The 173,757-nt window shown below is 63.8% G+C and carries 184 protein-coding genes, 4 pseudogenes and 1 riboswitch; of the genes and pseudogenes, 87 read left to right on the forward strand and 101 right to left on the reverse strand.

The genetic code is table 11. The features are described 5' to 3' along the window. The 6 genes from CK220_RS19950 to CK220_RS19975 all read right to left on the reverse strand — a co-directional run. On the reverse strand, window positions 1-1,193 hold a 1,193-nt coding region (locus tag CK220_RS19950; RefSeq protein WP_210201436.1), incomplete at its 3' end, for a VCBS domain-containing protein. A 463-nt stretch (window positions 1,194-1,656) separates the two neighbouring features. Further along, on the reverse strand, window positions 1,657-2,508 hold the full coding sequence (locus CK220_RS19955) for a patatin-like phospholipase family protein (protein WP_095813182.1): 852 nt from the start codon (window positions 2,506-2,508) through the stop codon (window positions 1,657-1,659). Next, window positions 2,505-3,830: a pitrilysin family protein gene (locus tag CK220_RS19960; RefSeq protein ID WP_245429306.1), complete on the reverse strand. Its 1,326-nt coding sequence runs from the start codon at window positions 3,828-3,830 to the stop codon at window positions 2,505-2,507. The genes CK220_RS19955 and CK220_RS19960 overlap by 4 nt, the downstream gene beginning before the upstream one ends. A 245-nt stretch (window positions 3,831-4,075) precedes the next feature. Further along, window positions 4,076-5,437, reverse strand: coding sequence for a pitrilysin family protein (locus CK220_RS19965; protein ID WP_095813183.1), 1,362 nt, complete (start codon window positions 5,435-5,437; stop codon window positions 4,076-4,078). A 126-nt stretch (window positions 5,438-5,563) separates the two neighbouring features. Then, window positions 5,564-6,118, reverse strand: coding sequence for a 16S rRNA (guanine(966)-N(2))-methyltransferase RsmD (gene rsmD / locus CK220_RS19970; protein ID WP_095813184.1), 555 nt, complete (start codon window positions 6,116-6,118; stop codon window positions 5,564-5,566). Further along, window positions 6,099-8,207: a pseudouridine synthase gene (locus tag CK220_RS19975; RefSeq protein ID WP_095813185.1), complete on the reverse strand. Its 2,109-nt coding sequence runs from the start codon at window positions 8,205-8,207 to the stop codon at window positions 6,099-6,101. The genes rsmD and CK220_RS19975 overlap by 20 nt, the downstream gene beginning before the upstream one ends. A gap of 201 nt (window positions 8,208-8,408) precedes the next feature. On the opposite strand from CK220_RS19975, the gene CK220_RS19980 reads away from it, so the two are divergent. Then, the gene (locus CK220_RS19980) at window positions 8,409-8,855 is read left to right on the forward strand and encodes a nucleoside deaminase (RefSeq protein WP_095813186.1); all 447 of its coding nucleotides are present in this window, start codon (window positions 8,409-8,411) and stop codon (window positions 8,853-8,855) included. A 109-nt stretch (window positions 8,856-8,964) separates the two neighbouring features. Here the strand turns inward: CK220_RS19980 and CK220_RS19985 are convergent, their stop codons facing one another. From CK220_RS19985 to CK220_RS20005, 5 genes are all read right to left on the reverse strand, one after another. Continuing rightward, window positions 8,965-9,642, reverse strand: coding sequence for a hypothetical protein (locus CK220_RS19985; RefSeq protein WP_095813187.1), 678 nt, complete (start codon window positions 9,640-9,642; stop codon window positions 8,965-8,967). A gap of 205 nt (window positions 9,643-9,847) precedes the next feature. Then, on the reverse strand, window positions 9,848-12,817 hold the full coding sequence (gene ileS, locus CK220_RS19990; protein ID WP_095813188.1) for an isoleucine--tRNA ligase: 2,970 nt from the start codon (window positions 12,815-12,817) through the stop codon (window positions 9,848-9,850). 250 nt (window positions 12,818-13,067) lie between these two features. Beyond that, a complete protein-coding gene (locus tag CK220_RS19995) occupies window positions 13,068-13,865 on the reverse strand; it encodes a MipA/OmpV family protein (RefSeq protein ID WP_095813189.1) in 798 nt (265 codons plus the stop codon). A 135-nt stretch (window positions 13,866-14,000) separates the two neighbouring features. After that, window positions 14,001-14,213, reverse strand: a complete 213-nt coding sequence (locus CK220_RS20000) for a hypothetical protein (protein ID WP_095813190.1) — start codon at window positions 14,211-14,213, stop codon at window positions 14,001-14,003. Between the two features lie 23 nt (window positions 14,214-14,236). Continuing rightward, entirely contained in the window at window positions 14,237-15,787 is a 1,551-nt protein-coding gene (locus CK220_RS20005) for an acid phosphatase (protein ID WP_095813191.1), read from the reverse strand. A 143-nt stretch (window positions 15,788-15,930) separates the two neighbouring features. Between CK220_RS20005 and CK220_RS20010 the strand changes: the two genes are divergently transcribed. Further along, window positions 15,931-16,485 (forward strand): HdeD family acid-resistance protein, encoded by a 555-nt coding sequence (locus CK220_RS20010; RefSeq protein ID WP_095813192.1) that lies wholly within the window; start codon window positions 15,931-15,933, stop codon window positions 16,483-16,485. A 318-nt stretch (window positions 16,486-16,803) separates the two neighbouring features. Here the strand turns inward: CK220_RS20010 and CK220_RS20015 are convergent, their stop codons facing one another. Continuing rightward, the gene (locus CK220_RS20015; protein ID WP_095813193.1) at window positions 16,804-17,787 is read right to left on the reverse strand and encodes a bifunctional riboflavin kinase/FAD synthetase; all 984 of its coding nucleotides are present in this window, start codon (window positions 17,785-17,787) and stop codon (window positions 16,804-16,806) included. Between the two features lie 47 nt (window positions 17,788-17,834). Further along, window positions 17,835-18,695 carry a TIGR01459 family HAD-type hydrolase gene (locus CK220_RS20020; protein ID WP_095813194.1) on the reverse strand — a complete coding sequence of 287 codons (861 nt, stop codon included), beginning with the start codon at window positions 18,693-18,695 and terminating at the stop codon, window positions 17,835-17,837. Window positions 18,696-18,994: 299 nt separating this feature from the next. Here CK220_RS20020 and CK220_RS20025 point away from each other — a divergent pair, with 299 nt between their 5' ends. The 3 genes from CK220_RS20025 (at window position 18,995) to CK220_RS20040 (ending at window position 23,906) form a co-directional block, all read left to right on the forward strand. Further along, a complete protein-coding gene (locus tag CK220_RS20025) occupies window positions 18,995-20,956 on the forward strand; it encodes a pilus assembly protein TadG-related protein (protein ID WP_095813195.1) in 1,962 nt (653 codons plus the stop codon). Window positions 20,957-20,982: 26 nt separating this feature from the next. Next, the gene (locus CK220_RS20030) at window positions 20,983-22,956 is read left to right on the forward strand and encodes a pilus assembly protein TadG-related protein (protein ID WP_095813333.1); all 1,974 of its coding nucleotides are present in this window, start codon (window positions 20,983-20,985) and stop codon (window positions 22,954-22,956) included. Window positions 22,957-23,273: 317 nt separating this feature from the next. Further along, window positions 23,274-23,906: a LysE family translocator gene (locus CK220_RS20040; RefSeq protein ID WP_095813196.1), complete on the forward strand. Its 633-nt coding sequence runs from the start codon at window positions 23,274-23,276 to the stop codon at window positions 23,904-23,906. Between the two features lie 25 nt (window positions 23,907-23,931). Here CK220_RS20040 and CK220_RS20045 read toward each other — a convergent pair whose 3' ends face one another. Together CK220_RS20045 and CK220_RS20050 are read right to left on the reverse strand one after the other, a co-directional pair. Next, window positions 23,932-24,813, reverse strand: a complete 882-nt coding sequence (locus tag CK220_RS20045; protein ID WP_095813197.1) for a dienelactone hydrolase family protein — start codon at window positions 24,811-24,813, stop codon at window positions 23,932-23,934. Window positions 24,814-24,867: 54 nt separating this feature from the next. Then, a complete protein-coding gene (locus CK220_RS20050; protein WP_095813198.1) occupies window positions 24,868-25,692 on the reverse strand; it encodes a DUF2189 domain-containing protein in 825 nt (274 codons plus the stop codon). A 168-nt stretch (window positions 25,693-25,860) separates the two neighbouring features. On the opposite strand from CK220_RS20050, the gene CK220_RS20055 reads away from it, so the two are divergent. Then, complete coding sequence (locus tag CK220_RS20055; protein WP_095813334.1) at window positions 25,861-26,367, forward strand: CAP domain-containing protein; 507 nt, start codon at window positions 25,861-25,863, stop codon at window positions 26,365-26,367. A 60-nt stretch (window positions 26,368-26,427) separates the two neighbouring features. On the opposite strand, the gene CK220_RS20060 is transcribed toward CK220_RS20055, so the two are convergent. Further along, on the reverse strand, window positions 26,428-26,640 hold the full coding sequence (locus CK220_RS20060) for a DUF1127 domain-containing protein (protein ID WP_245429287.1): 213 nt from the start codon (window positions 26,638-26,640) through the stop codon (window positions 26,428-26,430). Window positions 26,641-26,750: 110 nt separating this feature from the next. Here CK220_RS20060 and CK220_RS20065 point away from each other — a divergent pair, with 110 nt between their 5' ends. Next, complete coding sequence (locus CK220_RS20065) at window positions 26,751-27,641, forward strand: LysR substrate-binding domain-containing protein (RefSeq protein ID WP_095813199.1); 891 nt, start codon at window positions 26,751-26,753, stop codon at window positions 27,639-27,641. Between the two features lie 33 nt (window positions 27,642-27,674). Here the strand turns inward: CK220_RS20065 and CK220_RS20070 are convergent, their stop codons facing one another. From CK220_RS20070 to CK220_RS20080, 3 genes are all read right to left on the reverse strand, one after another. Continuing rightward, window positions 27,675-29,207, reverse strand: a complete 1,533-nt coding sequence (locus CK220_RS20070) for a DHA2 family efflux MFS transporter permease subunit (protein ID WP_095813200.1) — start codon at window positions 29,205-29,207, stop codon at window positions 27,675-27,677. Between the two features lie 291 nt (window positions 29,208-29,498). Beyond that, complete coding sequence (locus CK220_RS20075) at window positions 29,499-30,683, reverse strand: HlyD family secretion protein (protein ID WP_095813201.1); 1,185 nt, start codon at window positions 30,681-30,683, stop codon at window positions 29,499-29,501. Further along, a complete protein-coding gene (locus CK220_RS20080) occupies window positions 30,680-31,159 on the reverse strand; it encodes a MarR family transcriptional regulator (protein WP_095801336.1) in 480 nt (159 codons plus the stop codon). Before CK220_RS20080 ends, CK220_RS20075 begins: the two co-directional genes overlap by 4 nt. Before the next feature lie 273 nt (window positions 31,160-31,432). Here CK220_RS20080 and CK220_RS20085 point away from each other — a divergent pair, with 273 nt between their 5' ends. The 11 genes from CK220_RS20085 (at window position 31,433) to CK220_RS20135 (ending at window position 44,247) form a co-directional block, all read left to right on the forward strand. Beyond that, on the forward strand, window positions 31,433-32,041 hold the full coding sequence (locus CK220_RS20085) for a CDP-alcohol phosphatidyltransferase family protein (protein WP_095813202.1): 609 nt from the start codon (window positions 31,433-31,435) through the stop codon (window positions 32,039-32,041). Window positions 32,042-32,077: 36 nt separating this feature from the next. Next, window positions 32,078-33,865 carry a bifunctional alpha/beta hydrolase/class I SAM-dependent methyltransferase gene (locus tag CK220_RS20090; RefSeq protein ID WP_176479141.1) on the forward strand — a complete coding sequence of 596 codons (1,788 nt, stop codon included), beginning with the start codon at window positions 32,078-32,080 and terminating at the stop codon, window positions 33,863-33,865. 12 nt (window positions 33,866-33,877) lie between these two features. Continuing rightward, window positions 33,878-35,209, forward strand: coding sequence for a phosphatase PAP2/dual specificity phosphatase family protein (locus CK220_RS20095; protein WP_095813204.1), 1,332 nt, complete (start codon window positions 33,878-33,880; stop codon window positions 35,207-35,209). After that, window positions 35,206-35,649 (forward strand): hypothetical protein, encoded by a 444-nt coding sequence (locus CK220_RS20100; protein ID WP_095813205.1) that lies wholly within the window; start codon window positions 35,206-35,208, stop codon window positions 35,647-35,649. The genes CK220_RS20095 and CK220_RS20100 overlap by 4 nt, the downstream gene beginning before the upstream one ends. Further along, window positions 35,646-36,305 carry a lysophospholipid acyltransferase family protein gene (locus CK220_RS20105; RefSeq protein ID WP_095813206.1) on the forward strand — a complete coding sequence of 220 codons (660 nt, stop codon included), beginning with the start codon at window positions 35,646-35,648 and terminating at the stop codon, window positions 36,303-36,305. Before CK220_RS20100 ends, CK220_RS20105 begins: the two co-directional genes overlap by 4 nt. Next, window positions 36,305-37,240: a phosphatidate cytidylyltransferase gene (locus tag CK220_RS20110; protein ID WP_066996678.1), complete on the forward strand. Its 936-nt coding sequence runs from the start codon at window positions 36,305-36,307 to the stop codon at window positions 37,238-37,240. Before CK220_RS20105 ends, CK220_RS20110 begins: the two co-directional genes overlap by 1 nt. Window positions 37,241-37,455: 215 nt before the next feature. Next, window positions 37,456-38,592 (forward strand): efflux RND transporter periplasmic adaptor subunit, encoded by a 1,137-nt coding sequence (locus CK220_RS20115; protein WP_245429288.1) that lies wholly within the window; start codon window positions 37,456-37,458, stop codon window positions 38,590-38,592. Window positions 38,593-38,594: 2 nt separating this feature from the next. Continuing rightward, on the forward strand, window positions 38,595-40,175 hold the full coding sequence (locus CK220_RS20120; RefSeq protein WP_176479142.1) for an FAD-dependent monooxygenase: 1,581 nt from the start codon (window positions 38,595-38,597) through the stop codon (window positions 40,173-40,175). A gap of 118 nt (window positions 40,176-40,293) precedes the next feature. Continuing rightward, on the forward strand, window positions 40,294-43,398 hold the full coding sequence (locus CK220_RS20125) for an efflux RND transporter permease subunit (RefSeq protein WP_095813337.1): 3,105 nt from the start codon (window positions 40,294-40,296) through the stop codon (window positions 43,396-43,398). 75 nt (window positions 43,399-43,473) lie between these two features. Continuing rightward, window positions 43,474-43,887, forward strand: a complete 414-nt coding sequence (locus tag CK220_RS20130; RefSeq protein ID WP_095813208.1) for a hypothetical protein — start codon at window positions 43,474-43,476, stop codon at window positions 43,885-43,887. A gap of 30 nt (window positions 43,888-43,917) precedes the next feature. Further along, window positions 43,918-44,247, forward strand: a complete 330-nt coding sequence (locus CK220_RS20135) for a hypothetical protein (protein WP_245429290.1) — start codon at window positions 43,918-43,920, stop codon at window positions 44,245-44,247. A gap of 287 nt (window positions 44,248-44,534) precedes the next feature. On the opposite strand, the gene CK220_RS20140 is transcribed toward CK220_RS20135, so the two are convergent. After that, the gene (locus tag CK220_RS20140; protein WP_095813210.1) at window positions 44,535-46,028 is read right to left on the reverse strand and encodes a winged helix-turn-helix domain-containing protein; all 1,494 of its coding nucleotides are present in this window, start codon (window positions 46,026-46,028) and stop codon (window positions 44,535-44,537) included. A gap of 146 nt (window positions 46,029-46,174) precedes the next feature. Here CK220_RS20140 and CK220_RS20145 point away from each other — a divergent pair, with 146 nt between their 5' ends. Continuing rightward, window positions 46,175-47,008, forward strand: coding sequence for an AraC family transcriptional regulator (locus tag CK220_RS20145; RefSeq protein ID WP_095813338.1), 834 nt, complete (start codon window positions 46,175-46,177; stop codon window positions 47,006-47,008). 48 nt (window positions 47,009-47,056) lie between these two features. On the opposite strand, the gene CK220_RS20150 is transcribed toward CK220_RS20145, so the two are convergent. From CK220_RS20150 to CK220_RS20170, 4 genes are all read right to left on the reverse strand, one after another. Further along, window positions 47,057-47,992: a helix-turn-helix domain-containing GNAT family N-acetyltransferase gene (locus CK220_RS20150; protein WP_095813211.1), complete on the reverse strand. Its 936-nt coding sequence runs from the start codon at window positions 47,990-47,992 to the stop codon at window positions 47,057-47,059. Between the two features lie 309 nt (window positions 47,993-48,301). Beyond that, window positions 48,302-49,438, reverse strand: coding sequence for an alanine racemase (locus CK220_RS20160; protein WP_095813212.1), 1,137 nt, complete (start codon window positions 49,436-49,438; stop codon window positions 48,302-48,304). Then, window positions 49,435-50,715, reverse strand: a complete 1,281-nt coding sequence (locus CK220_RS20165; RefSeq protein ID WP_095813339.1) for a D-arabinono-1,4-lactone oxidase — start codon at window positions 50,713-50,715, stop codon at window positions 49,435-49,437. Before CK220_RS20165 ends, CK220_RS20160 begins: the two co-directional genes overlap by 4 nt. Before the next feature lie 13 nt (window positions 50,716-50,728). Continuing rightward, window positions 50,729-51,913 carry an MFS transporter gene (locus CK220_RS20170; RefSeq protein ID WP_095813213.1) on the reverse strand — a complete coding sequence of 395 codons (1,185 nt, stop codon included), beginning with the start codon at window positions 51,911-51,913 and terminating at the stop codon, window positions 50,729-50,731. A gap of 111 nt (window positions 51,914-52,024) precedes the next feature. On the opposite strand from CK220_RS20170, the gene CK220_RS20175 reads away from it, so the two are divergent. Then, window positions 52,025-52,651, forward strand: coding sequence for a TetR/AcrR family transcriptional regulator (locus CK220_RS20175; RefSeq protein WP_095813214.1), 627 nt, complete (start codon window positions 52,025-52,027; stop codon window positions 52,649-52,651). Between the two features lie 177 nt (window positions 52,652-52,828). Here CK220_RS20175 and CK220_RS20180 read toward each other — a convergent pair whose 3' ends face one another. Next, entirely contained in the window at window positions 52,829-53,788 is a 960-nt protein-coding gene (locus CK220_RS20180; protein ID WP_095813215.1) for a LysR family transcriptional regulator, read from the reverse strand. Window positions 53,789-53,893: 105 nt separating this feature from the next. On the opposite strand from CK220_RS20180, the gene CK220_RS20185 reads away from it, so the two are divergent. Further along, a complete protein-coding gene (locus CK220_RS20185; protein WP_095813340.1) occupies window positions 53,894-54,655 on the forward strand; it encodes an SDR family oxidoreductase in 762 nt (253 codons plus the stop codon). 56 nt (window positions 54,656-54,711) lie between these two features. On the opposite strand, the gene CK220_RS20190 is transcribed toward CK220_RS20185, so the two are convergent. Continuing rightward, entirely contained in the window at window positions 54,712-55,563 is an 852-nt protein-coding gene (locus tag CK220_RS20190; protein ID WP_095813216.1) for a hypothetical protein, read from the reverse strand. Between the two features lie 73 nt (window positions 55,564-55,636). On the opposite strand from CK220_RS20190, the gene CK220_RS20195 reads away from it, so the two are divergent. From CK220_RS20195 to groL, 3 genes are all read left to right on the forward strand, one after another. Beyond that, window positions 55,637-56,437 carry a class I SAM-dependent methyltransferase gene (locus tag CK220_RS20195; RefSeq protein WP_095813217.1) on the forward strand — a complete coding sequence of 267 codons (801 nt, stop codon included), beginning with the start codon at window positions 55,637-55,639 and terminating at the stop codon, window positions 56,435-56,437. A gap of 228 nt (window positions 56,438-56,665) precedes the next feature. After that, window positions 56,666-56,962 carry a co-chaperone GroES gene (groES, locus tag CK220_RS20200; RefSeq protein ID WP_073987612.1) on the forward strand — a complete coding sequence of 99 codons (297 nt, stop codon included), beginning with the start codon at window positions 56,666-56,668 and terminating at the stop codon, window positions 56,960-56,962. A gap of 69 nt (window positions 56,963-57,031) precedes the next feature. Next, the gene (gene groL, locus CK220_RS20205) at window positions 57,032-58,684 is read left to right on the forward strand and encodes a chaperonin GroEL (protein ID WP_095813218.1); all 1,653 of its coding nucleotides are present in this window, start codon (window positions 57,032-57,034) and stop codon (window positions 58,682-58,684) included. A gap of 399 nt (window positions 58,685-59,083) precedes the next feature. Here the strand turns inward: groL and CK220_RS20210 are convergent, their stop codons facing one another. Beyond that, window positions 59,084-60,016: a LysR family transcriptional regulator gene (locus CK220_RS20210; protein WP_095813219.1), complete on the reverse strand. Its 933-nt coding sequence runs from the start codon at window positions 60,014-60,016 to the stop codon at window positions 59,084-59,086. Between the two features lie 97 nt (window positions 60,017-60,113). Here CK220_RS20210 and CK220_RS20215 point away from each other — a divergent pair, with 97 nt between their 5' ends. Further along, complete coding sequence (locus CK220_RS20215; protein ID WP_095813220.1) at window positions 60,114-61,118, forward strand: alpha/beta hydrolase; 1,005 nt, start codon at window positions 60,114-60,116, stop codon at window positions 61,116-61,118. 49 nt (window positions 61,119-61,167) lie between these two features. Here the strand turns inward: CK220_RS20215 and CK220_RS20220 are convergent, their stop codons facing one another. From CK220_RS20220 to CK220_RS20235, 4 genes and pseudogenes are all read right to left on the reverse strand, one after another. Further along, window positions 61,168-61,779: a LysE family translocator gene (locus CK220_RS20220; protein ID WP_095813341.1), complete on the reverse strand. Its 612-nt coding sequence runs from the start codon at window positions 61,777-61,779 to the stop codon at window positions 61,168-61,170. 517 nt (window positions 61,780-62,296) lie between these two features. Beyond that, a pseudogene (locus CK220_RS20225) lies at window positions 62,297-62,614 on the reverse strand (YkgJ family cysteine cluster protein); the annotation flags it as partial. Between the two features lie 195 nt (window positions 62,615-62,809). Next, window positions 62,810-63,592 (reverse strand): SRPBCC domain-containing protein, encoded by a 783-nt coding sequence (locus CK220_RS20230; protein WP_245429292.1) that lies wholly within the window; start codon window positions 63,590-63,592, stop codon window positions 62,810-62,812. Then, window positions 63,589-63,909, reverse strand: coding sequence for a metalloregulator ArsR/SmtB family transcription factor (locus CK220_RS20235; protein WP_095813222.1), 321 nt, complete (start codon window positions 63,907-63,909; stop codon window positions 63,589-63,591). The genes CK220_RS20230 and CK220_RS20235 overlap by 4 nt, the downstream gene beginning before the upstream one ends. A gap of 143 nt (window positions 63,910-64,052) precedes the next feature. Here CK220_RS20235 and CK220_RS20240 point away from each other — a divergent pair, with 143 nt between their 5' ends. After that, window positions 64,053-64,232, forward strand: coding sequence for a CsbD family protein (locus CK220_RS20240; protein WP_095813223.1), 180 nt, complete (start codon window positions 64,053-64,055; stop codon window positions 64,230-64,232). 164 nt (window positions 64,233-64,396) lie between these two features. Further along, on the forward strand, window positions 64,397-64,576 hold the full coding sequence (locus CK220_RS20245; protein WP_095813224.1) for a CsbD family protein: 180 nt from the start codon (window positions 64,397-64,399) through the stop codon (window positions 64,574-64,576). 130 nt (window positions 64,577-64,706) lie between these two features. Here CK220_RS20245 and CK220_RS20250 read toward each other — a convergent pair whose 3' ends face one another. Beyond that, window positions 64,707-65,840: a metallophosphoesterase gene (locus CK220_RS20250; protein WP_095813343.1), complete on the reverse strand. Its 1,134-nt coding sequence runs from the start codon at window positions 65,838-65,840 to the stop codon at window positions 64,707-64,709. Window positions 65,841-65,983: 143 nt separating this feature from the next. Between CK220_RS20250 and CK220_RS20255 the strand changes: the two genes are divergently transcribed. Further along, window positions 65,984-66,577, forward strand: coding sequence for a hypothetical protein (locus CK220_RS20255; RefSeq protein ID WP_095813225.1), 594 nt, complete (start codon window positions 65,984-65,986; stop codon window positions 66,575-66,577). 43 nt (window positions 66,578-66,620) lie between these two features. Here CK220_RS20255 and CK220_RS20260 read toward each other — a convergent pair whose 3' ends face one another. Beyond that, on the reverse strand, window positions 66,621-67,280 hold the full coding sequence (locus CK220_RS20260; RefSeq protein WP_245429294.1) for a TetR/AcrR family transcriptional regulator: 660 nt from the start codon (window positions 67,278-67,280) through the stop codon (window positions 66,621-66,623). Between CK220_RS20260 and CK220_RS20265 the strand changes: the two genes are divergently transcribed. Further along, complete coding sequence (locus tag CK220_RS20265) at window positions 67,273-68,127, forward strand: NIPSNAP family protein (RefSeq protein ID WP_348629670.1); 855 nt, start codon at window positions 67,273-67,275, stop codon at window positions 68,125-68,127. The genes CK220_RS20260 and CK220_RS20265 overlap by 8 nt on opposite strands. Here CK220_RS20265 and CK220_RS20270 read toward each other — a convergent pair. Continuing rightward, complete coding sequence (locus tag CK220_RS20270; RefSeq protein WP_095813228.1) at window positions 68,113-69,117, reverse strand: LysR family transcriptional regulator; 1,005 nt, start codon at window positions 69,115-69,117, stop codon at window positions 68,113-68,115. The two genes, CK220_RS20265 and CK220_RS20270, sit on opposite strands and share 15 nt — an antisense overlap. Before the next feature lie 103 nt (window positions 69,118-69,220). Between CK220_RS20270 and CK220_RS32535 the strand changes: the two genes are divergently transcribed. From CK220_RS32535 to CK220_RS20290, 5 genes are all read left to right on the forward strand, one after another. After that, entirely contained in the window at window positions 69,221-69,442 is a 222-nt protein-coding gene (locus CK220_RS32535) for a hypothetical protein (RefSeq protein ID WP_245429295.1), read from the forward strand. Beyond that, window positions 69,417-69,701 (forward strand): cupin domain-containing protein, encoded by a 285-nt coding sequence (locus CK220_RS32540; RefSeq protein ID WP_245429297.1) that lies wholly within the window; start codon window positions 69,417-69,419, stop codon window positions 69,699-69,701. Before CK220_RS32535 ends, CK220_RS32540 begins: the two co-directional genes overlap by 26 nt. Window positions 69,702-69,852: 151 nt before the next feature. Next, entirely contained in the window at window positions 69,853-71,250 is a 1,398-nt protein-coding gene (gene fumC, locus CK220_RS20280) for a class II fumarate hydratase (protein WP_095813229.1), read from the forward strand. 410 nt (window positions 71,251-71,660) lie between these two features. Beyond that, entirely contained in the window at window positions 71,661-72,083 is a 423-nt protein-coding gene (locus CK220_RS20285) for a DoxX family protein (protein WP_095813230.1), read from the forward strand. 195 nt (window positions 72,084-72,278) lie between these two features. Further along, complete coding sequence (locus CK220_RS20290) at window positions 72,279-72,701, forward strand: DoxX family protein (RefSeq protein WP_095813344.1); 423 nt, start codon at window positions 72,279-72,281, stop codon at window positions 72,699-72,701. Window positions 72,702-72,705: 4 nt separating this feature from the next. On the opposite strand, the gene ppx is transcribed toward CK220_RS20290, so the two are convergent. Continuing rightward, window positions 72,706-74,241 (reverse strand): exopolyphosphatase, encoded by a 1,536-nt coding sequence (ppx, locus tag CK220_RS20295; protein ID WP_095813231.1) that lies wholly within the window; start codon window positions 74,239-74,241, stop codon window positions 72,706-72,708. Next, on the reverse strand, window positions 74,238-76,433 hold the full coding sequence (locus tag CK220_RS20300; protein WP_095813232.1) for an RNA degradosome polyphosphate kinase: 2,196 nt from the start codon (window positions 76,431-76,433) through the stop codon (window positions 74,238-74,240). Before CK220_RS20300 ends, ppx begins: the two co-directional genes overlap by 4 nt. A 239-nt stretch (window positions 76,434-76,672) precedes the next feature. Between CK220_RS20300 and CK220_RS20305 the strand changes: the two genes are divergently transcribed. Together CK220_RS20305 and CK220_RS20310 are read left to right on the forward strand one after the other, a co-directional pair. Next, on the forward strand, window positions 76,673-76,918 hold the full coding sequence (locus tag CK220_RS20305; protein WP_066997164.1) for a zinc-finger domain-containing protein: 246 nt from the start codon (window positions 76,673-76,675) through the stop codon (window positions 76,916-76,918). 27 nt (window positions 76,919-76,945) lie between these two features. After that, the gene (locus tag CK220_RS20310; protein WP_095813233.1) at window positions 76,946-78,181 is read left to right on the forward strand and encodes an FAD-dependent monooxygenase; all 1,236 of its coding nucleotides are present in this window, start codon (window positions 76,946-76,948) and stop codon (window positions 78,179-78,181) included. Window positions 78,182-78,471: 290 nt separating this feature from the next. Here CK220_RS20310 and CK220_RS20320 read toward each other — a convergent pair whose 3' ends face one another. The 4 genes from CK220_RS20320 to CK220_RS20335 form a co-directional block, all read right to left on the reverse strand. Continuing rightward, window positions 78,472-79,275: an amino acid ABC transporter ATP-binding protein gene (locus CK220_RS20320; protein ID WP_066997155.1), complete on the reverse strand. Its 804-nt coding sequence runs from the start codon at window positions 79,273-79,275 to the stop codon at window positions 78,472-78,474. 15 nt (window positions 79,276-79,290) lie between these two features. Continuing rightward, a complete protein-coding gene (locus CK220_RS20325; RefSeq protein ID WP_095813234.1) occupies window positions 79,291-80,448 on the reverse strand; it encodes an amino acid ABC transporter permease in 1,158 nt (385 codons plus the stop codon). 4 nt (window positions 80,449-80,452) lie between these two features. Next, a complete protein-coding gene (locus tag CK220_RS20330; protein WP_095813235.1) occupies window positions 80,453-81,640 on the reverse strand; it encodes an amino acid ABC transporter permease in 1,188 nt (395 codons plus the stop codon). A 62-nt stretch (window positions 81,641-81,702) separates the two neighbouring features. Beyond that, window positions 81,703-82,731: an amino acid ABC transporter substrate-binding protein gene (locus CK220_RS20335; RefSeq protein ID WP_095813236.1), complete on the reverse strand. Its 1,029-nt coding sequence runs from the start codon at window positions 82,729-82,731 to the stop codon at window positions 81,703-81,705. A 556-nt stretch (window positions 82,732-83,287) separates the two neighbouring features. On the opposite strand from CK220_RS20335, the gene CK220_RS20340 reads away from it, so the two are divergent. From CK220_RS20340 to CK220_RS20360, 5 genes are all read left to right on the forward strand, one after another. Then, window positions 83,288-84,460, forward strand: a complete 1,173-nt coding sequence (locus tag CK220_RS20340; RefSeq protein WP_095813237.1) for a cystathionine beta-lyase — start codon at window positions 83,288-83,290, stop codon at window positions 84,458-84,460. Window positions 84,461-84,687: 227 nt separating this feature from the next. Next, window positions 84,688-85,773 (forward strand): HPP family protein, encoded by a 1,086-nt coding sequence (locus tag CK220_RS20345; RefSeq protein WP_095813238.1) that lies wholly within the window; start codon window positions 84,688-84,690, stop codon window positions 85,771-85,773. A gap of 91 nt (window positions 85,774-85,864) precedes the next feature. Further along, a complete protein-coding gene (locus tag CK220_RS20350; RefSeq protein WP_095813239.1) occupies window positions 85,865-86,563 on the forward strand; it encodes an RNA polymerase sigma factor in 699 nt (232 codons plus the stop codon). 337 nt (window positions 86,564-86,900) lie between these two features. Then, window positions 86,901-87,425 carry a DUF4142 domain-containing protein gene (locus CK220_RS20355; RefSeq protein ID WP_095813345.1) on the forward strand — a complete coding sequence of 175 codons (525 nt, stop codon included), beginning with the start codon at window positions 86,901-86,903 and terminating at the stop codon, window positions 87,423-87,425. Continuing rightward, a complete protein-coding gene (locus tag CK220_RS20360) occupies window positions 87,422-87,736 on the forward strand; it encodes a cupredoxin family copper-binding protein (protein ID WP_095813240.1) in 315 nt (104 codons plus the stop codon). Before CK220_RS20355 ends, CK220_RS20360 begins: the two co-directional genes overlap by 4 nt. On the opposite strand, the pseudogene CK220_RS32545 reads toward CK220_RS20360, so the two are convergent. Continuing rightward, window positions 87,733-87,873, reverse strand: a pseudogene (locus CK220_RS32545) (enoyl-CoA hydratase); the annotation flags it as partial. The gene CK220_RS20360 and the pseudogene CK220_RS32545 sit on opposite strands and share 4 nt — an antisense overlap. A 198-nt stretch (window positions 87,874-88,071) precedes the next feature. Between CK220_RS32545 and CK220_RS20370 the strand changes: the two are divergent. Further along, window positions 88,072-88,653, forward strand: a complete 582-nt coding sequence (locus CK220_RS20370) for a TetR/AcrR family transcriptional regulator (protein ID WP_095813241.1) — start codon at window positions 88,072-88,074, stop codon at window positions 88,651-88,653. A gap of 40 nt (window positions 88,654-88,693) precedes the next feature. Here the strand turns inward: CK220_RS20370 and CK220_RS20375 are convergent, their stop codons facing one another. From CK220_RS20375 to CK220_RS20385, 3 genes are all read right to left on the reverse strand, one after another. Next, a complete protein-coding gene (locus CK220_RS20375) occupies window positions 88,694-89,587 on the reverse strand; it encodes a LysR family transcriptional regulator (RefSeq protein WP_245429299.1) in 894 nt (297 codons plus the stop codon). Window positions 89,588-89,686: 99 nt separating this feature from the next. After that, window positions 89,687-90,796, reverse strand: coding sequence for a branched-chain amino acid ABC transporter substrate-binding protein (locus tag CK220_RS20380; RefSeq protein ID WP_176479148.1), 1,110 nt, complete (start codon window positions 90,794-90,796; stop codon window positions 89,687-89,689). A 95-nt stretch (window positions 90,797-90,891) separates the two neighbouring features. Continuing rightward, window positions 90,892-92,214, reverse strand: coding sequence for an aminotransferase class I/II-fold pyridoxal phosphate-dependent enzyme (locus CK220_RS20385; RefSeq protein ID WP_095813243.1), 1,323 nt, complete (start codon window positions 92,212-92,214; stop codon window positions 90,892-90,894). A 226-nt stretch (window positions 92,215-92,440) separates the two neighbouring features. Between CK220_RS20385 and CK220_RS20390 the strand changes: the two genes are divergently transcribed. Genes CK220_RS20390 through CK220_RS20405 form a run of 4 tightly spaced genes read left to right on the forward strand, consistent with a single transcriptional unit; the run spans window position 92,441 to window position 96,313 of the window. Then, on the forward strand, window positions 92,441-93,301 hold the full coding sequence (locus CK220_RS20390; protein ID WP_095813244.1) for a xanthine dehydrogenase family protein subunit M: 861 nt from the start codon (window positions 92,441-92,443) through the stop codon (window positions 93,299-93,301). Continuing rightward, a complete protein-coding gene (locus CK220_RS20395) occupies window positions 93,301-93,777 on the forward strand; it encodes a (2Fe-2S)-binding protein (RefSeq protein WP_066997187.1) in 477 nt (158 codons plus the stop codon). The genes CK220_RS20390 and CK220_RS20395 overlap by 1 nt, the downstream gene beginning before the upstream one ends. Before the next feature lies 1 nt (window position 93,778). After that, window positions 93,779-96,043, forward strand: a complete 2,265-nt coding sequence (locus tag CK220_RS20400) for a xanthine dehydrogenase family protein molybdopterin-binding subunit (RefSeq protein WP_095813245.1) — start codon at window positions 93,779-93,781, stop codon at window positions 96,041-96,043. A gap of 24 nt (window positions 96,044-96,067) precedes the next feature. After that, window positions 96,068-96,313 carry a MoaD/ThiS family protein gene (locus tag CK220_RS20405; protein ID WP_095813246.1) on the forward strand — a complete coding sequence of 82 codons (246 nt, stop codon included), beginning with the start codon at window positions 96,068-96,070 and terminating at the stop codon, window positions 96,311-96,313. Between the two features lie 76 nt (window positions 96,314-96,389). On the opposite strand, the gene CK220_RS20410 is transcribed toward CK220_RS20405, so the two are convergent. From CK220_RS20410 to CK220_RS20425, 5 genes are all read right to left on the reverse strand, one after another. Then, window positions 96,390-96,839, reverse strand: coding sequence for a DUF488 domain-containing protein (locus tag CK220_RS20410; protein WP_095813247.1), 450 nt, complete (start codon window positions 96,837-96,839; stop codon window positions 96,390-96,392). Next, window positions 96,839-97,456 carry a DUF488 domain-containing protein gene (locus CK220_RS20415; RefSeq protein ID WP_095813248.1) on the reverse strand — a complete coding sequence of 206 codons (618 nt, stop codon included), beginning with the start codon at window positions 97,454-97,456 and terminating at the stop codon, window positions 96,839-96,841. Before CK220_RS20415 ends, CK220_RS20410 begins: the two co-directional genes overlap by 1 nt. Window positions 97,457-97,460: 4 nt before the next feature. Beyond that, window positions 97,461-98,129 carry a hypothetical protein gene (locus CK220_RS31510; RefSeq protein ID WP_141245177.1) on the reverse strand — a complete coding sequence of 223 codons (669 nt, stop codon included), beginning with the start codon at window positions 98,127-98,129 and terminating at the stop codon, window positions 97,461-97,463. 189 nt (window positions 98,130-98,318) lie between these two features. Then, window positions 98,319-99,689, reverse strand: coding sequence for a three-Cys-motif partner protein TcmP (gene tcmP, locus CK220_RS20420; RefSeq protein ID WP_095813249.1), 1,371 nt, complete (start codon window positions 99,687-99,689; stop codon window positions 98,319-98,321). Next, window positions 99,649-100,416: a DUF5131 family protein gene (locus CK220_RS20425; RefSeq protein ID WP_095813250.1), complete on the reverse strand. Its 768-nt coding sequence runs from the start codon at window positions 100,414-100,416 to the stop codon at window positions 99,649-99,651. The genes tcmP and CK220_RS20425 overlap by 41 nt, the downstream gene beginning before the upstream one ends. A gap of 26 nt (window positions 100,417-100,442) precedes the next feature. Here CK220_RS20425 and CK220_RS31515 point away from each other — a divergent pair, with 26 nt between their 5' ends. Further along, window positions 100,443-101,099, forward strand: a complete 657-nt coding sequence (locus CK220_RS31515; protein WP_141245178.1) for a hypothetical protein — start codon at window positions 100,443-100,445, stop codon at window positions 101,097-101,099. A gap of 191 nt (window positions 101,100-101,290) precedes the next feature. Here CK220_RS31515 and CK220_RS32930 read toward each other — a convergent pair whose 3' ends face one another. Continuing rightward, entirely contained in the window at window positions 101,291-101,479 is a 189-nt protein-coding gene (locus CK220_RS32930) for a DOPA 4,5-dioxygenase family protein (RefSeq protein WP_348629671.1), read from the reverse strand. A 230-nt stretch (window positions 101,480-101,709) separates the two neighbouring features. On the opposite strand from CK220_RS32930, the gene CK220_RS20440 reads away from it, so the two are divergent. Beyond that, window positions 101,710-101,868, forward strand: coding sequence for a hypothetical protein (locus CK220_RS20440; RefSeq protein ID WP_245429308.1), 159 nt, complete (start codon window positions 101,710-101,712; stop codon window positions 101,866-101,868). A gap of 43 nt (window positions 101,869-101,911) precedes the next feature. Here CK220_RS20440 and CK220_RS20445 read toward each other — a convergent pair whose 3' ends face one another. Further along, complete coding sequence (locus CK220_RS20445; RefSeq protein WP_245429301.1) at window positions 101,912-102,415, reverse strand: group 1 truncated hemoglobin; 504 nt, start codon at window positions 102,413-102,415, stop codon at window positions 101,912-101,914. Window positions 102,416-102,729: 314 nt separating this feature from the next. Here CK220_RS20445 and CK220_RS20450 point away from each other — a divergent pair, with 314 nt between their 5' ends. Then, window positions 102,730-104,199 carry an HWE histidine kinase domain-containing protein gene (locus CK220_RS20450; protein ID WP_210201437.1) on the forward strand — a complete coding sequence of 490 codons (1,470 nt, stop codon included), beginning with the start codon at window positions 102,730-102,732 and terminating at the stop codon, window positions 104,197-104,199. 144 nt (window positions 104,200-104,343) lie between these two features. Here CK220_RS20450 and CK220_RS20455 read toward each other — a convergent pair whose 3' ends face one another. From CK220_RS20455 to CK220_RS20485, 7 genes are all read right to left on the reverse strand, one after another. After that, the gene (locus CK220_RS20455) at window positions 104,344-105,411 is read right to left on the reverse strand and encodes a HoxN/HupN/NixA family nickel/cobalt transporter (protein WP_095813254.1); all 1,068 of its coding nucleotides are present in this window, start codon (window positions 105,409-105,411) and stop codon (window positions 104,344-104,346) included. Between the two features lie 88 nt (window positions 105,412-105,499). Next, window positions 105,500-105,691: riboswitch (cobalamin riboswitch) on the reverse strand. A 437-nt stretch (window positions 105,692-106,128) separates the two neighbouring features. Then, window positions 106,129-106,764, reverse strand: coding sequence for a hypothetical protein (locus tag CK220_RS31520; RefSeq protein WP_141245180.1), 636 nt, complete (start codon window positions 106,762-106,764; stop codon window positions 106,129-106,131). A 70-nt stretch (window positions 106,765-106,834) separates the two neighbouring features. After that, window positions 106,835-107,242: a DOPA 4,5-dioxygenase family protein gene (locus tag CK220_RS20465; protein ID WP_095813255.1), complete on the reverse strand. Its 408-nt coding sequence runs from the start codon at window positions 107,240-107,242 to the stop codon at window positions 106,835-106,837. Window positions 107,243-107,447: 205 nt separating this feature from the next. After that, a complete protein-coding gene (locus CK220_RS20470) occupies window positions 107,448-108,197 on the reverse strand; it encodes a hypothetical protein (protein ID WP_095813256.1) in 750 nt (249 codons plus the stop codon). 656 nt (window positions 108,198-108,853) lie between these two features. Continuing rightward, window positions 108,854-109,828, reverse strand: coding sequence for a nucleoside hydrolase (locus CK220_RS20475; RefSeq protein WP_095813257.1), 975 nt, complete (start codon window positions 109,826-109,828; stop codon window positions 108,854-108,856). Window positions 109,829-109,967: 139 nt separating this feature from the next. After that, window positions 109,968-112,085, reverse strand: coding sequence for an ABC transporter ATP-binding protein/permease (locus CK220_RS20480; protein WP_095813258.1), 2,118 nt, complete (start codon window positions 112,083-112,085; stop codon window positions 109,968-109,970). A gap of 83 nt (window positions 112,086-112,168) precedes the next feature. Next, entirely contained in the window at window positions 112,169-112,768 is a 600-nt protein-coding gene (locus CK220_RS20485; RefSeq protein ID WP_245429309.1) for a LysE family transporter, read from the reverse strand. Between the two features lie 555 nt (window positions 112,769-113,323). On the opposite strand from CK220_RS20485, the gene cyoA reads away from it, so the two are divergent. From cyoA to cyoD, 4 genes are read left to right on the forward strand one after another with little or no spacing between them, the layout of a single operon-like run. After that, window positions 113,324-114,232 carry a ubiquinol oxidase subunit II gene (cyoA, locus tag CK220_RS20490; protein WP_245429302.1) on the forward strand — a complete coding sequence of 303 codons (909 nt, stop codon included), beginning with the start codon at window positions 113,324-113,326 and terminating at the stop codon, window positions 114,230-114,232. Between the two features lie 2 nt (window positions 114,233-114,234). Next, window positions 114,235-116,238 (forward strand): cytochrome o ubiquinol oxidase subunit I, encoded by a 2,004-nt coding sequence (cyoB, locus tag CK220_RS20495; RefSeq protein WP_176479145.1) that lies wholly within the window; start codon window positions 114,235-114,237, stop codon window positions 116,236-116,238. Then, window positions 116,235-116,921 (forward strand): cytochrome (ubi)quinol oxidase subunit III, encoded by a 687-nt coding sequence (locus CK220_RS20500; protein WP_095813262.1) that lies wholly within the window; start codon window positions 116,235-116,237, stop codon window positions 116,919-116,921. Before cyoB ends, CK220_RS20500 begins: the two co-directional genes overlap by 4 nt. Next, window positions 116,918-117,328 (forward strand): cytochrome o ubiquinol oxidase subunit IV, encoded by a 411-nt coding sequence (gene cyoD / locus CK220_RS20505; RefSeq protein WP_095813263.1) that lies wholly within the window; start codon window positions 116,918-116,920, stop codon window positions 117,326-117,328. Before CK220_RS20500 ends, cyoD begins: the two co-directional genes overlap by 4 nt. Before the next feature lie 119 nt (window positions 117,329-117,447). Here cyoD and CK220_RS20510 read toward each other — a convergent pair whose 3' ends face one another. Beyond that, window positions 117,448-118,605, reverse strand: a complete 1,158-nt coding sequence (locus CK220_RS20510) for a sulfite oxidase (RefSeq protein ID WP_095813264.1) — start codon at window positions 118,603-118,605, stop codon at window positions 117,448-117,450. Window positions 118,606-119,073: 468 nt separating this feature from the next. Here CK220_RS20510 and CK220_RS20515 point away from each other — a divergent pair, with 468 nt between their 5' ends. Next, the gene (locus tag CK220_RS20515; protein ID WP_095813265.1) at window positions 119,074-120,132 is read left to right on the forward strand and encodes an aminopeptidase; all 1,059 of its coding nucleotides are present in this window, start codon (window positions 119,074-119,076) and stop codon (window positions 120,130-120,132) included. 230 nt (window positions 120,133-120,362) lie between these two features. Here the strand turns inward: CK220_RS20515 and CK220_RS20520 are convergent, their stop codons facing one another. The 6 genes from CK220_RS20520 to CK220_RS20545 form a co-directional block, all read right to left on the reverse strand. After that, entirely contained in the window at window positions 120,363-120,593 is a 231-nt protein-coding gene (locus CK220_RS20520) for a hypothetical protein (RefSeq protein WP_095813347.1), read from the reverse strand. Window positions 120,594-120,697: 104 nt separating this feature from the next. After that, entirely contained in the window at window positions 120,698-121,684 is a 987-nt protein-coding gene (locus tag CK220_RS20525; RefSeq protein WP_095813266.1) for a substrate-binding domain-containing protein, read from the reverse strand. 87 nt (window positions 121,685-121,771) lie between these two features. Next, a complete protein-coding gene (locus CK220_RS20530; RefSeq protein ID WP_095813267.1) occupies window positions 121,772-122,842 on the reverse strand; it encodes an ABC transporter permease in 1,071 nt (356 codons plus the stop codon). Continuing rightward, the gene (locus tag CK220_RS20535; RefSeq protein WP_095813268.1) at window positions 122,842-124,359 is read right to left on the reverse strand and encodes a sugar ABC transporter ATP-binding protein; all 1,518 of its coding nucleotides are present in this window, start codon (window positions 124,357-124,359) and stop codon (window positions 122,842-122,844) included. Before CK220_RS20535 ends, CK220_RS20530 begins: the two co-directional genes overlap by 1 nt. Beyond that, the gene (locus CK220_RS20540; protein WP_095813269.1) at window positions 124,356-125,369 is read right to left on the reverse strand and encodes a LacI family DNA-binding transcriptional regulator; all 1,014 of its coding nucleotides are present in this window, start codon (window positions 125,367-125,369) and stop codon (window positions 124,356-124,358) included. The genes CK220_RS20535 and CK220_RS20540 overlap by 4 nt, the downstream gene beginning before the upstream one ends. 157 nt (window positions 125,370-125,526) lie before the next feature. Further along, complete coding sequence (locus CK220_RS20545; protein ID WP_095813270.1) at window positions 125,527-126,753, reverse strand: anion transporter; 1,227 nt, start codon at window positions 126,751-126,753, stop codon at window positions 125,527-125,529. Window positions 126,754-127,353: 600 nt separating this feature from the next. Here CK220_RS20545 and CK220_RS20550 point away from each other — a divergent pair. From CK220_RS20550 to CK220_RS20560, 3 genes are all read left to right on the forward strand, one after another. Then, window positions 127,354-127,644 (forward strand): hypothetical protein, encoded by a 291-nt coding sequence (locus CK220_RS20550; protein ID WP_095813271.1) that lies wholly within the window; start codon window positions 127,354-127,356, stop codon window positions 127,642-127,644. Between the two features lie 92 nt (window positions 127,645-127,736). Beyond that, window positions 127,737-128,189, forward strand: coding sequence for a GFA family protein (locus tag CK220_RS20555; protein WP_095813272.1), 453 nt, complete (start codon window positions 127,737-127,739; stop codon window positions 128,187-128,189). A 561-nt stretch (window positions 128,190-128,750) separates the two neighbouring features. Further along, complete coding sequence (locus CK220_RS20560; RefSeq protein ID WP_095813273.1) at window positions 128,751-129,296, forward strand: hypothetical protein; 546 nt, start codon at window positions 128,751-128,753, stop codon at window positions 129,294-129,296. Window positions 129,297-129,331: 35 nt separating this feature from the next. Here the strand turns inward: CK220_RS20560 and CK220_RS20565 are convergent, their stop codons facing one another. After that, a complete protein-coding gene (locus CK220_RS20565; protein ID WP_141245181.1) occupies window positions 129,332-129,601 on the reverse strand; it encodes a hypothetical protein in 270 nt (89 codons plus the stop codon). A gap of 166 nt (window positions 129,602-129,767) precedes the next feature. On the opposite strand from CK220_RS20565, the gene CK220_RS20570 reads away from it, so the two are divergent. After that, on the forward strand, window positions 129,768-129,962 hold the full coding sequence (locus CK220_RS20570; RefSeq protein WP_095813275.1) for a hypothetical protein: 195 nt from the start codon (window positions 129,768-129,770) through the stop codon (window positions 129,960-129,962). A gap of 125 nt (window positions 129,963-130,087) precedes the next feature. Here the strand turns inward: CK220_RS20570 and msrA are convergent, their stop codons facing one another. From msrA to CK220_RS20630, 12 genes are all read right to left on the reverse strand, one after another. Beyond that, a complete protein-coding gene (gene msrA / locus CK220_RS20575) occupies window positions 130,088-130,606 on the reverse strand; it encodes a peptide-methionine (S)-S-oxide reductase MsrA (protein WP_095813276.1) in 519 nt (172 codons plus the stop codon). 187 nt (window positions 130,607-130,793) lie between these two features. Next, window positions 130,794-131,045 (reverse strand): hypothetical protein, encoded by a 252-nt coding sequence (locus tag CK220_RS20580; RefSeq protein WP_095813277.1) that lies wholly within the window; start codon window positions 131,043-131,045, stop codon window positions 130,794-130,796. 145 nt (window positions 131,046-131,190) lie between these two features. After that, on the reverse strand, window positions 131,191-131,514 hold the full coding sequence (locus CK220_RS20585) for a hypothetical protein (RefSeq protein WP_095813278.1): 324 nt from the start codon (window positions 131,512-131,514) through the stop codon (window positions 131,191-131,193). After that, on the reverse strand, window positions 131,514-131,708 hold the full coding sequence (locus tag CK220_RS20590; protein WP_095813279.1) for a hypothetical protein: 195 nt from the start codon (window positions 131,706-131,708) through the stop codon (window positions 131,514-131,516). The genes CK220_RS20585 and CK220_RS20590 overlap by 1 nt, the downstream gene beginning before the upstream one ends. Continuing rightward, a complete protein-coding gene (locus CK220_RS20595; protein ID WP_095813280.1) occupies window positions 131,693-131,932 on the reverse strand; it encodes an ABC transporter permease in 240 nt (79 codons plus the stop codon). Before CK220_RS20595 ends, CK220_RS20590 begins: the two co-directional genes overlap by 16 nt. 104 nt (window positions 131,933-132,036) lie before the next feature. After that, window positions 132,037-132,240 carry a hypothetical protein gene (locus CK220_RS20600; RefSeq protein WP_095813281.1) on the reverse strand — a complete coding sequence of 68 codons (204 nt, stop codon included), beginning with the start codon at window positions 132,238-132,240 and terminating at the stop codon, window positions 132,037-132,039. After that, on the reverse strand, window positions 132,237-133,373 hold the full coding sequence (locus CK220_RS32935) for a glycosyl hydrolase 108 family protein (RefSeq protein ID WP_348629672.1): 1,137 nt from the start codon (window positions 133,371-133,373) through the stop codon (window positions 132,237-132,239). Before CK220_RS32935 ends, CK220_RS20600 begins: the two co-directional genes overlap by 4 nt. A gap of 583 nt (window positions 133,374-133,956) precedes the next feature. Then, a complete protein-coding gene (locus CK220_RS20610; protein ID WP_095813282.1) occupies window positions 133,957-134,958 on the reverse strand; it encodes a bestrophin family ion channel in 1,002 nt (333 codons plus the stop codon). A gap of 112 nt (window positions 134,959-135,070) precedes the next feature. Further along, a complete protein-coding gene (locus CK220_RS20615) occupies window positions 135,071-135,418 on the reverse strand; it encodes a hypothetical protein (RefSeq protein ID WP_095813283.1) in 348 nt (115 codons plus the stop codon). A 209-nt stretch (window positions 135,419-135,627) separates the two neighbouring features. Beyond that, a complete protein-coding gene (locus CK220_RS20620; protein WP_245429303.1) occupies window positions 135,628-136,371 on the reverse strand; it encodes a terminase family protein in 744 nt (247 codons plus the stop codon). Further along, on the reverse strand, window positions 136,316-136,714 hold the full coding sequence (locus CK220_RS20625) for a hypothetical protein (RefSeq protein WP_095813285.1): 399 nt from the start codon (window positions 136,712-136,714) through the stop codon (window positions 136,316-136,318). Before CK220_RS20625 ends, CK220_RS20620 begins: the two co-directional genes overlap by 56 nt. After that, on the reverse strand, window positions 136,707-137,180 hold the full coding sequence (locus tag CK220_RS20630; RefSeq protein WP_095813286.1) for a hypothetical protein: 474 nt from the start codon (window positions 137,178-137,180) through the stop codon (window positions 136,707-136,709). Before CK220_RS20630 ends, CK220_RS20625 begins: the two co-directional genes overlap by 8 nt. Window positions 137,181-137,592: 412 nt before the next feature. Here CK220_RS20630 and CK220_RS20635 point away from each other — a divergent pair, with 412 nt between their 5' ends. Beyond that, window positions 137,593-138,555, forward strand: a complete 963-nt coding sequence (locus CK220_RS20635) for an IS1595 family transposase (RefSeq protein WP_095813287.1) — start codon at window positions 137,593-137,595, stop codon at window positions 138,553-138,555. Between the two features lie 168 nt (window positions 138,556-138,723). On the opposite strand, the gene CK220_RS20640 is transcribed toward CK220_RS20635, so the two are convergent. From CK220_RS20640 to CK220_RS20650, 3 genes are all read right to left on the reverse strand, one after another. Beyond that, window positions 138,724-139,671 (reverse strand): hypothetical protein, encoded by a 948-nt coding sequence (locus CK220_RS20640; RefSeq protein ID WP_095813288.1) that lies wholly within the window; start codon window positions 139,669-139,671, stop codon window positions 138,724-138,726. A gap of 141 nt (window positions 139,672-139,812) precedes the next feature. Continuing rightward, on the reverse strand, window positions 139,813-140,370 hold the full coding sequence (locus CK220_RS20645; RefSeq protein WP_141245183.1) for a hypothetical protein: 558 nt from the start codon (window positions 140,368-140,370) through the stop codon (window positions 139,813-139,815). Window positions 140,371-140,384: 14 nt separating this feature from the next. Further along, window positions 140,385-141,011: a hypothetical protein gene (locus CK220_RS20650; RefSeq protein WP_095813290.1), complete on the reverse strand. Its 627-nt coding sequence runs from the start codon at window positions 141,009-141,011 to the stop codon at window positions 140,385-140,387. On the opposite strand from CK220_RS20650, the gene CK220_RS31990 reads away from it, so the two are divergent. The 3 genes from CK220_RS31990 to CK220_RS20660 all read left to right on the forward strand — a co-directional run bounded on the left by CK220_RS31990 (window position 141,010) and on the right by CK220_RS20660 (window position 142,157). After that, window positions 141,010-141,168: a hypothetical protein gene (locus CK220_RS31990; protein ID WP_176479146.1), complete on the forward strand. Its 159-nt coding sequence runs from the start codon at window positions 141,010-141,012 to the stop codon at window positions 141,166-141,168. The genes CK220_RS20650 and CK220_RS31990 overlap by 2 nt on opposite strands. Window positions 141,169-141,233: 65 nt before the next feature. Next, entirely contained in the window at window positions 141,234-141,785 is a 552-nt protein-coding gene (locus CK220_RS20655; RefSeq protein ID WP_095813291.1) for a Panacea domain-containing protein, read from the forward strand. A 3-nt stretch (window positions 141,786-141,788) separates the two neighbouring features. Next, the gene (locus CK220_RS20660) at window positions 141,789-142,157 is read left to right on the forward strand and encodes a hypothetical protein (RefSeq protein WP_095813292.1); all 369 of its coding nucleotides are present in this window, start codon (window positions 141,789-141,791) and stop codon (window positions 142,155-142,157) included. An 88-nt stretch (window positions 142,158-142,245) separates the two neighbouring features. On the opposite strand, the pseudogene CK220_RS20665 reads toward CK220_RS20660, so the two are convergent. Continuing rightward, window positions 142,246-142,383 (reverse strand): annotated as a pseudogene (locus CK220_RS20665) (transposase); the annotation flags it as partial. Between the two features lie 180 nt (window positions 142,384-142,563). On the opposite strand from CK220_RS20665, the gene CK220_RS20670 reads away from it, so the two are divergent. The 4 genes from CK220_RS20670 to CK220_RS20685 all read left to right on the forward strand — a co-directional run bounded on the left by CK220_RS20670 (window position 142,564) and on the right by CK220_RS20685 (window position 144,371). Next, the gene (locus CK220_RS20670) at window positions 142,564-142,884 is read left to right on the forward strand and encodes a hypothetical protein (RefSeq protein WP_095813293.1); all 321 of its coding nucleotides are present in this window, start codon (window positions 142,564-142,566) and stop codon (window positions 142,882-142,884) included. A 139-nt stretch (window positions 142,885-143,023) separates the two neighbouring features. Further along, on the forward strand, window positions 143,024-143,569 hold the full coding sequence (locus tag CK220_RS20675; protein WP_095813294.1) for a hypothetical protein: 546 nt from the start codon (window positions 143,024-143,026) through the stop codon (window positions 143,567-143,569). Between the two features lie 164 nt (window positions 143,570-143,733). After that, window positions 143,734-144,003: a hypothetical protein gene (locus tag CK220_RS20680; RefSeq protein WP_095813295.1), complete on the forward strand. Its 270-nt coding sequence runs from the start codon at window positions 143,734-143,736 to the stop codon at window positions 144,001-144,003. Between the two features lie 62 nt (window positions 144,004-144,065). Continuing rightward, window positions 144,066-144,371, forward strand: coding sequence for a hypothetical protein (locus CK220_RS20685; RefSeq protein WP_095813296.1), 306 nt, complete (start codon window positions 144,066-144,068; stop codon window positions 144,369-144,371). A 13-nt stretch (window positions 144,372-144,384) separates the two neighbouring features. On the opposite strand, the gene CK220_RS20690 is transcribed toward CK220_RS20685, so the two are convergent. Together CK220_RS20690 and CK220_RS20695 are read right to left on the reverse strand one after the other, a co-directional pair. Then, window positions 144,385-144,801, reverse strand: a complete 417-nt coding sequence (locus CK220_RS20690; RefSeq protein WP_095813297.1) for a DoxX family protein — start codon at window positions 144,799-144,801, stop codon at window positions 144,385-144,387. A 278-nt stretch (window positions 144,802-145,079) separates the two neighbouring features. After that, window positions 145,080-145,835: a tryptophan 2,3-dioxygenase family protein gene (locus CK220_RS20695; RefSeq protein ID WP_095813298.1), complete on the reverse strand. Its 756-nt coding sequence runs from the start codon at window positions 145,833-145,835 to the stop codon at window positions 145,080-145,082. Window positions 145,836-145,978: 143 nt separating this feature from the next. Here CK220_RS20695 and CK220_RS20700 point away from each other — a divergent pair, with 143 nt between their 5' ends. From CK220_RS20700 to CK220_RS20710, 3 genes are all read left to right on the forward strand, one after another. After that, window positions 145,979-146,449 carry an Lrp/AsnC family transcriptional regulator gene (locus CK220_RS20700; protein ID WP_095813299.1) on the forward strand — a complete coding sequence of 157 codons (471 nt, stop codon included), beginning with the start codon at window positions 145,979-145,981 and terminating at the stop codon, window positions 146,447-146,449. A gap of 71 nt (window positions 146,450-146,520) precedes the next feature. Next, the gene (locus CK220_RS20705) at window positions 146,521-146,790 is read left to right on the forward strand and encodes a BrnT family toxin (RefSeq protein WP_095813300.1); all 270 of its coding nucleotides are present in this window, start codon (window positions 146,521-146,523) and stop codon (window positions 146,788-146,790) included. Continuing rightward, window positions 146,774-147,127 carry a BrnA antitoxin family protein gene (locus CK220_RS20710; protein ID WP_245429305.1) on the forward strand — a complete coding sequence of 118 codons (354 nt, stop codon included), beginning with the start codon at window positions 146,774-146,776 and terminating at the stop codon, window positions 147,125-147,127. Before CK220_RS20705 ends, CK220_RS20710 begins: the two co-directional genes overlap by 17 nt. 368 nt (window positions 147,128-147,495) lie before the next feature. Here the strand turns inward: CK220_RS20710 and CK220_RS20715 are convergent, their stop codons facing one another. The 3 genes from CK220_RS20715 to CK220_RS20725 form a co-directional block, all read right to left on the reverse strand. Next, window positions 147,496-147,855 carry an SPW repeat protein gene (locus CK220_RS20715; RefSeq protein WP_066999436.1) on the reverse strand — a complete coding sequence of 120 codons (360 nt, stop codon included), beginning with the start codon at window positions 147,853-147,855 and terminating at the stop codon, window positions 147,496-147,498. Between the two features lie 248 nt (window positions 147,856-148,103). Further along, complete coding sequence (locus tag CK220_RS20720; protein WP_095813302.1) at window positions 148,104-149,156, reverse strand: PAS domain S-box protein; 1,053 nt, start codon at window positions 149,154-149,156, stop codon at window positions 148,104-148,106. Window positions 149,157-149,194: 38 nt separating this feature from the next. Beyond that, window positions 149,195-149,440 carry a hypothetical protein gene (locus CK220_RS20725; RefSeq protein WP_095813303.1) on the reverse strand — a complete coding sequence of 82 codons (246 nt, stop codon included), beginning with the start codon at window positions 149,438-149,440 and terminating at the stop codon, window positions 149,195-149,197. A gap of 271 nt (window positions 149,441-149,711) precedes the next feature. Here CK220_RS20725 and CK220_RS20730 point away from each other — a divergent pair, with 271 nt between their 5' ends. Beyond that, the gene (locus CK220_RS20730; RefSeq protein ID WP_141245184.1) at window positions 149,712-150,053 is read left to right on the forward strand and encodes a hypothetical protein; all 342 of its coding nucleotides are present in this window, start codon (window positions 149,712-149,714) and stop codon (window positions 150,051-150,053) included. 11 nt (window positions 150,054-150,064) lie between these two features. Here CK220_RS20730 and CK220_RS20735 read toward each other — a convergent pair whose 3' ends face one another. Then, window positions 150,065-150,475: an HD domain-containing protein gene (locus CK220_RS20735; RefSeq protein WP_095813305.1), complete on the reverse strand. Its 411-nt coding sequence runs from the start codon at window positions 150,473-150,475 to the stop codon at window positions 150,065-150,067. 234 nt (window positions 150,476-150,709) lie between these two features. Here CK220_RS20735 and CK220_RS20740 point away from each other — a divergent pair, with 234 nt between their 5' ends. The 4 genes from CK220_RS20740 (at window position 150,710) to CK220_RS31535 (ending at window position 152,239) form a co-directional block, all read left to right on the forward strand. Further along, window positions 150,710-150,913, forward strand: coding sequence for a CsbD family protein (locus CK220_RS20740; protein ID WP_066999415.1), 204 nt, complete (start codon window positions 150,710-150,712; stop codon window positions 150,911-150,913). 127 nt (window positions 150,914-151,040) lie between these two features. Further along, window positions 151,041-151,226 (forward strand): hypothetical protein, encoded by a 186-nt coding sequence (locus tag CK220_RS20745; protein WP_095813306.1) that lies wholly within the window; start codon window positions 151,041-151,043, stop codon window positions 151,224-151,226. Between the two features lie 163 nt (window positions 151,227-151,389). Next, window positions 151,390-151,569, forward strand: coding sequence for a hypothetical protein (locus tag CK220_RS20750; protein ID WP_095813307.1), 180 nt, complete (start codon window positions 151,390-151,392; stop codon window positions 151,567-151,569). Window positions 151,570-152,059: 490 nt separating this feature from the next. Next, entirely contained in the window at window positions 152,060-152,239 is a 180-nt protein-coding gene (locus tag CK220_RS31535) for a hypothetical protein (protein ID WP_141245185.1), read from the forward strand. Window positions 152,240-152,696: 457 nt separating this feature from the next. Here the strand turns inward: CK220_RS31535 and CK220_RS20760 are convergent, their stop codons facing one another. The 3 genes from CK220_RS20760 to CK220_RS20770 all read right to left on the reverse strand — a co-directional run bounded on the left by CK220_RS20760 (window position 152,697) and on the right by CK220_RS20770 (window position 155,504). Then, window positions 152,697-153,698, reverse strand: coding sequence for a YihY/virulence factor BrkB family protein (locus tag CK220_RS20760; protein WP_095813349.1), 1,002 nt, complete (start codon window positions 153,696-153,698; stop codon window positions 152,697-152,699). A 32-nt stretch (window positions 153,699-153,730) separates the two neighbouring features. Further along, window positions 153,731-154,831, reverse strand: coding sequence for a flavodoxin family protein (locus CK220_RS20765; protein ID WP_095813309.1), 1,101 nt, complete (start codon window positions 154,829-154,831; stop codon window positions 153,731-153,733). Between the two features lie 343 nt (window positions 154,832-155,174). Next, on the reverse strand, window positions 155,175-155,504 hold the full coding sequence (locus tag CK220_RS20770) for a hypothetical protein (protein ID WP_095813310.1): 330 nt from the start codon (window positions 155,502-155,504) through the stop codon (window positions 155,175-155,177). Between the two features lie 697 nt (window positions 155,505-156,201). On the opposite strand from CK220_RS20770, the gene CK220_RS20775 reads away from it, so the two are divergent. After that, complete coding sequence (locus CK220_RS20775) at window positions 156,202-156,504, forward strand: DUF982 domain-containing protein (RefSeq protein ID WP_095813311.1); 303 nt, start codon at window positions 156,202-156,204, stop codon at window positions 156,502-156,504. Window positions 156,505-156,511: 7 nt separating this feature from the next. On the opposite strand, the gene CK220_RS20780 is transcribed toward CK220_RS20775, so the two are convergent. Beyond that, complete coding sequence (locus CK220_RS20780) at window positions 156,512-157,231, reverse strand: Crp/Fnr family transcriptional regulator (protein ID WP_095813312.1); 720 nt, start codon at window positions 157,229-157,231, stop codon at window positions 156,512-156,514. Between the two features lie 171 nt (window positions 157,232-157,402). Here CK220_RS20780 and CK220_RS20785 point away from each other — a divergent pair, with 171 nt between their 5' ends. Both CK220_RS20785 and CK220_RS20790 read left to right on the forward strand, forming a co-directional pair. Next, window positions 157,403-157,636, forward strand: coding sequence for a hypothetical protein (locus CK220_RS20785; protein ID WP_095813350.1), 234 nt, complete (start codon window positions 157,403-157,405; stop codon window positions 157,634-157,636). A gap of 85 nt (window positions 157,637-157,721) precedes the next feature. Continuing rightward, window positions 157,722-158,633, forward strand: coding sequence for an alpha/beta hydrolase (locus CK220_RS20790; protein WP_095813313.1), 912 nt, complete (start codon window positions 157,722-157,724; stop codon window positions 158,631-158,633). Here the strand turns inward: CK220_RS20790 and CK220_RS20795 are convergent. Then, window positions 158,611-158,844 carry a hypothetical protein gene (locus tag CK220_RS20795; protein ID WP_095813314.1) on the reverse strand — a complete coding sequence of 78 codons (234 nt, stop codon included), beginning with the start codon at window positions 158,842-158,844 and terminating at the stop codon, window positions 158,611-158,613. The genes CK220_RS20790 and CK220_RS20795 overlap by 23 nt on opposite strands. Window positions 158,845-159,365: 521 nt before the next feature. On the opposite strand from CK220_RS20795, the pseudogene CK220_RS32555 reads away from it, so the two are divergent. From CK220_RS32555 to CK220_RS20820, 5 genes and pseudogenes are all read left to right on the forward strand, one after another. Continuing rightward, window positions 159,366-159,461 (forward strand): annotated as a pseudogene (locus CK220_RS32555) (KGG domain-containing protein); the annotation flags it as partial. 185 nt (window positions 159,462-159,646) lie between these two features. Then, the gene (locus tag CK220_RS20805) at window positions 159,647-160,099 is read left to right on the forward strand and encodes a hypothetical protein (RefSeq protein WP_095813316.1); all 453 of its coding nucleotides are present in this window, start codon (window positions 159,647-159,649) and stop codon (window positions 160,097-160,099) included. A 115-nt stretch (window positions 160,100-160,214) separates the two neighbouring features. Beyond that, complete coding sequence (locus tag CK220_RS20810; RefSeq protein ID WP_141245186.1) at window positions 160,215-160,427, forward strand: hypothetical protein; 213 nt, start codon at window positions 160,215-160,217, stop codon at window positions 160,425-160,427. 25 nt (window positions 160,428-160,452) lie between these two features. Next, the gene (locus CK220_RS20815; RefSeq protein ID WP_095813318.1) at window positions 160,453-160,653 is read left to right on the forward strand and encodes a hypothetical protein; all 201 of its coding nucleotides are present in this window, start codon (window positions 160,453-160,455) and stop codon (window positions 160,651-160,653) included. A gap of 33 nt (window positions 160,654-160,686) precedes the next feature. Next, window positions 160,687-161,007 (forward strand): plasmid stabilization protein, encoded by a 321-nt coding sequence (locus CK220_RS20820; RefSeq protein WP_066998413.1) that lies wholly within the window; start codon window positions 160,687-160,689, stop codon window positions 161,005-161,007. A 159-nt stretch (window positions 161,008-161,166) separates the two neighbouring features. On the opposite strand, the gene CK220_RS20825 is transcribed toward CK220_RS20820, so the two are convergent. Beyond that, window positions 161,167-161,625, reverse strand: a complete 459-nt coding sequence (locus CK220_RS20825; RefSeq protein WP_095813319.1) for an Lrp/AsnC family transcriptional regulator — start codon at window positions 161,623-161,625, stop codon at window positions 161,167-161,169. Window positions 161,626-161,796: 171 nt separating this feature from the next. Between CK220_RS20825 and CK220_RS20830 the strand changes: the two genes are divergently transcribed. Both CK220_RS20830 and CK220_RS20835 read left to right on the forward strand, forming a co-directional pair. Further along, window positions 161,797-162,537, forward strand: coding sequence for an AzlC family ABC transporter permease (locus CK220_RS20830; RefSeq protein WP_095813320.1), 741 nt, complete (start codon window positions 161,797-161,799; stop codon window positions 162,535-162,537). Beyond that, window positions 162,534-162,833: an AzlD family protein gene (locus CK220_RS20835; RefSeq protein ID WP_095813321.1), complete on the forward strand. Its 300-nt coding sequence runs from the start codon at window positions 162,534-162,536 to the stop codon at window positions 162,831-162,833. Before CK220_RS20830 ends, CK220_RS20835 begins: the two co-directional genes overlap by 4 nt. A 156-nt stretch (window positions 162,834-162,989) precedes the next feature. On the opposite strand, the gene CK220_RS20840 is transcribed toward CK220_RS20835, so the two are convergent. From CK220_RS20840 to CK220_RS20860, 5 genes are all read right to left on the reverse strand, one after another. Further along, window positions 162,990-165,095: an EAL domain-containing protein gene (locus tag CK220_RS20840; protein ID WP_095813322.1), complete on the reverse strand. Its 2,106-nt coding sequence runs from the start codon at window positions 165,093-165,095 to the stop codon at window positions 162,990-162,992. Window positions 165,096-165,199: 104 nt separating this feature from the next. Next, entirely contained in the window at window positions 165,200-166,357 is a 1,158-nt protein-coding gene (locus CK220_RS20845; RefSeq protein ID WP_095813323.1) for a M20 aminoacylase family protein, read from the reverse strand. A 95-nt stretch (window positions 166,358-166,452) separates the two neighbouring features. Next, entirely contained in the window at window positions 166,453-167,649 is a 1,197-nt protein-coding gene (locus tag CK220_RS20850; RefSeq protein ID WP_095813324.1) for a diaminopropionate ammonia-lyase, read from the reverse strand. A 202-nt stretch (window positions 167,650-167,851) separates the two neighbouring features. Continuing rightward, window positions 167,852-169,087, reverse strand: a complete 1,236-nt coding sequence (locus tag CK220_RS20855; protein ID WP_095813325.1) for a Zn-dependent hydrolase — start codon at window positions 169,085-169,087, stop codon at window positions 167,852-167,854. Beyond that, the gene (locus tag CK220_RS20860) at window positions 169,084-170,286 is read right to left on the reverse strand and encodes a diaminopropionate ammonia-lyase (protein ID WP_095813326.1); all 1,203 of its coding nucleotides are present in this window, start codon (window positions 170,284-170,286) and stop codon (window positions 169,084-169,086) included. Before CK220_RS20860 ends, CK220_RS20855 begins: the two co-directional genes overlap by 4 nt. A 108-nt stretch (window positions 170,287-170,394) precedes the next feature. Between CK220_RS20860 and CK220_RS20865 the strand changes: the two genes are divergently transcribed. From CK220_RS20865 to CK220_RS20875, 3 genes are all read left to right on the forward strand, one after another. Beyond that, window positions 170,395-170,877: an Lrp/AsnC family transcriptional regulator gene (locus tag CK220_RS20865; protein WP_095813327.1), complete on the forward strand. Its 483-nt coding sequence runs from the start codon at window positions 170,395-170,397 to the stop codon at window positions 170,875-170,877. Window positions 170,878-170,974: 97 nt separating this feature from the next. Then, on the forward strand, window positions 170,975-171,256 hold the full coding sequence (locus CK220_RS20870) for a type II toxin-antitoxin system RelE/ParE family toxin (protein WP_095813328.1): 282 nt from the start codon (window positions 170,975-170,977) through the stop codon (window positions 171,254-171,256). A 37-nt stretch (window positions 171,257-171,293) separates the two neighbouring features. Next, a complete protein-coding gene (locus CK220_RS20875; protein WP_095813329.1) occupies window positions 171,294-171,596 on the forward strand; it encodes a HigA family addiction module antitoxin in 303 nt (100 codons plus the stop codon). Here the strand turns inward: CK220_RS20875 and CK220_RS20880 are convergent. Both CK220_RS20880 and CK220_RS20885 read right to left on the reverse strand, forming a co-directional pair. After that, window positions 171,593-172,579: a branched-chain amino acid ABC transporter permease gene (locus CK220_RS20880; protein WP_095813330.1), complete on the reverse strand. Its 987-nt coding sequence runs from the start codon at window positions 172,577-172,579 to the stop codon at window positions 171,593-171,595. The two genes, CK220_RS20875 and CK220_RS20880, sit on opposite strands and share 4 nt — an antisense overlap. Before the next feature lies 1 nt (window position 172,580). After that, entirely contained in the window at window positions 172,581-173,468 is an 888-nt protein-coding gene (locus CK220_RS20885; RefSeq protein ID WP_095813331.1) for a branched-chain amino acid ABC transporter permease, read from the reverse strand. Window positions 173,469-173,757 lie beyond the last annotated feature (289 nt).

The following is a 173,757-nucleotide window of genomic DNA, read 5'->3' on the forward strand; positions in this document are numbered from 1 at the left end:
TCGGTCACCGTCACCGTGAAGATCTCGGTGTGGCTCTCGCCCTGGGCGAGGTTCTGGTGCGCGGCATTGTCGAGCGTGTAGGTCCACTGACCGGTCGACGCGTCGACGGCGAACGAGCCGTAGGCGCCGGCGGCGTTGCCCGAGTAGGCCTGGGTGGCGCCGTTGTCGACGTCGGAAGCCTGGACCTGGCCGGTCGCCGTCAGCTGCGTGTCCTCGGTCACCGCGCCGGCCTGCGTGCCCGACGTGATCACCGGCCCGTCATTGGTGCCGGTCACGGTGATGGTCAGCTGCGCAGTATCCGTGAGCCCATGCGGGTCACGGACGGTGTATGTAAACACCTCGGTGACAGTGGCGCCCTGCGCCAGCGCGTTGGTGTCGGGATCGGTGTTGTTGAGCGTATAGGTGTAGGTTCCGTTCGCATTCAGAACAAGTGAACCATAGGTGCCCACCAACGGAGATCCGACGGCCCCCCCACTTCCAGATCCGGATTCCGGACCTGTCCGGACCGCCGAGACAACCAAGGATGCCTGGCCATCGTCCGCATCCGTATCGTTAGACAGCACGTTGCCCGCGGCTGTGGGATCGCCCGCTACAGGTGTATTTCCCGGGCCAACACCGGCCTCGCGCACCGGATCCGCGGCGTTGGTGTCGTTAACTCCGACAGGTGAGCCTGGGTCACGGACGACGAAAACCTGCTCGATCGCGGAGACTTTCAGATTGATGGTGGTAAAGGTGAACTCTGCTTGGCCAGCCTGACCGGTGTTCACGTTGGAGTTTGCGGCAATAAATGCTTGAAACTGAGCAATTTCATTATTGAGCGCCGTCATGAACGACGCGTTGTTCAGCTGGTCATTGCTTAGATAGATGAAAAGCGTATCGATCTCGGCTGTGCCTTTGGCAGCGCTTCCGTTGCCGCCGTCATAGACATCGTAGCCGGAAAAGATCGTTTGCCCGGTCGTTGTGCCCGTGCCGTAAACCTGGCCGCCAATCTTGTACTGATTTTCCCACGCTCGATAGATGAGCGTATCCGCGCCGGAGCCGCCAAGCACTGTATCGAAACCGCTGCCTCCGTCGAGCGTGTCGGCGCCAGACCCGCCATTCAGGCGATCGCTCCCATCACCCCCGGACAGAATGTCGGCTCCGCTGCCGCCAACCAGATTGTCGTTGCTGCTCGTGCCAACAGTCGAAGCCATCTTTCATCCCCCTGGCAGACGCGCTCCGCGCCTGCTCGTTGGCCGTCGGAGACGGCTGACTACCCCATGCCGAATGAATCGGCGCCCAGTCTAACGGGGAGAGGAAAGGATCAGAGTGCCATGCAACCAGGCGCAACCCGACGGTCCGGCCCGTGAACGGCCAGCCCAAAAGCGGTTCACAGACAGGTGGTGGCTCGATGGTAATGGCTACGACGGCGATAATCGCCGCGTTGCGTTTCCCCTACCCCAGTAGCGCCGTAACTCGTTGTTGCCGGTCGGGAGATTTTTCGCGCTACCCCATATATTAGGATATTATTAACTCTACCGCAGCGCGTGCGTCAATGTCGAATTCGAAGAAGAGTTAATGACAAAATGCGTACTTGTACGCAGAGGTGGAAAAACTGCATCGCGCAGGCAAATAGAAATCGGTCTTCCATGTAGCGGATCAGGCCTATCCCACCCCTCACACCGCCTTGCCGAGCTTGCCGCCATGTCCGGCAACCGCCTTCTCGACGGCGCGCTTCAGCTCGTCCTTGATCTCGATGGTGTCGGCCATCAGCGTCTCGATCTTCAGGAAATCGAGCACGCGGTATTTCGAGACGGCCGGGCGGATGAGAATATCCGGCGGGTGCTGCCGCAGCTTGTTGGCAATGATCGACTGCATCATCAGCTGCGTGGCGCCGTACATAAGGTCGACCGTGGTCGGATGCTTGCGTTCGACGTCGCTCGGCGCCCCGACCACGTCGATGGCGATGATGATGTCGGCATCCTTCTCGACGAGATCGAAGGGCACCGGGTTGTAGATGCCGCCGTCGATCAGCAACCGGTCGTCGCGCGTCACCGGGCGGAACACCGCCGGAATGGCGGCCGAGGCCGCCAGCGCCGATTGCAAATCGCCCTGCGCGAACACCGCGAGCTTGTGGCCGAAATAGTCGGTCGCCGTCACCTTGAGGGGAATCTTCAGCTCCTCGAAGGTCGCCGGAATGGCGTCAGGCAGGAAGGCCTTCAAGATGCGCTCGATATTGAACTGGCCGACGCGGATGCCGCCCTGCATGGCTTCCGCGATCGTGCCCGGCCGCGAGCGCCACATGCGCGCGGCCACCTCGGCGCGGCTGCCGAGGATCACGCGGCTGTATTCATGGATCTCCGCCCCTCGCATGCCGGCGGCCATGCCGGCGCCCATGATGGCGCCGATCGAGGAGCCGGCGATCGCCGCCGGTTGGATCCCTAGCTCGTCCAACGCCTCGATGGCATGGATATGCGCCAGCCCCCGCGCGCCGCCGCCGCCGAAGGCAACCGCGAAGGTCGGGCTCATCCCTTGCGGGCTCCCGCCACCTGCACCAGCGGCGGTCCGATCACCATCACCGCCGGGTCGGCCGACAGAAGCTTTTTTGCCGCCGCCTTGACGTCTGCAAGCGTCACCGCGTCGATCAGCGCGGCGCGGCGCTTGATGTAGTCGATGCCGAGATCGTCGAGCTGCAGCTCGACCAGCGTCGCGGCAATGGAACTGGAGGAGTCCAGATTGTTGATGGCGTAGGCGCCGATCATGTATTTCTTGGTCGCCGCGAGCTCCTCCTCGGTCGGGCCGTTCTCGGCCATCTCCTTTACCACCTGGCGCACGATGGCGAGCGTCTCGGCGGCGCGGTCGGAACGCGTCGCCGTGGTCACCAGCAGCGCATTGGAATGCTCGTGATCGACGAGATCGGAGCTGACGCTATAGGCAAGGCCGCGCTTCTCGCGCACCTCCTCGTAAAGCCGCGATGTGAAAGTCGAGCCGCCGAGGATCTCGTTCATCAGCACGGCGGCGTAAAAATCGGCATCGCTCCGTTTCACGCCAGGCCAGGCAAGCTGCAGCGAGGTCTGCGGCAGGTCGTAGTTCACTTCCAGCTGCTGGCCGAGCTTCAGTGACACGTCCGCCACCTGGGCCAGCGCCTGCGTCTGCGGCAGGTCGCCGAACACCTCGTCCAGCTTGCCGGAGAGCGTGGCGGCGTCGATGTCGCCCACCACCGCCACATGCAGGCCGGCGCGCGCGAAACTCGCTTTGCGAAAGGCCTTGATGTCCGCGGCCGTTATGGCGGCCAGGCTCTCCTTCGTGCCCTCATCCGGCCGCGCATAGGGATGCTTGCCGTAGATCGCGCGCAGCCAGCGCTGCTGGGCGATCGTGTTGGGGTCGCGCTCATTGGCGAGAATGCCCGAGAGCATCTGGGCGCGGATGCGGTCGATCGGCGCCTGGTCGAAGCGCGGGCTGTTCACCGCCAGTCTCAGCAGGCCGAACCCCTCGTCCTTCTGGTCGGACAGCATGCGCATCGAGCCATAAGTGCCGTCGCGTGCCGCCTGAAAACTCATCTCGGCGCCGGCATCGTCGAGCTTCGACTGGAAGGCCTCGCTGTCGAGGTCGCCGGCGCCCTCGTCGAACAGGCCGCTCATCAGATTGACCAGGCCTTCCTTGCCGGCGGGATCCTGCGCGGTGCCGCCGTCGAAGACGAAGCGGATGGCAACCAGCGGGATCGAGTGGTCTTCCACCAGCCAGGCGGTGATGCCTTTCTTCGACTTCACCTCCTGGATGTTCATCTCGGCGTGGGCGGCAAGCGCCGGCAAGAGCAGGAAGAACAGAGCGAAGCAGAGGGTTGCGACGATACGGTAGAACCGCCCTTCTCCCCTTGTGGGAGAAGGTGGATCGGCGCGCAGCGCCGAGACGGATGAGGGGCGCTGGAAGGAATGAGACTGCGGCGATTTCGAGCATATCGCCAAGCTGGAGCACCCCTCATCCGGCCGCTTTGCGGCCACCGCCCGGGGGCGAGCCACGGTTCTCGCCCCGTCCTTTGGACCCCACAAGGAGAGAAGGGAAGAAGCGCTTATTCGTCCGCGTACCATGCTCATCATCAATTCCCCGCCTGTTGCTGCGGCAGGAGATAACCGGTCGTCGAACGGTCGAGCACCAGATAGCGGGCGGCCGCGGCCCTGACCTCTGCGGCAGTGACCTTGCGGATGCGGTCCGGCCATTCCTCAACATCCTTCACATTGCCGCCGGTGGCGAGCGTCGAGCCGTACATATTGGCCATGTCGTCCTGCTTGTCGCGGGCAAAGATCATCGAGCGGACATAGCGGGTCTTGGCCCGCTCCAGCTCGTCGTCGGTCACGCCGTCCTTGGCAATGCGCGCGACCTCGGCATCGACGGCCGCTTCCACATCGGAGAGCTTGGCGTCGCCGCGCGGCGAGCCATAGACGGTGAAGTTGGTGGCGTCGAGCATGGTGCCCTGAAAGAACGCGCCGGCCCCCGAGGCGATACCCTGCTTCACCACCAGCTGCTGGTAGAGGCGGCTGCGATTGTCGCCGCCCAGGATTTCGGCCAGGAGATCGAGCGCCTCCGCCTCGCCGGGCTTGGCGGTGTGATAGGACGGCACCACCCACTGTGTGGAAAAGCTCGGCACCGAGACGCGCGCATCGGTCAGCGTCACGGTGCGCTTGGTGTTCTGCTCCGGCTCGACCGGGCGGATGCGCGGGCGCAGGTCCGGCCCGCGCGCCACCTTTCCGTAAGTCCTTTCGGCCATTGCCTTCACCGCGTCCGGAGCGACATCGCCAGCGACGATCACCACGGCGTTGTTCGGCCGGTAGAAGGTGTCGTAGAACGCCTTGGCGTCCTCACGGTTCAATTGCTCCATCTCCTGCATCCAGCCGATCACCGGAATGCGGTAGGGCTGGTTCTGCCAGAGCGTCGCATCGACCTCCTCGTCCAACACTGCCTGCGGATTGTTGTCGATCCGCGAGCGGCGCTCCTCCAGGATCACGTCGCGCTCGGTCTTGATGACATCGTCGGTGAGGACGAGATTGCGCATGCGGTCGGCCTCGAACCCCATCATCTCCTCGAGCGCCGAAGGCGGCACCGTCTCATGGAAGGCGGTGTAATCGTAGGAGGTGAAGGCGTTGTTCGAGCCGCCGATGTCGGCCACCGCGCGGTCGAACTCGCCGGCGGCGTGGTTGCTGGTCGCCTTGAACATCAGATGCTCGAAGAAATGCGCGATGCCGGATTTGCCCGGCGGCTCGTCGGCGCTGCCGATCTTGTACCAGACCATATGGGTGACGATCGGGGCGCGATGGTCCGGAATGACGACGACTTCGATGCCGTTCTCGAGCAGGAAATCCTTGACCTCGGCTTCGTTCGCGGCGCGTGCCGGAACCTGCGCCGCAAACGCCAGCGCGCCGGCAAGGAATGCTGCGCGCAGGCCTCTGGTGTTCAATGTCATCAAATGCTCCGGTTTCGGTCGCGCGACGATAGAAAAGGTTCTCTGGCGAGGCAAAGTGATTTGTTCGTCATTTTCGAGGCGCTTGCGTCATTTCCTCTTCCCCTTGTGGGAGAAGGGAAGTGCCCCTCACCCAACCTCGATGAACCGGATCACCGTGTCGCCATAGCCGCGCTCGTCCACCACGGAAAAACCGACGCCTGGTTCGAACGGCGCGGACGCCGCCTCCTCGACCACGCAGAGCGCGCCGGGCAGGAGCCAGCCGCCGGTTTTTGCCGAGCGCAGCGCGCGCTCGCCGAGGCCCCTGCCATAGGGCGGGTCGGCGAAGACCAGGCCGAAAGGCGACAGCGTGCCGGCTTCGCCCAAATGGGTCGCGTCGCGGCGGAAAATCTTGGTCCGCCCAGTCAGTCCAAACGCCTCGACATTGTCGCGGATCAGCCCGCGCCCTTCCGTCGATTCCTCGATGAAGACGCAATAGGAGGCGCCGCGCGACAGCGCCTCAAGCCCGAGCGCGCCGGTGCCGGCGAAGAGATCGAGCGCCCGGCCGCCTTCGAGCTTTTCGGCATAGCGGTGCGCCAGCACGTTGAACACCGCCTCGCGGGTGCGGTCGGTGGTCGGACGGATGGCATTGGAACGGGGCGTCGCCAGCGGACGCCCGCGAAACTCACCGCCGACGATCCGCATTGCTACCCCTCGGCCTCTTCGGATCGCGTGGCCCTTTGCCTTCATGCTCGGTGCCGCCGCTTCCCTCTGGCCGATCGCCTCTTGGCTTGCCGAACGGCTTGCCCTTGCCGCCCGGCTTGAACGACGCCTTGCGCGCCTTCGCTTCGGCGGCCTTGGCGGCCTCAGCTTCCGCCCTGCCCTTGCCGATCGGTCGCGCGCCCGGCGCCATCCAGACATTGGCCTTGCGCTGGCCTGGCGGTTCGATCGGGCGCGGCTCGCCTTTCTTGCCGCCGGCCTTGCCGCCGAAGCCGCGGTCGGACTTGCCGAAGCCTCGCTCGGATTTGTCGAAGCCAGACTTGCCGAAGCCAGACTTGTCGAAGCCGGACTGGGGACCGCGTTCGCCGAAGGCTCTCTCGGGCTTCGTCGAAAGCTTGCTCAGCGCCTCGTCGCGGCTGCCTTCACGACGCTTGCGGGCCTTGATCAGCCCGCCCTCTCCGATCGGCCGGCGGTCGCCCTCGCGCGTGAATTTCGGCCGTTCGTCGTCATCGCGGCGCGGCTCGCTGCGCCGCACCGGCTTGTTGGAGAAAGGCTTCTGGATCTCCGCCTCGAAATTTGCGCCGGACTCTTCAACCAGCCGCTCGCCAAGCTGCTCGCGCAGCGTGCGGCCCTTGATCTCCAGCACGTGCCCCTCCGGCAGCTCGTTGAGCTGGAACGGTCCATAGGAGATGCGGATCAGCCGCGTCACGTCCAGTCCCAATGCGCCGAGGATGTTCTTGACCTCGCGGTTCTTGCCCTCGCGCAGTCCGATCGTCAGCCAGGCATTGCTCCCCTGCTCGCGATCGAGCGAGGCCTCGACCGAGCCGTAGAAGACGCCGTCGACGGCAATGCCGTCGCGCAAGGCGGTGAGCTTGCTCTCCTCGACCTTGCCGTGGACGCGTACGCGATAGCGCCTCAGCCAGCCAGTCGCCGGCAGTTCGAGCACCCGCGAAAGCCCGCCGTCATTGGTCAGCAGCAGCAGCCCTTCGGTGTTGATGTCGAGGCGGCCGACGGTCATCAGCCGCGGCAGATCGGCCGGCAGCACGTCGAAGACAGTCTTGCGGCCTTCCGGATCGCGGTTGGTGGTGACGACGCCTGCCGGCTTGTGGAACAGGAACAGCCTTGTGCGCTCGATCGGCGGAATTTCCGTGCCGTCGAGGTGGATGACATCGTCGGGCATGACGTTGAAGGCCGGCGACGACAGCACCTTGCCGTTGACCTTGACGCGCCCGGCGGCGATCAGTTCCTCGGCGTCGCGGCGCGAAGCGATGCCGGCGCGCGCCAGCCGCTTGGCGATGCGCTCGCCGGCCTCCGGCGCCGCTTCCGAGGGCCGCGGGCGCGGCTTGAAGCCGCCTTCGGGCTTTCTCGCGGCGCTGTCGCGCGGCGCACGATCGGCGAAATCCCGCTTCGGGCGCTGCGCGAATTCGCCGCCGTCCTCGCGCTTCGGCCGATCGGCCAAGTCGCGCCTGGGCCGATCGCTGAAATCCCGCTTGGGTCGATCGCTCAAATCGCGCTTGGGGCGGTCGAAGCGCCGTTCCGCGCGTTCGCCTTCGGCGGCCAGCGCCCGGTCGCCGCGCGGCGTGTAGGGCTTGCGGCCTTCGCGCTTGTCGAAGGGCTTGCCGTCGCGCGGCGGACCTTTGCGGAACGGTCGTTCGCCACGCTCTCCACCTTCGCCCGCTTGACGAGGCTTATAGCTGCGTTTGAAATCGCGGCGCTCGCCTTCCGCGGCCGCTGGCCGATCGCCACGTGGCGTATAGGGCTTTCGCTGGCCATCGCGTTTCTCGAACGGCTTTCCCTCGGGGCGGGGTCCTTTGCGGAAGGGTCGTTCTCCGCGTTCCGCGCCCTCGACCGCGCGCGGCTTGTAGCTGCGCTTGAAATCGCGCGCAGGGCGCTCGCCATCGGTGGCCATCGGCCTGTCGTCACGCTGCGCGTAGGGCTTGCGCGCGCCATCGCGCTTCTCGAAGGGCTTACCCTGCGAACGCGCTCCCTGGCGGAACGGCTTGTCGCCGCGCGGCGTCGGTTTTGATCCGCCTTTGCGCGGCCCTTTATGTGATGATTTCTTGTCGTCGTCCATATGGATCTTGCTCGTCTTGGACTGCCGCGGCGCACGCGCCCGGTCGGATGCGTTATGCAAGCAGTGTCATCTTGATTTGCGCATGCAGCAGCTTGATTGCGCATGCAGCAGCGCGGCAAAAACCGATTCCGGTTTTCAGGGTCACGCGCTAGATAACAGGATCACCGTCGGGTGGCGAGGAGTAATCGGAATGCAAAGCGCGTGAAGCGGCCGGATTTCATGGCTTTGGCGCTCAAGGAAGCCGAAGCGGCCGCGAGCCGGGGCGAAGTGCCGGTCGGCGCGGTGATCGCCAATGGCAACATTGTGGTGGCCAAGGCCGGCAACCGCACCCGCGAGCTCGCCGATCCGACTGCGCATGCCGAGATGCTGGCGATCCGCGAAGCCTGCCGGCAACTCGCCAGCGAGCGGCTTACCGGTCACGATCTTTATGTGACGCTGGAGCCCTGCGCCATGTGCGCCGGCGCCATCTCGTTCGCGAGACTCCGGCGGCTTTACTTCGGCGCCGCCGACGAGAAGGGCGGCGCGGTGGTCAACGGCGTGCGCTTCTTCGCCTCGCCCACCTGCCACCACGCGCCGGACGTCTATTCCGGCTTAGGCGAAAGCGAAGCGGCCCTCGTCCTGAAGGATTTTTTCCGCGAAAAGCGGTGAATGGTGAATGGTGAATGGTGAATGGTGAAGCAAGTAGCGGGTAGTGAGTCAGTTGAGGAACTCTATTTCACTATTCACTATTCACTATTCACTATTCACTATTCACTAATCACAGACCCAGCCAGTCGAACCAGCCGCCGCCCTTCTTGCCTTCCGCCTGTGCCTTGAGCCGGCGCTCCTTCTTGTACTCGTCCTCGCCGAGCTCGTTTTGCGGCGCGGTGTCGGCGGCCTGACGATAGGCAAGCGGCGGCTCGCTCAAATACTTGCGGACGTTGGGATTGCCCTGCTTCTGCTCCGCGAGGCGGCGCTGGATCTCGGCGGTTCGGGTCGCGCTGGAATCGTCCGGCGACCAGCGCGGCGGATGGCTGGATGCCGAATCGGCCAAAGCCTTCTTCACCGCCACCGGGTCGGTCTGCACATCCTCGACGGCTTCCGGCTGGTAGTTCGGGTCGTTCTGGTGGGCGGTCGCGTCGGCGCGAATGCGGGCGCGGCGCGCCTCGGGCGACTCGGGCCAGTCGGCGCTCGCCGTCTGGATGCTTTCCTGCGGCGGCGGCAGAGCTTCCTTCTGTCCCGGCGCGGGCTTCACCAGATCGGGGCGCGGCTTGTAGTCGATAGGATCGCGGTGCTTCGGCGTGATCGCGATGGCGCCCGAAACGTCGTCGGCGAGCTGCTCGGCGGCGGTCTTGTCGGTTCCGTAGGTCGGAGAGCCGACGCAGCCCGACATGGCTATGGCCGATGCCACAAGCGGCGCCAGCAGCGCGGCGCGCGCAAACGTTCTTTCGGTCATGCCAAAAAGTCCCACTCTAAAGCCTCTCGGTCGCCACCGGCCACAGGGGCGCGGTCCCCTTCTTCCCCGCGTTTGCGATGGAAATCCGGCGACAATTTGTCTGCCGGAGTGTCGCGTGTTTACCTCAACCGCTTACCAAGGGCAACGCGCGGGCGAATTTGCGCCGCCCGGCGTGGCACTTTTGCACCGGCTTATGAACAGGTGCCTACAAACGCCCGAGCGCCCTCATTTCACGCAGCACGGCAGCATCGCGGGCCGAGACATCCGGAAATTCCTGATCCTGCCCGACATCGGCCGTGTAGCGCCAGGAGCGCGCGCATTTGACCAGACCGCGATCCTCGGCCTTCTCGACCACGACCGCGACGCCCTTGACGTCATCCAGCGTGAAAGCGCCCTCCGGCGCCTTGCCATGCCTGATGACCAGATCGCTGGTGATCGCCATCTCGGCCATGTCGACATCGGCGATGGCTGCTTCCAGCGCCGCATCGTCGATGGTGACCGCCGGCACGGCTTCCAGCGAGGAGCCGATCAGTTTATCGGCGCGCGCGATCTCGAGCGCGCCGGTGACGACGCGGCGCACCTGCCGGACCTTGCGCCATTTCTCGGCCAGCGCCTCGTTCTTCCAGTTATCCGGAATGGCCGGGAACTGGTCGAGATGCACCGAGGCGGCCTGCGGGTGACGGTCGAGCCAGGCCTCTTCCATCGTGAAGGGCAGCATCGGCGCCAGCCACTTCACCAGGCATTCGAACAGGTGACGCACGACCTGAACCGACGCCTTGCGGCGCAAGCTGGACGGCGCGTCGCAGTAGAGCGCGTCCTTGCGGATGTCGAAGTAGAAGGCCGAAAGCTCCACCACCATGAAGTCGAGCAGAGCGCGGGTGATGCGCTTGAACTCGAAGGCGTCGTAGCCCTGGCGCACCACCTCGTCGAGCTCGGCCAAGCGGTGCAGCATAAGCCGCTCCAGCTCCGGCATCTTGTCCAGCGGCACGTCCTCGCCGTCGTCATGGGCGAGCGTGCCCAGCATCCAGCGAATGGTGTTCCTCAGCTTTCGGTAAGCATCGATATTGGTCTGCAGCACGTTCTTGCCGAGCCGTTGGTCTTCCCAATAGTCGGTCGTCACCACCCAGAGCCTCAGGATATCGGCGCCGGACTGTTTTATGACGTCCTGCGGCACGACCGTGTTGCCGAGCGACTTCGACATCTTGCGGCCTTCCTCGTCCATGGTGAAGCCATGGGTGATGACCGTGTCGTAGGGCGCCCTGCCCCGGGTGCCGCAGCTTTCGAGCAGCGAGGAGTGGAACCAGCCGCGATGCTGGTCGGAGCCTTCGAGATAGACGTCGGCGGGCCATTTGAGGTCCGGCCGGTCCTCCAGCGTGAAGACATGCGTCGAGCCGGAATCGAACCAGACGTCGAGGATATCCGTCACCTGATGCCATTTCGAGGAGTCGTGGTTGCCGAGGAAGCGCTCCTTGGCGCCTGGCGCGAACCAGGCGTCGGCGCCCTCCTGCTCGAAGGCATCCATGATGCGCTGGTTGACCGCCTCGTCCTTCAGCACATTGCCGTCGGCGTCTGCGAAGACGGCGATCGGCACGCCCCAGGCGCGCTGGCGCGACAGCACCCAGTCGGGGCGCTCCTCGATCATGGCGCGGATGCGGTTCTGTCCCGCCGCCGGCACGAAGCGCGTGTCGTCGATCGCCTTCAGCGCGCGGCTGCGCAGCGTCGTGCCGTCGCCGAGGTCCTTGTCCATATAGACGAACCATTGCGGCGTGTTGCGGAAGATGACGGGCTTCTTCGAGCGCCAGGAATGCGGATAGCTGTGCTTCAGTCGGCCGCGCGCGAACAGCGCGTTGCGCTCGATCAGCTCTTCGATCACCGCCTGGTTGGCGTTGCCCTTCTTGCCATTGTCGTCGATGACGCGCGCGGGCCCTCCCTCGCGGTCCGGGCCGAAGCCAGGCGCGTCCTTGGTGAAGAAGCCGGCATCGTCGACCGGAAACGGGATCGAGGTATCGACGCCGCGCTTGATGAGTTCGGCCACCGCATCCATCCAGGCGTCGAAGTCCTCACGGCCGTGGCTGGGCGCGGTGTGCACGAAGCCGGTGCCGGCATCGTCGGTGACATGCTCGCCGGCGATCATCGGCACGGGGAACTCGTAGCCGCCGCCCAGCCCTCTGAATGGATGCGAAAGCGTAAGACTTGCAAGCTGTTCAGGGGAGACGTTGTGAAGCCGGTTCAAGGTGACCTTGGCCTTGGAAGCGGCGTCCTCCGCCAGCGCGTCGGCGAAGATCAGCTTCTCGCCGGGCTGCGGCCCGAAGGCATTCTCAGCGGCGGTCACTTCGTAGAGGCCATAGGCGACGCGCGGCGAATAGCTGACGGCGCGATTGCCGGGCAGCGTCCAGGGCGTCGTCGTCCAGATGACGACATGCGCCTCCAGCAGGTCGAGTGCCGTGCCATTCAGCGCCGGCGCGGCATCGGCGGCGTCGACCGGCCTGGCAAGGCTCGCCACCGGGAACTTCGCCCAGATCGTGTCGCTCTCATAGTCCTGGTATTCGACCTCGGCCTCGGCGAGCGCGGTGCGCTCGACCACGCTCCACATCACGGGCTTCGAGCCGCGATAGAGCTGGCCGGACATGGCGAATTTCAAAAGCTCGCCGGCGATGCGCGCCTCGGCGTGATAGGCCATGGTCGTGTAGGGATTGTCGAAATCGCCGATGACGCCGAGCCGCTGGAACTCGTCGCCCTGCACCTTGATCCAATGGGCGGCGAAGTCGCGGCATTCCTTGCGGAACTCGTTGACCAGCACCTCGTCCTTGTTCTTGCCCTTGGCCCGGTACTGTTCCTCGATCTTCCATTCGATCGGCAGGCCGTGGCAGTCCCAGCCCGGCACGTAATTGGCATCGTAGCCGCGCATCTGGAAGGAGCGGTTGATCACGTCCTTGAGGATCTTGTTCAGGGCGTGGCCGATATGGATGTTGCCGTTGGCGTAGGGCGGGCCGTCATGCAGCACGAATTTCTCGCGGCCGACGGCCTCTTCGCGCAGCTTGCGGTAAAGGTCCATGTCCTGCCAGCGCTTGACCAGGCCGGGCTCCTTCTCGGGCAGGCCGGCGCGCATCGGGAAATCCGTCCGCGGCAGATAGAGCGTGCGGGAATAGTCGATCGTTTCAACAGTTTCGGTCATGATCTGCCATCTGCATAGCCCGTCGGCACAAAAAGGCCGGGCGTTGAACTATCATGTTCTGAAAAAAGCGCGAGGGCCGCGCGCAAGAGTCCCGGCGGCTCCGGCGGCGCTCAGGCCGCCCGGAACACCGGGCCCATAATTCGTATCGCGATCGCGAAAAGGCGCGAAAAGCTCGTCATGGCGTGGCTTTTAGCGGATGGCGCGGCAGGAATAAAGCGCGGATTTCAAGCCAAAGCGCCGGTTTTTTGACTTACATCGAGAAATTGAAACGGTAGGTGGTCGACACGCCGACGGTCCACTGGTCGCGGTCGCCCCGCTCCTTGACCAGGCTGGAGTCGGCCGCCGGCCCCATCAGGCGCGAATATTCGGTGAAGACGCTGGCCGTCATCGGCTCGGTCACCTTCCAGGTGATCGCACCGCCGAGGCCGGTCGACTTCAGCCCGCCGCCGGGATGGTATTCGCTGAGGCCCGAGGCCGCCGCTTCCGTGGCGTTGACGCCGTAATAGGCGTCGAAATAGCCGGCCGAGGCAAAGGAGACGCGGGGGCCGCCGGAAATGCGGACGGTCGGGGTCACGTCGTAGAAGGCGTCCGCCGCGATGTCGGCGACGAAGCCGTTATGTGCGCGGATGCCGTGCCTGAGCTCCGCCCGGGCCCGCACCCAATCCAGCGGATAGAATTCGAAGAAGCCGCCGACCTCGCCGCCCCAGCGCACAGGGTCGAGGCCTGCCAATTCGTCCTTGCTGGAACGCGAGAACAGGAACTTGCCGGTCAGGCCGGCGCGCACGCTGCCATCGTCGATCAGCGCCAGCGAGATGTTGTCGTTGCGCGAGGTGAAGCGCGCCTCGGGGCCGGCCTTGCCGAGCGAGATTATGGGCTGGGCGCTCAGCATATATTTCTTGCCGCCCTCGAAATTCGGGGCAACGAGACCGGTGGCGCCGAGCGTCAGGTACCAGTCGCCGGAAATCCAGCTCCCCTCGCCGGCATGGGCTGAGGTGATGGCCACCAGGCCAGAGGCGAGAACCAGCGGAATCGTCCCGACAATACGCATCGTCAACCTTTACGCGAAACAGGCCGGCAGGAACACCGGGCAGCGCAGAAGGCATGGCGTCAGTGCGGTAAATTTTGACTTAAGATCCGTATCAGAGACGGCGCGGACCACCAGCATGGAGATCGGCCGCCCGGCTCAGCTGCCGCGCGGCGTGGGCGGCATGTCCAGCAGCCTGGCCACGGCCTTGGAGCCCTTTCCGGCGACGCATGCCGATCCCTCGTCGCCCACCTCAACGGTGGCACCGTTGGAGAAGCTAAGCGACCAGCCATCACCCTTGGCGTTGCGGCGGCGGTCAGTGAGCTCGATGCCGGCAGCCGTGACCAGCGCGACGATCCGGTCGGCGTCCATCCTGGTCCTCCGGAAACGCGCCCTCAATTCAGGTCAAGCCCGCCGGTAAGATCGCCGAGCGGCGGCTCGCCATGCGCGGCCACGGCCTTGTCGCGAACCACGATGCCATGCAGGACCGGCAGTTCGAAACGCTCGGTGATGAAGCGCAGGATCGACGTCGTGTCATAAGGCGTATGATCGACATAGCCGTGCTTGGCGAAGGGCGAAAGGATGATCGCGGGAATGCGCGTGCCCGGTCCCCAGCGGTCGCCCTTGGGCGGTGCGACGTGATCCCAGATGCCGCCGTTCTCATCATAGGTGACGACGACCAGCATGTGCGGCCATTGCGGGCTCTTTTCCAGATGAGCGACGACATCGGCGATATGGCGATCGCCGGCCTGGATGTCGGCATAGCCGGAATGCTCGTTGAGATTGCCCTGCGGCTTATAGAAAGAGACCTGCGGCAGGACGCCGTCGTCGATGGCCTGGATGAAGCTCACGCCAGCTAACCCGGCGTCGCGCAGATGTTCGCGCCTGGCCTCGGTGCCCGGAGCGTAGTTGGCGTAATAGTTGAACGGCTGGTGATGATATTGGAAGTTCGGGATCGGTGTTTTGTTGCCGTGGTCGAGCGTGTACTGCCAGGCGCCGGAATACCACGCCCAGCTGACGTGCTTGAGGCTGAGCATGTCGCCGATGGTCGGTTCCGTCTGCGGCGGCAGCGTGGTGGGCTTGCTTGGATCCGCGAGCAGCCGATCGCCGCCGGGCGCCGGATCGTTGCCGCTCGGCTGGTATGGCGGTTGCATGGTGTTCACCGCGTAGAAATCCGGCGTCAGATTGCCGTCGGAGACGAATTTCGGGATACCGTCGCGCACCGACTTCGGCGAATTGTCGGCGATTTTCAGCGCTGTGCCGCTAGCGTCCGTTACCGCGATCGACGGCTTGGCCGGGCTCTTGTCCGCATTCGCGTAGTACGGCGCGCAGGCACAGATCAGCCACTGGTGGTTGAAAAAGGAGCCGCCGAAGCCGCCCATGAAGAAATGGTCGGCGAGCACGTATTTTTGCGCAATGGCCCACATATCGGTCTTGGAGGCGTCCCAGTTGCTCATCGGCATGGCGCCTGAATCGGCCCACGCGACGAACATGTCGTTCTTGCCTCCGTTGATCTGCATCTGGTTCTGGTAAAAGCGATGCCACAGATCATGCGTCACGACGCTGAGCGGCACGTTGAACCCTTTCGGGTCGTTCACCGTGAACGGTTCATTCGGAAGGTGCTCGGTCATTGCCTGCGTCACCGGCGGCGTGACGCCCTTGGCGGTCAGCCCGTCCCAGACCGGCGGCAGTTCTGACAGGACCGAGCCGTCGCGGTCGCGCTGCTGCAAACTTTCCTTGCTCGCCTTGTCGAGGCCCTCGGCACCGGGAAAATGGCCATAGAGATTATCGAAGGCGCGGTTCTCGGCGAAGATGACGACCACCGTCTCTATCTTGGCGATGCCGTCCGGCGGATCGCCGGGCTGCGCCGCGGAAGCGGGGGCCGAAGCGACGGTCGACAGGGCGAGAGCCGAAGAAAACAGGGCGAGCCCATAGGATCGCTTCATGGCCGTACCTCCATAGCGCAAAGTCAAAAGACATCAGCTTCGGTGCATCTTGGCAATAGCCACCGCGCTGGACGGGTGATGCCATCGGGATTACCTTCCTTCAACCGCAGGATGCGCGGCGAACTCTGGAGGGAGGCGAAGCCATGAGCTTGCAAGGCAATGCCCTGGAAGACGCGATCGGACGCACGCGCGACAAATGGGGATGGTTTGTGGCGCTTGGCGTGCTGCTGCTGATTTTCGGCGGCATCGCCTTCGGCAATCTCTTCATCGCCACCGTCGCTTCGGTCTATGTCGTTGGCTGGCTGATGCTGATGGCGGGCGTCATCGAGATCATCCATGCCTTCGGCGTCAAGACCTGGGGGCGCTTCTTTTACTGGTTGCTCAGCGGCCTGCTCTATGCCGTCGCCGGCTTTTTCGCCTTCTACAACCCGCTGCTCGCCTCGGCGGTGCTGACATTTCTGCTCGCCATCGCCCTCATTGCTTCCGGGCTGCTGAGAGCCTGGGTCGCCTGGAACCACCGCCCGGAGCAAGGCTGGGGATGGCTGCTGGCAGCTGCGATCATCACCATCCTGCTTGGCCTGATCATCGCCATGGGCTGGCCGGTCAACAGCCTGTGGGTGCTCGGCATGTTCCTGGCCGTCGACCTGGTCTTCCAAGGCTGGAGTTTCATTGCCACCGGGCTGGCGCTCAAGCGGTAGGGAACTCGATCTTCGCGATTGGCCGGAGCCTGCCCAACGTGGTCATCTCAGGGCGAAGCAGGAGCGAAGCTCCGTTGCGAAGACCCTGGGATCATGCCGTAACTTCGGCAGAAAGGCGCAGCTGAGCAGAATTCTGCACCGCGGCAGCTCTCAGGCGTCACGGCATGGATCCTGGGGTCTGCGCCGTGTCGCTTCGCTCCTTGCTACGCCCCAGGATGACGACATGAGAGGGCGTTTCGCCAATCTTCAAGGTTTGCAATCGCTAGCCGGACGCAGGTGCTTTGACGCCCTTCTCTTCGCCACGGCGCCTTCCAGACCTCAGAAGCAGATGGCGGCGTCCAGCTCCGATAGCGGACGCACGCCGGCGAGCAGCGCCCTCGCCTCGGCCTCGTCGCGCTTCATCTGCACGATCAGCGCATCGAGCCCATCGAATTTGAGCTCGGGGCGCAGATAGCCGAAGAACGACACCTGGCAGATCTCGCCATAGAGATCGCCGGAGAAATCGAAGACATAGGTTTCGAGCAGCGGCGCGCCATTATCGTCGACGGTCGGCCGGCGGCCGAAGCTGGCGACGCCGTCATGGAGCGTGCCATCGGCGCGGCGCAAGCGCACGGCGTAAATGCCTTCCTTCAGAGTGGCTTCCGGCGAAAGCTTCATATTGGCGGTCGGGAAGCCAAGCGTGCGGCCGAGCTGCTGGCCGCCGATCACCTCGCTCTCGACGGTGAAGCGATAGCCGAGCAGGCCGGCTGCTTCCTCGACCTTGCCTTCGCAAAGCAGGGCGCGGATGCGGCTCGACGAGACCACCTCGGCACCCTCGTCGCGGAAGGCGTCGACCAACGTCACGCCGAAGCCGTGGCGCTCGCCGGCCGCCATCAGAAAGGCCGGGCCGCCCTGGCGGTCCTTGCCGAAGTGGAAATCGAAGCCGGTGACGGCATGGCTGACGCCCAGCCTGTTCTCCAGCACATCGGTCACGAATGCCTCGGCCGAGAGCGCGGCGAAGTCGCGCGTGAACGGCTGCTCGACGAGGGCGGCAAAGCCGAGTCTGGCCAGGAGCCGCGCCTTCATCGGCGGCGGCGTCAGCACGAAGAGCGGCACATCCGGCCGGAACACCTTGCGCGGGTGCGGCTCGAAGGTGAGCACCAGGGCCGGCACGCCGCGGCGGCCGGCTTCGGCGAGCGCCCGCTCCAGCACCGACAGATGGCCGCGGTGGACGCCGTCGAAATTGCCGATCGCCACGACGCCGCCGCGCAAACGCCCGGGCAACGGCGTGACCGCGGAGATGCGTTCGAAATCGTGCGTCATGTCGACCTGCGTGATGTCGGGGCGCCCGTCATGGTCCGGCTTCCCGCCTATTGCAGCCGCGCGATGACGGCGACCGGCCGATAACCGTGCGTTGCGAGGAAACCGGCCAGCCTTTCGGGATCCGGCCGCAGCGGGTCGCCATAGTCGCGGGCATGAATGCCGCCCGAGACATAGAGCACGTCGAACCCGTTGTCGGCGGCACCCTTGACATCGGTCATCATGCCATCGCCGATTGCGAGAACCTGTTTTCGCTCGACCGCGTGGCCGAGCAGCCCGGCGACTTCCTTCATGGCGAGGTCGTAGATCGGCGCGAACGGCTTGCCGGCGATCAGCGTGCAGCCGCCAAGCTGCGCGTAGTCGCGCGCCAGCGCGCCGGCGCACCAGATGGTGCGCTCGCCGCGCTCGACCAGGATGTCGGGGTTGGCGCAGATGAAGGGCAGATTGCGGGCACGCAGCCGCTGCAGCAGTTCCCCGTATTCGGCGGGCTTCTCCACCTCGTCGTCATAGAACCCGGTGCAGACAACGCCGGAGGCTTCGAATTCCTCCACGAGTTCGACGTCCAAGCTGTCATAGAGGGTGAAGTCCCGCTCGGGCCCGATGTGGAAGATCTTCCTCGGACCCTCGGCGATCAAGTCGCGCGTGACGTCGCCCGAGGTGACGACACGGTCATAGGCATCTGCCGGAACGCCGATCGCATGCATCTGCGCAACGACGTCGGCGCTGCGCCGCGGCGAATTGGTGATCAGCACCACCGGCACTTTTGCCGCGCGCGCCCGGGCAAGCGCCTCCGCGGCGACGGGAAAGTGCCATTCGCCATTGTGCACCACGCCCCAAACGTCGCACAGGATGGCCGCGTAGTTTTCTGTCAGATCGGCGAGCGAAGCGATGATGTTTGGCGAGTCCGCCATGCCGTTTTCCTGAGGCTGATCTTGGGCAAAGCCGCGACAGCCATCCTTTTTGGTTCGAAGGCCGCCACGGCCGGTCCCGCATAACCGAAGCGCTCCATCCTGTCACCAGCTTTCGCCATCGCCGCCGGGAGGAGTCCGACCACGCCCGTTCGGAAGCGCAGGGTTAACGCGCCGTCAAAATGGCGGTGCGTTCTTGATCGTTTCGCGCAAGCCGAAATTTAAGGATCTATGACCATGGTAGCACTGAACTAGGACCATGGTCTGATATCAATATGGGTCTTTAGCGGGGGCTGAGCGCAATGATCGGCAGATTTATGGGCGACAAGCGGGGCAACTACGCCCTGTTGACAGTCATCACGATGGTACCGCTGATGGGTGCGGTGGCACTGGCCGTCGATTTTACGGAGTTGGTTAGAGAGAAGCAGGAGACGCTCAACGCCCTAGATGCTGCTGGCGTCGCGACTGCGCAGCAGATCGTCACCGGAGCGAGCGACACTGACGCGAAAGCCTACGCGAAGCAGTTCTTCGAGGCCAATCTCAGGCACGTGTCTCCGGCCAACACGACGCTGACCGTCACGCTGCCCAATAACAATGCCGGCGGCGGCACCCTGGTCCTGGAGGCGTCCCTGAAATACCACCCCTATTTCCTGCCGTCGGCGTCGATGCTGCTCGGCGGAACAGCGGGCGACTCCGTCGTCAATGTTTCGGCGAGATCGGAAATCCGGCTTAAGAACACGCTGGAAGTGGCGCTAGTGCTGGATAATTCCGGATCGATGTCGATCCTGGGCTCGGGAACCGGGCAGAAGCGCATTGACCTGCTGAAAGCCGCCGCCAAGCAGTTGGTCGACACGCTGGCACTGCAGGCCCAGCAGATGAAGCAGATCTCCAAACCGGTGCAATTCTCGCTGGTTCCGTTCTCTGCCTCGGTCAATGTCGGGCCGACGCATGACGGCGACAGCTGGATGGATCAAGATGGTATCTCCCCGATCCAGCATGAGAACTTCGACTGGACGACGATGAGCGCCGCTAACGATCCGAACAAGTACGCCGAGAAGGTCAATGGCGCCTGGTATAAACGCGGGGACGGTTGGGGCGATACCAAGGGTGAGCCCCTAACCCGCTTCAGCCTTTATGCCGACATGACCGTGGAATCGGGTCGCGAAGAGGTGCCGAACTCAAAGCAGTACATCTGCGACGTGTATAACAAAAAAGGCAAATGCACCGACGGACATTGGACTGACCCGCAATATGTCTACACCACCAGCCGCTATGCGAGTTGGCAGGGGTGCGTCGAAGCCAGGCCTTATCCCTACAACGACGACGACACGACGCCGACCACGTCCAATCCTGCGACGCTTTTTGTGCCGATGTTCGCCCCGGACGAACCCGGCACGCTGTGGCGCGACTTCAACCGCGACGGCACGAATGATGTCAACAGCTTGAGCTACGGCTACGAGAACAATTGGTGGGCAGACTGGCCCTATTCATCAAACCCAACCGCTGTTCACCGGCAATCCGACATGCGGAAGTACTTTCTGGTGAAGCCTTACGGTTCGACTTCGGCCGGTGCCGGTGACGGCCCGAACGCAGCCTGCACCACCAATCCAATCACGCCCCTCAAGGACGTCACGGTGAGTGCGCAGAAGCAGCAACTGACCGACGCCATCAATGCTATGGCGCCAACTGGCAATACGAACGTACCCGAGGGGCTCGCCTGGGGCTGGCGGACGGTCTCCAGCAACGAGCCGTTCACCGAAGGTCGGCCAAACAGCGAAAAGGGCAACGACAAGGTCGTCATCGTGTTGACCGACGGCGCCAACACTTACAGCGCGATCAGCGACGCCAGCTATGCCAACAATCGTTCCACTTACGCGGCCTATGGCTATACCGGGCTGACCTATCCAGGATCGGGCAGCGTCACGCGCCTGTTCATGAATACGAGCACCGCGGTGCCTAAGACCACCTATACGGACGGCAACTACACGGCCGCGCTTGACGAACAGATGCAGACGCTGTGCGCCAACGCCAAGGCGGCCGGGATCATGGTGATGACGGTCTCGCTCGACCTGGTCGACACCAAGGCGGACGAGAAGAAGGCCATGGCTGCGCTGAAGGCTTGCGCGTCCGACTCCCGCTTCCGCAGGGACCCGGCCGACCCGAGCAAGCCTGCGAAGCTATTCTGGAACTCGACCGGCGCCACGCTTTCGGACGACTTCAAGGCGATCGGCAGCGAATTGTCGAACCTGCGCATCGTCAGCTGATCCGAAAGAGCAACCGCTTGCTGAAGATGCGCGAATTCTGGCTTCGCTTTTGTCGCGACAGGCGTGGCAATTATGCGCTGGTGACGGCGATCGCCATGGTGCCACTGATGGGCGCCCTGGCAATCGCCGTCGATCTCACCGAACTCAACCGCCAAAAGCAGATGGTGCTGAATGCGCTCGATGCTGCGAATTTTGCCGCCGCGAGGCGGTTGGCGGAGGGCGCCACCAACGATCAGATCAAGGCCTATGCGGTCGACTTCTTCAACGCCAACCTCAACACCATCGACCCCGCGGACGTATCGCTCAACATCACGCTGCCCACCAGCCAGGCCGGCGGCGGTTTGCTGACCATGAGCGCCACGCTTACCTACCGACCCTATTTCTATCCGGCTTCGGCAATGCTCGTCGGCGTGGACGAAGTCGACGCGAAAAAGCCCGTCGAGCTCGAGATGAAGTCACAGGTGCGCTTGAAGAACACGCTGGAAGTGGCGATGGTGCTCGACAATTCGGGCTCGATGTCGACCAAGGGATCCGGTACGGGGCAGAAGCGCATCGACCTGCTCAAACAGGCCGCCAATCAGCTGGTCGACACGCTGGCGCAGCAGGCGGCGCAGATCAAGCAGATCGACAACCCGGTCCAGTTCAGCCTTGTGCCCTTCGCCGCTTCCGTCAATGTCGGGCCGGACAACGACAACGCCTCCTGGATGGATGTCTACGGGCTGTCGACGAATGCCAACGAGAATTTCGACTGGTCGACGCTCAACGCCGCCAACAAACACGCCCAGAAGATCAACGGCATCTGGTACAAGAACGGCACCGGCTGGGGGACGGAGGAAGGCCAGGCGCTGACCCGCTTTTCGCTCTATCGCGACATGAAGGTGGTCACCAGTCACGAGCGCATCGTCGGCAGCAGGCGCGTCGTCTGCGACGAGTACCGGTCCAACAACACCTGCAAACGCAGCCACAACGAATATGACTACAACGACACCTACGGCCCGTTTGCGAGCTGGCAGGGCTGCGTCGAGGTGCGCCCCTACCCTTACAATGTCGACGATACGCCTGCTTCGGGCGGGCCGAACAACACCGGCATCGGCGTCGGCGACCCGGCGACGATGTTCGTGCCGATGTTCGCGCCCGACGAGCCCGGCAACCAATGGAAGGTGACGCAAGATCCCGACGAGCCGAACCCGCTGACCTACGGCGCCGCCAACAGCTGGTGGAATGACGATCCGTCGAGCATCACCGGCAAGACGCGACAATCCAACATGGCCAAATATTTCATGCCGCGGCCGATCAATGCGCCGGTGCTGGCAACGGGGGCCGGCCCCAACTACAGCTGCACCACGACCCCGATCACGCCGCTCACCGACGTCACCAATGCGGACGGGCTGGCCGCCATCAAGGCGGCAGTCGACCTGATGCAGCCCAACGGCAACACCAATGTGCCGGAAGGCATGGCCTGGGGCTGGCGCACCGTTTCCAGCACGGAGCCGTTCGCCGAAGGGAGGCCGGAGACCGAACGCGGCAACGACAAGGTCGTCATCGTGCTCACCGACGGCGAGAACACCTATTCGACGGTGAGCTCCGATCCGGCCGGCAACAAGTCGACCTATGCGGCCTACGGCTATACCGGAGTGGGCTACAACGGCACCTCGGTCACCCGCCTGTTCGGCGGCACCTCCAGCGACATCGGCCAGTTCAACTATTCCTCGGGCAACTACACCAACGCGCTCAATGAGCAGATGGCGAAGCTCTGCGACCACGCCAAGGCGGCCAACATCATGGTGATGACGGTTGCGCTCGACATGTCCTCGACCGACGCCGGCGACAAGAAGGCAATGGACGCCCTCAAGACCTGCTCTTCCGACTCCCGCTTCCGCAAGGATCCGGCCGACCCCAGCAAGCCCGCCAAGCTTTTCTGGAACGCGACCGGCGCGACCCTGTCCGACAATTTCAAGGAGATTGCGAACGAGTTGTCGAACTTGCGCGTGGTGAGGTGACGACCAGCTAGTTCACAACCAAGAGAGGTCGGCGGGACAGCGCCCCCCTCTGTCCTGCCGGACATCTCCCCCACTTGGGGGGAGATTGGCAGCTTCGCCCGCCGCGCCCGTTCCGCAACGTTGGCGATTGGCGAAAGCCGACGCGCCATCTGATCTCCCCCCTTGTGGGGGAGATGGCCGGCAGGCCAGACGGGGGCGCGACGGATCGCGACCTAAGCCTTTGTCGCGCAAAACGTCTGGCGCAATGGCCGGCGCCGCCAAGCCCTTGCGCGCTCTCGCGAAGCGCGACACATCTCGGCGCTTTCGCGGAGACTCCCATGCCCGACGCCGCCAATCATCTGACCTTCGCGCTGATCTGCCTCGGCATGGTGCTCACACCCGGCCCGAACATGATCTACCTGATCTCGCGCTCATTGTCGCAAGGGCCGAGGGCCGGGCTGATTTCGCTGGGCGGCGTGGCGCTGGGCTTCCTGTTCTATGTGCTGTCCGCGGCCTTCGGCATCACCGCGCTGATCTTCGCCGTGCCCTATGCTTACGACGCGCTGCGCTTCGTGGGCGCGCTCTATCTTTTGTGGCTCGCCTGGCAGGCGCTGAGGCCGGGCGGCCGCTCGCCATTCCAGGTCCGTGAGCTGCCCAAGGACAGGCCGCGCAAGCTGTTCGTCATGGGGCTGATGACCAACCTGCTCAATCCGAAGGTGGCGGTGCTTTATCTCTCGCTCTTGCCGCAGTTCATCAACCCGGCCAAGGGCCATGTGCTGTCGCAGCTTCTGGTGCTTGGCGTGACGCAGATCTCTATCAGCCTGACCGTCAACGCCATCATCGCGGTGACCGCCGGCTCGATCGCGAATTTCCTTGCCGGGCGGCCGTTCTGGATGGTCGTCCAGCGCTGGATGATGGGCACGGTGCTGACCGCGCTGGCGCTGAAAATGGCGACCGAGGCTCAACGCTGAGATCGGATGATCAGGGCTATGGCCCTTATCCGCTGAAGGCCTGCTTCAAAAACGCGTGGACATCGCTTACCGATTTTTCGGCAGCGGCCGCATTGTACTCCACCCGGTGACCATACTCCTCAGTGCCCGTCTTCAATGACGGGGAGGCAAATGCGTGACGGGCGCTCTTGAAGATATCAAGCTGCACGGCGCTGCCCTTGCCGCTGCGCTGCGCCATCATCTCCCGGCATTTTCTCGCGGGGGTCCAATCATCAAGCTCGCCGATCAGGATCAATGTCGGGACCGTCATATCGCCATTGGCAGCCGAACAGTTCGGATAGTAGGCAATCGCTGCCCTGAACTTGTGCGCCATAAGCTGCACGGCACCACCAAGTTGCACGGCCTCGAGCGTTGTGGTTCCGCCAGCGGAGGACCCCGCCAATGCTATGCGCTGAGGGTCGACGAAACGCAATCTCGACAGGAAGTCCAAGGCACCGTAGGCGTCATAGACGCGATCAGCAAGCAGGCTGCCATGACCAAGCGGACCGCGATCACACGTCTCGCGAATACCGCGCGTGCTGAAGCTATCGACAAAGAGGGCGACGTAACCCCAGGAAGACAGCCGCTCGGACCAAGTTTTCCTTACATCCGGGAATAAGCCCGTACATCCGTGGAGAACGACGACAGCCGGGAACGGCCCCTCGCCCGGCGGCCGCGTCAGATACCCATTCAATGGCGTGCCAGGAATGGCCTGGAGCGCTCGCCCGTTTTGTTGCGCAATGCGCTCCTGAAACGGCGTCGGCTTCACGACCGCGCTTTCAAAGTGCACCAACTCGTCAGCGTTGGCATGAGTGGTATCAAGGCAGCCAACAGACCAAAGGCCGGCCACGAAAGCCGCCCCCTTGAGCGACCTCAAAAAAGTCTTCATCAACCGGGCTCCAGTAAACCGCTTCGGGCGGTCTGCTTTGTTCGAGGGCGCGGCCTACATCGGCCGGCGGATGGGCCGGATCTGCTCCGGCTCCACCACCTTGCGATAGAGATGCCAGGTCGCATGGCCGAGGACCGGCATGACGACGGCAAGGCCGGCAAACAGCGGGATCGAGCCGATCACCAGCAGCACCGCGACCGTCAGGCCCCAGAGCGCCATCTGCAACGGGTTGGCCATCACGGCGCGCGCCGAGGTCTCGATCGCCGAGACGGCGCCGACATCGCGGTCGAGCAGCAGCGGGAAGGCAATCACCGTGGTCGCAAGCACCACGACCGCGAAGACAAAGCCGGCAGCGTTGCCGAGCAGGATCAGCGTCCAGCCCTTGCCGGTGGTCAGCACGTCGCGCAGGAAAGTTCCGACCGAGGCCGGCGGCTCGGCGCCGAACAGGCTGGTGTAGATCGACTGCGCGGTGAACAGCCACAGAAGGAAGAGCGCGAAAAGCAGGACGCCGATCGCCGCGATCGAGGGCAGCGCCGGCGAACGGCGCACGTCGAGCGCATGATGCCAGCGGCTGCTCATGCCGAGCTCGCGCCGGCGGCTGATCTCGTAGAGACCGATGGCAGCGAAGGGACCGATCAATGCAAAACCCGACATCAGCGGATAGACGAGCTGGATGGCGCTCGAACCGGAGGTCCACCGCGTCAGGATCAGGCCGACGACCGGATAGATCAGGCACAGGAACACATAGTGCGAAGGCTTGGCCCAGAAATCCTCGGCGCCGAGCCTTAGCGCGTCCCATAGATCCGACGTGGTGATGTGGCGCACCGTGGGCTGCACATGCAACCCTTGCGCGTCCGCCATGACATGAAAACCGGCCATTACCGTCCTCCGTATCGCTCGGGGGGCGGTCACCGCCTGGGTGGCCCGCCCGTGGCTGCCACTTCTAGAACGCCGGGATGATAGCCGATCCGCCGGAGGATGTCGCCGCATAACGCGATTTTCATCGCCTGCCCGGCAAAAGCCACGATCGCCGGTATCAGAGGCCGGATGACCAGCCTGACCACCGATTCCCCCAATCTCGACAAACGCACATTGCTCAAGGCCATCGGCCTTGCGGCGCTTGCCGGCATCGCCGCCTGCACCAGCGTCCCGCTGCCGACTGGCAAAGGCGCCGGCGTGTCGTCCTCCGCCACCGGCACGTTGAGCACTATCCGCACATCGGCCGGACTGCCGGCGCTGGTTCCGGACGCGCAGCTCGAGCATGCGGCGCTGCAGCAGGCCGGCTACATGGCGTCGCGCGCCCGCATGAGCCATACCACGGGCTGGGGCAAGGATTTCGCCTCGCGCATGAAGGGCAACGGCGTGCGTGGCGCCGCGGGCGAAAACATCGCCGAGGGTCGTTTCGACCTGCAAAAGCTGTTCGACATCTGGATGCATTCGGACGGCCACCGGCGCAACATGCTCGACCCGGACTTCAGCCGCTTCGGGCTCGCCTATGTGCGCGACGGCCGCGATCCCAGCCTGCGCTACTGGTCACTGGTGCTTGGCAGGTAAGCTCCCAGCCGGCGGAGCCTGCGACGGATTTCTTCTCGGCCAAATTCTGATCAGGATCGGTCATCGCCAGAATGGCTTTGCCAGCTCGAGCTCGACTTCTTCTTCCGTCAAGCCAATATCGTCGATCATGTGCGGTGCATCCCTGGCCAGTCGCGCGAGTTCATTGCGATAGAAAAGCCGTTCCCGCCAAGTTGAGATGAAGGCGGTTATTCTGGTCGCCTTAGACGCCTGCACCGATTGATTGAGTGACAACGTCAGGAGTTTGTTGCTCACCGTCGGCCTCCGTGCCAACCTCGCGCCTGGAGATGACAGCGTAGGCGGATGGTGGACCCGCCACAAACCAGTCTTTCTCCGGCATAGGCTCAGAATTGCTGAGGTGGTCGATGCGTCTCCCTTCGCTCAACGCGCTTCGGGCTTTCGAAGCAGCCGCGCGGCACAGGAGCTTCACGCGCGCCGCGGAGGAGCTGTGCGTGACCGAAGGAGCGATCAGCAGGCACGTCAAGCTTCTCGAGACAGCATTGCAGGTGGAGTTGTTTCGACGATTGCCACGTGGATTGGTCCTGACCGATGCGGGCCGCAATTTCCAACCCATCCTGGCGGCCGCGTTCGAAAGCATTGCCGCGGGAGCTCAAGACCTTCAGCGGCAGCCTCGGCATCTGAAGGTCATCTGCCCGCCCACTTTCTCGATCCGGTGGCTTCTGCCGCGACTTGACCGTTTCAAGCAGCAGTGGCCTGCAATCGACATACGCCTGACGACCGCTCCCTTCGAGTGGGAAGTCTTTTTCGGAGGTGAGTTCGATCTCGCCTTCGATTGCGGTAATCCAGATCGGCCGAAAGATGTCGACGCGGTGCTGGTGCTGCAATCATTCGGCACCCCGGTTTGCTCGCCGAAGCTGTTGGAGAGAGGGGTGCCACTAACCTCTCCTGCCGACCTGGTTCACCATAACCTGCTGCATGAAACGCCCGATCGGCACGATTGGAAAGTTTGGGCCGGGCGATTTGCGCCGAACCTTCTCGACTTGAACTCGGGTGAGGTCTTTCCCAGTGCCGATATGGCATATCGTGCCGCGGCCATGGGTCAGGGCGTCGCGATCGGAGATCTCGCTGTGCTCCACGAAGAGATAACCCATGGAGAACTGGTCGTGCCGTTCAAGGAGATGCAGATCTCAGACGACACGGAGGCCTACTACCTGTGTTGCCGAAGAGATTGCTGGGCCGATCCTCGTATCGCGGCGTTCCACAAATGGATTACGGATGAGGGCAAGCAAGGGTGACGCCTCCTGAGCGCAGTGCAAGAGGCCGCACCATCAATCCATATGGGCCGCCGGCGCGCCGCCGGCGGGCGCGGCTTTCGGCTTGCGCAGCAGGATGACGAACGGAACGGCAAGCAGCGTCATCACCATCAGGAGTTTGAAGTCATTGATGTAGGAGATCATCATCGCCTGGGCATTCACGGCGCGGTCGACCTGCGAGAGCGCCGCGGGATCGCCGGCAGCGGCCGCCGGCGAGGCCGCCCATAGGTTGGGGTTGTACGGATTGATGAAGGCTCCGAGCTCGCTGTGGTTGATCTGCGTGTTCTGCACCATCAGCGCCGCAACGACCGAGACGCCGATCGACGAGCCGAGATTGCGCACCAGGCTGAACAGCGAGGTGGCGTCGGTGCGGTAGCGCGCGTCGAGCGTGGCGAAGGCCACCGCCGACAGCGGCACGAACACCATGCCCATGCCGAGGCCCTGGATGACGCCCGAAGAGATGATCAGCCAGTTGTCCATCTGCGGCGTGAAGCTCGCCATGGTGTAGAGCGACTGCGCGGTGAGCAGGAAGCCGATCGCGACCAGAATACGCGCGTCGATCCTGTGCATGATGCGGCCGACGAACAGCATAGAAATCATCGTGCCGATGCCGCGCGGACCCAGCACGACGCCGATGGTGACGGTCGGGTAGCCGAAGATGTTGGCAAGCATCGGCGGCAGCAGCGACATCGAAGCCAGGATCAGCACGCCCATGACGAAGATGAAGCCGAGCCCGGTCACGAAATTGCGGTCGAGGAATATCTTTGGATCGATGAAGGGACGTTCGGACGTCACCGTGTGGATGATGAACACCCAGAAGCCGGTGATCGACAGCGCGAGCTCGATCCAGATTTCGGTCGAAGAGAACCAGTCGACCTCGCCGCCGCGGTCGAGCATCAGCTGCAGCGCGCCGACGCCGAGCGAGAGCATGGCGAAGCCGAAGAAATCGAAGCTGCGCACGCGCTTGGCGACGACAGGCAGATAGGCGGCCATGCCGATGAAGGCGAGGATGCCGACCGGCAGGTTGATGAAGAACACCCAGCGCCAGTTGAAATTCTCGGTCAGCCAGCCGCCGAGCGTCGGGCCGAGGATCGGCCCCAGCATGATGCCGGCGCCCCAGATGGCCATCGCCTGGCCGTGGCGTTCGCGGGGGTTGATATCGAGCAGGAAGGTCTGCGACAGCGGCACGATCGCCGCGCCGAACACGCCCTGCAGCAGGCGGAAGAGCACCATCGTCTCGAGGCTCCAGGCCAGGCCGCAAAGCATGGAGAAGATGGTGAAGCCGACGACGGAGGCCAGGAACAGCTCCTTGCGGCCGAGGCGGTCGGCGAGCCAGCCGGTGACCGGCGTCATGATGGCCGCGGCGACGATATAGGAAGTCAGCACCCAGTTGATATTGTCGGGCGATGCGCCGAGGTCGCCGGTCATGGTCGGCAGCGCGACATTGGCAATCGTGGTGTCGAGCGCCTGCATGACGGTCGCCAGCATCAGCGCGACCGTGATCAGGCCGCGGTGCGGTACTTCCTTGAAGGGTTCGGGCGTGCTCATGGTGCTGAACTTCCAGCAGGTAACAAAAACGGGTACATTGGGTTTCCGGGCGGCGAGGCCCTCCTTTGAGACCCTCGTCGCGGTGGGACGCGAGGCTCGATGTGGGGGTTACATCGACCGAAAGTCTCTGTTGGAGCGGATGCCAGCCGCCCGGAAACCTGAGGACCGACAGGTCCGTGTCGAAAGCCTCTGCCTTGGATCGACCTGCGACGCGGCTCGCCTCAAACGCTCGGCGTCCCACCCCTCAGACCATTCCCTTCGGCCCGCTCATGCCGCGGGCTTCACTTTGCTTTACTGCGCGTGCTCGCCGGCCGTGGCGTGACCGAAGATCGACGGCAGGCCGCGCGCGACGCCGGTATCGACGGTGACCGTCGCGCTCATGCCGGTGCGCAGCGCCATCTTGGCGTCGGGGTCGGTCAGTTCCAGGCGCACGGGAATGCGCTGGGTGACCTTGACCCAATTGCCGGTGGCGTTCTGCGCGGGCAGCAGCGAGAACTCGGCCCCCGTGCCGGCGCCGATCGCCTTGACGGTCGCCTCGAAGGTCCGTCCCGGATAGGTGTCGACCACGATCTCGGCCTTCTGGCCCGGCTTCATATGGGTCAGCTGGGTTTCCTTGAAGTTGGCGTCGATCCAGGTGTCGTCCGTCTCGACCAGCGCGAACAGCGGCGTGCCGACCGAGACATACTGGCCGACCTTGAAGGACGAGGCCTGGTAGACGATGCCCTCGGCCGGCGCTTTCACCGTGGTCTGCGAGAGATTGTAGGCGGCCTTTTCGCGCGCGGCGAGCGCCGACATCACGCTCGGATGCTTGTCGGTCTCGATGTCCGGGTTGCCGCCAAGCGCCGCCTTAGCGCTGATGATGCCCTGCTCGGCGACCGCAAGCTGCTGCTTGGCCTTGTCGAGATCGTTGCGGGCCTCGTCCAGCGACGACTTGGCATTGATGCCCTTCTGGGCGAGATCGGCGGCGCGGTCATATTGCGACTGCGCATAGTCGAGCTCGCTCTTGGCCGACCTCTGCTGCGCCATCGCCTGGCTGTAGGCGGCGCGCAGCTGCTCGACATTGAGCCGCGCGGCGGCAACAGCCGCGTCGGCCTGGGCCAGCGCGATCTTGTAAGGCTCGGGGTCGATGACGAAGAGAAGGTCGCCCGTCTTGACCGTCTGGTTGTCGGCAATGCCGACCTGGACGATGCGGCCGGCCGTATCCGAGGCGATCGAAATCCTGGCCTGCTGCAGGTTGGCGTTCTCGGTCTCCTGGTAGCGTCCGCCGGTGACCCAGACATAGGCGCCGCCAGCGAGCAGCGCCAGCGGCAGGGCGACCATCAAAAGGAAGCGGCCGGTGCGGCGCTTCTTCTTCGGTGCTGCCGGTGCGGGCTGCGGCTCCGCTGCCGCTGAGACTGGAGCAGCCTCCGGCTTCGCCGGCGCTTCCATCTCGAGCTTGGTGATGTTGTCGTCTATCTTCTTGGCTGCCGCGTTCATGCTGCCCGCCCTTCCGTATTCTTGATCTTTTCCAAGGACGACGTCTCGCCGTCGGTCAAATTCTGCACGATGGTGTCGAGCACCCGGATCAGGATGCGGCGGTCTTCCAGCGACACGCCGGTAAGCGATTCCTCATAGACCTCGCCGGCAAGGCTTTTGACATCGGCGTAGGCCGCGTTGGCCTTCTCGGTCGGGAAGATCATGCGCACACGCCGGTCGGCCGCGTCGGCGCGACGCTCGATCCAGCCGCCCTCCTCCATCCGGTCGACGAGGCGCGAGACGCTGATCGGCTCGATCTCGAGCAGTTCGGCAAGCCGTGCCTGCGCGACACCGGCCTCCTTGGCGACGCGGACGAGAAGCCGCCATTGCGCCGAGGAGAGGCCCAGTCCACTGGCGCGCGCCTCGAAGCGCTTGCGCATGAGGCGCTGCACGTCGTGGATCAAAAATCCCAATCTGTCGATGCCGTCTGAAACCATGAGCGGCATATATAATAAGCGTGCTTACTATTCAAGTGGCATGCGTTGTTCCGGAAGCCGGCAAACCGCATGGCAGCCAGCCCGAGCTGCATGGTCGGAGGTCGGCAAGGCGGGGCATTTGAGCGCCGCAGAGCGCCGGCGCCGGCGCCGTCCTTAGGGGATGGGTGCATGGCCGGTGCCAACCGCCTGAGATTCACTGTATCTTAGCAGCTGTGCTGGTGCCGTTCGGCATCTTTGTGATACATCTGGCGGCGAGGATCGGGGGATCATCGCATGCCGACGCTCTACGCGCTGAAGCCGGCTTTCCAGGACAGGCTGCGGCCGCTGGTCAACAGGCTGGCGGCGATGGGCATGACCGCCAACAGCATAACGGTCGCGGCTGCTCTGCTGTCTATCGCGGCTGGAACCGCGATCGCGGCCTTGCCCGGTTGGAGCCCGCTGCTCTTCCTCATCCCCCTTGTGCTTTTCGCGCGCATGGCGCTCAACGCGATTGACGGCATGCTGGCGCGCGAGCATGGCCAGGCCACAACGCTCGGCATGTATCTCAACGAGATCTGCGATGTCGTCTCCGACCTGGCGCTGATCCTGCCCTTCGCCGCCTTTGCGCAATTCGGCGCCTGGGGCGTCGTCGCCTTTGCCATCGCCGCGGCGCTCACCGAGTTCGCCGGCGTGCTCGGCATCGCCGCCGGGATCGGGCGGAACTATGCCGGGCCGTTCGGCAAGAGCGACAGGGCGCTGGCGCTCGGCGTGGTCGCCGTGCTCGCCGCCGCCGGGCTCTGGCCGGCGGCAATCGCGCCCTTTGTGTTTCCGGCCATGGCTACGCTTTCACTGCTGACCGCCATAAACCGGATACGCGCCGGTCTTATTGGCAGCACCGGCTGAGCATCGAGGCTCGCCATGCCGCCCGGGGGAACCACCATGCTTCACGAACAGGTCGCCAGCGCGCCGGCGGAAAGCCTTGCGCGGCAGGCGCAGGAACGCACCTTTCGCAGCCATGACGGCACGCAGATCTTTTACCGCTACTGGCCGGCGATGTCGGCCACGGCCAAGGGCGCGGTCGTGCTCTTCCATCGCGGGCACGAGCATGGCGGCCGCATGGCGCATCTGGTCGACGAACTCAGCATGCCCGACTACGCCTTCTACGCCTGGGATGCGCGCGGCAACGGCCGCTCCGCCGGGGAGCGTGGCTATGCACCCTCCTTCGCAGCACTTGTGCGCGATATCGACTGCTTCATGCGCGAGATCGCCGCTAGGGACGGCTTCGCCGCGCAGGACATCGCGTTGATCACGCAGTCCTTCGGCGCCGTGCTTGCAGCCGCGTGGGTGCACGACTACGCGCCGAAACTGCGCGCCATGGTGCTCGCCTCGCCCGCCTTCTCGGTCAAGCTCTATGTCCCTTTCGCCAAGGAAGGCATTGCGCTGTGGCAAAAGATCAAGGGGCGCTTCTTCGTCAATTCCTACGTCAAGGCGAACCTCCTCACTCATGATCCTGTGCGCATCGCTTCCTTCGAAAACGACAAGCTGATCACAAGGCCGATCGCCTCGAATATCCTGGTCGAGCTCTATCAGCACGCGGCGCGCATCGTTGCCGATGCGCGCGCCATCACCGTGCCGACGCAGCTTCTTCTGTCGGGCAGCGACTGGGTGGTGCGGCACGCGCCCCAGCACGAGTTCTTCGTCAATCTCGGCAGCCGTGTGAAGGAACGCCACGTGCTGCCGGGCTTCTTCCACGATACGCTTGGCGAGCGCGACCGCGCCAAGGCGCTCGACCTCGTCCGGCCGTTCCTCGAAGCGCAGTTCGCGGCACCCGCAGAGGCTGCCGACCTGAAGCAGGCGGACGTCGCCGGCTACACGCGCGACGAGGCCGACCGCCTAGCCTCGCCCCTCGATCTCCTCTCGCCCAAGGGCCTCTACTGGACGATGAGCCGCGCCTTCATCCGCATCGGCAGCTGGTTCTCGCGCGGCATGAAGGTCGGCGTTACCACCGGCTTCGATTCCGGTTCGACGCTCGACTATGTCTATGAGAACGAGCCGCGCGGCCTTGGGCCGATCGGCCGCATGGTCGACCGGACCTTCCTCGACGCCATCGGTTGGCGCGGCATCCGCCAGCGCAAACTTCACATCGAAGAGCTGATCGGCTCGGCGCTGGCAATACTGAAGGCCGCTGGGCGGGCCACCAACATCCTGGACATTGCGTCTGGCCACGGCCGCTACGTCCTCGACGCGATCGACAAAAGCCGGGAGCAACCGACCAGCGTTCGGCTGCGCGACTATTCCGACCTCAATGTCGAGCTTGGCCGCAAGCTGATCGCCGAGCGGCAATTGCCGGCCAGCGTGTCGTTCCAGCGCGCCGACGCCTTCGACGGCGACGGGCTCGCCGCGCTCGATCCTGCGCCGGACCTCGCCATCGTCTCCGGACTTTACGAGCTTTTCTCCGACAATGCGCTGATTGCGCGCTCGCTCGGCGGCCTGGCCCGCGCCATGCAGCCGGGCAGCCTGCTGATCTACACCAACCAGCCCTGGCATCCGCAGCTCGAAATGATCGCGCGCAGCCTGACCTCGCATCGCGGCGGCCAGGCCTGGGTGATGCGGCGGCGCACGCAAGGCGAGATGGATCAGCTGGTCGAGGCGGCGGGCTTCGAGAAGCTCGACCAGCGCATCGACCAATGGGGCATCTTCACCGTCTCGCTGGCAAGGCGGCTTTAGGACCCCCGCCGCATGCCCTCCAGTGCCGAGCCCCCGCCACTTTCACCCAGCGCCGAACCCTATGGGCGCATCGTCCTTCGCGCAGCGCTGTGGCTCGCATTCCTCGCGCCCTTCTTCTATTCGACCTACGGCTTCGCCAATTGGCTCGCCTCGACGCGCGACCATGTCGGCAGCATCGTGTTCTCCTGGGAACACCATGTTCCGTTCGTCGCCTGGACGATCGTGCCCTACTGGTCGATCAACCTGTTCTACGGCCTGTCGCTCCTGCTCAACGACAGCCGCCAGGGCGTCGACCGGCTGGCCGGGCGCTACCTCACCGCGCAGGTCGTCGCCGTCGCCTGCTTCATCCTGTTTCCGCTGACCGCCACTTTTACGCGACCGGCAACCACCGGCCTGCCGGGTTTCCTGTTTGCCGTGCTCGGCGGCTTCGACAAGCCGTTCAACCAGGCGCCGTCGCTGCACATCGCTCTTTTGGTGATCATCTGGGATCACTGGCGCCAGCGCCTCGCCGGCCCTCTCCTGTCGCTCTGGCACGGCTGGTGCTTTCTGATCGGCGCCTCGGTGCTGACCACCTGGCAGCATCATTTCATCGACATCCCGACCGGCGCGCTGCTCGGCTTCTTCGTGCTCTGGCTCTTTCCGGCCAGAGGCGAATTGCCGTTCGCCGGTTTCCGCCTGACTGCCGACGGCAAGGCACGGCGGCTTGCGCTATCCTACGCGCTGGGCGCCGCTCTGGCGCTGACGGGCGCTGCGGCCGGCGCCCTCTCCTCCGCCCTGGCGCTCCTGCTTCTCTGGCCTTCGCTGGCGCTGGCTATCGTCGCATTCGCCTATGCCGGGGCCGGCGCGACAGTATTCCAGAAGACAGCGGATGGTCGTGTGTCGCTGGCAAGCCGCATCCTGCTTTGGCCCCATCGGCTGGGCGCCAGGGTCAATGTCTGGGCATGGACGCGCAAGCTGCCGCCGGTCGTGGCGGTCACCGACGGCGTCTTCCTTGGGCGGTTCCCTAACGCCGCCGAGGTCGATGGCTTCGGCACGGTGATCGATCTCGCCGCCGAGTTGGAGCGGCCGCGCGACGCGACGGGCCGCTGGCAAAGCTTCGGCATGCTCGATCTGCTGCCGCCACCGGCGGACACGCTCGACCAAGCGGTGGCGGCGATCGAGCCGGCGCGCCGGCAAGGCACGGTGCTGGTCTGCTGCGCGCTCGGCTTCCAGCGCAGCGCCACCGTCGTCGCCGGATGGCTGGTCGCGACCGGCCGCTCGCACACGCCGGCGCAGGCGCGCAAGCAGCTCGCCGCGTCCGGCCGGCCGGTGCATCTTCGGATCGGACTGGACGAGCCGGCATGACCGACCAAGCCTATCAGCAGCGGACAGGCGCCTTTGCCGCCATGCTGATCAAGCACGCCGCATGGCCGGCCGCGATCGTGCTCGTCTGCGACGGCTTCGCGCCTTTGGTCGCCTCGGCGCGCGGCGCGCTCCAGGCGCCAATCGCGGTGCTGGCGCTGTTGGTCGCCGCGGCAAGCGCCGTCGTGGTGCTTGGGTTTTCGGCGCTTCTCGCCTTCGACGCGCTGCTGTTCCGGCTGATGGCGAGCCATGACAATGAGCGTTCGGGATGCGCCGCGGTCGACGACCTGCTGGCGCGCATGCGGCTCAAGCCTGCCTCCTCCTCTCCGCGTCCGCTCGACGACCGCATCGCCGGAACGCGCCGCCTGCTTGCCAGGCAGCGTATCGCCTTCGCGATCTTCGTCATCGCGTTCCTGACAGCCGGATTCTGGATGCCGGGATGAACAGGCTCTCGCTCCGGACCTTCACGCTGCTGCAGACGGCGACTTCCGTCGGCCTGTCCGCGCTGGCCCGGGCGGTGACCGGCGTGCGCCCGATCTGGAGCGGCTGCCAGCCATCGGACCGGCAGCGCATCTATTTCGCCAACCACACCAGCCATGGCGATTTCATCCTTTTGTCGGCCTGCCTCAGCGAAAGAGAACGCGCCACCACACATGCGGTCGCCGCCGCCGAATATTGGCGAAAGTCGCGGCTGCGCCGCTTCATCGCCGAGGACATGCTGTCCTCCGTGCTAATCAGCCGGCAATGGACGAGCCCGGAAGAGAACCCGATCTCCGTCATGCTTTCCGTTCTCGACCGAGGTCACTCGCTGATCATCTTCCCGGAAGGCACGCGCAACATGAGCGCCGAGCTGCTGGCCTTCCGCTCCGGGCTCTACAATCTGTCGATGGCGCGGCCGGACGTCGAACTGATCCCGTGCTGGATCGAGAACATGTCGCGCGTGCTGCCCAAGGGCCAGTTCCTGCCGGTACCGCTGCTTTGCCGCGTCGTGTTCGGCGCTCCGGTGGCGGTGGCACCGGACGAGGAACGCCGGGCCTTCCTCGAACGCGCCCGGGCCGAACTTCTGGCGCTCAATCCGCGCCCTGATCGAGACGATTGATGCGACACGAAATCAGCATCCTGATCATCGGCCTGTTCGTGGTGCTGACCACCGCCAGCGCCACCGCCGCGGTGCTTTCGGCGCGGGCGCCGAAGCCGCTCAGCGCGACGCTCACCAACCTCACCCAGCGCATCAACGCCTGGTGGGTCATGGTGGCGCTGATGACGGTCGCCTTCTTCTTCGGCCGCTACGGCATGACCATCCTGTTCGCGCTGATCTCCTTCGCGGCGCTGCGCGAGTTCGTGACCTTGACGCACAGCCGCCGCAGCGACCATTGGGTTCTGCTGGGCATGTTCGGCATCGTCATTCCGTTCCAGTACTGGCTGGTGTGGACAGCCTGGTATGGGCTGTTCGTCATCTTCATCCCGGTCTACTGCTTCCTGCTTATGCCGGCGATCACGGCGCTGCACGGCGACACCGAGCGCTTCCTGGAGCGCGTGTCGGCGCAGCAATGGGCGATCATGATCGCGGTCTATTGCGTCAGCCACGTCCCTGCGCTGCTGACGCTCAACGTGCCTGGCTTCGAGGGCCGCAACCTGCTGCTCGTCGCCTTCCTGATCATCGTCGTGCAGGGCAGCGACGTGCTGCAGTACATCTTCGGCAAGCTGTTCGGAAAGCATCGCTTCTCGCCAAAGGTCTCCCCGTCGAAAACCTGGGAGGGGCTGATCGGCGGGCTCGTCGCCTCGAGCCTGCTCGGCGCGCTGCTCGCCTTCATCACGCCCTTCTCGCCGCTGCAGGCCTCGGCCGTCGCCTTCGTCGCCTGCACGATGGGGTTCCTCGGCGGGTTGGTCGCCTCCGCCATCAAGCGTGACCAAGGCGTCAAGGATTGGGGGCATCTGATCGAGGGCCATGGCGGCATGCTCGACCGCACCGACAGCCTGGTCTTTGCCGCGCCGATCTTCTTCCACCTCGTGCGCTATTTCTGGACGGTTTGAGCGTCGGCATCGGCGTCTCCCTGCGCCGTTCCAAGGCCGCCTCACGCAAACATCGGAAAATTTTCAGAAACCGTTCGGGATTTCCGGAGCCGGAAACGCCAAGAAGATCGGGCTGGCGAAAGACAGGCCGTAGTCGCCCGATCCCCTCTCCAGCCAATTGATTTCCGGTCGCCGCATCCTCCCCGCGCGACCGCAACCTTGGTCATGGAGACAACATGATTGCACTTTTTCATAACAGGCCGCTGCGGCGCCGCCTTGTCGCCGGATCGATCGCCGTTCTTGCCTGCGGCGGCGCCATGGTCTGGCACGGCGCCAGAAGCGAGGCCTCGAACGTGAAGCCCGCCGCGGCCGAGACAAAGCTCGTCAAGGCCATCGCGGCCGTCCCGATGCTCAGCGCGGATACCCGCATCGCCATCGGCGAGATCCGGCCGAGGCTCGAAAGCGACCTCGGCTTCCGCGTATCGGGCAAGCTGCTCGAACGCCTCGCCGAGATCGGCTCGACGGTGAAGAAGGGCGAGGTGCTCGCCCGCATCGAGGACCAGGACTATCGCAACCGGCTCGCCAGCGCCGAGGCTGATGTCGCGGCGGCACAGGCTGTGCTTGTCGAGGCAAGAGCTGCCGAGGCCCGCATCGGCGCGCTGCTCGGCAAGGGTTTTACCACCCGCGCCAATTATGACGCGACATTGAAGAATCTGCGTTCGGCTGAGGCCAAGCTGAAGTCGGCGAACATCGCCTTCGACATGGCCAAGGACCAGCTCGGCTATACCGAGCTGCATGCGGAATTCGACGGCATCGTCACCGCCACCGGAGCCGAAGCCGGCCAGTCAGTCAATGTCGGGCAGATGGTGGTGCGGGTTGCCGATCCGGAGAGCCGCGACGCCGTGTTCTCGATCGCCGAAGCGGTCTTCGCCAACGCGCCCGATACGAAGCACCCGCCAAAAGTGACTGTTTCGCTGCTCAGCAATCCGGCGATCACTGCGGTCGGCAGCATCCGCGAGATCGCGCCGATGGCCGACGCCGCGACCCGCACCTTCCAGGTGAAGGTCTCGATCGAGAATGCGCCCAACGAGATGCGCTTCGGCGCGAGCGTCGCCGGCCGCGCCGAGATGGGCGGCGCGCCGGTCATGGTGCTGCCGGGCAGCGCGCTGTTCGACAAGGACGGCAAGCCGGCCGTGTGGGTCGTGTCCGCCTCGTCGGCAGTGGAGCTCAAGCCGGTCACGGTTGCCCGCTACGAAACCGACCGTGTCGTGGTCAGCGGCGGACTCGCCAAGGGCGATCTGGTCGTCACCGCCGGCGTGAACCGGCTGCGGGAACACGAAAAAGTGCGTATCGTTGAAGGAGAGGAAAAATGACCATGTCCAAGACAAAGGTCCTGATCGCCGGCGCCGGCCCGACCGGGCTGACGCTCGCTCTCTGGCTGACCAGGCTCGGTGTCCCGGTCCGCATCTTCGACAAGGCCACCGGTCCGGGCGAAACCTCGCGCGCGCTCGCCGTCCAGGCGCGCACGCTGGAGTTCCATCGCCAGATCGGCATCGTCGAGGACATCCTTGCCGAGGGCATCCGGCTGGAGCGGCTTACCATACATACGCCGGCCGGCGTCGCCGCCAGGCTGCCGCTGTCGGATTTCGGCCGCGGCATCAGCCGCTATTCCTTCGCCTTCGCCCTGCCGCAGGATATCCACGAGCGCGTGCTGATCACGCATCTGGAGCGCGCCGGCGTCGAGGTCGAGCGCGGTACGGAGCTCGTTGCTTTTCAGGACAAGGGTGACGCGGTCATCGCGACCCTTTCCCGGAATGGCAAGACCGAGACGGTCAGCGCAGCCTATCTTGCCGGCTGCGACGGCGCTCGCAGCGCCGTACGCCACGGCCTGAACATCGGCTTCCCCGGCGGCACCTACGAACAGTCGTTCTACGTCGCCGACGTGAGAGGCAGTGGCGAAATCACTCCCAACGGCATGGACACGACGATCAGCAGCTACGGCTTCGCCATCGTCATGCCGGTCCGGCAGTCCGGTTCGGTGAGGCTGATCGGCATAGTGCCGAAGGCGCATGAGGCCGACGAGACGATCACTTTCGAGGCGATCCGCGCCGATGTCGAGCGCGACACCGGCGTCAAGGTCGAGGAGGTCAACTGGTTCTCGACCTATCGCGTCCATCATCGCGTCGCCGAGCGCTTCCGCGCCGGCCGCGTGTTCCTCGTCGGCGATGCCGGCCACATCCACAGCCCGGCCGGCGGCCAGGGCATGAACACCGGCATGGGCGACGCGGTGAACCTGGCGTGGAAGCTCGCTGCTGTGGTCCAGGGCCGGGCCGATCCGCGCCTGCTCGACAGCTACGAGCCGGAGCGCATCGCCTTTGCCCACAAGCTGATCGAAAGCACCGACAAGGTGTTCCGCTTCATCACCAACCGCTCGCGGCTGGTCGGCCTGTTCCGGCGTTACGTGATGCCGAAGGTCTTGAACATCGGGCTCCACACATCGTTCGGGTCGCGCGCATTCTTCGGCGTGATCTCGCAGACGGCGATCGAGTACCGCGCCGGGCCGATCAGCTCGGGCATGGCGGGCAAGGTCAGCGGCGGCGATCGCCTGCCCTATGTCGCCGGCAACGTCATGGGCGCGGGGAGCGACAATCTCGAGCCGCTGCGGTCGCTCGACTGGCAGGTCCATGTCTATGGCGAAGTCAATTGCGATTTCCGGGCGATGCTCGCGCCGACAGGAATTGCTGTGCATGCCTTCGCCTGGACAGAAGCAGCCGGGAAAGCCGGCCTGCAGCGCGACGCAGCCTATCTGGTCAGGCCCGACGGCCATGTCGCGCTTGCCTCGCCGGTCCAGGAAGCAGCCGCCTTCCAGCGCTATCTCGCCGGCCTCGCCATCCGGCCGAGAACCGCCGAGCGCGCGCCCTACCGTGTGCCGGGCACCATGCACAGCCTGGCCTGAATTGCGACAGTGCCCGCCAAGCGGCGGGCGTTGACCGAACCCAAACCGTCATTTGTTTTGGCCAGCCGGCAAGCGCCGGCGGAGCGCGCTTGCGCGCGCCCTGAAAAGGAACCGCATCATGACCAGCTTCAATCTTTCCGAATGGGCGCTGCGCCACCGCAGCTTCATCGTCTATCTGATGATCGCGGCCGCACTTGCCGGCCTGTACGCCTATGGCGGCCTCGGCCGCGAAGAGGACCCGGCCTTCACCATCAAGACCATGGTGGTGAAGACGATGTGGCCGGGCGCCAGCACCAGCGACACGGTGGAGCAGATCACCGATCGCATCGAGAAGAAGCTCGAGGAGCTGCCGGACCTCGACTACGTCAAGAGCTACACCAAGCCCGGCGAATCCGTCGTCTTCGTGAACCTCAAGGACACGGTCGCGGGCGACCGGGTGCAGCCGCTCTGGTACCAGGTGCGCAAGAAGCTCGACGACATCAAGCCGACGCTGCCGTCCGGCGTGCAGGGCCCGTTCTACAATGACGAGTTCGGCGACACCTATTCGCTGATCTACGCGCTCACCTCCGACTGCCTCAGCCATCGCGAGTTGAAGGACCTGGCCACCAGCCTGCGCGCCCGGCTGCTGACGGTCAAGGATGTCGCCAAGGTCGACCTCATCGGCCAGCAGGACGAGAAGATCTATCTGGAATTCTCGACGCAGAAGGTGGCGGCACTCGGCCTCGATGTCGGCACGCTGTCGCAGGCGCTGCAGGCGCAGAACGCGCTGACGCCGAGCGGCACGGTCGATGCCGGCCCGGAGCGCATCGCCATTCGCGTCTCCGGCAGCTTCACCTCCGAGGAAAGCCTCAAGGCGATCAACTTCTACGCCAACGGCCACTATTTCCGGCTGGGCGACGTCGCCGAGGTCAAGCGCGCCTATTCCGACCCGCCGCAGCCGATGTTCCGCTTCAACGGCAAGCCTGCGGTCGGCATCGCCGTCTCGATGACTTCGGGCGGCGACGCGCTGGCGCTGGGCGAGACCATCAAGGAGAAGATGCATGAGATGCAGGCCGAGCTGCCGCTCGGCGCCGAGCTCGGCCTGGTCGCCGACCAGTCGCATGTGGTCGAAGAATCCGTCGGCGAGTTCACCAAGAGTCTCGGCGAGGCGATCGCCATCGTGCTCGCCGTCTCGCTGCTGGCGCTCGGCTGGCGTCCCGGCGTCGTCGTGGCGGTCGCCATCCCGCTGGTTCTGGCGATCACCTTCGTCACCATGGAGTATTTCGGCATCTCGCTGCAGCGCATCTCGCTCGGCGCGCTGATCATCGCCCTCGGCCTGCTCGTCGACGATGCCATGATCGCGGTCGAGATGATGATCTCGCGCATGGAGGAAGGCTACGACAAGATCTCGGCCGCCACCTATGCCTATACCTCCACCGCCTTCCCGATGCTCACCGGCACGCTGGTGACGATCGCCGGCTTCGTGCCGGTCGGCTTCGCCAAGAGCGGCGCCGGCGAATACTGCTTCTCGCTCTTCGCTGTCGTGGCGATCGCGCTCGTCGTCTCCTGGGTGGTCGCGGTGCTGTTCACGCCGCTCACCGGCGTCTTCCTGCTGCCCGATCGCATCAAGGGTCATGGTGGCAGCCATCAACCCTCGCGCATCGCCCGCGGTTTCCAGGCGCTGCTCGAGATGGCGATGCGGGCGAAGTGGCTGGTGCTGTCGGCGACGGCCGGACTGTTCGCGCTCTCCGTCGTGGCGATGGGCTTCGTCGGCCAGGAGTTCTTCCCGAAGTCCGACCGGCCCGAGGTCATGCTCGACCTCACTCTGCCGCGCACCGCTTCGATCAAGGCGACGGATGCCGTGGTCGAGCGCGTCGAGAAGCTGCTCGCCGCCGATCCGGATATCGACCACTGGAGCTTCTATGTCGGCCAGGGCGCGGTGCGCTTCTACCTGCCGCTCGACGCGCAGCTCGCCAACGACTTCTTCGCCCAGGCGGTGGTCGTGACCAAGGGGCACGCCGTGCGCCAGGCAGTCATCGACCGGCTGGAGAAGCAGCTGTCGACTGGCTTCGACGACGTCATGGCCCGCGTCACCCCGCTGGAGCTCGGCCCGCCGGTCGGCTGGCCGCTTAAGTTCCGCGTCAGCGGTCCGGATCCGGACAAGACGCGCAGCCTGGCGCAGCAGTTCGCGCAGGTGCTGGGCAGCGATGCCTCGGTGCGCAACATCAACTACGACTGGAACGAGCCGGCCAAGGTCATCAAGGTCGATGTCGACCAGGACCGGGCGCGCGCGCTGGGCATCTCCTCGCAGCAGCTGTCGGAGACGATCAACGCGGTGCTCTCCGGCTCGAAGATCACGCAGATGCGCGACGACACCTACCTCGTCGACATCGTCGCCCGCGCGGTGGAAACCGAACGCGCCAGCATCGACACGCTGCGCGGCCTGACGATCAGCGCGTCCGGCGGACGGCGGGTGCCGCTGGAACAGGTGGCGAAGCTCTCCTACCAGACCGAGCCGCCGCTGATCTGGCGCCGCGGCCGCCTGCCGACCGTGACCGTCCAGGCCGATGTCGCGCCCGGCGAAAATGCCACCCTGGTCACGCGGCGGCTGGAGAGCGCCATCGCCACCTTCAAGGCGGAACTGCCGGCGCGCTACAGCGTCGAGCAGGGCGGCGTGATCGAGGACAGCGCCAAGGCGCAGGCCAGCATCTTCGTGGTCTTCCCGCTGATGCTGTTCATCATGGCGACCGTCCTGATGGTGCAGCTGATGAGCTTCCAGCGCCTGGTGCTGGTGCTGCTCACGGCTCCGCTTGCGATCATCGGCGTGGCCGGCGCGCTGCTCTTGTCGGGCGCTCCGATGGGCTTCGTCGCGATCCTCGGCGTCATGTCGCTGATCGGCATGGTAATCCGCAACTCGGTGATCCTGATCGCGCAGATCGACCAGCACATCGCCGCCGGCGAGGAACCATGGGCGGCGGTGATCAGCGCCACCACGCATCGGTTGCGGCCGATCTTGCTCACGGCGGCGGCCGCCATCCTCGGCATGATCCCGATCGCGCCGACGGTGTTCTGGGGGCCAATGGCCTACGCGGTGATGGGCGGGCTTTTGGTGGCGACCGTGCTGACGCTGGTCTTCCTGCCGACGCTCTACGTCGCCTGGTTCGGCATCAAGGCGCCGGCCGAGAGCACACCCGCCGCCGAACCGACCACGGCCGCAGCCGAGTCCCAGCCGCTGGCGGCCTGAGCGGCGCTTCCTCCCAACAGCCACGGCGGACGCCGCCGTGGCGACCTTTATCACCCAAGACGGAAAGGAACGATCATGACACCCTTCTTTGGCAATCTTCTCGTTCGCATCAACGCCGGCTTCCTGATCCTTGCTTCCGCAGGCGGGCTCGCCACCGACATTGCCGGCTCGTTCTTCGGGCGCGGGGCTGAAGCTGTGCTGCTCAGCAATGCGCCCGGCACCGGCATCGGCTTCATCGAGGCGCATGGGCTGGCCCTGATCATCGGCGTGACGCTGTGGCGCATCGCCTACTCCCGCAACTGGCACGCCGTGCTGGCTGCCGTGCACGTGCTGCTCGGAACGGCAAATCTTCTGTTCTGGCAGTTCTTCATTGCCGCCGATGTGCTCGTCGTCGGCTACGTCACAACCGCGGCGCACTGGCTGTTCGTGGTTGCTCACCTTGCGGCGCTGACGGGTTCGACCCGGCTTGCCGCTTCAGCCTCCCACTAGAACTCAACACCAACTTCAGGAGAAATGAAAATGCCTCTGAAATCCTTCAGGAAAATGCGCTCGGCCGCTGCGTTGCTCGCGATCGGCCTTGCCGTCGAGATCGTCGGCTCGGCGGTGCCGGCCCTGTCGCTTGTCGGTACCGCCGAGGCCCGCATCGGCGCGCCCTGGACACCGCGCAGCGCAGCGGGTGTCGCCCGGCGCGCCACGACATGGCGGGTGCTGAGGCACACGACCGCCTGGGTCGCCACGCTCCCGGCAGGCTGCGTTCGCACCAAGGTCAACGGCTTCGACGTCTGGCGCTGCGGCAGCACCTACTACCGGGCCTACCAAGGCCGCTACATCGTCGTCGTCGTCGATTGAGGCGGCTCGGGCACAGCCCAAAGCGCGTCGCGCTGAAACGGATTCAGGCGACGCGCTTTAGGTCTTTTTGTTTTTGATGCATGTCGTTATCCCAGAACCGCTGCACACTTCTGGGCGACATGCATTGGTTTGATGCATGTCGTTATCCCAGAACCGCTGCACACTTCTGGGCGACATGCATTGTTTTGATGCATGTCGTTATCCCAGAACCGCTGCACACTTCTGGGCGACATGCATTGGTTTTGATGCATGTCGTTATCCCAGAACCGCTTGCGGGCGACATGCAATTAGCCGAGGGCAAGCCTGACGCCTTCGGCGAGATGCTCGGCATCGGCCGGATTTTCGAACGGCACGCCGCGCAGCGCATAGTCGAGCGGCGAGAAGGAAGCGCCGTCCTCGATGAGGGCAATCTGCCGGCGCGCCTTTTCCATGTCGCCCTTCTGCGCATAGCAGGCCGCCAACCGCGTCCTGATCCAGGGCGCCGGGCGCGTCGCGAGTTCCAGCGCGTCCGCCGCCTGCCGGTATTCCCCCATCATGTAGAGCGCCAGCGCGCGGTCGAACTGGTACCAGTGCGGATGCAACGGATCGATGCGGATGCCGCGCGCAAGCCAGGTCAGCGCTTCCAGCGGCCGGCCGCGCATGGTGAGCAGCATGCCCATCTGCTCGATGCTGTCGGCATCATAGGGGTTGAGCTGCAGCGCGATGCGCATGTGATGCTCGGCCGCCTCGTGGTCGCGCATGTAAAGTCGGATCAGCGACTGCACACGATGGCCGGTCGGCTGGTCCGGCGACAGGGCCAGCCCTTTGTCGGCAAGGTCGCGCGCATTTTCCAGGACAGCATCGCTGGCGCGTCCGAACTCCCCGTCCAGCGAGCGCGCCAAAGCGAGATAGGAATAGGCAAGGCCGTAATTCGGATCCTTGGCGATCGCCGCCTCGAACAAGGCCTCGGCGCCGCGCTGGTCGGTCTGAGCGGGATCGCGCAGCAACGCGAAGCCGCGCAGCAGAAGCTCGTAGGCGGCTAGGCTTGTCACCGGCTTGCGCGAGGCCTGCTCCAGCCCGGCGTTGGTGACCCGCGTGACCAGCCTGCTGACGATCTGCTCGACGATGTCGCGCTCGATCGCAAACAGGCCGGCGCCCTGCGACTGATAGCGGTCGCCCCAGAGCTGGCTGGCCGTGGCGATGTCGACGAGGCTGACCGCCACCACGACATGCTCGCCCTGGCGGCGCAGCGATCCCTCGACGAGATAGTCGGCGCCGATGCGGGCGCGGATCTGCGGCCATTCGGTGCGGCCGAAGGAGGCGAAGGAGAAGCTTGAGTTCCGCGCAAGCACCGTGACGGTGCCGAAGCGCGCCACGCCGTTGATGAGATCCTCGGCAAAGCCGTCGACCATCGCCTCGTCGGCCGGATCGCCGCTGTCGTTGCGAAAGCGCACCACCGCCACGATCGGCTGGCTGCTGATCTCGGGCGCAGCCTCGGCTTCCGCGGCAAGCATATAGCCGCGCTTGGAAACGGTGCGCACCATGTCCTCGCCCAGCACCTTGCGGATCTCGCGCACCGACTGGGTGAGCGAATCCTCGGTGACGTAGACGCCGGGCCAGACGACATCCATCAGCTCCGACTTCGGCACGACGCGACCCATATTGCGGGCGAGATGCGAAAGCAGCGCGTAGGCTTTCGGCCGCAGGAACAGCGGCTCGTTGAGGCCGCGCAGGGTCCCCATGGCGAGGTCGAGCGTGAACCCGCCAAACCGGAAGACCTGATCGGCCGTCGCCGTCGTCATCGGGACACCCCTTCCCGCGTGCGGTTAATGCCAGGTCGATCCCACTCAACCCGGCAGGCACGTTGCTATTATTGCTCACTGCGCAATTTCGATCAAACTGCCCGTCGGGGCGGGAACTAGTGTGGCCGCGCCAAATGCGAGGAGCCATGAACCCGACCGAGAAAGCGCTGTGGTTTGTCGAAAGCCATCTGCCGGATGCGATTTCGCTCGACGATGTCGCGGCTAGCAGCGGCGTGTCGCGCTTCCATGTGACGCGCGCCTTCGGCGCGGCCACCGGCCGGTCGGTCATGGGCTATATGCGGGCGCGCCGGCTCAGCGAAGCGGCGCGCAAGCTTGCCGGCGGCGCGAGCGATATCCTGGCGGTCGCGCTCGATGCCGGCTACGGGTCGCATGAGGCTTTCACGCGCGCCTTCCGCGACCAGTTCGGCACCACGCCGGAACTGGTGCGCGCTGGAGGCTCGACCCAAAACCTCGACCTCGTGGAGCCCATCCTCATGGACAGTTCACTTCTCACCGCGCTCGAGCCGCCGCGGTTCGAGACCAGCCGGCCGTTTCTCATCGCCGGCCTCGGCGAGCGCTACAGCTGCGAGACCAGCGCCGGCATACCAATGCTGTGGCAGCGCTTCGGACCCTATATCGGCAACATCCCCGGCGAAGTCGCCGGCGTCGCCTACGGCGTGTGCACCAATGGCGACGATGCCGGCAATTTCGACTATGTCGCCGGCGTCGAGGTGTCGGATTTCTCAGACTTGCCGAAGGACTTTTATCGGGTTCGAGTGCCGGCGCAGAAATATGCCGTGTTTGCGCATCGCGAGCACATCTCGACCATCCGACGCACGGTCAACACCATCTGGAACAAGTGGCTGCCTGCATCCGGACATGAGATCGCCGACGCGCCGGAGTTCGAGCGTTACGGCCCCGAATTCGATCCGCGCAGCGGTGACGGCGGGCTGGAGATCTGGGTGCCGGTGAAAGGCTGAGGCGGCGCCGGCGCCCCTGCTCCCGTTGTTGTGGGAGAAGGGGAAGAGCTAAAGCTCCAGGTTCCAGGTCTGGCCGACAAGATCCTTGCCGAAGGAATGGTGGCGCTCTTCCTCGGCCAGCTTGAAGCCCGCCGCCTGGTAGATGCGGCGGGCCGGACCAAGAATGTCGTTCGTCCACAGCGTCAGCGTCTTGTATCCCTTGGCGCGCGAAAACGCGATGCACTCGTCGACCAGCCGCCGGCCGATGCCGAGGCCGCGCGCCGACGGCTCGACATAGAGCAGCCTGAGCTTCGCCACCTTGGGCGACTTGCGCATGACGAAAACCGAGCCGACCACCTCGCCTTCGCGCTCGGCGATCCAGCTGCGCTCCCATTGCGGAACGAAGTTCTTGACGAACTCGCCGAGTATCTCGGCAACCAGCGCCTCGTAGGTTTCGTCCCAGCCATAGTCCTGCGCGTAGATGAGGCCCTGGCGATGCGTGATCCAGCCGATGTCGCCGACCTGCAGCGGCCGCAGGATATAGGGCACCTGGGGTTCGGGTTTGTCGCCGAGCAGGTCCTGCACCGTGCGCATCGCCTTGACCAGACGCTCCTGGTCGGTCGGCGCCAGGTGATCGAGCAGCGCGCGCACCTGGTCATGCGAATCCCGGTTGAGCGGCGCGAAGGCTTCCCTCCCCGCCGGCGTCAGCGCGATCGAGGACCGCCGAGCATCGGTCTCGCTGGCGGCGCGTTCGACCAGGCCGCGCTCCTCGAATTTTTTCATGAGCCTGCTGACATAGCCGGGGTCTAGACCAAGGTCGCGCACCAGGTCGCTGGCGACCAGCCCGTCGCGATGGGCAAGTTCGTAAAGCACGCGCGCCTCGGTCAGCGAGAAAGGGCTCTTCAGGAGGCCTTCGTCGAGCAGGCCGATCTGGCGGGTGTAGAAACGGTTGAAGGCGCGCACGGCATCGATGCGCTGCTTGCCGGGGTGATCGTGGATGGTCATGGAAGTTCCTCCTGTCCCGGACAGGATCAACCAATTAGTTGACTTAGTCAACTATCTCCGGCAATTGCGACTACGCGTCAATGCATATCGCCAACCGGTTATGCCGCGATCCTTCCCACCCCCTCTGGCCTGCCGGCCATCTCCCCCGCAAGGGGGGAGATCGGCAGCCTTGCCGGTAGCGCCCCTCCTGCAACGTCGGCGATTTGCGAAAGCCCGCGAACACTTGATCTCCCCCCTTGCGGGGGAGATGGCCGGCAGGCCGGAGGGGGGTGCTGTCCCTCCAGCGTCTCACGCTTTTCACGTGCGCCCTCACCCCATCGGCAAGGCTGGCCAGAACTCCACGATGCGCCCGCCGGAGAACACCGCGAGCGAGCCGAAATGCTGCAGCACCGCCTCGCTCTGCGTCGGCCTCAGAAAAGCATAGTCGCCCGGCCTCACGTCCGTGCCGGCAGGCAGCCCCATGAACTGCTGGTTGGAGGACAGCCCGATCAGGCCGTTCGGCTTCATGCCTTCGGGGAACACCGGGGCGGCCATCCACTTGCCGCCATAGAGATAGCAGCCCTTCTTCGGGAAGAGGCCGAGCGCCTGCAGCGTGCGGGAAATAGCCGCCGGGCCGGGCAGCACCGGATCGAGCGCCTTCAGGATCGGCGTCACAATGAAAGCGGCCGGCCGGAAGCCGTCGAGGCCGGGCGTGTCGAAGTCTCGGGGCAACACGAAGGCCGAGCCGATCGACACTTCGTTGGCCACGCCGCTCCCATGCAGCAGCGCCGTCTTCGAACCGCCGATGTTGAGGATGCGGCGCTGGTCCGCATCGAGGGCCGCGGCGAACTCGGCAGCCTTCGCCGAGGCCTTTTTCAGCGCGCCGGCCGCGCCGCCGAACAGCCCGGGAATTTCCGGCGCATGCGCCTCATAGGCCATGATGCCTTCGCAGCGCAGGCCCTTCGGTATGGTCAGCGCCCTGAACTCGGCAGGACTGGAAAAGCCGCCGCGATGCAGGCCGACATCGACCTCGAGGGCGAAGCGCAGTTCGGTGCCGAGTTCTGCGGCGAGCGTCCCATACTCCGCCAGCCGGTCCGGTGTATCGATCAGCCAGCAGACGCGCGACCGCCAGCCGGCGCCGCCTCTGGCAAGCGCCGCTTTTGCCGCGCCCACCGGCATCGGCTTGCCGTAGAGGAGATCGCCCGCGGGAAAAGCGTCCAGCACCGCCTGCGTCACCGGCGGATGGAAGCTCATGAAGCGGCTGGTTTCGAGCGTCTTGGCGATGTGCGAAAGCAGCGGCAGGCAAGGCAGCGACTTGTCGACCAACCGCACGGTAAGGCCCGGCGCCAGGCGCTCCTTCACCAGCGCGATATTGGCGTCCAGCCGGTCGCGATCGAGCACCAGGCAGGGCCGGAAGATCTCCGCCGCCTTGAGCGCCTTCGACAGTTCGGCGAAATAGGCGCTCATTGTTGAATGCCGAACAGGCCGGCCATATAGGGCGACACGAAGCGGTTCTCAGGGTCGATGTCGCGGCGGACCGCCATCGCGTCATCCCAGCGCGGATAGAGCTTTCTGAAATCCGCCGCCGTCAAGCTGTGCATCTTCCCCCAATGCGGCCGCCCGCCATATTTGCGGAAGATCGGCTCGGCGGCGCGCATGAAGGGCAGCGGATCGTTCGCCGCGTCGTGGTGGATGGCGATCGAGCAGGTCAGCCTCCTGTGGAAGGGCGAAAGCCAGAATTCGTCGGGCGCCACCGAACGCACTTCCATCGGGAAATACACTTCCGGGAAGCGCTTTTCGGTCAGCTCGATGATCTCGGCCAGCGCCTTCGGACCTTCCTCGTAAGGCAGATGATACTCCATCTCGTTGAATTTGGTGCGACGGTCGCTGGCATAGACGTTGAGCCAGTCCTGCACATAATCCTCGGCCGGCACCTTCTTGACCGCGCCCGTGATCAGCGCACGGCGCAGCGCCGGCAGCCAGCGCAGCGCGGTGCGCAACTTGCGCAACGTCGCCAAGCCCTCCTCGTCATCCTCGGTCGGCCGCGGCGTCGGCGCTGCGTCGCTCAGATCGCTGGCGATGAACTGCGCGTAGCCGGAGAACGGGATGTAATAGAACTCGGCCGAGCGGTGCGCGGCCATCATCGCCTCGAAGTCGCGCAGCATATCGCCGATCGGCAGCACCCATTTCCGGCGCCGCAGCCGATAGGTCGGGATGTTGTTCATCGTCACTTCGGTGAACGCGCCGAAGGCACCCAGCCCGACGCCCGTGGCGTGGATCATATCCGGGTCGCCCGCCCGGCTGTATTCGCGCAGCTTGCCTTGGCCGTCGACGAACTGCACCGTCTCAAGCTGGGTATGATAGGCGCCGAGCGTCGGGCCGGAGCCATGGGTCGCGGTGCCAAGTGCGCCGCCGATCGCCTGCTTGTCAATGTCGCCCATATTGGGCAGGCCCTGGCCGATGTCCTGCAGGATGTGCATCAGCGCGCCAAGCGTTGTCCCCGCCCTCACGCGTGCCCGATTGGCTGCGGCGTCATGCGAAACCAGCCCCTCGATCTTCGCCAGCGAGACGATGGTGCCGGCGGACTGTACCAGCGGCGTGAAGGAATGGCCGGCGCCGGCGACGCGCAGCGGACCGGGCGCGGAACGCACCAGGTCGGCCAACTCGCCGGCATCGGCTGGCGTGGCGATCAGCTTCGGCGCGGCGGTCACGAAGCCCGACCAGTTGCTCCAGGCATGTGCCATGGTCACCTCCCGCTCAGGCTGGAACGCGGCGCCGCGCAACCAGCACGAAGACGCCGAGCAGCGCCACGCTGGCCAACGCGCTTGCCGCGGCGAATTCCGGCACCGGCCGGAAATTTTCGCCGTCGATCAGCAGCGAGGCGGCTACCGGGCCGATGGCGAGGCCGAAGAGCTGCGCCGCCGGCACGAGCAGTACCGCATTGCGCGTCTCGTCGGCGGTGATCGCCAGCCGGATCTGGTAGGGCACGATGAAGAGCAGGATGAAGCCCATCACCAGCGCCACCGCCCAGAAGACGGAGAGCCCAGGGCCGGAAGCAAGCAGCACCGAGCTTATCGCCGCGACCGCGCCGATGACGGTGATGGCGAAGCGAAAGTCGATGCGCGCTTCGAAGACGGTGGCGGTCATGGCGCCCGCCACTTGCGCGGCGAGGCTTGCCGAGACCATCAGGCCGACGGTGCGGCCGTCGATGCCGAACTCGGCGCCGAGCGGCTCCAGAAATGCCCAGACAGCGCCGAAGAACATGAAGTAGCAGAAGATCGACAGCAGCGCGGCGATGGCCGGCACAGTGAGCACATTGGCAAAATGCTCGTCCTTCGGCAGATCGGCATAGTCGTCCGGCACGATCCAGGCGACGACGAGCGACAGAAGGCAGACAACACCAAGCGCGACGAAGCCGCCGGCCGCGCCGGCGGCAGGAACGACGTAGAGCGCAAGCAGCAGCGCCAGCGCGCATTGCGCCAAGGTCTGTAGCGTGACGAAGTAACCGCCGATTCTCTCGGCCCGGCGCGAGCGGGCGATCAGCTCGGTGGCCACTGCGACAAGCCCGCCCTCCGCAAGACCGGCGAGCGTGCGCGCGCCTATCAGCGCATTGGAGCTGCCGGCGTAGGCGGTCCAGAAATTGGCGAGCGCCAGCAGAACCAAAAGCGCAGCGCTCTTCCAGCGCATGTTGCGGGCAGGCAAGAGCATCGCCACGATCGCCGAACCGATGGCGATCGCGATCATCTCGGCGGTGGCGACCAGCGCCAGCTCGTCACCGGTGACATGCCCCTCGCTATAGAGCGCGCCGAGCAGCACCGGCTGCAGCCCGAGGATGAGCAGGCCGACCGAGCCGACCCAGAGCGCGGCGGCGAGTTGCAGGCCGGTCGGATTGCCGACCAGCCAGTCGCCATTTTCCGCATGCGCGGCATCAGTCGCTGTCACGAGGCGCCCTCCCTTGCAGCCCGGTGAAAAAACTGACAAGTTGTCAGCATTCACGAAACTGATACTTGATCAGTTTCCTGTCAACCGAGAATCCACGACTGCCCGCGCGAGATGAGGCAAGCAAGGCAAACGGCGACGGAACCCAGGCGCAGGCCCAAGCAGGAGCGCAGCCGCGAGCGCATCGACGCGATCCTCGCCACGACCATGCGGCTGATCGGCGAGAAGGGCATCGATGCGGTGACGATGAAGGAAGTCGGCGCGCTGGCCGGCGGACCGATCGCGACTGTCTACCACTACTTCCCGAGCAAGTCGGCGATCCTGGCGATGCTCTACGAGCGCTTCTCGGAGGAGAGCCGGGCCCGCTTCGGCGCGATCATCGCCGATATCCGCGGGGTGGATGACGTGACCGCCGCCGCCGATCGGCTGCTCAACGATTACTACGGCCGTGTCGCGGCCGATCCGGCGATCCAGGATCTGCAGAACGCGATCCAGGCCGACAAGGCGCTGCAGCATCTCGACATCGCCGAGACGCGGCATCAGGCGAAGATGTTCTGCGACCGTGTGGCGCCGATGCTGAAGCCTAAGCAGCGCGAAGCGTTCGGGCGCGTGGTGTTCCTGATCTTCCAGCTCGCCGGCGGCGTCGTGCGGCTGGCGCTGACGCAGGACAAGGCGGAAGGCCGGCGCACGATCGAGGATTACCGGTCGATCATCCACGCGCAGTTGCGGTTGTTTTTGTAGGGTTTAGCGATGGCGAAGAATGGAAGCGTAGCATTCCTTCGCGCCCCCCTCTGTCCTGCCGGCGCTCTTTCTCTTCGTCATCCTCGGGCTTGACCCGGCTTGACCCGAGGGATCCATGCCGCGACGCTTGCCCAGATGCTGCGTATCAGAATTCTGCACCGCCGCGGCGCTCATAGGTCACGGCATGGAGCCTAGGGTCCGCGCTCCGCTTCGCGTCGCTCCGCCCCAGGATGACGAAGAGGAAGAATCCAGCTTCGGCCCGAGGATCTCCACCAGCCAATCAACAAACACCCTCACCCGGGGCGACAACTGCCGGCTCGGCGGATAGAGCACCGAGATCGGCGTGGGCGTCGGCGGGAAATCGGGAAGCACTTCAACCAGCCGGCCTGCCTCTAGGTCATCCGCATATCGGAGCCTTGGCGCCTGGAACAGCCCAAAACCCAGCCGGACCAGCGCAGCACTGGTGTCTGAATTGGCGACGGTGACCCGCGACGGCAGGATTATTTCACGAACCTTGCCGTCGACGGTGAATTCCAGCGGCATCACCTGCCTTGTGCGCGACGACACGAAGCCGATCATCATATGGCCAGCCAAATCGTCCGGCGTGCGCGGCACGCCGTGGCGTTCGAGATAGGCGGGGCTGGCGACGGTGATCTCGCGCGCGATGCCGAGGCGCCGCACGATCATGTCGCTGTCGGGAAGCGTGCCGGCCCGGATGACGCAATCGACCCCTTCGCGCACGAGGTCGACGAGGCGGTCGCCTTCGCCGATATGCACCGTCAGGCCCGGATATCTGGCGAGCAGTGCCGGCAGTTCGGGCAGCAGGAAGGTGCGCGCCATGTGGCCGTTGACATCGACGCTGAGGCGTCCGCGCACCTCCTGCGCGCCGAAGCTGCCCTCGGCATCTTCGATATCGGCGAGGATGCCGATGCAGCGCTGGTAATAGGCTTCACCGTCGAGCGTGGTGGTGACGTGGCGCGTGGTGCGGCGAAGCAACTGCACGCCCAACCGCTCCTCCAACTGCTTGATCGCGGCGGTGGCGCTGGAGCGCGGCAGGCTTAGGTCGGCGGCGGCCGCGGTGAAGCTGCGCCGTTCCACGACGCGGGTGAAGAGCCGCATGCTGTCGAACCTGTCCATCGGAGATTGTTCGCATATGCTGAATAGAGTTGGCAATCCATTCCCGATTATATCGGTCATTCAGGCGAGTATATGGATCTCCATCGCCAAGAAGGAGATTTTGCCATGACCAGCCGTCCCATCGCTCTCATCACCGGCGGCAGCCGCGGCCTCGGCCGCAACACCGCGCTCAACCTCGCCCGCAGGGGCGTCGACGTCATCCTCACCTACCGCTCGCGCGCCGACGAGGCGAAGGCGGCGATCGCCGAGATCGAGGCCGCCGGCGGCCGCGCCGCCGCGCTCGAGCTCGACACCGGCGCCGTTGCCACTTTCCCCGCTTTCGTCGCGGCGCTGAAGAATGCGCTTCAGGAAACGTGGCAGCGCGACCGCTTCGACTATCTCGTCAACAATGCCGGCACCGGCCTGCGCAAGCCGATCGCCGAGACGACGCAGGAGGAATTCGACGCACTGATGAACATCCATCTCAAGGGCGTGTTCTTCCTCACCCAGGCGCTGCTGCCGCTGATCAACGATGGCGGCCGCATCGTCAACGTGTCGAGCGGGCTGGCGCGCTTCTCGGTTCCGGGCTCGGCCGCCTATGCGATGATGAAGGGCGGCATCGAGGTGTTCACGCGCTACCTCGCCAAGGAGCTTAGCCAGCGCCGCATCACCGCCAACACCGTGGCGCCCGGCGCCATCGCGACCGACTTCAACGGCGGCCATGTGCGCGACGACGCCGAGATCAACCGCGTCGTGGCCGGAATGACGGCGCTCGGCCGCGCCGGCGTCGCCGACGATATCGGGCCGATGATCGCCTCGCTGCTGTCGGAGGACAATCGCTGGGTCAACGCCCAGCGCATCGAGGTGTCGGGCGGGATGAATATCTGAGTGCCGGGTAGAGCAATTCCGGGCGAAAAACCGCTGCATACCTTCCTGGAATTGCCCTACGTGACCTGGTGAATCAACCCTTCGAAGCCGTCGGCAAGATTGGCATTGCCGGCGGCGATGAAGCTCGACAGATTGCGGGCGCGGCCGGGCGTCTTGTTGGCATCGAGCAGCACGGCCCTGCCCTCATGCACGACGAAGTCGAACTTGCCATAGTCGAAGCCGAGCCTGCGTCTTAGCGCGCGCAGTTCGTCGGGGACCGGCACCGCCTCGCGGCGGATCGTGTCGTCGCCCTTGACGAGGCTTTGCGGCGAGACATGGCGGGTACAACGCTCGCGCTCACCGCAGAACAGCCAGAATCGGGCGGCGAAGCCATCCGGCTCAGGCTCGGGCACGAATTTTTCCACGATGAGATCCTCGCGCCCGAACACCTCTGCCGGAATATCCGTGAGCGAGGCATAGACCTGGTAGCTTTCGAAGGGTTCGACGCCGGGAAACGGCTCCGGCTTGCCGACACGGCGCGCGCGCTGGTTCAGTTGCTGCTCCGGCGTTCCCCAATGGTTGAGGGTGCTCTTGACGATAACCTGCCCCTTCCAGCAGTCGTCCTTGCCGATGACGGCACCGCTGATGCGGCGCTTGGAAATATCGGCGGCGCCGAGATTGAGGCAGAAGGGAAAGGCGCGCGCATACTCGACATAATCGGGTGACGTTACGGTCGCGTCGACATGCAGCACCGCGATGTCGGCGGCCGGCTTCGCCGACGTGCCGTTGAGTACCTGCACCGAATGGCCGCGGCGCTTCAGTTCCTCAAGCAGATCGAAGAGCATGTACGGGCTGTCCCGGCGCCAGAGCAGCCCGCGCCGGCTTTGGAACCGGTCGAGCTCATGCGTGATGACGGCGATGCGTGCCATTGTTCCTCACTTGGCTTATCAAGCGTTGTCCCCTATTCGATCGAATACAACGCGCTACCGGGCTGGGGTTTGCATGAGCGAGCATTGGAATGCAATTCGCAAACATTGGCAGTTGCTCGGCTCACCCCTGCGGCCGCCGGCGGAGGTTGTCGAAAGCTACGACCGCGAGCTCGACCTCACCCGGTCGCATGTCGTGATGTTCGGCGTGACGCCGGAGCTAGCCGGACTGGGCGCGAGGATGACGGCCGTCGACGAGTCTTCGGACATGATTGCCGGCATCTGGCCGGGCGACACCGATACGCGCAAGGCGGTGCAGGGCGACTGGTTCGATCTGCCGTTCGGCGATGCAAGCGTCGAGACAGTGATCGGCGACGGATGTCTCTCGGTCATCGGCGCCGCCGACCTCAGGCGCACGCTATTTGCGTCGATCGCGCGTGCGCTCAAGTCGGACGGCCGCGCCGGCATCAGGCTTTACGCCTCTCCCGAAACACCGGACGACCCCGAGGACGTCCGCGCTCTGGCGCTAAGCGGCGGCGTCTCGACTTTCCATGAGCTCAAATGGCGCGTGGCCATGACCGCGATCGGCGACGCGCCGGATTACACGATCCCGGTTAAAGGCATCCTCGAACAATTCGACCGGGTGTTTCCCGACCGCGAGGCGCTGTCGGCCCGAACCGGATGGGGACTGCCGGTCATCGGCACTATCGACGTGTATCGGAACTCGTCCGCCATCTACAGTTTCGCCCCGGCGGCAGTGCTGATCGAGGAAGCCCAGACCTTTTTCGACGATCTCCGGCTGGCCTCTAGCGGCACCTACGGTCTAGCCGAACGCTGCCCGCTGCTGGTGCTGCGCTCGCCGAAGCGCCCGGACTAACGGGCTGGATTGCTCGCCCACGCTTCGCGCGGCCACCGCATTTCCGCCCAGGGCTCCGCCTAAGAAAAATTTCGCGCTGTGGCCCCCCCTCGCGCGCCTTGACTCTCGCAAGCCACCAGCCTATTTCAGCGCCACGTTAGCACTCGCCTTTGGTGAGTGCTAACTTATATCCGGCGGCCTCGCCGGATGGAGGAACAGTTCTCACCGTTCTCATTCGAGGAAGACAACATGGCAAAGTCCAAGTTCCGCCCGCTTCATGACCGCGTGGTCGTTCGCCGGGTCGAATCCGAATCCAAGACCGCCGGCGGGATCATCATCCCGGATACGGCGAAGGAGAAGCCGCAGGAAGGCGAGATCATCGCCGTCGGCTCCGGCGCCCGCGACGAAAACGGCAAGCTCGTCCCGTTGGACGTCAAGGCCGGCGACCGCATCCTGTTCGGCAAGTGGTCCGGCACCGAAGTCAAGCTCAATGGCGAAGACCTTCTGATCATGAAGGAATCCGACATCATGGGCATCATCGGCTGAACATCGGCCTCACCGTCAACTGAATCTTGAATCTGCGGGTTCGACCCGAACCCCTGACAGGAGCTTACAATGGCTGCAAAAGACGTAAAGTTTTCCCGTGATGCCCGCGAGCGCATGCTGCGCGGCGTCAACATCCTCGCCGACGCGGTGAAGGTCACGCTCGGTCCCAAGGGCCGCAATGTCGTCATCGACAAGTCATTCGGCGCCCCGCGCATCACCAAGGACGGCGTCACCGTCGCCAAGGAGATCGAACTCGAGGACAAGTTCGAGAACATGGGCGCGCAGATGGTGCGTGAGGTCGCCTCGAAGACCAACGACATCGCCGGCGACGGCACCACGACCGCGACCGTTCTCGCGCAGGCCATCGTCCAGGAAGGCAACAAGGCGGTTGCCGCCGGCATGAACCCCATGGATCTGAAGCGCGGCATCGACCTCGCCGTCACCGAAGTCGTCAGCTCTCTCGGCAAGGCTGCCAAGAAGATCAAGACTTCGGAAGAAGTCGCCCAGGTCGGCACGATCTCGGCCAATGGCGACGAGTCGGTCGGCAAGATGATCGCGGAAGCGATGCAGAAGGTCGGCAACGAGGGCGTCATCACCGTCGAGGAAGCCAAGACCGCCGAGACCGAGCTGGAAGTCGTCGAAGGCATGCAGTTCGACCGCGGTTATCTCTCGCCCTACTTCGTCACCAACGCCGACAAGATGGTCGCCGATCTGGAAGACGCCTACATCCTGCTGCACGAGAAGAAGCTCTCCAACCTGCAGGCCATGCTGCCGGTCCTGGAAGCTGTCGTTCAGACCTCGAAGCCGCTGCTCATCATCTCGGAAGACGTCGAAGGCGAGGCCCTGGCCACGCTGGTCGTCAACAAGCTGCGCGGTGGCCTGAAGATCGCCGCCGTCAAGGCTCCGGGCTTCGGTGACCGCCGCAAGGCCATGCTGGAAGACATCGCCATCCTCACCGGTGGCCAGGTCATTTCGGAAGACCTCGGCATCAAGCTCGAGAATGTCGGCCTCAACATGCTCGGCCGCGCCAAGAAGGTGTCGATCTCCAAGGAGAACACCACCATCGTCGACGGCGCCGGCAAGAAGGCCGAGATCCAGGGCCGCGTGGCCCAGATCAAGCAGCAGATCGAGGAGACCACCTCGGACTACGACAAGGAGAAGCTGCAGGAGCGTCTGGCCAAGCTCGCCGGCGGCGTTGCGGTGATCCGCGTCGGCGGTGCGACCGAAGTCGAGGTCAAGGAAAAGAAGGACCGCGTTGACGACGCTCTGAACGCGACCCGCGCGGCCGTGGAAGAAGGCATCGTCGCCGGCGGCGGCGTCGCGCTCCTGCGCGCTTCGGCCAACGTCAAGGCAACCGGTGTCAACTCCGACCAGGCTGCCGGCATCAACATCGTGCGCCGCGCGCTGCAGGCTCCGGCTCGCCAGATCGCGGCCAATGCTGGTGCCGAAGCCTCGATCGTTGCCGGCAAGATCCTCGAGAACAAGGGCGCGACTTTCGGCTTCAACGCCCAGACCGGCGAGTATGGCGACATGATCGGCATGGGCATCGTCGACCCGGTCAAGGTCGTGCGCACCGCTCTCCAGGACGCGGCCTCGGTCGCCGGCCTGCTCGTCACCACCGAAGCCATGATCGCCGAGGCTCCGAAGAAGGAAGCCGCCGGCGGCATGCCGGGCGGCATGCCTGGCGGCGGCATGGGCGGCATGGGCGGCATGGACTTCTAAGAAGTCCATAAGCACGCCCATCAACTAACATTGCTCAAGCCCGCGAACGGGCTTGAGTGGCGGCATGGACTTCTAATCCAAGCCACTTGGCTAAATACGGAAAGGGCGCCGCAAGGAGCCCTTTTTGTTTGACGTTTCGCAATCGGCCTTTCGATCAGCCCACTTAAGCGGCGCTCTCGGCCTGCTGCACCACCTTGCCCGACCTCAGCCACGACTGCGAGCGCGAGCGATCACGGGTGGCGCGGGCGATAGGGGCTGGCGCGAAAGCCGCGCCCAGGCCCCCGCCGCCGCCCTGCCAAGCTCTAGATTCTGGCCAACTCGCTTTCTGCGTAAGCGCTGTTTTCCTTACACCTTGATCACGTTGCGACGGATTCGGATTTTGCTTTCTGCTCGACGAGCTTACTGTGCTCGGAACAAGTTGGCTTGAGAGGGATGATGTCGGTGCCAGTAATCTAGGAACGCTCGTAATTTTGGTAGCGCTTGTTTTCGGTCTGGAAAATAGATGAAAAAACCAGGACTCGTGGGCATGAAAGTTTCGAGGCAGGTTTCAAGGAGACCCTGGCGGATCAGCGGCTCGACAACGGCAGCGATATTGTAAGCTAGACCTACGCCTGCCTGCGCGGCTGAGAGGGAGGTCGCAGGTCCATTTACGGTTAGACGCCCTTCTACGTCCATCACAAAAGCTCGGGTCCCATTCTCGTTAGTGCGTTCTACAAAATCCCAGCGGTAGACCGCGCCTCCAGCGAGCCGAATATTGATACAGGCATGGTGCTCAAGCTCTTCCGGCCGCACAGGCTTCCCGCGCTCGGCAAAGTAAGCAGGTGACCCCACGACAACCCTCGGAGAAGCCGGGGTAAGCCGTACGGCCACCATATCCTGTGCGATCATCTCCCCGATCCTGATGCCGGCATCATAGCCTTCTGCGGCGACATCGACGAAACGGTCCTCAAAGACCAGTTCGAGTTCGATGTCCGGGTATGCGTCAGTAAATCCCTTGAGCATGGGCTCGACGAGCGTCTGCGCAACGTAAGGTACGCTCAAGCGCAGCAGCCCTCTTGGGTTATCACTGAGGCGCTGAGCCGCCTCATATGCAGCTTCAACGTAGGCAACGCCCGCTGTAGCCTGCTCCAGAAAGAGTTGTCCCGCTTGGGTAAGGCCGACAGACCGTGTTGTGCGGGTGAAAAGCGGCGCGCCCACACGCGCTTCCAGTTGCTTGACCGTCCAACTGATCGCAGCAGGCGTCACGCCGAGTTCGAGCGCAGCAGCCGTAAAACTGCGTCGTTCCGCGACACGGGTAAAGACGACTATTCCATCCAGCAGGTCCGCTCGCATTATCAAATCTACCTTAAAAACCCTTTCATATTTTTGCAGATTATCAAATCAGAATCCAATCAGCTATCTTCAGACCGATAGGGAGGAAGCGCCGCCGATGCCCATGACATCGATTACCCGCCGGAACCTCAGTCTTGCTATCGGTGCGACTGCCGTCCTCCTCAGCGCAAAGAAAAATACCATGGCACAGACACTTACCGAGCAAACCCAGCGACTGCCTGAAAAAGTCAGCTTTAAAAGCGGGGACGGGTTCGTCGTAGCCAATCTTTATCTTCCAGAGGGACATGATCCATCGCGCCGCTATCCAGCCGTGGCGCTCGCCGGTTCGCTAACCTCGGTCAAGGAGATGATGGCCGGAAATTATGCTGGCGAGCTTACCCGGCGCGGCATCATTGCGCTCGCAATTGACTATCGCAATTACGGCGAGAGTAGCGGTGCGATGCGGCAGTTCGAGGACCAAGCTTCAAAGGCAGAGGACTTGTCGGCCGCCTTGCGGTACCTGAAGAAACGTAGCGACGTCGCCGGGACCGGTATCCTCGGAATTTGCACGTCCGGCGGCACGGCTCTTTACACGGCTGCGAAAGATTCCAATGTAGGCGCCCTAGCCATCGTTGCAGGCTTTTTCTCCGACCCGGACCTAGTGTTGAAGATGTTCGGCGGCAAAGAAGGTATCGACAGCCGGATCGCGGCTAGTCGAGAGGCGCGTAAGCGTTACGACGAAGAAGGAGTAATCCAGACGGTCTTCGCGTATATGCCGAACGACAAAACTGCGGTGAGCTCCGGCCCAAACGAATACTATATGGATCAGTCACGCGGCGGGAGCGTTCGTGCCTGGCGCAACGAGTTTGCCGTTATGGCGTGGGAGCCTTGGCTCGCGTTTGATCCTTTGGCGCAGGCTCCCCATGTTACGGCACCAGCTCTCGTAGTTCATTCAGATGGCGCAGCGTTCCCTGATCAAGCTCGCAAAATGTATGGCCTTTTGGCGGGTCCGAAAGAATTACATTGGACAGAGGGAAAACACTACGACTTCTACGACCAAGCCGAGGCAGTGCGTCAGGTTGCTGACCGAGTTGCGTCGCACTTCCACAATAAGCTGGGTTAGGACGGCTCCAGGGCGACGAGGCTTCCGAAACCGGGAACGGAGCAGACAGCTAGCGATCCGCCAGCGCCAATTTCGCGCCGAGCATGACGAAGGCGCCGGCGAAGGTGCGGCGCATCCAGGTCAGCACCATCGGCCGCGACACGACATGGCTGCGCACCGAAGCCGCGAACACGCCGTAGACGACGAAGACGAGGAAGGTCATCAGCATGAAGACGCCGGAGAGCTCCAGCATCTTGGCGAAAGCGTGCGGCTCCGTGGTGCTGACGAATTGCGGCAGGAAGGCAAAAAAGAAGATCGACAGTTTTGGGTTTAAGATGTTGATCAGGATGCCGGAGGTGATCACCTTGCCGGGAGAGCGTGGCGCGGCGTTCTGGTCGACGGCAAGACCGCCCTTCTCCTTCAGCGTGTTCCAGGCCATGTAGAGCAGATAGGCGACGCCCAGATATTTCAGCGTCTCGAAGGCGACGGCGCTTGTGTGCAGGACCGCCGCAAGGCCGGTGATGGCCGCCGCCATGTGCGGGATGATGCCCAGCGTGCAGCCGCAAGCGGCGATGATCGCGGCGCGAGCCCCGCGCGAGAGGCCGGCGCTCAACGTGTAGAGAACGCCGGTGCCGGGCGAAGCGACGATAATCAGCGACGTCAACAGGAATTCGATGCTCACGGTTTCCTCCACTGCCTGCCCGCGCGGCAAGGTATCGGGAGGTCCAAGTGTGGGCAAGCGGGGGAGAGAGTAATCCCCCCTTGCGGCAGGGCAATCGCATATGGAATTGCCGAGTCTTTGCAACGGTTTAGCCGTCGCAAGACAAATCTGCGGGCGTTCGGTCGCTGTATTGAGACGGAATCGGACCGAGAACGGACCAGAATCAAACCGCGAACTGCCAGCGTCGACGATTTTCCCGGCCCCCGGCGACGATTTTCCCGGCCCCCGGCCAAGTACCTGGAAAACCAAGAAAATCGCCATATGCGATTCCCCTGCCCCTTGCGGGGAGATGGCCTGCAGGCCAGAGGGGCGCGCGCAGGAACGCGCCCTCTCAGTCTGTCCGATCTTTGGAAACGAGATGGCGTCCCGAAGTAGAAATCAACTGAGACGCCGGCGGGACAGCGCCCCCCTCTGCCCTGCCGGGCATCTCCCCCACAAGGGGGGAGATCGGCAGTTCGAGCGGCAGCCCCCTCGCCGCCCTTGCCATCAGGCAGTCGTCGCCGCCGGGCATGCAGGCGCGGCAGACATGCGGGCGGGCTTCGTAAATCGCGCAGGCCGTCTGCTTGCCCACCTCGCCGCGAAGCGCGGCGCAGCGGCCGTCCTCGCACAGCATGCCTGACAGGTCGGTCGCGACCAGCTCTTGCGGGATGCGGTCGAGCTCGGCATCCTCTTCGGTCGAGAAGCGCGGCCAGTCCGCCGAATAGGCGCAGCAGGCGCCGCAGCTCTGGCAGTCGAAGGCGGCCGATGCATCAAGCAGGGTCAGGAAGGGTCGGTCGTGCGGCAAGGCGATCCTCATGCTGCCGGTGCCTTTAGCACAGAGCCGGGAAATGCGCGGCATCCGGCCGAGCAAAAAATTTTGTCTTGCCGGGAACCTTTTGGCGGCTGGCGGTTTTGTCCCTGTTGTCAGCAGTTCACGAGTATCGAGAAAAGCTGATGACAAAAGACGCCTCCCGCGCCCTGAAAAAGCGCGAGAGGCGTTTTTCTGTTCGCCCTACATGATCGTGCTCATCATCGGCCGGATTTCATAGCGGAAGCCGCGGCCGGAACGCGCCACCGGGTCGCCGTCGGTCACGGCCCTGGCCTCGGCTTCCGTGGCGACCTGCAAGATCAGAAGCCCCCAAGGTCCGGCTGGATCGGCGACTGGGCCGGCAATCATCATTTTGCCTTCACGAAGCAGGCCGCGCAGATAGTCGGAATGGGCATTCATCAGCGCCCTCTCCTCCTCCGTCAGGGTGAAGGCGAAATCCGGACGCGGCGGAATCAGCCGGCAATGGAAGATTGAAGGCGACGTGACATTGGTCTCCTTGGCCAGGAATTCGTCCAACCAGCCCAGCACGCGCTCCCAGCCGGAACCGTGATCGCGGCAGGAGTCGCGGCGCGATCCGAAGCCGTCATGGCGGAGCGTCAGCCGGGTGCCGTTCTCGACGGCTTCGAGCGTATAGGTGACGGTGGTGAGGTTATCGCCGTCCCACGGCGCCCTCCAGGTCATCACCAGGCGATGCGGCGGCTCGACTTCGAGATATTCGCCGCCGACATGGAAATCATGGCCGTCGGCGCCCTTGCCTTCCGAGCGCCAGGCGCCGCCCGGCCGGACATCGGCCGTGTGCTTCGTCGTCCGGTACATGTCGTCGGCGCCCCACCAGAGCGGAATCTGGTCCTCGGCGGTGATGGCGCGGAAGACGCGCTCCGGCGGCACGGCGATCGTCACCGTGGCAAGGATGGTGCCGGCGGAAATGTCGGCGATCGCGCGTGGTTTGTCTCGGCTGGCCATCATTCATTCTCCAGGTAGGATTTGAGATTGCCGAGGCTGTGCTGCCAGAAGTCGCGGTAAGGCAGGATCCAGTCGGCGACATGCTTCAATTCCGCCGGCTCCAGCCGATAGACGCGCTCGCGGCCCTGCCGCTGCTCGGAAACGGCATTGAGCTCGCGCAGTATCCTCAAATGCTTGGAGATGGCCGGCCGGCTCTGCGAGAAGGCGGAAGCCAGTTCGTTGACCGGCGCTGGGCCCTGCCGCAGCCGGTCGAGGATGGCGCGCCGCGTCGGATCGGCGATGGCGCGGAAGACGGAACGGTCGTGCTCAGCCTGCGGCATAATGCGTATCCATTTGGTTACGTATTATGCCGAATTGCGTCGCCGGTCAATTCTCCCCGACCGGAGGTGCCTTTGGCGCAACGGAACCGCGAAGCACTCCGGCCCGTTTCTCTCCGCGAATTGGATCTCCGGGAGATGCGGAGATGGTGAACATGGACCAAATAGTGGGCTTGGCGAAGCAGATCAAAGGTTCGATCCGGCAAGCCATAGGCAAGGCCACCGGCAACCGCCCGATGGAAATCAGGGGCATGGCGGACAAGTCGGCAGGCCAGGTGCAGAAGGCCTGTGGCGACATGAAAGCCACGCTCAAAAAGGCGATGTGACCAGCGGGCCCCGCGGTCAGATCTCAAAGGCCCGGCACGGGCTGTCTGCCATGCCGATCGCGGTGATGTGGCAGGCCGCACGGAACTCAAACATTGCCCGTTCGTTGTCGTGCCGGATGCGGTTGGCGCATCCCGCTCCTATTCCAGGCCCAGGAGATGCGGATATGGTGAACAGGCATCAAGTTGCCGGCATCGCCAAGCAGGTAAAAGGCAGGCTGACGCAGGCGGCCGGCAAGGCCACCGGCAGCCGGCGCTTGCAGGTGAAAGGCATGTCCGAAAGAATCGCCGGCAGGGTGCGCCAAGCCTATGGCGACGTGAAGGACAAGGCTCGCAAGGCGCTCTGATCCGTTGCCCCTGTTGAGGGCAGTGGCCGCCCGCGCGCCGGCCAGTTCGTCGTTTGCGCGCCGACTGCGCCAAGACCACAGAACAGCCCGAGCCACGGGCCTGGAGCAACTCTACCCCCGGCTTTTCCGTTCACATCGCCCAGCTTTTGCCGAAGGCATTGGTGAAGACGACCTCGCCATGGTCGCCGGCCGCCTCGCCCAGGACCACGTCCATGTGGTCACCGGTCACCCGTGCCAGCGCGAAGCCGCCCATGAAGGCCGCCTTCGGCTTGACGAGGTCGAGCCCGTCGCGCCGGTAGATCATCGGCACTGCGTGCTGATGGCCGTGGAAAATGGCGATCACATTGTAACCCTTCAGCGTGGCGATAAGCGCCTGGCGGTCGGCGTCGCCCCACCAATGCGGGCGGCCGGCGCCGTCGTCGCCATAGGTGCGCTTCACCGGATCCCAGCGCTCGACCGAGAAGGTGTCCCAGCCATAGTGCTGGAAGAGGATCACCGGACGGCCGTCGCCGGCATAGGTCGCAAGATCCTGCTTGAGCCATGGCAGGCTGCCTATCGCGTCATGGCCGGTGTCGCCGGCGAAGCGATGCGTCTGGACAAGGTGCAAGCCGCCCCAGTCCCAGGAATAGCAGTCGGTGTCGACATCGTAATTGGTCGCCGGCACCGGCGGCTTGAAGAAGACGCCGGGGCGATGATTGACCTCGACATAGTCGCGCATCTCGCGACGGTACCAGTCGACATGGCGCTTCGGTCCATTCTGGTCGAGATCGTGATTGCCGAGCCCGACATAGACCGGGACATGCACGCGATCGGGCCCGATGCCTTGCTGGTAGCGCTGGCTGAACTGTAGAAGTTGCGTGCCTTCGCTCGGCTCAGTGATCTGGCCGCCGCCGTCGTCGGTGATGTCGCCGCCGGTGACCAGGCCGAGCGGCGTGCCGATGCGCGTGCCGGCCGAGCGCAGGCCGGTGGCGGCGCCGTTGATCTCGGCCGGCCACTCCTTGTCGTCGATTGCGTTGAGCGCCGCCACATTGCGCAGCAATGCCGCGTCGGTCTTGCCCTCCTGCTCGCAATGCGGGCTCAGCCCGGTCGCCATGCGGCAGGCATGGATATCGGCGATGAACAGGAAGGTGGCGTCAATCGGCTGGATACGCTGGCCGGTCTGGGCGAAGGTGGTGTCCGGCAGGGCGCAGGTCGCGGCGAGGCCGGCCGCCCGGGCCAGGAGATCGCGCCGGGACAAGAATGCTGAGGATCGGCGATTCATCATCATGCCATTGGAACATTTTCAGCGCCGGATCGTCCAGATTGGCGGTCCTTTTCAAGCAACGGTTGAATCGTGAAGGGCACTTGGGTCGACAGCGCAGAGAGGGTCTGTCATTGCTTCGAGAACACATTCCCAGGGGAGAAGGCATGAAACCCGTGACGACCGGCATGGCATTCGCCATGCTTGCCCTCGCCGGAACCGCCGCGGCGGCCGACTGCATCGACGCCACATCGGCCAAGGCCGGCTTCGTGCTGGAGAAGCCCGGCATCCGCAGCGAGTTCCGGCCGGCGCCGGGCGGCATGGTCGCGGTCGCCAACAACTACCAGTCGCAATCGCCGCAGACGCAATATCTCTATGCCGGGCTGATCGAGATTTTCCGCGATAGCGACACAGGCCGGCTGTCGATGATCCCGCTCGGCGATCTCAAAAAGCTCTTCCCGCTGAAGGCGGGCGCCAAGAGCAAGACCGAGTTCGTGCGGCTGTCGGCGGGAAAGGCGCCGAAGGGCACCGAAACGCTGGCTTTAACCGTCAAGGGCAAGGACACCTACAAGCTGGGCGACTGCAAATACACCGTGCTGACGGTGAAAGAGACGCTGACCGGCGATTCCGGCGCGGTGATCGACAGCTTCACCGCACTCTATTCGCCCGAACTGCAAGCGGTGCTGGCGCGACGCTATGACGAGGGCACGAGCGCGCAGAGCGAAGTGGGATTCGAGACGATCAAGCCGCTGAGGGAGTGAGGGCTACCTTTCAGTCAGGACTGAGATGATCCTCATGCCGGCATCAGCGGATTGGCTGCTGCCGCAACACCCTGCGGCGTCGTCTGGCGGGCGGACCGTTCTGTGATGGCGAGGGCTCGACTCGCTCCAACCCCGCCAGGCACTCCCGCAACACACCGGCATCCTGCGCGGTCTTGGCCATCGACATGGCGCCGGAGTAAGCCGCCACGGTCAGCGCGGCAAAGCGATCGGGATCGGTTCCACCCTCCCCGCCGGCCTCCTGATCGGCGCGCACCTTGTCGGCGATCGCCCGCCGCCAGCCGGCGAAAATATCGGCCAACGCGATACGGAAATCGGGATCGGCGAACGACAGCTCATGCGCCAGATTGTTGAGCGGGCAGCCGCGCACATAGCCTTGCTGCTCGAGCGCGGCCGCCAGCGTCTCGAACACGGCGCGCACGCCTTCGCGCGCCGAAGGCGCCGCCCGCACCGGCTCGATCCAAGTCTGCCGAACCGCGGCCGCCACCCGTTCCTCGATCACCGCCAGCGCCAGCGCCTTCTTGGTCGGGAAATGGTGGTGCAGCGCGCCGCCGGTGACGCCGGCCGCCGCCATCAGATCGCCGAGGCTGGAGGCGTGATAGCCGCGCGCCTGGAAGCAATCTTCCGCCACGTCGAGCACGCGGCACCGCATGCCCTGCGGATCGTTGGTGCGTTTCTTGCGCATCGAGCCCGGGCGCTTGGCAACCTCTGCTGACATTTCGTCACAATACCAGATTGACAAAACAGGACAACCGGTCTGTTCTAAAAACAGGACGATCACCCTGTTTTGGAACTCGACGATGAACCGTGCTCAAAACGACACCTCCGCCCGCCTTGCCTCGCCGATCGTGGAGCTCAGGCAATACACATTGAAACCTGGCCAACGCGAAACGCTGATCGCCCTGTTCGACCGGGAGTTCATCGAGAGCCAGGAAGCCGTGGGCATGACCATCATCGGCCAGTTCCGCGACCTCGACCGTCCCGACATGTTCGTCTGGCTGCGCGGCTTTGCCGACATGGAGGCCAGGAAGAAAGCGCTCACCGCCTTCTATGACGGCCCGGTATGGGCAGAGCATCGCAACCCCGCCAATGCGACGATGATCGATTCCGACGACGTGCTGTTGCTGAAGCCCGCATGGCCGGATGCGGGCATCGACCTGTCGGGACGGGAGCGGGCCCCGAGTGAAGGCGAAAACAAAAGTGCGGAGAGTCACTTAGAAGGCATTGTTGAGATTTCGATTCATCATTTGCGCCCGGGCATGGAAGCTGGCTTCGCCAAGCGTTTCCGGGCGGAAATGGTTCCGCAACTCACGGCGAAGGGTGGCCGGCTGCTCGGCGCCTTCATCAGCGAGCATGCCGAAAACACCTTTCCGCGGCTGCCGGTGCGAGCCGGCGAAAATGTCTTCGTCGCCGTTATCGGTTTCGGAGACGGCGCGCTGCAAACCGGAAATCGGATCGAGCTGGCCTCGCCTGATTTGATCAGGACAGAGGTGCTGCGCCTTTCGCCGACATTGCGTTCAATGCTGCGCTAGCCGAGGCGAAGCCCGTTCTGCGAGCCAGACCCGCCACTGTCCGCGCCCTCCCAACACCCTGAATCCGAGCCTATCCACTTCATCGAGGATCTGCTCGCGGATCCAGCGATGCGGCGCTTCGTCGTCATGGCGGGCGTGCCAGTACATCCTGACCGCCGGCGAGGGAATCGCAATCGGCGCCCGGTATATGCCGAGCGGCAAGGATTTCGCCGCCACGGCCGCGAACTGCATTGGAACGGCCGCCAGATAGGGTCCGCTCGCCACGGCCAACGCGACCGCCTGGAAATGCGGCAAGGCAAGTGTGACCCGGCGCGTCCGGCCCATCCTGGCCAGCGCGTCATCGGTGAAGCCCGACATCGAGCCGTCGATGGAGCGCAGCGCGTGCGGAAGCTCGCAGAAGAGATCGAGCGGCACCTGTTCGCCTTCGGCAATGCCGGCCCGATTGAGCGCTGCATTCCCCTTGGCCGCGATGATGGCGAAGGGCGAGCCGAACAGCGGCAGACTGGAAACCCATTCGGCGACTTCCAGGGGCCGCTCCAGCGCCACGTCGATTTGATCTTCCTGCAGCAGTTTCGAGACGTCGCCGATGGCGCTGTCCAGGAAGCGGAACGACACTGATGGCGCCACCGCCGCGATGCGGGCGGCAAGGGGCGGCATCAGGAGCATGGAAAAGAAATCCGCGCCCATGAAGGTGAAGGTCCGCTCCAACCTCGCCGGATCGAAGTCCTTCGCCGGCTGAAAAGCACGCTCGATCTCGCGCAGCGCGGCACCCACGGGCTCGGCCAGGCTTTCGGCGCGGGGCGTCGGCACCATCTCGTTGCCGCGCCGCACGAAGAGCTGGTCGTTGAGCGTATGGCGCAGGCGGTTGAGCGCGGCACTCACCGCAGGCTGGCTGAGGCCGATCTGCTCGCCGGCGCGCGTCACGCTTTTCTCGCGCAAAAGCGCATCGAGCACCCTCACCAGGTTGAGATCGAGCGCGTTCAAATTCATCGCATCAATTCATCCCATACGATCATTCGATTTCCATCGCCCACCCGCCCCAGGTTAGGTCGCTGTCGCCGCCGCTTCGCCGGCACCATATGGGAGAGCAATCATGACAATGATCAACCGGACCATCGCAGGCAAGGAACTCCTTTGGTTCAACAACACGCTCGTCGCCATCCAGGTCTCGTCGGCCGACGGCGAGGACGGCATCTGCGTCATCGGGCATCGCCTGCCCTATGGCGACTCCCCGCCGCTGCATCTGCACCGCAATGAGGACGAGGTGTTTCACATCCTCGAAGGACAAAATGCGTTTCCAGATCAACGGCCATGAGCGCGTCGTCGGCGCGGGCGAAACCGTCATCGCGCCGAAAGGCCTGCCGCATACATACAGGGTCGACTCCGCTGAGGGCGCGCGCACGCTCACCGTCACGCGCGGCTCGGATTTCGAGACGATGGTCCGCCTGGCGAGCCGCCCAGCCGAACGGCCGGACCTGCCGCAGCCGGGGGCGCCAACGCCGGAGATGATCGCGACGCTGACGAGACTCTGCGCCGAGTACGGCATCGACATTGTTGGGCCGCCGATGGGGTGAGAAACACTCCCTTCTCCCCTTGTACTTCTTGTGGGAGAAGGAAGAGGCACCCCTTCAACCGATTTGCATCTTCTCGCCCCCAATCTCCGCTTGATGCCATTTGTGCAACGCGATACGCCCTTGCGCAAAATCGACAGACCGGAGATTTCCCGTGAGCGCTGAGAAGACCAGAACCGAAACCGATACATTCGGTCCCATCGAGGTCGCGGCCGACCGCTACTGGGGCGCGCAGGCGCAGCGTTCGCTCGGCAATTTCAAGATCGGTTGGGAAAAGCAGCCGGCCTCGATCGTGCGCGCGCTTGGCATCGTCAAGCGCGCCGCGGCCGAAGTGAATATGGAAATGAAGCGGCTCGACCCGACCGTCGGCAAGGCCATCGTGGACGCCGCGCAGGAAGTGATCGACGGCAAGCTCAACGACCATTTCCCGCTGGTGGTCTGGCAGACCGGCTCGGGCACGCAATCCAACATGAATGCCAATGAAGTGATCTCCAACCGGGCCATCGAGATGCTCGGCGGCGTGATGGGCTCCAAAAAGCCCGTGCACCCGAATGACCACGTCAATATGAGCCAGTCGTCGAACGACACCTATCCGACGGCCATGCACATCGCCTGTGCCGAGCGGGTCGCGCATCACCTGATCCCAGCGCTCCACCATCTGCACAAGGCGCTCGGCGCCAAAGCCCGCGCCTTCAACCACATCATCAAGATCGGCCGCACCCACACGCAGGACGCCACGCCGCTGACGCTCGGCCAGGAATTTTCCGGCTATGCCGCGCAGGTCGCCTCGTCGATCAAGCGCATCGAGCAGACGCTGCCCGGTCTGCAGGAACTGGCGCAGGGCGGCACTGCCGTCGGCACCGGCCTCAACGCGCCGGTCGGCTTTGCGGAAAAGGTGGCGGACCGGATCGCTGCCATCACCGGCATCGCTTTCGTCACGGCGCCGAACAAGTTCGAGGCGCTTGCCGCGCATGATTCCATGGTGTTCTCGCATGGCGCGATCAATGCGGCGGCGGCGGCGCTCTTCAAGATCGCCAACGACATCCGCCTGCTCGGTTCCGGCCCGCGCTCTGGCCTCGGCGAACTGTCGCTGCCGGAAAACGAGCCGGGCTCGTCGATCATGCCGGGCAAGGTCAACCCGACGCAGTGCGAGGCGCTGACGCAAGTGTGCGTGCAGGTGTTCGGCAACAATGCGGCGCTCACCTTCGCCGGCAGCCAGGGCCATTTCGAGCTCAACGTCTACAACCCGCTGATGGCCTACAACTTCCTGCAGTCGGTGCAGCTGCTCGCCGACGCTTCCGTCTCCTTCACCGACAATTGCGTCGTCGGCATCGAGGCGCGGGAAGACAACATCAAGGCGGCGCTCGAGCGCTCGCTGATGCTGGTGACGGCGCTCGCCCCCACCATCGGCTACGACAACGCCGCCAAGATCGCCAAGACCGCGCACAAGAAGGGCACCACGCTGCGCGAGGAAGCTCTCGCCACCGGGCTGGTCAGCGAGGCCGATTACGACCGGCTGGTGCGGCCCGAGGACATGACGCATCCGGGGTAAGCATTTGGCACGAGGGCAGGCTGCGGCGGCCACGCAACTTCGTCATTCCCAGGGGGAAGCAGCCGCGAAGCGGCGTCGCGAAGACCCTGGGATCCATGCCGGTACCTCGGGCATGGAGCACAGCGGAGCAGAACCTGCACCGCGGCGGCGGTTTTGATGTCGCGGCATGGATCCTCGGGTCTCCGCCGCGTCGCTTCGCTCCTTGCTTCGCCCGTGGATGACGAAGCGAAAGGGATTTTGCGACAGCACAATTTCCTCCTTCAACGCAATCCGCCGACATAATTTTCGCGCGCGCCCGCCGATGCCGGAAACATCCACCCTGTGAACAATGTGTCGCCACATAAGCGGCTTTGGTGAACAGTCTTCGTCGTCTATCTGACTGGGCATTCAAACCCATTCGGAGACTCGCCATGTCCATCAACACTTCCGCCGCTGCTGCCGGCGCCGCGTCCAACAGCTCGACCACGATCCTGCTCGGCCGCATCCTGCTTGCCGTCATCTTCCTGCTTTCCGGCTTCGGCAAGCTCACCGCCATTTCCGGGACCGCTGGCTATTTCGGCGCCCTCGGTTTGCCTGTGCCGACCGTGACGGCCGTTGTCGTCGGCCTGATCGAGCTGCTCGGCGGTCTTGCCATTCTCGTCGGTTTCCAGACGCGGATCGCTGCCTGGGTGCTCGCCATCTTCACGATCGCCACCGGGCTGGTCGCTCATACCGGCTGGGCCGATCAGATGCAGATGATTCAGTTCCTCAAGAACCTCGCCATCACCGGCGGCTTCATCCTGCTCGCCTCCTCGGGTGCCGGCGCCTACTCGATCGACGCCAAGCGCGGCTGATCTTTTTCCTTCCAGACTGAAATCGCTTATTTTACGCAATTCCGGACGGAAAACCGTTACACTTTTCCTGGAATTGCTTGTTCCTCCCAAACTGAAACGAATGCGGCGCGGAATTTTCCGCGCCGCTTTTTCGTTTCCCGGTTGCAGGCGTAGACTGCGTTGGCGGCCGGCATGATGCCGGCAAGGGAGGTGGCCATGAACCGCAACGCGTTGCTTCTCGTCTCGCGGCTGCTCCTTGGCGCGCTCTTCGTGCCCTCGGGCTTCCAGGTGCTGACCAACATAGCCGGCACGATCAATTACTTCACCGGCCTCGGCCTGCCGCTACCGACCTTGGCTGCCTGGGGCACCGGCCTGTTCGAGCTGATCGCCGGACTTTTGATCCTTGTAGGTTTTCAGACGCGGATCGCGGCGCTGCTGCTTGCCGCCTTCACTGTCGTCGCCGGCTTCATCGGCCATTTCGGCCAGGGCAGCGAGGATGCGACTTTAGCCTTCATGCACCAGCAGATGCTGATGAAGGACATCGCCATTGCCGGCGGCTTCCTGGCGCTCGCCATGGCCGGCGCGGGCGCATGGTCGGCCGACGGCCGCCCCTTCGGCATCGGTGCCGAGATCACCTGATCGGTCACTTAACGGAAATGCTTGGCCCGCCCTCGACCGCCAGCACCAGCCGGCGGTTAGTGATGCGCGCGAGCTGCGCCAGCCGGCCGGCCGGGCGCTCGCCATAGAGGTTGGAGAGCGCCGCCGGCAGCACCAGCGCAAGCGCGCCGTTGCCGCGACTTTCCCATTTCAGCCTCGGCATGACGCCGGGCATCGCCGCCGTCAGAAGGTAGACGACACGCATCATCGCCGCCAGCGCGCGGGCGCGCTCGAGCATGCGCGGCGGCGCCAGGGTCTTGATCTCGGGCGCGATTGAATCGTTGAAGATGCCGTCATGGCGGTAGGCGTTGGTCAGGGCCAGATAGGCGCGGCCAGGATGGTCGACGCCGATGAAGGACGCATGCGCGATGATGTTGAGCGACTGCCGGCCGCGATATTCGGGATGCGCGCGCCAGCCGATATCGGCAAGCAGGCAGGCGGCGTGGCGGTAGCGCGCCTCATCCACGGTCTCGTCGATGCCGAAGGCCTTGAAGGCCTTGTCCGTCCATTCGACCAGGTCATGCGCGTGATGGACCGAGCGCGAGCGCAGCAGCGCCAGTTCCTCCGCCGCCGAGATCAGCGGATCGGCTTTCTGCTCGGCGGCGTCGAGCAGTGAATAGAGGAAGCCCTCGCGCACGCCCTGCGCCGAGACGACGATCTTCGAGGGCTGCATCGCCGCCATGATTTCCTGCAGCACGACCGCACCGTAAGGCAGCAGCGAGCGGCGGTTCTTGGAGACGCCTTCAATGCCCTTGACCTTCTCGACCTCGCCCTTGGCCACCTGCCGGAGGAAGTTCAGGGCGCTGTCGGCGGCGATCTCGTAATGATGCATGACGCCGAGCGGGTAGTTGGTCATCTCCATATGCAGCCGGGCGAGGTTTCGCCAGGTGCCGCCGACGGCGTAGAACACCCTGCCCTGCCCGCCCTTCAAGAGCTTCGCCCGCGCGAGTTCCTGGCGCGCTATCCTCTGCGCCTGGACGAGCGAGTTCTTTGCCATGTCCTGCAGGCGCAGGCCGCCGAGCGGCAGCGTGATGCCGTCGCCGATCGCTTCGCCGTTGACGTCGACAAGTTCCAGGCTGCCGCCGCCAAGGTCGCCCGCGATGCCGTTGGCCGGATAGAAGCCGGAAATGATGCCGAGCGCCGAATAATGCGCTTCCTGCCGGCCGGAGAGCACGCGGATTTCGGTCTTCAGCACATCCTCGGCGCGGTGGATGAAGTCCGGGCCGTTGACCGCCTCGCGCGCGGCCGCGGTCGCCAGCACATACATATGCTCGGCACCCGCCTGATCCGAAAGCGCGCGAAAACGGCGGAACTCCTCCATCGAGCGCGTCACCGCCTCGGGATCGAGCTTGCCCGTCGAAACGATGCCGCGGCCGAGGCCGGCCAGCATCTTTTCGTTGAACAGCATCGTCGGCGAGCGCGCCAGCCCTTCATAGACGACGAGGCGGATCGAGTTCGATCCGATGTCGATGATCGACAGCGGCCGCCGGTCCTGCAGCCGGCCCTGGGAGACTGAAATCACGCGGCGCCGTTCTTCTTGCGGCGCTTGAACTGGGCAATGCGCCTGGGCGCATGCGATTTCAGCGCGTCACCCCGTCCGGAAAGGCTCGGATTGGTCATGAAATATTCCTGCGCGTTGAACGGTTCCTCCCCCTCCTCGAGCGCGGCGCGCCGCGAGGTGCCATCAGCCAATACGTCGAAACTTTGCTGATTGTCCATGATGTTGCCGAGCATGATCTGGCCAAGCACCTGTTCATGCACAGTCGGGTTGGTGATCGGCACCAGGGTCTCGACGCGGCGGTCGAGATTGCGCGGCATAATATCGGCCGAGGAGATGTAGACGATCGCCTCGTCGGACGGCAGACCGTGGCCGTTGCCGAAGCAGAAGATGCGGCTGTGCTCGAGGAAGCGGCCGACGATCGACTTCACCCTGATGTTCTCGGAAAGACCCGGCACCTGCGGCCTCAGGCAGCAGATGCCGCGCACGACGAGATCGATCTCGACGCCGGCGCGGCTGGCGTCATAGAGAGCGTCGATGACGGTCGGATCGACGAGCGCGTTCATCTTCATCCAGATACGGGCCGGCCTGCCCTCGAGCGCATGGGCGGCCTCCTCGGCGATGTGCCTCATGATGCGGTCGCGCAGCGTGAACGGCGACACCGCAAGACGCATTTCCTCGGCAGGCTCGGCGTAGCCGGTGATGAAGTTGAAGATCTGCGCGACATCGCGCGCGATCGTCGGGTCGGTGGTGAAGAAGGACAGGTCGGTGTAGATGCGGGCGGTGACCGGATGGTAGTTGCCGGTGCCGAGATGCACGTAGTTGCGCAGCCGGCCGTCCTCGCGGCGGACCACCAGCGACATCTTGGCGTGGGTCTTCAACTCCAGGAAGCCGAACACGACCTGGACGCCGGCGCGCTCGAGGTCGCGCGCCCAGCGGATATTCGCCTCTTCATCGAAGCGAGCCTTGAGCTCGACCAGCGCGGTCACCGACTTGCCGGCCTCCGCCGCGTCGATCAACGCCCGGACGATCGGGCTGTCGTTCGAGGTGCGGTAGAGCGTCTGCTTGATGGCGACGACTTCCGGATCGGCCGCCGCCTGGCGCAGGAACTGCACCACGACGTCGAAGGATTCGTAGGGGTGGTGGACGATGATGTCCTTCTCGCGGATGGCGGCCAGGCAGTCGCCGCCATGCTCGCGGATGCGCTCGGGAAAGCGCGGGTTGTAAGGCGTGAATTTGAGGTCGTCGCGCGGGATGGCCACGATCTCGGAGATCTGGTTGAGCGCCAGCGGCCCGGTGAGCACGCTGATGCGGCTCGACGATACTCCGAGCTCGCCGGCGACGAAGTCGCGCAACTCGGGCGGCATCAGCGTATCGAATTCGATGCGGATGACGGAGCCGCGGCGGCGGCGCTTCAGCGCCGTCTCGAACAGGCGCACAAGGTCTTCCGACTCCTCCTCGACCTCGATGTCGCTGTCGCGGATGATGCGGAACGTGCCCGAGCCCTTGACCTCGTATCCAGGGAAGAGTTTGCCGATATAGAGGCCGACCGCTTCTTCCAGCGGGATGAAGCGGACATGGTGCTTGCGGTCGGGCAGACGGATGAAACGCCGTAGCGCCACCGGCAAGCGCAAGAGCGCGCTCATCTCCTCGCCGTTCTTGCGGTGGCGCAGCTGCAGCGCCATCGAGAAACCGAGATTGGGGATGAACGGGAACGGGTGCGCCGGGTCGATCGACAGCGGCGTCAGCACCGGGAAAACCTGATCCTGGAAATGCTCCTCCAGCCAGGCCTTCTCGTCCTTGGTCAGACCGTCGCGGGGGATGCTTTCGATGCCTTCCTTGTTGAGCAGCTCCATCAGGGTCGACAGGCTCTTCTGCTGGTCTTCCTGCAGGCGCTCGACCTCGCGCAGCAATTGCTCCAACTGCTGCTCGGGCGTGCGGCCGTCCGGGCTCTTCAGCGCAATGCCCTCGCGCACCTGACCGGCGAGGCCGGCGACGCGCACCATGAAGAACTCGTCGAGATTTGCGGCCGAGATCGACAGGAAGCGGACGCGCTCGAGCAGCGGGTGATGCTCGTTCAGCGATTCCTCGAGCACCCGGCGGTTGAACTGCAGCCAGGAAAACTCGCGGTTGACGAAACGGTCTGGATTGCCGCCGTCCGGGCTCGCCGCCTCGACGGTGATGAACTCGCTCTGCACCGGCTTCAGTTCGTTCATGGTTCCCGCTCTTGCCCACAACGTCGTTCTTTGAGCGCCATACGCCGCCGGACGCGCTATGCACGCTCTAACACGCTTTTATGACGCATGATGTCACGGAATCGCTTCGTTTCCGGGCTCATGCGCTTAACCGGCTCAACTTATCCTCTGCCAGGCTTTTGCGACAGTTTCATTTCATCGATCTTGCAAACCGGCCGGTTATGATCCAGATGCAAACGGCCGAACTGAAGGAGACGACGATGGCAGGCGGTACCATTCCCCATTTCCAGAACGACGCGGGCCATCCGGCGATCGATATCGGCGTCAAGGAATTCATGTGCACCGGCGCCAACCCGCCTTTCGACCATCCGCATGTATTCCTCGACATGGGCGACGACAATGAAAAGGTCTGCCCTTACTGCTCGACGCTCTATCGCTATTCGCCGAAGCTGAAGGCGACGGAAACCGAGCCTGCCGGCTGCCTCTATATCGATCAAGCCGCCTGATCGCAGATCATGAGTGACCGCTAGACGATGAACGAGGCGCGGTCCCGGCAGGTCGTCATCGCCGGGGCCGGCATCGCCGGATTGACGGCAGCTCTTGCCTTTGCCGAACACGGCCATGCCGTCACCGTGCTGGAACAGGCCAGCCAGCTCGAAGCGGTGGGCGCCGGCATCCAGCTTTCCCCCAACGCGACCCACATTCTCAGCCGGCTCGGCGCGCTCGACCGGTTGCGGCCGAGCGCGATCAGGCCCGAAGCGGTGGTGCTGATGGACGCCGCCACCTTGCGCGAACTGGCGCGCGTGCCGCTCGGCCAGACCGGCGAAGATCGCTGGGGCGCGCCCTATCTGGTGGCCCACCGCGCCGACCTGCAGGCGGCGCTGACGGCGCATGTAACGGAGCATCCCGAGATCCAACTCGTCACCGGTGCGCGGGTGACGGACGTCACTGTTCAGCCGCAAAACATCGCCGTCACCGCCGAAACGGATGGCGTCGGCCTCAAGGCCGCCGGAGGCCTGCTGATCGGCGCCGACGGCGTCTGGTCGTCGGTTCGCAGGCTGCTTGCGGACCGAGAGCCGGCTTTCGGGAAGGAGCGCTTCTCGGGCGAGTTGGCCTGGCGCGCTACGGCGGCAGCGACAAGCGCCGCCGGCCAGGCTTTTGCAGCGATCGCCGCCGGCGACTGCGTCACCGCCTTGCTCCATCCCGGCTTCCATATGGTCGCCTATCCGGTGAGCGAGGGCAGCGCCTTCAACCTCGCCGCCTTCACCAGAGGCGAGCGCATCGCCGAAGGCTGGTCAGGCCATGCCGACCCCGCCATTCTTGCCGGCGCCATGCGCGGCACGTCGCCCGCGCTGGCAAGGCTTGTCGCGCTCGCCGGCCCATGGACGGCGTTTCCGATCCACACGGTCGAGCAGGCGCGCTGGACGATGCCGGATGGCGTTGCCCTGATCGGAGACGCGGCGCACGCCATGACCCCGTTCGCGGCGCAGGGCGCGGCGATGGCGATCGAGGATGCCTCGACGCTCGCCGGCTTGGTCGCCGAGTTCGGCGGCGATCCGCGGCAGAACCTCACCACATGGGAAAATCTCAGGCGCCCGCGCATCGAAAAGGTGCTCAGACGCGGCGCGCTCAACCGCCTGGCCTGGCACGCATGGGGCCCCGTGGCGATCGCGCGCAACTTGGTGCTGGCGACGCGGCCGGCCGAGAAGCTCGCGGCGGATATGGACTGGCTCTATGGGTGGGAGCAGCAGAAGGTTGTGAGGCGCTGAGAAGCTTTTAAAAGCCACCAGAAACTGGATATGCTGGCGGGACAGTGCCCCCCTCTGGCCTGCCGGCCATCTCCCCCACAAGGGGGGAGATTGGCAGCTTTGGCGCTCCGCTCTTTCCGGCAACGTCGGCGATTGGCGAAAGCCGGCGTGACGTCTGATCTCCCCCCTTGTGGGGGAGATGTCCGGCAGGACAGAGGGGGGCGCGAAGGAACGAGGCGCTTGCAAATTCTAACCGACACAAAAACCGGCCGCTTTCGCGGCCGGGCTTGGCAAATCTGAGTCCGATCCGCTCAGTGCAGGATCTGCGACAGGAACAGTTTCGTCCGCTCATGGCGCGGATTATCGAAGAACTCGGCCGGCGTGTTCTGCTCGACGATCTGGCCCTGGTCCATGAAGATCACCCGGTTGGCGACCTTGCGGGCAAAGCCCATCTCGTGGGTGACGCACAGCATGGTCATGCCTTCTTCGGCAAGGCCCACCATGGTCTCCAGCACTTCCTTGATCATTTCAGGGTCGAGCGCCGAGGTCGGCTCGTCGAACAGCATGATGCGCGGGTTCATGCAGAGCGAGCGGGCGATCGCCACGCGCTGCTGCTGGCCGCCGGAAAGCTGTCCAGGATATTTGTTGGCCTGTTCCGGGATCTTGACGCGCTTGAGGAAATGCATTGCGATTTCCTCGGCCTGCTTCTTCGGCGTCTTGCGCACCCAGATCGGCGCCAGCGTGCAGTTCTCCAGGATGGTCAGATGCGGGAACAGGTTGAAGTGCTGGAACACCATGCCGACCTCGCGACGCACCTCGTCGATCTTCTTCAGATCGTTGGTGAGTTCCTTGCCGTCGACGATGATCTTGCCCTTCTGGTGCTCTTCCAGGCGGTTGATGCAGCGGATCATGGTCGACTTGCCGGAGCCGGACGGACCGCAGATGACGATGCGCTCGCCGCGCATCACCTTGAGGTTGATGTCCTTCAGCACATGGAACTCGCCATACCATTTGTGCATGCCGACGATGTCGATGGCGACATCTGTCGTCGAGATGTGCATCTTCTTGGCATCGACCTTGAGGTCTTCCGCGCTGACGGCGTTTTCGGTGGCCATAGCCAGTTCCCCTTTTTATCGTTTGTAGCCGGTGTCCAGCCGGCGCTCGGTGTACATTGAATAGCGCGACATGCCGAAGCAGAACAGCCAGAACACGAAGGCGGCGAAGATCAGGCCGGACTTCGGGGTCTGCGGTGTCGCCCAGTTGGGGTCGGAGAAATTCTGCTTGACCACGCCCAGCAGGTCGAACATCGAGATGATGAGCACCAGGCTGGTGTCCTTGAACATGCCGATGAAGGTGTTGACGATGCCGGGAATGACCAGCTTCAAGGCCTGCGGCAACACGATCAGGCCCATCTTCTGCCAATAGCCGAGGCCAAGCGAATCGGCGCCCTCATACTGGCCCTTCGGGATCGCCTGCAGGCCGCCGCGCACCACTTCCGCCATATAGGCGGCCGCAAACAGCGACACGCCGATCAGCGCCCTGAGGTACTTGTCGAAGGTGACACCCTCGGGAAGGAAAAGCGGCAGCATGACGCTGGCGAAGAACAGCACGGTGATCAGCGGAATGCCGCGCACCGTCTCGATGAAGACGACGCAAAGCCATTTGACGATCGGCATCTGGGAGCGACGGCCGAGCGCCAGAGCGATGCCGAGCGGCAGCGACACGGCCATACCCACGAAGGAGAGACTGAGCGTCACCAGCAGCCCACCCCAGCGCGAGGTCTCGACATGCGGCAGGCCGAACACGCCGCCGACCAAAAGGAAGTGGGCGACGACCGGCAGCACGAGGAAGAGCAGGATGGCGTTCAGCCCCTTGCGCGGCACGCGCGGGATAAGCATGGGCACCAGCAGCACCACGAACAGGACGGCGACCAGGATAGGCCGCCAGCGTTCCTCGATGTGATAGGTGCCGAACATGAACTGGCCGAACTTGGCGTTGACGAAAGCCCAGCAGGCGCCGGTCCAGCCGTCGGGCTGGATGCCGCCTTGCGAGACGGTGGCGCAGACCGTGCGGTCCGGCCCGGTCCACTGCGCGTTTATGAAGGCCCAGTTGATGACCTGCGGCAGGATCCAGGCGACGATGGCGATGCCGAGGATGGTCAGGATCGTGTCGCCAACCGAGGCGACCAGGTTCTTGCGCACCCAGGCATAGGCGCCGCGCTCGCCGGGAGGCGCCGGCTGCGCCAGCGTCATCTCGGTGCGCACCCAGGACATGTCGTGTTCCTGCATGGCTCTACCTCTCCACCAGCGCCATTCTGGCGTTCACCACGTTCATCACCGCGGAGGTGACGAGGCTCAGCACCAGATAGGCGATCATCATGAGAAACACGCCCTCGACCGCCTGGCCGGTCTGGTTGAGCACCGTGCCGGCGGTGGCGGTGAGATCGGGGTAGCCGATGGCGATCGCCAGCGAGGAGTTCTTGGTGAGATTCAGATACTGGCTGGTGAGCGGCGGGATGACGATGCGCATCGCCTGCGGGATCACCACCAGGCGCAGAATCGGGCCGGAACGCAGGCCGAGTGCAGCCGCCGCTTCGCTCTGGCCTTTGCTGACGCCCTTGATGCCGGCGCGCACGATCTCGGCGATGAAGGCGGCCGTGTAGAAGGAAAGCGCCAGCAGGAGCGACAGGAACTCAGGCTTGATCTGAAATCCGCCTGTCAAATTGAAGGTCGACTGCTTCGGGAAGTCGAAAGTAAGCGGCATGCCGGCGAGCAGGAAGGCGAGCACGGGCAGTCCGACGATCAGGCCGACCGAGGTCCAGAACACCGGAAATTGCTGGCCGGTGGCCATCTGCCGCTGGCGCGCCCGGTGGGCGACAAACCACGCCATGGCGAGCCCCACGACGAAAGCGACCAGAACCAGCCAGGAGCCGTCGCCCCAGACACCGCGCGGAAAATAGAAGCCGCGCTGGTTGAGGAAGGAGCCGAACGGCAGGTGATAGCTTTCGCGCGGCGGCGGCAGTACCGCGAGCACGCCCGAATACCAGAAGAAGATGACCAGCAGCGGCGGGATATTGCGGAAGATCTCGACATAGACCGTGCAGATCTTACGGATCAGCCAATTTTGCGACAGCCGGCCGATGCCAATGATGAAGCCGACTATGGTGGCGAGGACAATGCCGGCGGCGGCAACGATGATTGTGTTGAGCAGGCCGACGATAAGCGCACGGCCATAGGTCGCGTCCGACGTGTAGGCAATCGGCGTGTCGGAGATATCGAAACCGGCCCTGTTCCTGAGGAACTGGAAGCCTGAGGCGATGTGAAGGCGCTGGAGGTTCTCGATGACGTTGTTGACGATCCACCAGATCGAAACGAACAGAACAATCACGACCAGCGTCTGAAAGAACAGGGCCCGTATTTTCGGGTCATTGATGAAGGAGCCGCGACCCGGCTCCTGCCGAAGGATTTCCTGCGAAGCCATAGACGATCCCCTGGAAAGAGAAACCGGGAGGCAGACGACCTGCCTCCCGGATCACGTTTCAATCAGCGGACGGGCGGACCATATTGCAGGCCGCCCTTGGTCCACAGCGCGTTGATGCCGCGCGCGATCTTGAGCGGGCTGCCCGCGCCGACATTGCGCTCGAACATTTCGCCATAGTTGCCGACAGCCTTGATGATGTTGACAACCCAGTCGTTGGAGAGACCGAGATCGGCGCCGTACTTGCCGTCGGGTTCAGTGCCGAGGAGCCGCTGGATGTTCGGGTCGGTCGAGGTCTTCATCTCATCGACATTCGCCTGCGTGATGCCGGCTTCCTCGGCATTGAGCAGCGCGAAATACGTCCACCGCGCGATATGGGCCCACTGATCGTCGCCCTGGCGCACGGCCGGGCCGAGCGGCTCCTTGGAAATGATCTCGGGCAGCACGACGTGGTCGGCGGGCGAGGACAGCGTCAGACGGATGCCGTAGAGGCCGGACTGGTCGGTGGTGTAGGCGTCGCAGCGGCCGGAGTCGTAGGCGGCATTGACCTCTTCCAGCTTCTCGAACACGACGGGGTTGTACTCCATCTTGTTCTTCTTGAAGTAATCGGCGAGGTTGAGCTCCGTCGTGGTGCCGCTCTGCACGCAGACGGCGGCGCCCGAAAGCTGCAGCGCGGAGTTCACCCCCGGCAGCTTCTTGGCGTTGATCATGAAGCCCTGGCCGTCATAGTAGGTGACGCCGACAAAATCCAGGCCGAGCGCGCTGTCGCGGTTGCTCGTCCAGGTGGTGTTGCGCGAGAGGATGTCGATCTCGCCGGACTGCAGCGCAGTGAAACGCTCCTTCGCGCTGAGCGGCGTGAACTTGACCTTGGAGCCGTCACCAAAGACGGCGGCCGCAACGGCGCGGCAGAAATCCGCATCGATGCCCTTCCAGTCGCCCTTGTCGTCCGGCGCCGAAAAGCCGGCGAGGCCGGTCGAGACGCCGCACTGAATGAAGCCCTTCTGCTTGACGGTGTCGAGCGTGCCGGCCGAAGCGGCGGACGCCATGAGCCCGAGCGCGGCAGCGCCAAACATGCCCAATGCAATATGTTTCATGACCCACAGACCCTTTTCTGTTACAGGCGCCCCTAATTGCAGGCGACGCTTGATCTTTTTTCGTTTGTGAATGCAGCTCCCACTTAGGTCCGCTCCCGGACCCGCATCGTTTCGCCGATGCACTGCCTCCCATTCACGAAACGCATCGAAGGCGATTATTCCTGTGAGGTCAAGGGAAATGACCGAATTGCGACACGTTTGAAAACCGATTGCCGCAAATGCCCGAATTGCAGCCAAAAGCGCCCGCAAATCGGTCAAGAGCTGCAACGGGACCGGCAAGTCCGGCGCCATGGAAATTTTGGACGTTACCTGAACTCCCGCCTCTTACTACTGTTGCTGCCAATGGAAGGACTGGCATGATTCCTAGCGAAGAACGGGACGCCAGGCTGTCTCTGGCGCATCTTCGTCGCAGGCCTGCAAAGGGCACAAACGATGAGCCGGCGATCTGTCATTTGGCCCATCCAAACACCGCCGCTTGGCGGGTTCGCAGCGGTTGCGCGACCAATTCCCCCGCTCTATGGCTGAGCCTCTGACACATTGCGACGAGCGACGAACTATGGCGACAGACGGCAGCAACCTCGGCATCAACACGCGGCTTGCCCATTCCGGCAACGACCCGCGCGACTATTTCGGCTTCGTCAATCCGCCGGTCGTGCATGCCTCGACGGTGCTTTACCCCGACGCCGCCTCGATGGCCTCGCGCAGCCAGAAATACACCTACGGCACGCGCGGCACGCCGACCATGGATGCGCTCACGCTCGCCGTCGATGCGCTGGAAGGCTCGGCCGGCACGATCGCCGTGCCGTCGGGCCTGGCTGCGGTGACGATTCCCCTGCTCACCTTCGTCTCGGCCGGCGATCATCTTTTGATCGTTGATTCGGTCTATCACCCGACACGGAATTTCGCCGATACCATGCTGAAGCGGCTCGGCATCGATGTCGAGTATTACGATCCGCGCATCGGCGCCGGCATCGCTTCGCTGATCAAGCCCAACACCAAGGTGGTGTTCACCGAGTCGCCGGGATCGAACACCTATGAGGTGCAGGACATTCCGGCGATTGCCAAGGCCGCCCATGCGGCAAACGCCATTGTCATGATGGACAACACCTGGGCGACGCCGCTCTACTTCAAGCCGCTCGATTACGGCGTCGACATCTCGATCCATGCTGCAACCAAATACCCGGCCGGCCATTCGGACGTGCTGCTCGGCCTGGTCTCGGCCAATGACGCTAGCTGGAAGCAGCTCTATGAAGGGTTCTGCACGCTGGGCTGCTGTTCGGGCCCGGACGATATCTACCAGACGCTGCGCGGCTTGCGCACCATGGGGGTGAGGCTGGAGCATCACCAGAGGAGCGCGCTCGAAATCGCGCGCTGGCTGGAGGAGCAGCCGGGCGTTGCGCAGGTGCTGCATCCGGCGCTGCCGAGCCATCCCGACCATGCGCTCTGGAAGCGCGATTTCTGCGGCTCGAGCGGCGTCTTTTCGATCGTTCTGAATGGCGGCGGACAGAAGGCGCAGCACGCCTTCCTCGATGCGCTGACCATCTTCGGCCTCGGCTATTCCTGGGGCGGCTATGAGAGCCTTGCCGTGCCGGTTTTCCTCGGCGACCGCACCATCGCCAAGGGCGCCTATTCCGGGCCGCTGATCCGCCTGCAGATCGGGCTGGAAGATGTCGAGGACCTCAAGGCGGACATCTCGCGCGGGCTCAAGGCGGCGGCCGAAGCCGGATGACGAGCCAGGTGCTTACGAATCGAGTCCGAAAACGGCCGTAACCCGTTGGCGCGATTGAGAAGGTAGAGGCCGCTGGCAGCATGGCGCCCGGGCCGCCTCAGCAATAATATTCTTTCCGGCCGCAAACATACGGATTGATTTGGCTTCCAAATCCGTGGCTTCGGCGGCATTGCGGGCGACGCAAATTCCGCCATCGACAATTCAAGCCATTCGACCTGGGGCCTGCCATGGCATTCCGCCTCTTCGTTCCGATCCTTGCCGGCGCGACACTGCGCGAGCGACTGCTTGCCTGCATCGGCGCGACCATCGGCATCGCGCTGACCGGCGTGATCAGCGGGCTCGCCATGGGCAACGGGCCGCATGTGGCCATGCTGGTGGCACCGATGGGCGCGTCCGCCGTGCTGCTCTTTGCCGTGCCCTCGAGCCCGCTGGCGCAGCCTTGGTCGATCATCGGCGGCAACACGATCTCGGCGCTGGTCGGCGTCACGGTGGCGCATTTCGTGCACAACCCGGTGATCGCCTCCGGTCTCGCCGTGGCGCTGGCGATCGCCGCCATGTCGTTCACGCGCTCGCTGCATCCGCCGGGCGGTGCCGCAGCCCTCACCGGCGTGCTTGGCGGGCCGGCGGTGATCAGCGCCGGCTTCCTGTTTCCGTTTGTGCCGGTGGCGCTGAACTCGATCATATTGGTGACGCTCGGCTTCCTGTTCCACAAGCTGTCGCGGCGCAATTATCCGCATGTGCATCAGCCCGCCGCCAACAGCCACGGCACCGCCGACCGGCCGCCGGCGGAGCGCGTCGGCTTCCGGCCGGAGGATGTCGATGCTGCCCTTGCGGCACTCGACGAGACCTTCGACATAGACCGTGACGACATCGAAAGGCTGCTGCGCCAGGTCGAGCTGCAGGCGATGGTGCGCACTCACCGCACGCTGCTCTGCCGGGACATTATGTCCCGCGACGTGATCTCGGTGTCGGAGAACGCCACCGCCGACGAGGCGCGCAAGCAGCTTCTCGACCACAATATCCGCACCTTGCCGGTGGTCGACGCCGAGGCGAGGCTGGTCGGCGCCGTCGGCCTGCGCGAGTTGACGCAAGCGACCGACACCGTGAAGGGCGTGATGTCGAAGGCCGGCACGGCCTCGCCCGAGACACCGGCGATGAGCCTGCTGCCGCTGCTGACCGACGGGCGCAGCCATGCGGTGGTGATCGTCGACGAGGGTGGGCATATTCTCGGCCTCATTACCCAGACCGATCTGCTGGCGGCCGCCGCCCGCGCGCAGGCTGCAGACAGGCCGCCGCTGAAAGCTGTAGCATAGCGTTCGACAGGATCTCGAAAGTCCGGGAACCTTTTGCCGGCAGGCGCGTCCAATTGCCCGGATGCAACGCCTGTTGGGAGATTGGGGCGCGATGACGAAGTCAGCAAGGCAGGCCGCCGCGGTTTCGGCGGCGGAGGCCGGCGAGATGGCGCTGGTGCGCCGGGCGCTGGCACGGGACCCGGGCGCCTTTCTCCTGATCATCAAGACGCACAACCAGCGGCTCTACCGGATCGCGCGCGGCGTGGTGCGCAACGACGCCGAAGCCGAGGACATCGTGCAGGAAGCCTATATGCGCGCCTTCGCCAGCCTCGACAGCTTCCGCGGCGATGCCTCGCTCTCGACCTGGCTGTCGCGCATCGTGATCAACGAGGCGCTCGGCCGGCTGCGCAAGAAAAAGCGCATCGTGGCGATGCCTGAAAACCCTGAGGCGCAGATCATCCGGTTTCCCCTGAACCCAAGCGACTTGAACCCTGGCGACGATCCGGAGCGGACAATGGCGCAGCGGCAGATCCTAGGGCTTGTCGAGCGGGCGACCGACAGCCTTCCCGACGTCTATCGCACCGTCTTCGTCGCCCGCGTCATCGAAGGCCTCAGCATCGAAGAGACCGCCGAGTTGCTGGGCATCAGGCCGGAAACGGTGAAGACCAGGCTGCACCGGGCGCGTGCCTTGGTGCGCAAGGCGCTGGACGACGAGATCGGCCCGGTGCTGCTCGACGCTTTTCCTTTCGCCGGCCGCCGCTGCGAGCGGCTGACGCAGGCGGTGATGAAGCGGCTGGGATTCGGGGGCTGACGGTTCGTCGGGGCTACCTGATCAACGCTGGCGGGACAGCGCCCCCCTCTGGCCTGCCGGCCATCTCCCCCACTTTGGGGGGAGATTGGCTGTCATCGCGGCTTTCGCAAATCGCCGACGTTGCAGGTTGAGCGAGGCGCCAAAGCCACCGATCTCCCCCCTCGTGGGGGAGATGTCCGGCAGGACAGAGGGGGGCGCGAAGGAACTCGACGCTGTAGTGCTAGCTCCTCGAATGCCGCGACGAAATACGTCAGGAACGTTTCGCCCTCTCCCGCATCCAATGCCCGTCAACCCAAAACAAGCCCGAGGCCTCACGCCGCCGGGCGAAGGAGATGCCATGTTTATCCGACCGACCGCAGCCCTCGCCGCCTTCCTCCTCGTCAGCGCAGCGCCGCTGGCTGAGGCCGCCGAGAAGCCGACCGACCCGCAGATCGCCCATATCGCCTATACGGCCGGCGTGCTCGACATCGAGGCGGCGAAGCTGGCGATCAAGAAGTCGAAAACCAAGGAGGTCGTCGACTTTGCCAAGGATATGGAGCGCGACCACGAGGCGGTGAACAAGCAGGCTCTGGACCTGGTGAAGAAGCTGAAGGTGAAGCCGGAAGACAACGCCACCAGCCAGGCGCTGACCAAGGCGGCGAAGGACGAGCGCGCCAAGCTGGCGAAGCTGAAGGGCACTGCCTTCGACAAGGCGTATATCGAGAACGAAGTGGCCTATCACAAGCAGGTCAACGGAGCGCTCGAAACCCTGCTCATTCCTTCGGCCAGCAATGCCGAGCTGAAGAGCCTGCTGGAGACCGGCCTGAAAATCTTCCAGGGGCATGAGCAGCATGCCGAGCATGTCGCCGGCACGCTGAAATGAGGGCGGCCGCGTTATCGCTGCTCGGCTCGCTGGCGCTGGCGCTTGTCGCTTCGCCGGCGCTCGCCGCCACCATCGAGGTGACGATCGACAGGCTGGTCTACTCGCCGGCGAGCGTCGAGGCCAGGGTCGGCGACACGATCGAGTGGGTGAACAAGGATGTCATCGCCCACACCGCGACGGTGAAGGGCGGCTGGGAGGTGATGATCCCGCCGAAGTCGAAAGGCAGGATCACGCTCAGCCGAGCGGGCGCGGTTGATTATTTCTGCCGTCTCCACCCCAACATGAAGGGTCACCTCAACGTGGCGCCCTAATCCCCCGCCGGGTCGAGCTGAAGCGAGGCGCGCCGCGCCTCGCTCAGCCGGGTGACGTGCGTCCATGAGCCGTCATAGATGGGCCGGCGCCGCTCGATCCAGGCGCTGAGCCCTTCGCCGAGGTCGGCGGTCGGGGCGGTTGAGCGTCAGCATCGCGACGCGGTGGCGGATTTCGCAAAGCACGGGCTCGGTCATAGTGTTCTCCTTAGCCGTTCGTTTTTCTCTGCAATTCCGAACGAAAACCGCTGCGCATGTCCTGGAATTGCTCTGTGGAACGGCTGCAAGGGACCAGCTTCCGGCTTGTGTGTATATTCACTAGTCGGTATACTTGACGGATGACCGAGAAGCCCAATCCAACCAGAAAACGCCTCGTCGACGCGGCGGCAAAACTCTTCTATGCCGAAGGCATCGGCCGCGTCAGCGTCGATGCCGTGGCGGAAAAAGCGGGGCTGACCAAGCGCACGCTCTACTACCACTTCAAGAGCAAGGACGAGCTGATCACGGCCTATCTCGACAGCCGCGACCAGCCGAACCTCAAGCAGATGGCCGGCTGGTTCGAGGCGGCGCAAGGCGGCGCGGACAAGAAGGTCGTGGCGATCTTCACTCATCTGGCGCGCGTGGCGCGGCACGTCAAATGGAAGGGCTGCGGCTTCCTACGCACGGCCGCCGAACTCGCCGCGATGCCTGGACATCCGGCGGTGAAGGCCGGCTCGCGCCATAAGAGCAATTTCGAGAAATGGCTGGCGGGCGAGCTTGCGAGCCATGGCGTGCGCGAGCCGAAGATGCTGGCGCGCGAGATCGTGCTTCTGATGGACGGCGCCTTTTCCAGCATGCTGATCCACCACGATCCCGACTACATCACGGCCGCCGGCCACGCCGCTGCGACGCTGGTGCGGGCGCGGATGGCAGCGGCGTAGACCTCGCCTAGCGTCTTGACCCCGTGGACCGCGACGGCGATCAGCCGCGCGGCGCCCCTTCCTCTGCCAGCAGCCAATCGATCATGGTGGCAGCCGGCGCGGGCGGACGGTCGGGCGCCAGGATCGAGAGCCCGAGACCGGTTTTAACGCGCCGCTCCGGAAACGGTGCCACCAGCAAGCCGGCGGCGAGAGCGCGCGACACCAGCGCCTCATGCCCCATCAGGACGCCGGCGCCGTCGACGGCGGCCTGCACAGCCATGCTGTAGAGCGAGAATTCGGAACCCGTCTCGATCGACGGGCCTTTCACGCCGGCGACTTCGAACCAAAGGCTCCAATCCTCCGTCCAGGTGGTGTCCCAGAGCAGGAGCTGCGAGGAAAGATCGGCCGGCGTCTTCAATTGCCTGGCCAGCGCCGGCGCGCAGACAGGAAAGATCACATCGTCACAGAGCTTGAAGGATCGGCCGGCGCCCGACCTGGTGAGGAAAATGGCAAGGTCGAAAGGCTCGCGCCGGAAGTCCGGCGGCTCTTCCAGCGCATGGATGGAGGGGCGCAGCGTCGGATGCGCCGCGCGCAAGGCCGGCAGCCGCGGCGCCAGCCAGAGCTGCGCGATCGAAGGCAATGCCGCGACGCTGACCTGCGGCCGGGGCGCCGAGACGCGCAACTCCTGGACGGCGAGCCCCAAGGCGTCGAAGGCGGTGGAAAACGAGGGTAGCGCCGAACGTCCGGCCTCGGTGAGGTGCAGGCCTTGCGCGTGGCGCACGAAGAGCGGAGAGCCTAGCCAAGCCTCCAGCGCCTTCACCTGATGCGAGACAGCGGCGGGCGTCACGCCGAGTTCGTCCGCCGCCTTGGCGAAGCTTTCATGGCGTGCCGCCGCCTCGAAGGCCCTGAGGGCGTTCAGCGGCGGCATGCGCGGTCGCGGCGGATTGACGGCCATATGCGGCTTTCCCGATGCCGCGCCGCCTGCCATGACGGCGCGGTAATGCTTCGAGCGAAAGAGCGGCGACCGCCTGCGCTCGCCTCCAGGACCTCAGGTCTATTTGAGGGCCACCGGAGTGAGCTTGCCGTCGACCTTTCGCCACTCAAATACGACGAAGCCCGGCTGCTTGATATCCCCTTTGTCGTCGTAGGAAATGGTGCCAAGCACGGTCGGGATAGCCGCTCCCGAATGGAGATACTCGGACGCAGCCTTCGCGTCGTCGACCTTGGCCTTGGCGATCGCCTCGGCGAGGATCTGGGTTGCGGCATAGGCATAGAGCGTGACGGCTTCAGTGGGCACATTCTTCGCCTTCAGGTCGGCGACCGCGTCTTTGGCTTCGGGAAAGCTCGCCGGGTCGGGGAAGGACGTCATCAGCGTGCCGGCCGCGCCATCGCCGCCGATGGCGCCGAACTCGCTGTTGGATATGCCGTCGCCGCCCATCAGGACCGTTTTGACGCCCTGGTCGTGCATCTGGCGCACGATGAGGCCGGCTTCCGTGTGCTGGCCGCCATAATAGACAAGGTCGGCGCCCGACGCCTTGATCTTCGCGACAAGCGCGCTGTAGTCCTTCTCGCCCGGGTTGATCTCCTCGTGCAGCACCTCCTTGCCGCCGCCGGCCTTGTAGGCCTTGGCCATCTCGTCGGCGAGGCCCTTGCCGGCCGTCGACTTGTCGTCGACGATGGCGACCTTCTTGCCCGCAAAACGCTCGAGCACGAATTTCGCGGCGATGATGCCCTGCTGGTCGTCGCGGCCGCAGGCCCGGAACGCATCCCATAGGCCGCGCTCAGTCACCATCGGGTTGGTGGCCGTGGGCGTGACGAAGAGCACGCCGTTTTCCGCGTAAATCTCCGAGGCCGGAATGGTGACTCCGGAATTGTAGTGGCCGACGACATAGTGCACGCCGTCCGCGACGAACTTGTTGGCGACCGACACGCCCTGCTTGGGGTCGGAGACGTCATCGCCGACCGAGACGCTGAGCTTTTGACCGAGCACGCCGCCATTGGCGTTTATGCGCTGGATCGCCGTCTCGACGCCGACGCGGTACTGCTCGCCATAGGCGGCGTTCGGCCCCGACATCGGGCCGGCGACGCCCAGCACGATATCCGCCCTGGCGACGCCGGCGGCGGTGGCGGCCATCAGGGCAGCAGTCATCAATCGCAGAATCATGCGCATGGTCATTCCCCTTTGTTGAAGACGGCGGGCTTCTCGCCCGCGGTCCCTTGTTTCTGAGAAGCGGGCTCCCTGCCCGCGGGTTCAGGCGCTCAGCTGACGAAATGAAGCTTCGTGAACCGCCGCCGGAATGCACTCACGTCGGCGGCGACATCCTCCATGGCATCGTTGCCGCGCAGTCCCCTGGCGATGAGCGCGGCAAGCTCGGGCATGTCCTTCTCCGTCATGCCCCAGCGCACGATCTCCGGGGTGCCGAAGCGCAGGCCGTTCATGTCGCCATCGACCGCCGTGACCGGCAAGCCGATGCCGCAAGTGAGGATGTTCGCACGCCTCAGCCGCTTCGCCGCCGCCTGGCCGCCGCCGAACTCCGCCGCCTCGATGGCGAACTGGTGCGAGGCGGTGTGACCCTTGGCGGTCGAGAACACCGGCAGGCCGCGCTCAGCCAGCGCGCTGGCCAGCGCCCTGGCGGTGCCGGCCATGGCAGCGGCATAGGCGCGGCCATGCGCCTTCCAGTCGAGCATCGTGATGGCCAGGGCGGCGGACTTGGCGGCATCGAAATTGGCGGTCATGCCGGGAAAGGCGATGCGGTCGAGTTTTTCGGCGATCTCGGCGTCGTTGGTGACGATCAGCCCGGAAGGCGGTCCGCCGAGGCTCTTGTAAGTGCTCATCGTCATCAGATGGGCACCCTCCTCCAGCGGCTGCTGCCAGGCATGTCCGGCGATCATGCCGCAGAGATGCGCGGCATCGAACAGCACCAGCGCACCGACCTCGTCGGCGATCGCCCTGATTTCCTGGATGGGATGCGGCAGCAGATTGAGGCTGCTGCCGATGGTGATCATCTTCGGCCTGATCCGAAGGGCAAGCGCGCGGAGCCTCTCGATATCGACCGTGTAGCCGTCGGCATCGACGGGCGCGGCATGGATCTCGAGCCCGTACAGACCGGCGCAGCCCGCCGTATGGTGCGTGACATGGCCGCCGATGGCCGGCGGCGGCGCGATGATGGCATCGCCCGCCCGCGCCGCGACCATGAAGGCGTAGAGATTGGCGATGGCGCCGGAAGGCACGCGGATTTCGGCATATTTCGCGCCGAAGACTTGCGCCGCGAGCTCGGCCGCGATGACCTCGATGCGCTCGACGCCCTCCAGCCCCATCTCGTATTTGTCGCCGGGATAGCCAAGCGACGGGCGCGAGCCGAGCCCGGCAGCAAGCGCGGCCTCTGCCTTCGGGTTCATGACGTTGGTCGCCGGATTGAGGTTGATGCAGTCGGCCTCGTGGATTTGCCGGTTGAGCGCGATGCCGCCCTCGATCGCGGCGAGCACGGCCTCGCTCCCCTGCCCGCACGTGGCCGTCGCCAGCGCCTGGATAAAATCCTCGCAATGGGCGGGAACCCAGGGCCTGCGGGCAAGAGCGGTCATCGAAGCCTCCCTGTTGCCGGATGCGATGTCCGGCTGTCATCAGGGCATGGTGGAGGCTTGGCCGGCCGGGCGCAAACGAGTAGTTCTAGCGGCTAGGCTTAGAAAATTTAGGGGTAGGAATTAGGGCAATGCGCCTGACTTAGGTGGTGCAATGCAGGAAGCGGATGGTCATTATAAGGAGAGTCTTTATAACGGTCGATCTGATCATGACCACCAAGGGGAGACGATGCGCTACATACGTCCGCAATCAATAGAAGAGGCCGCCGGCCTGTTGGCCAGCGCGGCCGGCCCGGCCGCGATCCTTGCCGGAGGCAGCGACCTTCTGGTGAGGATGAAGGGCGGCTTCATCGAGCCCGAGCTGATCGTCGACATCAAGGCGATCGCGGGCCTGAGCGAAATCAAGGAAACGGCAGACGGCTTCAGCATCGGCGCCGCGGTGCCCTGCGCGGTGCTCGGCGAGAACGCGGCGCTGAAGAAGGCCTGGCCCGGCGTCGTCGAGGCGGCCAAGCTGATCGGCTCTAAGCAGGTGCAGGGACGGTGCACCATCGTCGGCAATCTCTGCAACGCCTCGCCCGCCGCCGACAGCGTGCCGGCGCTGGTGGCTGCCGGCGCCAAGGCGGTGGTCGCCGGGCCGAACGGCAGGCGCACGATTGCCGTGGAAGCCGTGCCGACCGGACCGGGCCGTACCTCCCTCGCCAAGGGCGAGATCATCGAGGCGATCCTGCTCGACAAGCCCGCGCCAAATGCGGGCGATGCCTATCAGCGCTTCATTCCGCGCACCGAGATGGATATTGCCGTGGTCAGCGCCGGCGTGAACCTGACACTCGATGAGGCGGGCGCGATCAAGGCGGCCCGCGTGGCGCTGGGCGCCGCGGCGCCCACGGTGCTGCTGGTCGAGGAGGCGGCCGAGGTGCTCGTCGGCTCGAAGCTGGATGAGGCGACGCTTGAGCGGCTCGCCAAGATCTGCGCGGGCGCCTGCCGCCCGATCGACGACAAGCGCGGCACCATCGAATTCAGACGGAAAGTTGCGGGTGTGCTGGCGAAGCGTGTCGCCACCACCGCTTATGAGCGTGCAGGAGGCAAATGATGGCCGGTGTAGCGGTTTCAACGACAATCAACGGCGATCACGTCGAATATCTTTGCCAGCCCGACGAGACGCTGCTCGACGTGCTGCGCGACCGGCTGGGGCTGACCGGCGCCAAGGAAGGCTGCGGCACAGGCGACTGCGGCGCCTGCAGCGTCATCGTCGACAACCGGCTGGTCTGCTCCTGCCTAGTGCTCGGCGCCGAGGCCGAAGGCCGCCAGATCGAGACCATCGAGGGAATGGCGCATGGCGATCAGTTGCATCCGCTGCAGCAGAAATTCCTCGAGCACGCGGCCTTGCAATGCGGCATCTGCACGCCAGGTTTCCTGATTGCGGCCAAGGATCTGCTCGAGAAGAACCCCTCCCCGACCGAGGAGGAAATCCGCTTCGGGCTGGCCGGCAATCTTTGCCGCTGCACCGGCTATGACAAGATCGTGCGCGCCGTCCAGGACGCGGCAAACGTGATGAAGGGAGCCTGAGATGAATTTCGATCCGCGCTACTCGGGACGCAGCTTCTCATCCGTCGGCACGCGCCCCCTCCGCCCCGACGGCGTCGACAAGGTGACGGGACGCGCCCGCTACGGCGCCGACTTCAACATGGCCGGGCAGCTGGTCGGCCGCGTGCTTCGCAGCCCGCACGCCCACGCGATCATCAAGAAGATCGACACGTCGAAGGCGGAAAAGCTCGCCGGCGTGAAGGCGGTGATCACGGCGAAAGACCTGCCGGACCTGACCGACGGCGATGCCGCCATGTTCGACACCCTCGACAATTGCATGGCGCGCAAGAAGGCGCTCTATGACGGCCATGCCGTGGCCGCGGTGGCGGCGATCGACGCTCGCACCGCCAGGCAGGCGCTGAAGTTGATCGAGGTCGACTATGAGGTGCTGCCGCATGTGACCGACGTCGACGAGGCGATGCAGCACCACGCTCCTCTCATCAACGACGCCATCTTCACCGAGGGGCTGGAGGAAAAACCGGTCAAGCCGTCCAACGTCTCCAAGCGCACGCAATACGGCCATGGCGACGTCCACCAGGGTTTTGCCCAGGCCGATTTCGTCGTCGAGCGCTCCTTCAAGACCGAGCAGACGCACCAGGGCTATATCGAGCCGCATGCCTGCGTGGCGAGCGTCAATCCCGACGGCACGGCCGATCTCTGGGTCTGCACGCAAGGCCATTTCGTCTATCGCCAGCATTGCGCCCAGCTGCTCGGCCTCGAAGTCTCGAAGCTGCGCGTCACCTCGTCGGAGATCGGCGGCGGTTTTGGCGGTAAGACGCATGTCTGGGCCGAGCCGGTGGCTCTCGCCCTCTCCCGTAAAGCCGGCCGTCCGGTGAAGCTGGTGATGACGCGCGACGAAGTGTTCCGCGCCTCGGGCCCGACCAGCGCCACCTCGATCGACGTCAAGATCGGCGCCAGGAAGGACGGCACGATCACCGCCGCCGAAGCGACGCTGCGCTATACATGCGGCCCCTATGCCGGCATGTGGGCGGAGATCGGCGCCATGACGGCCTTCGCCTGCTACAAGCTGGAGAACGTCAAGACGGTGGGCTACGAGGTGCTGGTCAATCGGCCGAAGACCGCGGCCTATCGCGCGCCCTCGGCACCGATGGCGGCGTTCGCGGTGGAAAGCGCGGTCGACGAGCTCGCCAAGGAGATCGGCATCGACCCGGTCGAGTTCCGCATCAAGAATGCGGCGCAGGAAGGCACCCGCGCCTCCTACGGCCCGGTCTACGGCCCGATCGGCATCGGCCCGACGCTCGAAGCGGTGAAGGAACACCCGCATATGCGCGCGCCGCTGGCTCAGAACCAGGGCCGCGGCATGGCCTGCGGCTTCTGGTTCAACTTCGGCGGCCAGACCTGCACCGACTTGAACATCGGCATGGACGGCACGGTGTCGCTCGCCGTCGGCACGGTGGATGTGGGCGGGTCGCGCGCCTCGCTGTCGCTGGTGGCGGCGGAGGAGCTCGGCATCGACTACGGCCAGGTCAAGGCGATCGTCGCCGACACCTCCAGCCTCGGTTACAACGACATGACCGACGGCAGCCGCGGCACCTTCTCCTCCTCGATGGCGACCATCTCGGCCGCCCGCAACGCCATCAAGGTGCTGCGCGAGCGCGCCGCGCAGATGTGGGACATCTCGGTCGACGACGTTGCCTGGGAAAAGGGCCACGCGGTCGCCAAGGGCGAGAAGCACGGCAATCTCGGCAAGCTGTCGCTGAAGGAGATCGCCGCGCAGTCCGGCAAGACCGGCGGGCCGATCGCCGGCCATAGCGAGCTCGTCGCCGACGGCGCGGGGGTCTCCTTCGCCACCCATATCTGCGACGTCGAGGTCGATCCCGAGACCGGCTCGACCAGGGTGATCCGCTACACGGTGGTGCAGGATGCCGGCAAGGCGGTGCACCCGACCTATGTCGAGGGCCAGTACCAGGGCGGTGCTGCGCAAGGCATCGGCTGGGCGCTCAACGAGGAGTATATCTACGGCAAGGACGGTCGGCTGCAGAATCCGGGCTTCCTCGACTACCGCATCCCGGTGTGCTCCGACCTGCCGATGATCGACACGCAGATCCTCGAGATCCCCAACCCCAACCACCCCTATGGGGTGCGCGGCGTCGGCGAGACCTCGATCGTGCCGCCGCTGGCGGCGATCGCCAACGCAGTGTCGAACGCGGTGGGCGTGCGCATGAGCCACATCCCGATGTCGCCGCCGCGGATTCTTGCAGCGCTCGAGGCCGAACGGGAAGGGTAGAGCCGAGATGAGGACCTTGCTCTAATGGTCGAAGTCACCCTCTGGGGCGCCCTCGGCCAGCTCGCCGGGGGCAAGAGCAAGGTCGAGGTCGAGGCCAAGGACATAAGGGAGCTGTTCCGCAAGCTTGCGGAACAGCATCCCGCCTTCGAACCCCTGCTCGATCGCGGCATAGCGGTCGCGATCGACGGGACGATCTATCGGGATACTTGGTCGAAGGAGTTGCCGGAGGGGGCGGAGGTGTTTCTGCTGCCGCGGTTGGCGGGGGGGTGATGGGGGCGGTTGCCTTCCCCCCGCAACCTCGCGCCGTTGATGCGGGAGGATCCGAAATATGGACGTCTTGCGCCGCTCACAAATGTCGTATTTTGAGGGGCGAACCCCATTTTGAGTTTAGATACTCGCAGACCAGACGACGGTGACAATGATGCGGCGTCGCTTCAGAACACAGTAGGCATGTTCCATCGAACATCTCAGGTCGCAAGCGCTCTTCGATTTTCCGGCTTTCCAATAGCTGTGTAAACTGCTTTTCGTAAATGCTCCAGTCGCCTTTCTCTTTCTTATAGGCATCGAGAATGTTTGCCGTCGGCGCAAGTATCGGCTGATGTACATATTGAATGCCGCCAATCTTTCTTAGGAAATACGCCAAGTCTTCCGACTTAGCGAAGCCAGCCAGCTGAGAAGTGTTGTTGAGCCGTACGTCTATCAATTTCTTCACATCGGCTTTGAGCAGCCGCTCGAAGAAGTGCTCCGCAGTCGACTTGGTGAACCCGATAGTAGAGACATGAACGGGACGCATCATCAACTCGCTGCCGTGCGCCGCTGCGTAGATTGCGGCAGCACCGCGTAGGCGACTCTTCGGGCGCGTGCGCGATAGGCATCCGCGAGCTTCGTTCGGCTGCCGTTACCAAGATCCATTTCCTGCTGATCACTGGATTCTAGAAGCCGCTGTTCGATACCTTCCTGATCGATAATTTTACCGTCAGGTAGAATATGCTTCACAACAACTCCCCGCTCGGAAAGCGCCCGCCCTACCAAGAGGCATCGGTGACAGTCTAGCGGGTCACGCTCTGAGCACATCAGGGCAATGCGGAACTTCACCGAACCGTCGATGACCCTTTTGAGACCTTCATGGAACTCTGGAGCCTTTGCCATGGACTCGTAGTCCGCCACGCCTTCGCAAAAGTATTGACTGCCGCTTGGGCGACCTCCGAGTTCCTTGCCGAGAAAAGAATAGGCTATGCCATCCATCTGGAGTTCGCTCTTGAGAAGGTCCTTGCTGAAGTGAGGGAAATGACGCGAATAAGGAGCGCTGCGCACATCAGCTATCGCGCTCACACCCGCTTTCCGGAGGAGCGTTAAGAACCGCTCGTAACTCAGCGTCGAGTGGCCAATGCTGTAAACAATTTTGTCCGACATGAAGTTATCCGTGAACGCCGTTGACCATCATATAGCATTTGTCCGCTGGATTGCCGAATGGTCGAGCCAAGCCCAACCGCACGTGAAAGCGTGCAGCTCCGGGCAATGCTTGGCGGGCTGCGTTGATCCCACCCTGTCGCCACGCTTCTTTGAGCACCTTGCTTGAGACTGCCAGCTGGTACTCGCGATGGCCATCATCGACGACGGCTTTCAGCTTCTCGAAGCTCTCCACCAATTCAATCGCATTTCTGTCGATCTGAATCGCGCCGAGTGATCGGGTTTCAGCCCCAGCAGGTACATAAACGCCTTGGAAGACACCATTCCATTGATTGTTGTTTGCCACATGATTATCGAATGCCGCAGCCACGGTCCCAAAAATAGCCGGGGAGTCACCTCCAATCCAGTTGATTGGTCCGGCATCCACAAGCTGGATGGCGTTGGCGTCGACAGGTGTGTCTTCTGTGCTATGCGGACGAGCACCCGGATGCACTTGCCCAGTTGGTAGGAATTGGATCGTCGCACCCGGCACCACACCATGCTGCTGTAGTCGAGCTAGCGTCCAGTTGGCACCGCCCGGAAGCGGGCGAACCATCTGCTGAGTGTGCGCACGCCATCCGGCGACGCAATAATTCCCAGTACTCATCTCGGTGACGTCTGTGATTATAAGTCTCATTGCGCCCGCCTGATTCTCCTATTCTTGTTGCATGTTGTCCTTCCCTTTGCTTTGGAATGCAATCCCGGCCACCGTCTCCACGCTAGCATTCGGAAATCTCGCAACATTCGCAGCGTTCAGCGAATGATCGAAGTGACGCTCTCGGAGGTGCTTCGTTTCAGGAACGAAGCACTAAATTGCGAGAGACCATTAGCCGATCTTCTGTCCCGACGAGCGATTCATGAAATGAAAACTTGTTTGCGGGTTGAGACTGATTACGTCTGACTTTCCAGGGCGAGTAGACCGACGTAATTGCCCATGCAGGTCTGAGAGGCGAAGCTCTTTCGCCCCCACCAACGCGACTGCAACACTATCGAAATCAGACCGACGCGCAGGTGTCTCGTTCGCTACATCGGCTAGAAAGCCCAAATAGCGCGCAGCCCCGTCTTGATAGCTATCGCGCAGTCGGCGCAACACATCGTCCGCCAGGCGATCTCTCATTACAGCTTCTTCATAGTCACCAAACCAGAAATCAGGCACATCTCCGGGGTTTTGTTTGGGATCGAAGCCCATGATCTCGAGGCCGCCGGTACCAAAATGCAACGAATGATTCTTAAATTTCCAGTGGCCCTCGACCATGACATCCCTAGCTGTCATATGATTCGATAGATGCACTATCCAGAGGTCCTTGTTGGCTTCCTCCGACCTTATAAAGAACGGGCTAGCAAACTTTGCTCCCGTCGCGTCTTGAAGATGACGAAGCAAAAGTCTCTCAATAACGATGCGTCCGCCTTTCCGCTCTTTCAGCTGTAAGTATTCTTTTATCTGCTCATCGGTTAACCCGACTTGGGAGACCGCACGCACCGTTTGCGGCTGATCGCTTAGATAGTCGATAAGCCAGCCTACTGCGAACGTTAGGATGACTTCTGAACCACTGAAGCTACTAAGGATGTCACGGACGAGGGGAAGCGGGGCGTCCTTGTAACCCTTCTGATCTAGCACAAACACCGAGCGGCCGACCATATTGCGCGTCCGCGCTAAGATCGCAGCCCTGATGGCGGAGTAAGCATCTGCAAAGCTAGAACGAAGAATATGTATGTCCTTATCAATTCGCCCCAAAAGGCCTGCGCTCACCAGTTTTGCTTTGAGTGTGTCGATCGCTCCTTTGTCGCTGTCGACGAAGTGGAAATCAGCGTTAATTTCGATGTGCTTGGCACGCCCTTCGTTCAGAACTCGCTTCGCATCCTCCACGAGGTGAAGAAGCAGGAGTGGAGTTCCAAACACTTCTTGCCCTCGATCGTTATACGAACCTCCGCCGCAGAACCCATCCACAAACGTAACGCGGAGGGTGTCGATTTTTGGGTTAACTGATACCGTTTCGAAATATTGCTGCAGATAGAACGCTATAAGCCTCAGCTTCGCCAGGCTATGCGCCCGGGCGGCAGGTAATGGGCCATCAGGACTCCATTTGAATCTTGTGATTGAAGTTGCTCCCAACCTTTCGTTGAAAGCAACAACAAAGAGGCTTTTCTCGTCAAGCCTATGTTGGGGTTTCAGCACCGAAAGTTGCCGGCATTTCATCGAACGTTCGGCCGTTGAGGAGCCGGCCCGTCGTTTTCTTGTTTCTACCGCCCCATTGCTTAAAGAAAAAAGCGGTGCCACTTACGCGGCACATTGACTCTATCTCGTCTACCCAAAATGCATCCATTGGACGAGCGCCGGGTCCGCTCTCGCCTCCCACGATAGCCCAATCTATGTTCTTCAAACTAACACCTGCGACCGAGCCTATCAGAGGTTCGAAGGACACAAAGCGGGTTGCGCCCGGCGCATTACGCAGTTCGTCTAGCCGCGACGCTACGCGTTTGTCCTCAACGCTTGTGCCAAGCCATACATTGGCGAGCACAGGTAGCTGCGTCGAAATCAGAACTTCGGCCATCCGGGCCGGCCGCTTTGTAAGGATCTGATACGTATGGCGCGGCGTTTCGCCCATAATTCTCCAGACCTCGCGGACGAATTCTGCAGAAACCGCAGGGTGAAACAAATCCGACATTGAGTTAACGAAAACCCGTCTCGGTTTTTTCCAATTTAGCGGTGCGTTCAGGGATTTCCAGTCAAGCCTGATATTCCCGTTCCACTTTCTCCTCCCGCCAGTCTTTCTTGTGAGGCCTTGATATTTTTCAACTCCCATGGCCTCTAACCGACCTGCCATTCGCATGGCATAACAAAATTTGCAGCCATCGGACTCGATGGAGCAACCTGCCACAGGGTTCCAGGTTGTGTCGGTCCATTCAATGGAAGTTTGCGCCATGGGAATAATCTCCTGCGAGCGACTGTATGCACCCTGCGAATTCCAACGGCAAGTTGCCTGCCGTTTCGAAACTGACAATAGATGCCAGAGGTAAAGCATTGCCTGTCGAAATTAAGAGTAACGAACGGACTGAAGCAATCAGCATCCCCTACCCTTCTTTCGTAGACGAAAGACGAAGTAATCGCGGCTTTGTCGACGTGAGGGGACGACCGGATTTGGCTGCTGAGATAGCTGAGTGCAGCGCCTCTAAAAAGTTGCAGATTTTACTTATGCGGCTGGCTGCTAGCTCCTCAAGCTTCTTTTCGATTGGCTGTGACCTTGGACATCATATCGATGGCGATGCTCCAAAAGGCCGTCGTCGAGCGGCTGGAGGGTACCTTCATCTCACCAGCAGTCTCTACAATGATATCAAGGCAGATCATTGGGCTCGGCTTTGCAATTCGGTGGCAGATGCATTGAAAGAAAGGGTACAAATGCGCGATGAATGGGAGGTGACGTTTACGTTGGCGCCCGTCATGATCAACCTCGACAGGTACCACAAGCTAACTGGCTCCATCAGCATCGCTTTCTTTGCTTGGGCAAAAACTCACCAGGATGCGCTTAGCTCGCGTGAACGCCTCATTGCGATTCTCGACGAGGGCTTGTCAGACGAGACTGTTCGTTCGGCATTTGAGATGCATTAGCGATCGTCGATTGAGGCGGATAGCGTTTCGGTTTGCTGCTCTCAATAACGCTGCCTCCACTCCCATAGTCTCTGCTGGCAAACTCCGCCTCCGCTTGTGCGAAGGCAAGGCACTGTTTTCCGCTCCCCGAAAGCGTCCCGGCTTCCCGGCCGCTTCTTCAGCTAGCCGAGCCCGAGCCCGTCGTCGATGCCTCACCCATACGCCCCCAGCGTCGGCTCCGTGTTCACCTCCAGCGCCTCCTCCGCCTCATCCTCCTCGCCCAGCACCTCCTCATGCACCCCCAGCGGCCGGCCGATCCAGACCGGGTCGACCGTATGGTCGCGCTTGGGGTTGGTGATGTTGGGGTGGATGAGGATGCTTAAACCGCCGTGGTTCCGCATCAGCCAGGGAAAGAGCGTGGCGAAGATCTGTTGGCGAAGGACACCTGATACATGGCCTGCTGATGCGGGCCGACCGGCTCGTCGCGCCAATTGCCCAGGCGCACGCGGAAACGTTCGCCGTCACGGTCCAATGAGGATCAGGCGATAATGGTCCAAGTCACCGGGGCTCGCTCAGCGCCGCAGCCGGAGGCAAGGACAAGCTCGACATCGAGGCCAAGGACATCAGGGAGCTGTTCCGCAAGCTTGCGGAACAGCATCCCGCCTTCGAGCCCCTGCTCGATCGCGGCATCGCGGTCGCGATCGATGGGACGATCTATCGCGACACCTGGTCGAAGGAACTGCCGCCGGGGGCGGAGGTTTTCCTGCTGCCGCGGCTGGCGGGGGGATAGGCGGAGCGGGACCGCCCTCGCCTGTTCGCCGGATTCTTGCGCCTCACCCCTTTTTGACAGAGCCGGCGGTGACCTCATCCTTGTGCGCGGCAAAGGCTTCCAGGACCTCGGTCTTTTCGGCCTTCGGAATCTTGAAGTGGTCGAGCGTCCGCCCGAGTTCCGCCGCGACCTCGTCGAATTCTGCGGGAGAAATCTTCAGGTCCTTGTGGGCCTCCTCGAGGCCGAGCGGCGTCGCGCCCGGCTTGGTGGCCACGAACTTGAAGGGACCGCCGGAAACATCGCACACCCATAGCGTCCGCATGAACTTGAGGCCCGGGAGCCGTTCAAGGTTCTTGGTGTGCCATTTGCGCAGCTGCGGGTTCTTGGACTTCTTGCCGACGATGGGGTTTTTCACGACGGCGTCGCTGAAGTGATCGACCACGGCTGCGATGGCGAACACGCCTCCCAGCCGTTCATATAGACTCTTGTCCGGCGCGGTCTGCTTGGTCTGCGCCAGCGCATCGCCGGCGGGCAACATAGCGGTCGACGCGGCCGCCGCCGCCAGCACGGCGACGATGCTTCGTCTTGAAAGCGAGGTCGAAACAGCCGTTTTCATCCCTGGTACCTCCGTTGGGCCAGAGCCAGCCGCTCTGGCGGCTTCAATGCGTGATTGTGGACATGTTCACTTTGCCTCAAACGGCATCGCATGAGGAACTAACGAAACTGCGCCCGGAATATTCCTCGGGAGACCGGCAGGCTGGCGTCTATTCACGATGGCTAAAATTTCGCGTGAGGGAGACGGATACATATGCGGCGCCGCGCGTTAATGCGCCTATGGCTGACGGGCTTTTCCATGAATTGTGGCCTCGCGGAAACGGCGAGATGGCGCGATTCATTCGCGAATATCCCTGGTCTGAAAGCCCGCTCGGGCCGATCGAGACATGGACGCTCAGCCTGAGGACGACGGTCGACCTGATGCTGGCGGCCGAAGCCCAGATCGTGCTGTTCTGCGGGCCAGAGTTTGTCGCGCTCTACAATGACGCCTACGCGCCGACCATCGGCGACAAGCATCCGCGGGCGCTCGGCCGTCCGGCCGAGGAAAACTGGTCCGAGCTGTGGACGGACCTCGAGCCGCTGCTGCGCGGGGTGCTTGAAACCGGCGAAACCTTCTCGGCCAGGGATCGGCCTTTCTACATCGAACGATCCGGCCTGGTCGGCGAGACGGTCTATTTCGACATCTCCTATTCCGCGGTGCGGGCGCAGGACGGCGCGGTTGAAGCCGTGCTCTGCATCGTCTCGGAGACCACGGCACGGGTGCTCGCGGCAGCAAAGGTGCGGGAAAGCGAACAGCGGTTTCGCGCCCTGGTGAATGCCAGCTCCGACGTGGTCTATCGGATGAGCCCGGACTGGCAGGAAATGCATGAGCTGGACGGCCGCGGCTTCCTGTCGACCGCCCAGGGGCCGGCGATCCGCTGGCGCGACGACTACCTCTTCCCGGAGGACCAGGCGGGCATCCAGGCGGCAATCGAGCGCGCCATCATGGAGCGCGGCGTGTTCGAGCTCGAGCACCGGGTGCGGCGCGCCGACGGGTCCGCCGGCTGGACCACCTCACGGGCGATCCCGATCGTCGACGACACCGGCACCATCCTGGAATGGTTCGGCATGGCGGCCGATATCACCGAAAAACGGGCGAGCGAGCAGCAGATCCAACTTTTGATGCGCGAGGTGAACCACCGCGTCAAAAACCAGTACGCCGTGATCCTTTCCATGATCCGCGAGACCAGCAAGCGCGCGACCGATCCGCGCGCGTTCGAACACCAGATCCGCGAACGCATCATGGCGCTGTCGCGCTCGCATGACCTTTTGGTGTTGAACGACTGGCGCGGCGCAGGCATGGCCGACCTCGTGCGCGAACATTTGCGACCGTTCGGACACGAAGAGCGCATCTCGCCATCCGGGCCGGACGTGACGTTGCGGATGAACGCGGTGCAGAACATCGGCATGGCGCTGCATGAGCTGGGCACCAACGCCACGAAATACGGCGCTCTCTCGGGCGACGCCGGAACCGTGCGGATGGACTGGCGGGTAGCGCCGGCACCCGACGGCAGCGATTTCGAGCTGGTCTGGGAGGAACAGTTTTCCGAACCTGCCGCGGCCGCCGATGCCAAGCCGCACAAAGGCTTCGGCAGCGTCGTTCTCCAGCGCGTCGTCCCCACCAGCCTCTCCGGCAGCGCCTCCATGGAACGGCTGCCCGGCCTCGTTCGCTGGACGCTTTCGGCGCCGCTGGCCAACGTCGTTGTCGCCGGCGGGGCGGAGTTGGACGGCGATGAGCAAATCGCCGGGCTGACCTGAGGCGGTTGCATCCTGGGAGAACGAACGGGGCCGGCTCGCCGCCATGTCGGGCCGAGGCGCTTCAAGGAGGCAGACTACCAGCCCGGCGGGGTCTGGTGGCTCAGAGAAAGCGGCTGGCCTCGTGCAGCCAGCCACGGCCGACCGCTATGAATTCCTTCCTGCGGATCCGATCTCTACAGCATCCAGCCCCTTGGCTTTGTAGACGACGTAGGAAATCGCCCAGGCGCCGATGAAGATGCCGATAATGGCGAAGCCTAGATTGTTGAAATTGTCGTTGAGCGTGCCGACGCCGTTCCAGAAACCGCCTGACAGACCGAGCTTGTCACCGATCAGGCCGAGCGCCTCGATGCCGCCGATCAGTACAGCGACAAGGACCGATACCAGTGTGATCGTCATGTTGTAGTACAGTTTGCGGATCGGCTTGACGAAGGCCCACTCATAGGCGCCGAGCATCATCACGCCATCGGTCGTGTCGACCAGCGACATACCGGCCGCGAAAAGCACCGGGAAGACCAGAATGGCTTCGAACGGCACGCCCTTGGCGGCTTGTGCTGCGGACACGCCGAACATGGCGACTTCGGTTGCGGTGTCGAAGCCAAGGCCGAAGAGGAAACCAAGTGGGAACATGTGCCAGCTCCGCGTCACCAGCCGGAACATCGGGCGGAAGACGCGGGCAAGGAAGCCGCGATTGTTGAGCAGCAGGTCCAGATCCTCCTCGACAAAGGCGCCACCGGCCCGCACCCGCCGATAGCTTTTATAGATCGACAGGAAGATCACGATGTTCATCGCCGCGATGGCGAGCAGGAAGAGTGCGGAAACGCCGGTACTGATCGTGCCGCCAATCTCCTGAAGGCTCTGGAAACGGCCGAGCAGGGAAGCTGCTCCCGCGACGGCCGCAGCGACAATGACGACGATCGTCGAATGGCCGAGTGCGAAAAAGAAGCCGACGGACACCGGCCGTTTGCCGTTCTGCATCAGCTTGCGAGTGACATTGTCGATGGCCGCTATGTGGTCGGCGTCGACGGCATGGCGCAAGCCCAGGCCATATATGACGAGAGCGACGCCAAGCAATGTCGGCTTGTCGTGGAACGCGACCAAAGCCCACAGCCATGCCCCGACGTTGAGAATGGCGAGTGCGCCGTAGATTGTTATGAGCCTGGCCTTCAGGTCCGGCGAGCTTTTGTTGAGCATTTTCGATAGTGCGATCAGCATGGTTCTGCCTTTGACGTTACCTGTCATCGCAGGGAACTCGCCCGCCGTCCGGCCAGGCGCGCACACCGGATCACCCCGTCCGATGTTCTGCTTTGACGTCCATGACGGCAGGTCTCCTGGCTCGCGTCTTTCCGCCATTTTCGCCTTCCCGGCCCATGCAGCCAGTGGCATCGTGAAAACGGCTCGTCGCTTACAGTTGCGGGGGCAGCCACGGCTTTGGACTTCTCCGCACCGCGTTCCCTTTTGATCCCCGAAGGGAACCATCAGCGCGAATTCGCCACAGCCCGGTTGGCCAGTCAATCGACATTCCCGACGGCCAGCGGTCTCTCACGCCATCGTGACGAGAGGATTGCAGCGGGCGCTGCGGCGCGGCCGGCGAAGCTGTGGCAAAATCATCACGCCCCGCGAACCGGCGGTCCCCGCCTGAGACCATCGTGGACGGCAGCGTGCATGCCGGCCTCGACGTGGCATTGCGTGATCTGGGCGAACAGCACCGCCTGCGGGCAAGGGTGCAAGAACTGCTCGGATCACGCCGACGTGAAGCCCGCGGCCCTGATCAAGCGATATGGAAAGGACGCTCTGTTCAGCACGGTCGAGCGAGCACTGCTTTGTTACCAGCTGCGAGCGTGGCGCCGACAACCTCGCCGTTCACCGCCAGCGGGCGGTCGATCCAAAGTCGCCCTTGGGATCGGTAGCGTCTCCGGTGGATGAGGATGCTCAAGGCCTGCACTGGCGCGCCCGCTTCAGGCATTGGTCGCCGATGTCGCGGGCAACGCAGCCGGACAGCACCTGGAAGGGTGTAAATTCTCCGCCCCGGAAAAATTGAAGGCAGTAGCTTCTTATCTCCGGCCGCAGTGTGGCCCAGTATCCGGCCAAACTGGCCTTGCGCTTGATTTCCCCATCCAGGCAATTGCGCAGTACATTTGCCTTGGCGTCCGGGAATCTCGCATGGCAGTAGGGGTCGCTTTTCAAAGCTGAAAACAGGGGTTCCGTCGTTGGTTCGCTGGGGCTGCAGGACACGCGGCCTTCGATGCAGGCCCGTCCCAACGCCGAGGCAACGAAGGGCGCGACGGTCAGATAGGTTTGGAACCTGACCTCCTTCATATAATCCCGCATGAGCCTTTGGTTAGCGTCCGGCGTGACGAGATACCAGAAAGGCTCAAGGCTGGCCCTCAGCATCGTTTCGTCGGCAAGGCACTTTCCTTTCTCGACCTGCTGCTCAGCCTTGACGAGCATTTTGGAGACAAGCGCTTTGCAATAGCCTTGCGTGTCCAATGGAGGAAATGGCGGCCCTTGCCCTGCCTCGGCAAATTGCGACGCCAGCAGTATTGCCACGGTCAAGAAAATCCGCATCGCACCCCCTATTTGTCGGCAACGCACGGGCAGCAGGGTAATATCAGATGTCGCTGCCCGGCCAAGTCGGCTATGCCTCCAACGTCGGCTCGGTATTCACCTCCAGCGCCTCTTCCGCCTCGTCCTCCTCGCCAAGCACCTCGCCCTTCACCGGCAGCGCCCGGCCTATCCAGATCGGGTCGATCAGGTGGTCGCGCTTGGGGTTGTTGGTGTTGGGGTGGATGAGGATGCTCAAGCCGCCGTGGTTCAGCATCAGCCAGGGAACGAGCGTGGCGAAGATCTCGTTGGCGAAGGAAACCTGGTACATGGCCTGCTGATGCGGGCCGACCGGCTCGTCGCGCCAGTTGCCCAGGCGCACATGGAAGCGTTCGCCGATGCGCTCGCGCAGCCATTCGGCATGCTGCCGCTCCGCCTCTCCGTCATAGTAGATATGGGCGTGATAGCTGGCGATCTCGGCGATCGGCCTGACTTCGTTCATCGCGATGCACCCCTTCGATGATTTTTTTGCGCCCGGCGGAACTGTAGCCGAAGCGCGGGCGCCTTGTCTGCAGCCGGCTGAGGCCCGCGCCTGCGGTCGGCAGGTTATCGGATATGGCGCTCCCCCGCTCCGTCTCGGCTGCGCCGAGGAAATGCCAATCGCTGAGGTTGCAACTGAGCGCGAAGGCTGGCAACGGCCCTGGTGCCTAAATCACCGCGGTGACCTTGCCCTTCGCATCGAGGCGGCAGCCGACTTTCGCCTGCCTCACTTCGATGCCGCCTTGCCTGTCATAGTCAATGCGCACCTCGATCGGCGCGTTGAGCCCGCTTCGGCGTTGACGCAAGGAGCCGGCGCTGACTGTGTAAACACGCACGGCGCCAAGGGGCTTGGCGGCCGCCGCGATCGCGGCGCGACAGGCGCGCACCACGGCGGCCGGCGTGCCCGGTATCGCCTTCAGAGATGACAGCGGCGCAACGGGATATGCTTTGGTGACCCGCCGGAGGTCGCCGCCGGCGGATTTGGAGGGCCTCAGGACTGGAGGCAGCACAATGGGCTGCGTCGCGCTCTTGGCCAAAGCGGGGGCTGTCGGGACCGCGGGCGGGTTCTGCGCAGAGGCAGCCGATACGGCGGAAGGATCGTCGCCCGTGGCGGCGCCGGTTGGTCCACTTGCGGCTGACGGATCGGCGCCCACGCTTGTCGACACGCCTGTGCTGGTGCTGCCCAAATTGCCGCCGGCATTGAGGCCGAGCGATCCGCCGCCGGTCGAGGCGCCGACATTTGCGCCGCCGACACCGTCGGCGCCGGCGCCCACGCCCACCGACACGCCTTGCGAACCGGCGCCCAATCCTGCGCCCGCGCCGACGCCGCCGACCTTGCCGCCCACGCCGACGTCAAGCGCCGAGGCAGGCCCGATCGTGATGCCGATCGCCAGCGCGGCTGCGAGGTATTTTTTCATGGCCAAACTTTTGCCATCTGCCGCTCCTCATCGAGCGTCCGCTCGACAGCGGCCTGCGAAGCCTATGTCAAGCGATGCGTCGTGCCGAGCATGGCGGCCTTCTCGTCCTTCCAGGCATCGGCCTCGGCCTTAACCGCGCGGCTGGATGCCGCTCGAAAGACGAATGATAGAGAAGCGATCTCGGTAACGCCAAGCACTGAAAAAGGCTTAGCACTTCGCCTTTCAACTTAGCTGTCGACAGCCAGGGCATGTAATGAGCTCGCCCACGCGCTGTTAACGACTAACTTTCAAATTAGTTTCAACTAATATGCAACAGAACAAGGACACTCACCGTGCCGGCGGCGATTGCCGATGCCGAAGCCGGGCGCTCGACGGAGCGGCCCCCCGCTCGGCTTATCGCCGGGAGAACATCGCGCATGGCGCAGCGCTACCGGCTGGAAGCCGCAACCCTCGTCGCGCTGGCCGACAAGGACGCGGTGCTGGTCGGCCAGGCCGACCTTTTGCGATCGATGGTCGAAGGTGCGGCGGCGACGCGATCCTGGCCCACAAAGGCGAGATCGAGACCGGCATCGCGGCGATTACGGCCACATTGCGCGACAGGCAATCGTTCCTGCTGTGAGGGCTGGCCTTGGCCAGGCCTTGAGCATGGAGAAGCGTCACGCCTTTTGCCTGGTGAGCCGCTCGAGCGCATCGACGATCAAGTCGCAGAATTTCGCATGGTCGAGCTTCATCGCCAGCGTGTGGCGGAAATCGACCTGCTCGCTCGCCGTGCCGCCGAAATGGCGCATGCCGCCCATCTTCTCGAAATTGCAGACCGTCATGCCCTTGGACCACCGTCCGGCAAGCTCGACACGGATATCGGCCTTCTCGGTGGTGAAGACGCTTGCGTCGATCATCGCCGCCACACAGCATGCGTCATGGACGGCGGGATAGGCTATCTGCAGCAGGCCGCCATGCGTGGTCGCGATGAACTCCCAGATGTCGAGGACGAATTTGGCGATCGGACCGCCGACGGCGCGCACCCTGTCCTGCAGTTGCGGGGTGGCCAAGGCCTGGTGCGTGAGGTCGAGCCCCACCATGGTCACGTCCCAACCGGCGCGGAACACCACGTCGGCAGCCTCCGGGTCGGCATAGACGTTGAACTCGGCCGCGGGCGTGATGTTGCCGCGGGTGTAGCTTCCGCCCATCGCGACGACCTTCTTCACCCGCTCGACGATGCGCGGCTCCTTCCGGATGGCCAACGCGATGTTGGTGTAGGGACCGACCGGCACCAGCGTGACGGTTTTCGGCTCATGCGACAAAACCGTCTCGATGATGAAGTCGACGGCATGGCGCTTGTCGAGCTCGAACGAGGCGGGCGGCAACTCCGGGCCGTCGAGCCCGGTCTCGCCGTGGATCTCGACCGCCAGCACCTGGTCGATGATCAAAGGACCGGGAGAGCCCTTCGCCACGGGGACTTTTATGCCGTAGGCCGTGCATACGGAGAGGGCATTGCGCGTGGTGTTCTCGACATTGTGGTTGCCCGAAACCGTGGTGATGCCGAGAAGGTCGATGTTCGGGTTGCCGGCCGCAAGCAGGATGGCGATGGCATCGTCGTGCCCCGGATCGCAGTCCAGGATGATCTTTTCCATCGGTGTCGCGTCTCCCTGGCCTGCGGCGATTACAGACCGGGGCCTCTGGTGACGTCAAGGTTGTCGTCTGGCCGAAGCGCGCCCCCTGCGGTCGATCACCACATCGGACGCGCTTGCCGCCCTGCCCTCACTGCCGGCCTCATCGCGCCTGGCCTCCTCTCGCCCCGCTTCCCCACAGCGCCCGCGCGAACACGTTGCGCTTGCCCTTGCGCGGCGCCAGCTCCACATCGCTGACCAGCTTCGCGCCGCCCTCGCGCCGCTCCAGCGTGATCTTGCGGCTGTGGAAGGCTTCCAGCTCGGCGCGGTGGGCGACGCTGATGACGGTGACCTTCGGCAGTGCCTGGATCACCGTCTGCATCATCTTGTCCTGGCTCTTCTCGTCGAGCGCCGAGGTCGCCTCGTCCAACACGACGATGTCGGGCTCATGCAGCAGCAGGCGCGCGAAGGCGAGGCGCTGCTTCTCGCCGCCGGAGAGCGTCTGGTCCCACGGCGCCTCTTCCTCGATCCTGTCCCGCAGGTAACCGAGGCCGACCTTGTCGAGCGCGGCGTCGATCTCGTCCACTGTCCAGTTGTCGGCGGCGGCCGGATAGGCGACCGCGCGCCGCAACGCGCCGGTCGGGATATAGGGGCGTTGCGGCAGCATGAACAGCCGCTTGCCGGCCTGGAAATTGACGCTGCCGCCGCCCCACGGCCACAGGCCAGCGACGGCCCGGACCAGGGTCGACTTGCCGGTGCCGGATTCGCCCGCGACCAGCACCCGCTCGCCCGGGTTGATCTCGACCTTTGTCTCCTTGACCACGCCGGTGCCGTCGTTGAGCGTGACGGAGAGATCGTCCAGGCTGAGCATGGCGCCGTTTTGCGTCTCGCCGCGCCGGATGCGCCCAAAGGACTCGCTCTCTTCGGCGCGCTCCAGCCCGTCGAGCGACATCATCAGCGAAGCGACGCGGCGCGCCGAGGCGTTCCAATCGGCCAGGCGCGGATAATTGTCGACCAGCCAGCCGAACGCGCCTTGCACGATGGCAAAGGCGGAGGCCGCCTGCATGACCTGGCCGAGCGACATCGAGCCTTCGAGGAATTTCGGCGCGCAGAGCAGCACCGGCACCACCGGCGCGAACAGCATCGACCCTTGCGAGACAATCGCGGTACGCATGTGCTGTCCGGTCAGCAGCGCCCATTGCCTCAGCACATGGCCGAAATTCCTGTCGATGCCGTTGCGCTCCTCCGCCTCGCCGCCGAGCAGCGCGATGCTTTCGCCGTTTTCGCGCACGCGCGTCAGCGTATAGCGGAATTCGGCTTCCGCCTGGTTTTTCCGCTCCGAAAGCTGCACGAAATGGCGGCCGATCACCACCATCGAGGTCGAGGTGATGGCGGCATAGATGACCGCGGTGACGACGAGGAAGCCGGGAATGGTCAGGCTCGCACCGTCGAGCGGCAAGGTGAGCGCGCCGCCGATGGTCCATAGCACGACGATGAAGGTCGAGGCCGACAAGAAGGCATTGAGGACGCCGGAGACGAAATCGACGGGGGACTCGGTGGCGATGCGCAGATCTTCGGTGAGACGGGCTTCGGGGTTCGAGTGGTCGCCGGCGACGAGATTCAGCTGATAATAACGGCCGCTGGCCAGCCAGCGCGCGATGACAGATGTGGTGAGCCAGGAGCGCCAGCGGCGCTGGATCGTCATGCGCAGGTAAACCTGAGCGACGACGAGGCTGGCGCTTCCGGCGACCAGCGGCACGAAGACGGCGCTCAGCATATAGACGGTGTGGACATTGCGCTGCTCGATGGCGTCGAAGAAGGCGCGGTTCCAGACATTGATGCCATACTGGAAGCCGACATTGACGCAGATCAGGACCAACAGCCCAATCGTGAACGGCCAGGCGAGCTTGTCGCCGTTCCGGCCCCAGTAGCCGCGCCCGCTGATCCAGAACCGCCTAAAGAGATACTTCCGGCGCGCCTGCTCGGCCTCCTCGGGCGTCAGCTTCGGACCGGGCTCGACGGATTCCGGCGGCGGCGGCGCCGGTTCGCCGACGGCCTCCGGCGTGACTTCGGCGGCCGGTTCCTTTTGCTCGTCGGATTGCTTCGGGGGCGACTTCTCTTCGCGGGGTTTTTCCGGGCGCAATCCTTCCGGGTGCGACTTTTCCGGCCGCGCCTTTCCTGGGGGTGCTTTCGTTGCGCCCGTCTTTGCGGGGCGCGACTTCCCGGCACCGCGCGGCTGGGCGCCGTCGGCCGATCTTGGCTTGAGCTTTGCTTCAGGCATCAGCCGACAACGGCTCAAAAATCAGAAGGTTTCACGATCGCGGCGAGAGATGTTGCCTGCCAGCTCGGGCCTCGAACGTCGCCTCACGCGGCAAAACCCCGCCGCGCGGCGGCCATGCCTTCCCACATCAGCCTGATCCCGAGCGCGCCGACCACGGCGCCGGCGGCGCGGTCGATCCAGTGCTTGGTGCCGAGATAGGCCGCGCGCGGCCGGCTGGAGGAAAAGGCGAAGGCGACAACCGCGTACCAGGCGAATTCGTTGAGGAAGAGCAGCGGCGGCAGGACGAAGAGCATCCAGAGCGGCGGCGAGGCCGGCAGCATGGCCGCGAACATCGAGGCGTAGAAGATCGCCGTCTTCGGGTTGGCGAGTTGCACCAGGAGCGCGCGCCGCAGCGCCCGCCAGAACGAGCCGGCGCGCGCCGAGGCATCGTTCGCGATCTCGATCGGCTGATGAGCGCCGCGCCAGATCTTTATGCCGATCCACAACAGATAGGCGCCGCCGGCGATGCGCAGGAAAATGTCCAGCCAGGCGACCTGGACGAGCAGCGCGGTCAGGCCCGCCACCGCGATGGTGGCGAAGATGAAGCCGCCGATGCCCATGCCGATCGCCGCCGCGAGGCCATCCGTGCGCTCGCCGGCGACCGCGATGCGCGAGACGACGACGAAGCTCGGCCCCGGGCTCATCGCCCCCAGCAGGAAAACGCCAAGGATGGAAAGGATGGTTGCAATCTCGGACAAGACTTCCTCCGCAGGTCGGCTGCAATTCCCTGCGCGGTACAATGCACGCGGCGCGCGCCTTGTCACCATCCTGGCGGGCGATCGGCGAGCGCGAGCATGCCGAGACGGCGTCTGGTCAGGCTGGAGCCGCGCCCTATGTCTACCACGGCCCGTCCAGCCATCGGGCAAAACACCGCCTTTTGCGGAACAAGCGGCAGTTGCTTGGGTTGGCAGCCTTGTTCAGCAGTCGTACGATGTATGGCGGAAGTGCCTCTGCACACGGGGAGACTTCAGATGAAAGCTGCCGCAGAACGCGACCCTCGCAGGCGCGAGCTTCTCAAGGATCACGGCCCAGCCGGACTGGCCGCGAAGTCTGTTTCCGGCCGCGCCGCGGCCCAGCGGCGCCGACGACGCGCCGCCCACAGTCAAGACGTCCCGCCGATCCGTTCGCGCAGAGCATGATCCGTTCCAGTGCTTTCCTTCCCTAAACCAAGGCAAGGCCGCTCGCCGCTCTGGATAGGCTTGATCGCGACGCTCTCCGGCTGCGCGGGCGGGGTGCTCGACCCGCAGGGCCCGATCGGCGCGGGCAACCGCACGATCCTGCTCAACTCGCTGGCGGTCATGCTGGTCATCGTCATCCCGACGCTGGTGGCGCTGCTTTTGTTTGCCTGGATGTTCCGCGCCTCGAACCGCAATGCCCGCTACGATCCGGAATTCACCTATTCGGGCCGCATCGAGCTGATCGTCTGGTCGATCCCGACGCTCACCATCCTCTTCCTCGGCGGGCTGATCTATTACGGATCCTACCATCTCGACCCGCGCCGGCCGATCGCCTCCAGCCAGCCGCCACTCGACATCCAGGTGGTGGCGCTCGACTGGAAATGGCTGTTCCTCTACCCGGACCAGGGCGTCGGAACGGTCAACCAGCTGGTCATCCCGGCCGGCGTTCCCGTGCGTTTCAAGCTGACCTCGGCCAGCGTGATGAACACCTTCTTCGTGCCGCAGCTCGGCAGCATGATCTATGTCATGAACGGCATGCAGACCGAGCTCAACCTGCAGGCCGACCGCGAGGGCGACTATCGCGGCCTGTCGGCGCATTTCAGCGGCGACGGCTTTTCCGACATGAATTTCCGCGTGCGGGCGGTGTCGCCCGACGAATTTGCCCGCTGGGCCTCTTCGTTGCATGGCGGCGGCGGCGTGCTCAACGCCCGCGCCTATGCCGAGCTTGCCCGGCAAAGCATCAACGCGCCGCCGGCCTCGTTCGGCGTTGTGCAGGATGGCCTGTTCGACGCGATCGTGCGCCAGACGCTGCCCCCCGGTCCGGGTCCCGCCGAAACCGCCGCCGGCGAGCCGCAGGTGAGCCCCAAGGCCGAGCCCAAGGCCGGGACGCCGGCGCCAGCCCAACAGCCGCAGCCGAAAGCGGGAGGATGACGATGCTCGGCAAGCTCGACTGGTCTGCCATTCCCTTCGATCAGCCCATCCCGCTGGGTGCCGCCCTCATCGTCTTCCTGGCGGCCGCCGCAGTGCTGATCTGGGTCACGGTGAAAGGATACTGGCCCTATCTCTGGGACGAATGGATAACCTCGGTCGACCACAAGCGCATCGGCGTCATGTATATCGTTCTGGCGGCGCTGATGCTGCTGCGCGGCTTCGTCGACGCCGTGATGATGCGCACGCAGCAGGTGCTCGCCATCCACGGGCCGGGCTACCTGCCGCCCGAGCATTACGACCAGGTCTTTTCGGCCCACGGCACGATCATGATCTTCTTCGCCGCGATGCCCTTCGTCATCGGGCTGATGAACTTCGTCGTGCCGCTGCAGCTCGGCATCCGCGACGTCGCGTTCCCGACGCTGAATTCGGTGAGTTTCTGGCTGACGGCGACCGGCGCGCTGCTGGTCAACATCTCGCTCGTCGTCGGCGAGTTCGCGCGCACCGGCTGGCTGCCCTATGCGCCGCTGTCGGAGACGACCTACTCGCCGGGCGTCGGCGTCGACTATTATCTCTGGTCGATCCAGATCTCCGGCGTCGGCACGCTGCTCACCGGCGTCAACCTGGCGACCACCATCCTCAAGATGCGCGCGCCGGGCATGGGCTATCTGCACATGCCGATGTTCTGCTGGACATCGCTCGCCTCCAACCTGCTGATCGTCGCGGCCTTCCCGATCCTCACCGCCACGCTCGCCATGCTGACGCTCGACCGTTACCTCGGCTTCCATTTCTTCACCAACGAAGCCGGCGGCAACCAGATGATGTTCATGAATCTCATCTGGGCGTGGGGCCATCCGGAGGTCTACATCCTGGTGCTGCCCGCCTTCGGGATCTATTCCGAGATCTTCTCGACCTTCTCCTCGAAGCCGCTGTTTGGCTACCGGTCGATGGTCGCCGCGACGCTGTTCATCTGCATCGTCTCCTTCATGGTCTGGCTGCACCACTTCTTCACCATGGGCGCCGGCGCCGACGTCAATGCCGCCTTCGGCATCGCCACCTCGGTCATCGCCGTCGGCACCGGGGTCAAGATCTACAATTGGCTCTTCACCATGTATGGCGGGCGGGTGCGCTTCGACACGCCGATGCTGTGGGCGCTGGGCTTCGTCACCACCTTCATCATCGGCGGCATGACCGGCGTGCTGCTCGCGGTTCCGCCGGCCGATTTCATGCTGCACAATTCGCTCTTCCTGGTGGCGCATTTCCACAATGTGATCATCTCCGGCGTGCTGTTCGCCGCCTTCGCCGGCTTCACATACTGGTTCCCGAAAGCCTTCGGCTTCCGGCTGCATGAGGGCTGGGGCAAGGCCGCGTTCTGGTTCACGCTTGCTGGCTATGTGCTGGTCTTCGTGCCGCTCTATATCCTCGGCCTGCTCGGCATGACCCGCCGTCTCCAGCATATCGACTTGGACATGTGGACGCCGTGGCTGATCGTGGCGGCCTTCGGCATTTTGGTGATGATCGTCGGCGCCGCCTGTCAGGTCGCGCAGCTCGTCGTCTCGATCAGGCATCGCGAGGAATTGCGCGACGAGACGGGCGACCCTTGGGACGGCCGCTCGCTGGAATGGTCGACATCCTCCCCGCCGCCCTTCTTCAACTACGCGCGGCTGCCGCATGTCGAGAACGAGGAACCCTACTGGACCATCAAGCAGCGGGCGATGGAGGAGCAAAGGCCCGGCGAGGACGAAAGCTATGAGCCGATCGAAATGCCGCGAAACAGCCCGACCGGCTTCGTCACCGCCTTCTTCAGCACGCTGATCGGCTTCGCGCTGATCTGGCACATCTGGTGGCTGGCGATCGTCGGCTTCATCGGGGCCTACATCACTTTCGTCGTCTTCGCCTGGCGAGAGCATGGCGACTACGAGGTCTCCGCGGAGGAGGTCGAGCGCATCGACCGCGACGGCAGGGCCGCACAGCTTGCCTGGCTGCGCAGACGGGAGCGCGTGGCATGAGCGACATCACGGCCGGCAGTGCGCCCGATCCTTACCGCCTCGGACGCTCCGGCGGGCATGGCCATGGCGGACACGGGCATGGCCTGCTCTCGGCGACCGGCCACGGCCAGGGCGGCCCGGCCTCGAAGTTCGTCACGGTGGCTTACGGCTTCTGGATCTTCCTGCTGTCCGACATCATCATGTTCTCGGCTTTCTTCGCCGCATATGCGGTCCTGTCGACAGCGACCGCCGGCGGGCCATCCGGCAAGGAGCTATTCGAGCTGCCGCGGGTTGCGGCGCAGACGGGGCTTCTGCTCACATCGAGCTTCACCGGCGGCCTGGCGACGCTCGCGACCCACCGCCGGTCGATGGCCGCCACCCAGTTCTGGCTTCTGGTCACCGGCCTGCTCGGCGCAGCCTTCCTGTTTCTCGAGGTACAGGAATTCGCGGCGATGGCGAGCGAGCAGGCAGGCCCTTCGCGAAGCGCCTTCCTGTCAGCCTTCTTCGCCCTGGTCGGCTGCCACGGCACCCATGTCGGGCTCGGCCTGCTCTGGCTCGGCACCATGATGGCGCAGCTCTGGGTGAAGGGCTTCCGGCCGGAGATACTGCGCCGGCTCCACTGCTTCGGCCTGTTCTGGCACGCGCTGGACATTATCTGGGTCGCCATCTTCACCCTGGTCTATCTCTTGGGGGCGTCGCCATGAGCGACATCGACAGCCGGACGGACGAGGAACTCGACCACCGCGATTCGGCGCCGGGCGAGGAGCGCATCACCGAGCACGAGCTGGCGGGAGGGCTGTCGGGCTACCTGCTCGGCTTCGGCCTCGCGATCCTGCTGACCATCGCCTCTTTCCTGGCGGCGCAGACCGGGCTGATCTACCAGCCGGCGGTGATCTCGGCCCTGGTGGTGCTGGCGATTGCGCAGATGGGCGTGCATCTCGTCTTCTTCCTGCACCTGACCACCGGGCCCGACAACACCAACAACGTGCTCGCGCTCGCCTTCGGCGTGCTGATCGTCGCGCTGGTCGTGATCGGCTCGGTCTGGATCATGGCCCATCTCAACCTGAACATGGCTCCGATGAGCGCCCACCAGGCCAGGATGATGCCATAAGGCGGTCGGCCCGCCGGCTGGGGCGTTTTCACCGTCACGGCCAGCTCGATCGAAGTCATGACCCCATGCCAAGGCATGGGGTCACATCGATCTCAGAGGGTTGATAGGCTTGCCGCCAGTCAGTGAATGGCGATGCGTCGCGTCACCTGACCGTTGCTTTCCCAGTAGGTATGCTTCTTGGCGATGATGGGATCGTCCATTGCGGGTTGGACCTGCCCTCCAGTACTGACCGCACGCGAGGTGACTGTGTGCTCCCCGGCGGTGGGCTTGGGCCAGTCGACGGACCATATCTTCCAAGCGAAGTCCGCCTTTTCGGTTTCGTCGATGGTCGCCGGCATCCATGGCCCGTTATCGATCTTCACCTCGACCCGCTCAATCGGCGCGCCCCAGGCCGCCCCGACGATTCGGTAATCATTGCCGATATGAGTGACCCGGGCCGGTGCAGACTTCAGGCGCGCCCGCCCGACAGAGGTTTCCACCCATACCGTCTCTCCGTTGTGCTCCTCCTCGCGCAGCGTGACGTAATCGCGTCCCATGAACTGGTTCACGAAGCGTTGGTCCCTGACTTCGATTCGCTTGAGCCATTTCACGTTCGCTATCCCGTACCAGCCCGGCGCTATCAGCCGCAGCGGGAACCCGTTATCTGCAGGCAAGGCTGTCCCGTTCATCTCGTAGCAGAGGATGTTTTTGGGGTCCAAGGCGTCGGCGAGCGACATGCTGCGCGCAAAGTTCTGCGTGAACTTGACGTCGTCGGCTCGCTTGATTTCTCCCTTATCGGTGCCCCAGAAGACAACCTCGATACCACTGTCGAGGACGCCGACCTCCTCAAGGATCGGGGCGAGCGGCGTACCTGCCCAGCGAGCATTGCCAATCCCGCCATTGAAGAACGGTAGGCCAGTATTGCCCGAACATTCGACCGTGAACGTGACTTCCTGGCGCGGTCGAGCCTTGATGTCGGCGAGCGTCAGGGCTGTCGGCTTTTTGACGGAGCCGCCGATTTCGAGCTTCCACGTGCTTTCGTCGATGACCGGCCGGTTGAAATGCGCGATTGAAAAGAACTTGTCGTTGGGCGTCACCCAGGAATCGAGATCCTCCCACACCAACTGGTTTTTGATGACTTGCGGAACCGGGTTCGGCGGCAGCTGATCGAGCCATTTGATGACTTCCTCGCCGGCCCGGGTTGGAAAGGCATAAGCAATGCGCGATTGAAAGGACGCCAGCGCTACGAGGGCTGCCCCTCCTCGAACCATGAATTCACGTCTGGGTAGGTAATGCATGATCACTTCTCCTCCAGTGAAAAGCTCAGTTCTCCTTCAGTGATAGATGCGAATAGCGACCGGGATCGCGCAAAGCAGAAGCCGGACGCGGCGGGCAATGATGAGAGCGAGTGGAACAACCCCGAGTTAGAAGAGCGCCCTAGTTGAAGCGACGTCTCCCGCTCTCAATTCGCCGGCTTATCAGGTCCGAGCCGGCGATCTTCGACTATAAGCCCTATCTGTCGTCGTGGCGAGGCCAAGGCTCGCATCGTGCTCCAAGATTGAATGCCGCCGAAGATTGGTGCGTTGGATCTTGTCAGCGGCATGGACCTGGTCGGCACCGATGTCAGCTTTGAGGCGTTGCCGATCCTGCCAAAGTCCGACCCGCGGCGCCCCACCAGGTCTTGACGAAAATCGGCGGGCCTGTTTGAGACTCGGGTAGATGGGGACATTTGCTCCACGGGGAGATGAGCAGGCGGTGGGCAGGCTGTGAGGCGCGTTTTTCGATTGCTCGCCGCTGCGATCATCGCGTCCGGCGTGACCGGGTGCACCAGCGTTTCCTATTACGCGCAGTCGCTGGAGGGCCATGTTGAGATCATGGCGGCGCGCAAAAATGTGCGGAAGCTGATCCGCGATCCTTCGACGCCTCAGGCATTGCGCGCCAAGCTGACGTCGGCCAGCGCCATACGTCGCTTTGCCACGGATGAAGTGGCGCTGCCGGAAAACAGCAGCTATCGCAGCTATGTCGACATCGGCCGGGACGCTGTAACCTTTGCCGTTTTTGCCGCGCCGCAATTCTCGCTCACGCCAATAACATGGTGCTTTCCGGTCTTCGGCTGCGTTCCCTACCGGGGTTACTTTTCCCGGAAATCGGCGGCTGAAAGCGCTGCCGAGCTGCAGCGACAGGGGCTGGACGTTTACGTCTCAGGCGTCACCGCATATTCCACGCTTGGATGGTTCAGCGACCCGCTGCTCAGCACCATGCTGCGTCAGGACGACACCTATCTCGCAAGCCTGATCTTCCATGAGCTGGCGCATCAGAAAATCTATGTGAACGGCGACTCCTCGTTCAACGAGGCTTTCGCGGTTTCGGTCGAAACCACCGGCGTCAGGAAATGGCTCCGCGCCACCGGCAATCGCGCCGGATTGCGCCGCTACGAAGCCAATCGCAAGCGCAGCGCCGATTTTCTCGGTCTGATAGCGAAAACCCGGGACGAGTTGCGGCAGGTCTTTGGAAGTCCGCGTAGCCCACAGCAGATGGCCGCTGCCAAAGCAGCCACGATCGACAGGCTGCGGATGCGCTACCGGCGCATGCGCGATACGCGTTGGGCCGGATACCGGGGCTATGACGCCTGGTTCGATAGCCCGATCAACAACGCAAAGCTCGCCGCGACTGCCGTTTATGGCGAACAGGTTCCGGCGTTTCTTCGCCTGTTCGACTTGTGCTCCGGCGACTATCCAAGGTTCTACGCCGCCGTTCGACGGATCGGGAATTTGCCCGGACCTTCGCGCGCCCAGGCGCTGAAGACTGCGGCTGCGTGCGATTGACGCTGACAGCCGGAGGGCAGCCCCGCCCTCTGCGCGATGCTGGCTTCAGCGTCATGCCAAGGAAATTTCATATGGCAGCGCCAGCCCCCACTCCGTCTCGGCTTCGCCAAGCCACCTCTCCCCCATGTGCATGCGGCCACCGCATGAGACTGCGCTAAAAAACAAAAAAAGGCCCCTTGCGGAGCCTTTGTCGCAATAGGCTTTGTCCGGTGCCCGGTCGGCGTGCGGCCCTAGCTTGAAAACGTCACGGTCACGCCGCGCTGGCGGAAATAGGCCTGCATCAGCTTGCGGCCGGCGCGGTTGTTGTGCGCCAGCTTGGCCGGCTCGAACACCACTTGTTTGAGCCCTTCCCGCGCCATCGCCGCCTTGAGCGTCGCGATATGCGCATCGATGTCGGCATTGTCCGCGCGGATCGAGGCATAGATGCTTTCGGTCGCTTCGGCCACGGTCGGTTCGCTCACTTGTGTCGTCCTTCGGTTGTTGCGCGGCGGCTTAACCGGACCTGAAAACAAAAACAAGGCCCGCATGGGGCCTTGTCGCACTCACCTCTCAGCAGAACCCTGCCCTATTTTCCCGCCAGCTGCTTGGCGTTTTCCGGCGTGATCGCGGTGGTGTCCACCGTCACGGTCGGCTCGACGGACGTCGCGCAGTCGAGCAATATCTTCTTGGCCATGTCGATCGCTTCCTTAGCGCCGGTCGGATAGGTGAAGGTCGCCGCCCAGTCGCCCTTGGCGACGGCCTCGATGCCGCCGGCCGGGCCCGGCAGGCCGTCGGTGCCGATGATCTTGACCTCTTTGCCTGCGCCCTTGGCGGCCAGCAGCGCGCCCGCCGCCATCATGTCGTTCGAGGCATAGAGCACCTTGATGTCGGGATGCGCCTGCAGCATGGCGGAAAAGGCGGTCTGGGCTTTGTCCGGAACCCAGTCGGCGGCCTGCTCGGCGACGATCTGGATTTTCGGGTTGGCTTTCACGCCTTCCTTGAAGCCGTTGAGACGCTCCACCGCCGGCGTCGAGCTCGGCAGGCCTTCCAGCACCGCCGCCTCGCCGCCATCGGGCAAAAGCTTCGAGGCCGTGTATTTGCCGGCTTCCTCGGCGATCTTGAAATTGTCGCCGCCGATGAAGGCGGTGTAGTCCTTGCCGGGGTCGCCCACCGTCTTGCGGTCGAGCTCGATCACCGGAATGCCGGCGTCCATGGCGCGCTTCACGGCCGGCGTCAGCGGGGCGGCCTCGAAGGGCGAGATCAGCAGAAGGTCGACCTTCTGGGTGATGAAATTGTCGACCTGCGAGGTCTGCGTGTTGACGTTGCCGGCGCCGTCGGCGATCTGCAGCGTGAAGCCCGGCACTTCCTTGGCCGCCGCCGTCAGCTCGTCATTGACGTGCTGGCGATAGGGCTCGGCGTTGTTGGCCTGCGAAAAGCCGATGACGAACTGGCCGTCCTTGGCGCAGGCCTTGACCATCGGCTCGGCTGCCTGGGCAGTGCCCGCTACGCACAGGCCGGCGCCCGCCAGCAGCGCGGCCCGCAGGACGCGCGATCCTCTCAGTGTGGTTCTCATACTCAGTCTCCTCCTCGTCTGGCCGAGGCCAGACCTTTGGTTGCAGTGCTAGTTTCCAGTCTTTTGGGGAATGCTGCCGCCGGCCTCCTATCGTCCCAAACCCTCGCGGCGGCGAACGAGGGATTGAAGCACTGCCGCCAGGACGATGATCGCTGCGGTCGCGAGCAACTGCATGGCGGGGGTGATGTTGTTGAGCTGAAGGATGTTGGCGAGAGCGCCGAGCATGATGGTGCCGGCGACGGTGCCGACCATCGAGCCCGCGCCGCCGAACAGGCTGGTGCCGCCGATGACGACGGCGGCAATCGCCGTCAGCTCATAGCCCATGCCGTCATTGGCGCTGCCGAAGTTGAACTGGCCGGCATGGACGATGCCGGCAAGCGCCGAGGCAAAGCCGGTGATGGCGTAGACAGAGATCTTCACCATGGACACCGGCACGCCGGAAATGCGCGCGGCGCGCTCGTTGCCGCCAACGGCATAGACATAGCGGCCGAAGCGCGTGGTGTTGAGCACGATGGTGGCTATTGCCGCAAAGATGATGAAGACGATCGTCGCCACCGGCACGGTGTTGTCGAACAGGCGCTCGCCGAGCACGGCGAACACCGGCGGTGCCAGGCCCGGTCCGTCACCATAGGAAATATTGATGTACTGATTGCCGGAGACGACCAGCGCGAGGCCCCGCGCCGCCTGCAGTCCGGCGAGCGTCACGATGAAGGGCTCGAGCCGGAAGCGTGTGGAAATCGTGCCCTGGACAATGCCGAAGACGGTGCCCATGACCAGCACGGCCAGGATGGTGGCGATGAGGCCGAAGCCGCCGGAGATCATCATGGTGGCGGTGACGACCGCGGAGAGACCGAGCACCGCGCCCACCGACAGGTCGATGCCGGCGGTGATGATGACGAAGGTCATGCCGATCGCGATGATGCCGGTCTCCGACACGGCACGCACGATGTTGGCGATGTTGTCGGGGTTGAGGAACAGGATCTCGCCATGGCGCCGGGGCGAAAAGATGACGCCGCCGATCGCCACCAGGACCAAGCCGATCAGGCTCTGGAAGCGCACGATGATGGCCAGCGGGTCGACGCGATGCTTGGACGCCGCGGGCGCCGCCGGGCTTGAAGCCGCCGTGGAGGCCGCCACCGAAATCTTCTGGTCCGACATCAGGCCTCCCTGCCGTTTGCCGCGGCAAGCACGGTGTGCTCGTCGACGCCGCCATTGAATTCCGCCACATCGCGCCCCTGGCGCAGCACCACGATCCGGTCGCAGAGCCCGATCAGCTCCGGCATCTCGCTGGAGGCGACCAGTATGCCCAGCCCCTGCGCCGCAAGGGCTCTGAGGCGCGCATAGATCTCGCCCTTGGCGCCGACATCGACGCCGCGCGTCGGCTCATCGAGCAGCAACAGCCGCGGGTTGCCGAGGATCTCCTTCGCCAGCACCACCTTCTGCTGGTTGCCGCCCGAAAGCGCGCCGACGGCGATGTCCGGATTCTTTGGGCGGATGTCGAACTGGCCGAAGGATTGCCGCACGGCCTCCGCCTGGCGGCGCGGCGACATCAGCCCGGCCGGCGAGATGCGGCGGATCACCGACATGACCAGATTGAGGCCGACCGCCATCCTGAGCATAAGGCCGCTGCCGCGCCGGTCGTCGGTGACAAAGGCGATTCCGGCCTTGCGCGCCGCGTTGATCGACTCGAGCTTCACCGGTCTGCCGTCGACAGCGAGCTCGCCCTGCCAGCGGCCGGCAAGGCCGGTGCCGTAGAGCGCGGAGAGCAGCTCGGTGCGCCCCGCCCCCATGATGCCGGCAAGGCCAACGATCTCGCCTTCCCTGACCTCGAGCGAGATGCCGTTCGGCGGCTGCCAGCCGGCGCTTTCGCGGGTGAGCCGAAAGCTGGCATCCTTCAATCTGAGCAGGGTTTTGCCGGCGCTCTTCGCGCGTTCGGGGTAAAGCTCGTCCAGCGGCCGCCCGACCAGGAGGCGCACCAGTTCGGCCTGCGGCGCGTGCGGCTCGGTGATACCGGCGACGCGGCCGTCGCGCATCACCGTGACGCGATCGGCGATATCAGGCACTTCCTCCAGCCGGTGCGAGATATAGACGATGCCGACGCCGGTGGCGGCGAGCTTGCGCATGATGTCGAACAGGCGCTCGACCTCGCCGACGGTGAGTGCCGCCGTCGGCTCGTCCATGATCAGCACGCGCGACGCATAGGACAGCGCCTTGACGATCGCCACCACCTGGCGCTGGCCGATGGAGAGATCGGCCACCAGCCGCGCCGGGTCGATGGCGAGCTCGATCGCTTCCAGCCGCCGTTTCGCCTCGCGGCGCATAGCCGGCACGTCAAGCATGCCGCCCGGCCGCATCAATTCGCGGCCAAGGAAGAGATTCGCCGCGACGTCGAGCGAGGGCACGAGGTCCAGTTCCTGGAAGATGGTGGCGATGCCGGCCGCTTGCGCCTCGCGCGGATTGTTGAACCGGACCGGCTTGCCGTCGATCCGGATCTCGCCCTCGTCCGGCGTGTGGACGCCCGACAGAAGATTCATCAGCGTCGACTTGCCGGCGCCGTTCTCGCCGAGCAGTGCGTGGATCTCGCCGGCCTTCAAGTCGAAATCGACGCCGCGCAGCGCCTGTACGCCGCCGAAGCGCTTTACGGCGCCGGTGACGGAAAGCAGCGGCGCGCTCATGCAGGCCTCGTTTGGGCCGGCCTCGCGCAGGATTGGCGGGCCTGGAGCGTCGCCTGAAGGCGCACGGCGCGGGGTGCGGCAACGTTGTTGGCGATGCGCTCGCTGAGCAGCGCCGCCGCCTGCCGGCCGATCTCCGTGCAAGGCTGCTCGACCAGCGTCAGCCTGGGCTCGAAGCAGTCGGCCCATTCGAAGTCGTCGAAGCCGACCAGCGAGAGGTCGCGCGGGATCGAAAGACCCTTCTCGCGGATGGCGCGGACTGCCCCGATCGTTGTCATGTTGTTGCCGGTGACCAATGCGGTGGGCGGTGTCGGCAGCGACAGGATCGCATGCGTCGACGCGGTGGCGCTCGCCGTGTCGACATTCTCCGGCGAGACATAGTGCGGCAGGCATTCAAGTCCGTTGGCGGCGAGCGAGGCACCGAAGGCTTCGACACGCTCGCGCGTGGTGGCGAGCCCCGGCTGGCCGGCGATGTAGCCGATGCGCCTGTGGCCGAAGGAGGCGACGTGATCGATCAGCGCCCGCATCGCGGTCTCGTTCTCGACGCCGATCTGATCGAAGCGGTCGTCGGCGAAGCGGTCGATCAGGACGCAGGGAACACTCTTGTCCGCGAGATAAGCGATCGCGCGCTCGGGCGAGCCGGACGGCGCTAGGATGACGCCGTCGACGCGGCGCTGGTGGAAGGCACGCACCACCTGAAGCTCGCGGTCGGGGTCTTCTTGTGTATCCGACAGGAACACCATGAGGCCGAGGCGCGCGCATTCGGCTTCGACCGCGCAGATGATGTCGGTGAAATAAGGGTTGGAGATCGCCGAGATGGCGAGCCCGACGCTGTTGGTCGACGCGACTTTCAACGACCGCGCCAATTCGTTGGGCTGGTAGCCCATGGCGGCGATGGCGTCGTTAATGAGCTGCGCCTTCTCGGGCGAGACGAAGCGCGTGCGGTTGACGACATGCGAGACGGTCGAAACCGAGACGCCGGCGCGGCGCGCGACCTCAGCCATTGTCGGCATAACGGCTCTTACGGAGTGCCCGCAAGCGCTCCTCCCTTAGACGCGTTTCCCGTCCGTTCTTCGACGGATCAGCCAGACAATAGAGCGATCGAAACGTTTGCGCAATCGATTCGATAGATGTCAGCGATAGATTTTTTTGGGGGCGGAAAGTCTAAAATCAGGAGGTGAAAGCCAGCCAGGCCGTGCCGGCAAGAAGCGTCAGCAAGGTGAGCGGCAAACCAACCTTGAAGAAAGCTGCGAAAGACAGCTCCTTGCCCGCCGCCCTCGCCTGCTCCGCGACGATGAGGTTGGCGACTGAGCCGAGCAGCGTGAAATTGCCGGCGAGCGTCGAGCTCATCGCCACGATCAGCCAGGCGCGCTGGGGGTTTTCGAGGCCCGGGATGAAGGGCCTCAGCGCCAGCACCGCGGGCACGTTGCTCATGATGTTGGAAAGCACTGCGGTGAAGCCGGAGAGCCGCCACACATCGTCGAGGCCCATATTCTTCGCCCAGGCGATCATTTCGGGGGTGAGCAGGACGCGCTCGGCGCCCGCCACGACGACGAACAGTCCGGCGAACATGAAGAGCAGCGGGCCGTCTATCTCACGGTAGATGCGGTGCGGCTTGATCGCGCGGGTGACGAGCAGGAAAGCGCCGGCAATGAGCGCCGCCTTGGCGACGGGCACGCCGGCGAAGAAGGCGATCGCCAGCACCACGCAGACGATGGTCGCCTTCAGCACCTGTCCCGGCAGCATGCGGCCGCGATAGACCTCTGGGCTGAGCTCGGCGGGGCGAGAGAATTCGCCGCGGTAGACGATGCGAACGATGACGATGACGGCGACAAGGCCGAACAGCGCCACCGGCGCGAGCGCCGCCGTGAAGTCCGGATAGGAAATGCCCGAGAGCGCGCCGATCACCATGTTCTGCGGGTTGCCGGTGATGGTGGCTACGCTGCCGCAGTTGGAGGCCGTGCAGGTGGCGATCAGATATGGCACCGGGTTGCGCCGGATAACGCGGGTGACGTGGACGACGATCGGCGCCATCACCAGGCAGATCGCGTCATTGACCAGGAAGGCCGAAAGCACACCGGTCAGAAGCGTGACCATGACGAGCAGCATGAAGGGCGCGTGCGCATGCTCAATGGCGAAGCCGCCGAGCGCGCGGAACGCTCCCGACACCTTCAGATGCGCGACCACGATCATCATGCCCAGCAAAAGCGTGATCGTGTCGAAATTGATGGCGCGGTACGCATCCTCCATGCCGATCGCGCCGATGGCGATCATGGCGGCGCCGCCGAGCAGCGCGATGCCGGCGCGATCCAGCCTGAAGCCCGGAATGCGCCCGACCGCAACGCCGGCATAGGTAGCTACCAGGATGAAAAGCGCACCCGCGCCGGTCCATGTCATTGCCGGAAGATCCCGTTGCCTGCCATCGCCCGGCGGAATCTGCTCGGGCGCTTTTTGCCAGAGGAGCTTTAGCAAGGGCAGCGCAAAGGGGAAGCGTCGAGGGATGAAACTTTCGTCATCCGTCCGGGGCTTTTATATCTCGGATAGCTAATGTAATGTCTTGCGAAAAACAGGGCCGACAATCCAGTCGTTGGGGACTAAATGGATGAACGCGGTCGTTGAAGCGGAGCATCGCGTCTCGCCAAACGAGAATCTGATGCCCTCGGCGGAATGCCGGCGCTGCCATGGCGCCAGGAAAGTTTTCATTTGCGCCCGCTGGGTCGCCTCCAACGGCCATTGCTGCCCGGAAGGAACGCACCGGCTGAGCTGTCCGGGACACAGTGTGATCTGCCTGGAATGCGGCGGACACGGAGGCCAGAATGCCTGACCGGGTTCTTACCGACGTCGCGCTGACCGCCGCCTCGCCGTCCGTCCGAGCGCGACAAGGCCGGTCGCGCAGACAACCTCATCGGCGTCGTCTTGCTGCTCAAAAGCCTTGCGGTGTTCCGGCAGCGAGCCATATTCGTACCGCAAAAGCCATCACTGAAAGCTGGCGCCTCCATGAAAAGCCTTACGACCGCCCTTGTTGCCGGCACGATATTATGGACCGCGGGCGCCGCCGATGCGCGGCCCGACACACGCGCCATGACCTGCGGCGAGACGCAGGCGCTGATCCAGCGCCGGCATGCCGCGGTGCTGACTACAGGGGCCAATACTTATGATCGTTTCGTGCGCCAATTCGGCAATGAGTGCGACTGGCCGGAAGTCCCGATGTCGGTCTCGGTTCCGACCCGTGACGGTCCATGCCGCGTCTACCGCTGCGAGGAACCGGTCTTCGACTTCCCCGGTTGAGCGACGTTGCGACCGCGGTGCGGAACAGTTGAGGCAGCATGCGAATTGTAGCGGATGGTGACACCAATGTCCCGGCTGCAGGAGGAACGGCCATGTCCAACGATGTCATGCGTAGCGGCAGCTGCCTATGCGGCGGTGTCCAGTTCCGGGTGGCCGGCGAGCCGCTGAGGGTCGGACTTTGCCATTGCAAGGACTGCCGCAAGACCAGCGGATCGGCGTATCAGGCCTTTGCCATATGGCCGCGTGAGGCATTCGAATGCGAGGGTATCACCAGCACCTATGGCGGGCGAAGCTTCTGTCCAACCTGCGGCAGCCGCTTGCCGTCGGTCCGCGAGGACGAGGCCGAGGTGATGATCGGCAGCCTGGATGTCGTGCCGACGGAAGGGCTGGAGCCCAGCTACGAATTGTGGATCGGCCGACGCGAGCAGTGGTTGCATCCTCTGCCCGAGGCGCGCCAATTCGAGCATGACCGGACCGTCGCTGAGTCGGCGGCCGATGATGGCGAGCCGGAGGCCGGGCGGGAGCCGTATCGCAAATCAGCCTAAATGCCGAGTGACAGTAAGCCTTAAGTCGCAGAGAAAGGGGGGATGGGTGCAGCGAGCCGGCAAATATGCCCTGAAATGGCCGGCGCTGACAGCGAGGGCCTTGTCTTCTTCTGGAAGTCGGGCATTTTCAACCAACGGTCGGTTTGCCGGCGCGGCAGCGGCCGCTAGCATCCCCGGCGCGGCGAAACCTTTTTGGAGGCCGCTTCGGCCGGCGCGGCTCAGGCAACAGACCAGCATTGCCGCGCCGGCCTTAAAAGATGGATAGAATGTCCAGCATCGGCGTCGCGTCCGGGCGAATACAACTTTTGAGGCTGTCTTAAATTCGAAAGCTTCCTTCTCGCGTAAACTGTTCGGATTCAGCTGCGACAGGGAAATGAAAATTGTTTCGCCGAGAGAACATTTTTCACTATCCGTATTTCTGATGATGCTAACTACGGCCAAGCTATGCAAGCAAGCGGTACGCCCAATGATTTTCCTGCCTTGTAGAAAAACCCACCTTTGTTTCTCTTTGGTTTTGCGACATAGTACTGGCGAATCTTGAAACCGAACGGGGCGGTTTTCATGACACTGGCGCCTCAACGCGGCCGCAACGTGCATATGCGGTATCCACCGATCGACGGGTTTTGGACCTGGGACATCAAGCGCGACCGCGTCTATGGGGACGCGAATCTGTCCGCTTATTTCGACCTGACGCTCGAGGAGTTCTCGCACGGCGCGCCGCTGGAACGGTCTATGCAAAGCATAGAGCGGGACGATCGGCCGCGGGTTCGGCTGGCGATCCGCAAGGCGATCGAGCGCAGGTCAGGTTTCCGCGAGGTTTACAAGGTCCGCTCGGAAAAGATGGGGCTGCGCAAGATCCTTGCCGTCGGCCAGTGCTATGTCGATGACATGGGCGAGGCAGCGCTCTATCCCGGCTGGTTCATCGACCTGACGCAGGATGCCGCGGGCGAGGATCACTCGCTGCGCGAAATCCATGACCATGTCGAGCAGGCCAGGGAAATCGCGCAGTCGATCGGGCACGACATGCTTTCCTACCTGCTGGACAACATCCAGGAAGAGATCCAGCAAAGGCTTGGCGAGAAATCGAGGAGGCGCAAATCGTCCTGAGGCGATCCTTGTCGGTTTCTCGGCCGGGTTCCGGGCTAGCTTCTGGGCGGAAGCCTGCCGCGCCTGCCGATCTCGGCCGCCACCAAGCGCGCGAAATGCGAGTGGGGCGAGCGGCGCTCGATAAGCTTGGCCCGCTCGAGGGCGGCGTCGCCATAGAATTCGATCAGCACATTGGCGGCCTTGACGGCATCGGCCTGCAGCCTGCCGAGATCGACCTGTCCGCTCCCGCTCGCGGGCTCGCTCCTGGCAATCACGTCAAGCATGGCTTGCAGCTTGTCGGGAGTGCTGCCCTCGTCTTCGTGCATGGTCGCCATCCGATTGGGGGCGTAAAATATCGACATTTTCGCGCGATGTGCAACAACTTCATTGATCGAGCGCAGGTGCAACCGGGCGCAGCCTGGCCGCGAGTGAGACGCCAACCTTCGTACAAGTATAGTGAGCCAAACTTCCACGCAGACATTGGGGGCACCGATGGACCAGCCGAGCAAAATGGAAAACCTGCAGTTTGCGCAGGGGATCTTGCGCGAGCTTCGCCAGAAGGCTGAGGCCGATGGCGAAAAGCTTCTGACCTATCTCATCGACATGGCTTACCTTGAAGCCAGCGACCGCATCCGAGCCCATTGGATCGGCGGCCACGAAAACGAGAACCGCCGAGCCAAGGGCTGAGGTCACTGTTCCAGCCGGAGCCTGCCGGGAGGTGCGAGCTTGCGCCCGGAACGCAAAAAGCCCGCCATGCCTGTCGGCACGGCGGGCGTGATCCTGAATGAAGGGCTGACACACAGCCCTCTTTTTTATGATGCGGCGGCCTTTTCGCGGACGGGAAGCTTCCAGCCCGGCCGGACGAAATGGCAGGTGTAGCCGTTGGGATAGCGCTCCAGATAATCCTGATGTTCAGGCTCGGCCTGCCAGAAGGGACCGGCCGGAGCGAGCTCGGTGACGACCTTGCCTGGCCAGAGACCTGAGGCGTCGACATCGGCGATGGTGTCTTCGGCCACCCGCTTCTGCTCGTCGCTGGTGTAGAAGATCGCCGAGCGGTAGCTCATGCCGACATCGTTGCCCTGACGGTTCCTGGTCGTCGGATCGTGGATCTGGAAGAAAAACTCGAGCAGCGTGCGGAAACTGGTCTTGGCCGGATCGAAGACGATCTCGATCGCCTCGGCATGGGTGCCGTGATTGCGGTAGGTTGCGTTCGGCACGTCGCCGCCGCTGTAGCCGACACGGGTGGAGATCACGCCTGGGAAGCGGCGGATCAGATCCTGCATGCCCCAGAAGCAACCGCCGGCAAGGACCGCGCGTTCGGAAGAAGCCATGTCAAACCTCCTTTGGATTTCTCCATAAGTGGGGATTGTGGCCTGCTTCTTCCAGCCGCTCAAGCGGCTGGGAAAGGCGCCTGGAAAGGGGCGACTGGCAGGGAACGCAACCGAACGCGGCGCCCGGGTCTACGCCGATTGCTCGCCGGTCGGGCAAACCGGCGAGCCTCGGAGCTGAGCGCCAGCTTCACTTGGGCCCTTTATCGCCTTTGCCGTTGTCGCCGCCGCCATTGTTGCCCCGGCCGGGATTGCCCCGGTCATGGCCATGGCTCTCACCACCCAGGCAGTTGGCGTCGCCGACGCCGCAGCAGCGGCCGGCCCAAAGCTTGTTGGTCGGCGTGTTGTCGCATTCGTAGATCTGCTGGCCGGCCATCGCGGATCCACCCAGGGTGGATACGGCCAAGGCGGCGAGAAGCGCGTTGCGAAGGATTGCAGGCATCGAAAATCTCCATGGATACACGGGTGTTCATTTGCACCGATGCGTCGCATGGCCAGGCGAATTGGTTCATCGCGATTGGCAGAATTCTTGCCGGCGGATGTCGCCAATGATCGGGATCGATCGGCAGGCCGGAATCCCGCGCCGCTCATTCTTCTGGTGCTGGCCTGAAGCGCCGCACCACCACCTCGAACACGATGTCCGAAATCCACATGGCCGAGACGCCGATGAGGAAGGCGGCGGCTAGAGTGGTGGTGTCGTCCGCAGCGTCGGGCATCGGCAGGCCGCTCGCCTCAACCCAAGCGACCACGGGCAGCGTCAGATAGGCGGCGGCCAAGGCGCCGCAGATCGGCGAGGCGATCATCTCGCGCAACTTGTAGCGATGGCGCGACAGTGCCCTGAGCACCCCGCCGGCGAGGCCGGCGGCCACCACTTGGCCCTTGACGCCGAGCAGGTCGAAGATGTCGTGCATCAGGGCCTCCAGCCACAGAGTTTTTCGCCCTTGCGGTTGTGGGCGAGAAGCGCCCTCGCCTCCTGGTCCGACAGGGTCTCGACGGCCTTGCCGGAAAGACGCAACGGCGAGGCAACCGCGCAGAAGCCGCCCTTGGCGGTGGTGCAGCCGCAGAGCGCTGCGACGAACACGGCGGCAATCAGGGTTTTGCCCATGACTTCAGCTCCTTCTTGACCGCACCGGCAGGCAGCGCGCCGATATCGTTGTCGACCTGGTCAGTGATATCGCGGGCTGCCGCCTCGCTGGCCGCCTGCCGGTTGCGCTCGGCCCGCGCCCCGGCAAGCCTCTGGTGAAAGCCCCAACCAAGTGCGGCAATGAAGGAGGCCAGAATGCTCAGAATCGCCGGATTGCCGGAGAGGAACGACAAGAGCGCCGTCATGCCAGCCACCACACGACGAGCGCCGCGATCAGGAGCAGCACTCCGATGACCCACGGGAATGCGTGGCGAATGAGTTCGGTAAAGACCTCGACCATTTTGCTACCTCATTTCGACCAATGGAATTTGCGGGCGAGCGCGTACCAGGCCTCGGCGGCGACGCTGAGCGCCAGGCCAAGGGCGGTTTCGAGCGCCATCTGGATGTCGGGATCGGCCGAGAGCGCCTCGGCGTCGCCGGTGCCCAGCAGGCCGCGCGCGACGAGCACGCCGGCGGCATAACGCAGCGCGATGCGGATGATGACGGCAATCATTGGCAGAACACTCCGAAGAGATTGCAGGGAAGATGCGCAGCCCAGGCAGCGGCTGAGCCGAGTGCCAGCGCGACGAGAGCGAGGACGCCGGCGGCCTTGCGGGGCGATGGCTGCGAAACAGCCGGCGGGGCGCTGTCGTCGCCAGACGCGTTGATGGGCGGCTGCGTGGCGTCAGAGACCGGCGCTCGCGACGAGGATTGAAGCGGCGCCTCCGGCTGCGCCGAGATGAGCAGCGCCTCGGAGCGCACCGAGGCGACGCGCGCGCGCCAGCCGTTGCCGAAGGTCGGCCAGGTCGGCAGCCGCTGGAGGAAGGCAAGCCGGGCATCGCAAAGCATGTCGATGACGACGCCGGCTGGTTTCGCCCGGGCCGCGGCGAGCGTGGCCGGGCCGATGCGGCCGTCCTGGGCGACGCCGAGCGCCGCCTGCAGATATTTCGCCGCCCTGCCCGGCCCGCTGTTCACGGCGAAATCGAAGACGGCATAGTCGACGCCGTCGGGGAGCTCGTCGCCGGACACGGCGTCCCAGTAGAATCGCCGATACAACCTGAATTCCTCAAACCAGGAGTGGAGCGTCGAAAACACCTTGAAGCGGCCGGACTGCATGCGGTCGAGCATGTCCATCAGCCCGGCCTCGACCGAGACGGAGCCGTCGGGGAAACGGGCGTGGCTGGTCAGCATGTTCAGCCCATGCGCGGCATATTGCTTAGCGAGCGCCACGCCAGCGCCTTCCAGCGTTTCGCGGCGACCGTCGCGCGGCCAGGCGAAGGGCAGCCATTCGCCCCAGGCCTTCAGCGCCAGCGCCTGCATCGCCGGCGTCTGCTGAGAGGCGCGGTGCGCCTTCGTCACGTAGACGATGTCGGCCTCGGTATCCCAGGCAAGCTCGATCGCCGCCGAGGGATGGTCCCAGCCGAAATCGAGCGCGCCGATGCGCGGCCACCAGCGCGGCAATTTGAACGGGTCGCAGACAATCGTTTCCTCCGCCACCGGGAAGATGCGGCCGGAGCCGAGAACCGGGATGCCTTTCGCGCGCGCCTCGCGCTCATGCTCGGGATAGGCGGCGATGATCTCGGCGCGCTGCTCGGGCGAATAGTGCCCGGCATCGTCGATGGTCATGAAGGTGACGTGTCGGGACATATTAGCTTGCCGCAATTATCTGCCACGGCAAAATATCGCCGTTGATAATACTGTTCATCAATGCGATGTTGCTGATGAATTGGGGGGGAGATACATGATCCGCATAGCAATCGTCGTGGCCATTGCCGCGAGCGCCTCAGCCTGCCAGTCGAATGTGCCTTATGACACCAGCAAGCAGACCTGCAGGATGTACGATCTCAATGGGCACCAACACAAAGTCTGTGCTCCAGACACTCCGAACAAAGTATGCAATGTGTGGTTCAATCAGATTACGGGCGACGAAAGAATATGGTGCCAACCCCTCACCCGGAAAGCGACCGATCCTAAGGCTCGCGCCAGGCAGCTTGCGGGCAGCAAATATCCCTGATCCGGCCTCATCCGGCTTTTCAATTCCGGTTCCTCGCCCCACGCAAGTGGGGGAGTGGTGGCACGGCGAAGCCGCGACGGAGCGGGGCAGCGCCGGCTTGTGATGCAAGAGCGGCAGGCTATTCGTCGCGCCTATCCTCCTGCGAAGGGCCGCTCCGGCCGCTCCGCGGCCACCTCTCCTCCCTCCGCTTCGCGCGGGGCGAGGAACCGGGGGCCTTCAAGTCGCGATGTCATTCACCGGCGCCAGCGGCGCGGGAAGCGCGGCCTCCCCAAGGCCCCGGCGCAGCTCGATCTCGATGTCGCGGCAGATCTGCGAGATGGGCACATCGTTGGCGTTGCCCTCGAACGGATTGGCGCTGCTTTCGCCGACCTGGTCGAGCGACATGTAGGCCCAGCCCAGAAGCGCGCTGAACGGGATGGTCAGCCAGATCGCAACGACGCCGAGCGCGCCGCCAAGCCTGGCCATCTCGGCAAAGACCGGCACAATGCCGAACGGCAGCAAGCTGCAGAAGATGATCATGAAGATCGAGCTGACGATCGCGTATTGCCGAGGATAGGGATTGTTCTTGATGCGATCGCAGCGCGCCTGCTGGTCGTGCAAGTCGCGCATCAGCTTGGTCAATTCGGAATAGACCTGCGTCGGAACGGCTGACCTCTTCAACAAGCCGTTGATCTCGGCCAATTGCCTGTCGAGAAGTTCTATTGCCGGCTGCGGCGATTTCAGCACGCTTTCGGCTTCCTCGCCCAGCAGCCTGCGCAGTTCGTCGCCAAGCGACGTGTTGTCCTCCTGGATGTGATAGCGGCGCCGCCGGAACTCGATATTGGCTGCCTTCGCCAGCGATTCCCACGGCATCGGCCGCCGCAGCGAAAAGCGCAGCGCCGTCAGCCAGGCAAGATGGCGATAGATGAGCTGCCTGGCCGTTGCGGCATCCGCAAAATCCCGGGAGAAACCGGACAGCATCCGGCTGCTGGCGGTGATCTGCGAAAAGGCCTGCAGCGCCTCGTTCGCGCGAGTGAAGACTTGCGAATTCTTGAAGCCGGCAACGAGCGAGACGGTGGTGCCGAGCACCAGCACGATCGACCATGGCACGGAAAACCCCGCAGTCGCCGGAAAGCGATAGGCGGCAACCGCCAAGCCGCTTACTACGACCATGTAGATGACGCTGCGCCGCGACCAGAGTGCGAAGTCCAGCAACTTATAGGAACGGCCGATATACATTTCCGAAATCCCTTACGGCGTGCAAATCGCGCGAGCGCGTTCGCGCACCATAAGCGGTGGAAATCGTTTTGACAGGGGTGGCCTTTTCTCTTGTGGGAGGAGGAAGCGGCGCTCAGCCCTTGTAGCCTTCGTTGACGCAGTCGTTCTTCCAGGCCCAATCGAAGTCGGCCTGCGACATCGACTGCCCAAGGCCCGGTTCCACATAGGGGCCGGCGCCGTCGATATAGACGATGAATCGCGCTTCCTTGGTGAAGATCCCGCTTCTGACGACCCCGCAGGTCTGGCCGGTCGCGTTGTCGCCGGTAAGGTACACATGCGAGAAGGTCGCCGCCGGATCGTTGATCAGGCCGCGCATCTTGGCTTCGGCCGAAGCGATCGCATCGGCGCGCCAGTCGCCACTGGAGGCGGAGCAGGCCGAGAGCAGCGCGCAGGCAAGAAGCAGGTTCGGTATAGGTCGCATATCGGCTCCGGATCGCGGCCGAAAGCTACTCGACCTTCGGTTGCGGCCACAGCGGAATCGCAAATCATGGTTTCGACGCGGTTTCGCGAAGCTGCGGTTCCTCGCCCCCACGCAAGTGGGGGAGAGGTGGCGCGGCGAAGCCGCGACGGAGCGGGGGCAGCGCCGGCTTTCGAGGCAAGAGCGGAAAGCTACTCGTAAAGCTTGTCGCCCTACGAAGACCCCCTCGCCGGGCGTTCCGCGGCCACCTCCCCCCTGCCTTGCGGGGGCGAGGAACCCAAGCCCTGAACCGCCTCCGCCGTCAAAAACCGCAGCACCACATCGCTCATCCCCAACAGCGGCGTGAACGTCACGATCGTTATCCCGCTCGTCGCGTTGGTGCGGGTCAGACCCTCGGAATAAATGTCCAGCGGCGGCTCCTCGTCGAACCAGACGCCGTGCAGCGTCTCGCCCTGCCATTTCTCGCGGCCTTTTTCGTAGCTCTTGAAGGAGAGCACGCTCTCGCCCGCCTGCACGTCACCGCCACCGCCCCAGCGCACGACCACGCTGTCCAGCGCCCCCGGCGCGCCGCGGCCCATCACCGTGCCGGAAATCGCATCGGCCGGGATCATGCCGGTGCCCCAGGCGGCCTGCTGCTGCGGTGGGCCGACCAGAACGCGCTGCGGATTGTCGCGCGTGCCTTCACCGGTCACCCCGGCGGCCCAGAGCCGGACGGGCGTGTCGAACACCTTGCCCGTCCACCAGTCCGGATAGCGGCCGGTGAGGTGCATGGCCCATTCGGCGCCCCCTGCCCTGGTCTTGCCGAGCTGGTTGCCGGCCATGAACAGGCGCTCGCGATTTCTTGCCCCCGCCGCGTGGAACTCGGCCTGCCTTTCGTACGGCCTGTAGGCAGCAAGAAGGTTACGTTGACGGCGCCGATCCATCTCCTCGAGCAGCACCAGATAGGTCTCTATCATCGAGGAACGGCCGCAGCCTCGCTTCGAGGCCGCGGATGCGGCTGCGGATCTCCTCATCGCTCAATTGGCCGAGACTGTTTTGGTTTGCATCGAGACCCTGCGAGAACTCTTTGGGCAGCATCGTCAGCACGACCTTCAGATACTGATCGGGCTTTTCCGCCCTTACCGCGGCGATGACGCCGGCGCCATGGGCGCGGAAATCAGCACGGAGCGCGGCGGCGAAATCGTCGCCCAGCGTCTTTTTCGAGCGGCGGGCTATCGGCGCGGTGGCCGGCTCAGGCTTCGCTCTTGCGGTTCGGGCGCCGGCACTCTTGCGCCGCGCCTTGGCTGCGCCGTCAGCCATTGGCGGCTGCATCGGCTACCGACGTTCCGGCGGAACGAAGCGCACGCGCCTTGGCGGCCTTGCGCGCCGGCTTCTTGCGCGGCTTGGCGCGGTTTGGCTTTGGCGATGCCGCGCGGTTGCATGCAGCCAAGCCAATTGGCGAGGTCGGCGGGACTGCGCCCCGCTCTGTGCTATCGGACATCTCCTCCATTTGGGGGGAGATCGGCAGCCTCGGCGCCCGCGCTACCACTGCCTTGAGCCTCGCGGCGGCGGCGCTGACATCCACAAGGCCAAGACCCTGGCGCGGAAAGCCGAAGCCGCCAGCGGCGTCGACCGCGCCGCCGCGCACCATGCCGATGCGCACACCCGGCGCGACTGGCTCGACGCGGCCTGTGCGGGGCGGCACGCCGAACGATTCGAACTCGCCGATGGCGCTGACGATTTCGGCGCCGTCGTCGCCGGTGATGATGGTGGCAAAGCGTGGCATGCAGGACTTCCGCAAATTGGATTCAACTGGAACGGTCGAGTTCCGGCCCACCCCCCTCTGTCCTGCCGGACGTCTCCCCCGCAAGAGGCGAGATCAGCAGCATCGGCCTTGGCGCCGCTCTTCCAAACATCGGTGATTGGCGAAAGCCTGCGCGACATCCAATCCCCCTCCTTGCGGGGGAGATGGCCGGGAGGCCAGAGGGGTGGTGCTATCCCGCCAGTGGCGAAGCTACCAAGCTGAGGAACCACAAAAAACCCGCCGGGCGGCGGGTCGTTGGCGCAAATCAGCACCATGGATAAAATCATAGCAGAGCTGCCCTCACCTGGCAACCATCTTAGGTAACTTTTCCTAATATTTTACTTGCCGTACCCAAATCGAAGGTTTATAAAGGTGGCATAAGGAGTTAGCCGCCATGTCATCCGTTCTCTCTGACCGCCAGTTCCACGACGAAGCCGCAGCGTACCGCTGGGTTGAAGCCAGGATTTGGCCGAATGGTCCGGTTTGCCCGCATTGCGGTGGCACCGACCGCATTTCCAAGATGCAGGGCAAGAGCACCCGGATCGGCACCTACAAGTGCTACCAGTGCCGTGCGCCTTTCACTGTGAAGGTCGGCACCGTTTTCGAGGCCAGCCATGTGAAGCTGCATCTTTGGTTGCAGGCTATTTTCCTCATGGCTTCGTCGAAGAAGGGCATTTCGAGCAACCAGCTTCACCGCACCCTTGGCGTAACCCTGAAAACCGCTTGGTTCATCTCGCACCGTATCCGTGAGGCGATGCGCGAGGGTAACCTTGGCCCGCTCGGCGGCAACGGCAAGATCGTCGAGGCCGACGAAGCCTATTACGGAAAGGCAAGCGACCAGTCGCCGTCCGCACAGCGCAAGGGCCGCCCACTGTTGAAGCGCAAGCCGGGCACCAGCAACAAGCGCGCGATCCTTGGTCTTGTCGAGCGCGGCGGTTCTGTCCGCACCTTCCATGTCATTCAGGCCAACCAGCACAACGTTGCCTCGCTGGTGACCGCCAATGTCGCCCGCGAAAGCAAGCTCTACACCGACGAAAGCCGCCTCTACTCGGGCATGGGCAATCACTTCGCCGGCCACGGCACCACCAAGCACGCCGCTGGCGAATACGTCCGTTACGAAGGCGGTGACGTCATCCATTCGAACACCATCGAAAACTACTTTTCGGTGTTCAAGCGCGGCATGCGCGGCACCTACCAGCATTGTGCGGAGAAGCACCTTCACCGCTATCTCGCCGAGTTCGACTTCCGCTATAATCGCCGCGTAGCTCTTGGCGTGAACGACGAGGCGCGCGCCGCCAGCATCCTTTCGGGTGTCGTTGGCAAGCGGCTCACCTATGAAACGACTAGTGCGAGGTGAGGTACCCTATGGCATCTGGCGACCATCAAAATACCGCCCGAAAGCCGCCCGCAAAAAAGGCCAAAAAACTTAGCCAGAAAGAGCAGTCCGAGCGGTTCAAACAAACCGCTCGGGAGCTTGAGGCAGATGAAAGCGGCGCGTCATTCGAAAAGGTCGTTGGCAAGCTTCTCAAAAGCGCGTCTCGGCCCAATGAGCGTTAGCGGCCTGAAGGTCCGCTTCCGACTTGGCTTCCGCAGTCTCCCGAAGGAATTTTACAAGTCGATTGGCGTGCTTTTCGGCATAATGCCGGCAGAAAAGCTTGCTACGGTCACCAAGAGTGAAGCCGTAATAATCTTCGGCGGCCGGAATCTTGTTCGTCAAAGCCTCAAACGACTTTCTAACAGGCAGCTTTTTCCTTCTGTCCTCGATATGGCGCGCCCATTCCCACGCCACAAAATCCGCAGCATGGAAGATCCCTTCCATCTCTTCTTTGGGTGTCGCAACAAGCCTGGACAGAGAATATTGCTCTAGAACATACTTATACACCGGGTGAGATTTTGATCTTTTAAGCAAATTATGAATATATTCAATAAATCCACCTTGACCATCATCGCCAGCTTCAAGCACATATGAGATATGGTTACCAGTATCGGTTCCACCGTTTGCGAAATCACCTAATGCCCACATGCACATGTGAATCATTGGTCCATATTGCTTTTTAAACGCCTTGTATAAAAACTTATCTGCCGCCTTCACATTATTTGAGTCTTTCGGGAACTTCTCTGCAATCAGCACATCATCGTACGAAGTGCATACTATGTGCGAAGCGTTATTCCTTATTATTTCTACGATGCCCCGCATAATTCTGTCTTTGTCGGTATCGCTTATACCCGCGAAGTCTCCTTCTCGCGCGTTTAGGTCAGTCATGTGGAAGGTGCGACCGTCCATTAGGCGCTGCCAATGTTTATTCGCTCGCTTGGCGCGACCATAGGTGAAAGCTACGCCGGCCACGGCGTAAACGCCGGAACCCGAGCGGCCTGCATCGATGCTGGCACGAAGCGCCACGACTTCACCCGATAGGTCCAAGGGGAAGAGCGAGGCTATCGACTCATCCCGGAAATCAACGTGCGCGTTCATAGCACGCTCCTGTTGACCTTGGGTACGGGAAGTAACATATTAGGTAACTTTTCCTAATTGTATACGTGCCCGAACATGGTTCTTTCGATAGAAAAGCTAGGACAGGCTGGCGCCGACAAATCAGAGGAATTCAAGCGGGAGCTAGTCCGCAGGATCATCGCTTGGGAGGGGAACCCCGATCTTGCTACCGAGTTCGCCGAGGCTCTCTATGAGCTGTTCCTTCGTCATTATGCCGAAGGCAACTTGCCCAAACCAAGTGAGCATGAGCACTAGCCCTGCGCACTCCTCGCCGGCTGCATAAAGCTCGTCCAAGGTGAACTTCTGTTGTTCCCATTTGAGAGGATCGTCTTTGCTATAGCGGTTAAGAGTTACGGTGGTTGAGCCTTCTGCCACCCAGCCGCCGTGCAGTGCCCAATGTCGAATCTCAGCAAGGCGAGTTGCGGTAGCCAAAAGGGTCTCTAGCCATCCTGTATGCTCAGCTAGCTCAGGCCGGTCGGCGAACGCCTTGCGGATGAACGTACGCTTCCTCTTGAAAGCCTGGGGCGGCGTCAGTTCGAACTTCTGTCCGCCGTAATGGACGTGCAATTGCCTGACTATGCCGTCCAAGGTTGTTTCGACACCGGCCCAATTCTGAGCCAAATAGCCGATGTGCATAAACCATCGTTTTTCATCTTCCGGGAATGTATCCATGGCAGTCATTGAAGTGACGCCCGCTATGCTTGAGGCCGGGCTTTCTGCCCTTTTCCCTGACGTGGAGTTCCATCCGACTTCGGACGAGGCGGAAGTGTTGGCGCGAGCCTTTCGAGCCATGGCGAATTTGTCGCCGGCGCCTCTGTCAGCAAATGCCATATATGAGCAACGAGACAGGAAAGCCGTGCGGCCCGATCCCTGACAATCGGCAATTCTGAGAGAGGGCGCGGTTTGTCGGACTTGACCCGGCGCGCCTCAAGAACGGCTTTGTCGCCCCAAACGCCGTCACACCAGACACCTTCTTTCCATACACCATCAGCCCACGCGCCATCGCGTCTGACCATCTGAAACCAGGCATGGACGAAGTCATTTCTGGCGGCCGATACAGACTGGATTTCCACCATGGCGTGAGAGACGAGCCATAGGATTTTCTCATCGGTTGTCTTGGCTCTGACTAGCTCTGACCATATCCCGGCATTGTCTGAAATCTTGGTTGCCCCCATAATACGGTTCGCCGCCATTCTCTCGACCGTCAAGAGATGGGCAACGGTGCGGATCAGGATTTCGTCGACTTGCCCGATGATAGCGGTAAGCTCGCCAAGCTGGGCGTGCTGCTCATCGCTCAATAGGAGCTTAAAGGCCGGTTCCATGGATCCCTCGCAAGCCGAAGACGAGAAGAAATTCAACGAGAAGCTGAAGCGGATGCTAAAGACGCCGCCGAAACCGCACAAAAGTGACGGCGACGGTCAAAGCAATCAAGACGGGAAAAGCAAAGAGCCAGCAACCAAACCCGCTGATGGGCGTTGAAAGTTCGTGATTTTTCCACAATTTGCGCGTATGAAGCCTTCAAATTATGAGGTTCGCGCACCGACATGACGCGATTTGAATTTGATTGGGAGAAGGCGATTCAGGCGATCGACTACATCGCCAGCCTGCGTCCCGGGCTGACCCAGTACTACATCGGCAAGGTGATGTTTTTCGCTGACCGCGAGCATCTCATCGATTTCGGCCGTCCCATTAGCGGCGATAAATATGTGGCGATGGAGCATGGCCCTGTCCCTTCCGCGATCCGCGACCTTCTCAAGACTGATACTGGCTACCCAGACGAGATCGTTGATCAGCTTAATGGTAGGCTCGACATTAAACCTGATGGGAACAAGCAGCACGTTTTTTCGAAAGGGGTGAATGACTTTCCCCGGTTGTCCGGAAGCGACAAAGCCTATCTACAGGCGTCGCTGGACAAATACGGAGCGATGTCCTTCACTCAGTTGAAGGCGGTCTCTCATAAAGATCCCGCATACGAGGCGGCATGGGCAAAAGCTGGCGCCGCGAACGAGATGGATGTTGAACTTTGGTTCGACGACTTTGAAGACCCTGACCTCGCGAAGGCTCAACTTCGCGAGAATACTCAATGCATTGCTTAATCGATGCAGAAATGGGAGGTAATTCGCATATTCTGCGATTTCCTGCCCAATCCGCATGACAAATTCTGTATCTGCATCTGCCCTCAAACCAATCTCTTTATGTTCATCAATAGCGACCCGCCGCAGTTCAGAAAGGCGCGGGAACTAGCCATTACGATAGACATCCAAGAGGCAGGCTTCCTGCACCATTTGTCCTATGTGGATACAACGAAGCTGACACACATCCCCAAGCAACTTGTGCAGCAAGCGTTGGGAGACCCAGCCAGACATCACGGGATGATTGCCCCTTTCTTGCGCACAAGGGTCAGGGATGCAGTCAGTTGGAATGATGTAATGGAGCAGGCGCACCGGGACAAAGTGCTGGAAGACTAACCGCGCCGCTTTCGCATTCGGATTAGTTTACGCGCCTTCTGCTTAGGCGATACCGGCTCCACCAATCCGCCGATAGGTAAGGCGGTGGCTTGCCTTCCTTCTTCGTAATGCGGTCGGCGCGAGCGTTGCCGCAATGCGGGCAGTTCGGGCCATGCGGCCAACGCTGCGCCTCAAGATGGATGCGGGTAGCTTCGGCATCCGTGAAGATCGGGTGAGTGAGTTGCATGGCGGCGTTCCCCTATGCTGCAGACGCGGCGCCGCTCGGCGCACCGATAAATTGAGGCCTAAGTCTTAAAGTTCCAGGAATTTTTGTCGGAACCAGCTCCGGGCCGACGGGTTCCACCCTTAGTCGCGACGCGACAGACTCCCGAACAGAGAAACGATCTCGCACAAGAAGGAGAAGATCATGCTTACCAAGATTCTTGCGGCATCGGCTCTGACCATCGGTCTGGCTACGGCTGCGATGGCTCAGAATGCAACGGGCGGTTCCGCCGGCACGGCGGGCAGCGGCCAGAGCATCACGGTGGACCCCACCACGCCGGCCAATCCGCCGCCTGATCAGATGGCACCCGATATTGGCACGACGGGCAGCATCACCACGGACGGCATGAATTCGAACGCCGATCGGAATTGCCCGGCGACGCCGCAGGGCGCCCAGCCGGATGCCACTCACACGTCGCCTGGCACGGCAGCGCCGTCGGTGAACGATAATCATTGCGGCAAGTAATAACGAGACACGGCGGTTTCGCCGCGCGAGGGCCGTGGAGTTCCACTCCACGGCCCTTTGCTTGGAAGGGAACCATGGCCGACGTGAGCCGTTGCAAGGTCGGGCGTGAGCCGTTGCAAAGTTCAGCAAGGAGAGACCCATGGCAGATAATGAAACCAACCAGGGTAAGGACACGAACGCAGCAGCCGCGCGCAACGGCAGCTCGACGTCGCAGGGCGGCGGCACAGAGCGGAGCAATCCGACCCGCAGCAGCGCTGCCCGCAGCGGCAGCGCTTCGCGCACCAGCGCCAGATCTTCAGCCGCTTCGGAAGCGGCGATGAGGAAGCAGATCGCCGAATTGAAGCGGGAGGTGACCCGGCTCAACCGCGCGCTTGCCGACCAGGCCGAGGAAGCCGCCAGTGCGACGCAAGGGTGGTACCAGAGCGCGGCCGACCGGGCCTCCGGCCTCTACAGCGGCGCTGCCGACCGGGCGTCTGAATTCTACGGCGGCGCGAGCGATCGCGCCTCACGCGCGGCGAGGCAGCTGCGAAGCCAGGCCCAGAGCGTTTCCGAAACCGTGCAGCAGAATCCCGGCACCGTTTCCACTGCCATGGTTCTTGGCGGCCTCGTCGGCTTGCTGATCGGCATGGCGATGGCGCGCAACTCGGACGCCGACCACGACTGGGCTCGCCCCTGGACCCGCTAGAGCAATCGCGCCCCGACGGCCGCCGCAGCGCAGGCCGCGGACGAAGGCCGGGCCCAGAGCCCGGCCTTTCCCATATTGGCGGGTTGGTGTGCCCGGTTGTCCTGGGCTGGTCATTAGCCGGACCTTATGGAATCATTCCCCAAGGGGAATCGCGGAGAGCGGGCATGGACAAGTCTGCCATGGCATCGGTCTTTCGGATGCGGCATGCGCCAGCAGGTATTTCAGGCGTTCGCAGCCTTGGCCGGGGCCAGGCGGATCCGGTCTTCCATTCGCGCCCGCTTGGCGAAGCCATCCGCTTCATCGCCGAGGCCGACGGCCAATATGACCTCAGCGCCGTGGCCATTTCCTATGGCGATCGCTCGACGCCGCCGCTGGGCGCCCGCGAGGTCAAGCAGCTCTGGGCCGAATATGGCGTGCGCCTGATGGAGGCGTAAGGCGGTCCGGATCGGAAACGCCGCTCATGCGTTTTCAAGCGAGGTCAATGGGAGGAAGCGCCATGAACGTCGCCAACCTGCAACTCGAGGGCCTGCTGATGGCCGTCGCGGCAATCAACCATACTCTGGTGCGCAAGGGGGTGCTGACGGTCGAGGAGATCGACATCGCGCTGCGCAAGGCCGAGGCTGTCGAGACCGGGGAAGACCGGTCCGAGGGCATATCGGCGTCGAATCGCGACGCCATCAACTTCCCGATCCGCCTGCTCGAGCTCGCCAACCAGTGCCAGCCGGAAGCGGACATGCCGTCCTTCTCCAAGCTGGCGCGCATGGTCGGCCAGATGAAGGAACCCTATAACGATCAGATGTGAGGTGGCGGCCGCTTCACCTGCCCGGCCAGCCTTGCCGGACGGCCAGCACATTGCCCGGTCCGTGCACGGCGGCGAAGAACAGGCCGGCGAGGAAAGTAAAATGGTCGACGAAGAAGCCGAACTCGGCCTGGTTGCCGGCCCAGTGCGACGGGCCATGGAATGAAAAGCCGAGGAAGATCACATAAAGCGCCGCGACCAGCGCCGCCGGCGTGAAGAAGGCGCCGGTGAGGAAGGCGATCACCAAAAGCACTTCCAGGATCGCCGCGCACCAGGCGAGAAACAGCGCGAACGGAAACCCGGCGGCAGCGATGTAGCCGGCGGTGGCGCCCATATCCATGAACTTGAAGGTTACGGCCATCGCGAAGACGGCGGCGAAGATCAGGCGAGCGATGAGAATGGCGGCGGTCCGCCAGGTCGATTGCGTTTCCACGTTTGTCCCTCCGGTTGAAGCGGTTGATGCCCCAAGGACGGAGGAAGGGCAATGATTCCGACAGCGGCGGGAATTTTTTGCCTGGGTGTGCTTGTTTCCTTCCCCCGCCGCAGGCGGGAGAGATGGCCGCGCAGTGGCCGGAGAGGGGGACAGTGCCGGCGATGGCACGACGAACGGCAGACTGCGAGCCCACAGCCCAAGTTCGACGCTCTACGAGGCCCCTCTCGGTCGCGGCTACACCGCGCCACCTCTGCCCTGCTTCGCGCGGGGAACCAGACTCAGCCCGCCTTCGCCTGCGGCGGATGACTGATCGAATCGCGCACGGTGCCGTAGGCCGCACCCCAGCGGTCGGTCATGTCGCAGCGTATGTCCCAGAGCTCGGGGAAGAAGCGGTGGCGCGCGCCGCCTTCCAGTATCTCCACCGGGCGGCCCTTCAGCGACTTGGCGCCGAGACCGATCGAGCGGTGGATGAGATAGAGGTGGCTGGCCCGGAATTTCTGGAACAGCTCGTCGAACTCGATCAGCGCCTCGGCCACGACATAGGCATCGCCATGATCGTAATGAGCGTCATAGACATCCTCGACGGAAAGCCCGCGGCCGTCGAGATAGGAATGCTTGAAGGCCCGCCAGAGGTCCGGCGGCAGGCGCAGGATAAGCTTGAAGCCCGGCGATTCCTGGCCGCTGCCATTACCGAGCTCGAGACGGATCTGCTGGTACTCCTTGGGCGACATCGTCTCCAGCAGATCGAGCTGCGCCGTCATCATGCGCACCAGCCGGTGCACGCGGCCCATCAGCGTGGCGATGCGGTGCGTGTCCTGCCTCTCCAGATAGTCGAGCACGTCGACCAGCGTGTAGGCGATGAGCTTCATCCACAATTCCTCGACCTGGTGCACGATCTGGAACTGCAGCTCGTCGGCATTGACCATCTGCGAGAGCGGCTTCTGGCATGCGAGCAGCTGGTCGCATTTGAGGTAGACGCCATAGTCGCGCATTTCGGGCGCCTCGATGCGGGCGTGATAATCCGATTTGTCCATCGCTCATCCTCCTCGCGCGGGCATGGTTTCGGCAGGCAGCCAAGCATAGCGCTTTAGGCTTGAACATTGTTCCTTTCTGTTATCCAAATAGCGGAAAGTGGAGGACGATTATCGTCCTTTCTGGCACCAGCGGAGAACGGATCGTGCTTGATGCCCTTGACCGCAAGATAGTGGCAGCACTCGAGCACGACGCGCGCATCTCCTTTGGCGAGCTCGCCAAAGAGGTGGGACTGAGCAAGACGCCGTGCTGGAAACGGGTGAAGGCGCTCGAGGATCAAGGCATCATCCGCAGCTATTCCACCCGCATCGATCCGGCCGCGATCGGTTTCGACATCGAGGCCTTCATCCAGGTGTCGATCGACTTCGAGGTGTCGGACGCCTTCGAGGCGGCGGTGAGAAAGCACCCGCTGATCCGCCGCTGCTACGCCACGACCGGCGAGGCCGACTATCTATTGCAGATCGTCAACGTCGACATGCGGGCGCTGGACAGGATGCTGCGCGAGGAGCTCAGCCGGCTGCCCGGCGTGCGCCGCACCGTCACCTCCATGGCGATGCGCGAGATCAAGGGAGACATTTCGTTCGCCGACGCGGCGGCGCATGCGCTGAGGGGATGAGCGGTACAAGAATATTTGCAATCAAAGAGTAATTTCAGTATATACGTTAATTGTCGAGACCGGCGGGGGCGATGCGTTTCGAATGGGATGCTGCAAAGGCCAAGACCAATAGGGCCAAGCACGGCCTCGATTTCGCGCTCGCTCCGGAATTCGATTTCGCCAACGCGATCATCGCTATCGACGACAGCGCGGACTATGGCGAGGAACGCCTGGTCGCCACCGGGATCATCGGCCTGTCAGTCTGTGTGATGGTCTATGTCGAGCGCGGCGAGACGATCCGGGTGATTTCGCTGCGACGGGCCACGAAGAAGGAGATCGAGAGTTATGTCGAAAACCTCTAGTCGTTCCCGCTCCGCGATCGTGCACCGGGAAGCAATCCCGCCGAAGCGCACCCGCGAGGAAGCCCTCGCCATCGCCCGGGCAGCCCTTTCCCGCATGTCCGAACAGGAAGATGCGGCGATCAGGGCAGCGGCGTTGGCCGATCCGGATGCGCAGCCTGCCGAAACTTTGCCGCGCCGCAAGCCCGGCCGGCCGCGCGCCAAAGTCAAGAAGGTTGCCGTTTCGCTGAAGCTCGACCCCGATGTGGTCAGCGCTTACCGCGCCCAGGGTCCCGGCTGGCAGACGCGGATGAACGACGATCTGCGCAAGGCCGCGAAACTAAAGCGCCACGCTCGCTAGACTGCCCTGGCAGTTTGGCGGCGCTCAGGTCAGTTTGCAGAAGGCCGGCCGGCTCGGGTTCCCGCGCCGGCTTTTCCTTCTCGGCGTCGGCCTTGCGCTTCGGACACGCCTCGAACTCATGATCGCGGCCGCCGCAATAGGAGCAGCATTTGGCAGGCTGATCGGCATGGAGCATCGGTGCCATTCCCAAGAATGCACGAAAAGGTTTGCAGTTGCAGCAATTGCGTGAGGTCGCAACCGCTGCTCAGCCCCGTGCCCCGATCGGTCTTTCATGCAGTTCCGGTCGGAAAACCGGCTGCACGCTTTTCCTGGGATTGCCTTTTCAAGGAGCTCGCCGCTTGCGCGGCGGGCTCCCGGTCAATCACCTCTCACGCGTGGGCGTGGGGATGACGGACGTCCCAGACGGCCCAGGCAGATGCCGCTACCACGAGCACGCCAAGGATGACGTGCGTGAGCATTACATTCCTGTCCGCCGCGAAGCCCAGCAGCCAGGGCGACACGATCAGCCAGAGCCCGAGCACGAGATTTACCCATTCCTCCCATTCGGCGAACACCGAAAGCGTCGCGAGCGCCAGCGCACCGAGCAGGACGCCGACAATCCAGGCGTTCCACGCGGGCATCATTGCCGCGGTGAATCCGATGACCCAGGGTGAGATGAACAGGCAGATCGCGAGGACCAGGATAACCCAGTCCTTGCTCTTCCTTTCTTCCATCAGTTTGCTTGCCATGACAACCTCCATCGATGAAGCCAGACCAAAGCAACTGCATTCACGTGCAATGCGCACGCTATGTTACATGATGTAATACATTTTTACGGCCCGACAAGGGAACCTTCCGCGGCAGCCACGATTCGCGCGCCTTGCGTCCGCTTATGTGCCACCTAGGCAAAGCTCATCGTGCTCGGCGCGGTTGTCCTGACGGAGTCCGCGCCGGATCGGGCTAGCCGTCCCTCACGGCAAAGGCTCGGAACGGGCTCTCATCCGTAGACGTCGCTTCCGCTCTCGGCGCCGAGCTGTGGCATGACAATGGCTTCGAGCGGTGCAGCCAGCGACCATTTCAACGCACCGGACGAACGCTCGAGACTGGAGGAGCCGCTGAGCGATTGCGGCGCCACCCGCTGCAGCACCACGGTGCCAAAACCCTTGCGCGCCGTCTCGTCCGGCTCGCCAGCGGCATGGCCATTCGAGCTCTCCTGCCAGACAAGGTGAAATTGGCGCTGCGCCTTCGGGCCGGTCTCGACCGTCCAGGTGATCTCGACATGCCCGCCCTCGCCCGCCAACGCGCCATACTTGGACGAGTTGGTGCCAAGCTCGTGGAAGGCCATGCCGAGATTCTGCACGGCATTCGACTGCAGCGTCAAAAGCGGGCCGGAAAGCGAGATGCGCTCCTCATGACCGAACGGTTTCAGATGTTCCTGGATGAGGTCGAAGAGACTGGCGCCTGCCCATTCCGAGGTGACCAGCAGATCGTGCGAGCGCGACAGCGCCATGATCCGGGCTCGGATCATCTCCTCGAACTCGCTGGGGCTCGCAGAACGCTTGTTGGTTTCCCTGACCATCGACAGGATCACCGCGAACTGGTTCTTAACGCGGTGGTTGACCTCGCGCATCAGGAGCCGGATGCGGCGCTCATTTTCCCTGGCGGCGGTGATGTCTCGCGCGATCGTGGATGCGCCGACGATGTCGCCCGCAAGGGTCCTGATCGGCGACACCGTTACCGAAACGGCAACGAGCGAGCCGTCCTTGCGCTTTCGCATGGTGTCGAGGCTTGCCACGCCCTCACCCCGGCGGATGCGGCTGATAATGTCGGTCTCCTCGTCGTGCATATGCTCGGGGATAAGGAGCAGCATCGATTGGCCGATGGCTTCCTCCGCGCTGTAGCCGAACATGCGTTCTGCCGCGCGGTTCCAGTCGGTGATGATGCTGTTCAGATCCTTGCCGATGATGGCGTCGAAGGAAGAGTCGACAATGGCGGCCAGACGCGCATTGGCGCTGGCATCTTCAAATTCCCTGCCCCCGGATGTCACCATGGGCACTAGTTAGCGCGGCTGCATTTCATAGCAAGCGCTTAAGCCTTGGAGGGATCCGGATTTTCGCCATCTCCCTTTGCTGGATCCAGGACGCCGAAATCCTGCGACTTCATGCCGGTCCCGGCGGTCAGGAAACCTTCGGAGGCGAGGCCCCTTCGCAGAAGCTCGCGCACGGCGGCGGAGCGGCTCGGCATGCGTTTCTCGAAGCGCCAGTTCTCCACTGCCGCCAGCTCCTCTTCCGTCAACATGATCTGCAGCCTTTGCGGCCGCTCCAATTCACTCACCCTAGCCTCCCGCAGGCCATAATGACACGAATGAGTATGTCACTCACTGTCAGTAAAAGTAGGATTCGGCTCAAAAGACGTCAAGGTCAGGCGAGACACCAAAGGCAATGGACGCTAATGGTACCCATGATATGGCGAAACCGCATTTCTTGGTCTATGCTAACTTATTGATTTTTCTGGCTCTTTTTGCATTTTTTGATTGCCAACCCGGCGAGGTCGGCGCATTATGGCCGGCAGAGGGATGAACCGCCCGCGAAAGGAGGTTTTTCCGATGTTACGAGGATTTTCCGACCGCTTGCGCAACGACGCTCACCACAAGGTCCAACAGGCCTTGCGGGAATACGGCATCGTCAACATCATCCAATTGTCGGAAGAAATCAGGCTGATGAATATCGGCGAGAACATTGCCCGCGAGGATATTGAGAGCCTGGTGATGCAGGTGGCTCAGCTCTATGGCGGGGCCATCGAGTTCGACGAAGAGGCTCTGACGGCGCTGGACCTCCCCGACGCCTGCCCGGCTGACAGCCGCAACGATCTGGAAAAGGCGCTGAGAGAACGGTCGCTTCTTTCACCCGAGGCGGCGGATCTGCTGCAGCTGAACGACAAGGGCTAGAGCAATTCCAGTCAGTCGCTGGTCAACTCGTCCAGCAGGCGCAGTCCATTTTCATATTTCCCCGGTTCGGTGCCCGCTTGGTGCGCCTGCCAGAGATTATCCTTGAGGTCCGCCTGCTTGACAGGCAGCGCGAGCGCGTTGGACGCGGCACGGCAGACAAAGTCGTGCTCGCTTTCGTCCATTCTTTTCGTCAGGGCGTCGACGGCCGCGACCACCGGAAAGCCGAAGCCCGCACCCTCGAGCCGATCGAGCGTCCACCCCTCGCCTTTCTCGACCACGTCGTGCAGGTAGGCGACGGTTTTCTCGTCAAGCGTTTCGACCGCATCGGCGACGCGCCTCAGATGTTCGATAAAGGGACGACCGGTCTTGTCTTTCTGGCCGCGATGGGCCTCTTCAGCGATCTTCGCTGCCTGGTAAAGCATGATCTCCTCGTCTCTCCATCCGAAGCCCGCCCAGCTGGGCCACCGAGTCGGGCAGGAGCGGGGCACCTGATCCCCGGTCGGCCAGCGTGCCTTAATGGTGCAGGGGGGACTGCGCGCCATACTGCAGCAGAACATGAGCAGCGTTTGAATGTTCCGTCGCGTCCGGTCGAAAAACAGGAACCCGCGGCCCGCGCCGTCGTTAGCTCTTAGGCAAAAGCAAAGGAGGTCCGCACCATGGATTGGAACCGCGTCGAAGGTAACTGGAAACAGGTCAAGGGCAAGGTGAAGGAACAGTGGGGCAAGCTCACCGATGACGACCTCGACCGCATCGCCGGCAACCGCGAGCAGCTCGAAGGCAAGATCCAAGAGCGCTACGGCATCGAGAAGGATCGCATCCGCCGCGACATCGACGACTGGGCGAGTCGCCAAGGCTGGTAACATCTGCGCTGGATAGAAAATGAGCCCGCAGCCCCGATCGGGGCTGCGGCGTCAAAAGCCAGGAATTTTGATTTCAGAACAGGGACGCTATATTAGTTGACTAAGCGATTCGTGGCACGGTGAACCGATGGCCAAGAAGAAATCGAGACCGGCCTTGTCCGTTATCGCCGCAGCCTCGCGCTCGGAGGCTTCCGAAGCGATCTATTTTGCCCGCAAATGCGGCCTCACCCCAGACGAAGCCCTGCGGATAATGCGCGAGGCGCTCGTGAGCGTCGGGCCCAAGCCTGCCGACGCCGGAAAGCGCAAGCGGTAGGCGGGGCGGCGGGCCGTTCCCGCCCCCGGACTTGGGCCGGGGTTGCACAGTGCCGGCGCTCGGCGGCAAAGCTCCGCGTGTCCAAACCGGTCGTCCGTGAACTCATTGCCAGCGAATGAAACATACGGCCTCCTCGAAAGTTCTTGCCTAGAGGAGGCGCGCTATGGCTGGAAATGATGGAAAGCAGGTGCAGCAAACGGAGGCCGATGTCCAACTGCTCGCCCACCGATTGGCAAAGGACGCGAACATTTCGGAAGACGATGCCCGCGAGCTGATCAAGTTGATCGGAACCGACTGGCCTTCGCTGCTGCGCGAAGCTCGGTTCCTCAAAAGCCGACACTGATGCTGCCTGCTAGCCAGGCGTGCTATTCCCTCGATTCTTTGCGAGTTGCTTCAGCGCCTTGAGAAAGATCGGAGCGGCGAGATCGCATCTGTATTTCGACGGTCCGTTGGTTTGGATGACGATCTCAGCCTGCTTCAGGGTCAGGCCGTGCTTTTGGGCGAATTCGAGCGGTTGATAGGCCTGCTCCCAACCTGGTCCTGTCTTTGGCATCGTGACGACTTCCTCCCGCGATTGACACGTGATGCAACGCATCCAACTGGACAAGGTTTCATGGCTTGCACACGGCGGCGAGCCCGCTGCCAATCAACCGCCCGCGACCAGAAATGTGTCGGCGCAGGGGCACAGGAGGTTGCGCCGTCGTCTCGCGCCTCGTTGAGCTGGCACGCACGAATGGGAACTCCGCGCCAGCATCCCAGGGGCGGCAATTCATGATCGCGCGCGGAACAAGGTCAAGGCCAGTCTGTTTGGCGTTGAGAGGACATGCACGCCAATGGCCCGAAATCAACGTCGTACCGAGGCGCTGGCCTGGCTGCTGAGGCGCCAGTTTTCGACGGAAGCGCTCCGGCGGCATTTGCGTGAATGGCCCTTCTTCCGGGTCGAACGGCAGATGCCCGAGCGGCTTCGCGTCCTGCTCGACCGGCTTGGGCGAAAAGATCCCCGGCGTCGTTGACATCATATCGGCAGCTGACCGGCGCTTGAAGCAACTCCCGCTCACCGAATATGGATCGCGCCCTCTCACCCCGCGCAACCAAGACCTGCGCTTTTTGCAAGGCGCGGACCGACCGGACGTGTGGCAGCCGGTCGGCAGCCAACTTGGGGGACACTGCGGACGTGGAACTTCGGTTGCCGCCGATTGTTGCACCTGAAAGGCGGCCGAGATGACCAGATCGTCGCTGCATCTGCTCAAGGGCATAGGCTATTCGATCTCAACGGTAAGCGTGATGCTGCTGGCAATCGTCAGCTGGGAGCACGTTTCGCAAAATCCGCTGCTGATTGCCTGCCTGCTTGGCGGCGCCGCCACCTCGATCATCGGGATGTTCTGCCGCTGGCTTTCCTACGAAGTCGAAAAGCGTCAGCAGGAGCGACAGACAGAGAACGGCCAACCCTCGGATCGGCAGCCAGCAGCGTCACCCCTGCCTCCAGCGCCGGAACTGCGAGACCAGCAGCGTGATCAGGCTGCTGAGGACGATCCAACTGACGACCTCGCCGTCCGGCACGCTCGGTTTCGGTGACCTGCCTGACCTTGCCGTTTCAGCGTTGGCCGCCACCACCGGCGCGAGATCCTGTCGGCTGCCGCTCCGCACCGAATAGGCGCGGGTGATCTCGGCACCGAACAGGAAAATCTGTGCCGAATAGTAAACCCAGACCAGCACGACCATCAGGGCGCCGGCAGCGCCATAGGAAGTGCCGATGGCGCTGGTGCCGATATACCAGCCGATCAGCGACTTGCCGATGGTGAAGAGCAGCGCGGTGACGATCGAGCCGACGCCGACGTCGCGCCATTTGAGCCTGCGGTCCGGCAGGACCTTGTAGATCGCCGCGAAGAGCAGCGCGATCAGCACGAAGGAGACGATCGTGTTGATCGCGCTCACGATCAGCTCGCCGAACGGCAGGTGTTGGTTGATCACCTCGCTCAGCGCCGAGATCGCCGTGCTTGCGGCGAGCGACACCAGAAGCAGGAAACCAAGAGCTGCCACCAGCCCGAGGCTTGCCGCCCTCGCCCGCACCAGGCGCGAAAGCGAAACGCCGTTGGGCTTGACCTTCCATATCTCGTTCAACGACTGCTGCATCTCGCCGAAGACGCCGGAGGCGGTGACAAGCAGCGTGATCAGCCCGATGAGGGTGGCCAGCGTGCTGGACCCGCGATGCGCGGCGGTCTCGATCACCGCCTTGAGGAGTTCGGCGCTCTGCGGGCCCATCACGCCCGCGAACTCAGCCGAAAGCGCGAGCTGCGCGGCGTCGTTGCCGATGACGATGCCCGCGATCGCCACGACGATCAGAAGGATCGGCGCCAGCGAGGTCGTGGCGTAGAAGGCCATCGCCGCGCCATGGCTCAGCGCATTGTCGTTGACGTAGCCGGTGATGCTCTCCTTCAGCACAACCCAGGCTTCCTGGAACCAGCGCTGCATCATTTTCCCCGTCGGCTATCTCTCCTCGTCGGCTATTTGGGGCGCGGATCCTCGAGCCCGGCTCCGATGGTCTGGAACGATCCCGCGCGACGCTTCTCGACAGCTTCGGCGAGCGCCAGCGCGGCATTGCGGACTTCCGTCTGCACGGCATGATCGGCGTCGAGTTCGTCATGGCTCGTCGCATACGGTTTCCAGTAGCCAATGTAGCGGTCGAGCTCGGCGACCTCGCCCACCGGATCGAGCTTCATCGAGCGCAGCCAGTCGGCGAGGCTGTGACGGACCCTGCCGGCGCCTTCGGTGTCGCCATGCACGATGACGGAGAACAGCCGGCCGGCGAGATGGCGCGGATAGTGCCAGCCGGAAAGCTCGGCCTTCTTGGCGAGCGCGGCATCCTTGCCCTGCGTCAGCGAAGGATCGGGATTGCCGCCGTCGGCGCAGACAAGCCGGTCCATCATCAGCTTCACCGGCGAGGATGAATGATACCAGTTGACCGGCGTGACGATCATGACGCCATGCGCCTCGACCCAGAACGGGTAAATCTCGTTCATCCAGTCATTGATCTGCCCGAGCGAATGATTGGGGTAGCAGGAGCATGGCCAGTGGCAGAGCGCGGCCGCCGTCGAGAAGCACGCCTTGCAGGGAAAGATCCTGCGGCCGTATTCGGAGGCGAGCCGCGCCAGGTCGAGAACCTGGATCGCAAAGCCCGGTCTAGCTGCAATGGCGCTGCGCGCCAACTCGACAAGGCGGAAGCTTTTCGACATTTCGCCGGGGCAGGTGTGCTCGCTGCGCGAGGAGCCGTTTATGAGCAGGATGCGGGACGGCGCGGACTTGTCCTCGTAACGGCGCTGTGCCGCTTCGACCGCTTCGTGCGCGGCGAACCATTCGACGGAGAGATCGTAGTCCGGATCGTGGAAGCCCTGTCCCGCCTTTCTGGTGATCGGTGCCTTGCGTCCTTCGCTGTAGGCCTGCCAGGCGATCTCGGCCAGCCTAGCAACGGCATCCGCCTCCGACTGGAAGGCCGGATCATAGAATTGTCTCAGGTAGCGTGCCTTGAATTCGCTTTCGCCGAGACGCGGGCTCGGCATGCCTTTGCGCGGCTCAGGGCCCTTGCTGAAATCTGTGCTGTTTGCCATGCGCCCACGCCCGAGTTGGGCGGGCCGGGTGGGACAAGAGCTCGACTGCCTTTTCGTTGGCCAGGGTGTGAAGCCGGAGAAACCAAACCCTGTTCTCTTTACCACCAGGTCCGGCTGACGCGGCCCGCTGAGATCAATTCGGCGCGGGCCCGATGGTTCCGTGCTTCGGAGCCGAGAAGGTAGGGCACCGAGGCAGAGCGTGGCGGGCCCGCAGCCAGCAAAAAACCGCCCCGGATGGGAGAACCGGGGCGGCAATTGTGGGAAGCAGTTCGGGTATCCGGGAACTGCACAGGCACTAACTCGCCCGCGCAGGAAAAGTTTCCCGGCAGCCCGATCAGGCGTTCTACTTCGCCGTCTGCGGCGGGACCTCGCCCGGCTTGATCACCGGCATCTGGCTGGTATCGGCCGGCGGAGCCGTAGCGTTCTTGTCTCCGGTGGGCGGAGGTTTCAGCACACCGCCGCAAGGCGCCAGGCTGGCGGTTAGGTTGTTGGATGGATCATCGGCCTGCGCTTTCGGCTGCTCGCCGGTCTGACTGGGGGTCGCGTTGGCGTCCGGTTTGACCTGGCAATCCTCGATCTGCGGATTCTCCAGTTGGGTCTGCGCCGCGGCAGTCATTCCCGACATTTGGCCCGACATCAGGACAATGGCGAAGCCAAGAAGTGCTTTCTTCATTGGATCCTCCTTATGGGCTCGGTTAACCGCCGATGATCGGCGAGAGCCGTTCGCCTTGGCAGGCTCGGCGGCGGTCGACCCCGCGGTCCGTGCCACGCGGCCCTGCTGGCCGTGTTTGCCACCTGGTTGTTGGCGGGGCACCGGCGCATTCGTCATCTCCTTCTCGAGAGACGACGCTATACAGAGACAACGCATGCCGGCCGAAAAGGTTGGCTTTCGGTCGAGCCTGGGGACAAGGCAGAGCCTGGCCGCAGGTACATCAAAGTTAAATGCGCGGATGGCTGCCGGAGTGCTAATCGCTACCAGCTTGGGGGGACTCTACGAGGAGAGTCCCATGGACGTTCGAAATCTGATCGGCACACTGGCCAGGCCATTTCTGCGACAGGATGCCCGGCCTGCCGGGCCGATCCAATCCTCGCGCACCGACGTGCCGCTCAGGCCGCGTCCGCGCCCGCCGTCTCGCCCGCAGCCGCCCGCCCGGCCGGCGAGCAATTAGCTTGCCCGCCTTCTTCAGCGCCTGCCTGTGCAACCGGTCGGCGGCATCCTCGTTATGACGATCCAAAAACATGTGGTGGCAACGATGAAACCCTTTCGGACCAACAATTATCTTTTCATCCTGACGGCAGCGGTAGTGACCGCGGCGCCCTTCGCCGGCCTCGCCTGGCGGGCACAACAGTGGCTTGGATGGTGACCAGGGATGAGTAGATTCCTGCCGCTCACCATCCGCTTCGTCACTGGCGGCTCAATGGTGGTTTCGTCGATCGCCGACGCAAAGAACGCGTTGGGCGGAGCCTGGAAGAACAAGGAAGCGCCCGACTATTTGGCGGCGGCGCGGTTGGTGGACGACGCCATGGCAGGCATCTGCCGTCCGGCGGTCGCCTTCGACGCTTTCAAGAAGGCCGCCGCCCGGCAAGGTCTCCTGAGGGGGGCCGACCCTAGCGCGGCGCTCTCGATGCTCGACGCGCTGTGGTCTGGCGACGGCCAAGGGCCGCCGCGCTGACGCGCCCTCACCTAGGCTCGTTCCTCATGCTGAGATAGGTCGGATCGAATTCCGCAATCGCGACCAGGCGGTTCCAGTCGAGGATGTCGATCAGGTGGTTGGTCCAGTTGATGACGTTCATGCGCCGCAACGTGCCGATGACCCGGTTCATATGGACGACGGACAGACCGAGCACGTCGGCGAGTTCGGCCTGCGAAAGCGGCAGATGGAAGCTCATGTCCCGCGTTTTCTTCACGGCCTGCAGCCTGACGAACAGTTCGCATATCAGATGCGCCAGATGCGCGGTCTTGGAGCGGCGTCCCATGGCCACGATCCATTCCCGGTGAATGGCGCCGTCCACCAGCGTGTCCAACCATAGCAGCCTCGTCAAATGCGGGGCCTTTTCGGTGATTTCCCGCAATTTGCTGTGCTCCGCCGCGATGATATGGCAGGGCGACAGCGCGACGATGCCATGGTCCATGGTCTTCAGGAGAAAGGCGTGCAGATCGACGAAATCGCCGGCAACATGGAGCGCCGTGAACTGCCGGCCGCCGTCCTCCAGCACTTTGTAGCGCGCGGCAATCCCGTCGACGATAAGGGTGCTGAAGGTCGGTCTTGATCCTTCGGCAACGAGATCCTCGCCGGCGACGAAATACTTCTCCACCGATGTGGCGCTGGCCAACAAGGCCTTCTCGCTTTCGGAGAGAGCATCGTGCTGACCCAGGTTCAGATAAAGGGGTTCCAGCATGCGCGGCCGCCGTTGTGGATTTTGCAAGGGCTAACGTTGAAGAGCCGGGCCGGGTTGCAGCGGACCACCACGCCGCCAGCCGCGGCAAGCAGATCGCGGCCAAGATGATCCTTTGGAACCATGATCGCGCGCAGGGATTGAACGTCCAGGTTGCGGCGGATGCTCTCGCAGATGGAACGCTTCTACTTCGATTTGCACAACACCGAGCACACTCAAATGGACAGCGAGGGGCAGCTCTTCTCCTCGCCAGAAAACGCTCGCAAGGAGGCGCTCAGGATATTGCGGGATGTCGCGCGCGACGAGATGCCGAACGGGGATAACCTCAAGATCACCATCAAAATGCGCAACGACAAGAGAGAACAGATATTCGAGGCGTCCCTTACACTCCAGTCCACCTGGAGCTGAACACCGGGAAGCCACCAGCCTAGAGAACCGCGGCCGGAGCAACCCATTCCCCGCCCGCGGCCGTTCCGCCTGTCGGAGACCAAGCATGTTCGGCGGTTTTGAAAGCGCGGAAGTCGATACGGGCGCGACGCGGATATTCATCCGGACTGCCGGCAGCGGCCCGGCATTGCTCCTGCTGCATGGCTTCCCCGAAACGCATCTGATGTGGCGCGACGTGGCGCCGAAGCTGGTGGACCGCTTTAGCGTCGTCTGCGCCGACTTGCGCGGCTACGGCAAAAGCTCCTGTCCGCCATCCGATCCGGATCATGCGCCCTACGCCAAGCGCGCCATGGCTGCCGACCTCGCGGCGCTGATGACGAAGCTCGGCTTTGCCCGCTTCATGGTCGCCGGCCACGATCGCGGCGGGCGCGTTGCGTATCGCCTGGCGCTGGACCACCCAGACCGCGTCGAAAAGCTTGCCGTGCTCGACATCGTGCCCACCGCCGATGTCTGGGACAGGGCCGACGCCCGGCTGGCGCTGGGCTATTGGCCCTGGTCGCTGCTGGCGCAAGCCGAGCCGCTGCCGGAGACGATCATGACGGCGGCCGCGGATGCGATCGTCGACAATGCGCTGGCTGGCTGGGGCTCCTCGCCTGCCGCCTTTCCCGCCGAGGTCCGGCAGGCCTATGCCGAGGTCTTTCGCGATCCAGCCCACGCACACGCCATCTGCGAGGAATACCGTGCGGCAGCGACGCTCGACCGTGAGAACGACCATGCGGACCGGATAGCCGGACGGCGCATCGGCTGCCCGATGCTGGCGCTATGGAGCGGACATGGCGCGCTGGCCGAATGGTACGCTGGAGAAGGCGGGCTGCTGGCGCTGTGGCGGGAGTGGGCCGACGACGTCAGCGGCGGGCCGATGCCCGGCGGGCATTTCTTTCCCGAGGAGGCGCCGGCCGAGACAGCCGCAAGGCTCGGCGATTTTTTTCTGCCGGCTACAGGCCGTAGGCCAGGGTGAGGTAAATCGCCGGCGCAACGATCAGGCAGAGCGCCATCACGATCACCACGGCATTGCCCAGGCGCTCGGCGCGCCTGGCGATGTCGGTGACATCGTCATCGTCATTGATGAATTGGAGGATCGAGGTGTCGGTGAGGACGGAGAGGCGATTGTCGTTCGCGGGCAGGCTTTCAGGCTCTCGCAGCTCGGGCTTTGCAGAAATAAAGGTCAAAACGTCGTCTCGCTTTCGAAGCCGGCCGCGCGACTTCCTTGTTCCGGTGATTGTGGGTTCCCGTGGTATTGGATGCCCGCCATTTGCGCGGAAACGGCGGGCACCCAAACGGCGCCGATGAAGGGGACTCCATCGACGACCGCTCACAACTCGAAGCGTCCGCTTTGGTTGCCGTCGAGGGCCCAATGCGCCAGCCGCTCCGACTTCAGTCGTAGGGACCGTTCGGACTGTGGCCCCCGAGCGTAAGCGCCAGTGCGGAACGGCCGGCCGTCGCGGCATGGTCGGGCGTATGGGATTCACGAAATATTTCGTGGGGAACATCGATCGCGGGCAGCGGTTCTCCCTACTCAAGGTGGTCAAAACCTCCCTGAATCAACCCCGAAGACCAATCCCCAACCGATGGAGCTGCAGATATGCCTAATCAAGGCGGAACTCACCAACAGCACGTCAGAGCAGGCCAGCAGAGCCACAAGAACCGCGACGATCAGCGTCGCGGCCAGCAGCAGGCCGAGGACCGCAACATGCGTCAGCAGAATTCAGGTCAGCACAGGGGCGGCAGCGGCAACTTCGCTGAAGACCGGGAACGTGCATCGGAAGCCGGCCGCAAGGGCGGCCAGCGCTGAGCTTAAAACAGGCGTCCCGCGAACCGTTCGCGGGACGCCGCCCAGAACATCCAATTGGGAACTTCTTCCCCTCCCCTTGGTTCCTCCGAAACCCCGCGGCTCGCTAGCCGGCAGGACTTTGAACGGAGGCAACAATGTCCGTGCGTACACTTCACCCCGAACGTGTCGATGAGACACGCATGCAGGCCTATTCGACCTTCGCTCCGCTGCTCATCACGGCGCTGAGCCAGAAGCTGGCGCGCTGCCAAGGCAAGAGCGAGATGGACAAGGTCGAGGCCTCCCTCATCCGCGTCATCGAAGAAGCGGACGTCGTCACGGGAGACGTCGAGGCAATGAAGGAGTTCGCGGTCGAACTCGTCGTGTCGACGATACGCAATGTGCGCGAGCATCCGGATGCCAAACAGGATGTGGAACAGATCGACGGCCGCCGCACCCAAGGGCGGTCGGAGAATCCGGACACGTTGGAAGAACAATTGCAGTCCGGCCTGGAGGATAGTTTCCCGGCGAGCGACCCGCCGGCGGTCGTCTCCACCGCCATCAGCGGTGGCGCGAAGGATATCGTCGGCACTGACGAAGTACTGCGCCGCAAGAAGGAAGCTGCCGAGCGCGGGCACGAAAACGAGAAGGCGTAGCCTCAGCCCCGCACGACCGCAGCCGCCCATTCAGGCGCCCTGCCTCATGACGGTCACCAGCTCGGCGAAGGAACCAGTCCTTTCGCCGAGGGTTGGTTATCGGAAGGAGAAAACGATGGATAAGAGCAAACTTCCACATCGCCCAGGCGCTGGCCGAGCGCCGCAAGACGGCAGGCTGCCGACCAAGGGCGGCGACGACCCGGACGTGCGGTTCCTGGCCGAGAACAGCGACCTTTCACCGAAGCAGGCGCTCGAGTTGATCCGCGAGCACGGCCATGACCGCAACAAGCTGCTTGAAATCGCACGAACCATGAAGGCCGAGGGCTGACCGGCTCTCTGAAAGCGAGGCAACGATGAGCAACTCACCCCGTACCGGACGTCCAGGCACATCCGATCAGTGGCCACGTTGGGAAGGTCCGAAAGCCAATCGGCCGAGAGGCTATCTGCCAGCCAAGGACGATCCCGACGAGGATCGCGACGCGGCCGGCGAGAACAACCAGGACCCCGAGCGGTCCGATCTCGGCGACGCGGTCAAAACGAAGAAGGAGCCGTAGGGCGGCTCCTCTCAGCGCAACAGGAGAAGAAAAATGCCACGCGGAGATAAATCGAAATACACCGACAAGCAGGAGCGCAAGGCCGACCATATCGCCGAGGGCTACGAAAAGCGCGGCGTCTCCGAGAAGGAAGCCGAACGGAGGGCCTGGGCGACCGTCAACAAGGACGATGGCGGCGGCAAGAAGGCGGGCGGCTCGGGCCGTGGCAAGCACACCGGCCATCCGGCGGCGCACAAGGGCGGCAAGGCCGGCGGCAAAGCATCAAGCTCGCGCTCGGCGGCCGAGCGTTCCGCGTCCGCCAAGAAAGCGGCGGCGACGCGCAAACGCAATGCGGAGCACCACGCGCATCATTAGGCGCGCGTTTGCCTTCTCCTTGCGGGAGACAGGTGGATAGGCGCAGCGTAGAGACGGATGAGGACGAAACGAGGCGCTAGTAAATTGGCGCCGCAGCGACCCTTCCAACAGCATCCGGACGCTTCGAGGCCACCTTCTCCCTAGGCATAAAGGGAAGATCTAAAGCGGCATCTCCGAAGTCTGCTTGATCGTCTGGCTGGGAACGTCGGTCTTGACGTTCTGCACCCCCCTGATGCGGCTTAGGTGCTCCGACTGGAAACGGCGATAGTCCTCGATGCCCGCCGCCACAACCCGGACCATAGCGTCGCAGTCGCCCAGCATCAGATAGCATTCCAGCACCTCGGGCAGCTTGGCCACCTCCCTGGCGAAATGCTCGATCGTGTCCTCGTCCTGCTGCTTCAGCCAGATGCGGGTGAAGAAGGTATGACCACGACCGATCTTGGCCGGGTTGAGGACTGCGACATAGCGGTCGATGACACCCGCCTCCTCCAGCAATTTTACGCGCCTGAGACAGGGTGACGGCGACAGGCCGACCTCTCTCGCAAGATCGTTATTGGCCATGCGCCCGTCGCGCTGCAGGGCGCGCAGGATCCGCTTGTCGATCTCATCCAGCTTCATGGCGTCTGATTCCACTTTTGCCTGAGTTCTCGCAATCCAATGCCAAACTCTTGCAAAAACGGCGCATCTTCGCAACCCGATTGCGAAGCGTTTCGGCTATGGTGGCCAGAGATAACCGACCATCAAACGACCGGAGAAGGGCCGCCCCGCAAGGCTGGCCGAAGAAGAGCCATGAGCGTTTCCGAAATAACCCTGGGCCACCCTGCCGCCGAAGCGCGCGGCGCCGAATTCCGGCGGGGCGCCGCCGCCTCGACGCCGGTGCTGCTTGGCATTGTGCCCTATGCACTCGTGCTGGGCGCGCAGGCGGCGCAGAAGGGCTTGAGCGTCGTCGAGGTGCCGTTGATGACGGGCCTCAACTTCGCCGGCGGCTCCGAATTTGCCGCCATCCAGCTCTGGACCTCGCCGCCGCATGTCCTGTTGATCGCCGCCATCACATTGCTGGTCAACAGCCGGCATTTCCTGATGGGCGCGGCACTTGCGCCGTTCCTGCGCCACCTGCCCAAGCGCAAGGTGTTCCCCGCGCTGTTCTTGATGTGCGACGAGAGCTGGGCGCTCGGGCTCGCCGACGCGAAGCGCCGCGCGGCCAGCGGGCTGCGGCCAGCCTTCAGCCTCGCCTATTATGCGGGAACTGCCCTTCCCTTCTATCTTGCCTGGGTGATTTTCACGACCTGCGGAGCGGCGCTCGGACCGGTGCTTGGCAACGTCGAGCGCTACGGCTTCGCCATGGCCTTCCCGGCTGTGTTCCTGGTGCTGCTGCGCGGCATGTGGAAGGGCTTTGCCGCGGCGCGCCCCTGGCTTGTCAGCCTGGTGGTGGCGGCGGCAACTTATCTCGTCGTTCCCGGCGCCTGGTATGTGGCGGCAGGCGCGCTGTCCGGGTTGGTGTCCGCCTGGCTCCTGGCAGGTGAGAAATGATCGAGCCCTGGACCGTCCTTGCCATCCTCGCCATGGCCGGCGTCACCTATTTGACGCGGATCGGCGGCTATGTCGTGCTCAGGAACCGCACGCTCAGTCCACGCGCCACCGCCGTGATGGAAGCCGCGCCCGGCTGCGTGCTGATCTCGGTGATCGCGCCCGACTTCGTGTCGAAGAATCCGGCCGATCTGGCGGCGCTCGCCATCACATTGCTTGCGGCGACAAGACTGTCGATGCTGCCGACGGTGGTCATCGGCGTGACTTCGGCGGGGGCATTGCGGTGGCTGATGGGGTAAGTAAAAGCCGGCGGCCGCCCACTGCCCTGCCGGGCATCTCCCCCAACAAGGAGGAGACTGGCTCTACACGTATCGAGCGAAATGCCGAGCTGATCCAGGCCGAGGTGCTTTTCGATCTCGGCAATCGCGGAGGGTGCTCGCAATTCTAGCAGCCGCCTATTTTGCGACACCCACCCGGGCTTGTGGCTTCTCAACCGCGGCCCGCGCCACGATCGCCTCAAGCGGCTCTGGCCGGTGGAGGAAATAGCCTTGGCCATAGGCGACGCCCATGCCGATGAGGATTTCCAGCGCGCTTTTCCCCTCGACCTTCTCGGCCACGACGGCGCAGCCCATCGAGCGGGCGATGCCGGCGATCGCCGAGACGATCTCGCGGTCGAAGCGGCTGTCGCCAATGTGCTGGACGAAGGAGCCGTCGATCTTGATCGCATCGATGGGAAAGCGCCGCAGATATTCGAACGAGCTCATGCCGGCGCCGAAATCGTCGAGGCTGACACGGCAATGGCGCAGCCTTGCCCGGCGCACGAATTCCTCCGCCGCATCGAAATTGGTGACAGCCGCGGTCTCGGTGATCTCGAAGCCGATCGCAGACGGCGGCGCGCCGCTTTCTGCGATCGCCGCGTCGACGAAATCCCAAAGCTGCGGATCGGAGAGCGTCTGCGCCGACAAGTTGAAGCCGAGCGAGACGCCGCCGGAGAGCATCGCCTTGCCGTGACGCGACAGCGCCGTGCGGATGATCCAGCGGTCGAGCCGGGCGGCAAGGCCGAAGCGTTCGGCCACCGGCATGAACTCGCCCGGCAGGATCAGCTTGCCGTTGCGCGCCTCGAGCCGCGCCAGCACCTCGACCTGGCGGCTTTCTTCCCAGGACCTGCCCAGGCGATGGATCTCCTGGCCGAACAGCTGCAACCGGCTGTCGTCCATGGCATCGACCAGATCGGCTGCAAGCCGCGCGGCGTTGAGGCCGCCGGCTCCGGAAGCTGTTTCGGCCGAGAACACCACGAAGCGGTCGCGCCCGCCGGCTTTGGCGGCGTAGCAGGCATCATCGGCGCAGGCGAGCGCATCGGTTACCGTCGTGCGGGGATCGCGCACGAAGGCGACGCCGATGCTGGCGGCGAGCCTGCGCGACGACACAGCGGAGCCGAGATCGGCGTCGCGCACGGCGGCGAGCACGGCACGCGCCAGCCGCTCGGCGCAGGCGTCGCCGCAGTTCGGCACCAGCAGCGCGAATTCGTCGCCGCCGAGGCGCGCGGCGTGCGCCGAAGGCGGCAGGCTGGCGCGGATGCCGGCGGCGACGCTCTTCAGCGCGATATCGCCCGCAGCATGGCCGGCATAGTCGTTCAGCGCCTTGAAGTAGTCGAGGTCGACATAGAAGACGGCAAGCGGTAGCCGGTCCGCCCCGCCGATGTTTTCGGCGAGCAGCCGGTCGAAGGCCGAGCGGTTCCACAGCCCGGTCAGCGCATCGTGATGGGCGGCGTAAGCGAGCTCCTCGGCGCGCTTCATCTCGTCGGTGATGTCGCGCACCGTGCCGAGGATCTGGCCGGCCGAGCCGGCGTCGGCGATGGAACGCACCAGCGACTCGACATGGCGGACCACGCCGTCGCGCCGGACGATACGGTATTGCGTGGCGGTAACGCTTTTCGAGCCCGGCGGCGGCAGATGGGCGCGTTCGGTGGCCTCCTTGTCGTCCGGGTGGAGATAGGTGTGCCAGAGATCGGCCGTCACTTCGTCGGTATCGCTGACCAGGCCGAAGATCTCCCTGGTGCGCGGGTCCCAATAGCTCTTGTTGGTGCCGATGTCGTAGTGCCAGATGCCGGTGCCGCTGGCGGCGAGCGCGAGCCGTAAGCGGACATTGACCTGCTCAAGCGCGGCCTCGGCCTCCTTCTGCCTGGTGATGTCGGTCTGCACGCCCATCAGGCGCAGCGGCTTGCCCTCGGTATCGCGCCCAACGATGCCGCCGCGGTCGAGCACCCAGACCCAGTGGCCGTCCTTGTGCTTCAGCCGCAGTTCCGTCTCGATGGATTCGGTGTGACCGGCGATATGGCGGTCGCCGCTCGCCAGCGCCCGCTCGCGGTCTTCGGGATGGGTGAGCTTCAGCCAGAGATCGGAGGCGTCGGTGAGCTCGCCCTCGGCATAACCCAGCATCCTCCACCAGGTCGGCGAATAGTAGCAATCGCCGGTCGCGAGGTTCCAGTCCCACAGGCCGAGCTGGGCGCGATCGAGCGCCAGCGCCCAGAATTCGCCGTTGCGTTTGTTGTCGTCCGCCATGCCCTGGTTTTCTTCCACCCCGTCGGACAATTCTGCACGAAACGAGAGAAGAAAGGGTTACTGGGGTGAAGCTGCTCCGCCGCTTTTGCCAATCGCAGACGCCCTCACCCCGCCGCCAGCCTTCGCCTCACCACCGCCGCGTGGAAACGCGCGCCATGCAGCAGGCCTTCGTCGTTGAAATCGTAGGCCGGGTTGTGCAGCGGGGCGGAGTTGCCGTTGCCGAGGAAGACGAAACAGCCGGGCACTTCGGTGAGGAAGCGGGCGAAATCCTCCGAGGCGGTCATCGGCTCGGCCGCGATGCCGACGGCATCGTCGGCCAGCACCGTGCGGGCCGCAGCAAGGGCCTCATCCACCAGCGCCGCGTCGTTGATCAAGGGCACGAACTCGCGCGTGTAAGTGACTTCAGCCGCTACGTTATAGGCCTGCGCCGTGCCTTCGGCGATGCGGCGCATCTCCTTCTCGATCGCCGCGCTCACCTCGGGCCGGAAACTGCGGCAGTCGCCGAGGATGCGGGCGAGGCCGGGCAGCGCGTTGCGAGTGCCGTCGGTGATGAGCTCGGTGACCGAGACGACCCCGATATCGACGGGGCTCAAGCGCCGCGAGACGATGGTCTGCAAGTTGACGACCAGCGCGCAGGCGGCAACCAGCGTCTCGCGAGCGGCATGCGGCCGAGCGGCGTGACCGCCGAGACCTTTCAGCACGATCTCGAAATTGTCCTCGGCCGACATCACCGGACCGCGCCGGGTCTCGAAACGGCCGATGGGCAGGCCCGGCATGTTGTGCAGCCCGAAGATCTCCTCGAAGGGGAAGCGCTCGAGCAGGCCATCCTCGATCATCGCAAGCGCGCCCCTGCCCCATTCCTCGGCCGGCTGGAAGATGAACCGCACCGCGCCGTCGAAGCCGCCCTCTTCGGCAAGCAGCTTCGCCGCGCCGAGCAGCATGGCGGTGTGGCCGTCATGGCCGCAGGCATGCATGGTGCCGGGGGTCTGCGAGCGCCAGGCTCGCGTCCCTTGCTCGGCGATGCGCAGCGCATCCATGTCGGCGCGCAGCGCAATCGCGCGATCGCCGCTGCCCCTGGTCAGCGTGCCGACGACGCCGGTGCCGCCGATGCCTTCCGCGACCTCCAGCCCGAACGCGCGAAGCTTCTCCGCCACGAAAGCCGCGGTGCGCTTTTCCTCGAAGCCGAATTCCGGGTGGGCGTGGAGGTCGCGCCGCCAGGCCGTCATCTCGCGATGCAGCTGCTGCTGGTCGAGTTCAGCCATCTTCTCTTCCCCAACGCTCGTTCCAGGCAAGTTTTCCCGGAATTGCGCTTCGTTTCCACCGATTCCCGAGGGAAGACCGTTTTCCTGAAAATCCTTCAGGCGATCTGCAGCTGCAGCTCCCGCGGCACCGCTCCGACCAGCTCGGTATAACGGCCGGCGTCGGTCGCGCCTTCCGAATTGATGATGAGCACACGCGACGTCGCATCGAGCCCGAGAGCCGCCCGCATGCCCTTGTCTCCGGCTGCGCGGATCAGCCCGGCAAGCCCCGCGCCGCCGCTCTCGCCGGAAACGATCGCCGGATCGTTGCCCAAGGGCCGGGCCAGCCGTTTCATCACCGCGACCGCGTCGTCTTCGTCGACGGTCATGAAGGCATCGCCGACGCGGGCCAGCACCCGCCAGGCGATCAGGGACGGCTCGGCGCATTCCAGCATCGCCATCACGGTCGACCGCTGAGGTGCGATCGTTACGGGACGTCCGGCCTCCACCGAGGCGTAGACGCAAGCCGAGCGCCTCGGCTCGACCACGACGGCCTTCGGCCGCCGCTCACCGAGCAGAATTGCCATATAGCCCGCAAGCGCCGCCGCAAAGCCGCCGACGCCGGCCTGCAGGAAGACGTGCGTGGGCGGTTCGGCCATATGCCGCAGCGCCTCGCGCACGATCACCGTGTAGCCCTGCATCACAAGCCCCGGAATGCGCTCGTAGCCACGCCAGGACGTGTTGGAGACGATCTTCCAACCGCGCTCGGCGCCGACCCGGGCGACTTCGCGCACCGCATGATCGTAACCGCCCTCGACCTGCACGATCTCGGCGCCGAAGCGGGCGATGGCCGCGACGCGCTCGGCGCTGACGCCGGCATGGACGTAGATGACCGAACGCGCGCCGACGAGGCCCGCCCCCTGCGCCACCGATCGGCCATGGTTGCCATCGGTGGCGCAGCAGAAGGTCATCTGAGCGGCGATGGCGCGCAGCTTGGGATCGTTGATTTCGCAGATATCGACTTCGCGACCGAAGCGCTTGCCGGCCTCTTCCAGCACCAGCCGCATGACGGCATAGGCGCCGCCCAGCGCCTTGAAGCTGCCAAGGCCAAGACGCTGGCCCTCATCCTTGACATGCAGTGCTGCGATGCCGAGGTCATTGGCCAGCGCGGGCAAGGCGTAGAGAGGCGTTTCGGCATGGTCGTCGCGCGCCCTGAGATAATGCTCGGCCCGGTCGGCGCCCGCCAGGCCGAGGGACTCGGCGTCGGCCGGCATCAGCGGCTGGCTGTGTTCGGGGCGCTGGTTGATGAGCAGCATGCTATTCTTTCTTCGAGGCACTGAACTTTTTTGACGCGCGCGAGAATCGCGCTCCCTAATCTGGCTAGTGATTGAAGTTTGTTTCGAGCAGATGTCGCCGGATTCCCGCCTTGGTAGCAGCATCGTCGTCGAGATGACTATTTTTGGTGGTGTTTCGCCTTGGCGGCACCCTGCCGTCGACAACCATACCGTTGCTTCGCGATCAGTCGGCTGCCAGCCGGGCGGCGACGCCAAGCAGGACATTGGCACCCGCAACCAGCTCGCCGGCGGCAGTGAACTCGGCCGGATTGTGGCTGATGCCATCCCGGCTCGGCACGAAGATCATCGCGGACGGCGCAATGCGGGCAATCATCTGCGCGTCGTGCCCCGCGCCCGACGTCATGCGCCGGCAGGGAAGGCCGGCAGTTCTCGCGCCGTCCTCGATCAGCGAGACGATGCGGGCATCGAAGGTCACCGGCCCGAAACGGGCCAGGCGTTCGGCATGAACGGTGACGCCGGCGCCCGCGGCAAGGTCGTCGAGGAAGGCGGCGAGCGCCGCTTCCTCTTCGCGAAGATGCATTTCGTTCGGATCGCGAAGGTCGATGGTGAAGGTCGCCCGCGACGGAATGACGTTGATCGCGTTTGGCTCGAAAGCGATGGTGCCGACGGTGGCCACCGTCGGCGTCGGCAAGGCGCTGGCGCGATCCGCGAGGAAGCTGATCACCCGCGCGGCGGCGACGCCGGCATCCTGGCGCATGGACATCGGCGTGGTGCCGGCGTGGTTCGCCACGCCGTCGATCGTTATACGCTGCCAGGAAATGCCCTGCAGGTTTTCGACCGCGCCGATGGCGATGCCCTCGCGCTCCAGCACCGGCCCCTGCTCGACATGCAGCTCGACATAGACATGCGGCTTGAGGAAGCCGGGCTGGTGTTGGCCGGAATAACCGATGCGCTCCAACTCCCTGCCCAGCACCGAGCCGTCGGTGCCGATCGAGGCCAGTGCCTCTTCGAGATCCCGTCCGCCGGCAAAGACCAGCGAGCCCATCATATCAGGCGAATAGCGCACGCCCTCCTCATTGGTGAAGGCGGCGACAACAAGCGGGCGCGCCGGCGCGAAGCCTGCCTCCTTCAGGCTCTCGATGGCTTCGAGGCCGGCAAGCACGCCGTAGCAGCCGTCATAGATGCCGGCGTCGATCACCGTGTCGATGTGCGAGCCGAGCATGACCGGCTCCTGGCCTGCATTGGCGTCGCCCTGCCAGATGCCGAAGATGTTGCCGATGCGATCGACGGCAACGTCGAGCCCTGCCTCTTCGAGCCAATCGACAAGCCGGTCGCGGCCAAGCTTGTCCATGTCCGAGCCGGCAACGCGGACGAGCCGACCCTGCGCATCGCGACCGAGGCTGCCAAGCTCCTCGATACGGCGAAGAAGACGGTCGGCGTTGATCGTCAGATTGCTCATGCCGGTTGCCTCGCCAGCGCAACCTCGTCCGGCGCCATCCCGACCAGCTCGGCATAACGAACGGGGTCGGTCGCGCCTTCGGAGTTGATGATGAGCGCGCGCGAATGGGCATCGAGGCCGAGAGCCGCGCGCATCTTGTTGTCGCCGACAGCGCGGATCAGGCCGGCAAGCCCAACCCCGCCGCTCTCGCCGGAGACAATCGCCGGATCGTTGCCTGAAGGCCGCGCCAGGCGGTTCATCACCGAAACCGCGTCTTCCTCGTCCACCGTCATGAAAGCATCGCCGAGCCGCGACAGCACGCGCCAGGCGACGAGCGACGGCTCATAGCATTCGAGCATCGCCATCACCGTGGGTTTGCTGTGCGCGATCGCGACTGGACGCCCCGCCTTTGCGGTGGCGTAGACGCACGCCGCCCGCGCGGGCTCGACCACCATTGCCCTCGGGCGAGCCTCGCCGAGCGCGATGGCGAGATGGCCGGCCACCGCCGCGGCAAAACCGCCGACGCCGGCCTGCAGGAAGACGTGGGTGGGCGGCTGCGGCAAGCGCCTCAGCGCTTCGCGCACGATCACCGTGTAGCCCTGCATCACCAGCCCAGGGATGCGCTCATAGCCCGGCCAGGATGTGTCGGAGACGACGGTCCAGCCGCGCTCGGCGGCGACGCGGGCGGCTTCCCTGACCGACTGGTCGTAGTCGCCGGCGACGCGCACGATCTCGGCGCCGAAGCGGGCGATGGCCGCCACGCGTTCGTTGCTGACGCCCGAATGGACGAAAATCACGGAGCGCGCACCGACCAGACCGGCGCCCTGCGCCACCGAGCGTCCATGATTGCCGTCGGTCGCGCAGGCGAAGGTCATGCCGGCCGCAATCGCCTTCACGTCGGGCCCATGCAGTTCCGCGACATCGACGGCGCGGCCGAGCCGTTCCCCGGCCTCTTCCAGCACCAGCTGCATCACGGCATAGGCGCCGCCGAGCGCCTTGAAGCTGCCGAGGCCGAGGCGCTTGCCCTCGTCCTTGACGTGGAGCGCGGCGATGCCGAGTTCGCCGGCCAGCGCGGGCAAGGCATGCAGCGGCGTCTCGGCACGGTTGTCGCGTGCGGCAAGGAAGCGCTCGGCCTCCTCGGCGCCGGCGCGCCCAAGCGTCGCGGCATCCTCCGGGGGCAATGGCTGGCGATGGTCCGGGTGGCGGTTCAGCAGGAACATGGGTCGGCTTTCTCCGTCGTCGATGGGTCGAAATTTATTGCAAGCCGAGTGAGAAAGGCGCTCTATTTTGCCAGCTGATGTGCAAGTTTGTTTCGTTGAGACATCGCCATGCCTGTTTTGCCGGACCTCGACGCCTTCGATCGCGCGATCCTCGCCATCCTGCAGAAGGACAACACGACGCCGCAACGGGTGATCGGCGAGGCGGTGAACCTGTCGGCGCCGGCGGTGCAGCGGCGCATCAAGCGCATGGAGGAGACGGGCGTCATCCGCGCCAATGTCGCGCTGGTCGATCCGGCCAGGGTCGGCCATCCGATCACGATCTTCGTCGAGGTGGAGGTCGAGAGCGAGCGGGCCGAGCTGATCGACGCCGCCAAGCGCGGCTTCGCCGCGGTGCCGGAAGTGCAGCAGTGCTATTACGTGACCGGCGAGGCCGACTTCATCCTCGTCGTCACGGTGGCGACGATGGCCGACTACGAGGCGCTGACCCGGCGATTGTTCTTCGAGAACAACAACGTCAAGCGGTTTCGCACGTTCGTTGCGATGGACCGGGTGAAGGTGGGGCTGGAGGTGCCCGTGGCGCGATCAGGATAATGTCGATCGAAAGACGCAACCGCGACGTATCATCTTGAGATGCGTTTCCTTGACATTCCAGTACGTATCATGACAAGATACGTCACGCAGGCAGCTGATGATCCGGTCGTTTAAGGACAAGACCACAGAAGCGGTTTCGACAGGTAAAGCCCCGAAAGGTTTTCCGGCAGACCTCGTTCGTGTCGCCCAGCGGAAACTGTTCATGCTCGATAACGCCGCCGAGCTGGCGGACCTTAAGGTTCCGCCGGGGAACCGCCTTGAAGCGCTGAAGGGCGATCGTGCCGGTCAGCACTCAATTCGCATAAATGACCAATTCCGCGTTTGCTTTCGATGGACGGACGGCGGAGCGGACGATGTAGAGATCACGGACTATCACTAGCCGAACCAACCAGATCTCTCCGACAGGAGCGAACCAAATGATCAAGCTCGACAAGCCTATCCATCCCGGCGAAATATTGAGGGCCGAGTTCCTCGAGCCGCTTGCGCTGAAGCCTTATACCCTGGCGAAGAAGCTTCATGTGCCGCGCACGCGTATCGAGCGCCTGGCCAATGAGATCACGCCTGTTACGCCAGACACAGCTTTGCGCCTCGCGAAGTTCTTTGGAACGACACCGCAGTTCTGGATGAACATGCAGGCGAGCTACGATTTGGCTGTCGAGGGCGCGTCCATACGGAAAGAACTCGAGGAGATCGAGCAGTTCGAGGCTGCCGCCGCTTAACCCTTGGCGCCCTCGCTCCCTGGCGTCCGCGCCAGCCATCTCGCATAGATCTCCCCGACAATCCCGCGCCGGAAGATCAGCACGCAGACCATGAAGATCACGCCGGTGGCTATCGTCACCGGGAAGCCTGAGGTGGCAAGCGTGTTCTCGAGGCCTACGACCAGGCCGGCGCCGACCACCGGGCCGACCATGGTGCCGATACCGCCGAGAAGCGTCATCAGGATGACCTCGCCCGACATCTGCCAGGTGACGTCGGTGAGGGTCGCGAACTGGAAGACGATCGCCTTCACCGCGCCAGCAAGGCCGGCAAGGGCCGCCGACATGACGAAGGCGGCGAGCTTGTAGCGGCCGACGGAATAGCCCAGCGAAATGGCGCGGTTCTCGTTCTCCCTTATTGAGCGCAGGATCATGCCGAAGGGCGAGTTGACGATGCGCCAGATGGCGAAGACGCCGATCAGGAAAACGGCGAGCACGAAGAAATACATGTTCATGGGATCATTGAGATCGATCATGCCGAAGAGATGCCCGCGCGGCACGCCCTGAATGCCGTCCTCGCCCTCGGTGAACGGCGCCTGCACGCAGAAGAAATAAAACATCTGCGCCATCGCCAGCGTGATCATCGAAAAATAGATGCCCTGCCGTCGGATGGCGAGGAAGCCGACCACGAGGCCCATGCCTGCCGCGCCCGCGGTGCCGAGCAGGATACCGGCCTCCGGTGGCCAGCCCCAGGCTTTCACCGCATGGGCACAGAAATAGGCGGCACCGCCAAAGAAGGCGGCGTGGCCGAAGGAGAGCAGCCCGGTATAGCCCAAGAGCAGGTTGAAGGCGCAGGCGAACAGCGCGAAGCACAGCATCTTCATGACGAAGATCGGGTAGATGAGGAACGGCGCCGCGATAAGCGCGACGATCCCCAGCGCCACAAGCGCCCGTTCCAGCCGGACGGAGGCAGCGGCGCGCTCTGCGTGAAGGGTCGCCTCGCTCATCTTACGCGTCCCTTCCGAACAGGCCCGCGGGGCGGAGCAAAAGCACGATCGCCATGATGACGAAGACCACCAGGTTCGAGGCCTCCGGATAGAAAACTTTGGTCAGGCCCTCGGCGAGGCCGAGCATGTAGCCGGTGACGATGGCGCCGAGGATCGAGCCCATGCCGCCGACCACGACGACGGCGAAGACGACGATGATAAGGTCCGATCCCATCAGCGGGCTGACCTGGTAGACGGGCGCAGCAAGGATGCCGGCCAGCCCGGCAAGTGCTGCGCCCAGCCCATAGGTGAGCGTCAGCAGCAGCGGCACGTTGACGCCGAAAGCTTGCACCAGCTCGGGGTTCTCGGTGGCGGCGCGCAGATAGGAGCCGAGCCTGGTCTTTTCGATCAGCAGCCAGGTGCCGATGCAGACGATGAGCGAGGCCACCACCACCCAGCCGCGGTAATTGGGCAGGAACATGAAGCCGAGATTGGTGCCCCCGGCAAGCAGGGTCGGCACCGCGTAAGGATTGCCGGAGACGCCGTAATAGAAGCGGAACACGCCTTCGATGACCAGCGCAAGGCCGAAGGTGAAAAGCAGGCCATAGAGCGGGTCGAGCCGGTAGAGCCGCGACAGCGCCAGCCGCTCCACCACGATGCCGAACAGGCCGACGGCCAAAGGCACGATGATCAGCGCCGGCCAGTAGCCGATGCCGAGATGGACGAGCAGCAGATAACCGATGAAGGCGCCGAACATATAGAGCGCGCCATGGGCGAAATTGATGATGCGCAAGAGCCCGAAGATGACGGCCAGCCCGAGGCTCAGCATCGCATAGAAGGAGCCGTTGATCAGGCCGACAAGCAGTTGGCCGAGCAAGGCCTGGATGGGGATGCCGAAGATCATGGTCATGGCGTGATCACCGACAGACCTGCGGTTGTAGGCACCTCCAGTTGCCGACGTTGGCGCTGCCCCTCACCTGCCTGCCGGCATCCTCTCCCCGTATAGTGACGGGAAGAGGGGCGCTCCCGCCACCGATTTCGCCAATCGCCGACATTGCAGAAAGGAAGCCAGCGTTGCGGCCAGCCCCTTCTCCCCGTCACTATACGGGGAGAAGTGCCCGGTGTCCGAACCGGATAGATAGGTAACAGAATGGACCGATTAGATGGGTGACAGTTTTCTCGCCAGCCGGGAGGACCGG

The organism is Mesorhizobium sp. WSM3860, assembly GCF_002294995.1.
In the GTDB taxonomy this organism is placed as follows: Bacteria; Pseudomonadota; Alphaproteobacteria; order Rhizobiales; family Rhizobiaceae; genus Mesorhizobium.

Coding starts and splice junctions, on each gene's coding strand:
- CK220_RS19955 (WP_095813182.1), bottom strand. CDS start 2,508: ATGAGCCCGACCTTCGCGGTTGCCTTCGGCGGCGGCGGCGCGCGGGGG.
- CK220_RS19965 (WP_095813183.1), bottom strand. CDS start 5,437: ATGACATTGAACACCAGAGGCCTGCGCGCAGCATTCCTTGCCGGCGCG.
- rsmD (WP_095813184.1), bottom strand. CDS start 6,118: ATGCGGATCGTCGGCGGTGAGTTTCGCGGGCGTCCGCTGGCGACGCCC.
- CK220_RS19975 (WP_095813185.1), bottom strand. CDS start 8,207: ATGGACGACGACAAGAAATCATCACATAAAGGGCCGCGCAAAGGCGGA.
- CK220_RS19985 (WP_095813187.1), bottom strand. CDS start 9,642: ATGACCGAAAGAACGTTTGCGCGCGCCGCGCTGCTGGCGCCGCTTGTG.
- ileS (WP_095813188.1), bottom strand. CDS start 12,817: ATGACCGAAACTGTTGAAACGATCGACTATTCCCGCACGCTCTATCTG.
- CK220_RS19995 (WP_095813189.1), bottom strand. CDS start 13,865: ATGCGTATTGTCGGGACGATTCCGCTGGTTCTCGCCTCTGGCCTGGTG.
- CK220_RS20000 (WP_095813190.1), bottom strand. CDS start 14,213: ATGGACGCCGACCGGATCGTCGCGCTGGTCACGGCTGCCGGCATCGAG.
- CK220_RS20005 (WP_095813191.1), bottom strand. CDS start 15,787: ATGAAGCGATCCTATGGGCTCGCCCTGTTTTCTTCGGCTCTCGCCCTG.
- CK220_RS20010 (WP_095813192.1), top strand. CDS start 15,931: ATGAGCTTGCAAGGCAATGCCCTGGAAGACGCGATCGGACGCACGCGC.
- CK220_RS20015 (WP_095813193.1), bottom strand. CDS start 17,787: ATGACGCACGATTTCGAACGCATCTCCGCGGTCACGCCGTTGCCCGGG.
- CK220_RS20020 (WP_095813194.1), bottom strand. CDS start 18,695: ATGGCGGACTCGCCAAACATCATCGCTTCGCTCGCCGATCTGACAGAA.
- CK220_RS20025 (WP_095813195.1), top strand. CDS start 18,995: ATGATCGGCAGATTTATGGGCGACAAGCGGGGCAACTACGCCCTGTTG.
- CK220_RS20030 (WP_095813333.1), top strand. CDS start 20,983: ATGCGCGAATTCTGGCTTCGCTTTTGTCGCGACAGGCGTGGCAATTAT.
- CK220_RS20040 (WP_095813196.1), top strand. CDS start 23,274: ATGCCCGACGCCGCCAATCATCTGACCTTCGCGCTGATCTGCCTCGGC.
- CK220_RS20045 (WP_095813197.1), bottom strand. CDS start 24,813: ATGAAGACTTTTTTGAGGTCGCTCAAGGGGGCGGCTTTCGTGGCCGGC.
- CK220_RS20050 (WP_095813198.1), bottom strand. CDS start 25,692: ATGGCCGGTTTTCATGTCATGGCGGACGCGCAAGGGTTGCATGTGCAG.
- CK220_RS20055 (WP_095813334.1), top strand. CDS start 25,861: ATGACCAGCCTGACCACCGATTCCCCCAATCTCGACAAACGCACATTG.
- CK220_RS20065 (WP_095813199.1), top strand. CDS start 26,751: ATGCGTCTCCCTTCGCTCAACGCGCTTCGGGCTTTCGAAGCAGCCGCG.
- CK220_RS20070 (WP_095813200.1), bottom strand. CDS start 29,207: ATGAGCACGCCCGAACCCTTCAAGGAAGTACCGCACCGCGGCCTGATC.
- CK220_RS20075 (WP_095813201.1), bottom strand. CDS start 30,683: ATGAACGCGGCAGCCAAGAAGATAGACGACAACATCACCAAGCTCGAG.
- CK220_RS20080 (WP_095801336.1), bottom strand. CDS start 31,159: ATGGTTTCAGACGGCATCGACAGATTGGGATTTTTGATCCACGACGTG.
- CK220_RS20085 (WP_095813202.1), top strand. CDS start 31,433: ATGCCGACGCTCTACGCGCTGAAGCCGGCTTTCCAGGACAGGCTGCGG.
- CK220_RS20090 (WP_176479141.1), top strand. CDS start 32,078: ATGCTTCACGAACAGGTCGCCAGCGCGCCGGCGGAAAGCCTTGCGCGG.
- CK220_RS20095 (WP_095813204.1), top strand. CDS start 33,878: ATGCCCTCCAGTGCCGAGCCCCCGCCACTTTCACCCAGCGCCGAACCC.
- CK220_RS20100 (WP_095813205.1), top strand. CDS start 35,206: ATGACCGACCAAGCCTATCAGCAGCGGACAGGCGCCTTTGCCGCCATG.
- CK220_RS20105 (WP_095813206.1), top strand. CDS start 35,646: ATGAACAGGCTCTCGCTCCGGACCTTCACGCTGCTGCAGACGGCGACT.
- CK220_RS20110 (WP_066996678.1), top strand. CDS start 36,305: ATGCGACACGAAATCAGCATCCTGATCATCGGCCTGTTCGTGGTGCTG.
- CK220_RS20115 (WP_245429288.1), top strand. CDS start 37,456: ATGATTGCACTTTTTCATAACAGGCCGCTGCGGCGCCGCCTTGTCGCC.
- CK220_RS20120 (WP_176479142.1), top strand. CDS start 38,595: ATGTCCAAGACAAAGGTCCTGATCGCCGGCGCCGGCCCGACCGGGCTG.
- CK220_RS20125 (WP_095813337.1), top strand. CDS start 40,294: ATGACCAGCTTCAATCTTTCCGAATGGGCGCTGCGCCACCGCAGCTTC.
- CK220_RS20130 (WP_095813208.1), top strand. CDS start 43,474: ATGACACCCTTCTTTGGCAATCTTCTCGTTCGCATCAACGCCGGCTTC.
- CK220_RS20135 (WP_245429290.1), top strand. CDS start 43,918: ATGCCTCTGAAATCCTTCAGGAAAATGCGCTCGGCCGCTGCGTTGCTC.
- CK220_RS20140 (WP_095813210.1), bottom strand. CDS start 46,028: ATGACGACGGCGACGGCCGATCAGGTCTTCCGGTTTGGCGGGTTCACG.
- CK220_RS20145 (WP_095813338.1), top strand. CDS start 46,175: ATGAACCCGACCGAGAAAGCGCTGTGGTTTGTCGAAAGCCATCTGCCG.
- CK220_RS20150 (WP_095813211.1), bottom strand. CDS start 47,992: ATGACCATCCACGATCACCCCGGCAAGCAGCGCATCGATGCCGTGCGC.
- CK220_RS20160 (WP_095813212.1), bottom strand. CDS start 49,438: ATGAGCGCCTATTTCGCCGAACTGTCGAAGGCGCTCAAGGCGGCGGAG.
- CK220_RS20165 (WP_095813339.1), bottom strand. CDS start 50,715: ATGGCACATGCCTGGAGCAACTGGTCGGGCTTCGTGACCGCCGCGCCG.
- CK220_RS20175 (WP_095813214.1), top strand. CDS start 52,025: ATGAGGCAAGCAAGGCAAACGGCGACGGAACCCAGGCGCAGGCCCAAG.
- CK220_RS20180 (WP_095813215.1), bottom strand. CDS start 53,788: ATGGACAGGTTCGACAGCATGCGGCTCTTCACCCGCGTCGTGGAACGG.
- CK220_RS20185 (WP_095813340.1), top strand. CDS start 53,894: ATGACCAGCCGTCCCATCGCTCTCATCACCGGCGGCAGCCGCGGCCTC.
- CK220_RS20190 (WP_095813216.1), bottom strand. CDS start 55,563: ATGGCACGCATCGCCGTCATCACGCATGAGCTCGACCGGTTCCAAAGC.
- CK220_RS20195 (WP_095813217.1), top strand. CDS start 55,637: ATGAGCGAGCATTGGAATGCAATTCGCAAACATTGGCAGTTGCTCGGC.
- groES (WP_073987612.1), top strand. CDS start 56,666: ATGGCAAAGTCCAAGTTCCGCCCGCTTCATGACCGCGTGGTCGTTCGC.
- groL (WP_095813218.1), top strand. CDS start 57,032: ATGGCTGCAAAAGACGTAAAGTTTTCCCGTGATGCCCGCGAGCGCATG.
- CK220_RS20210 (WP_095813219.1), bottom strand. CDS start 60,016: ATGCGAGCGGACCTGCTGGATGGAATAGTCGTCTTTACCCGTGTCGCG.
- CK220_RS20215 (WP_095813220.1), top strand. CDS start 60,114: ATGCCCATGACATCGATTACCCGCCGGAACCTCAGTCTTGCTATCGGT.
- CK220_RS20230 (WP_245429292.1), bottom strand. CDS start 63,592: ATGATGGCCAGCCGAGACAAACCACGCGCGATCGCCGACATTTCCGCC.
- CK220_RS20235 (WP_095813222.1), bottom strand. CDS start 63,909: ATGCCGCAGGCTGAGCACGACCGTTCCGTCTTCCGCGCCATCGCCGAT.
- CK220_RS20240 (WP_095813223.1), top strand. CDS start 64,053: ATGGTGAACATGGACCAAATAGTGGGCTTGGCGAAGCAGATCAAAGGT.
- CK220_RS20245 (WP_095813224.1), top strand. CDS start 64,397: ATGGTGAACAGGCATCAAGTTGCCGGCATCGCCAAGCAGGTAAAAGGC.
- CK220_RS20250 (WP_095813343.1), bottom strand. CDS start 65,840: ATGATGAATCGCCGATCCTCAGCATTCTTGTCCCGGCGCGATCTCCTG.
- CK220_RS20255 (WP_095813225.1), top strand. CDS start 65,984: ATGAAACCCGTGACGACCGGCATGGCATTCGCCATGCTTGCCCTCGCC.
- CK220_RS20260 (WP_245429294.1), bottom strand. CDS start 67,280: ATGCGCAAGAAACGCACCAACGATCCGCAGGGCATGCGGTGCCGCGTG.
- CK220_RS20270 (WP_095813228.1), bottom strand. CDS start 69,117: ATGAATTTGAACGCGCTCGATCTCAACCTGGTGAGGGTGCTCGATGCG.
- CK220_RS32535 (WP_245429295.1), top strand. CDS start 69,221: ATGACAATGATCAACCGGACCATCGCAGGCAAGGAACTCCTTTGGTTC.
- CK220_RS32540 (WP_245429297.1), top strand. CDS start 69,417: ATGCGTTTCCAGATCAACGGCCATGAGCGCGTCGTCGGCGCGGGCGAA.
- CK220_RS20285 (WP_095813230.1), top strand. CDS start 71,661: ATGTCCATCAACACTTCCGCCGCTGCTGCCGGCGCCGCGTCCAACAGC.
- CK220_RS20290 (WP_095813344.1), top strand. CDS start 72,279: ATGAACCGCAACGCGTTGCTTCTCGTCTCGCGGCTGCTCCTTGGCGCG.
- CK220_RS20300 (WP_095813232.1), bottom strand. CDS start 76,433: ATGAACGAACTGAAGCCGGTGCAGAGCGAGTTCATCACCGTCGAGGCG.
- CK220_RS20305 (WP_066997164.1), top strand. CDS start 76,673: ATGGCAGGCGGTACCATTCCCCATTTCCAGAACGACGCGGGCCATCCG.
- CK220_RS20310 (WP_095813233.1), top strand. CDS start 76,946: ATGAACGAGGCGCGGTCCCGGCAGGTCGTCATCGCCGGGGCCGGCATC.
- CK220_RS20320 (WP_066997155.1), bottom strand. CDS start 79,275: ATGGCCACCGAAAACGCCGTCAGCGCGGAAGACCTCAAGGTCGATGCC.
- CK220_RS20325 (WP_095813234.1), bottom strand. CDS start 80,448: ATGCAGGAACACGACATGTCCTGGGTGCGCACCGAGATGACGCTGGCG.
- CK220_RS20330 (WP_095813235.1), bottom strand. CDS start 81,640: ATGGCTTCGCAGGAAATCCTTCGGCAGGAGCCGGGTCGCGGCTCCTTC.
- CK220_RS20335 (WP_095813236.1), bottom strand. CDS start 82,731: ATGAAACATATTGCATTGGGCATGTTTGGCGCTGCCGCGCTCGGGCTC.
- CK220_RS20340 (WP_095813237.1), top strand. CDS start 83,288: ATGGCGACAGACGGCAGCAACCTCGGCATCAACACGCGGCTTGCCCAT.
- CK220_RS20345 (WP_095813238.1), top strand. CDS start 84,688: ATGGCATTCCGCCTCTTCGTTCCGATCCTTGCCGGCGCGACACTGCGC.
- CK220_RS20350 (WP_095813239.1), top strand. CDS start 85,865: ATGACGAAGTCAGCAAGGCAGGCCGCCGCGGTTTCGGCGGCGGAGGCC.
- CK220_RS20355 (WP_095813345.1), top strand. CDS start 86,901: ATGTTTATCCGACCGACCGCAGCCCTCGCCGCCTTCCTCCTCGTCAGC.
- CK220_RS20360 (WP_095813240.1), top strand. CDS start 87,422: ATGAGGGCGGCCGCGTTATCGCTGCTCGGCTCGCTGGCGCTGGCGCTT.
- CK220_RS20370 (WP_095813241.1), top strand. CDS start 88,072: ATGACCGAGAAGCCCAATCCAACCAGAAAACGCCTCGTCGACGCGGCG.
- CK220_RS20375 (WP_245429299.1), bottom strand. CDS start 89,587: ATGGCCGTCAATCCGCCGCGACCGCGCATGCCGCCGCTGAACGCCCTC.
- CK220_RS20380 (WP_176479148.1), bottom strand. CDS start 90,796: ATGATTCTGCGATTGATGACTGCTGCCCTGATGGCCGCCACCGCCGCC.
- CK220_RS20385 (WP_095813243.1), bottom strand. CDS start 92,214: ATGACCGCTCTTGCCCGCAGGCCCTGGGTTCCCGCCCATTGCGAGGAT.
- CK220_RS20390 (WP_095813244.1), top strand. CDS start 92,441: ATGCGCTACATACGTCCGCAATCAATAGAAGAGGCCGCCGGCCTGTTG.
- CK220_RS20395 (WP_066997187.1), top strand. CDS start 93,301: ATGGCCGGTGTAGCGGTTTCAACGACAATCAACGGCGATCACGTCGAA.
- CK220_RS20400 (WP_095813245.1), top strand. CDS start 93,779: ATGAATTTCGATCCGCGCTACTCGGGACGCAGCTTCTCATCCGTCGGC.
- CK220_RS20405 (WP_095813246.1), top strand. CDS start 96,068: ATGGTCGAAGTCACCCTCTGGGGCGCCCTCGGCCAGCTCGCCGGGGGC.
- CK220_RS20410 (WP_095813247.1), bottom strand. CDS start 96,839: ATGATGCGTCCCGTTCATGTCTCTACTATCGGGTTCACCAAGTCGACT.
- CK220_RS20415 (WP_095813248.1), bottom strand. CDS start 97,456: ATGTCGGACAAAATTGTTTACAGCATTGGCCACTCGACGCTGAGTTAC.
- CK220_RS31510 (WP_141245177.1), bottom strand. CDS start 98,129: ATGAGACTTATAATCACAGACGTCACCGAGATGAGTACTGGGAATTAT.
- tcmP (WP_095813249.1), bottom strand. CDS start 99,689: ATGAAATGCCGGCAACTTTCGGTGCTGAAACCCCAACATAGGCTTGAC.
- CK220_RS20425 (WP_095813250.1), bottom strand. CDS start 100,416: ATGGCGCAAACTTCCATTGAATGGACCGACACAACCTGGAACCCTGTG.
- CK220_RS31515 (WP_141245178.1), top strand. CDS start 100,443: ATGCACCCTGCGAATTCCAACGGCAAGTTGCCTGCCGTTTCGAAACTG.
- CK220_RS32930 (WP_348629671.1), bottom strand. CDS start 101,479: ATGCGGAACCACGGCGGTTTAAGCATCCTCATCCACCCCAACATCACC.
- CK220_RS20450 (WP_210201437.1), top strand. CDS start 102,730: ATGGCGCGATTCATTCGCGAATATCCCTGGTCTGAAAGCCCGCTCGGG.
- CK220_RS20455 (WP_095813254.1), bottom strand. CDS start 105,411: ATGCTGATCGCACTATCGAAAATGCTCAACAAAAGCTCGCCGGACCTG.
- CK220_RS31520 (WP_141245180.1), bottom strand. CDS start 106,764: ATGCGGATTTTCTTGACCGTGGCAATACTGCTGGCGTCGCAATTTGCC.
- CK220_RS20465 (WP_095813255.1), bottom strand. CDS start 107,242: ATGAACGAAGTCAGGCCGATCGCCGAGATCGCCAGCTATCACGCCCAT.
- CK220_RS20470 (WP_095813256.1), bottom strand. CDS start 108,197: ATGAAAAAATACCTCGCAGCCGCGCTGGCGATCGGCATCACGATCGGG.
- CK220_RS20475 (WP_095813257.1), bottom strand. CDS start 109,828: ATGGAAAAGATCATCCTGGACTGCGATCCGGGGCACGACGATGCCATC.
- CK220_RS20480 (WP_095813258.1), bottom strand. CDS start 112,085: ATGCCTGAAGCAAAGCTCAAGCCAAGATCGGCCGACGGCGCCCAGCCG.
- CK220_RS20485 (WP_245429309.1), bottom strand. CDS start 112,768: ATGAGCCCGGGGCCGAGCTTCGTCGTCGTCTCGCGCATCGCGGTCGCC.
- cyoB (WP_176479145.1), top strand. CDS start 114,235: ATGCTCGGCAAGCTCGACTGGTCTGCCATTCCCTTCGATCAGCCCATC.
- CK220_RS20500 (WP_095813262.1), top strand. CDS start 116,235: ATGAGCGACATCACGGCCGGCAGTGCGCCCGATCCTTACCGCCTCGGA.
- cyoD (WP_095813263.1), top strand. CDS start 116,918: ATGAGCGACATCGACAGCCGGACGGACGAGGAACTCGACCACCGCGAT.
- CK220_RS20510 (WP_095813264.1), bottom strand. CDS start 118,605: ATGCATTACCTACCCAGACGTGAATTCATGGTTCGAGGAGGGGCAGCC.
- CK220_RS20525 (WP_095813266.1), bottom strand. CDS start 121,684: ATGAGAACCACACTGAGAGGATCGCGCGTCCTGCGGGCCGCGCTGCTG.
- CK220_RS20530 (WP_095813267.1), bottom strand. CDS start 122,842: ATGTCGGACCAGAAGATTTCGGTGGCGGCCTCCACGGCGGCTTCAAGC.
- CK220_RS20535 (WP_095813268.1), bottom strand. CDS start 124,359: ATGAGCGCGCCGCTGCTTTCCGTCACCGGCGCCGTAAAGCGCTTCGGC.
- CK220_RS20540 (WP_095813269.1), bottom strand. CDS start 125,369: ATGCCGACAATGGCTGAGGTCGCGCGCCGCGCCGGCGTCTCGGTTTCG.
- CK220_RS20545 (WP_095813270.1), bottom strand. CDS start 126,753: ATGACATGGACCGGCGCGGGTGCGCTTTTCATCCTGGTAGCTACCTAT.
- CK220_RS20550 (WP_095813271.1), top strand. CDS start 127,354: ATGAAAAGCCTTACGACCGCCCTTGTTGCCGGCACGATATTATGGACC.
- CK220_RS20555 (WP_095813272.1), top strand. CDS start 127,737: ATGTCCAACGATGTCATGCGTAGCGGCAGCTGCCTATGCGGCGGTGTC.
- CK220_RS20560 (WP_095813273.1), top strand. CDS start 128,751: ATGACACTGGCGCCTCAACGCGGCCGCAACGTGCATATGCGGTATCCA.
- CK220_RS20565 (WP_141245181.1), bottom strand. CDS start 129,601: ATGCACGAAGACGAGGGCAGCACTCCCGACAAGCTGCAAGCCATGCTT.
- CK220_RS20570 (WP_095813275.1), top strand. CDS start 129,768: ATGGACCAGCCGAGCAAAATGGAAAACCTGCAGTTTGCGCAGGGGATC.
- msrA (WP_095813276.1), bottom strand. CDS start 130,606: ATGGCTTCTTCCGAACGCGCGGTCCTTGCCGGCGGTTGCTTCTGGGGC.
- CK220_RS20580 (WP_095813277.1), bottom strand. CDS start 131,045: ATGCCTGCAATCCTTCGCAACGCGCTTCTCGCCGCCTTGGCCGTATCC.
- CK220_RS20585 (WP_095813278.1), bottom strand. CDS start 131,514: ATGCACGACATCTTCGACCTGCTCGGCGTCAAGGGCCAAGTGGTGGCC.
- CK220_RS20590 (WP_095813279.1), bottom strand. CDS start 131,708: ATGGGCAAAACCCTGATTGCCGCCGTGTTCGTCGCAGCGCTCTGCGGC.
- CK220_RS20595 (WP_095813280.1), bottom strand. CDS start 131,932: ATGACGGCGCTCTTGTCGTTCCTCTCCGGCAATCCGGCGATTCTGAGC.
- CK220_RS20600 (WP_095813281.1), bottom strand. CDS start 132,240: ATGATTGCCGTCATCATCCGCATCGCGCTGCGTTATGCCGCCGGCGTG.
- CK220_RS32935 (WP_348629672.1), bottom strand. CDS start 133,373: ATGTCCCGACACGTCACCTTCATGACCATCGACGATGCCGGGCACTAT.
- CK220_RS20610 (WP_095813282.1), bottom strand. CDS start 134,958: ATGTATATCGGCCGTTCCTATAAGTTGCTGGACTTCGCACTCTGGTCG.
- CK220_RS20615 (WP_095813283.1), bottom strand. CDS start 135,418: ATGCGACCTATACCGAACCTGCTTCTTGCCTGCGCGCTGCTCTCGGCC.
- CK220_RS20620 (WP_245429303.1), bottom strand. CDS start 136,371: ATGATAGAGACCTATCTGGTGCTGCTCGAGGAGATGGATCGGCGCCGT.
- CK220_RS20625 (WP_095813285.1), bottom strand. CDS start 136,714: ATGGCTGACGGCGCAGCCAAGGCGCGGCGCAAGAGTGCCGGCGCCCGA.
- CK220_RS20630 (WP_095813286.1), bottom strand. CDS start 137,180: ATGCCACGCTTTGCCACCATCATCACCGGCGACGACGGCGCCGAAATC.
- CK220_RS20635 (WP_095813287.1), top strand. CDS start 137,593: ATGTCATCCGTTCTCTCTGACCGCCAGTTCCACGACGAAGCCGCAGCG.
- CK220_RS20640 (WP_095813288.1), bottom strand. CDS start 139,671: ATGAACGCGCACGTTGATTTCCGGGATGAGTCGATAGCCTCGCTCTTC.
- CK220_RS20645 (WP_141245183.1), bottom strand. CDS start 140,370: ATGACTGCCATGGATACATTCCCGGAAGATGAAAAACGATGGTTTATG.
- CK220_RS31990 (WP_176479146.1), top strand. CDS start 141,010: ATGGATCCCTCGCAAGCCGAAGACGAGAAGAAATTCAACGAGAAGCTG.
- CK220_RS20650 (WP_095813290.1), bottom strand. CDS start 141,011: ATGGAACCGGCCTTTAAGCTCCTATTGAGCGATGAGCAGCACGCCCAG.
- CK220_RS20655 (WP_095813291.1), top strand. CDS start 141,234: ATGACGCGATTTGAATTTGATTGGGAGAAGGCGATTCAGGCGATCGAC.
- CK220_RS20660 (WP_095813292.1), top strand. CDS start 141,789: ATGCAGAAATGGGAGGTAATTCGCATATTCTGCGATTTCCTGCCCAAT.
- CK220_RS20670 (WP_095813293.1), top strand. CDS start 142,564: ATGCTTACCAAGATTCTTGCGGCATCGGCTCTGACCATCGGTCTGGCT.
- CK220_RS20675 (WP_095813294.1), top strand. CDS start 143,024: ATGGCAGATAATGAAACCAACCAGGGTAAGGACACGAACGCAGCAGCC.
- CK220_RS20680 (WP_095813295.1), top strand. CDS start 143,734: ATGGACAAGTCTGCCATGGCATCGGTCTTTCGGATGCGGCATGCGCCA.
- CK220_RS20685 (WP_095813296.1), top strand. CDS start 144,066: ATGAACGTCGCCAACCTGCAACTCGAGGGCCTGCTGATGGCCGTCGCG.
- CK220_RS20695 (WP_095813298.1), bottom strand. CDS start 145,835: ATGGACAAATCGGATTATCACGCCCGCATCGAGGCGCCCGAAATGCGC.
- CK220_RS20705 (WP_095813300.1), top strand. CDS start 146,521: ATGCGTTTCGAATGGGATGCTGCAAAGGCCAAGACCAATAGGGCCAAG.
- CK220_RS20710 (WP_245429305.1), top strand. CDS start 146,774: ATGTCGAAAACCTCTAGTCGTTCCCGCTCCGCGATCGTGCACCGGGAA.
- CK220_RS20715 (WP_066999436.1), bottom strand. CDS start 147,855: ATGGCAAGCAAACTGATGGAAGAAAGGAAGAGCAAGGACTGGGTTATC.
- CK220_RS20720 (WP_095813302.1), bottom strand. CDS start 149,156: ATGGTGACATCCGGGGGCAGGGAATTTGAAGATGCCAGCGCCAATGCG.
- CK220_RS20730 (WP_141245184.1), top strand. CDS start 149,712: ATGTTACGAGGATTTTCCGACCGCTTGCGCAACGACGCTCACCACAAG.
- CK220_RS20735 (WP_095813305.1), bottom strand. CDS start 150,475: ATGCTTTACCAGGCAGCGAAGATCGCTGAAGAGGCCCATCGCGGCCAG.
- CK220_RS20740 (WP_066999415.1), top strand. CDS start 150,710: ATGGATTGGAACCGCGTCGAAGGTAACTGGAAACAGGTCAAGGGCAAG.
- CK220_RS20745 (WP_095813306.1), top strand. CDS start 151,041: ATGGCCAAGAAGAAATCGAGACCGGCCTTGTCCGTTATCGCCGCAGCC.
- CK220_RS20750 (WP_095813307.1), top strand. CDS start 151,390: ATGGCTGGAAATGATGGAAAGCAGGTGCAGCAAACGGAGGCCGATGTC.
- CK220_RS31535 (WP_141245185.1), top strand. CDS start 152,060: ATGGCCCGAAATCAACGTCGTACCGAGGCGCTGGCCTGGCTGCTGAGG.
- CK220_RS20760 (WP_095813349.1), bottom strand. CDS start 153,698: ATGCAGCGCTGGTTCCAGGAAGCCTGGGTTGTGCTGAAGGAGAGCATC.
- CK220_RS20765 (WP_095813309.1), bottom strand. CDS start 154,831: ATGGCAAACAGCACAGATTTCAGCAAGGGCCCTGAGCCGCGCAAAGGC.
- CK220_RS20770 (WP_095813310.1), bottom strand. CDS start 155,504: ATGAAGAAAGCACTTCTTGGCTTCGCCATTGTCCTGATGTCGGGCCAA.
- CK220_RS20775 (WP_095813311.1), top strand. CDS start 156,202: ATGAGTAGATTCCTGCCGCTCACCATCCGCTTCGTCACTGGCGGCTCA.
- CK220_RS20780 (WP_095813312.1), bottom strand. CDS start 157,231: ATGCTGGAACCCCTTTATCTGAACCTGGGTCAGCACGATGCTCTCTCC.
- CK220_RS20785 (WP_095813350.1), top strand. CDS start 157,403: ATGGAACGCTTCTACTTCGATTTGCACAACACCGAGCACACTCAAATG.
- CK220_RS20790 (WP_095813313.1), top strand. CDS start 157,722: ATGTTCGGCGGTTTTGAAAGCGCGGAAGTCGATACGGGCGCGACGCGG.
- CK220_RS20805 (WP_095813316.1), top strand. CDS start 159,647: ATGCAGGCCTATTCGACCTTCGCTCCGCTGCTCATCACGGCGCTGAGC.
- CK220_RS20810 (WP_141245186.1), top strand. CDS start 160,215: ATGGATAAGAGCAAACTTCCACATCGCCCAGGCGCTGGCCGAGCGCCG.
- CK220_RS20815 (WP_095813318.1), top strand. CDS start 160,453: ATGAGCAACTCACCCCGTACCGGACGTCCAGGCACATCCGATCAGTGG.
- CK220_RS20820 (WP_066998413.1), top strand. CDS start 160,687: ATGCCACGCGGAGATAAATCGAAATACACCGACAAGCAGGAGCGCAAG.
- CK220_RS20825 (WP_095813319.1), bottom strand. CDS start 161,625: ATGAAGCTGGATGAGATCGACAAGCGGATCCTGCGCGCCCTGCAGCGC.
- CK220_RS20830 (WP_095813320.1), top strand. CDS start 161,797: ATGAGCGTTTCCGAAATAACCCTGGGCCACCCTGCCGCCGAAGCGCGC.
- CK220_RS20835 (WP_095813321.1), top strand. CDS start 162,534: ATGATCGAGCCCTGGACCGTCCTTGCCATCCTCGCCATGGCCGGCGTC.
- CK220_RS20840 (WP_095813322.1), bottom strand. CDS start 165,095: ATGGCGGACGACAACAAACGCAACGGCGAATTCTGGGCGCTGGCGCTC.
- CK220_RS20845 (WP_095813323.1), bottom strand. CDS start 166,357: ATGGCTGAACTCGACCAGCAGCAGCTGCATCGCGAGATGACGGCCTGG.
- CK220_RS20850 (WP_095813324.1), bottom strand. CDS start 167,649: ATGCTGCTCATCAACCAGCGCCCCGAACACAGCCAGCCGCTGATGCCG.
- CK220_RS20855 (WP_095813325.1), bottom strand. CDS start 169,087: ATGAGCAATCTGACGATCAACGCCGACCGTCTTCTTCGCCGTATCGAG.
- CK220_RS20860 (WP_095813326.1), bottom strand. CDS start 170,286: ATGTTCCTGCTGAACCGCCACCCGGACCATCGCCAGCCATTGCCCCCG.
- CK220_RS20865 (WP_095813327.1), top strand. CDS start 170,395: ATGCCTGTTTTGCCGGACCTCGACGCCTTCGATCGCGCGATCCTCGCC.
- CK220_RS20870 (WP_095813328.1), top strand. CDS start 170,975: ATGATCCGGTCGTTTAAGGACAAGACCACAGAAGCGGTTTCGACAGGT.
- CK220_RS20875 (WP_095813329.1), top strand. CDS start 171,294: ATGATCAAGCTCGACAAGCCTATCCATCCCGGCGAAATATTGAGGGCC.
- CK220_RS20880 (WP_095813330.1), bottom strand. CDS start 172,579: ATGAGCGAGGCGACCCTTCACGCAGAGCGCGCCGCTGCCTCCGTCCGG.
- CK220_RS20885 (WP_095813331.1), bottom strand. CDS start 173,468: ATGACCATGATCTTCGGCATCCCCATCCAGGCCTTGCTCGGCCAACTG.